Annotated in this window: 155 protein-coding genes, 1 tRNA gene, 1 other RNA gene and 1 pseudogene; 83 read left to right on the forward strand and 75 right to left on the reverse strand. The window is 43.3% G+C overall.

The genetic code is table 11. The features are described from left to right. On the reverse strand, positions 1 to 694 hold a 694-nt coding region (locus GPUN_RS01665), incomplete at its 3' end, for a cation diffusion facilitator family transporter (RefSeq protein WP_040520007.1). Beyond that, positions 675 to 1,019 carry a DUF3703 domain-containing protein gene (locus tag GPUN_RS01670; RefSeq protein WP_006002792.1) on the reverse strand — a complete coding sequence of 115 codons (345 nt, stop codon included), beginning with the start codon at positions 1,017 to 1,019 and terminating at the stop codon, positions 675 to 677. The genes GPUN_RS01670 and GPUN_RS01665, both read right to left, overlap by 20 nt. Positions 1,020 to 1,168: 149 nt before the next feature. Here GPUN_RS01670 and GPUN_RS01675 point away from each other — a divergent pair, with 149 nt between their 5' ends. After that, entirely contained in the window at positions 1,169 to 1,354 is a 186-nt protein-coding gene (locus GPUN_RS01675; RefSeq protein WP_006002794.1) for a MerR family transcriptional regulator, read from the forward strand. Positions 1,355 to 1,459: 105 nt separating this feature from the next. On the opposite strand, the gene GPUN_RS01680 is transcribed toward GPUN_RS01675, so the two are convergent. The 4 genes from GPUN_RS01680 to GPUN_RS01695 form a co-directional block, all read right to left on the reverse strand. Next, positions 1,460 to 2,050, reverse strand: coding sequence for a class I SAM-dependent methyltransferase (locus GPUN_RS01680; protein ID WP_040520008.1), 591 nt, complete (start codon positions 2,048 to 2,050; stop codon positions 1,460 to 1,462). A gap of 5 nt (positions 2,051 to 2,055) precedes the next feature. Further along, positions 2,056 to 2,547, reverse strand: coding sequence for an amidohydrolase family protein (locus GPUN_RS01685; RefSeq protein ID WP_006002798.1), 492 nt, complete (start codon positions 2,545 to 2,547; stop codon positions 2,056 to 2,058). 177 nt (positions 2,548 to 2,724) lie between these two features. Further along, a complete protein-coding gene (locus GPUN_RS01690; protein WP_006002801.1) occupies positions 2,725 to 3,789 on the reverse strand; it encodes a homoserine dehydrogenase in 1,065 nt (354 codons plus the stop codon). Between the two features lie 55 nt (positions 3,790 to 3,844). Then, positions 3,845 to 5,281: an aldehyde dehydrogenase family protein gene (locus GPUN_RS01695; protein WP_006002803.1), complete on the reverse strand. Its 1,437-nt coding sequence runs from the start codon at positions 5,279 to 5,281 to the stop codon at positions 3,845 to 3,847. Positions 5,282 to 5,440: 159 nt separating this feature from the next. Between GPUN_RS01695 and GPUN_RS01700 the strand changes: the two genes are divergently transcribed. The 14 genes from GPUN_RS01700 to GPUN_RS01765 all read left to right on the forward strand — a co-directional run bounded on the left by GPUN_RS01700 (position 5,441) and on the right by GPUN_RS01765 (position 22,963). Beyond that, a complete protein-coding gene (locus GPUN_RS01700; RefSeq protein WP_006002806.1) occupies positions 5,441 to 5,917 on the forward strand; it encodes an Lrp/AsnC family transcriptional regulator in 477 nt (158 codons plus the stop codon). A gap of 356 nt (positions 5,918 to 6,273) precedes the next feature. Continuing rightward, on the forward strand, positions 6,274 to 6,504 hold the full coding sequence (locus GPUN_RS01705; RefSeq protein WP_006002808.1) for a hypothetical protein: 231 nt from the start codon (positions 6,274 to 6,276) through the stop codon (positions 6,502 to 6,504). A 390-nt stretch (positions 6,505 to 6,894) separates the two neighbouring features. Then, complete coding sequence (locus GPUN_RS01710; RefSeq protein WP_040520040.1) at positions 6,895 to 9,171, forward strand: TonB-dependent receptor; 2,277 nt, start codon at positions 6,895 to 6,897, stop codon at positions 9,169 to 9,171. A 675-nt stretch (positions 9,172 to 9,846) separates the two neighbouring features. Further along, on the forward strand, positions 9,847 to 10,701 hold the full coding sequence (locus GPUN_RS01715) for a purine-nucleoside phosphorylase (protein ID WP_006002811.1): 855 nt from the start codon (positions 9,847 to 9,849) through the stop codon (positions 10,699 to 10,701). Then, positions 10,688 to 12,040 carry an amidohydrolase family protein gene (locus tag GPUN_RS01720; protein ID WP_006002812.1) on the forward strand — a complete coding sequence of 451 codons (1,353 nt, stop codon included), beginning with the start codon at positions 10,688 to 10,690 and terminating at the stop codon, positions 12,038 to 12,040. The genes GPUN_RS01715 and GPUN_RS01720 overlap by 14 nt, the downstream gene beginning before the upstream one ends. Before the next feature lie 2 nt (positions 12,041 to 12,042). After that, entirely contained in the window at positions 12,043 to 13,095 is a 1,053-nt protein-coding gene (mtnA, locus tag GPUN_RS01725; RefSeq protein ID WP_006002813.1) for an S-methyl-5-thioribose-1-phosphate isomerase, read from the forward strand. Positions 13,096 to 13,097: 2 nt separating this feature from the next. Beyond that, on the forward strand, positions 13,098 to 14,021 hold the full coding sequence (locus GPUN_RS01730; protein ID WP_006002814.1) for a transketolase: 924 nt from the start codon (positions 13,098 to 13,100) through the stop codon (positions 14,019 to 14,021). Continuing rightward, positions 14,021 to 15,028: a transketolase family protein gene (locus GPUN_RS01735; protein ID WP_006002815.1), complete on the forward strand. Its 1,008-nt coding sequence runs from the start codon at positions 14,021 to 14,023 to the stop codon at positions 15,026 to 15,028. The genes GPUN_RS01730 and GPUN_RS01735 overlap by 1 nt, the downstream gene beginning before the upstream one ends. After that, positions 15,025 to 16,179 carry a RuBisCO large subunit C-terminal-like domain-containing protein gene (locus GPUN_RS01740; protein ID WP_006002816.1) on the forward strand — a complete coding sequence of 385 codons (1,155 nt, stop codon included), beginning with the start codon at positions 15,025 to 15,027 and terminating at the stop codon, positions 16,177 to 16,179. Before GPUN_RS01735 ends, GPUN_RS01740 begins: the two co-directional genes overlap by 4 nt. Before the next feature lie 40 nt (positions 16,180 to 16,219). Further along, entirely contained in the window at positions 16,220 to 17,431 is a 1,212-nt protein-coding gene (locus GPUN_RS01745; RefSeq protein WP_006002817.1) for a NupC/NupG family nucleoside CNT transporter, read from the forward strand. Between the two features lie 187 nt (positions 17,432 to 17,618). After that, a complete protein-coding gene (locus tag GPUN_RS01750) occupies positions 17,619 to 20,039 on the forward strand; it encodes a TonB-dependent receptor plug domain-containing protein (protein ID WP_006002819.1) in 2,421 nt (806 codons plus the stop codon). A gap of 61 nt (positions 20,040 to 20,100) precedes the next feature. Further along, entirely contained in the window at positions 20,101 to 20,994 is an 894-nt protein-coding gene (locus tag GPUN_RS01755; RefSeq protein ID WP_006002821.1) for a hypothetical protein, read from the forward strand. Positions 20,995 to 21,067: 73 nt separating this feature from the next. After that, positions 21,068 to 22,000: a sugar-binding transcriptional regulator gene (locus GPUN_RS01760; RefSeq protein WP_006002822.1), complete on the forward strand. Its 933-nt coding sequence runs from the start codon at positions 21,068 to 21,070 to the stop codon at positions 21,998 to 22,000. A gap of 33 nt (positions 22,001 to 22,033) precedes the next feature. After that, positions 22,034 to 22,963 (forward strand): cyclase family protein, encoded by a 930-nt coding sequence (locus GPUN_RS01765; protein ID WP_006002824.1) that lies wholly within the window; start codon positions 22,034 to 22,036, stop codon positions 22,961 to 22,963. A gap of 339 nt (positions 22,964 to 23,302) precedes the next feature. On the opposite strand, the gene GPUN_RS01770 is transcribed toward GPUN_RS01765, so the two are convergent. Together GPUN_RS01770 and GPUN_RS01775 are read right to left on the reverse strand one after the other, a co-directional pair. Next, positions 23,303 to 23,884 carry a beta-class carbonic anhydrase gene (locus tag GPUN_RS01770; RefSeq protein ID WP_006002826.1) on the reverse strand — a complete coding sequence of 194 codons (582 nt, stop codon included), beginning with the start codon at positions 23,882 to 23,884 and terminating at the stop codon, positions 23,303 to 23,305. A gap of 329 nt (positions 23,885 to 24,213) precedes the next feature. Continuing rightward, positions 24,214 to 25,131 carry a LysR family transcriptional regulator gene (locus GPUN_RS01775; protein WP_006002828.1) on the reverse strand — a complete coding sequence of 306 codons (918 nt, stop codon included), beginning with the start codon at positions 25,129 to 25,131 and terminating at the stop codon, positions 24,214 to 24,216. A 220-nt stretch (positions 25,132 to 25,351) separates the two neighbouring features. On the opposite strand from GPUN_RS01775, the gene GPUN_RS01780 reads away from it, so the two are divergent. From GPUN_RS01780 to GPUN_RS01800, 5 genes are all read left to right on the forward strand, one after another. Next, positions 25,352 to 26,023, forward strand: a complete 672-nt coding sequence (locus GPUN_RS01780; RefSeq protein WP_006002830.1) for a DsbA family oxidoreductase — start codon at positions 25,352 to 25,354, stop codon at positions 26,021 to 26,023. Positions 26,024 to 26,115: 92 nt separating this feature from the next. Then, positions 26,116 to 27,267 (forward strand): FAD binding domain-containing protein, encoded by a 1,152-nt coding sequence (locus tag GPUN_RS01785; RefSeq protein WP_006002832.1) that lies wholly within the window; start codon positions 26,116 to 26,118, stop codon positions 27,265 to 27,267. A 143-nt stretch (positions 27,268 to 27,410) separates the two neighbouring features. Beyond that, positions 27,411 to 29,165: a monovalent cation:proton antiporter-2 (CPA2) family protein gene (locus GPUN_RS01790; RefSeq protein WP_006002835.1), complete on the forward strand. Its 1,755-nt coding sequence runs from the start codon at positions 27,411 to 27,413 to the stop codon at positions 29,163 to 29,165. Positions 29,166 to 29,424: 259 nt separating this feature from the next. Beyond that, complete coding sequence (gene katG / locus GPUN_RS01795) at positions 29,425 to 31,677, forward strand: catalase/peroxidase HPI (protein ID WP_006002837.1); 2,253 nt, start codon at positions 29,425 to 29,427, stop codon at positions 31,675 to 31,677. Between the two features lie 341 nt (positions 31,678 to 32,018). Beyond that, positions 32,019 to 33,746, forward strand: coding sequence for a potassium/proton antiporter (locus GPUN_RS01800; RefSeq protein ID WP_006002839.1), 1,728 nt, complete (start codon positions 32,019 to 32,021; stop codon positions 33,744 to 33,746). A 163-nt stretch (positions 33,747 to 33,909) separates the two neighbouring features. Here the strand turns inward: GPUN_RS01800 and GPUN_RS01805 are convergent, their stop codons facing one another. The 3 genes from GPUN_RS01805 to GPUN_RS01815 all read right to left on the reverse strand — a co-directional run bounded on the left by GPUN_RS01805 (position 33,910) and on the right by GPUN_RS01815 (position 37,864). Beyond that, positions 33,910 to 34,464, reverse strand: coding sequence for an isochorismatase family protein (locus GPUN_RS01805; RefSeq protein WP_006002841.1), 555 nt, complete (start codon positions 34,462 to 34,464; stop codon positions 33,910 to 33,912). A gap of 365 nt (positions 34,465 to 34,829) precedes the next feature. Continuing rightward, on the reverse strand, positions 34,830 to 35,666 hold the full coding sequence (locus GPUN_RS01810) for a bifunctional allantoicase/(S)-ureidoglycine aminohydrolase (protein WP_006002846.1): 837 nt from the start codon (positions 35,664 to 35,666) through the stop codon (positions 34,830 to 34,832). 11 nt (positions 35,667 to 35,677) lie between these two features. Next, entirely contained in the window at positions 35,678 to 37,864 is a 2,187-nt protein-coding gene (locus GPUN_RS01815) for a malate synthase G (RefSeq protein WP_006002847.1), read from the reverse strand. A gap of 405 nt (positions 37,865 to 38,269) precedes the next feature. Between GPUN_RS01815 and uraD the strand changes: the two genes are divergently transcribed. The 4 genes and pseudogenes from uraD to GPUN_RS01830 all read left to right on the forward strand — a co-directional run bounded on the left by uraD (position 38,270) and on the right by GPUN_RS01830 (position 40,805). Then, positions 38,270 to 38,803 carry a 2-oxo-4-hydroxy-4-carboxy-5-ureidoimidazoline decarboxylase gene (gene uraD, locus GPUN_RS01820; RefSeq protein WP_006002849.1) on the forward strand — a complete coding sequence of 178 codons (534 nt, stop codon included), beginning with the start codon at positions 38,270 to 38,272 and terminating at the stop codon, positions 38,801 to 38,803. 42 nt (positions 38,804 to 38,845) lie between these two features. Continuing rightward, positions 38,846 to 39,199 carry a hydroxyisourate hydrolase gene (gene uraH / locus GPUN_RS01825; RefSeq protein ID WP_006002851.1) on the forward strand — a complete coding sequence of 118 codons (354 nt, stop codon included), beginning with the start codon at positions 38,846 to 38,848 and terminating at the stop codon, positions 39,197 to 39,199. Beyond that, positions 39,196 to 39,309, forward strand: a pseudogene (locus tag GPUN_RS13815) (hypothetical protein); the annotation flags it as partial. The gene uraH and the pseudogene GPUN_RS13815, both read left to right, overlap by 4 nt. Before the next feature lie 350 nt (positions 39,310 to 39,659). After that, on the forward strand, positions 39,660 to 40,805 hold the full coding sequence (locus GPUN_RS01830; protein ID WP_158309253.1) for an MFS transporter: 1,146 nt from the start codon (positions 39,660 to 39,662) through the stop codon (positions 40,803 to 40,805). 82 nt (positions 40,806 to 40,887) lie between these two features. On the opposite strand, the gene GPUN_RS01835 is transcribed toward GPUN_RS01830, so the two are convergent. After that, positions 40,888 to 41,160: a LysR family transcriptional regulator gene (locus GPUN_RS01835; RefSeq protein WP_006002856.1), complete on the reverse strand. Its 273-nt coding sequence runs from the start codon at positions 41,158 to 41,160 to the stop codon at positions 40,888 to 40,890. Positions 41,161 to 41,172: 12 nt separating this feature from the next. Here GPUN_RS01835 and GPUN_RS01840 point away from each other — a divergent pair, with 12 nt between their 5' ends. Continuing rightward, positions 41,173 to 41,370 (forward strand): FAD-dependent oxidoreductase, encoded by a 198-nt coding sequence (locus tag GPUN_RS01840; protein ID WP_274378070.1) that lies wholly within the window; start codon positions 41,173 to 41,175, stop codon positions 41,368 to 41,370. A 66-nt stretch (positions 41,371 to 41,436) separates the two neighbouring features. On the opposite strand, the gene puuE is transcribed toward GPUN_RS01840, so the two are convergent. The 7 genes from puuE to GPUN_RS01875 form a co-directional block, all read right to left on the reverse strand. Further along, positions 41,437 to 42,396 (reverse strand): allantoinase PuuE, encoded by a 960-nt coding sequence (puuE, locus tag GPUN_RS01845; RefSeq protein ID WP_006002858.1) that lies wholly within the window; start codon positions 42,394 to 42,396, stop codon positions 41,437 to 41,439. After that, entirely contained in the window at positions 42,393 to 42,902 is a 510-nt protein-coding gene (locus tag GPUN_RS01850; protein ID WP_006002859.1) for an ureidoglycolate lyase, read from the reverse strand. Before GPUN_RS01850 ends, puuE begins: the two co-directional genes overlap by 4 nt. Positions 42,903 to 43,013: 111 nt before the next feature. Further along, positions 43,014 to 44,228, reverse strand: coding sequence for a urate hydroxylase PuuD (locus GPUN_RS01855; protein ID WP_006002860.1), 1,215 nt, complete (start codon positions 44,226 to 44,228; stop codon positions 43,014 to 43,016). Between the two features lie 285 nt (positions 44,229 to 44,513). Further along, positions 44,514 to 45,188, reverse strand: coding sequence for a TetR family transcriptional regulator C-terminal domain-containing protein (locus GPUN_RS01860; protein ID WP_006002861.1), 675 nt, complete (start codon positions 45,186 to 45,188; stop codon positions 44,514 to 44,516). Positions 45,189 to 45,214: 26 nt separating this feature from the next. Continuing rightward, positions 45,215 to 45,919, reverse strand: coding sequence for a GntR family transcriptional regulator (locus GPUN_RS01865; RefSeq protein ID WP_006002862.1), 705 nt, complete (start codon positions 45,917 to 45,919; stop codon positions 45,215 to 45,217). 300 nt (positions 45,920 to 46,219) lie between these two features. Beyond that, positions 46,220 to 47,095, reverse strand: coding sequence for an endonuclease/exonuclease/phosphatase family protein (locus GPUN_RS01870; protein ID WP_006002866.1), 876 nt, complete (start codon positions 47,093 to 47,095; stop codon positions 46,220 to 46,222). Between the two features lie 263 nt (positions 47,096 to 47,358). Next, positions 47,359 to 49,491: a winged helix-turn-helix domain-containing protein gene (locus GPUN_RS01875; protein ID WP_006002870.1), complete on the reverse strand. Its 2,133-nt coding sequence runs from the start codon at positions 49,489 to 49,491 to the stop codon at positions 47,359 to 47,361. 273 nt (positions 49,492 to 49,764) lie between these two features. Between GPUN_RS01875 and GPUN_RS01880 the strand changes: the two genes are divergently transcribed. Both GPUN_RS01880 and GPUN_RS01885 read left to right on the forward strand, forming a co-directional pair. After that, a complete protein-coding gene (locus GPUN_RS01880) occupies positions 49,765 to 50,256 on the forward strand; it encodes a tetratricopeptide repeat protein (protein WP_006002872.1) in 492 nt (163 codons plus the stop codon). 295 nt (positions 50,257 to 50,551) lie between these two features. Beyond that, positions 50,552 to 51,676, forward strand: a complete 1,125-nt coding sequence (locus tag GPUN_RS01885; protein WP_006002874.1) for a cobalamin-independent methionine synthase II family protein — start codon at positions 50,552 to 50,554, stop codon at positions 51,674 to 51,676. Positions 51,677 to 51,709: 33 nt separating this feature from the next. Here the strand turns inward: GPUN_RS01885 and GPUN_RS01890 are convergent, their stop codons facing one another. From GPUN_RS01890 to GPUN_RS01905, 4 genes are all read right to left on the reverse strand, one after another. Next, a complete protein-coding gene (locus GPUN_RS01890; RefSeq protein ID WP_006002877.1) occupies positions 51,710 to 53,092 on the reverse strand; it encodes a M24 family metallopeptidase in 1,383 nt (460 codons plus the stop codon). 33 nt (positions 53,093 to 53,125) lie between these two features. Continuing rightward, positions 53,126 to 53,335 carry a hypothetical protein gene (locus tag GPUN_RS01895; protein ID WP_006002879.1) on the reverse strand — a complete coding sequence of 70 codons (210 nt, stop codon included), beginning with the start codon at positions 53,333 to 53,335 and terminating at the stop codon, positions 53,126 to 53,128. Between the two features lie 129 nt (positions 53,336 to 53,464). Beyond that, the gene (locus GPUN_RS01900) at positions 53,465 to 54,595 is read right to left on the reverse strand and encodes a PLP-dependent cysteine synthase family protein (protein ID WP_141567191.1); all 1,131 of its coding nucleotides are present in this window, start codon (positions 54,593 to 54,595) and stop codon (positions 53,465 to 53,467) included. A gap of 322 nt (positions 54,596 to 54,917) precedes the next feature. Continuing rightward, positions 54,918 to 56,465, reverse strand: coding sequence for an MFS transporter (locus GPUN_RS01905; protein WP_006002883.1), 1,548 nt, complete (start codon positions 56,463 to 56,465; stop codon positions 54,918 to 54,920). Positions 56,466 to 57,010: 545 nt separating this feature from the next. Between GPUN_RS01905 and GPUN_RS01910 the strand changes: the two genes are divergently transcribed. The 3 genes from GPUN_RS01910 (at position 57,011) to GPUN_RS01920 (ending at position 58,305) form a co-directional block, all read left to right on the forward strand. Further along, positions 57,011 to 57,262: an HP1242/YdcH family protein gene (locus GPUN_RS01910; protein WP_040520012.1), complete on the forward strand. Its 252-nt coding sequence runs from the start codon at positions 57,011 to 57,013 to the stop codon at positions 57,260 to 57,262. 38 nt (positions 57,263 to 57,300) lie between these two features. Beyond that, positions 57,301 to 57,678 (forward strand): hypothetical protein, encoded by a 378-nt coding sequence (locus tag GPUN_RS01915; RefSeq protein ID WP_006002889.1) that lies wholly within the window; start codon positions 57,301 to 57,303, stop codon positions 57,676 to 57,678. A 186-nt stretch (positions 57,679 to 57,864) separates the two neighbouring features. Further along, positions 57,865 to 58,305 carry a universal stress protein gene (locus GPUN_RS01920; protein WP_006002892.1) on the forward strand — a complete coding sequence of 147 codons (441 nt, stop codon included), beginning with the start codon at positions 57,865 to 57,867 and terminating at the stop codon, positions 58,303 to 58,305. 221 nt (positions 58,306 to 58,526) lie between these two features. Here GPUN_RS01920 and GPUN_RS01925 read toward each other — a convergent pair whose 3' ends face one another. Next, positions 58,527 to 59,498, reverse strand: coding sequence for a 6-phosphofructokinase (locus tag GPUN_RS01925; RefSeq protein WP_006002896.1), 972 nt, complete (start codon positions 59,496 to 59,498; stop codon positions 58,527 to 58,529). Positions 59,499 to 59,689: 191 nt separating this feature from the next. On the opposite strand from GPUN_RS01925, the gene GPUN_RS01930 reads away from it, so the two are divergent. Beyond that, on the forward strand, positions 59,690 to 61,177 hold the full coding sequence (locus GPUN_RS01930) for a bifunctional 2-methylcitrate dehydratase/aconitate hydratase (protein WP_006002900.1): 1,488 nt from the start codon (positions 59,690 to 59,692) through the stop codon (positions 61,175 to 61,177). Positions 61,178 to 61,246: 69 nt separating this feature from the next. After that, complete coding sequence (locus tag GPUN_RS01935; protein ID WP_006002901.1) at positions 61,247 to 61,462, forward strand: hypothetical protein; 216 nt, start codon at positions 61,247 to 61,249, stop codon at positions 61,460 to 61,462. Between the two features lie 131 nt (positions 61,463 to 61,593). Here the strand turns inward: GPUN_RS01935 and GPUN_RS01940 are convergent, their stop codons facing one another. The 3 genes from GPUN_RS01940 to GPUN_RS01950 all read right to left on the reverse strand — a co-directional run bounded on the left by GPUN_RS01940 (position 61,594) and on the right by GPUN_RS01950 (position 65,869). Further along, positions 61,594 to 62,349, reverse strand: a complete 756-nt coding sequence (locus tag GPUN_RS01940; RefSeq protein ID WP_040520060.1) for an endonuclease/exonuclease/phosphatase family protein — start codon at positions 62,347 to 62,349, stop codon at positions 61,594 to 61,596. A gap of 58 nt (positions 62,350 to 62,407) precedes the next feature. After that, entirely contained in the window at positions 62,408 to 63,868 is a 1,461-nt protein-coding gene (locus GPUN_RS01945; protein ID WP_006002906.1) for a phospholipase D-like domain-containing protein, read from the reverse strand. 135 nt (positions 63,869 to 64,003) lie between these two features. Further along, positions 64,004 to 65,869: a TonB-dependent receptor plug domain-containing protein gene (locus GPUN_RS01950; RefSeq protein WP_006002907.1), complete on the reverse strand. Its 1,866-nt coding sequence runs from the start codon at positions 65,867 to 65,869 to the stop codon at positions 64,004 to 64,006. Positions 65,870 to 66,415: 546 nt separating this feature from the next. Here GPUN_RS01950 and GPUN_RS01955 point away from each other — a divergent pair. The 7 genes from GPUN_RS01955 (at position 66,416) to GPUN_RS01985 (ending at position 75,892) form a co-directional block, all read left to right on the forward strand. Beyond that, entirely contained in the window at positions 66,416 to 67,702 is a 1,287-nt protein-coding gene (locus tag GPUN_RS01955) for an amidohydrolase family protein (RefSeq protein WP_040520013.1), read from the forward strand. Between the two features lie 2 nt (positions 67,703 to 67,704). Continuing rightward, the gene (locus GPUN_RS01960) at positions 67,705 to 68,913 is read left to right on the forward strand and encodes an amidohydrolase family protein (RefSeq protein ID WP_040520015.1); all 1,209 of its coding nucleotides are present in this window, start codon (positions 67,705 to 67,707) and stop codon (positions 68,911 to 68,913) included. Positions 68,914 to 69,201: 288 nt separating this feature from the next. Further along, a complete protein-coding gene (betB, locus tag GPUN_RS01965) occupies positions 69,202 to 70,674 on the forward strand; it encodes a betaine-aldehyde dehydrogenase (RefSeq protein ID WP_006002909.1) in 1,473 nt (490 codons plus the stop codon). Positions 70,675 to 70,685: 11 nt separating this feature from the next. Beyond that, positions 70,686 to 72,350, forward strand: a complete 1,665-nt coding sequence (gene betA, locus GPUN_RS01970; protein WP_006002910.1) for a choline dehydrogenase — start codon at positions 70,686 to 70,688, stop codon at positions 72,348 to 72,350. Between the two features lie 34 nt (positions 72,351 to 72,384). Beyond that, positions 72,385 to 73,602 carry a BCCT family transporter gene (locus GPUN_RS01975; protein ID WP_006002911.1) on the forward strand — a complete coding sequence of 406 codons (1,218 nt, stop codon included), beginning with the start codon at positions 72,385 to 72,387 and terminating at the stop codon, positions 73,600 to 73,602. A gap of 8 nt (positions 73,603 to 73,610) precedes the next feature. Next, a complete protein-coding gene (locus tag GPUN_RS01980) occupies positions 73,611 to 74,318 on the forward strand; it encodes a TorF family putative porin (protein ID WP_006002912.1) in 708 nt (235 codons plus the stop codon). Between the two features lie 251 nt (positions 74,319 to 74,569). Then, positions 74,570 to 75,892: an NAD(P)/FAD-dependent oxidoreductase gene (locus tag GPUN_RS01985; protein ID WP_006002913.1), complete on the forward strand. Its 1,323-nt coding sequence runs from the start codon at positions 74,570 to 74,572 to the stop codon at positions 75,890 to 75,892. Between the two features lie 365 nt (positions 75,893 to 76,257). Here the strand turns inward: GPUN_RS01985 and moaB are convergent, their stop codons facing one another. Next, complete coding sequence (moaB, locus tag GPUN_RS01990) at positions 76,258 to 76,791, reverse strand: molybdenum cofactor biosynthesis protein B (protein ID WP_006002914.1); 534 nt, start codon at positions 76,789 to 76,791, stop codon at positions 76,258 to 76,260. Between the two features lie 732 nt (positions 76,792 to 77,523). Between moaB and GPUN_RS01995 the strand changes: the two genes are divergently transcribed. Continuing rightward, entirely contained in the window at positions 77,524 to 78,933 is a 1,410-nt protein-coding gene (locus tag GPUN_RS01995; RefSeq protein WP_040520067.1) for a mannose-1-phosphate guanylyltransferase/mannose-6-phosphate isomerase, read from the forward strand. Here the strand turns inward: GPUN_RS01995 and GPUN_RS02000 are convergent, their stop codons facing one another. Continuing rightward, on the reverse strand, positions 78,934 to 80,154 hold the full coding sequence (locus GPUN_RS02000) for an N-acetylglucosamine-6-phosphate deacetylase (protein WP_040520017.1): 1,221 nt from the start codon (positions 80,152 to 80,154) through the stop codon (positions 78,934 to 78,936). Positions 80,155 to 80,391: 237 nt separating this feature from the next. On the opposite strand from GPUN_RS02000, the gene GPUN_RS02005 reads away from it, so the two are divergent. From GPUN_RS02005 to GPUN_RS02030, 6 genes are all read left to right on the forward strand, one after another. Then, the gene (locus GPUN_RS02005; RefSeq protein ID WP_006002922.1) at positions 80,392 to 81,291 is read left to right on the forward strand and encodes a histone deacetylase family protein; all 900 of its coding nucleotides are present in this window, start codon (positions 80,392 to 80,394) and stop codon (positions 81,289 to 81,291) included. A 125-nt stretch (positions 81,292 to 81,416) separates the two neighbouring features. Continuing rightward, positions 81,417 to 82,325, forward strand: a complete 909-nt coding sequence (locus GPUN_RS02010; RefSeq protein WP_006002925.1) for a WYL domain-containing protein — start codon at positions 81,417 to 81,419, stop codon at positions 82,323 to 82,325. Positions 82,326 to 82,429: 104 nt separating this feature from the next. Next, the gene (locus GPUN_RS02015) at positions 82,430 to 82,987 is read left to right on the forward strand and encodes a hypothetical protein (RefSeq protein WP_006002927.1); all 558 of its coding nucleotides are present in this window, start codon (positions 82,430 to 82,432) and stop codon (positions 82,985 to 82,987) included. A 103-nt stretch (positions 82,988 to 83,090) separates the two neighbouring features. Beyond that, positions 83,091 to 83,741, forward strand: coding sequence for a uridine kinase (gene udk, locus GPUN_RS02020; RefSeq protein ID WP_006002929.1), 651 nt, complete (start codon positions 83,091 to 83,093; stop codon positions 83,739 to 83,741). After that, the gene (locus GPUN_RS02025; protein ID WP_006002930.1) at positions 83,734 to 84,957 is read left to right on the forward strand and encodes a NupC/NupG family nucleoside CNT transporter; all 1,224 of its coding nucleotides are present in this window, start codon (positions 83,734 to 83,736) and stop codon (positions 84,955 to 84,957) included. Before udk ends, GPUN_RS02025 begins: the two co-directional genes overlap by 8 nt. An 82-nt stretch (positions 84,958 to 85,039) precedes the next feature. Beyond that, complete coding sequence (locus GPUN_RS02030) at positions 85,040 to 85,879, forward strand: 2OG-Fe(II) oxygenase family protein (RefSeq protein WP_006002932.1); 840 nt, start codon at positions 85,040 to 85,042, stop codon at positions 85,877 to 85,879. 71 nt (positions 85,880 to 85,950) lie between these two features. Here GPUN_RS02030 and GPUN_RS02035 read toward each other — a convergent pair whose 3' ends face one another. Further along, the gene (locus tag GPUN_RS02035; protein WP_006002934.1) at positions 85,951 to 86,631 is read right to left on the reverse strand and encodes a 3'-5' exonuclease; all 681 of its coding nucleotides are present in this window, start codon (positions 86,629 to 86,631) and stop codon (positions 85,951 to 85,953) included. Positions 86,632 to 86,633: 2 nt separating this feature from the next. Further along, complete coding sequence (locus GPUN_RS02040; RefSeq protein ID WP_006002936.1) at positions 86,634 to 88,511, reverse strand: DUF294 nucleotidyltransferase-like domain-containing protein; 1,878 nt, start codon at positions 88,509 to 88,511, stop codon at positions 86,634 to 86,636. Positions 88,512 to 88,664: 153 nt separating this feature from the next. Between GPUN_RS02040 and GPUN_RS02045 the strand changes: the two genes are divergently transcribed. Next, entirely contained in the window at positions 88,665 to 92,111 is a 3,447-nt protein-coding gene (locus tag GPUN_RS02045; RefSeq protein ID WP_006002937.1) for a PAS domain-containing hybrid sensor histidine kinase/response regulator, read from the forward strand. A gap of 5 nt (positions 92,112 to 92,116) precedes the next feature. Here the strand turns inward: GPUN_RS02045 and GPUN_RS02050 are convergent, their stop codons facing one another. The 5 genes from GPUN_RS02050 to GPUN_RS02070 all read right to left on the reverse strand — a co-directional run bounded on the left by GPUN_RS02050 (position 92,117) and on the right by GPUN_RS02070 (position 98,405). Next, positions 92,117 to 92,767 carry a response regulator transcription factor gene (locus GPUN_RS02050; protein WP_006002939.1) on the reverse strand — a complete coding sequence of 217 codons (651 nt, stop codon included), beginning with the start codon at positions 92,765 to 92,767 and terminating at the stop codon, positions 92,117 to 92,119. Positions 92,768 to 92,892: 125 nt separating this feature from the next. Beyond that, complete coding sequence (gene acs, locus GPUN_RS02055) at positions 92,893 to 94,836, reverse strand: acetate--CoA ligase (RefSeq protein ID WP_006002941.1); 1,944 nt, start codon at positions 94,834 to 94,836, stop codon at positions 92,893 to 92,895. Between the two features lie 224 nt (positions 94,837 to 95,060). Next, positions 95,061 to 96,677: a sodium/solute symporter gene (locus GPUN_RS02060; RefSeq protein ID WP_006002943.1), complete on the reverse strand. Its 1,617-nt coding sequence runs from the start codon at positions 96,675 to 96,677 to the stop codon at positions 95,061 to 95,063. Beyond that, positions 96,677 to 96,895, reverse strand: coding sequence for a DUF485 domain-containing protein (locus GPUN_RS02065; RefSeq protein ID WP_006002945.1), 219 nt, complete (start codon positions 96,893 to 96,895; stop codon positions 96,677 to 96,679). The genes GPUN_RS02060 and GPUN_RS02065 overlap by 1 nt, the downstream gene beginning before the upstream one ends. A 340-nt stretch (positions 96,896 to 97,235) precedes the next feature. Continuing rightward, positions 97,236 to 98,405, reverse strand: a complete 1,170-nt coding sequence (locus GPUN_RS02070; RefSeq protein WP_006002947.1) for a DcaP family trimeric outer membrane transporter — start codon at positions 98,403 to 98,405, stop codon at positions 97,236 to 97,238. Between the two features lie 292 nt (positions 98,406 to 98,697). Here GPUN_RS02070 and GPUN_RS02075 point away from each other — a divergent pair, with 292 nt between their 5' ends. Next, entirely contained in the window at positions 98,698 to 100,848 is a 2,151-nt protein-coding gene (locus GPUN_RS02075) for a TonB-dependent receptor family protein (protein WP_006002949.1), read from the forward strand. On the opposite strand, the gene GPUN_RS02080 is transcribed toward GPUN_RS02075, so the two are convergent. The 4 genes from GPUN_RS02080 to GPUN_RS02095 all read right to left on the reverse strand — a co-directional run bounded on the left by GPUN_RS02080 (position 100,845) and on the right by GPUN_RS02095 (position 106,269). After that, on the reverse strand, positions 100,845 to 102,059 hold the full coding sequence (locus tag GPUN_RS02080; protein WP_006002951.1) for a Na/Pi symporter: 1,215 nt from the start codon (positions 102,057 to 102,059) through the stop codon (positions 100,845 to 100,847). The two genes, GPUN_RS02075 and GPUN_RS02080, sit on opposite strands and share 4 nt — an antisense overlap. A gap of 186 nt (positions 102,060 to 102,245) precedes the next feature. Beyond that, positions 102,246 to 103,298, reverse strand: a complete 1,053-nt coding sequence (locus GPUN_RS02085; protein ID WP_040520020.1) for an aldo/keto reductase — start codon at positions 103,296 to 103,298, stop codon at positions 102,246 to 102,248. Between the two features lie 161 nt (positions 103,299 to 103,459). Then, entirely contained in the window at positions 103,460 to 104,383 is a 924-nt protein-coding gene (locus GPUN_RS02090) for a histone deacetylase family protein (RefSeq protein WP_006002953.1), read from the reverse strand. Beyond that, positions 104,380 to 106,269 carry a bifunctional acetyl-CoA hydrolase/transferase family protein/GNAT family N-acetyltransferase gene (locus GPUN_RS02095; RefSeq protein ID WP_006002954.1) on the reverse strand — a complete coding sequence of 630 codons (1,890 nt, stop codon included), beginning with the start codon at positions 106,267 to 106,269 and terminating at the stop codon, positions 104,380 to 104,382. The genes GPUN_RS02090 and GPUN_RS02095 overlap by 4 nt, the downstream gene beginning before the upstream one ends. Positions 106,270 to 106,429: 160 nt before the next feature. Here GPUN_RS02095 and GPUN_RS02100 point away from each other — a divergent pair, with 160 nt between their 5' ends. Next, complete coding sequence (locus GPUN_RS02100) at positions 106,430 to 106,666, forward strand: RNA recognition motif domain-containing protein (protein ID WP_006002956.1); 237 nt, start codon at positions 106,430 to 106,432, stop codon at positions 106,664 to 106,666. A 57-nt stretch (positions 106,667 to 106,723) separates the two neighbouring features. Here GPUN_RS02100 and GPUN_RS02105 read toward each other — a convergent pair whose 3' ends face one another. The 16 genes from GPUN_RS02105 to phoB all read right to left on the reverse strand — a co-directional run bounded on the left by GPUN_RS02105 (position 106,724) and on the right by phoB (position 125,862). Further along, a complete protein-coding gene (locus tag GPUN_RS02105; RefSeq protein WP_006002958.1) occupies positions 106,724 to 108,202 on the reverse strand; it encodes a tetratricopeptide repeat protein in 1,479 nt (492 codons plus the stop codon). A gap of 11 nt (positions 108,203 to 108,213) precedes the next feature. Beyond that, positions 108,214 to 108,819, reverse strand: a complete 606-nt coding sequence (locus GPUN_RS02110; RefSeq protein WP_006002960.1) for an energy transducer TonB — start codon at positions 108,817 to 108,819, stop codon at positions 108,214 to 108,216. 3 nt (positions 108,820 to 108,822) lie between these two features. Beyond that, entirely contained in the window at positions 108,823 to 109,227 is a 405-nt protein-coding gene (locus GPUN_RS02115) for an ExbD/TolR family protein (RefSeq protein WP_006002961.1), read from the reverse strand. A gap of 89 nt (positions 109,228 to 109,316) precedes the next feature. Further along, positions 109,317 to 109,844, reverse strand: a complete 528-nt coding sequence (locus GPUN_RS02120; RefSeq protein ID WP_006002963.1) for a MotA/TolQ/ExbB proton channel family protein — start codon at positions 109,842 to 109,844, stop codon at positions 109,317 to 109,319. 15 nt (positions 109,845 to 109,859) lie between these two features. Continuing rightward, positions 109,860 to 111,284 (reverse strand): MotA/TolQ/ExbB proton channel family protein, encoded by a 1,425-nt coding sequence (locus tag GPUN_RS02125; protein WP_006002964.1) that lies wholly within the window; start codon positions 111,282 to 111,284, stop codon positions 109,860 to 109,862. 22 nt (positions 111,285 to 111,306) lie between these two features. Continuing rightward, positions 111,307 to 112,086, reverse strand: a complete 780-nt coding sequence (locus tag GPUN_RS02130; protein WP_006002966.1) for a DUF3450 domain-containing protein — start codon at positions 112,084 to 112,086, stop codon at positions 111,307 to 111,309. Between the two features lie 164 nt (positions 112,087 to 112,250). Then, the gene (locus tag GPUN_RS02135) at positions 112,251 to 112,649 is read right to left on the reverse strand and encodes a DUF2784 domain-containing protein (protein WP_006002968.1); all 399 of its coding nucleotides are present in this window, start codon (positions 112,647 to 112,649) and stop codon (positions 112,251 to 112,253) included. Further along, positions 112,639 to 112,983, reverse strand: a complete 345-nt coding sequence (locus GPUN_RS02140) for a PBPRA1643 family SWIM/SEC-C metal-binding motif protein (protein ID WP_006002970.1) — start codon at positions 112,981 to 112,983, stop codon at positions 112,639 to 112,641. The genes GPUN_RS02135 and GPUN_RS02140 overlap by 11 nt, the downstream gene beginning before the upstream one ends. A gap of 324 nt (positions 112,984 to 113,307) precedes the next feature. Next, complete coding sequence (locus tag GPUN_RS02145; protein WP_006002972.1) at positions 113,308 to 114,351, reverse strand: alpha/beta hydrolase fold domain-containing protein; 1,044 nt, start codon at positions 114,349 to 114,351, stop codon at positions 113,308 to 113,310. A 97-nt stretch (positions 114,352 to 114,448) separates the two neighbouring features. Beyond that, entirely contained in the window at positions 114,449 to 117,094 is a 2,646-nt protein-coding gene (locus tag GPUN_RS02150; protein ID WP_006002974.1) for a TonB-dependent receptor domain-containing protein, read from the reverse strand. A 189-nt stretch (positions 117,095 to 117,283) separates the two neighbouring features. Continuing rightward, on the reverse strand, positions 117,284 to 120,067 hold the full coding sequence (locus GPUN_RS02155) for a beta-helix domain-containing protein (RefSeq protein ID WP_006002976.1): 2,784 nt from the start codon (positions 120,065 to 120,067) through the stop codon (positions 117,284 to 117,286). A 308-nt stretch (positions 120,068 to 120,375) separates the two neighbouring features. Then, entirely contained in the window at positions 120,376 to 121,656 is a 1,281-nt protein-coding gene (locus GPUN_RS02160; protein WP_006002979.1) for a DUF3422 family protein, read from the reverse strand. Positions 121,657 to 121,795: 139 nt separating this feature from the next. Continuing rightward, on the reverse strand, positions 121,796 to 122,467 hold the full coding sequence (locus tag GPUN_RS14115) for a hypothetical protein (protein ID WP_006002980.1): 672 nt from the start codon (positions 122,465 to 122,467) through the stop codon (positions 121,796 to 121,798). Positions 122,468 to 122,778: 311 nt separating this feature from the next. Continuing rightward, positions 122,779 to 123,852 carry a PstS family phosphate ABC transporter substrate-binding protein gene (locus GPUN_RS02170; protein WP_006002982.1) on the reverse strand — a complete coding sequence of 358 codons (1,074 nt, stop codon included), beginning with the start codon at positions 123,850 to 123,852 and terminating at the stop codon, positions 122,779 to 122,781. Positions 123,853 to 123,854: 2 nt separating this feature from the next. Beyond that, complete coding sequence (phoR, locus tag GPUN_RS02175) at positions 123,855 to 125,168, reverse strand: phosphate regulon sensor histidine kinase PhoR (RefSeq protein WP_006002984.1); 1,314 nt, start codon at positions 125,166 to 125,168, stop codon at positions 123,855 to 123,857. Between the two features lie 4 nt (positions 125,169 to 125,172). Further along, positions 125,173 to 125,862 carry a phosphate regulon transcriptional regulator PhoB gene (phoB, locus tag GPUN_RS02180; protein WP_006002986.1) on the reverse strand — a complete coding sequence of 230 codons (690 nt, stop codon included), beginning with the start codon at positions 125,860 to 125,862 and terminating at the stop codon, positions 125,173 to 125,175. Between the two features lie 227 nt (positions 125,863 to 126,089). Here phoB and rdgC point away from each other — a divergent pair, with 227 nt between their 5' ends. Then, positions 126,090 to 126,995 (forward strand): recombination-associated protein RdgC, encoded by a 906-nt coding sequence (rdgC, locus tag GPUN_RS02185; RefSeq protein WP_006002987.1) that lies wholly within the window; start codon positions 126,090 to 126,092, stop codon positions 126,993 to 126,995. Between the two features lie 133 nt (positions 126,996 to 127,128). Here rdgC and GPUN_RS02190 read toward each other — a convergent pair whose 3' ends face one another. After that, positions 127,129 to 127,872: a hypothetical protein gene (locus GPUN_RS02190; RefSeq protein ID WP_141567192.1), complete on the reverse strand. Its 744-nt coding sequence runs from the start codon at positions 127,870 to 127,872 to the stop codon at positions 127,129 to 127,131. A 161-nt stretch (positions 127,873 to 128,033) separates the two neighbouring features. On the opposite strand from GPUN_RS02190, the gene GPUN_RS02195 reads away from it, so the two are divergent. After that, positions 128,034 to 129,194, forward strand: coding sequence for a sensor histidine kinase (locus tag GPUN_RS02195; protein WP_006002989.1), 1,161 nt, complete (start codon positions 128,034 to 128,036; stop codon positions 129,192 to 129,194). Further along, positions 129,187 to 129,834 carry a response regulator gene (locus tag GPUN_RS02200; RefSeq protein ID WP_006002990.1) on the forward strand — a complete coding sequence of 216 codons (648 nt, stop codon included), beginning with the start codon at positions 129,187 to 129,189 and terminating at the stop codon, positions 129,832 to 129,834. The genes GPUN_RS02195 and GPUN_RS02200 overlap by 8 nt, the downstream gene beginning before the upstream one ends. 83 nt (positions 129,835 to 129,917) lie before the next feature. Here GPUN_RS02200 and rnpB read toward each other — a convergent pair. The 3 genes from rnpB to zapE form a co-directional block, all read right to left on the reverse strand. Next, positions 129,918 to 130,306, reverse strand: an RNA gene (rnpB, locus tag GPUN_RS13585) — RNase P RNA component class A. Positions 130,307 to 130,384: 78 nt separating this feature from the next. Continuing rightward, the gene (locus GPUN_RS02205; RefSeq protein ID WP_006002991.1) at positions 130,385 to 131,101 is read right to left on the reverse strand and encodes a YebC/PmpR family DNA-binding transcriptional regulator; all 717 of its coding nucleotides are present in this window, start codon (positions 131,099 to 131,101) and stop codon (positions 130,385 to 130,387) included. 209 nt (positions 131,102 to 131,310) lie between these two features. Beyond that, positions 131,311 to 132,408, reverse strand: coding sequence for a cell division protein ZapE (gene zapE, locus GPUN_RS02210; protein ID WP_006002992.1), 1,098 nt, complete (start codon positions 132,406 to 132,408; stop codon positions 131,311 to 131,313). A 201-nt stretch (positions 132,409 to 132,609) separates the two neighbouring features. Between zapE and GPUN_RS02215 the strand changes: the two genes are divergently transcribed. From GPUN_RS02215 to GPUN_RS02225, 3 genes are all read left to right on the forward strand, one after another. After that, entirely contained in the window at positions 132,610 to 133,068 is a 459-nt protein-coding gene (locus tag GPUN_RS02215) for a ZapG family protein (RefSeq protein WP_006002997.1), read from the forward strand. An 86-nt stretch (positions 133,069 to 133,154) separates the two neighbouring features. After that, positions 133,155 to 134,513, forward strand: coding sequence for a DegQ family serine endoprotease (locus GPUN_RS02220; protein WP_006002999.1), 1,359 nt, complete (start codon positions 133,155 to 133,157; stop codon positions 134,511 to 134,513). Positions 134,514 to 134,726: 213 nt separating this feature from the next. Beyond that, complete coding sequence (locus tag GPUN_RS02225; RefSeq protein WP_006003001.1) at positions 134,727 to 135,809, forward strand: trypsin-like peptidase domain-containing protein; 1,083 nt, start codon at positions 134,727 to 134,729, stop codon at positions 135,807 to 135,809. A gap of 71 nt (positions 135,810 to 135,880) precedes the next feature. Here the strand turns inward: GPUN_RS02225 and murA are convergent, their stop codons facing one another. From murA to GPUN_RS02260, 7 genes are read right to left on the reverse strand one after another with little or no spacing between them, the layout of a single operon-like run. Then, a complete protein-coding gene (murA, locus tag GPUN_RS02230) occupies positions 135,881 to 137,146 on the reverse strand; it encodes a UDP-N-acetylglucosamine 1-carboxyvinyltransferase (protein ID WP_006003003.1) in 1,266 nt (421 codons plus the stop codon). 9 nt (positions 137,147 to 137,155) lie between these two features. Further along, the gene (locus tag GPUN_RS02235; protein WP_006003005.1) at positions 137,156 to 137,404 is read right to left on the reverse strand and encodes a BolA family protein; all 249 of its coding nucleotides are present in this window, start codon (positions 137,402 to 137,404) and stop codon (positions 137,156 to 137,158) included. A gap of 53 nt (positions 137,405 to 137,457) precedes the next feature. Further along, entirely contained in the window at positions 137,458 to 137,772 is a 315-nt protein-coding gene (locus GPUN_RS02240) for an STAS domain-containing protein (RefSeq protein WP_006003007.1), read from the reverse strand. Positions 137,773 to 137,774: 2 nt separating this feature from the next. Then, positions 137,775 to 138,548, reverse strand: coding sequence for an MlaC/ttg2D family ABC transporter substrate-binding protein (locus GPUN_RS02245; protein WP_006003008.1), 774 nt, complete (start codon positions 138,546 to 138,548; stop codon positions 137,775 to 137,777). Then, positions 138,549 to 139,073: an outer membrane lipid asymmetry maintenance protein MlaD gene (mlaD, locus tag GPUN_RS02250; protein WP_006003011.1), complete on the reverse strand. Its 525-nt coding sequence runs from the start codon at positions 139,071 to 139,073 to the stop codon at positions 138,549 to 138,551. Positions 139,074 to 139,085: 12 nt separating this feature from the next. After that, positions 139,086 to 139,871 (reverse strand): lipid asymmetry maintenance ABC transporter permease subunit MlaE, encoded by a 786-nt coding sequence (mlaE, locus tag GPUN_RS02255; RefSeq protein WP_006003013.1) that lies wholly within the window; start codon positions 139,869 to 139,871, stop codon positions 139,086 to 139,088. Then, positions 139,868 to 140,671: an ATP-binding cassette domain-containing protein gene (locus GPUN_RS02260; RefSeq protein WP_006003015.1), complete on the reverse strand. Its 804-nt coding sequence runs from the start codon at positions 140,669 to 140,671 to the stop codon at positions 139,868 to 139,870. The genes mlaE and GPUN_RS02260 overlap by 4 nt, the downstream gene beginning before the upstream one ends. A gap of 387 nt (positions 140,672 to 141,058) precedes the next feature. On the opposite strand from GPUN_RS02260, the gene GPUN_RS02265 reads away from it, so the two are divergent. The 12 genes from GPUN_RS02265 to mgtE all read left to right on the forward strand — a co-directional run bounded on the left by GPUN_RS02265 (position 141,059) and on the right by mgtE (position 150,584). Further along, positions 141,059 to 142,015 carry a calcium/sodium antiporter gene (locus tag GPUN_RS02265; protein WP_040520026.1) on the forward strand — a complete coding sequence of 319 codons (957 nt, stop codon included), beginning with the start codon at positions 141,059 to 141,061 and terminating at the stop codon, positions 142,013 to 142,015. Between the two features lie 58 nt (positions 142,016 to 142,073). Continuing rightward, a complete protein-coding gene (locus GPUN_RS02270; RefSeq protein WP_006003018.1) occupies positions 142,074 to 143,036 on the forward strand; it encodes a KpsF/GutQ family sugar-phosphate isomerase in 963 nt (320 codons plus the stop codon). Continuing rightward, the gene (kdsC, locus tag GPUN_RS02275; protein ID WP_006003019.1) at positions 143,036 to 143,626 is read left to right on the forward strand and encodes a 3-deoxy-manno-octulosonate-8-phosphatase KdsC; all 591 of its coding nucleotides are present in this window, start codon (positions 143,036 to 143,038) and stop codon (positions 143,624 to 143,626) included. Before GPUN_RS02270 ends, kdsC begins: the two co-directional genes overlap by 1 nt. Further along, on the forward strand, positions 143,623 to 144,183 hold the full coding sequence (gene lptC / locus GPUN_RS02280) for an LPS export ABC transporter periplasmic protein LptC (protein ID WP_006003020.1): 561 nt from the start codon (positions 143,623 to 143,625) through the stop codon (positions 144,181 to 144,183). The genes kdsC and lptC overlap by 4 nt, the downstream gene beginning before the upstream one ends. Next, on the forward strand, positions 144,137 to 144,799 hold the full coding sequence (gene lptA, locus GPUN_RS02285; RefSeq protein ID WP_081483882.1) for a lipopolysaccharide transport periplasmic protein LptA: 663 nt from the start codon (positions 144,137 to 144,139) through the stop codon (positions 144,797 to 144,799). Before lptC ends, lptA begins: the two co-directional genes overlap by 47 nt. Next, positions 144,796 to 145,524, forward strand: coding sequence for an LPS export ABC transporter ATP-binding protein (lptB, locus tag GPUN_RS02290; RefSeq protein ID WP_006003022.1), 729 nt, complete (start codon positions 144,796 to 144,798; stop codon positions 145,522 to 145,524). The genes lptA and lptB overlap by 4 nt, the downstream gene beginning before the upstream one ends. A gap of 149 nt (positions 145,525 to 145,673) precedes the next feature. Next, entirely contained in the window at positions 145,674 to 147,203 is a 1,530-nt protein-coding gene (locus GPUN_RS02295) for an RNA polymerase factor sigma-54 (protein ID WP_006003023.1), read from the forward strand. Between the two features lie 25 nt (positions 147,204 to 147,228). After that, complete coding sequence (hpf, locus tag GPUN_RS02300; protein WP_006003024.1) at positions 147,229 to 147,516, forward strand: ribosome hibernation promoting factor; 288 nt, start codon at positions 147,229 to 147,231, stop codon at positions 147,514 to 147,516. A 7-nt stretch (positions 147,517 to 147,523) separates the two neighbouring features. Next, positions 147,524 to 147,967, forward strand: a complete 444-nt coding sequence (ptsN, locus tag GPUN_RS02305) for a PTS IIA-like nitrogen regulatory protein PtsN (RefSeq protein ID WP_040520029.1) — start codon at positions 147,524 to 147,526, stop codon at positions 147,965 to 147,967. A 31-nt stretch (positions 147,968 to 147,998) separates the two neighbouring features. Next, on the forward strand, positions 147,999 to 148,913 hold the full coding sequence (rapZ, locus tag GPUN_RS02310) for an RNase adapter RapZ (protein ID WP_006003026.1): 915 nt from the start codon (positions 147,999 to 148,001) through the stop codon (positions 148,911 to 148,913). 26 nt (positions 148,914 to 148,939) lie between these two features. Further along, a complete protein-coding gene (locus GPUN_RS02315; RefSeq protein WP_006003028.1) occupies positions 148,940 to 149,212 on the forward strand; it encodes an HPr family phosphocarrier protein in 273 nt (90 codons plus the stop codon). 13 nt (positions 149,213 to 149,225) lie between these two features. Then, the gene (mgtE, locus tag GPUN_RS02320; RefSeq protein WP_006003030.1) at positions 149,226 to 150,584 is read left to right on the forward strand and encodes a magnesium transporter; all 1,359 of its coding nucleotides are present in this window, start codon (positions 149,226 to 149,228) and stop codon (positions 150,582 to 150,584) included. Between the two features lie 49 nt (positions 150,585 to 150,633). Here the strand turns inward: mgtE and arcB are convergent, their stop codons facing one another. Then, a complete protein-coding gene (gene arcB / locus GPUN_RS02325) occupies positions 150,634 to 152,991 on the reverse strand; it encodes an aerobic respiration two-component sensor histidine kinase ArcB (RefSeq protein ID WP_006003032.1) in 2,358 nt (785 codons plus the stop codon). Between the two features lie 590 nt (positions 152,992 to 153,581). On the opposite strand from arcB, the gene gltB reads away from it, so the two are divergent. The 4 genes from gltB to GPUN_RS02345 all read left to right on the forward strand — a co-directional run bounded on the left by gltB (position 153,582) and on the right by GPUN_RS02345 (position 161,385). Next, positions 153,582 to 158,045: a glutamate synthase large subunit gene (gltB, locus tag GPUN_RS02330; protein WP_006003033.1), complete on the forward strand. Its 4,464-nt coding sequence runs from the start codon at positions 153,582 to 153,584 to the stop codon at positions 158,043 to 158,045. Positions 158,046 to 158,076: 31 nt separating this feature from the next. Beyond that, complete coding sequence (locus GPUN_RS02335) at positions 158,077 to 159,492, forward strand: FAD-dependent oxidoreductase (RefSeq protein ID WP_006003036.1); 1,416 nt, start codon at positions 158,077 to 158,079, stop codon at positions 159,490 to 159,492. 280 nt (positions 159,493 to 159,772) lie between these two features. Further along, complete coding sequence (locus tag GPUN_RS02340; protein WP_006003038.1) at positions 159,773 to 160,468, forward strand: 5'-methylthioadenosine/adenosylhomocysteine nucleosidase; 696 nt, start codon at positions 159,773 to 159,775, stop codon at positions 160,466 to 160,468. 11 nt (positions 160,469 to 160,479) lie between these two features. Then, the gene (locus GPUN_RS02345) at positions 160,480 to 161,385 is read left to right on the forward strand and encodes a helical backbone metal receptor (RefSeq protein WP_006003041.1); all 906 of its coding nucleotides are present in this window, start codon (positions 160,480 to 160,482) and stop codon (positions 161,383 to 161,385) included. Here the strand turns inward: GPUN_RS02345 and tyrS are convergent. After that, on the reverse strand, positions 161,372 to 162,571 hold the full coding sequence (tyrS, locus tag GPUN_RS02350) for a tyrosine--tRNA ligase (protein WP_006003043.1): 1,200 nt from the start codon (positions 162,569 to 162,571) through the stop codon (positions 161,372 to 161,374). The two genes, GPUN_RS02345 and tyrS, sit on opposite strands and share 14 nt — an antisense overlap. Before the next feature lie 217 nt (positions 162,572 to 162,788). Here tyrS and GPUN_RS02355 point away from each other — a divergent pair, with 217 nt between their 5' ends. The 6 genes from GPUN_RS02355 to GPUN_RS14850 all read left to right on the forward strand — a co-directional run bounded on the left by GPUN_RS02355 (position 162,789) and on the right by GPUN_RS14850 (position 168,300). Further along, entirely contained in the window at positions 162,789 to 164,084 is a 1,296-nt protein-coding gene (locus GPUN_RS02355; protein ID WP_040520034.1) for a peptidoglycan DD-metalloendopeptidase family protein, read from the forward strand. Between the two features lie 101 nt (positions 164,085 to 164,185). Further along, a complete protein-coding gene (locus GPUN_RS02360) occupies positions 164,186 to 165,124 on the forward strand; it encodes a D-2-hydroxyacid dehydrogenase (protein WP_006003046.1) in 939 nt (312 codons plus the stop codon). 473 nt (positions 165,125 to 165,597) lie between these two features. Further along, a complete protein-coding gene (locus GPUN_RS02365; RefSeq protein WP_006003049.1) occupies positions 165,598 to 166,320 on the forward strand; it encodes a 1-acylglycerol-3-phosphate O-acyltransferase in 723 nt (240 codons plus the stop codon). A gap of 27 nt (positions 166,321 to 166,347) precedes the next feature. Next, positions 166,348 to 166,752, forward strand: a complete 405-nt coding sequence (gene rraB, locus GPUN_RS02370; RefSeq protein ID WP_006003051.1) for a ribonuclease E inhibitor RraB — start codon at positions 166,348 to 166,350, stop codon at positions 166,750 to 166,752. Positions 166,753 to 166,785: 33 nt separating this feature from the next. After that, positions 166,786 to 167,547 (forward strand): MBL fold metallo-hydrolase, encoded by a 762-nt coding sequence (locus tag GPUN_RS02375; protein ID WP_006003054.1) that lies wholly within the window; start codon positions 166,786 to 166,788, stop codon positions 167,545 to 167,547. Positions 167,548 to 168,108: 561 nt separating this feature from the next. Further along, entirely contained in the window at positions 168,109 to 168,300 is a 192-nt protein-coding gene (locus GPUN_RS14850) for a DUF8622 domain-containing protein (protein WP_500778374.1), read from the forward strand. Between the two features lie 112 nt (positions 168,301 to 168,412). Here GPUN_RS14850 and GPUN_RS02380 read toward each other — a convergent pair whose 3' ends face one another. Continuing rightward, entirely contained in the window at positions 168,413 to 169,855 is a 1,443-nt protein-coding gene (locus GPUN_RS02380) for an NADP-dependent isocitrate dehydrogenase (protein WP_006003057.1), read from the reverse strand. A gap of 185 nt (positions 169,856 to 170,040) precedes the next feature. Here GPUN_RS02380 and GPUN_RS02385 point away from each other — a divergent pair, with 185 nt between their 5' ends. Beyond that, the gene (locus GPUN_RS02385) at positions 170,041 to 170,976 is read left to right on the forward strand and encodes a LysR family transcriptional regulator (protein ID WP_040520036.1); all 936 of its coding nucleotides are present in this window, start codon (positions 170,041 to 170,043) and stop codon (positions 170,974 to 170,976) included. Between the two features lie 8 nt (positions 170,977 to 170,984). Here GPUN_RS02385 and GPUN_RS02390 read toward each other — a convergent pair whose 3' ends face one another. From GPUN_RS02390 to pepA, 3 genes are all read right to left on the reverse strand, one after another. Then, entirely contained in the window at positions 170,985 to 173,756 is a 2,772-nt protein-coding gene (locus tag GPUN_RS02390) for a valine--tRNA ligase (protein ID WP_006003059.1), read from the reverse strand. A gap of 86 nt (positions 173,757 to 173,842) precedes the next feature. Further along, complete coding sequence (locus GPUN_RS02395) at positions 173,843 to 174,349, reverse strand: DNA polymerase III subunit chi (protein ID WP_006003060.1); 507 nt, start codon at positions 174,347 to 174,349, stop codon at positions 173,843 to 173,845. Between the two features lie 57 nt (positions 174,350 to 174,406). Beyond that, positions 174,407 to 175,912 (reverse strand): leucyl aminopeptidase, encoded by a 1,506-nt coding sequence (gene pepA, locus GPUN_RS02400; protein ID WP_006003063.1) that lies wholly within the window; start codon positions 175,910 to 175,912, stop codon positions 174,407 to 174,409. Between the two features lie 267 nt (positions 175,913 to 176,179). On the opposite strand from pepA, the gene lptF reads away from it, so the two are divergent. Beyond that, a complete protein-coding gene (gene lptF / locus GPUN_RS02405; protein ID WP_006003066.1) occupies positions 176,180 to 177,289 on the forward strand; it encodes an LPS export ABC transporter permease LptF in 1,110 nt (369 codons plus the stop codon). Beyond that, the gene (gene lptG, locus GPUN_RS02410; protein WP_006003067.1) at positions 177,289 to 178,350 is read left to right on the forward strand and encodes an LPS export ABC transporter permease LptG; all 1,062 of its coding nucleotides are present in this window, start codon (positions 177,289 to 177,291) and stop codon (positions 178,348 to 178,350) included. The genes lptF and lptG overlap by 1 nt, the downstream gene beginning before the upstream one ends. Before the next feature lie 36 nt (positions 178,351 to 178,386). Here the strand turns inward: lptG and GPUN_RS02415 are convergent, their stop codons facing one another. Continuing rightward, positions 178,387 to 178,884, reverse strand: coding sequence for an RDD family protein (locus GPUN_RS02415; RefSeq protein ID WP_040520090.1), 498 nt, complete (start codon positions 178,882 to 178,884; stop codon positions 178,387 to 178,389). Positions 178,885 to 179,075: 191 nt separating this feature from the next. Here GPUN_RS02415 and GPUN_RS02420 point away from each other — a divergent pair. The 3 genes from GPUN_RS02420 to GPUN_RS02430 all read left to right on the forward strand — a co-directional run bounded on the left by GPUN_RS02420 (position 179,076) and on the right by GPUN_RS02430 (position 181,151). After that, positions 179,076 to 179,162: transfer RNA gene (locus GPUN_RS02420), tRNA-Leu, on the forward strand. A 185-nt stretch (positions 179,163 to 179,347) separates the two neighbouring features. Further along, positions 179,348 to 180,595, forward strand: coding sequence for a tyrosine-type recombinase/integrase (locus GPUN_RS02425; RefSeq protein WP_006003071.1), 1,248 nt, complete (start codon positions 179,348 to 179,350; stop codon positions 180,593 to 180,595). A 22-nt stretch (positions 180,596 to 180,617) separates the two neighbouring features. Continuing rightward, the gene (locus GPUN_RS02430) at positions 180,618 to 181,151 is read left to right on the forward strand and encodes a hypothetical protein (protein ID WP_006003073.1); all 534 of its coding nucleotides are present in this window, start codon (positions 180,618 to 180,620) and stop codon (positions 181,149 to 181,151) included. 153 nt (positions 181,152 to 181,304) lie between these two features. On the opposite strand, the gene GPUN_RS14570 is transcribed toward GPUN_RS02430, so the two are convergent. Then, on the reverse strand, positions 181,305 to 181,548 hold a 244-nt coding region (locus GPUN_RS14570), incomplete at its 5' end, for a hypothetical protein (RefSeq protein WP_238528932.1).

Below are 181,548 nucleotides of genomic sequence, written 5' to 3' on the forward strand. Positions count from 1 at the left end.
AGTCTACCTCTGATTTTGATAGTAATACGCTGCGCACTTTCTCAACTTGCTCTCTATCGGGTGTCGCTTGCAAAAACAGCAAGAGTGTCTCTTTCAAATTGCGGACAACATTAAATAAGATAAACAAGGTAAATCCGATGGATAATATAGGGTCTAGTATAGGCCATGGTTTAAACATCAAAACTATCGATACAATAAAAACGGCCACCCAACCAAGCACATCTTCAAGTAAGTGCCAGTTAAGAACACGTTCATTCAAAGAATCACCATCGCTTAATTTGTAGGCAGCAAACCCATTTACCGCCATTCCGAATATGGACAACAGCAACATGCCTTCAGCGTGTGGCATTTGGGGTTCAGTGAGTCGAGGAATAGCTTCAAATAATATCCACACAGAACCTACCGTGAGCACTAAGCCGTTAATCAACGCACCTAGCAATGAAAAGCGTTTATAGCCATAAGAGAAGGTATTGTTAGCCTCTTTATCGCCGAGTTTATTAAGTATCCATGCGGTGCCAATAGACAAACTATCGCCTAAATCATGTACGGCATCGGCCATGATGGCGGTACTGTTTGTTAGCCAGCCCCCAATAAATTCAATTATAGTGAAGGCAACATTAAGAAAAAACGCCCATCCAATGCGTTTCGATGCATTATCGCCACTTGCGTGATGGCTATGGTCGTGACTGTGCATGTTTAATTCTCGCTATAGTCTCTTTGTTTTTTTCTGATATAGGCATCTGTCTAAACCGATTGACGTTGGCTCCACCGGTATTGCCTGTGGGAATGAGTCCTATCGCCGTTTTAGTGAACGCGTCGATAAGTCTACATAGTTGCCACATGACTTCTTTGTAATTACGCATTGAGAGTCCATGTCGCAACATTTTAAGATGCACAAGCGAATGAAAATATGTCGACTGCTGCCCGATAACATGAGCATCTTCAAGTAAAGCAAAGCTTTTATTGTATTCACGGCGCAACTGCGCCTGTGAAGCTGGGTTTAGCTTGTCTTCAATCATAATACTGTCTTTTGCAAAGCATCATTAATTTGTACCTTGCAACCACATCCACGCATATTGAGCTCTCGTATTGCAATTGAATAGGAAGATTATGAAGTCTATATATTGAATGTAGAGTCAATAGCTTAATGGGGCCTTTGTGAAAATTGATGCGTATTCAAAAAAAACTGGCTGTTCAATACAAACAATTCGATACTATCAACGAGCATCTTGCAGAAGTAAGCGCTCGGATTGAAGAGTTAAACGCATTAAAAGTGACCTTACTGGAAATGTCGAGTACGTGTGATGATGATGGTGATGGTAAAATAAAAGACTGCGGTGTTTTGAAAATCTGACTGAATAAGCTGCTAAATAAACGTAAATATTAAAACAATTTAAAGCAAGCTCAATAAATGGGTCTGCGTCTAGATTTTAGATATTAACACTACTACTAATGAAAGTTATAAATTCGTCTGAGAAATCAGGCTTATTTTTTTGCATGTATATACAAAAGCTGGTGGTAAATTATTCGCTGTGAATTGTATAGAAATTGAACTGAAGATCTTAATTAGCAATTTCCTTGCATTTAAAGAGTACTGAAACTGAATATATTTCCCTTCTGGTTTTAATGCAATTTCAGCAGACTTCAGTATGCGCATTGTTAATTTTTGATCGAAATTTGTCAATGGCAAAGAGGAAATAATGACATCGGCAAATTCTTTACCGTCAGCCTTTAAATATTTTCTCACATTTGCTGCACTGTCATTAATCACTTGAATTCTCTCATCATTTTCGAATTCCTTTTGCAACTTGACATAAAAAGGACTATGTAATTCGAAAATATATAAACTCGCATTTGGATTCATTTCTTCAATTATCCGACGCGTAAAAACACCCGTACCAGGACCAAATTCGACTATAACATCTGAATTTTTAAAGTTTACATTTTTCAACATTTTTTTTGCCAAACATTCAGAACTTGGTCGAATAGCTCCAACGGTTTTGCGTTCTTTAAAAAATTCTTTTAGAAAATTGTTTTTCTTCTTATCCAAGGGGTCTATTTATTTAAAGTAAGTGTGTTAATCTTGCCAATTCCGCTTGCTTTTCCTTTCTTTTTTTGACCAAAGAAGGAAGATTTTTCACTTTTTGAAAGGTTTGTTTCTTTATCTAATTTCCATTCAATTGTAGGCTCGAAAATTGCCAAGTCAGTAATATTATTTTCATTTATACTTGTGTCTGCCTCAAAATTAGCCATTTTTCGTGGTTGAGATGAAATTTTATCGATAAAATCTGATTGGTCCATGCTGTTCTTTTCGATTAGTGAAGCATAAATACTGTGTAAGGTTATACTACCAAATCCAGCATTGTCAAATTCAATATCTTTTTCTTCTATCGTTTTTTGTTGATGATTAGAAACAATGCAATAAATTGTTCCATGTTTATTTCCTTCCCAAAGTGCTAATTTATTTACTTCTGTGTGACAAGAAAGAAGACTTTGTGATTGGTTAAATTTATTGTTCGCAATTGTCGCTAACTTTTCAAATTCCATTGTTGATAGACTTCCATTGCAGTTAATCTGAGCCAGAACAAAATTGAATTGAGCTAACTTTATTTAAAAAAATAGGCCATTTTATACTCAGGTGATGTTATCAGTCCGCTATCCAGCTATTAATTCTTAGCTCACCAAGGTATGCAGTTACTGGTGTCTGCGATACCTTGACAGTGGCTATTGGCTATTTAGTCTATATTCTCTATACGCAGGTGCGCTTCTATGTATTGAAAGAATATCTTCAATAACGGCATAGCCTGTCTCCATACCCCCAGCTCCCGGACCAATTAAGGTAATATCACCTAATAATTCAGTTGAATAAGTAATAGCATTTGTTGCACCGTTAATAAATGCTAATGGATGATCACTAGAGACCATTTCAGGCTTAACTGATGCGATGAATCCGGTGTCCCTTTTTTGAACTGAACCAATTAATTTCCAATATTTATTAGACTTGGTCGCATTGGAAATATCAACATTTGTTATGTGGCTAATGCCTGTTCTATCTATATCATCTAAGGTAAGGGATAAATCCATTAAAAGATTACCAAGAATAACTACTTTTGCTGCAGTATCGTGCCCTTCAACATCACCTGTAGGATCTGCTTCTGCATACCCAAGTTCTTGAGCCTTTTTTAAAGCAACCTCATAATCAGCTCCTGTGGACATCTCTCCTAATATGTAATTTGTTGTTCCATTAAGAATTCCTTGGATTTTTGTAATTCCTGCTGCTAATAACATTCCCTTGCCCAAGTGAATTGAAGGAGTTCCACTCATTACAGTCCCTTCAATGCCTATTTGAACATTTTTGCTAGACGCTAATTTATGTAGTTCAGGAAAATGTAAAGCAACAGGTCCTTTATTCGTCATAGAAACATGCATACCATTATTTAATGCTCGCTTAACGTGGCTTAACGCAGGTTCTCCTGTTTTAAGATCGGTAAAAGCAAGCTCTATTAGAATATCAGCTCCACTATTATCAATCATCTCAATAGCATTCCATCCAGTGATAGGAGCAGATGTACTTTTTAAATCTCCATACTTTTCAATATCAGATAATAGAATCTCAGGATCCAAACCGCTACTATTTGCAATGCTGCCTTTATATAAGTCGCATACCGCAACAATACTCAATTCTATACCAAACTTTTTACTTAACAATTCGTTTTTATCACGAATTATTTTGGCTAATCCTTGCCCGACATTACCGAAACCGATTATTGCCAATTTGTATTTTTTCATTTTATACTTCCTGTTTTCGATACTTTTTTATTTATTAACTGATAGTTTGATGGCCTTATTTTCGTAAATTAAAACAGTACGTTTTTATATCTGTCATTTCTTTAATGGCACTCATAACGCCTTCTCTCCCAACACCCGATCCCTTTACACCTCCAAATGGCATTGCATCTATTCGATAGTCGCTACTGTCATTTATCATTACGCCACCACATTCAATGGCATCTGCAATTTCAAAAGCTAATGCAAGGTTATTAGTAAAAACACCTGCTTGTAAGCCAAAATCTACATTATTAGCTTGCGTTATTGCTTCTGCCTTATCTGAAAATCGATATAAAACGGTGACTGGACCAAATACTTCTTCTTTGGCTATTAAGCAATCATTGCTAACATTTGACAAAACCGTAGGCTGAAAAAAGTTTCCCTCTCTATTGCCTCCAGACAGCAACGTAGCGTTTTTCTCAATAGCATCCTGTACCATTGACTCAACTTTACGAGCGGCATTTTCATTAATCATAGGACCCATTTGTGTATGTTCAGAGAGTTTGTCTCCCATTAAGATACTTTTTGCTCGATTACAAAATTCTTTAGCAAATTGTTCAAATTGTGCATCTTGAATAAAAATTCTTTGAACATGTAAACAGTTTTGACCTGCTGCTGAAAAAGCACCACTGACACATGCCTCCATTGCCATCTCTAAATTTGCATCATTCATGATTATTACAGGGCAATTACTTCCAAGCTCCATCGATATTTTCTTTAGACCTGCGAGGCCTAAAATTCTTTCACCTACTTTTCTCCCTCCCGTAAATGAAATCATATTAACGCGAGGGTCTGAAACAATAATATCGCCTATAGCTGCTCCATATCCTGTAACCAAGTTTAAAACACCATGCGGTAGAGCTGTGTTATTGAATAGTTCTACGAGCATTTTTGCTACAGTAGGTGTCTCATGGTGAGGCATCAATATCACTGAGTTTCCTGCGGCTATAGCTGGTCCTATTTTATGAGCAACTAAGTTTAATGGATCGTTAAAGGGTGTAATTGCAGCAATTACACCCAGAGGGATTCTGCGATAATATCCAAACCTATTCTCAGAACCTTGCGCCTGATCAAACGCAATTGTTTCTCCAGTTAATCTGCGTGCTTCTTCAGCGCTAATTCGAATTGTGTCTATAGACCGAGACACTTCTTTTCTCGCTTCATTAATTGTTTTAATGCCTTCACGTGCAATCATTTGAGCGAACAGTTCTTTCTTATTCTGTAAATTATCAGCAACTTCATTAAGCACTAACATTCGCATATTAGTAGAAAGTTCCTTGGCTTTTTGAGCGCCTATTACCGCTGTTTTAATTATATATTCAACTTCACTCACTGAGTTATTTGCAACCATTGAGACTAAACTACCATCCTGCGGGTCTAATACTTTTATTTTTGCTTGTGCGCTGACTTCATTTTCATTAGTTGGCAGTATTTGACTTTGTGTAGCAGGCATAGAGAAATTCCTCGATTAATTATGTAATAACTTAAAGACATTCTATCTAGACATCGTAATACTCATGTATCATGTTTTTGTGTTTATCAGAGATTATTAATCACTTAATTAAAAACAATGATACTATTATATTATTGAGCTGTGAAAGTAAGTGTAATTATGGAATTAAGTAAACATGACTTGGAAATATTAAGATTATTGCAAATAAATGCAAAAACTAGCGTAGAAAGACTTTCTGAAGAAGCTGGATTATCAGTAGCAAGCATAAAACGTCGCTTAAAACGTTTGAGAGATAATAGAGTCATCTCACAGGAAGTAGCAATAATTTCTCCTAATTGTGTTAATCAATCAATGACCTTTATTATATCTGTACAGTTAAATAGAAATTATAGTGATTGTTTTAATTACTTTAAAATAAAAGTGAAAAACAACATTAATATACAGCAGTGCTATTACATCACCGGCGATGCTGACTTCGTACTCATTGTTACTGCAAAAGATATGGAAAACTTTGAAGAGTTTACCCAATTATTCTTTTTTAGTGACAATGCTGTTCTACATTTTAAAACGTCTGTTGTTATGGGACGGACAAAGGTCAGTTTAGCATTACCTCTCAATTGTGTAGATGTATCATAGCGGCTTTTGTCGAACTAGAGTGCTTACAGGCGACATAAGCCATTAATTTACTGCCGCGAATGATTAGCGCAATTTAGATTATAAAAAACCGAATCATCGCCTAAATATTGTTGTTACGGACTTTATAAAGTAAGGGTTATTTCTTTCGCTCTCTAATTGTTTGGCTAGTGCATATCTAAATTGGCGAAGAACGCCATACTGAATGCTCACGCAGCCCCTAATGAATTCGCTAATGACTTAGCAACCTAAAGCCTATCCTCACATCGTGAGAAGTAAACAAGTAAATTTTCTATTGCATAAAGAAGAAAATATGCTAATGTTAAAAAAAATGTTCATCTATTTTACATTTGTAAGACATGAAAAAAGAGCAGTTAGCAAAACTCAATGAGACCCAAGTGTATATTCAAGCACTCACCAATATTAGCCCTATGTACGGTTTAGTTCTTGGCTCAGGCCTTGGTGAGTTAGCCTGCGCCTTAGACGAATTTTTTACATCGAATACAAAGATATCCCACATTTCCCAGTACCCAGAGCGCCAAGCCATAAAGGGCGTTTATGCTTTGGCTAATTATCAGGTATGTCGTTAGTGTCAATGCAAGGACACGTAAATATCTTCGAAGCTTATACGCCGCAAGACCTTGGGTCTCCTGTTTATATTATGAAACAGTTAGGTATTTAAAATATTGTGCTAACAAACGCCGCAGGATGCTTGAAACGAAGCTTTAATTCATCTTGTGTTAAGAATATATGATTGCCACACAATAAAAATTGTATTTTTGTTCATTTATTACCGCAGATTTGCTATGCCGTGCTATCACTAGTTTGGTTTGCTCAGCTTTATGCTGAGTTTTTTTGCGCTCTCAATTAATATTTGCAGCAGTAGTACAAGCCACAAAACCTTGAACGAATACAAAATAAAAATATTGCGCTACACAACACTCTTTGCAAAAGTCTACACTAAAAAGGTTACTAACCACATGATATTAATGAAAAGAACTACCCTGGCGATCCTAATCAATGCAAGCTTATTTTCTGCAGTAGCAGGCACTTCATTTGCTTCTTTAGCAAAACAACAAGAAGAAACAGACAACAAAAGTAAGCAACTCGAAGTGATTCAAATTACCGCACGTAAACGCGTAGAGAACGCGCAAGAAGTACCTATAGCGGTAACGGCGCTGCAAGGCGATGCGCTAAACGCGTATAACTCAGCAGGAATGGATATTCGCTTCATGAATGCAAAAATTCCCAGCCTAAGCATTGAGTCTTCATTCGGCCGTGCGTTCCCGCGTTTTTATATTCGCGGTTTAGGCAATTCCGATTTCGATTTAAATGCCTCGCAGCCCGTTTCATTAGTAATTGACGATGTGGTGCAAGAAAATGCCATTCTGAAAGGCTTCCCCGTATTTGATGTGGCACGTGTAGAGGTGTTGCGCGGTCCACAGGGCACACTGTTTGGTCGTAATACTCCCGCCGGCCTAGTTAAATTTGATACGGTTAAGCCGAGCCAAGAATTTGAAGGCTATGCGTCGGTATCGTATGGCAGCCGCGGCGCTATTGATATGGAAGGCGCGGTAGGCGGGGCCTTAAGCGATAACATTTCGACTCGTGTGTCGTTGCTATGGCAAGATAAAGACCCTTACATTGACAATCGTGCGCCAGGTTTGGAAGCTAAAGACCAACTAGGCGGTTACACCGAGCAAGCCGCACGTATTCAATTTTTGTATGAGGGCAACGATTTCACCGGTTTATTGAACTACCACACGCGTGACTTAGACGGTACCCCTATTGTATTTCGTGCTAATGCGATTAAAGCCGGCAGCAACGACTTAGTTGATGGCTATGAGCACGATGTTATGTTTCAAGATGGTGCTGCTAGGGCTTCTATTGAAGGACAGTCGCAGGGCGCAAGTCTAAAACTTGAGTGGGAGTTTGAGAGTTACACTGTTACCTCAATCTCTGCTTGGGAAAGTGCCGAAATACTCGCTCATGGGGACGTTGATGGTGGCTATGGTGCGTCTTTTTTACCTGACTTTATGGGCCCAGGTTTTATTCCCTTCTCATCTGAAACTGCCGATGGTATTCCTGATCAAGATCAATTAACCCAAGAGCTACGCTTGTTAAGTAATTTTGATGATGCCTTGAACTATCAAGTGGGCGTATTCTACTTTGATGAAAAGCTTACCATTGAAAACTTTAGCTACGACTCATTATCAAGCCCTGCTGGACAATTAAATGGCTATGCAATTCAGCATCAAGATACCACCGCGTGGGCAGTATTTGGCGCAGTTGACTATACCTTAACCGATGCCTTAAAAGTAACTGCCGGCCTACGTTATTCTGACGATGAAAAGGATTTTTCAGCTGATCGCGAAATAAGTCCATTTGGCGCCCCGCCATTACGAATTCAGCGCAGTGTTAGCGACAATCACGTAAGTTGGGATTTATCGGCCACCTATAAAGTCAATGGAAATGTAAACTGGTATAGCCGTGTTGCGAATAGCTTTCGGGCGCCAAGCTTACAAGGACGCATTGTATTTGGCGATGAAGTCACGGTTGCCGATACCGAAACCGTCACGTCTTTCGAAACGGGTATAAAATCAGACGTACTCAATGGCCAAGGTCGGGTAAACGTGAGTATCTTTTACTACACAATGGACGATCAGCAGTTAACCGCCGTGGGTGGTAACGATAACTCGAACCGCTTACTGAATGCTGATAAAACCATCGGTTATGGTTTTGAGGTAGATTCTGAGTGGGTATTAACTGACGAACTTAACGCTACATTTAATATAAGCTATAACAACACTGAGCTTGATGATAGTAGCTTAGCCGTTGCCGTTTGCGCGCAGTGTACAGTAACTAATCCAACCACTTTGGTAGATGGTCAAACATTTGCTTTGCTCGATGGTAACAGCTTACCTCATGCGCCTGAATGGATCTCTAACGCCACCTTGCGCTACAGCAAAGCGCTAGGCGAAGGTAACTTTTTTGCTTATGGTGATATTTCATACCGCAGTGAAATTAACCTGTTCCTTTATGAATCGATAGAGTTTGAAGGTAAAGCATTGCTTGAGAGCGGCTTACGTGCCGGTTATTTATGGGCTCAAGGCGATAAAGAATATGAAGTATCGGCCTTTGTACGTAACTTATTTGACGAGCAACAAGCCATTGGTGCGGTTGACTTTAATAACAATACCGCGCTTGTTAATGAAGAGCGCTACGTGGGAGCCGAGTTTAAAGTAAGGTTCTTTTAATAAGATGATGTAAAGCTAGTATTGCTTTAGAAAACAAAAACCTCTTTTGCGCAAGCTTTTTCTGTAACAGCTTTTTGGGAACAGTAATGATTGCTTAAGACTTAAAAGATCTTTTGCAGTTGAATTATTTTACCTTCACTAAATGCAGCGTTAGCGAATGATCGGGTATCCTGTGTGTTTAACATGACTGAGGAGCTTTGCAGATAATACGTAACCTGCTGGCCATTTTCAGTGACTTGCTGCCATAGCTGCCATATTTCAGAGGGATTGCTTGCACAACAGAAAAATGGGGTATTTTCAGGCTTATCACATTAGTTTTCATTTATATTGACCACATCGGCAGCCTTATTCTAACTCCAAATAAGGCTGCCAAACTGCTCGCTTAACTATTCTTCTTCATCAACAATATCATCGTTATTACGATCTAACTAAGAAACGTTTTGGATCGTACCGTTTGGCATAAATCTACAGTTTTTTTCTTGCGCCGAGAATTTTCCTATTAAGCGAAGAACATCATATTAAATGCTCACGCAGCTCCTAATTCACTTGCTAAAGACCTAGCAATATGAAGCTTATCCTCACATAGTGAGAAGTAAACAAGTAAATTTTCTATTGCATAAGTAAAAGAATATGCTAGTGTATTTCAAATGTTCATCTATTTTACATTTGTAACGCATGAAAAAAGAGCAATTAGCAAAAATCAATGAGGCCCAAGCGTATATTCAGGCGCGCACCAATATTAAGCCCATGTGCGGTTTAATTCTTGGCTCAGGCCTTGGCGAATTAGCCGACGCTTTAGACGACTTTTTTTACATCGAATATAAAGATATCCCCCATTTCCCAGTATCAAGTGCGCCAAGCCACAAAGGGCGTTTATGCTTTGGCTACTTATCGGGTGTGCCGCTGGTGTTAATGCAAGGACGCGTGCATACCTACGAAGGCTATACGCCGCAAGACGTTGCGTTTCCTGTTTATGTTATGAAACAGTTAGGTATTAAAAATCTTGTGCTAACAAACGCCGCAGGCGGCGTGAACAAAGGCTTTAAAGTCGGAGATATTATGGTCATAAAAGACCATGTTAATATGCCCGGAATGACAGGTCTCGACCCAACAAGGGGCAGTCATAACGCAGACTTTGGCTCTCGATTTACCTCCCTAAATAATTGCTACGATGCAGAGCTAAGACAGCTTATTAAGGCGGTTGCAGTTAAAATAAAAATGCCACTTCACGAGGGCGTATATTCTTACTTAGTGGGTCCGAGCTTTGAAACACCGGCAGAAATACGCTTTTTAAATCTATTGGGCGTAGATGCAACGGGGATGTCGACTGTTCCAGAAGTGATTGCAGCGCGAAATGCGGGGATTAAAGTACTCGCTTTGAGCTCTATTACAAATATGGCTGTGCACAATGTTGAAGACACTCATATTACCAGCGAAGAAGAGGTTTGGGAAAACGTGGTTGCCATTGTTCCTAAGCTTAAAAAACTGATAGAAACATTGTTGGGGAGATTAAGTCATGAAAAAGGATGAGCGCTTAGATTGTGATCTGATTATTTGCGGTTCGCATGTGGTCACAATGAACAACGAAGAGCAGGTGCTTGAAGACGCCGCTGTTGTGGTAAAACAAGGCAAAATCGTAGAAATTGGCACTAAAAACACGATCATCAATAAATATAAACCTAAAGAACTCCTTGACGTAGCTGAATCTATTGTAATGCCTGGACTTATTAATACTCATACTCATGTTGCCATGACCTTGTTTAGAGGACTTGCCGATGACACTGATCTAGGGTCATTTCTGGACAAGGTATGGGCGGCTGAAACCCATTATATTACCCCCGAGAGCGTTGCCGTGGGCGCAAACCTTGGCTTTGCTGAGATGTTATTGGCAGGCGTGACCTGCTGCGCCGATATGTATTGGTTTCCTGAATCCACCGCGCAATGTGCCAAACAGATTGGCATAAGGCTATTTGCAGGTGAAGTATTCGTCGATTTCCTCGGTGCCGATCATATTAGTCAATGGGACACACGTATAGAGCGTGCTGAAAACTTTATAGCAACATATAAGAATGATGATTTAGTAACGCCCATTTTATGTCCTCACGCCACCTATACCGTGAGCGAAGAACATTTAGCGGCACTCGCGGCACTGGCAAAAAAGCATGATGTGGCCGTGCATATTCACGCCAGCGAAGCTGAATTTGAGATGGATACCGTAAAAAAAATCACCGGTAAAACGCCGATTCAAGTATTAGAATCCGCTGGATTGCTAAATGAAAAAACGTGGATAGCCCATGGCGTACACGTTTCAAAAGAAGATCGCGACACGCTTTTAATGCGCAATACAAAAGTTGCCCATTGCCCCGCTTCGAACATGAAATTAGCGTCAGGTACAGCGCCGGTATGCGACTATTTGAACGAGTCGATAACTGTTAGTTTAGGTACCGACGGTCCTTCTTCAAGTAACGATCTAAACCCATGGATGGCAATGCGTTTAGCTAGCCTGTTACAAAAAAACAGCAATAACGACGCGCTTGCTTTGCCTGCTAAAGAAGTCGTTAAAATGGCTACGCGATACGGTGCCAACACACTTTCGGTGTCTGATAAAATTGGCCAGTTAGCTCCAGGAATGCTAGCCGACATTATTGTTGTACAATGCAATAAACCACATGCTCAGCCAATCTACGATGTCTATTCACACCTCGTTTATAGTGCACGACCAGACGATGTACATTCAGTGGTGGTGAACGGCAAAGTAGTGGTTAACAATAGAAGGTTAGTCAATTTAAACCTACATGAAGTTTCGAAAAAAATGCACGAAATTAAAACAGCTATTTATTCAAACATTTCAACACCCGCACAAGGTTAAGCATGAAAAATTATACAAGTATTGAATGGATTGATGCTAACAAGACTCTGCGCCTGCTTGATCAGTCGGTACTACCGGCAAAAGTGGTTTATAACGATTATACAAGTGCTGGCGACATTGCAACTGCCATAAAAAATATGGTGGTAAGAGGTGCTCCCTTAATAGGCGTGACTGCGGCTTATGGCTTAGTTGTTGAATCGTTTAGAGTGAAGGCCGCTGATATAAGCGAGCTTGCTGATCTCATTGAAAAAGCGGATGTCCTGCTGCGGGCCACACGACCTACTGCGGTGAATTTATTTTGGGCATTAGATGAAATGAAACGCCTTGCGCCGGTATCGAAATTTGAGACGCAAACACAGTACAAGGCAGGCTTATTATCGGCGGCGCAGCAGTTGGCCGAGCAAGACATTCAAATAAACAAAAAAATTGCTCAGCACGCGATGCAGCTTATGCCTAAGAATGCAGTGACCTTTATACATCATTGCAATACTGGCTCGCTGGCCACGGTTGACTACGGAACGGCGCTGGGCGTTATCAGAATGGCCCATGAACAAGGCCTAGCAACCACTGTATTTGTTGACGAAACGCGGCCGCGCTTGCAGGGTGCTAAATTAACTTCATGGGAGCTTAAACAGCTTGGCATAAAGCACTATTTAATCGTGGATGGCGCTTCGTCTAGCGTTATGTCAAACAACAAAGTTGACTTATGTATTGTTGGCTGCGACCGCGTTGCCGCAAACGGTGACGTTGCGAACAAGATTGGCACCTGTAACTTAGCCATTGTGGCGAAAGCGCATAAGGTGCCTTTTTTTGTAGCGGCTCCTTTATCGACTATCGATCTGAATACTTTGTGTCGCAGCGATATTGAAATAGAACAAAGAGACGGCGACGAAGTCACCAATATTGATGGCGCTCAAATTGCGCCTGAAGGGGTCTTAGTATACAACCCCGCTTTTGATGTAACGCCGGCTGAATACATTAGCGCCATTATTACTGAAAAAGGCATCGTGTATCCCCCGTTCCAAGAAAATCTACAAAAATTGAAGGAAGCGTAAATATGGCTAAGCAAGAGTTAAACTGGCTAGAGGATGCAAAATCGGTTGCTGCCAAAATTAGGCTGCGCGGGTTTGATTATGTAATGCAAAATAACGGCGGTTACTTAAGCCAAATTTGTTCATCGGCAGAAATATTTGCTTATCTTTACTGCAAGGGCATGAATTTAGGACCGTCAATAGCGCCCATGGTCCCCGACCCATTTGACTGCGTGCCATCGCAAGGCAAACCGTATTATTCAGGCTCTGATTATAACGGCGAAAAACTGCCTCACTTAGACCGATTTATTTTTTCTCCTGCCCACTACGCCTTAGTATTATATGTGGCGCTTATTGAAGCAAAAAGAATGGCACCTGAAGGGCTCAACGACTTCAACAAAGACGGCAGTACGGTCGAGCTTATTAGCGCTGAACATAGTCCCGGCGCCGAAATAACCTCGGGCTCATTAGCGCAAGCCCTGAGTGTTGCTGGCGGCATCGCGATTGGTCGCAGAATAAAACAAGAAACCGGCAACACATGGGTCATGATGTCTGATGGTGAGTTTCAAGAGGGTCAAACGTGGGAGGCGGTGCAAACGCTGGCGCACTACAAGCTTGATTCAATTAAAGTCATTGTAGACGTAAATGGACAACAATGTGATGGCCCCATAGAAAGTGTGATGTCACTTAGATCATTGCAAAACAAGCTTAATGCCTTTGGTGCCCATGCCGAGGAAGTAGACGGACACGACATGGAAGCCTTTGATAGACTCGCCAACATGGATACGCAAGGAAAACCCCTGTTTATTTTGGCTATTACCGATCCAACCCGCGGCGTCAGTCTTTTGAATACAAAGCGCCCCACTCTGCATTATTTACGTTTTTCGTCTGAAAACGAGAAATTTTCTTTTCAACAAGCTTACGACAAGATGCTCAAGGAGCCACAGTAATGAACTTAGTATCTCGACCACATGTGCAAAATTTCATTGATTGGTGTAAAGATAAACCTGAAGTGCTTGTCCTGACTGCAGACTTATCGAATTCGTGTGAAGTTGGCAAATGGAGAGAAACCTACCCAGAGCGATTTTTTCCGATGGGCATGGCTGAACAAAACATGATGGGCATGGCCGCTGGTCTTGCCCGAGAAGGCTTCACGCCTTTCATTCATACCTTTGCGGTATTTATTTATCGCCGTCCTTATGATCAACTTGCTATGTCAATTGCTTATCCAAATTTGAAAGTTAGGATGATGGCGTTTCTGCCGGGTATTGTCACGCCAGGCGGGGTTACGCACCAAGCGATAGAAGACGTTGCGATTATGCGGGCTACCCCAAATATGACAATCTTTGATACGGGGGATGCAACCGAGGTTGAATCCGTATTAGATATAGCGCAAGCCGTTGACGGCCCTGTATACGTGCGTTTGTTACGAGGTGACATGCCAAGACTTTTCCCTAAAGATGAGCCTATGCAGTTTAACAAAGCACGGGTGCTAAGCACCGGCGACGATATTACTGTGTTGACTTCAAGTATCATTACTGAAGAGGCGCTTAGGGCGGTAAACGTACTTAAAAGCAAAGGCGTTTCAGTTAATCATTTACATATATCAACCTTAAAACCGTTTACAGATCCACTCGTTGTGGAAGCAATAAATCGCGCAAAATATGGCGTGATTACCATGGAAAATCACAGCATTGTGGGTGGTTTGGGCTCTGCTGTAGCCGAAGTAATAGCCGATAACGCCATCCATAGACCTTTGCTAAGGCTCGGACTCAAAGATACTTACGCACACGGTGCGTCTAAAAACTTCCTCATGGAAGAATATGAATTAGATGCTATTGCTCTAGTGCGCGGCGTTGAAAAACTTCTCAAGCGCAATTTATCGATTGAAAAGTCAGATTTAGAACAGGCGAGAATAGATGATATGAACGCCAGTTCAAAGGTTGAAGCGCTATGATTAAGCACACTTCAGTAGCCATGTCGGGCCAGCGCTTTGTAGTTATCTATCATATTGTAGGAAGTAAAGACGAGGCGCAACGGCGCGCAGAAGCGGTGTGCATTGAACAAACCATCGAATTTCCCGCGGATTTGATAAGTAACGACGATATTCGCCGACATGTTTTTGGTCAAATAGTCCATTTTGACAGCGTTAGCGAAAACATTTGGGAAGCCAAAATTAGTTACGCTTTGGAAGTTACAGGCCATAGTTTAAACGGCTTTTTAAATGTCATGTTCGGCAATACCAGTTTGCAATCGAATATCAAAATAGTCGAGGTATTGTTGCCCGAAAGCTTCACCAAACTTTTCAAGGGTCCACGCTTTGGTATTGATGGCTTGCGCACGCTATGCGATGAGCCAGAGCAGCCTTTGTTTTGCACTGCCCTAAAACCGATGGGTTTATCTAATCAAGCCCTAGCTGCGCAAGCTTATGAATTTGCAAAGGGCGGGATTCATTTAATCAAAGACGATCACGGCATTTTTAATCAACCTTTTTCGCCGTTTCGAGAAAGAGTAAAGCTTTGCGTTGAGGCGGTTAATCGCGCGAATGCTGAAACCGGTATGAACTGCCGCTATACACCAACCTTAAACTCGCCAGCCAATCAAATCTTCGACGACGCTCGCTGGGCCAAAGAGCAAGGTGTAGGTGGCTTTTTAGTTATGCCGGGTATCAGTGGTTTTGATACCATGCGGTGCATTGCCGATGATGATGACATTAATTTGCCCATTTTAGGGCATCCTTCTATGTTGGGTAGTTGGGTTTCGAGCCCGCAATCGGGCTATTCGCATTATTTTTTATTTGGTCAATTAATGCGCCTAGCAGGCGCCGATACCAGTATTTACCCTAATTTCGGTGGACGCTTTGCATTCAGCGTTGAGCAATGTGAATCGATCGTACAGGGCGCTAGTTGTGATATGGGGCATATTAAGCGAATTATCGCCTCGCCGGGGGGGGGCATGAACTTCAAAAGTGTGCCAAAAATGATTGACGTTTACGGTAAAGACATTATGTTTCTTATTGGCGGCGCCTTACATCAATCGGGACCCGACATCGCATCTAATTGTAAAGAGTTGAAGCGACTTGTTTTACAACAAACTGCGGCTTTATAATCGTTATTAAGCGTTCACTCCTTAATGTTAAGGCTTTAATATGAATAGTTTAGTAGGCGTAGTTTTGCTCATAGGCATTGCTATTTTGTGCTCGAGCAACCGCCGGGCCATAAACCTTAAAACCATAGGGGTCGCATTTTTGCTGCAGGCGGGCATTGCCGCGCTGGTATTTTATTCTGATCTTGGAAAAAACGCCTTGCAAGCACTGTCGCAGGGCGTAACTCACGTCATCTCTTATGGCAATGTTGGCGTGGAGTTTGTATTTGGCGATTTGGCTCGGCAAAAAGTGGGCTTTGTGGTTGCTCTTAATGTGCTGGCGGTGATCATCTTTTTCTCCGCGCTTATTTCCGTTCTTTACTACTTAAAAATAATGCCGCGCGTGATTGCTGTGCTGGGGGGCGGAATTTCGAAACTGCTAGGCACCAGCAAAACTGAATCGGTATCGGCCGCGGGGAATATTTTTGTTGGATTAACTGAAGCCCCTTTAGTAGTGAAACCCTATATTAAAACCATGACCAAGTCAGAGCTTTTTGCGGTGATGGTGGGTGGTTTAGCCTCAACCGCTGGCGCCATGCTGGCGGGTTATGCAAGCCTTGGAATTGAGGTTAAGCATCTTGTAGCCGCCAGCTTTATGGCGGCGCCAGGGGGGCTGCTTATGGCAAAAATCATCTTTCCCGAAAATGAAACGCCTGTAGACTCAAAACATAATGACTTTTCTGAGCAGCAAGAAGATCAGCCTTCTAGTATATTTGAAGCCATCACTAACGGTGCATTAGCAGGTTTAAAGCTGGCGGCCAGTATCGCAGCGCTGCTAATTGCATTCGTTGCATTAATCGCCATGGTAAATGGTTTATTTGGCTATCTTGGCTCCCTTGCGGGCTATCCGCAGCTGAGTCTGCAAGTTATTTTAGCCTATATATTTTCGCCATTGGCATATGCGATAGGTGTCCCATGGTCAGAAAGCTTAGCAGTTGGGCAGCTGCTTGGCGAAAAACTCGTTGTAAATGAATTTGTTGCGTTTATTAGCCTTCAAGGTATGTCTGACCTGAGTGAGCATTCAAGAATCATTGCGACTTTTGCTTTGTGTGGCTTTGCTAATTTGGGCTCGTTAGCTATCTTACTCGGCGGGCTTGGCACCATGGCGCCCTCGCGACGAGCCGATATATCAAATCTCGGATTAAAAGCGGTATTAGCGGCAACCCTAGCAAACCTAATGAGCGCGGCTTTAGCCGGCTTATTTTTAACAATTTAACGCGGCGTGCACAAAGGCGCACACGCAGAAATAAAACTGAGCATTAATTTTTATTTGCTAAGTTTCAAGTTAGTCCGTTTTGTATGCGCCACAGTTGATTAAGCAATACGCTTGTGATACTTATGTAAAGACTATGAACATTTACGGGCAGCATCCAGTATAACTTTTACTTATAAAGGAACACACCATGACCAAGGTATTTAATAAAAACAAAATCATTGTTGCTCTATCGCTATCTGCGCTTACTTTAGGCGCTGGTGCACAACAGACAAACGCTATAGCACAAAATGCAGTGGCAGAAAACAGCGCAATTGAAGAGATATCCATAGTCGGCAGTCGTGTGCCGGGTAGAAGCTTACAAGATAGCTTAGTACCGGTTGATATAATCACTGCAGAGCAGCTAGAGCAATCGGGCACGCTTGGCAGTGAAATTGGGATGCTGTTGCAAGCCAACATACCGTCTTTTAATATGCCCAGACAATCAAACTCTGGCAACAGTGATATTGTTCGAGCAGCTCAGTTGCGCGGATTAAACCCAGACCAAATACTTGTTTTGGTGAATGGTAAAAGAAGGCACAGCAACGCCGTTGTAGCCGCCGACACCAAATTAGGTAAAGGCGCTGCGGCGGTTGATTTCAATAACATTCCCACTAGCGCCATCGCCAGAATAGAAGTGCTAAGAGATGGTGCTGCTGCCCAGTATGGATCTGACGCAATTGCCGGCGTAATTAATATTGTATTAAAGGACTCCGAAAGTGAAGGTAGTGTAAGCGTAACTTATGGCGCACACATGACCAACCTTAAGCCTATTGATGAAGATATTACCGACGGTAACACCGCAATTTTGTCATTCAATAAAGGCCTTAGTCTAGGCAATGGCTTTATTAATTTAAGCGGTGAGTTTAGAAACCGTTCGGCCACTAATCGCGCAGGTTTTGACCAGTTGCCCACAATAGGTTTTGCTGAATTTATTGCCCCCATTCCACCTAGCGGTACGCCTGAAGCTGCGCCCAATGACGCATTAGCCGGAAAGCGCAATTTTACAGTAGGTGACGGTGAGTCTAGCGACTTAAACCTTGCTTTTAACGCAGGATTTACGCTTAGTTCAAAAACAGAACTGTACGGATTTGGTACTTATTCAGACCGAGATGCTGAAGGCTCAAACTTCTTTAGATATCCCGTTTCAGAAAATAATATTCAATCGATATATCCGAACGGTTACCGTCCTGTCAGTGTCGCACGAGTATCTGACTTCTCATTAGCCGGCGGCGTTACCACATACTTTGGCGATTGGTTACTCGATTCTAGTCTTGTGTATGGCTCTAACACATACGACGACGATGTTAAAAACTCATTAAACCCTTCACTTGGAGAGTCAAGCCCTACTCGTTTTAATCGCGCAGAATATGAATATTCGCAAGCGGTAGCAAACGTCGAAGCTAGCAATGATTTTGATATCGCTAATACAACGGTATACCTAACTGCCGGCATAGAATATAGAAAAGAGTTTTATAAAACCAAAGCGGGCGACCCTGCGTCCTATCAAGCTGGTCCTATAATTGGTGCGCCAATCGGTTCACAAGCGGGCCCTGGGCTTCAGCCAGTAGATACGGTTGATGAAAATAGAAACGCAATTTCAGTATTTGTTGACACTGATTTTAAAATAACAGATGCAGTCAACCTTTCTGCCGCTATACGCTATGAAGACTATAGCGATTTTGGCGATACATTAAACGTAAAGGTGGCCGCCCGAGCTGAACTTACTGATAACTTGGCCCTGCGCGCTGCAATAAGTACAGGCTTTAGAGCCCCCTCTTTACAGCAATCATTTTTTGCCGGCGGTGGCTCAGTTTTTGGTGACGGTGGAGCTCTTGTTCGCTCATTAAATTTACCAGTATCGAATCAAGTCGCGATTGACAACGGCGCCAAGCCCCTTGAGGCTGAAGAGTCTTTTAATCGCAGTTTTGGTATTTTGTATAATTATGAGCAATTTAGCTTAACCTTTGACTATTATGAAATCGATATTGATGACCGTATTGCCTTGTCAGAAGGTATTAATGTAGCCAATATTCCTGATATATCATCAATTAACTTCTTCACTAATATTATAGATACCGAAACAAGTGGTTTTGATATAGTCGCTTCATACCAGATCAGTAATTGGGATCTTTCTGCCGCGTACAATCAAACCGATACCGACGTGGTAAATGCGCCCGACAGAAACATCTTTGGCATTGAGGAAACCAATACCTTTGAGACCGCAGCGCCTAAAGATAAATTGATTCTGACAGCAACGTGGAGCAAGGATGCGCTATCTATTATGACTCGAGCAACCAATTTTGGCGAAACTAAACGAGTATTCGATTTTGGCGGTGGCTCTGAACCAACCCAAGTATATGGTGACGAATGGGTAATTGATATAGACACTCAATATGCGCTAACTAGCAACTTGTCTGTCGCGCTTGGTATCAGCAATTTATTCGATGAATATCCTGATAAATCGATTTTTGATATAAGCTATTTTGGCAATTTACCCTATGACGCGAGCGTCTCACCCGTTGGTGTAAACGGCAGATTCGTGTATTTACGGTCTACCTATCGTTTCTAGTCTCTATTTAGGTGTCTTAAACAAAGGTAGGTTAAAGACACCGCTTTTAAAAGGCTTTTATATGAATTTACCAAAAAAAATATTGCTCGGGATTATGGCCTCGCTCATGTTACTTGGCGGCTGTGCGGCGAACACTTCAAATAGCGATAGCCAAGCCGAAATAGCAAAGTGTGAAATAATGTACGCTGTGTATCCGCATCCTAAGTCGACGATCAGCACAGGCGCTTCGGTGTTGGCAGCCTTAAGTGAGTTTGACAAGCAAGAAAAGTTAGCGTTAATCGGCTTATTTAAAGACGAGGCAATGGCCATTGCTAAGACGTCTTTGGGTAAATCAAATGGCATAAGGATTAATCGCCAAGAAGCCGTATTAGGTGGTTATGAGGGCAAAACTATTCCTTCCATGGTGCTGCATACCTCGGTCACTTCTCAAGCGGGTTATACCACCCTTATCGAAATAGCCGCCAATATTGGCTACGTATTTTCGCAAGACAGCACTTTAGTCATCTGTGACCAAGCAGCAGGAGAAGATTGGGTAGACTTAGTGTCTTTGAATATACAAGATGCGGGCACCAAAACATTTTTCACTAATGAAAACATTGGCTTGTTTTTTGGTCTAATGATTGGACAGCTCAACACAACTGATGACTTAGGATATACTTTTTATAAAGGCACACGCATATTTTCTACTTTCTCACCACCGTATAATGCGAATAAAAAAGCAGATGCCGTGCAATATTTAGCTGCTTGGTTAAATGATATTTCTAATAAAAATATTACACTGAATATTTCAAAACAGCCGGTATCGGTTTTTTTCCCGCACAATGATTGGGCCATCAATCCAGCTGGCGAACAGTACACAAAATATTTGCGAGATGGTCTGGTAAGTCCAGAAATCATGTCTTTTAAAGCGCGAGTCAAGCGCGACATACAGCAGTATATTAGTAATAACTCTTAACTATTGGCCGCGCTTAAAATGGATGACTCAGGTTGGGATCATGTATACTATTTCGTAAAAGAGAGAACGGCCTATGAATAACAGTGAAGCGCAGGTATTAAAAGCAGCATCACTATATTATTTGAACGGACTTACCCAAGATCAAATTGCCAAGCAGTTTGGCCTATCTCGCCCCACTATTATTAGAATGCTTAAGCGAGCTCTTGATGCCGGGTATGTTGAGATTAAACTAACACGTAAATTGCCGCATAACATAGAGCTAGAGAACCTAATTTATGCAAAGTATTCCATTTATGGCATTAATCAGTTAGTGGTCGTTGACAGTGACAATGAAGATCCTAAAAAGGCGTGCGCAAAGGCCACTGCAGAGTATTTAAAAAAGCATTTAAAAAGCAAGCACATTTTAGGCGTGGGATGGAGCAGCACTTTAAGCTACCTAAACGACTATATGTCTAAAGGCAAATACTCCCCCGAGCGCATCGTACAGCTTGGAGGCTATTTAGGCGGCCTAGGTAAATCAAGCGCCCAACATATATCGATTGGTTTAGGATCTATACTTGAAGTACCTGTTGAAACCTTACCGGTACCAATACTATTAAAAAATAAAGAATTGCGCGACGCTCTGCTTAGCGACGCTTCAGTAGCGCAAACAATGGATTGGGTCTCAAAATGTAACATGGGAATTGTTGGTATTGGTGTTACAACAAGGCAGTCGGCACTGGTTAAACATAGATATATTAGTGATGAAGAAATGGCAGAAGTGCATACTAACGGTGCCGTTGGCGAGGTGCTATCACATTATTTTACCGCTCATGGCGTCGAGCTAGATACTCCTTGGAAAAACCGTATGGTAACAGTTGATGTAAAAGTCATGAAAAATATTAATAACCTTATTGGGGTTGCTGCGGGTGCTGAAAAAGCAAATTCCGTTAAAAGCGTGTTACGCTGCGGGGTTTTGAATACCTTGATAGTGGACGTACCGCTAGCAGAAGCAATCTTAAAATAAACATAATTATGTGAATTTATATTAGGAATGAATATGAAATGTATCATCAGCGTTTTTGTTTTACTCAGTCTATCGGCCTGTACCGAGGTCAAAGAAAAGGACTTATGGACAATTTATGAAGATTCATTTGTGTATGCCAAATACATCGATTTAACGCATCCATTTGAAGTTAAACAAGCAGTGTGGCCTGGCTTTGGCACTGCTACTGTTTCGGGGGCTGTCGCGGGTCAAGAAATGCCAGGCTTCATTAGTATTGGTGAAGAGTTTACCTATGCCGATCACGGTTTCGTGGCAACCGCTTACACTATTCCAACCGACCAATACGGCACTCAACTGGATCCACCCGCGCATTGGAATCCTATGGGTGCGACCATTAGCGACATTCCTCCTACATACGCGATGCGACCATTAGTGGTGATTAATGTGGTAGATAAAGTCAAAAAAGACGAGGGTTATCACCTTCAAGTTCAAGACGTACTTGATTGGGAAGACAAACATGGCATCATTCCCAAAGGCTCGGTTGTGATGGTGCGTTCTGACTGGTCTAAGCGGTGGAAAGAAATTGAGCGCTTCAATCAAAAGCCATTCCCGGGCGTTGGCTTAGAAGCGTTAAAGTTTTTGCATAATGAAAGAGGTATTTTGTTTCATGGACACGAGCCATTAGACACCGATACAACCCCTAATTTAGAAGGTGAGCACTGGCTGCTGCATAATAACTTTGCTCAGGCTGAGGGCGTCGCAAACTTACATATGGTGCCTGAAAAAGGCGCACTAATTATCATAGGTTTTGCAAAACCCTTAGGTGGCACCGGCGGATTCGCGAGATATATTGCGGTGGCGCCACCAAGCTGGTCTTATGGCGTGAGTATTGATGAAGTGCCTGGCGCTCCTTTAATGACGCAAACACACCCATTAGCACGAGATGAATTTGGTATTATGCGTCCCACGCCAATAAAGGAATAAGTAACATCGTCTAATTGATTCGGACGCACTGCTTGAAAGATGATACTCAAAACTTATGTGGACCTCAGCGCTTTAACAATAAAATTTAACGCACAAAGAAATAGATGCGTATTTATGTAAAAGTATATGAAAATCTCGATTAGTTTTCTCGTTAACATTAACACTGTTGAGATTACTTATCGTATTTTCGAAAAATACACCAAAGGTAAGTCCCCTTTGCACCAACACGCTATTATCTAGCTGGATAGGTCTACTATTGAGAAAAGTAATATCCCACACATGGTTTTGCCACGGATGTCAAAATACAGTCAGTTACCATGCATAGTAATGCTAAATATTTTAATTTGCCTTCCCTGCTTCCGTAGCCTCAGGAACTTCAACTAAGTTTCCAGTTTTACAGTCATAGATATAACCATAAATCGGTATCTCGCTTGGCACCATCGAGTTAGCTCTGATCCGCTGAACATCTTCTAAGACACTTTTTTCTTGAACACTTATAGTTAGCCAGTTGATGTACTTACCGTCAGTTGTTCCACCACCAGGATTGCTATCATGCCAACCAGAGGCATCAACGCTTGATGTGTTTAAACTACTCGATAGTAAGTCTCCCATTATTTCATCCGTAAATGTTTCCATTCCGCAATCAGTATGGTGAATGACAAACCATTCTTTTGTACCTAGTAATTTGTAAGATATGACTAGCGAACGAATGGCATCATCGCTTGCTCTTCCGCCTGCATTTCTAATAACATGCGCATCACCTTCCGCTAGGCCTGCATATTTAGCTGGGTCTAATCTCGCATCCATGCATGTCAAAATAGCAAACTGTCTGCTAGGCGGCATCGGCAAATCACCTTTATCAGCAAAATTTGCTACGTACTCAGCATTCGCTGACTTTACTTCTTCGACTATTTTACTCATTATAATTATCCTATGGTTTGCCGCAATGTTTTAGCTTTTTACAAAACGGCGATTGTCTAAACTTAAATGTATAGTACGGAAAAGTTATCGACGTCGTTTAGATTGTCGCGCAATATCTCATTGCTTTTTGTACTAAGCAATCTTACACTAGCGATCGAACGGTAATGAATTCAGCGGTAACTGAATCGCTGTAATTTATGCGATAGAGCTATTTTGAAAAAATAAAGGAGGCTGTAACAAAATCTGTGTAACTGTAGACAAATAAGTTTGCTGTCTTATTCCATAATATCAAGTGCGTAAACACAAAGCACCCCAGCAGTTTCCCTTCCCTATTTAAGCCGATAATTCTCTTTTAAAAAATCAATAAACAGTCTCACTTTTTTCATGGTTCTCCTATTTTCAGGAAATATCGCGTACACATTTACCTCGTTTGAATGAGGATTGCTATCAAAGTCGTTCAACACCGATTCGATTGTGCCTATCGACAACTCGTTCTCAACCAGCCAGTCAGGGAGCAGAGCAATACCCAAGCCATCTTTGACTGCCTCTAGCAATACTTCAGAATTATTTGCCACCATATTAGGCTGCGGTGAACAGGTAAACACTTCTGATTCACTGGCTAATTTAGGCGTAAAATTCCAATTTTTAACCCCATTATTGTAAGCAAAAAGTAAACACTTATGTTGGTTTAGTTCCTCTGGGTGGGAGGGTCTACCTGCCTTATCGAAATAACTTTTTGCGCCTACCACATACCTAGAATGCGATGATATTTTAGTTACAATTAAGCTTGTAATCGACGGCAGCGGGCCTATTCTAATTGCAATATCTACATCCATGCTTTGAATATCTACTTCATCGTCACTTAAATGAACAACAATATGAATGTTAGCAAAGCGATGCATAAATTGATTAATTATGGGCATGATCCTTAACCTACCTAATGCGGTTGGCATGGCAATATGCAGCTTTCCTCTTGGCTTGGTATCTAAATCACGTATATTTTCTTCTGCTAGGGCCAATTGGCGAAGTATGATTATGGCTTGATGATAAAAAATTTCCCCTGCACTGGTTAAGGTTACTTTTCTAGTGGAGCGATTTAGAAGCTTTGTCCCTAGCTGTTTTTCTAGTTTATCGACTAAGCGCGTCACGCTCGATGTGGCAAGGTCTAGTTGGCGCGCCGCAGCCGAAAAGCCTTTTTCATCAACCGTCTTTACAAATGCAGCCATACTTGCAAATTTATCGCTCATAATACCTCCTTAACATCAGTACACCCATCTTGCCAGTGTAGACTGTTTTTTATCACCTATACAAACGACACTCAAACTGTTGAATTAACGAACCAAGGTTTTATATATTTTCATACAAGCATTATTGCACATAGTGCAATGCCGAATCTACTTTTGAGGGTATTATCAATTTTCATTAAACGGTATAAGCTATATACCATTAAAATCGGATGAAGAATTTATGAATAATCAAATCACAATACCCGTATCCATTACCTCTGACTTTATTTGCCCTTGGTGCTTTATTGCAGCAAGGCGCTTAAACGAAGTCGCCAGAAAAGTGGGCGTTAAGCTAGATATTACCTATAAACCATATGAGCTCAACCCTACTATGCCTGAACTAGGGAAAGACAGAAAAGCCTATCGTAGTCAAAAATTTGGAAGCCTTGAGCGCTCTAATCAACTCGATCTTGGCACGATTGAAGCCTCAAAAGATGATCCACTCACATTCGACTATGCGCGTATGGCAAAAACACCTAACACCAGATTGGCACACAAGGTGATGCAATTTGTGCAAATGCACGCACCAAACTTAGAGTCTAAGACGGCTGATGCTTTGTTTGAAGCCTATTTTAGTCTTGGCAAAGACATTGGAGATAAACCTACGTTGTTGGCAATCGCACAAGGGATGAATATGGATAGAGATAAATTAAGCCACTTTTTGTCAACGCATAGTCATCGTGACGACTTGAACGCCCAGATTGAAAGTTCAATGCTAAGCGGTGCCAGAGGAGTTCCAACCATCAATTTCAAAAATGGCGACTCTTTTGAAACACTCTACGGTGCCCAGCCGTCTTTTGTGATTGAAAGACTGCTTACAGCACTAAAAAAAACAGCCAGTTATAATGCGTGATCTGATAAAAAATAGCGCTTCGATGATGGATTTATTAAACATTAGACGTCACAAACAGGGTCTACATAAGCTTTACCCTAATGGAGAATAATATGCATGTTCATACCGCGAATTTTCGAAAAAAAGCCCTTGTAATAGGCGGTTCGCTTGGCGGTTTATTCACCGCTAATATTCTAAAAAATATAGGCTGGGATGTAGATATTTACGAACGCTCAGCAGCTGACTTAGACAGCAGAGGCGGTGGAATGGTGCTACAACCCGACGTTGTTAATGTTTTTAAAGAAGTGGGCGCAAGCATAAAAGGAGGGCTCGGTGTATCGTCAAAAGATAGAGTGGTGTTTGACCCTAAGGGCGACGTACTTCAGCGCGATAGAGCTCCTCAAACCCAAACATCATGGCGTCTAATCTATTCAAATATGCGCGAACACTTTGGAGATAAACATTACCATCAAGGCAAAACACTAGTGAATATTATACAACAAGAAGATTCGGTAAATGCTTTGTTTGACGATGGCAGTGAAGTCAACGCTGATATACTAATTGGCGCAGACGGCGGTAATTCTACGGTGCGCAAACTAGTGTCACCAACTAGCAAAACACAGTATGCAGGCTATGTGGCTTATAGAGGCTTAATCAAGGAAAAGGATATGCCGCAGGATGCAAAAGAGCTACTAGGTGATTTTGGATTTGCTAGTAATACCCGCTCTCATATTTTAGGATATTTAGTGCCTGGCGATAACAACAGTAGCGAAGAAGGAAGTCGCTACTATAATTGGGTTTGGTATCGCGCGGTTGAAGAAATAAATGAGCTGCCAGATTTAATGACCGACAAAGCGGGCAAACGACGAGAATACGCCATACCTCCGGGCATGTTGGCGCCAAAATGGCGCACTAAAGTATATCAAGATGCGAATGCCTTATTGCCCTGTGCATTTAAAGCGGCGGTGCTAGCAACTGAAGAACCATTTGCGCAAGCTATTGTAGATTTAACCAGTGAAAAAATGGTTTATACCAATGTGTTACTACTTGGCGATGCCGCATTTATTCCGCGACCGCACACCGCAGCAAGCTCTGCCAAAGCTGCTGCCAATGCGCTTGCACTGGGCGGAGCGTTAGCCCAGGTTACCAGCTATGACGAACTAAAAAGCGCACTGGATAAATGGGAAAAACCGCAGCTAAGCCTAGGCAACTATTTGTATCAGCAAGGATCAAGAGCAGGCAGTTACCTAATATTTGGTAAATAGTGTTGTAAACAAAAAAGAACTCGCTATTTGAATAGCAGAAAAATGTAGCGTCAAGCCTCTATTAAAAACAATAAGCACTTCAAAAGATGTTTAGGCAGGTTACACTAAGAATATAAACAATTTTTGAGCAAGGTAAAACCTACATGAGTCTCCTTTCTTCTGTTGCCATTTTTTTAGCCGCGACAATCATCGCGGTACCACTGTTTAAACGCTTCAAGCTAGGAGGGATTTTAGGCTACTTAGTAGCAGGCGTGCTTATTGGACCCTCTGTTTTTAACTTCATTGCAGACCCCTATACTATTTTGCATTTTGCCGAATTAGGCGTGGTTATGCTGCTGTTTGTTATTGGCCTAGAACTTGAACCCACCACGCTATGGCGAATGCGCAATCAAATAATGTTAAGCGGCGGCAGCCAACTTACCTTCAGCGCCCTGCTCATAGGCGCAATATGCTACTTTGCGCTAGGCTTAAATATGTCCACAAGCATTACTATTGGCCTTGCATTAGCGCTATCGTCAACCGCTTTTGCTATTCAGTTAATGAATGATCAGCGTATTTTAAACACACCGCCCGGGCAGCAAGGCTTTTCCATGCTGCTGATGCAAGATATAGCGGTAATCCCTATACTACTATTAGTGGCCTCGTTTTCGCCCGTTCAGACCGAAGGTGGTGTTGCGTGGTACGTAAGTTTAGCCGCAGTAGCGGCAGTGCTTGTAGTGGGCCGATATATGGTAAACCCAGTGTTGCGCGTGATTGCTAAATACGGCAGTAGTGAAGTAATGACCGCAGCGGCCTTATTTTTAGTGCTGGTTACCGCGCTGGCGATGTCAAAGTCTGGCTTGTCGATGGGAATGGGCGCCTTTCTTGCGGGCATATTGCTAGCCAACAGTAGCTTCAAGCGGCAATTAGAAATTGAAATAGAACCCTTTAAAGGTCTGTTGTTAGGACTTTTCTTCATAGCGATTGGCATGACGCTAGATTTAAATTTATTAGTGTCGCAGCCTATATTTATTGTAGCAATGAGCCTTGCTCTGGTTATCTTTAAAGGCCTCATTATTGTGTTGATTCTTATCGCTAATAAAGAATCAAAGCGCGACGCCTTTAGAATAGGGGTAATGCTGTCTCAAGGCGGTGAATTTGCCTTTGTGGTGATGACCTTAGCGGTAAGTTCTGCTGTGCTGTCACCTGAAATTGCTGCCAGCGTAAATTTAATTGTGGGGCTGTCTATGGCCTTCACTTCACCCATGGTGATCTTGTATGGACAGTTTTTCAACTCAAAAAACTGTCCGCCGGTATATGAGTCGCAAAGTGTGTCACACGAACCTCAGGTAATTATTGCTGGTTTTGGGCGATTTGGACAAGTTACAGCAAGAGTATTATCGGCAAATAATATTCCATACACCGCGCTGGATAAAGATGCACAGCATATTGAGTTTGTCAGGCAGTTTGGTAATCGCGTATTCTTTGGAGACGCGTGCCGGGTAGACTTACTTAAAAAGTCGGGGATTGAAAATGCCCGCGTGCTGCTTATCGCCATCGACTCAGCAGAGCAAACCAGCCGACTTGTGCAGCTAGTGCAAAGTGAATTCCCGCACATAAAAATAATCGCTCGGGCTCGCAATCGCACGCACGCCACTGCACTTGCACAAGCTGGGGTTGAGCGTTTCGTGCGCGAGGTATTTGATGGTGGCTTAAACGCCTGTGGACAAGTATTAACTGCCTACGGATATACGCAAGGACAAGCACAATATATGACGGAGGTGTTTGCTAAACACGATTTAAAAATACTCAATGAAGTGATTCACACCGACCCTGAGTTTGCAGGCTTAATTACCACCGTCACACGGGGTCGCGAAGAGCTTGAGCAAATTTTCATTAACGATAAGAAAATAAAATAAGATTTGAATGGTCATAAATACATATCAGATAGGGCCCAATAACGCGGCAGAAATAACACCTAAAACGGTTAATCATTGCTAGCAGTGTGCTATTAAGTGAATGTGAAAAGAACGTTAGTAATAATAAACCTATCTGAAATAAAAATTGGATCGTTAATTACCCTTAAACTAAAGCAAAATCGCTCCCTGTTGCATAGAGCAGGATGGTGGTTTATGCTAGGTATTATAGCTAAAACTTATAGAATAGAGGAAGCCCACCATGTCAAAACCATCAAAGTGCCCTATTGCTGGCGGCTACGAGGCGATTGAAAGTAAGCGTATAGGAGGTGCCATCGGCACACCACCAATGAACGCTGACTGGTGGCCAGGACAGCTGCCAATTGAATTACTTCATAGCCAATCGGCCAAGGCTAATCCACTTGGTGATAATTTTGATTATCCAGCAGCATTCGCATCTATAGATATTGATGTAGTTAAAAAAGACATTGCAGAGCTATTAATTACATCGCAAGATTTTTGGCCTGCTGACTACGGTAATTATGGTCCACAAATGATCAGAATGGCATGGCATTCTGCAGGATCTTATCGGGTCTTTGACGGACGCGGCGGCTCAGCACAAGGTTTACAGCGCTTTGCACCATTGTATTCGTGGGAAGATAACGGAAATATAGATAAGTCTATCCGCTTGCTGCAACCCATTAAGCTCAAATATGGCGAGAATATTTCATGGGCCGACCTCATCATTTTGACCGGAAATGTGGCATTAGAACAAATGGGCTTTAAGACCTTCGGCTTTGGCGGTGGGCGAATTGACTGTTATGAAGCCGACGACGCTAGCTATTGGGGCCCCGAAACCGTTATGGCTACGCAAGACAAACGCTGGCTTGGTGAGCCTGGTACAAAAGAATATGACTTGGAAAACCCACTAGCAGCCTCGCGTCAATCGCTCATCTACGTACACCCAGAAGGCCCTTTTGGTAATATGGACCCTTTGTCTTCTGCACAAGAGATTAGAATTACATTTGGCCGCATGGGTATGAACGATGCAGAAACCGTAGCGCTAATCGCAGGCGGTCACGCGTTTGGTAAGAGTCACGGTGGTTCACCTAAATCTTTCCTTGGTCCTGAGCCTAGTGCAGCACCCATTGAAAATCAAGCTTTGGGTTGGTTAAACAGCAATGGTTCAGGTAAGGCACAATTCACAACCACCAATGGTATTGAAGGTGCTTGGACATCTAACCCTACTCGTTGGGACCACGAATACTTAAAGAACTTATTCGCGTTTGATTGGGAACAATGTGAAAGTGTAGCAGGCGGCAAGTCATGGCGCCCTAAAGAAGGTGCGGCATCAGACCTTATTCCTGACGCGCATGTTGAAGGTCTTCGTCACCCACCTATGATGATGACAACAGACATCGCATTAATTAAAGACCCGGCATACCTAGAAGTTTGTAAGAAGTTCTTTGAAACCCCAGCCTTGCTAGATGATGCTTTCGCCAAAGCGTGGTATAAGCTTATACATCGAGATATGGGACCAAAGAACCGCCTGCTTGGCAAAGATGTTCCCAGCGAAGAGCTGATATGGCAAGACCCTATTCCTGAACTTAATCATGACTTGATAAGTGAAGCCGATATAAATGCACTTAAAACTAAGATATTAGAAACGGGCCACAGCGTATCGGCGCTTGTGAGCACAGCTTGGGGCTCTGCCTCAACATTTCGCAAAACAGACCTTAGAGGTGGAGCCAATGGCGCTCGTATAAGGCTTGAACCAATGATCAATTGGGAAGTAAATAATCCCAAGCAACTCAAAAGCGTTTTAGCATCACTTGAAGAAATACAGCAAGGATTTAATAGTGCTGATTCTGGCGCTAAACGAGTTTCCGTCGCTGACTTAGTGGTGCTATCTGGATGTGCCGCTATAGAAAAGGCAGCATTAAGTGCCGGTGTAAAAATTAATGTACCGTTTGTACCGGGTCGTATGGACGCCCTTAAAGAACAAACAGATGAGCATAATATATCTTTTCTAGAGCCCTATGCCGATGGTTTCAGAAATTTTACTAAGGGAAAATATGCTGTTGATACAGAGCGTATGCTCATAGACAGGGCGCACTTACTAGACCTATCAGCACCTGAAATGACCGCACTTGTAGGAGGACTTCGTGTTCTTGACACCAATTTTGATGGGTCTAAACATGGTGTATTCACCACTGTCCCTGGCGCACTGAGCAACGATTTCTTCGTAAACCTTCTCGATATTAATACCAAATGGGCCCCAATTGATGAAGATAACGAAACATTTGAGGGTAAGGACACGAAAACCGGAGAGCTTAAGTGGACCGCAACGCGAAATGATCTTGTCTTTGGCTCTAATCTACAGCTGCGCGCTGTGTGTGAAGTTTACGGCTCATCCACAGGAAACACTCGCTTCATTACGGCGTTTGTAAGCGCATGGCACAAAGTGATGATGCTTGACCGTTTCGAACTTGAAAACGAACTGTACCGTTCTTAATACCGCGGTATTCATGCCCGAGACATCCCTAAACGGCGGTGCCTCGGCGCCCCACTTAGGCAATTCGTTCTTCAATAAGCAAAGTAAGTAAACCCTTCAATCACTCGCTGTAAACATTTGTTAGCTATTAATCCAATGCGACCAGCGCTATCATTCGCATATCAACTAAAACTATTAACAAAACGTACAATATACATCTTGCTTAACATACACCCTTTCATGCATTATAAATCGCAGGACGTTTCATAAACTCTTAGCGCATCATACTTAGCGCATATTTTATATTCAGAAATATTGTTATTCTCCCTTATGCACGAAGTTTACTACACTAGGAGGAAAGTATGTTTCTAATTGACCACATCATTTTACTAGCCGCTGTATTAATTCTCTTAGGCATTGTTTCGAGTAAACTATCGGCACGATTAGGCTTACCCGTACTCGTATTATTTTTACTGGTCGGGATGTTAGCCGGTGAAGAAGGCCCTGGCGGCATTGTTTTTGATAACGCAGAAGCCGCACATACCCTTGGCACTATCGCCTTGGCCATGATTTTGTTCGACGGCGGGCTACAAACCCCTATGCATGCCATTAAACAAGTGTGGCGGCCGGCCTCAACCCTGGCCACAGTTGGCGTACTTGTTACCGCCGCAATTACCGGTCTTGCAGCAGCCTATATTCTAGATATACCACTGCTACAGGGTATGTTACTAGGCGCTATCGTTGGCTCGACAGACGCCGCAGCTGTTTTTGCATTGCTGCGTAACGCTGGCATTCACTTAAATAAAAAACTAAAAGCAACCTTAGAAATAGAAAGTGCATCTAACGATCCCATGGCCATTTTTCTTACCGTTGGTTTACTCGAAGTATTGGTAAACTCCATGGAGCCGGGCACCAGTTTGCTAATAATGTTTATTTCGCAAATGGGCCTAGGTGCAATAGTGGGTTTGGCGGTTGGTTGGATAGCAGTTAAAGTCATAAACCGCATACACTTGGTCGCTTCGGGTTTATACCCTGTGTTAGTAGTAGCGCTGGGCTTACTCTCTTTTGGGGTGTCAGCGGCTATTGGTGGCAGCGGGTTTTTATCAATTTTTATTTCTGGCGTAGTGATAGGCAATAGCCGTTTTGTATTTCAGCGCAGTACCTTCTTATTTCACGATGGTTTAGCATGGTTAAGCCAAATCACCATGTTCGTAGTGCTTGGTTTACTGATCCATCCATCGTCACTACTAGATGTGTGGTTTGAGGGCTTAATGATTGCCTTGGTGCTTACCTTTGTCGCACGGCCTTTAGCAGTCATCCCCATATTAGCCTTGTTCGGCTTTAACTGGCGCCAAATCACATTGGTGTCTTGGGTCGGTTTACGCGGCTCTGTGCCCATTATTTTAGCCATTTTCCCGCTTATTTTTGGTCTGCCTGGTGCCGACCTGATATTTAACGTGGTGTTTTTCGTGGTCTTAATTTCGGCCACGGTTCAAGGCTCTACACTGCCATGGATTGCGCGCAAGCTAAAATTAACCTTACCGCCTCCTGTGACACCCGCCGCCACCTTGGAGATAACCGCTGTGGGCGATGTTGACGCTGAAATTGTTGAATACACCTTAGGTGAAAACTCACGCGCAGTGGGACGCAGGCTTTCGCAAATGGCGCTGCCTGATAGCGCAGTGGTTGCCATGATCACTCGCAATAGTAAAGTCATTGCGCCTCGCGGCTCGACCACATTATGCGCCAGTGACCATTTATTTATTGTATTAAAACCTGACTCGAGAGATTTTGTTAATTGTGTGTTTTCTGGCAACGTCGGTAGTAATGAAAAAACCAAGCTGCCTAATAAAGGGCTTCAAATAAAAGGCAATACTTTGGTGGCCAACTTACGACACTCTTACGGTATTCGATTAGCCGCGAATGACGAACACAGCATAGAACAGGTCATAACGGAGGCCTTAGGTGTTGTGCCCACTATAGACGCGGTAGTTGAACTTGCTAATATTCAACTACAGGTGCTAGATATGATATCACAGCGCATTATTACGGTGGGCGTGTTGCTTGCACAAGAAAGTGATGAAACGTAAGTGCGAAGCGACTAACCGTATCTACGACACATGCGGGTCTTTATTAGTCGATATACTATCGGCAGGTTTCACAACATTTTACCCGCGTGGAAGATTAAATATTATTTGTTCAGGTATTAAGTAAAAAAAGAATGCTTGTTGGATAAAACACTGAAAAAATATTCTATTTAACGAGATTTAACACCATGTCGAAATGAGGCGAATTTTTTCCTTGTATCAACTCAAATACAAGCATTTCGCTTGTTACTACTTCTGCCCCGGCGACACCTAGCCTGGCCGTTGCGGTGTCGCAATCGAGTTGAGTTCTAGAACTAATGGCATCGGCCACTAGTATTACGCGATACCCATGTGTCAACGCGTCAATAACGCTTTGAGTCACGCAAACATGCGCTTCACAGCCAATAACAATAAGACAGCTTTTGCCTTGTTGCCTGTGCTCTTCCATATTTTTGACTAATGCGGGCGCACCAAAGCAGGAAAATGTCGTTTTCGCAAACAAATTATTATTAATAAACGGCTGTACAATATTTGCAGATGGACCAAGACCTTTTGTATACTGTTGCGCTATTGTGACCGGAATGTCGAGTGCGGTAGCTGTGCTAAGCACGATGTTAACGTTGCGTAACATCGTTTCAATATTTAATAAAACCGGCGCTAATCGCGTTTGAATATCGACTACCAGTACTTGGCACTGAGACGCTTCAATTCTAATCTGCATAATATAAATCCTTTGCTTAAATTGAATAAGTAGTCATTAAAATAACTTGTTAACAAGTTTATTTATATTCCAATGCTGCTACTATAATTTGTAGTAAGCGACAAAAGGCTTAAGACTTTAGTGTGTAGTTAATTGTTCGTCTTTCAAAGGACGGTGTTTAGTTAGTAAAAGGATTATTCGCCTCCTTTGGTGATGCTATTGGCGTGGGAATTAAACGCAATATGGTACACCTCGCCCCTCACATTGCTGAAAATACTAAAGAGGGAGAAACCGGTTGTGCCGACTCACTTGTTAACGTAAACCGATTTTACCCGCTAAGCGATGCGTATATATAGCACTGCTTATAATCTGGTAAAGATCGTTTTTTAGTTCTTCGGTCTTATAAACGGCATGTGTCTGTTTACGTCTTTATATAACAAGTATCTAAATGGTCCCGGTCCTCCGGCGTAACAAGACTGTGGGCAAAAAGCGCGTAACCACATAAAGTCTCCAGCTTCTACTTCCACCCATTCACCGTTTAGGTGATATACCGCTTTACCTTCAAGCACATACAGACCGTGTTCCATCACGTGAGTTTCGTCAAAAGGAATAACGCCGCCGGGCTCAAAAGTAACAATATTCACATGCATATCGTGACGCATATCAGACTGCTCGGTAAAACGCGTTGTTTTCCACACATCTCCCGTGTTTGGCATGGCAATAGCCGGGACTTCATGATCGCTCGTTACGAATGGCTCTGGTGCGTCAATACCTTCTACAAATTGGTAAGCTTTGCGGATCCAATGAAACTTAGCGTGCTTGTCGCTGTTATTTTTTATGGTCCATTGACAATTAGGTGGTAAATAAGCATAACCGCCAGCGCTCATATTGTGCACGATACCTTCAATATTAACGTCCATTTCACCTTCTACCACAAACAAAACAGCTTCGGCGCTGGCATCTAGTTCTGGCTTGTCAGAGCCGCCATTTGGACCTAATTCCACAATATACTGTGAAAATGTTTCAGAAAAACCACTTAACGGACGTGCTATTACCCACATGCGCATGTGGGTCCAAAACGGCAGATAACTGATAACAATATCAGTTAATACTCGCTTTGGAATAATCGCATAGCCTTCGGTAAAGATAGCACGGTCTGACAACAACTGTGTTTGCGGTGGTAAGCCGCCGGTTGGTGCGTAATAAGTACTTTTAGTTGACATGTTGAATGGTCCTAGTTAGCTACATTTTGATGCAGTTGGTTAAATTTTTGTCGGTACGCGTGAAGCAACGGTTCAGTGTAGCCGTTAGGCTGAGTTTCGCCTTTGAAGACTAAATCAAGCGCCGCTTGAAACGCTAAACTTGCGTCAAAGTCTACAGACATAGGTCTGTAAAGTGGATCGTGTTCATTTTGCTTGTCGACCACGGCAGCCATCTTTTGTAGCGCATCTTTTACCTGAGGCTCAGTCAAAATGCCATGTTTCAGCCAGTTACAAATATGCTGGCTTGAAATACGTAAGGTTGCGCGATCTTCCATCAAACCAACATTATTAATGTCGGGAACTTTAGACGCGCCCATGCCCAAGTCGACCCAGCGCACTACATAGCCTAATAATCCCTGCGCGTTGTTGTTAAGCTCTTTTTCAATATCACTTGCACTCAAAATTTCTGGGTTTAGCAACAGCGGCACGGTAAGAATATCGTCTATATTTGCACGCACTCTATTTTTAAGTTTATTTTGTACATTAAACACATTCACCTGATGATAGTGAATTGCGTGTAAAGTAGCGCCCGTAGGGGATGGTACCCAAGCGGTATTGGCGCCTGATTGAGGGTGCGCAATTTTAGCTTTCATCATATCTTTCATCATGTCGGGCATAGCCCACATGCCCTTGCCTATTTGTGCCTTACCTGAAAAACCGCAGGCTAAGCCTATATCAACGTTGTAATCTTCATAGCCTTTTATCCAAGGCTGCGACTTCATATCGCCTTTGGCCACAACCGGTCCTAACAGCATACTGGTATGAATTTCATCGCCTGTTCTGTCTAAAAAGCCGGTGTTAATAAACGCCACTCTTGACTTAACTTGTGCAATGCACTGTTTTAAGTTAACCGTGGTGCGGCGCTCTTCGTCCATTACACCTATTTTTATGGTGCCTCGGGATAAGTCTAAGGCGTCCTCTACGGCATCAAACAAGGCGTTGGCTAAGGCAACTTCTTGTGGGCCATGCATTTTAGGCTTTACGATATATACGTTGCCATTTCGTGAATTGCGGTGAACATTTATTTTTTGAATGTCGTGAAGAGCAATACAGGTACTTATCATGGCGTCCATGATGCCCTCTGGCACTTCATTACCGTGGCTGTCGAGTATGGCTGGATTGGTCATTAAATGACCCACGTTTCTACAAAACAATAAACTGCGGCCGTGCACGCTGAGGGCTTCACCAGCAGGGTTGTAATATTCTTTGTCAGCATGTAAAACGCGCTGGCTCACTTTACCTGACTTTTCAATGGTTTCGCTTAAATCACCTTTCATTAAGCCAAGCCAGTTCCGATATACGTTTATTTTTTCTGCAGCATCTACCGCAACCACTGAGTCTTCAAAATCGACAATAGTGGTTAAAGCCGCTTCTAAGGTAATGTCTTTGACGCCTGCTGCATCAGTTTTGCCTATCGCTGAATTTGTGTCAATTTCAATGGCAACGCGCAGCCCATTATGGCTAAGTAATATTGAGCTTGGCGCGCTTGTGTCGCCCTGATAGCCAATAAATTGTGCGCGCTGCGCTAAATTGACTGTATCGCCGCCAGCTAGGGTAATGAGAAGCTGATGACCGGTAATTTCATACTTGTTAGCGTCGGTATGTGAACCTTTTTCTAGCGCAAAATGCGTGTTTAAAAAGTCACGTCCATAAGCAACTACTTTCGCTGCTCTGACAGGGTTGTGAGTAGCGCTTTTTTCTGCACCGCCCTCATCACTTATTACATCGGTGCCGTAAAGCGCATCGTATAAACTGCCCCAGCGGGCGTTGGCAGCATTTAATGCAAAGCGCGCATTGGCTGCGGGTACCACAAGCTGCGGACCTGCTGTGGTGCAGACTTCGCTGTCGACGTTAACGGTGCTAATTTGAAAGTCATCGCCTTGGGGTACTAAATAGCCAATATCTTGAAGAAACGTTTTATAAGACTGCACCTCAAACTTGCCTTGGTTGGCAAGGTTGTATTCGTCAATCTTATGCTGTAATTCTATGCGTTTTTCCAACAGCGCTTTGTTTTGTGGTGCAAAATCGTGAATAATTATCGCTAAAGAAGCCCAAAATGTGTCGCCCGAGACTGACAAACCCGGCAGCACTTCTGTTTCTATAAACGTCACTAAATTAGCGTCAACACGAAGTGCGTTTTTTTGTAAGTATTTTGTCATTGTGCTTTTACTCGGTTATGGTTAATTCCTAAAATTATTCTACCTCTAAATGTAAATAAATTCACCTCAGCTGTCAACTTTGTCAGTAAATTGTAAACAATATTGTTGACAATTTTAGCGAAAGTAAAATATAGTAGCTCATTAATGCGGATTCAAAACTCGCTACTCTTATATATCTACTCATAATCATGGATAATAAGAGCGTAAAGCATAATTTGCTTGGTTTGAACAAGGCTTAATTGCTAGTGCTAAATAGGCTTTACACCGCACCACGATAAATAGTAAATCTATTTTAAAGCAGTGGCTGTGGAATATAAGAACATTTCGCTATTGTTGGTACAAGCAAGACCATCGGCGAGCGCAGATATGCATTTATATAAAACACGACAGTTTTGGTAATCACTCATGACAGACAAAATAGACATACACACTTTAAATAACGCTACGCAGGCAGAGTTCATTGAAACCCTCGCCGAGATTTATGAACATTCAAGCTGGATCCCAGAGAAAGTCTGGCATAGCCGCCCTTTTTTAAGCGTCGATAATTTGCATCAGGCAATGCTGAAAATAGTTGAAAATGCGTCTATCGAAGAAAAACTTACTTTGCTGCGCGCTCACCCACAGTTAGCGGGCAAAGAAGCAAAAAGCGGCTCACTAACCACCGCGTCAACCCAAGAGCAGTCTTCAGCTAATTTAAACGCCCTAAGCAAAAAAGAAATGGACGAAATCACTTCGCTCAATCAGCAGTATATTGACACGCATGGCTTTCCTTTTATCATTGCGGTTAAGAACCATGACAAAGCGGGTATTTTCAATGAGTTTAGAAAGCGTATAAACAAACCTTATAGCGAAGAGGTATATAGCGCTATATTGCAGGTTGGTTTAATCGCTACTTTTCGACTTGCCGGCATACTTAAAGGTTACGAGCCTAGCGCATAACACTTAACAAAACGACACTAACGACATAAATAAGGATTAATCATGGCCAAGCTATCAACCCATGTGCTGGACACCGCAAACGGCAAGCCTGCTGAAAACATCAAACTTGAATTCTATCGCGTAGAAGGTTCACAAAATGTGTTACTCAAAACACTGACCACTAACAACGACGGCAGAACTAATGAACTATTGCTAGACAACAGTAATATTGAAGTGGGTGAGTATATTATTGTATTTTATGTCGCTGAATACTTTACAAAGTTGGGGGTTGAGCAAACAAAACCCGCGTTTTTAAACCGTATTCCCATTCATTTTGGCATTTTCGACGCTAAAGCCAACTACCATGTTCCTTTGCTAGTATCGCCATGGAGCTATTCGACTTACCGCGGTAGCTAGTGGGCGTTATTACCAAAGGCACAGCGGTACTAGGCCTAGGCAACATTGGCGCACTAGCCTCAAAACCTGTGATGCAAAGTAAAGCAATGCTGTTTAAGCACGTTGCCGGCTTTGGCATGGGCAAAAACGCCTGCTGATGTCATCAAAGTTATTGAATACATTGTAAAATAGCAAGTAACTTAGCATATTCACATCCAACGATGTATAATATTATTATGTTACATTACAAACGCCTAATCGTTGTTACCACCCCATATTGGGAAGAACAACCTGCTCTTAAAAAAGCTATTTTTTTAGCTAATACACTTGATGTATCAACCAGCATGAAGTCCGTCGTGACATGGTATAAGAAGTGGTACAAGAGTGTTATTAAGTACTACCGCCGAGTATATTATTGATAAACTGAACTGTGACACACACGTTGTTAAAGGCTAACGTTTATAGGGCCAGCATATTGCTGTTGGCTCTTATACTTATATCACTCAACTTGCGCCCTGCCCTCACTTCCGTAGCGCCTGTTATACAAAGCATTGTTGAAGATTTGTCCTTAAGCCAAGCAAATGCAGGCTTAATAACCACTATACCCGTATTATTAATGGGCTTACTGGCACCCTTAGCGCCTAGGTTAGCGGCTCGCTGGAGCCAAGAGAGCGTGCTGAAGGGCGCAATGGCCGTGCTAACAGTCGCATTGCTGCTGCGGCATTTTAGCCAGCACAGTTTCGCTCTTCTGCTTTTATCTGCCGTGTTAGCGGGCACTGCCATTGCCATTGCAGGGCCATTGATGTCTGGTTTTATTAAGCAGCATTTTGCGCGCCATATGGGTTTTGCAATCGCCATATATTCGGTCAGCATTACCATTGGTGCAGCATTGGCCGTAGCCCTTACATTGCCTATTATCAGTACGTTTGGCGGTGAATGGCACTATGGATTGTCGAGCTGGGGCTGGCTCGCTTTAGCAACCTTCTTGCTGTTAATCATTTTCTTACCAAAATCGACTAGCCCAAAACTAGACAAGAGCATTCTTAAAAAACTGCCGCTGCATTCTTTTAAGGCTTGGTTATTAACCGGCTTTTTCGCGGCGCAAGCCGGTGTTTTTTATGCACTTGCAACATGGATGGTGGCGCATTTTGAGCATGTCGGTTTTAGCATATCTCGAGCCAGTATTATGGCTAGCGTGTTCATGGGGTCAGGTATTTTGGGTGCGCTAATTATGCCTTTGATTGCGGCGCGCACAGCCAAGCGCAGTTTGCTTATAGCGGCAGTTACCTTCATTACGACATTATTGATATTGGCGATAACGTGGCTGCCTCAGTTCAACCCCTTGGTACTTGTGTCTATATTAGGCGTGACCACATCGGGCACTTTTGCACTCGCGCTAGCCTTACCTGTGCTTGAAACTGATACACCTCATGAGGCCTCTCAACTGTCGTCGATGATGTCGTCATTCGGCTATATTATTGGCGGCGTTACGCCTGCATTAGTCGGCATTGGCAAAGACATAACCGGCAGTTATGAATGGTCGTTTACCTTTCTAGCGGCGCTGAGCTTTTGCATGGTTGTTATTGCCTTGTTTTTACCCAATGTTTCTAAAAACCACGCAACGTGATATAGATTAAGACTAAGCACAAGGCGTAATTTGGGCACGTAACCATTGTTTAAAACACGCAATAGCTTTTGACTCACGGTAGCTAATCAAATAGTAACCTGCCTGAGCGGGAATAGGTGTAAAAGGCAAATGATGGCGTTAGTTTTACACGTATCTCAACTTCTGGGATTTTCTCTTGACGAAAGACCTCTATTGTCCTTTCAATATCACCCAAACCTTTTTCAACCGCTGCGTATATCTGCTGGCCAGCATAGGTAAGCGTAATCCCTTTAGAATGGCGCTCAAATAACCTCACCGCCAGCTGCTTTTCAAGTAAACTGATCTGCTGACTTACCGCGCCTGTCGTTACATGCAAATAGCTAGCTGCTTGAGTAAAGCTACTATTGCGATGGTGGTCAGCGATCTGTTTCCCCATGCAGGCGATTTATCAAAAGCCGAGTACTGGACTGGGCTTCGCCCAATGACGCCCGACGGAACGCCTATTATAGGCAAAACAAACATTCCGAACCTATATATTAAGGCCGGTCACGGTACCTTAGGCTGGACCATGGCGTGTGGCTCATGACGCTTAATTTCAGATAATTTGAAGAGATGAAAGCTAGTAGGCAGGCGATTAACTTGCCTAAAGCCGCTAGTCTGGTGTGTGATGCTTTATCCAATGCGATGCAATGTCTTGTCTACGGCAAACCCATACGTCGCTGAACTGCTCAATATAGTCTAAAAACTTGACCAAGCTAGCAAACCTACCAGGACGACCTATTATGCGGCAGTGCAGACCAATAGACAGCATTTTTGGTGCATCAGCGCCTTCATCGTAAAGGGTGTCAAAGGAATCTTTTAAATAGGTAAAGAACTGCTCACCTGAGTTGAAACCTTGCGGACTGGCAAAGCGCATATCGTTGGCGTCTAGCGTGTAAGGCACAATTAAGTGTGACTTGTAATTACCGTTAACAGCTTTACCTTCCACAAAATAAGGTAGATCGTCGGCGTAGCTGTCAGCGTCATATAAAAATGAGTCTTCTTCTATCACTAGCTTACGTGAGTTTTCGCTCATGCGGCCTAAATACCAGCCTTTTGGCTTCTCACCGGTCATGCTTTTGTGAATTTCTATGGCTTTTTGCAGATGTTCACGCTCAATATCAAGCGGGACTTTTTGATAGTCAATCCATCTATAGCCATGACTGGCTATTTCCCAGTCGGCTTTTAACATTGCTTCAACTGCTTCTGGATTTCGCTGCATAGCCATAGCCACACCAAACACGGTTACTGGCATTTTGCGCTGTGTAAACAGCTTATGCAGTCGCCAAAATCCTACCCTGGAGCCATATTCATAAAAAGATTCCATATTCATATGGCGCTGATTTTCAAACGGCAGCGCGCCTATAATTTCAGATAAAAATGTTTCTGAGGCTTTGTCACCGTGCAAAATACAGTTTTCAGCGCCCTCTTCATAATTAATGACAAACTGTACCGCTATTTTTGCTTTTTTCGGCCAGGTTACTTTTGGGCCGCGTTGGCCGTAGCCTTTCATGTCTCTTGGGTAGTTGTTCATTAGATCACTCATAGTAATGTTCATGTTGTTGAGGGTCATTGTAACCTTAACTCAATAGTTTCGTTTTCTAAGGTGACTTCATCGCAGTTATTTCCGGGGCCGCTTCTGTCAACAATCACAAAAAGTCGATCTTTTCGTTCCGATATTAATGGCATATGCCACACACCAGTATGAAAATTAAAGCCTTGGTGGCCATTGGTAACAAAGGCCTGCAGGGTATCGGAGTCTAAAGGTTTGTCTTTTGGCCCAACCACAAGTACCACGGGTTCATTGTCGGTAGGAATAAAAGCTTGACTGCCTTTGGGATGCTTTTCAAGCAAATTAAAGCAGTGGGGAAATGGTTTTGCCTCATTAATCTTGAAGTAGCTGACAATGGCGCGGCCACCGTTTTGGGTGTCAATTTGCACGTCGGCTAAATCGTGATAGCGCTGTACTCTGCCATCATTGATACTGAAGTTTTTAGCGCCCTCAAGCTCTATTACATCACCAAATTGCTTGAAGGCCTCACGGTTAAGGGGCTTTGCGACTAATTTAGTAATTTTCATGCACTGTCCTTTTTATTACAAAGATTTATAGCTAACGGTACACTAACAGCAAAGCTTGACCCATCGGCACGCGTTAAGCTTTACACTGCGTTTAGTCTTCATTCTATTTTATTATTCTGGTTGCTGTAATTCTTGATACCACTTTGCGATTAGCGAACGCTCTTCTTCAGTAATTTGGGTTAAATTACCAATTGGCATTGCTCTTAGCACAATCGTTTGCTGATGTATCTGCGTTGCTTGCGCTAAAATTTGCTCAGGTGTGTCGTACATATAACCTTTAGGCGCAGCGGCAAAGCCAGGATGAGTAGGCTGTGCAGCATGGCATGAATGACAGCGCTGTTCGATGACAGAGGCTACTTGGGAAAATTCTACTCTAGGCACTGCTGGGTCAATCGGCATGACCACCTGAGGCTTTGGTGCCATTACCCAAAAAACCGCGGCTAAAATAAGAAATGCAGGGATTAAGACCACTGTTAAAGGCTTGCCTTCGCTATGGCGAGATACAAAGAAGATACGAATTAAGGCGCCAGCCATTGAAATACCAACTAAAATTAACCAGTTATATTCATGACTATACGTCATAGCATAGTGGTTACTTATCATGGTAAATAACACAGGTAAGGTGAAATAGGTGTTGTGAACAGAACGCTGCTTACCCGCTAAGCCCGGCGCGGGGTCAACCTCTTTGCCTGCACGCAAATCTTCAACCATTTTCTTTTGGCCGGGAATAATGATGAAGTATACATTGGCTGCCATTATGGTGCCTAACATAGCACCGAAGGTGATAAAAGCGCCACGTCCGCTGAACATGTGCGTAAGCGCATAGGCCGCACCCGACACTAATATGAATATGACAATGCCCAGCACTAAATCGTTTTTAGCTAGGGCTGACTTACACAAAACGTCATAAATAATATAACCGCCAATTAAAAAGCTTACGCTTATGGCAATGGCGGCTGTTTGAGACATTTCCATTAAGCTGGAGTCAACCAGATAAATGTCAGCGCCGTACCAATACACGATGGCCATTAAGAAAAACCCACTGATCCATGTCGAATAGGCTTCCCATTTAGACCAATGCAGATTTTGTGCTAAAGGCTCATTTTTTGGCCCCAGCATATATTTTTGAGAGTGGTAAAACCCACCGCCGTGCACCGCCCATAACTCACCAAAGACACCGTTTTGTGAGTCTGCTGCTTTTTTTGAGGGCCGTAATGAGTTGTCTAACATTACAAAATAGAAGGACGCGCCGATCCATGCAATACCCGCGATGACATGCACACTTCGCACTAAAAAATTTAAAACGTCAAAGAAATACGCTTCCAATTGGCTGCTCCTTTTAAGCAAATATTTTGTTTCAACTTATTGATCAATATCAACAATAAGTGCTAAACCATACATATTTAGCAAATTTCTATGTGCATGACTTGTGCGTTTATGGATCACGATGACAACAGGATATGTAACAAAAATATTCTTGTCAACAAGATTGTTTACAATTAACTGACAATACAGACAGCTCCACTAAAGCTAAGGGAACAGCTAGTTTATTCAAAAGAACAAACATAGCTTTTACCATAAACATTAAAATTTAGAGGGGAAGTAGTGGGTTCAAACAAGCCCGTTTACTGGCATGCCACAACCTTTTAGAACGATATGCTTGATGGTTTTTTTCGCGTCATCAAAGTCTTTTTCATTTAGCGGGTGGCCTAAAGCCGCTTCTATTTCTACAGCAAAATTTGCATAGTGCTGGGTTGCGCCCCAAATAGTAAAGAGCAAGTGGTAAGGAGACACGTTATCAATTTTCCCTTGCGCTTGCCATGCTTCAATCACATGCGCTTTTGCACCTATCCATTTTTTAAAATCAGTTTGCAAGTACTCGCTTAAATAAGGCGCTCCGTACAATATTTCACTGGCAAAAATAATCGACGCCGTGGGATTGGTGCGTGAATACTCCAATTTCGCATCTATGTAGCTTGATATAGCCTGAGCGGGGTCGTCATCAGGCTGTATATCAGCAAATGCTTGGTTCCATAAATCGATAATATTAGTTAATACCGCGCCATAAAGCGCCAGCTTATTTTTGAAGTAATAGTGTATGTTGGTCCTTGGGATTTTAGCCAATGCCGCTATTCGGACAATCGAAGCGCCGTTATAGCCGTGCAGCTTAAACTCTTCTCCGGCCGCTTCCAAAATTTTATGTTTGTTGGCCACCCTAGACCGCTGCTGAATATTTGTTAGAGAATCATTGCTCAATTGTATACGAGGCCTGTTTATATCGGCCATAAAAACTCCTCAATAATAAACTATCGTTATAATCGCGGTTTGAACGCATCAAGCAGTTCGCCACTAACTTCTTTATCTTCTAGCTTGAGACGGGCTTCAATACCTTGTATATGGTCAAACATAAGCTGCGTTGCTTTATCGACCTGTCCTTTTTGCATTACTTCTATTAGGGCAAAATGCTCCTCATAAGAACACTTTGGTGCATCTGGCTTTTCATATTGAACGATAACTAATGAGGTTTGTGGGACTAAAGTAGTCACCATTCGTTCTAAGGTTGTATTTTTTGATATTTTAGCCAACATTAAATGAAAATCGCCGCCCGACAAAATGCCTTCTACTATATGCTCATGATCTATATTGTCTTGTTCTGTTTTTACTATTTTTTTAAGTAGCGCAAAATCACTTTTAGTAGCATGTTTAATAACGTCTTTTACAATAGCGACTTCTATCAATTGTCGAGCCGCGAAAATATCTTTTGCCTGCTTAACCGAAGGTTTAGCTATAAATGCGCCCTTATTAGGTTCAATTTCAATTATATGATCTTGGGATAAGCGCAGTAGGGCACTGCGAATAGTATTTCGGCCAACATTAAATATTTTAGATAAGTTATCTTCTGTGAGCCGCGTTCCTGGGCGCAGACGAAATGACAAGATAGCATCAAAAATTTCTTGATAAATTTCTTTATCACTGACTTTTTTCTTTTTATTACCAGCTTCTAGCAACGCCTTCATCCCACTCCTAAATACATATTAATCCTACATTGACCACTTTCTTGTGCTTAGTATATAGGGTTTTAACTTTATTTTGGATTGTTCTATCTTTTTTCTTATACGATAAGAAAATAAAAAATATCGTCTTATTTCTATTTTGCATGTCGATAAACACTACGATGCCTTTGTGTACCTTGGGTCAGCCTGCCACGTATAAATTTATCGCGAGTGTTTTTCCTTTGGCCAATCAAAATCTGCTCTGTGGGTGATAGGCGTATAATCGAAACACCCATGATGTGTCATATCGGTCACTATATTCTCCTAAAACGTAATGCTAAAGCTCACCAGCATCGGATTATGGTCTGACGCATCGGTTACAGGTGAACTTGCTTTCACTAATGTGAGGCCTCGGTAATAAACATGGTCTAGGGCTAAACCGTTAACAAATCGAGTGCGGTTGTCGGGTGAAAACTCAACTTTACGCAAGCCAAGTTTGCTTAGCTGCTCTTTTATTAACTCAACCCGCGCTGCGCTCCACGTATTTAAGTCACCTGCAAATATCACCGGACCTTCGTGTGTGGTAAGTTCTGCTGCTAATGCAGAAATTTGCCGGTTATATGCTAAGGTGCCGTAGGCAAAATTTACTGAATGTAAATTCACCACCGCCAGCACTTTGCCATCTGATAGTTTATAGCGTGCAAATATGCCCGATTTAGGCAATTGTAACCACGGCTCTGCCTCTATATATGCACAGGCCAACATAGGTGCACGCATCGATAAGTTAAGTACGCCCGAAGAAACGTCAAATAATTTAAACGCGTCAACATGACTAGCATACCAGTTTGCTTTGGATATATAATCTTTAAACTCATTTGTCATGCTGACTTCTTGCAGCAGCGCTAATTCAGTATTACTTGAATACTGCATTAATTTCCCTTGCCAATTCACGTTTGTTTGCTTATAAATATTCCAGACAAGTAAATCTAGCTTTCCATTTTTATCTAGCGGCTTAGCTTTTTCGTTACGGTAGCAATGCAGCGCATCACTTTGAATATCACCCTTTATAAGCGACAGTTGACCACTGATCGGCAAGCTAAGCACTTGCCAGTATGAAATAGTAATAAAAGTAAACAACACCACGAAAAATGCAATTAGCGCCACAACTCTACTGCGTAAAAACTGTATAAGCCATTTCATTTATTATTTAATTTCGCGCCTAAAGAGCCTAGCTAACGTTATATATGCGATGCTTTCTCATGAAAACTTTACTGTAAGATAGTACAAATCCACCTGTACATCAAACAATCTACCAGCGTGCTCTTGAACCGCGCACATTGGATGTATTACAAATAGCTTAAGGGCTTGCGCCACCTCGTTTTTTTGCATGAAGAATAAGCGGGCGCAAATCATTAGGTAAGGCATTTTGAAACTCGGCGCAAGGGCCTCATGGGAAACAAGCGCTATTTGATCTCTGCCCTTAGCAGGGGCGCAACTTTGCTCTCAAAGACTTCAATTTGAGTGTTTAATTCGGCAAGCTTTTGCTCATACTCAGCACTATTGAGCTGCTGCATTAAAGCAGATGCCGCATAAGCGCTGAACTGGTTACGATGATTGACCCAAAAGCCTGATTTATCTGGCAGCTCAACCGGCGCCAAAAATTCGGTTAAAGATTGCTCAATCAATGCAGGTTGCAAAGATAACAAAGCCTTTTGTAGAGGCACTACACTAAAAAAACGTGTGGTTTTAAGTGTAAGTTGATCAACTAGCTGTCGCGTAATATCAGCATCTTCTTGCTGATTGATAAAACTCAAGTAGCTTTGCCAAAATCTGGCGTCTGGCGAATCCCCATAGAGTGAGGCAGTATAAGAAAACCAATCTTGCGCTTGGCTCGGCATGTTTGCCTCATCGTATAGCAAGGCCAAGAAAATACTGTTCACTGGCGAGCCTGTATCAATTGTTAAACAGATATTCATTGCGTCAATGGCGGCAGTAATCTGGGACTGTTGCCTGAGTATTTTAGCTTTGTACACGTAGGCCCATGTATAGTTGCTGTCAATATCAATTGCGCGCTCTACTAGCGCAAGCGCTTCAGGCATTTCATTGCGCCAAAAGTGCACTATCGCTTTGTTCACATTTATCCACGGCGATAAGGGATCTAGCTGCAGGGCCTTTTCTGCATAGCGAAGTGCTACGTCAAACTCATTCTTGGCCAAAGCCAGCTCCGAATACACATAGAGCCCTCGGGTATTTAAGGCATCGACACTTAACACGCGATTGATTAACTGCTGCGCGGTGTCAAAGCGCAGATCTTCAATTGCCAATATAGCGCCTGCTAATAGCGCATTAGTATCATTGGCGTCTAATTGAAGTGCACTATTAATAGCAGCATTAGCCTTTGCAAGAGCAGCTGTTTTTTCCATGTAAATGTCATGATAGTTATAACGGGCATATACGAATGCCAAACTACCAAAAGCAGAGGCAAAATTCGGCGCTAGCTCTGTGGCCCTCGCAAATGATGCCTCTGCGCGAGAAAACCATTCACTGGTGGTGCCATTCATCCACCAGTAATTTCCCTGTAAATATGCCTGATAAGCATTAATGTCAATGTTGTTGGCTGCGACTATAAAAGTCGCTGGTTCGCTTTGCCCAAACAGCTGTGTGTTTATATCGGCAATGACCTTAGTATTTAATATCAGCAGTTGCTGCATATCATCTTCATATATCTGTGACCAAATCGCGTTATTACTTTGCTTTTCAACTAAACGCACTAATACACGAATGCGCTCGTTTGCTTGGGTAACGCTGCCTTCTACCCAATATTCAATATTCACATCGTCCAGTAACGCGTCTAGTGCAGCGGGGTTGCGCGCCAGAGCAACAGACGAGTAGTGCGATAAAACACTAATTTTATCTGACTTAGCTAACGTAATTGACAGCTCTTCTGGCAGCATTTCAGCCAAATAATCATTGTTTGCATCGCCCGTAAGATTGCGCCACGGTAAAAAAGCGACGGTCGTAGGCGTGCTGCGATTGCCATTAGTGTGAGACCTCTCAATGAAAGATTCAGGACTTTGTAGGGCGTCCGGTAAAAAAAAGTAAATCAGCAGGGTCAGTATCACACTAAATACAGCAAATGCGACGGCTTTACCTTTGTTGAGCGTTGGCGCGTTGACTAGCTTGGGCTTGTCACTTATGTCTGGATCCACCGTGAAGTCGTCTGTGCTTTGCATAGCGCCCCGGTTTATAAATTCTTGGCGCGTAAGCCACGTCACATTAGCCGATAATCGGTAACCTTTTTTGGGCACTGTTTGAATGACTTTGCGCGTTTTACTGTCGTTGAAATGTTGCCGAAGCTGTGAAATAACGCGAGTCAGCGAGTCGTCAATGACCACGCGTCCGTGCCAGACTTTATCCATTAGCTCATTTCTACTGACGGTTTCGCCTGCAGACAAAGCCAATTGATAGAGCACCTGCATGGCTTTTGGCTCTAAATGACGCGCTGTATCGGCATGAAATATTTTGTGGTCGCCCACGTCAATATAATAATCATCTAAACGAAAATAACCATTTTCAGGTAATGCCTGTTCAGTCAATTGCCTGGTTCCACTTGATTATCACCCTCGGTTTATAACAAAAATACGTCGATATCAGACTTTCATCGGTATTTCATCAGCTTTTTATCTGTTGTTCATCAGGAATTTATTTCACAGCGCAACCATACTAATGTTGTCAGCTCGGTGCAAGTAAGTCGCATTGATGAAAGCGAAGTAAACGTTGAGTAAATAAAATGTAAACACCAATCAGTACATTTTAACCATTGACAGTTAAGCGCCAAGTACTCGTTCAAATACATAAGGTAGAACATTATGAAAACAGCAATTAAAATACTTTCACCAGCCGTTTTAGCGATGCTTTTGGCAGCGCCCTTAAGCCAAGCAGCTGCTGCAAATAGTACCACCATAGCGTCAACACTCAGCGTGAAAACCAGTGTTGCAGAAGTGGTTGGCGTACGCGAAATTGAATCAGGAAAGTTTGAACAGGGAATTCGAAAAAGTAAAGCGGTTTTAGTCAAAACATCAACGTCTGGTATGCGTAAACCACTGTTAGATAACTTGTGCGTGGCACATTTAGCCATTGAAGACATTGTGCAGGCCGACAAATACTGTAATGATGCTGTTAATGTGGGCAGAGCTTCTGCAATTTCTTACAACAATCGCGCGGTAATGCACTATGTATCAGGTGATCTAGACGCTAGTCTTGAAGATTTAGATTCCGCCGGTGAATTTAGAAACTTTCAAAAAATGGTCGCGCGTAATCATAAAATAGTGAGCCAGCAGAGTATGCTCAGCAAAAATTGAACGCAACTGTTCAAGCGAGCACATCGCGTTTTAGGTGGTAACATTATTAATAGTAAAGTGAAAATGAAAAAGGCTTTCATTAAGCGTTAGCCTTTTTTACTTTTTTACCCATTTCATTTGAGTCTTTTTAAGCACCCGATAAGTGGTCCATATAATTTTCAAACTGGCCAAGCATTACTTGAATACCACTTGCCTATGATCTACCTGGTAGCAGGCCTTTTCGATATTCTAGCTTTTTTGTTTGTCAAAATTAGACTATATTGTTGATCTAATATTTTCTAATTTATAAGTGTTAATGACAAAGCCTATTCTCAGCACCCATGTTGGTTCTCTACCTCGCTCACAATCCACCGTTGACCTTATTTTCGCGCGTGAAAACAATGAGTCCTATGATGTACAAGCATTTCAAGCCGAAATGACGTCTGGCGTGGCGAGCGTTGTGCAAAAACAGAAAGAAGCGGGCATTGATATTGTGTCTGATGGCGAAACCTCTAAAATTTCATATGCCACCTATGTGAAAGATCGCTACACGGGATTTTCAGGAGACAGCCCTAGAAATGCGCCCGCCGACCTTCAGTTATTCCCTGATTTTCTGAAAAAACTGGCTAGCTCTGGCGGTACGCCCACCTACTCACGTCCGTTTTGTACGGGCACGATTAAAAGCAAAGGAAATGAAGACCTACAGCGTGATTTAGATAATTTGCGCTTAGCGCTTAAGCAGCAAAAAATAAACAAAGCGTTTATGAACGCGGCTTCTCCAGGCGTCATTGCGCTATTTTTACCTAACCAATATTATCCTTCTCGTGAGAAGTACATTGAGGCACTTGCTGAGGTAATGAAAGCGGAATACAAAGCCATTATCGATGCAGGATTTGACCTGCAGCTAGACTGCCCCGATTTAGCTTTATCGCGGCATATGCTGTTTCAAGACTTAAGCGATGAAGCGTTTATTAAAATAGCCAACACGCATGTTGAAGCACTTAATTATGCTATTGCAGATTTGCCGCAAGAACGAGTGCGCATGCATATTTGCTGGGGCAACTATGAAGGACCGCACGTTTGCGATATCCCCATGCAAAAAATGTTTGATACCTTAATGTCGGTTAACGCAGGACAACTGCTGTTTGAAACTGCAAATCCGCGACACGGTCATGAATGGGAGGTGTTTGAGCAAAGAAAGCAGGACATACCCGATTCTAAAATTCTAATCCCGGGCGTGATTGACAGCACCAGTAACTTTGTAGAGCATCCGCGCTTAGTGGCACAGCGTATTCAAAAGTTCGTTGATATTGTGGGACGCGATCGTGTTATTGCCGGCTCCGACTGTGGTTTTGGCACCTTTGCTGGCTTTGGCGCCGTTGTGCCTGACATTGCCTATGCAAAGTTGCAAAGCTTGTCACAAGGGGCTAAATTGGTCTAAAGACTGGCGCTTAAAGCGCCAGTCTTTAGCTTTTTATGGGGCTGTTTTAGGCCCTATTAGGTGCCACTGTGTTTGCCGACCCGCTAAATAAATAACCCGATTGCCATCAAACATAGCGCCCTGCTCTAGCTTGATACGCACGCCCTGATTGTCCCATTCTTGCAGTTCATAGCGGATGTTTCCCTCTATCGCATAGGCGGTATTTGGGTATAGCGGCCAATCGCCGCGCACCGGTGTTTCGCCTTGGTTATCCCACATGCCTATTGTTGGTCCGGGTGCATGACCAAAAAAGCCAATAGGATGGGTATAGGTACTTGAGTCAATACCCGCACTTGTCGCTTTTCGCTGAGTGGCCGCCAGTATTTGGTTACCGCTTAAGCCAGTTTCAAACGAGCTGGTCACAAAATCTTGCCATTGATTGCCCACTGCCATTGCATCTTTTAGGCCTTGAGGCACATCAGACTCACCCGGTTTTAGCACATAAGCCATTTCTTGCGTGTCGGTGCATAGCTTCAAATAACAAATGCCTACGTCGGTATGTAAGACGTCACCAGGTTGAATAACACCGCTGGTGCCGCAAAATGGATTATCTTTAGCACATTCAAGGCCTTCACGCTGCAAATTTACATAGGGCATAAACCAAACTGGCAGGTCGAGTTCGTGAAAGCGCTGGCGCAAAAACCACGCCACATCGTCGGTGCTGGTTACGCCCGGCGTGATAACTTTTGATGAAAACCCTTGCGCAATCACCGAACGAGCCAATTGCACTACATGCGGATAAACCGCGCGCTCGCCTTCGCTGCGTGTTTCAATCCAGCGCACCACGAGTTCCTCTGCCGACACGACTCTGTCTTCAAAACCCTCGGGCATAACCTCTAATAAGCGCTGATACAAGCCTTGGGTAAGGCCGTCTGCAACTGGCCAATGACGTGAAGTGTTAATGCCAATTCGTTTGGGATTTAATTCAGCAATTAAGTCACCTAATGCACGCCATTGCTCATCTAAATCGCCGCCCGTCCAGACCGATTCATAAGGTTCGCCAAAGGGATAAGTATTGACCGACAGGGCGTCAACCGTGCCGTCTTCTTGTAAGTGAAACGCTAGCATAGTGGTTCGCCTAGCAGCAAACACGGGCTGCGGCACTAGTGAGAAAAACACCGGATCTTCGGCGTATTCGCGTGCTAGCACCAGCCATAAATCAATATTTTTTTGCGCCATTAGCTCAGGTAACAATGTCAAAATGCGATCATTTAACATGCGATTCTCTGGTTCAATTCTGGCTCGCTGGTCTAATATAGACGCCGCAGGCGAAGCCTTAAGTTGAACATTGGCGTACGCCGAACCAAACAATATACTGGTACTCAGCAAAGGTATAACAACGGCCGCCATTAAAACGGTGCAAAGACTATTTTTCATTACATTACCTCATCAATTATTAAAAAACGCTACTTACACTGTTTGAAATCTCTTTATTTTGGCGCGTATATCTTCCCTAATAATCATCAGCGCGGGGATCAAAAACTGCGCCTGCGTGCTGGTTTCAAACAGCATAGGCATTATACCAAGTGAGGTGGTGGCCGTGGTCAGGAAAATACCGCGCAATCTAAGCAGAGCAGCACTATTAGCGGCTTTTTTCTTACTGCTGCCGTCATATATCATTCTCGCTTTTGTGCGAAATTAGGCCTATTAAGGCGCTCAATGCAGAGTGTAAACGCGATGTTAAAAATTAAAAACTCAGCGATTATTTGCTCAACTCTTCACGCCTCATAGCCGAATGATTACTCTAAATCACTGAAGGTTCTGCAGCAGTGTAATATACGGCGCTATGTTGAGATTTTTTTCTTCACGCCATTTTGCGTTATGCACGCTTTGTAAATATCGTGTGCCCTCATCGCATATGAGCGTCACAATACTACCGCTCTGTTTTTCCTGCTTCATTTCATGGGCAAGCACAATTGCGGCGTATACGTTCAACCCTGTTGAACCACCAAACTTCTTATTTAGTAAGCTCTCTAACCAAATAGCGGTAGCGACACTTGCAGAGTCATCTATTTTGAGCATTTTATCTACAATATGTGGGTTAAAAGAGGGTTCGTGGCGAGGCCTGCCAACACCTTCAATGTTGGTTGATGTGCATTTGAAAACACCTGTTTCGTAAGTGTTTAATGTCGGAGTATCAATACTTGATGTAAATACATCAAAGAAAACCGAACCCTCAGGATCCGCAACACACAGTTTTGTGTCACCAATTTTAGAAGACATATATCGAATATAGCGCCCAATTGTGGCTGAGGTGCCGCCAGTGCCTGCGCCTACTACCACCCATGTTGGCACGTGATGCTCTTCATCTAACATTTGATCAAATAGGCTCTCGGCAATGTTGTTATTACCACGCCAATCGGTAACTCGCTCGGCATATGTGAATTGGTCCATATAATGGCCGCTTGTTTGCGTGGCAATGCGCTGAGCTTCATTATAAATATTGGCTGATTCAGTAAAGGTGATTGAACCCCCGTAGTGCTTAATGCTGGCCAGTTTTTCGGGTGATGTACCTGTTGGTACTACAGAGATAAACGGTAAACCTAGTAATTGTGCAAAATAAGCTTCGGATATGGCGGTGGAGCCTGATGATGCTTCTACAATGGTAGAGCCTTCGAAGATATGACCATTGCACAAAGCATATAAAAAAAGAGAACGGGCGAGTCTGTGCTTGAGGCTGCCGGTTAAGTGAGTTGACTCATCTTTTAAGTAAAAATCGACATCCTCAAATGCACTAAGATTAAATTTTAAGAGATGGGTATCTGCACTTCTTCGATAATCGGCGGCAATTTTTTGCACGGCGCTACAAATCCATTTGCGCTGCTGTTTATTTCGTATACAACTCTTGTTAGCTATTACGCCTTGCAATATTGCATTCATATCCTGAATCATGTTTACGTACCGTGCATATATTATCAATTAGTAGAATAAACGCTATATTCATTGTATGCAACTTAGTCACTCGCTCTTTTAGTCGGTCATAACTATCAAATAGATATTTATTGTATAGCGCATGCGCACGTATTACCGTAACTACCGACGGCTGTGTCCAAGCAGAATTAAGAGAAGATTGCCTATGTTGATGCGTATTGTTGCTTTTATCGTGTCAACAGCCGGCATTGTTAGCTATGCGAACAGCCCCAATGGTAAAGCGCTTTTGTTTTCTGTATCAGGTGATATCTACAACTATAATTTTGCGGGATTACTTCTCACGCTTTTTCTTTGCCACCGTTAACCAATCAAAGTTAATACCCGAAATAGCGTTAAACCTCGCCACTCTTAGCACCAAGGACAGTGCTTTGGGTCTCTGGCGAATACCGGTATCATGCAATTTAGGAATAAAGTAGAAAAATACCAGCAAACGCCCAATGCTAGAGCAGATAAACACGATAAATAATGCGCTACTAAGCCAAGTCGATAGGCCGCTCCATTCGTTAAACAAATTGGCGTAAGAGGCAATTACCCCGCCCACCAGCGAGCCAATAAACACCAGCACGGCAGCAAGCGCAGCTTGGGTGGCCGCGTAGGTGGCGAAGTTGCTTTGGTGAGGACGAATATCATATAAATAATTAGCGCTACTTAGGGTAAAACCGCTCCACCATAATCCTGAAAATGCTTGAATGAATACAATGTAAATAAAACTGTCACCGAACAACCAGAGCACAGGGATTACGCTGATTGCCCCGGTGCAAATCATAATGACAAGACGGTTACCGAATTTATCGCTAAATTTCCCCCAATATTTCAAGCTGATAAACTGCGTCACAATTGATGAGATCCCCGCAAGTACAAATTCTAAATAGGTAAACGCCAAGTGCTCTAACATATACACAGCAAAAAATGGCGCAGAAATAGCCACCATTGCACTCAAACCAGCCACCAAGAAACTGTATTGTTTAAACACCGGATCTTGCAAAGATTCTTTAAAAGCGACCAAGGTTTGAGTAAACGCAATTTTACCAGCGCTTGCTTGATCATCTACCATTTTGGAGAATAACCAAGCTGAATTAAGTCGTCCTATGGCGGCAACTAAAAACAATGATGCAAATCCGAGCCACACTAATGCTACTTTATCCGCTGCAGTTAATAATGCACCGCCAGCTAAAAATACGCATAGCGATGCAAACATGACAATACGAGTACGTGCGGCAAAAAAAGAACCACGCCTGCTCGCAGGCACAATACTGCCCATCCACGCCCGCCATTGTGGCTGTATAAGATTGAGTAAGCCGTGATGCAAAAGGACTAACAAAATAAAAAACCATATACCGTATGTTGGTCTAAGGAGTGCTAAAACTGCCATTATTATTAATACGATTGACTGTAAAACAGCACCGCAAACGATGATTTTTTTGCGACAAAAATAATTGCTTAACCAAATCGAAAAAATTTGCATAATCGCACCAAACAATTGAGGTAATCCCGTTAAAATGCCCAATTGTGTCATGCTGGCGTGGAGGTAAATGGCAAACGCATTGAAGAAGTTATCACTGGTTGCTGTCATAGCGGAGGAAGCTAAGGCCTCTTTTTGAGAGTATTTAAGCGTTTGCCTAAGCGTTGAATTGTCTGCTCTTCGTTTTTCAACTCGCGCGTTTGCGGCAGTCTCAGTCCCCTTGTTTCGCTTTGAGTTCTCAAGATCATTTTTTTGCGTCACGTTTGCAGTACTAGCCTTTATATCGCCGAGGGTTTCTTGCGAACTTCTATTTTTATTATAAGCACTATTAAGCTTGCTTAGACGGCGTTTCGGCATAATCGAATATCGTAAATTATCTGCGTTAAAAAGAGTGGGGAAAGAAGCTGTTGCTTTACGTGTATACTAACTTGAGTTAAGCAAAATACCCATATTTATATTAGTCGCTTCTACAAGTAGCCAAGTACGATTTTCGTACACCTTTAAGCGCATGGCTTTAGAGCGTCTAAAAGCGCTTTTGACCAATATATTATTTGACGAAATACAAAAAAGCTTTCTTATTAATTTGGCCAAACATAGCGACAATCCGGATATTGCAAAACTGTTAGAGGAAATCCCAGCCACCCCTTAACTATCCTTCAAACCAAAGAAAGAGGCCAGCAAGCTAATGGTCCTTTCTGCTATTTTTACTCTACAGACGCTGCTTTGGGTGCCGGCACGGTTGTCATCAACTGGTCGATATCGCCGCCGAAGCATATGGTAAAGGTAGACGCCTCCTTGCGACCCAAGCCTTATAGCATTGCAATAAAGCTGATCCAGATCAACATGACTATATCCAGATTCGTTAACATAAGGGCTCATGCGAATAAACAAGGATTATGAAAATGTCATTAGAAAAACATACACTCGTAAAGGACCTCCCCGAACACCACCATACAATTCGTCATCTTAAAATGAACGATGCCCACTTTGCTAAATTATTTGACAGCTACCACGAATTGGAAAACGAAGTGCATAAGATAGAACAAGATAACGCACGCGTAGCAGATGACTATCTAGAGTCGCTAAAAAAACGCCGCGTTCACCTCAAAGACGAACTTGTTGAGATGATTCATAAAACAGAGAAAGCGCTTTAATTGTGAACGTTTAACGTACTTACGCTGGAGCGCAAAAGATGATAAAAGTAAACGTGACTTTACCAAAAATTGCGGCGATTACCCTTATAAGCGCCTTATTCATAGCCGGATGCACTAGCCAATTTGCTTCAACCGTACGCAAAGTGACCTACCCGCCTGATTTCAAATATACTGAGCAGGATTATTTGCGCTCAAATATGCATCAATTGCCCGTGCAGATGGCAATACTGGATAAGGCACTTTTTGAACCGCTCGATCAGACCCTTGGTCAGGTCCAAAACCAGCCTGAACTGCAGCGCGAGCAAGTGCTCACCGCCCTGACTAATATGGGCACTATAGCCGCACGCTTACAGCTGGGGGGGGGGGAACCGGTGCAAACCATCCATTTATGGATGATTATGTGCAAGATTTTGTAAGTGAAATAAATAAAGCGAGAACGGCCGCGTCGCTTCAGCAGCCTCGTTACTATTTTGCAGGAAAAGTTTCAGGCACGAGTTCAGTCAAGAGTTGAATTGCACTTTCATCTTGCAGATCTAGGCACATAAGCACAGTATATAATATCTATATCTAAACAGAACATTCGCCTATACGGAGTCAACATCATGAGCACATACAAAAAAATATTAGTCGCAATAGACATCAATGCCGACTACGAAGGCATCATTACAAAAGCGCTTTCGATTTGCCAATCTCCAAAAGATCTTACTCTCGTGTATATATCGCTTAGCGCGATTTATATTCAACCTTACTTATACGGAGCAGACTACAACGCAATAGATGACGCTGGTCGCTTAGAAAATGCGCGCAACAAACTAGCCGATATTGGTAAAGAGTTTGGTATAATCGAGCAGCAAGTATGTTTAAAAACAGGCAATGCTGCGGATGAAATAAAAGATATTGCAAACGATATCGAGGCCGACCTAATTGTAATTGGGACCCACGGCAGAAGCGGTATAAAACTGCTGTTAGGCTCTACTGCAAATGCTGTTTTACATGGCGTAAAACAAGATGTGCTGGCCGTTCGCCTTCACGAGCATAAATAAATACCACAGAGAATAATTTCCCGCTCTCAGGTATAAATATGTCATTGTCATTTTACTTCTGCCGGCTGTGGGTTGTGGCACACTGTGCTAATAGCAGCGACCAAAATTACCCGGCTATTTAACTGAGTCGATGCCCCTGGCACAAACCTTGGTGCGCGCACCATTAACCTGATTGATGGCCATATTCAAAGCGATACGCCAAATACCTAGGCGGTTATTTGTTATCCACAAAACAGTGTTAAGAGGTCTTGCGTTTCGGCGTCTACACTTTGTTTTTTCATTACGCTCTTAATTGGGCGTAATGTTGGCTTATTGTTGCACACCCCCGCCATTTTGCCGCTTTCTCCATTTATAATCGCTTTAGTGGCCAAAACGCCTAGCCTTATTCCCAGCATTCGGTCTTGCGCAGACGGCTTGCCACCCCTTTGTATATGCCCAAGTTTGGCAATACGTAAATCTATGTGGGCGTTTACTTTGCGAATTTTTGACGAAACTTGCTCGACGTTTAGCTCGTCCCCTTCACACATTACTACTATAAAAGCGTCTTCACTATTGTAGTGCTTTATTTTGTGCAAAAGATAGTTGATGTCTTCATTACTTTCGGGCACTAAAATGGCATCGGCGCCGCAGCTTAGGCCAGAATGTATGCCTATGTAGCCCGAATCACGGCCCATAACTTCAACCAAAAACACGCGGTTGTGAGACTCAGCAGTATCCCTTATATTATCGATGCATTTTACGGCCGTATTTACCGCTGAATCAAAGCCCAGTGTATAGTCAGTCCCTGCAATGTCATTGTCTATTGTGCCAGGGATACCAATAAAGGGAATATTACTTATTTTTGATAGGGCCAACATGCCACGAAACGTGCCATCACCGCCAATAGCAATAATCGCGTCGAGCTTATTTTGCTCGATAGTGCGCAAGGCTTTATTTTGTCCTTGGGCAGACATGAAGCGTTCGCTTCGCGCGGTTTTTAGAATGGTGCCGCCCTGGTGCATCAACCTTTGCATTTCATTAGGATCAAGCGGCAATAAATCATTGTCGATAAGACCTTCAAATCCTTTCCTTATGCCGCTAAGCTTTATGCCGTGATTGTTTGCGGTTTTTGCAACCGCAAACACCGCCGCGTTCATTCCAGGGGCATCACCACCAGAGGTCAAAATGCCAATGTGCTTAATGTCACTCGCCATAACTACTAACCTATTACGAAAGCTTGACTCCATAAGTCAGCATATCATGAGCAATTGTATTTAGTGTAGAGCGTATAGGTAAATCAATACAAGAATTATTGCTATGCTTGACCTCGCACAGGTATTTACCTTGCGAATAAGTGTTATGGTTGACCTACGACAGGTATTTAACTCACGAAAAGGAATACACTATGAGCACTAATGTAGACATCAGTAATCGCCCCGATTATGACCAAGTCATTCAAGATATTGCCAATTATGTATTAACGTATGACACCTTCAGCGATGAAGCGATGGACACGGCTCGTAACTGTTTAATGGATACCCTAGGCTGTGGACTGCTAGCGCTGCGCTTCCCACAATGCACTAAGCTTCTTGGACCCATTGTACCTGGTACAATTGTACCAAACGGGGCCAGAGTGCCTGGCACTTCCTTGGTGCTAGATCCCATAAAAGCTGCCTGGGACATTGGCTGTATTATACGCTGGTTAGACTACAACGATACTTGGCTGGCGGCTGAATGGGGGCATCCATCAGATAATTTAGGCGCTATATTAGCCGTAGCAGATCACTTGTCTCAAGTCAGATTATCCAAAAACGAGCAGCCTCTGCTTATGCGAGAAGTGCTTGAAGCAATGGTTATAGCGCATGAAATTCAAGGCGTTATCGCGCTTGAAAACGCGTTTAATCGCGTGGGTTTATGCCATGTTTTATTGGTCAGAGTTGCCTCAGCGGCGGTGGTTACTAAAATGATGGGCGGCAGCAAAGAGCAGATTATGGCAGCGGTATCTCAAGCGTGGGTAGACGGCAGCGCCCTGCGCACTTATCGGCATGCCCCAAATGCAGGTTCACGCAAGTCATGGGCGGCTGGAGATGCTACTGCAAGAGCTGTTAGCTTGGCCAGTATGTCAATGCGCGGCGAAATGGGCATACCAAGCGTGTTAACCGCCCCGGTGTGGGGCTTTTACGATGTCTTGTTTTCAAAAACAAACAAAGACCAAAAGATAAAGGCAGATGATCAACGCCAGTTTACTTGTTCGCAAGGATACGGCTCTTATGTGATGGAAAACATCTTGTTTAAGATTTCATTTCCTGCTGAATTTCACGCACAAACAGCCGCAGAAGCGTCGGTTATTTTGCATAATGAGGTAAAGGGTCGTCTAGCAGATATTGATAAAATTGTGGTGCGTACGCATGAGTCCGCCATTCGCATTATTTCAAAGACGGGAACGTTAGCTAATCCTGCTGATCGCGACCATTGCCTGCAATATATGATTGCCGTGCCCTTAGCATTTGGAGATTTAATCGCCGAGCACTATGAAGACGCATTTCATGAGGCACATCCAATCATAGATGAGCTGCGCAGCAAAATGGAGATTATAGAAGATAAACGCTTTACTTTAGAATATTTAGAAGCCGATAAGCGTGCTATTGCCAATGCTATTCAAGTAAGCTTTAAAGATGGCAGTAGCACTCAAGAAATAGTAGTAGAATATCCAGTGGGTCATCGGCGGCGCCGTGAAGAAGGAATTCCGCTTTTGGAACAAAAATTCAAATCTAACTTAGCATCGCGTTTTCCAAGCCAGCAGTGCAACACCATATTCACTTTGTGTAAGGATAAGAGCAAATTAGAAAACACGCCAGTAGACAGCTTTATGGACATGTTTATTATTGCTTAAATGGATTTAATGAACGTAATGACTTCATTTACCGCTAAACACTTAATTTATAACAATGGAGCTTAACTAATGACATCGAACAAAAATACTGAACCCAAGCACGGTATAGCCAACTTTGCAGCCTTAGAAACTGCCATAGCGAATGGTGAAGAGCAATCGGTAAAAGAATTATTAGGAAACGAAGCAATGCCAGAGATTGAAAGAAGTTATCTTTTAGACTTTGCCAAGCTCAGCAACAACCCTGCGATCACAAAGCTAATTGAAGATATTCCAGAGAAAGAGTAGGCGCTAATAAAAAGGGGCTAATTAGACCTGCCCCCTTTACTTTTTTCTTGATTTTTATAGTATCAGATTTTAGTCTTATTCCATAAATAAGCTATTGATTTACATGGAAATGGCAGCTTATTAAAGCTTACTCAGTTAAGCGTTCGCAGCGACAGACTAATCGGAAAATGGTCGGAAGAATGAATGTTAGTATGCACGTGAGCGTCTATTACCTCTATGCCGCGACAGTAAACATGGTCAAGATGTTGCAGCATATGACTTAACTTAGGCTTGCGGCACAACTTTACTTCTTCTAACAAAAAAGACGCAGCGAGATGGTTAAAATATTCTAACCTTCTTCCATTCCATGTATTGAAGTCACCCGCCAACAATATAGGTCCAGTATGCTGGCACAAGGCCTGAAAAACTTGTTTAAGATGCGCTTTGTACTTTTCAAATGAAACAAAGTTAATCATATGCGAGTTAACCACTAGCAGAGATTGCACAGGCGATATTGGGTATTGTGTTGCCAGCAGCATTTTTTTTGTTTGCGTTAAGGGCTCACCGTGCGCCGATACTGAAAAGTGATGATTATTTGCGGCAACAATAGCACCCGTTTTAACACCCGTCACAATGTTGGTTTTTATGTTTCTAAAACTGCGCGCCATAATCCACTGGTGCCGTTGGGATTCATTGAAGTGTAAGTCAAAAGGTGAGTTTAAAACGGCTTCTTGCAGCAGGATTAGGTTTTTATTGCGCACTAGACTAACAAAGTCTTCCTGCCAGCCTTTCTTTTTGCACTTAAACACGTTCCACAGTAACACGTTTATATTAGGACCCATTATCCGCTTAGAAGCACTGCCCATAATTTTCAGAGACTCAACTTTACTGTAACGACTTTTCAGAATGAGCATTTGGGCCTATAAATAGCGCTGCACTTTGATCATATAATGCATACGCACGGAGTTAAAGATAGGGTGAAAATAAACGGAACAAGTTGTTGCGCACTTTCTTATAGATAGGCAACGCATTAATTTCACTCTTATTAACAAGGGCTGCGTTTTGTCTTTTTACATCAAACAGAGCCGTTAATTTCGCGTTAAGATCGGCGTCAAAACATTCTAAGTTAATTTCAAAATTAAACTCTAGGCTCCTCGCATCCCAGTTACTCGAGCCTATAAAGGACCAAATATCGTCAATCATGACAGCTTTGCTATGGTCAAAGGGCCTGTTGTTTGTATAAATTTTTATCCCATGCTGAATAATTCTTGAAAAGTTAGCCTCCATTACCCAATTTATAAATGGAATGTTGCTATTGCCAGGCACAATAATTTCAATTGACACACCGCGCAGCGCCGCAGCGTGCAAAGACGTCATAAGTGATTGATCAGGAATAAAATAAGGCGTTATGATTTTTACACTTTTTTGCGCACATACCAGCGCGTTAATTAATGTCCACTTTACTTGGTTGTGGTTTTCATCAGGGCCGTCTTGTACTACTCTGCTAAGCACCGAATTATTACTTAACTGCATGGGGGTAGGTGCACTTGGATCATATTGAGGGAACTGAATTTTCTCTCTGGTCGCAAAAAACCAATCTTCAACAAAGACCTGACTAATTTGATCGATCACTGGGCCGGTGACCTTAAATTGGACGTCGTCAATAGGTTTTTTCGCAGACTTAACCACATTATTTTTACTGATGTTCATTCCGCCGATGTAGGCAAGCTCGCCGTCTATACAGAGTGTTTTTCTATGATTTCGTAAGTTGATAAAGCGAATGCTAGTGAGCGAAATTGCAGGTAAAAAACGCGCGGTTGTGACACCGAGTTTTTTTAACGCGCGGTCAGATTTATGCCAGCTGTATCGAATACCTATCCCATCAAGTAGCACTTTTACGGTTACCCCCCGCTGCTGCGCCTTAGCTAAAGCGTTAACAAACTGCTGCCCCAGTGAATCACAGTCAAATATATAACTGGACAACACAACGTAGCGTTTTGCGCGATTAATGGATTGGATCATTTCAGGGTAAGCAGCGTCACCATTAATAAGCGGCTCAACGGTATTGCCGGCTAAATGACTGAGCGGATGAATGGTATAGCCTGAAATGATCGCGCTATGCCAATGTCTGGGTAGCCAATGAAATTTAATAGTGGTTTCTTCTTGGCGAAGATCCTCTTTCAGCTCTGGTGGGTGTTCTTTTTGTGCCAAACGCTTAATGCGGTTTATGCCAAACAGCCAATAAAACATGCCGCCTAGCACAGGAGACAGTATTACGAGACTAATCCACGCCAATGATGTGCGTTCATTTTCTTTAAAGAGCAGCACGTGAACTGATGTAAGAAAAGAAAAGCTTATATGCAAAATTACCGTTATGGTTACCCAGTGAACGGTGGTCAATTGCAGTATCGCTTCAAACATTTGCATATAATCTAACTCGAATTTGTAATACTAAATTTACGACTAACAGCAACCGCGGCTGCCGCTCGTATTCATGTGGCGAGCGGCATTATTACACATCTGGGTAAGTGTTACTTTACTCTTAAAAAGCTTATTATAATTCTACCAGCGGTAGGTAGCACTGAGCGTGTATTGTTCTCCTCGCCCAGGCGTGCCGGGAATCTCTTCGAAAGCTTCATTCCAAAGATTGTCTGCTGCCAGCATAATATCTAGGCCTGTAAACTGTTCAGGTGATATTTTTACTGTAAGGTGTGTGAATAAAGCGTCGTCCTCACCGTTTCGTAGGGTGTTTTCTTGCTGTTTACGCCACTCGTTATCAATACGAACTTCAATCATATTAGCAGGACGCCAGATAATCCCTAAGGTTACGCGGTGGTCGGGGAAGTTCAATGCATAAAAGCTAGCATCGATATCAGCAGTGCCATAGTCTTCTGATTTATCAAGGAAGGTATAGCTGGTGATTATTTGTGCATTATCTAAACGTTTTATGGCAAGTAGCTCTAAGCCTAAAGTTTTTATATCGACCGAGTTTGCTGAGCGCGCAGAGCTTGAATTAAGGCTATACGTCCAATCGGTCAAATCATCATCTTGTCGATAAAAAATCGCAGAATCAAGACGCCAAGTGTCTCTTTCTAATGCCAAGCCTACTTCAAGGTTTTCAGTCTTTTCTCGCGCAAGATTATAGTTACTTCTGAATAAGCCACCGGTGTCACTGCCGCCAATAGCGGTATAACCAGGGACTTGGCTGGCTTGGGCATAAGAAAGATAGACCGTTTGAGAAGTATCGTCAGCATTTATTGTGTTCAAGCTTATATCGCCAATTAGTGACGTTTGTGAGCTATCGCGGTTGGTGTCGTCAAAAGCAGCGCCGAGACGATAAGTTAACTGTTGGTCATTGTTTAAATCCATCGTGTACTCAGGCAACACACTGACCTTATAATAATGACGAGAGGTAAAGTTATTTTCAAGCGTGGTTGATTTAATACCGTCTGCTATAAACTGCGCTGAATAATTAAGCGCAAAAGACGCAGTTTGGGCATGGCGACCAGACACGGCTACCGATTTAACATCAGTCTCGTGAAACGCTTCGAAAATATCAGGGTTTTCACGCGACAAAACATAATGCCCGTTGTGACGGCGGTAATAAGCGGAAACTTCAAAGGTGCTTTCTTGTGCGTAGAATTGTTTATGATTAAGTATTAATAGTCGCGCGTCTAGGTCCTCAGTTTCATTGAAATTAAAGGGTGTGTACATGTTTGGCCAACCAAAGAATTTTTCTTGGGTGCCAAAAAACAGGTCAGTTTGTGACTGCGGCCCAACTAGCTGAATACGACCAGAGGCCCGCTGAAAATCGTGGTCACCGTTGTCTATAGTGCCGTTGCTTTGGGAGCGTGAGAACTCAACTTCTAAACCGATAGTCCAATCGTTGACGTCACCTAGTGCCAAAACCACACCGCTGTAAATTCGCTGTAAATTAAAGTTGTTATTACCCGCGCCAATAGAAACGCTACCTGCGGTTTTTATGGGGATCCAGTCGCGAGAAACAGTGCCTACTGAGCTGTTAACACCGACAAGCGCGTTGTCTGCACCTGTTAGCACGTTCGCGTCACTAAGCATTTCTTGAGCAATAGGAATTTCCGCAAAATAATGCCCGGTTTGTGGGTCAAATAAGGTCGCGCTGCCTATTCTAAAGCCCGTATTTTCGAAAATACCGCCACGGATGGTCACATCGGCTTGCGCTTCTGCCATATTGCGCGACTGCAGGTCAACGCGTGGGTCGTATTCTAAATTTGAAACTAGTGAACCAAAGGTTCCCACAGGCTTATTGTTCGCAGTTGCTGAACCGGTAACCGTAATTTTCTCAATTTGACTTACTTCATTGCTATTGCCAGGCTCATCAATTGCCGATGAAAAAGTCGATACACTTAATAACAAAGCAGGCAGAGCGACTTGTACAACTCGAATCATGTTAATGTTCTCTTTTTACGCTGTTAGACCTATTAATACGAACGATTATTTTTCCGCTGCCTCACCCATCCATATGGGCAACCAGCATAAAACGTCATTCTCTATATTGGTGCTATCCAAAAGGGGGGGGTAATATATAGGAACAAGAATTTTATTGCCAATAATGACACTATTCTCGCCTATTGTGTTTATCATTTAGCCGCTTTCATTTAAATCTAACGCAAATCAGGCTCATTGTGCTCGACTATCTTTGTCTGCATACACACCGAGTCAAGGTAAAGATATTGAAAAATGAAACATTACTTGGTGAATTGGATGCTTACCGGTAGAGACGTATCGCTCAATACGCAACGGTGACAGGTTCAGATACTGCTAGTAGCAGCCACTGCTTACGACTACACTACGACATGGCGTGATGTAATCGATTTGCAAATAACGTACTTAATTAACTTTGGATTCTTCTCCCAAGTAGTGTAGGTTTCTATGTGGTCTATCATCATGTTGCTAATAAACGCGGCATGAAACAGCAAATTAAAAAGGAAACCCATGAATACACGTAAAAAGCTATTGCTAGGTGTGGTGTCGCTGATGGCGAGCATGTCACTCGTGCATGCAAATGAGGCTAACATTACCGCCTTCACCAACGCTGATCTGCTACCCATTACTAGCGCGCCAATAGAAGGCGGCACCATTGTGCTTAAAGACGGTAAAATTCACGCTATTGGCAAAGACATCGCTATTCCAAGTGGTGCGACCATTATTGACGCAACTGGTAAAGTCATCATGCCAGGTATTGTTGATACGCACAGCCACCTTGGCGCCGCTGGCGACATCAATGAGCGTTCAAAGAAAGTTAATCCAGAAATGCGTGTTCTAGACAGCTTCAACCCAGCCGACCCCCGCATTAAAGTAGCCCTTGCCGGCGGCATAACTGTCGCAAATGTGATGCCGGGCAGCGGCAATGTGATTGGCGGGCAAACTATATACATTAAGTTAGCAGGCGATACTGTAGAAGAAATGCTGATACCGGGCAGCATCGGCGGTATGAAATTTGCCAACGGCACTAATCCAAAGGGTGACAAAGCACCCAATACCCGCATGGCTACAGCAGCCATGGCCCGTGAAGCATTTTATAATGCCAAGACATATCAAGAAAAGAAAAAAGCCGCCGCCAAAAGTCGAAAAGTAGCACCGCCAGAATTTGATCTTGGCAATGAAGCCATGGTTGAAATTCTTGAAGGCAAAAGAATACTGCATTTTCACAGCCACCGCATGGATGATATTGTGACCGTGCTTAGGCTACAAAAAGAGTTTGGCTTTCGCCTTGTTATTCAACACGGCACTGAAAGCTATAAACTTGCTGACATGCTCGCAGGCTTAGAAGACGTTTATGTATCGCACATTCTAATTGATAGCCACGGGGGCAAGCACGAAACTATGGAGCTTCGCATTGATGGCGCGGCCACCCTTGAAAAAGCAGGCGTAAAACTAGCCTTGCACAGCGACGACGGTGTTATTGACAGCCGTTTTCTTATTCGCACAGCCGGCCTAGCAATGCGCGGCGGCCTGTCAAGAGAAGGCGCTCTAACGGCGCTCACCATTAACGGTGCACACATGCTTGATATAGCAGATCGTGTAGGGTCACTTGAAGTAGGAAAAGATGCAGACTTAGCTATTTTCGATGGCGACCCGCTGTCTGTATACTCAAACGTATTAGAAACGTGGATAAATGGAGAACAAGTGTATAACCGCAGTAATCCTAAACATAAACTCTTTGCCACCGGCGGCTATCGCATTAGCGATCGCTACCTTGCACTTGAAGGGGGAGAATAATTATGACTGTATTTAAAGCGATTATCGCGACACTCATTTTTGCCGCATGCGTTTCATTTGCCAGCGCGCAAACTTTTTATATTAAAGCGAACACGCTCTATACTAGCAGCAATGATGGCGTATTAAACGATGCTGTCATTGTGGTAAAAGATGGCAAAATCGATAAGGTAGGCACAAATATTGAAGTGCCATCTAACGCCACTGTTATTGAAGCTAAGGTAGTTACCCCAGGTTTAATAGACAGCCACACGGTAGTAGGTGTAAGCGGTGCATACAATGTTGATGCCGACCAAGACGCCTTTGAGAAGGTTGACAATATGGGCGCGGAATATCGCATTCTAGACAGCTTCAACCCCAATGAAACACTCATCGCACATGCTCGCAAGTTTGGTGTAACTACCATTCACGTAACGCCTCAACCCGCGGCGCCTGTTGGCGGCGTAACGGCACTGTTTAAAACATATGGACAAACCGCAGATCAAATGGCCCTGCGCACTGAAACGGCGATGATGTTCAACCTTGGCGAAGCGCCCAAGTATTTCTTCGGCGATAACATAGGTCCATCAACGCGTATGGCAACAGCGTCTTTAATTCGCGAGTCTTTATATAAAGCCAAAGCGTGGATACAAGAAGATAAAGATAAACGCAAACCCGACCTTGCAATGGAAGCATTGGCAAAAGTACTATCCGGTGACATAGATGCGATGTTCACTGCCCACAGAGACTATGATATAGCAACGGCCTTGCGCATCGCTAAGGAATTTGACTTAAAGCCTATTATTAATTACGGCACTGAAGGCTATCTTATGCGCGATACTCTTAAAGCAGCTGAAGCAACCATAATAACCGCACCTACGATGCAGCGCAGCTCACCCGGTCAAAAAGAGAACGCCTCGCTTGAAGCCACTCGATTTTTACAAGCCGCGAACATACCTTTTGTGTTTTCTAGCGGCTATGAAGGCTATGTCCCTAAAACACGTGTGTTGCTATGGGAAATGGCCATTGCCGTTGCAAATGGTTTAGATAGAGAAGCCGCTATTAATGCCGCTACTATTGTACCGGCTAAGCTGTGGGGTGTGAGTAAAAACATTGGTTCTATCGAAAAAGGTAAAGACGCCGACCTAGTGCTTTATGACGGTGACCCCTTTGAGTACATTAGCAAAGTTACCGGTGTGTATATTAACGGCGAGCGCGTGAGCGAAGGCGGCTAATAAATTACCGGCAAATGCTACCTACAATAGAGACATTCAACTGAGCCACCAAAAAAACGACTAATCTTTGTCTACTGTATCACTGAGTATAATTTACAAAGGTTTGCAATTATTACTACTATTTGTCCAATCTATTAATATACGTCACTTGCTCTTGGGTGCTTATGCAGCGATACATATGGCACTGCAAGACAAAATGATTAGCCGGTCTAAGTCTTGCAACACTCTCCTACTTAGATTAGCAACTATCACTTATTGCCTGAATATTAAACGTCAATGGAGAAATTCATGAAACCTAAGAACAATGAAACCTTACTAAATTTTATTGACGGCGATTTTGCTGCTAATCAATCGGGTAAAACCTTTGATGTATTTAATCCAGCTACAGGTGAATTACTTTACGTTGTAGAGGAAGCAGATAAGCATATTCGTGAAATAGCGATTGATAGTGCTAAAAGAGCGTTCAAATTATGGTCGCAAAGGCCTGCAGTTGAACGAAGTAGAATACTTTTGTGTGCGGTTTCAGAATTACGTAAACGCAATAACGAGCTAGCTCGCATAGAATGTCTTGATACTGGCAAACCGCTTCAGGAAACTACAGAAGTAGACGTTGCCACGGGGGCTGATGTGCTTGAGTTTTTTGCATGCCTCGCTCCTACGCAAACAGGACAGCAACAAAGCGTAGGCGATGACTTTTACTACACTCGCAAAGAGCCTTTAGGTATATGTGCTGGCATTGGTGCTTGGAATTATCCACTACAAATAGCGTGTTGGAAATCTGCCCCGGCGCTGGCAGCTGGTAATACCATGATTTTCAAACCATCAGAAAAAACCCCTCGTGGTGCAACGGAGCTAGCAAAAGTATTTATAGATGCGGGTGTTCCACCAGGCGTATTCAACGTTGTGCACGGAGAAGCCGAGGTTGGCGCCTGGCTTACCGGCCATAAGGACATTGCAAAAGTGTCTTTTACGGGGGAAGTTGGTACTGGCCGAAAAGTGATGGAAGGCTCCGCCAGCACACTTAAAGATGTAACGATGGAACTAGGCGGCAAATCGCCCCTGCTAGTGTTCGACGATGCAGACATAGAAGAAGCTATATCGGGGGCAATGCTTGGCAACTTTTATTCTCAAGGAGAGGTATGCACCAACTGTACACGGGTTTACGTGCATGACGCAATTTATGACACGTTTTTAGTGCGGCTAAAAGAGCGCACCGAACAAAATATAATAACAGGCGATCCTCTCGATCTCAGCACAAATTTTGGTGCCATGATTTCAAAAGAACACCACGACTTGGTCATGGGCTACATACAAAAAGGCAAATTCGAGGGCGCTAAGCTTCTCACTGGAGGAGATTCGTTTTCTCCCGACAGCGCCCCAAAGGGCTATTTTATTCAGCCTACCGTGTTTATAGACTGCACAGACAACATGACAATTTGCCGCGAAGAAATATTTGGGCCAGTAATGAGTGTGCTGCGCTTTTATGATGAAGACGAGGTCATCCGTCGTGCTAACGACTCAGCAATGGGATTAGCAGCGGGCGTGATGAGTAAAGATATTCGGCGCGCGCATAGAGTTGCGCAACAACTACAAGCGGGGATCTGCTGGATAAACAGCTATGGCACCTCTCCAGCTGAAATGCCTGTTGGAGGCTTTAAAATGTCAGGTGTTGGTAGGGAAAATGGTATCGAAACGCTTGACCAATATACTCAAACTAAATCCGTCTATGTGGGCATGATAAAACTTGAAAGCCCGTTTTAAGGAGGCAATATATGAATACCTACGACTATATTATAATCGGTGCAGGCTCAGCAGGATGCGTTTTGGCAAATCGTTTAAGTAAAGACGAGAAAAACCGTGTGTTGTTGCTTGAAACCGGCGGCAGCGACAAGAGCATTTTCATTCAAATGCCAACGGCACTGTCCATTCCTATGAATAGCGACAAATATGCATGGCAGTTTCATTCTGAACCAGAACCTTACCTTGATAATCGTGAAATGCACTGTCCACGTGGCAAAGTATTAGGGGGTTCGTCTTCTATCAACGGCATGGTTTACGTGCGTGGCCATCCCAAAGACTTTGATGAGTGGGCGGCAAGTGGCGCTAAAAACTGGGGGTATCAACAGTGTTTACCGTATTTTAAACGCGCAGAAGACTGGTATTTAGGTCCTAACACTCACCGAGGCGGCGATGGCCCATTGGGCATAAATAACGGCAACGAGATGCAAAACCCATTGTACCGCGCGTTCATCAAAGCAGGAAGACAAGCAGGCTATCCTCTTACTGATGACTATAACGCAGGTCAGCAAGAGGGTTTTGGTCCCATGCATATGACGGTGAAAGATGGAAAACGTTGCTCAGCATCAAGCGCCTACTTAGACCCAATAAAAAACCGCAAAAACCTGACTATTTTGACCCACGTAAAGGTTCAAAAAGTACTTATTCAGGGCAAACGTGCAACAGGCGTGCGCTATCTAAAAGCTGGCGACATCCTAGAAGCTCATACAAACAACAAAGTTATATTAAGCGCAGGTTCTATCGGTTCGCCGCAGTTGCTGCAGCACTCAGGCATCGGCAATGCAGAGCATTTAAAGAGCGTGGGTATCAAACCAATGCATGATTTACCTGGCGTAGGTGAAAACTTGCAGGATCATCTTGAATTTTATTTTCAATACAAGTGCAAACAACCCATCACTATTAATGGCAAGTTGGATTTAATTTCAAAGGGAATTATTGGTGCAAAATGGCTCTTTTTCAAAAAAGGTTTGGGTGTAACTAACCACTTTGAATCTTGCGCTTTTATCCGCTCAAAGGCAGGTGTTGAATGGCCTGACATGCAGTATCACTTCATGCCTGCAGCTATTCGATACGACGGCAAAAAAGCCTTTGATGGCCATGGTTTTCAGGTGCATGTGGGGCACAATAAGCCTAAAAGCCGTGGCAGTGTGAAAGTAAAATCGTCAGACCCAGACCAGGCTCCTGCAATAAAGTTTAACTACCTCAAAGAACAGCAAGACATTGAAGGCTTCAGAGCTTGCGTAAGACTAACGCGTGAAATCGTTGCTCAAGATGCGTTTGATGAATACCGCGGTGGCGAAATTCAGCCCGGCGAGGAAGTCAAAACTGATGACGAAATTGACGCGTTTGTTCGCCAAGCAGTTGAGAGTGCCTACCATCCATCGTGCAGCTGCAAAATGGGTGAGGATGAAATGGCGGTTGTTGACTCCCAAACCAGAGTCAGAGGATTGGAAGGTCTGCACGTTGTCGATTCATCTATTTTCCCCACTATACCTAATGGCAACCTCAACGGTCCGACTATTATGCTCGCCGAAAAAGCGGCAGACATAATTTTAGGCAAGGCGCCATTAGCCGAAGAAGATGTAAGCGTAACGGTAGACCAAAATTGGAGATCGCAACAGCGTAGTGCAAACCTATAAGCTTTTATAGTTGATAAATTAAGAGGGAAAACGAATGCTTGGATGGTTAAGTGCAGGAATATTTCTTACTATGGTGGCCATTATTGCCATCATAGTTAAATGGGGACGTGTTCGCATGATTGGCGTATCCCCAGTTAAAACATTCACCTTTATTTCAATCCTCTTTACATCGGGTTTAGATGTGGGACTTATTATGTTCCCACTAACCGAGTTTCCAATGTATGCTGCTACAAGCGATAATCCTGAGTACAGTTTTACTAACCCCCTTGCGATAGAATTCGGCTTTTGGGGCTTTTTTATATGGAGCTTTTACTTCCTTACCTGTTTTTATTTTTGCGTGATTGAGCCAAAGGTAAAGTTCTTTGAAATAACGTGGGTCAAGGTTATTAACAATACGGTAATTATTGGCACTTGCGCATTTACAGCATTTTTACTTTTAAAAAACCTGCCATGGTATATCCCCAGCTTCGGGGATGGTGAAGCCATTGTGATTGAATATTATTTAATTGTTTTGGCCGCTATTGCCCTAGCCGTTTACAGCAGCACCGATATAAAATATGTCCGCATATTAAGCGTGACAACCACGTTAATGTTTTTGCTACTAATTGCGTTTATGTGGGGGGCGGCCTTTTTGTGGGGTGACAGCGAGGTGGCAGAATATTTCGAAGCAACACAAATGCTTGGCGGTTACTTTGCCAATATTCAGCATTTCCTATTTCCCATGAACGATTACCACGCTTTCTACCTGTTCTGGTGGTTTGCATGGTCAATTATGATTGGTCAATTCACGGCGCGTTTTGTGGGTGGTTTGAAAGCCTATCAGGTCTTGGCTGCTATGATGATATTTCCATCAATTCCTATTGGACTTTGGTTTGCGGTTTTATATCATTATCACGATGCAGGGCTCGACACCACCGGCATACGTAACGTAGCGATGGTGTTTGTAGGTATCGTTTTTGTGATTAATTCACTCGACTCGTTAATTCGTCTTTATACCGACAACTTGAATTTTACCACTAAGCGGCTCGGAAAATTGCAATACATTCTATATAACGTTATTGCACTGGCGGCATTAACGCTGTTATTTAAAATAGACTTTCTTAAAATACAATGGATAGGTGCTCTGGTCATAGGGCTTTTTTACTGTTGTCTGATTTACATCGTTTATCAGAAATGGCATGCGGTCACCAAAATAAGTGCTTCACCTAAAGAGAATAAGTTAGATTTTAAGAAAATCGATAGCATTCAATAGGAGTCATTATGTATAAATGTAATTTTGCACCAATAGCATCTGCACTGCTTTTGTGCAGCACAGCGGTGCAAGCAGATTGGTCAGGCACAATAACACTAGCATCTGACTATATGTTTAATGGTGTTAGTCAAACGAATAACGACCCGGCGCTGCAAGGAAGCGTAGATTATGTCGCCGACAATGGAATATACGCCGGCGTATGGACATCTAACGTTGATTATGGCGCTTCTGCCGACCGAGAAATAGACCCTTACGTGGGCCAATATATCCAGTTTACCGATACATGGGGAGTTGATTACGGCATTGCCTACTATTCTTATCATAGTGGTAATAATAGCAGTTCACTGAATTACCCAGAAATTTACGCTAAATTATCTCGTGTTGCTGATTTTGGCACGACGGGCTTTAACTTTTGGTATACGTGGGATTACTTTGGCACGGGTGCAGATCATGCTATAGGAATGTTAACCCATCGCTATTCGTTTCTAGAAAACCACGCGATTTTTGTCGGCATTGACTACTCAAAATCTCTCGATGAAGATAAGTACGCATGGGAAGCAAATGGCGATACATCTTATGTTCACTACAAACTAGCGTATCAAACTAGCTGGAATGGGTTTGCAATAGAGCTAAGCGCCGAGAATACCACACTTAATAACAATAACTTGGCCGATGAGCGGCTCGTTGCGATGGTTAGTCGCACATTTAACTTTTAACCATCTGCACAAAATCTAGGAGATACTGAAAACTAATCAACGTGCATATTCTGGGTGAAAATTGTAGTTGCTTGAGCTTTATGACGGGCGGTTTTGTGTTATAAATGGCCAATTTTTATCATAGTATATAACAGCTTACTACTTCATTTATCTGAAGCGTAATTTTGTCTATCAAAAGTGCGAGTATTTGCTTAACCTCATTCACATGAACGTCAATTTACGACGCTATTTCATTCACTAGGGATAAAACTTTGTTTACTAAATTTTGGCCTAAAGTCCGTCCTTTCGATAAACCAATTGTGGTTGTAGGCGGCGGTGCGGGTGGTCTCGAGTTAGTAACCAAACTGGGGCGATATTTTAAAGGCAGCGCGCAAAAAGTTATTCTTATTGATCAAAACAGAAAGCATGTTTGGAAGCCTTTGCTGCACGAAGTAGCGGCTGGCTCCTTAGATGCCGATATAGACGGCGTTGATTATTTATCGCACGCGTCAAAAAACAGCTTTACCTTTCTTTTAGGCCAAGTTGATGACTTAAATCAAGACCTTAAGCAAGTGTCTATTCAGCAGTTAAACGACTTAAAAGGAAAGAAGGTCGTTGGCGAAACCCGCGTTGCTTATTCAATACTCGTATTTGCTCTAGGCTCGGTTACCAACGATTTTGGCACTAAAGGCCTTAAAGAAAACTGTATATTTTTAGACACCTGTGAAAACGCAGAGCAGTTTCATACTGATTTACTCAACGCGTTTTTACGCATTCAGACCAACCCAAACATTAGCAAACTCAATATTGCCATTATTGGCGGCGGCGCAACGGGCGTTGAGTTGGCCGCTGAACTCGTCAAAACATCTGAGTTGTTGATAAGCTACGGTTACGACCACGTGTCTCAAAAACGCTTGAATATTAACTTAGTAGAGGCCTCAAATCGTATTCTTGGTCCACTGCCTGAACATGTCGCAAATAGCGCACTAGCAGAATTAAAAATCTTAGGCATAAATGTACATGTAAACACCGTTGTTACCGAAGTTACCAACAGTTACCTTCAGACCAAAGACGGCGCACAAATGGAAAGCCAACTAACCGTATGGGCCGCGGGCATTAAAGCACCTAATTTTTTACAAGGCATTGGCGGCCTTGAATCAGCTAAAAACAATCAACTTGTGGTGAATACATTTTTGCAAACCACCGAAGATGAAAACATTTTTGCGATTGGCGACTGCGCGGCCTGTATCACTCCTAAAGGTATAAAAGTGCCGCCGCGGGCGCAATCGGCGCATCAAATGGCTGACAATGCCTTGTTGAATATCATTGCCATATCGCTTAAGAAACCACTCAAAGAATATGAATACATAGACTATGGCTCGATTGTGTCGCTGTCGTCTTACACTTCGGTTGGTAATCTAATGGGCAGTATGAACAAACGCACTATGTTTATTGAAGGACGCTTAGCCAGAATTGTATACATAGCGCTTTATCGTATGCATCAAGTGGCCTTATTCGGCTTTTTTAAAACCTTTCTGATTATGCTGGTGGGCCGATTAAATAGAACATTAAGACCTAATCTAAAGTTACATTGATAGGATATCTGATGCTTTGAATTAGCCTTGAATTTCATGATGATTTTGACAATAAGGGCATCAGGAAAGTCTGCCTGTTTTATTTTACCCTTTATTTTGATTGGGCCGGCGTTTGCTTAGTCTTTTAATGCGCATCGAACAGCCTGCGCATCCTCAAACATAATAATAGAATTGCGCTAATGCGAACTAAGGATTTGCTTTAAGCCTTAGTTGATACTCAATGCAAGTTAGTTATGTAATGAGGCGACATTTAGTTTGAAAAATACCAATAATAAAATTTGGCTATTGCAAACGAGCGCCGCTTACAGCATAAATTGTGTAGGAACAAGCAGCCGATTATTTACACCCACTTACCTACTCTGGAGCTACGAAGAGCTTCCCGCCAAAGCACCCATTATTTGCCCCACAAAATTACACGGCCGGTGACTTGCATCAAGCTGTGGCTGAATAATTCCCCATGCAGTTTTGCATGCGCCTGTTGACCCTGGACAGCAAAATATAACCGTTTTGTTAGCAATACCTGCTAAAGCCCTAGACTGAATAGTTGAGCTACCAATTTCAGCAAAAGATTTTGCTCTAAATAGCTCACCAAAGCCTTCAATTTGCTTATCAAACAGTACCGACAATGCCTCTGGGGTAGAATCTCGCTTGGTAAAGCCAGTACCTCCAGTCACCAAAATGGCATGAATGCTAGCGGATGCAATCCATGCCGACACTTGCGCCCTAAGCAGGTAAATATCGTCAATTACTATTTGCTTATCGGCCACGACGTGCCCCGCCGCAGTAAGCGCTTTATCAAAATAATGCCCGCTGGTATCAGTTTTTTCAGTGCGAGTGTCTGACACTGTCAATACAGCAACATTGAGTGGCTCAAAAGTAGGATTGGCGTTAGTAGCCATGCATAGCGCTCTCGTTAAAACTTTCCTAGCATTGTAGCAGACCACTTAAGTATAATAAATAAAGCGCAGGTATAAACCAAAAGCGCGGTGTTTCGATAGCTACAAAATGGCAAAAGAACTTAAATAAAGCTGAAAAGGGCTGAAAAACTGAGTTTATGAAAAATACACTCAACAACAAAATATTTAGAATGCTGGCAGACCTAATCCTTGTCACCACCATAGTGCTGCTTGCAGTAGTGTGGAACAGCACGAGTAAGAGCATTATTGGTAACTGAACTGAGCAATTAGCGTTAGCACAAACGCTTGTGATGCTAGAACTCGCTAACAGACAGCAGGCCCTAGAATAATGGCATAGCAAGCGCCTTCCCCTTAGGCGATGTCTACCTTCAATCATTAAAAAACATTTTTGCGCTTGATATTTCAGTACTCGTACAAACCGATAGACCTTAGACGACTTTGGCACAGGGTTACCATATTAGTCGCCCAATAGGTACCCAAGAACTTGCAACATGAATTAAGCACAATCACACTATTGTATTAATGCATTAATTTAGCTCCCTTGCCTTAGCCAATTGGCTACCCTTTTAAACAAAATTAATGCTAAACTTTAATCAAGTATTTTAATCTTAATCCCTCGGCTAACATTTAATACACAGCACAATCGCGACTACAGCGACATTTATACTTGCATTTGTTGGCTTGAAAGTAGAGCTTTGAAGAGAACACTTTATGATCACTCCCGTTATTCTAGCAGGCGGCACCGGCAGCCGTTTATGGCCAAAATCGCGTGCAGCATTACCCAAGCAATTTTTATCACTCACCAGTGAGCATACTATGCTACAAGACACCATTACACGCTTACCCAGCGAAAGTATGAATCCGCCTATGCTCATATGCAATGAGGATCATCGCTTTTTAGCCGCTGAACAGTTGCGTACCATCAATATTAAAAATGCCAGCATAGTGCTTGAACCAGTTGGCCGAAACACCGCCCCCGCTATTGCGGTTGCCGCCATGCTGGCAACTCAAAATGGCGACGATCCACTGTTGCTAGTCCTTGCAGCAGACCATCTGATAAGCCAGCACCAAGCTTTTGCAAAGGCCATAGCAAGTGCCCAAACACTAGCACTAGCTGGCAAATTAGTGACCTTTGGCATTGTCCCTACACAGGCTCATTCGGGCTACGGCTATATAAAAGCCGGCAGCGCCGTAAATGATATTGGTTTTGAGGTGGCTGAATTTGTTGAAAAACCAAATGCAGAAACCGCCCAAACGTATCTAGATGGCAAACAACACTTTTGGAATAGCGGTATGTTTTTATTTAAAGCCAGCGTTTATCTGCAAGAGTTAAGAAAATACAACCCTAGTATTTATACAGCTTGCGAGCGCGCCATTGCTACCACCGAAGCCGACTTAGATTTTATTAGAATAAACAAAGAAGCGTTTGAGTCGTGCCCAAGCGATTCCATCGATTATGCGGTTATGGAAAAAACCAAAAGTGCGTGTATGGTGGCCTTAGATGCCGGCTGGAGCGACGTAGGCTCATGGAGTTCGCTGTGGGAAACTCACGAACAAAAGGATGAACACGGCAACGCTTGTATCGGTGACATTATGTTAGAAGGCGTGACTAACAGCTACATAAACGCTGAACAGCGCCTAATATCCGTTATTGGGCTTGACGATGTGGTAATAGTAGAGACAAAAGATGCGGTGTTAGTGGCGAATCGTCATAAAGTGCAAGACATTAAAAATGTTGTCAATAAGCTCAAAGCCCAACATAGAAGCGAATTTGAATTTCACCGTGAAGTGTTCAGGCCATGGGGCAGCTACGATTCTATTGATAGCGGCGATCGCTATCAGGTTAAACGCATTAGTGTAAAACCGGGCGAAAAACTGTCGTTGCAAATGCACCATCATCGCGCTGAACACTGGATTGTAGTGTCAGGAACTGCCAAAGTGACGATTGGTGAAGAAACGCAGTTACTCACCGAAAATGAGTCAGTATATATTCCCATTGGTGCTATACACGCGCTTGAAAACCCAGGTAAAATCTCTCTAGAATTGATTGAAGTCCAGTCTGGTGGTTACTTAGGAGAAGATGATATTGTACGTCTCGCTGATAAATACGGACGCGTTAAGTAACTAGACTATTTTCAAAGATACTTTATTGCCCGCTATTTGCTGACCCTTAATCCAGCAGGCCTTTGTGTATATGTTTTCATCAAGCAGCACAAAGTCAGCTCTATATCCGGCTTTAAGGTGTCCAAATCCTGTCAGGTTCAAAAAATTAGCCGGCGCGCAGCTTGCCATATTGAGGACATTTCCTAAAATGTCGTTTTGCACGCCGGTGGGTAGTGTGTTTTGCTGATCTTTTTTAGGGCTGATCGCCAGACGGCGTTGGACTAGTAGCTTATACATATTCCTAACCGAGCCGCTCATGTCTAAACAAGAGCCCGCTAAATTGCCGTCATTTAAACTTAGTTTATCACCCACTTTAGTAATGGTAGAGTTAAGCCATGGCAGTGTCTGTAAATCGGAACCAACATGGGCCATTGCATCTGTTACCAGCATGAGCCGCTGGGGCCCAATACACTGATATGCTAGCGCACAGTTTTGTGCGTGCACATGCTGCAAGTCGACAATAAGACCACAGCTTACGCGAGGGTCGCTCAGCGCCGCTGATATCATCCCCGGATTACGCGCGGTAAGACCCGACATGGCGTTAAACAAATGCGTAAAACCCCGCGCGCCCGCATCAATAGCTGCTATTGTGGTGTCTAAACTGGCACCTGAATGGCCTAATGACACCACCACACCGTGGCTGACTAAGTCACGAATAACATCAGTTGGCACGCTCTCTGGCGCCAGCGTTACCAAGACCTTACCGGTGTCTTTTCGGGTGAACGTGGCTAAATCGGTGTCGCTAAGCGGCCTTATCTGCTCAGATGAGTGAATACCCTTTTTCTCAAGGCTTAAGTTTGGGCCTTCGTAATGAATTCCCACAATACCCGGCATCGACTCAGCCACAGCATGCGCTATGGCATGAGCGGCTTTTTGCATGGTCTGACTACTGTCTGTAATTAAGGTAGGCAGCATTGCCGTGGTGCCATATTGAGCATGACCTTGCACCATTTTACGAAGCGCTGCTTGACTTTGATCATGGTTAAACAAAACCCCACCACCGCCGTTCACTTGGGTGTCGATAAAACCCGCGCATACCAGACCCTTAAGCACAGCGCTAGGTTTCAGTGTGCTGTTAACAGCGCTAGTAATACTGCCAATAAGGCCGTTTTCGACACTTAGATGCATATTGTTATGCAGGCTTTCACCGTCGAAGAGATGCTGGACTAAATACGTTTTCATTGAATCGCTTATTGGGCTTGAATAGCTTACAGTATGAGTATTTAATTCAATCATAAGTTTGGTACTAAGTAAACTGTACAAGCGTTTGAACCTGCAGATTACGGCTGTATAAGCTGTCAGCAATCGCGGTATTTATGATGCTAAAAAAACAACCACTAAAAATTAGCGATCTAAAAAGAGAAAATATCACTTTAAATAGTGAAATGAATAATCCATTCACATTGATATAAGAGCACTATGATACCACTTGTATTTCATCCCATTTACAGTCAGTTACCGCTACCGCCAAAACATCGTTTCCCGATTGAAAAATATCAAGGTATTAAAGACCAACTGCTCGCAAATGGTGTGTCCGAAAATGCTTTTTTAACACCAGAAGCTATACCACTAGAAGATTTAAAAGTGGCCCATAGCGCCAAGTACGTTGATAGCTTCATAGATGGTACTATTTCCCAGAAGGCCATTAGGCGATTAGGCATGCCATGGTCGCAGCAGTTCGTTAAACGAACATTACACGCGGTGGGCGGCACCGTATTAACCAGCAAATTAGCCCTTGAGCATGGCCTTGCCTTGAATTTAACCGGCGGCTACCACCATGCATTCTCCGATTTCGGTTCAGGCTTTTGCGTCTTTAATGACATTGTGTTAAGTGCTACACACATGCTAAAACAAGAGGGAATCGACAAGGTGCTTACCTTCGACTGCGACGTTCATCAAGGTGATGGCACCGCCCTGTTAGCAAGTGGAAATGATGCAATTTATACCGTTTCTTTGCACTGTGAGAAAAACTTCCCCGCGCGTAAGCAGCATTCAGATCTCGATTTCCCGCTCGAAAGAGGCATGACTGATGACGAGTATTTGTATACGGTAGAATGCGCTCTACAGTTAGCGTTCAATTCAGCCTCGCCCGACGCGGTCATATACGACGCTGGGGTTGATATTCACGAGTCTGACGATTTAGGCTATTTAAATATCACCACTAAAGGCGTATTTGAGCGCGACAAACTAGTATTTGATGCATGTAAGCGCCATGGTGTGCCGGTAGCCGCCGTGATTGGCGGTGGTTACCAGCGAAACATTGACGATTTGGTCAATGTACACTTGCAGCTTTACCGCGCTGCTGGCGTGGTAAAATAGCAGGCGTCACGCATCGCCTAATCAATTTGATTGCAAGCTCAGATGTTTCACTCTATACTGGTGTATATAAATACAGTGGTTTGACTGATTAGTATCAGTTTACACCAATAGCGAGTTATAACCATATGCATCTTAGCGCTGCTTATCAGCACCAAAAAGAGTTTGTAGAGAGCTTGTCGCTAGCCCAACGCGAGCGCTTAGCTTTCATCGACTTCAATCTACAGTTTTTTGGTAAAATATCGCGCAGCGACTTAATTAATCGTTTTAAAACCGGCTTGGCCGCCAGCACACGCGATTTTGCCGCCTACCGCGAAATTGCACAGGCAAATTTAACACTCGACCATTCAACCAAGCAATACTGGCGCACTTATCACTTTGAGCCTATTTTTCAATTTTCTACAGAGGCTATTTTGCAGTCGGTGAGCAAAGGTTTTAGTGACGGCATTACCGCTGCTATTCAGCCTTCAGCGCAGTGTTTTGAGGCGATTCAGTTAATTCATCCAAACATACATATTATTGCCGCGCTAATGCGCTCAATTCATCGTCAGGAGGCCTGCCAAGTCAGGTATGTATCTATTAGTTCTGGTGAAAGTTCACGCGTTATTGTACCGCATGCCATTATAAATAATGGCCACCGGTGGCATGTTCGCGCATTTGACGAAAAATCTAGCGCCTTTCGCGACTTCGTCTGTACACGCTTTACACAAGTGAATACTACCCCAAATCAGGCCACTGTAAACCAACGCGCCAAGTGCGACGAACAATTTAATAAGCCAGTAACACTGGTGTTAATGGTGCATCCTGGCATTACGCAACCGCAGGCTATTGAAATGGATTACGCAATGCAAAATGGCGAAAAAATAATGCAAGTGCGCGCCGCATTAGCGGCCTATGTCTTAAGACACTGGCAGGTGGATTGCTCTTTTAAGCACCGAATACTCAATCAAGGCTGTCAATTAGCCTTAAAAAATCACGAGGTCCTTGATAGTATTGATAATCCTCAATTGGCGCCTGGGTTCACCGCTAAAAAGTGAACTACCTGCCCTTGCTAAGGTCCAAAAAGAATAGATTTTAGTGATAACGACCTATAAACTTTACAAGCAAAGCAACGATTGCTTACAATCACGTCGAGGCAAATATGCGAAACAATGGTTCTGATAGTTCTACTAATAGTCCTTTGGACACATTTTCAATTACACATTCTAAAATCCCACCTAACGAATATCCAAAAGATTTGTCCACTACAGATGCAGATTTTATCAATGGCACAAATGAGCCTCATAAAATTTATGAAAACACGCAGGAAGATGTTTCAGATAAAAATACAATTACCGCTGAGCAAGGTTTCAATGAAGCAGTAATTAATCTGCTTGTTTTACTGTATCAAATCGATGGGAAAGTCACTTTAACTGAACAAGATTTGTTCGACGAAATTATTGCTACCCTGAACTGGCATAGCGGGGTTTCAATTTCAGCGTTCATAAACGGTGCTATTCACCAAGCAAGGGTCGCGATTGATCAGCTCAAAGCCCGTGAATATTTGTTTAAATTAGGCACAGGACTTAATTACAATCCGGCTCAAGCACTTGAATATGCTATGGATATTACCGAAATAGACGGTAAACGAAGCGAAGAAGAAATTGAATTACTCGCCTTACTTTCAAATAGAGTATTAGCCCGAGGCTTAGTAGAATAGTGCATCGTGTAAAGCGATAAGTGTTTTTTACTTTGTAAATTACTCAAATTCCCCTACTATATGTGCACACAAAAACAATAAAGTAATGGATCTAGTTCACATTATGCAAAGCACGAAAAAACCTATTATTTTGGCTATTTCTGGCGCTTCAGGCTCGGGTAAGTCTCTTTTCACACAAAACCTACAGCTCACGCTAGAAAAGCACGGCCAGCCCGTGCTCGTGCTGCAAGAAGACCACTATTATAAAACCCAAGACCATGTTCCGATGGAGCAACGCATCACCACCAACTATGACCATCCTGATGCCTTTGAACATGATTTATTATCCCAACACCTTCAAGATTTAAGCAACAGCAAAAGTATCGACTACCCTAGCTATTGCTACAAAACCCACACTCGCCTTAAAAAGGCGCAAAAAGTAGAGCCCTCTCCTATTATTATTATTGAAGGTATCATGCTGCTCACGCAGATACAGCTTTTCGACCATTTCGATTTTAAAGTATTTGTTGATACTCCCTTAGACGTGTGTTTAATGCGCAGAATGCTGCGCGACACACAAGAGCGTGGTCGTTCGCTAACCTCGGTTGCCACCCAGTACGAGCAGACCGTAAAGCCGATGTATCATAAGTTTATTCGTCCCAGCAAAAACTTTGCTGACTTAATTGTGCCTCACGGCGGCGAGAACTTCTTAGCAGTGGATGTGTTAAGCGCATATTTATTCAAACAACGAAATGGAAATACGCTTGATGATTAGCTTCCTTGGAATAATTTTTATATTTGCCGTTGGTTTTGCCTTAAGTAGTGCAAGAACGCGCATAAATTGGCGTACAGTGGGCGGTGCATTTGCCCTGCAGGCCCTAATTGGCGGCTTTGTTCTGTATACAAGCGTAGGCGTTGAAGTGTTAAATGGCATCACCACCTTTGTACAAAACATCATTGACTATGGAAAAGCAGGCACTAGCTTTCTATTTGGTCCCTTGAGTGACTTGTCACGGGCTGAGAACATAGGCTTTATATTCGCCTTTCAGGTACTCCCAGTCATTATATTTTTCTCTGCTTTAATATCGGTGCTCTACCATCTTGGCATTATGAGTATCATTATTAAAATAATTGGGGGCGGGTTGAAAAAGCTATTAGGCACAAGTAGCCCTGAATCTATGTCTGCTGCAGCGAATATTTTCGTAGGACAAACCGAGGCGCCCCTTATTGTAAAACCATTTATTCCCACCATGACTCGATCTGAGTTGTTTGCACTAATGGTGGGTGGATTAGCCTCAGTGGCTGGCTCAATTATGGCTGGCTATGCTAGTTTAGGAATAGACCTTAAGTATCTTATCGCGGCAAGCTTCATGGCCGCGCCTGCGGGTTTAATGATGGCCAAGATTTTAGAGCCTGAAGTAGCCGAACCAAATCAAACCTTGAGCGATTTAAAAACCGATGCTGAAACCTACGCTAACATATTTGACGCCGCGGCAAGTGGCGCAGCTTCAGGTCTTAAACTAGCGGTTAACGTGGGCGCTATGCTGCTAGCCTTTATCGCATTAATCGCTATGTTTAACGGCATCATTGGTTATTTTGGCGGATTATTTGGGGCACAAGATCTTACCTTACAAGCTATCTTAGGCTATTTATTTCAGCCGGTTGCATGGCTAATTGGCATTCCATGGGCAGAAGCCAATTTAGCTGGTAGCTTTATTGGCCAAAAAGTAGTGGTAAATGAATTTGTCGCCTATCTTGATTTTGTGAAGTATAAAGACGAATTGTCTATATCGTCGCAGGCCATTATTACCTTCGCACTATGCGGTTTTGCCAATTTGTCTTCTATTGCCATTTTAATGGGCGGTATTGGGGCAATGGCACCAAAACGCAGGCCCGAAATAGCCCGTCTTGGCTTAAAAGCAGTGTTGGCGGCTACTTTAGCCAACCTAATGAGTGCTGCGCTAGCCGGCATATTCTTGTCACTAGCCTGACTATAAAGCACGCGTTGTTGTAGTATGCGCGCTTTATGACATGACAAGAGCATTTATTAAAAGAGTATAAAAAGAGAGATTTATGGAATTAAAGGCTGTTGATTATCAATCCCCTACTGCCGCAGAAGACTTTGTTGAGTCCTTAAGACAAACAGGTTTTGGGGTGCTGAAAAATCACCCAATATCCAAGCAGCAAGTCAGCAATATTTACACTCACTGGCAGGCGTTTTTTAATTCGCAACACAAGGCGGACTTTACCTACAATAAAGGTACACAAGACGGTTTTTTCCCGCAGTCGGTGTCTGAAATTGCCAAAGGCTTTAAGAGGAAAGACATTAAGGAGTATTATCACTACTATCCATGGGGACAATGTCCAGCAGAGCTTAAGTCTGAAATTGATAAATACTATCAAGATACCTTAAGTCTAGCCGAGCATTTATTAAACTGGATAGAGCAAGAATCTCCTGAAAGTGTCAGCAAAAACTTTCGTGAGCCCTTGTCTAATATGATCATCAATAGCGGCCAAACTTTATTGAGAATACTTCACTATCCACCTTTGGCAGGCGATGAAGAGCCTGATGCTATCCGTGCGGCGGCGCATGAAGATATTAATTTAATTACTATTTTACCCGCAGCAAATGAGCCAGGCCTTCAAGTTAAAGCCAAAGATGGTACGTGGCTAGAAGTGCCCAGTGATTTTGGTAATTTAATTGTGAATATTGGCGACATGCTGCAAGAGGCTTCTGGTCATTATTTTCCATCAACAACTCATCGTGTCGTCAACCCCAAAGGTGCTGACGCCACAAAAGCGCGGATTTCGCTACCCTTGTTTTTGCATCCTAGGCCTGACGTTGTATTATCAGACAACTACACCGCCGATGCTTATTTGAAGGAACGACTGCGAGAGTTGGGTGTTGTTTAAACCCCCAATTTGTCCATAATAGCGCAAAGCTTTTGCTGTTCACTGCGCTATTTTCAGACTCAAATAGCACTCTACCCTAGCGTATAAGCTCTCACTGCCCCTGTATGGCCTAGTCCTTGCAGGGTTATTTTACTGGCTTTATTAAGCGAGTAGAGCTGCGCAAATAATAAAGTTAAGGTGGCTAGAGCATCGTCTAGTGAATTATGCGCGGGTGTAGAAGCTAGCTCATAACGGCCTCTTGATTGCCCTAGCGTCACCTCGCCATTAGGCACAAAACCATGTTTTTTCTCTACCACATACACTTCTAGCAACATGGTGTCGATGGTAGTAATGGTAACGGGTTCAAGCTCAAGCAGTTTCCACAGCTTACTCAGCACAGCGACATCAAGCGCGGCGTTATGAAACACCCAAACATGGCTTTGTGCATATTGCTGTAGCTGCGCTATTTGCGCCTTAACATGCTGGCCTTTCGCAATTTCATCGGCCACTAGGCCGTGTATTACTGGGCTTTGCTTCAAATCGCCGCTGGCTCGCACCACCTGATAATAAGCGCTCGACAAGTCTACATCAAAGCCTATACCTTGCACCCAGCCAATAGACGTTACTTTAGCCAGCTTTGTATTTAAGTCGGTAAGTTCTAAATCTAGCGCTAACATAGGCAGCTCGCTACAGAACATATTTTTAAAACGCTCTGCACTAGGCGGCGGCCTTCGCAGTATAGTAGTAAAGACCCGCACTATTTTGTCAATCATATTTAGCTAGCTCCGCCTGAAAACTTAAATACAACCGCCTGCTGCGTTTTATAAATGGCCTGCAAGGCCGCTTTAAGCTGATGCCTTTCAATAGAAGACAAATCACTTACCCGCACAAAATTGTTATCGACCTTGTTGGTGAGCTGATGACGCCACCTTAAACGATTCATAAACAACCATATATCGCGAAGGTTGTTTCTGTCTTTAAGCGTTAAGTCGGAGTTGTGCGGTAAATTATGTAGTCTAGCCACCGTGCCAGGCAAAGAAAGCCCGCTCGCTAAAGCGTAAAGTCTCACCACGTTATTAATAATTAGAACGGCCGATTTTTTGATATCAATGGCGTCTTTATGCTCATAGTCTTTTGCATAGATGAACTTTTGAAACATTGATAGCGGCACGCTTGCCTCATGCGCATTTCGCGCTAAAGCAGCCAAGAATGATGACTCTTTAAATAAATCTTGGCGATATTTTTGCAACTCAGTAAACAAGTCCATATCACCTGCAACTGCTCGCGCATCCAAATAAATATTGAAGTCTAATATTGCCTCGTTGGTTGGATTATCCACCCAGTTTTTTGATTCAAGCTTAGCCGCTTTCAGTGAAACGCGAAGTGCAGGATTGCTGGCCATTATATTACCGTCGCAAAGTTTAATACCGCATTCACCAAGCGCGTTACATACATAATCTGCTAAACGAGAGAAATACAGGGCTTGCGCCTCGCTAGGCTCACCTTCCAATAATAAGGCATTGTCTTGATCAGAGCCCATTGTTTGATCCTCTCTGGCCTGTGACCCAAATACTAACCATGTAAATGGCATTGTAGCGTAACCAATTTCTTGTTCAAAAAAGCTAATGAGTTTGCGGGTAATAATATCGGTGGCTTGTGCAAGTATCTTCCCAGCAATGTCATAGTCGCCCGCTTTAGTTGCCGACTTAGCAATGTACTGGGGTACTTGCAGGGCTATCTTTACTAAGGCCTCTTTATTGTTAGCTTTGGTTAAATCACGAATAACAAACAACACGCTGGCCCTTTGCTGTTTGGAAATATCGGTGTTTGTAATTATGGAGTACGGCTGCTTTGTGTGTGCATCTAAAACAGGTAAATGATGAATACTTTGTTCATTCATGATGCATATCGCATCAAATATAGTCTCATTTCTAGTTAAAAACACGGGCTGTTTAGTCATTACCTCACTCACCGGCGTAGACAAGGAAATACCTGAGGCAACGACTCTGCTTCTCAGGTCGCGATCGGTCAATATGCCCACCAGCACTTTTTCGCGGTGCACTTCGTTGCTCATGACTAACACCGACGACACTCTGCGTTCGTTCATTTGAACCGCCGCATGCTTTACGGTATCAGTAGGCAATACACAAAGCGGTATATTATCAACCACCTCATCTAAACGCTTATGCAACCACATGGAATTAGAATCACTGACCGCTTGATTCTGCAAAGCGTCGGCATTAAGAGCGTTGAAGAACCCTTTAAAGGCCCGCGTTTTAAGCCCTTTGCTAAAGTTAGCCGCGCTGACACACTGAACTATTCCGGGGCTGTCCACTTCAACGCTGAGACCATAGTCAATATTGTCGATTAAATTGGAAAAGCCAAAATAATCGCCGTCACTTAAGTGCCTAATAGGTGAAGAGGCGACCTTAATCGAAAATTGCCCGCTTTGAATCAAAAATAAAGCGCCACGATGCTTCCCTAATAAAGACTCTTTGTTTTGGGTGGTTAAGTAAATTAGATGACTCGTGCTGGCTATGTCACGTAAAGTACTAATATCAAGCTTATCGAAGGGGCTTTGCTGTTGTAAAAAACTTAAGGTTTGCTGCGAACTGTGGTTTGTGTTGGGCGGATGATCTGTTGTCTTACTCATAGTCCCTCCTTGTTAAGCGTCACTTAAGTGTATGCGCAATGTTAACAGCAAAGCTTTACCAAGCTTGTAAAATAATACCTTAGTCGTACCACCTTGGTATCAAAACGGTTTATGATAGAGTACAAGTTGTTACTTATTTGTTAGGAAGTTTACATGTCTTTTGCTTGGCTAGCCTTGGCTATAGCGTATTTAATGCTGCTATTTTGGGTCGCAAAATGGGGCGATACAAACTCACCCGCGGCGCGCTGGTTAACCTCTCACCCTCTAGTTTACTGCCTTGCATTAGGTATTTATTGCACCGCGTGGACTTTTTTTGGGGCAGTTGGCCAATCAAGTAAGCAGCAATGGATGTACCTGCCCATTTTACTGGGTCCTGCTATTGTATATTTGGTCTTCTATCGCTTCATTTACAAGCTTACGCACGTGAGTAAAAAACAGCATATAAGTACTATTGCCGACTTTATAAGCTCTCGCTACGGCAAACGTCAGGTGATTGCATTGCTGGTCACGATTATTGCACTGTTAGCCGCTATTCCTTACATCGCGCTGCAACTTCAGGCAATAGGCTCTACCTTTAGGTTAATCACAAAGCAAGAAGACACCGCCTTGATGATTATTTTATCGACTTCTTTCATTGCTGTTTTTGCCATGTATTTTGGCACACGCAACACCGACGTAACACAGTATAGAAGAGGACTAATATTAGCCATATCCTTTGAATCATGCTTCAAATTGTTCGCGCTTGTGTTGATTGCCATCGTTGGCTACAGCTATTGGGAAAGCACGTCTGGCGAAACGCTATTGCACGAATATACGCAGCCAAATGCCCTGCGTGCGTTCGCATCATTCGACTTTTGGATGCAAACATTGATGGCGGCCGCGGCGGTTATTTGTTTGCCTCGGCAGTTTCACGTAGCGGTTATCGATAATTTAAAAATAAGCCATTTGCGCACAGCCCGATGGTTTTTTCCTGCTTATTTAGTCTTAATAGCCTTGACCATTCCGGTAATTGCCGCAGCAGGTAAAGCAATTTTTGCTGAGCAAGGCTTAGGCGGCGACAATTACGTAATGGGAATTGCAATGGTGTCAGATTCTATCTTATTACAAGTAATTGTATTTTTAGGCGGTTTGTCAGCTGCGACCGCGATGATTATAGTCGCCACACTTACCCTTAGCACTATGATAACCAACGATTTGGTGCTACCTAAATTGATGGACAAGGAGACCTATGCTGGCGTGAACCGCGTGAAGAGAATCAAAAGTATAAGGCGCTTTATTATTTTTGGTATTTTATGCCTTGCATTTGTCTATCAACAGTATATGGCAAACCAAGCATCGCTTGCCTCTATAGGCTTACTTGCTTTTTCACTGGTCATTCAGCTATTGCCGGCTATTGTAGGCGGCTTATACTGGCACCGGGCACATGCCCATGGTGTATATGCGGGACTAATTGCAGGATTCTTAGTATGGCTTATGTTTCTTTTTATTCCCTTGTTGACTCCGAATGGATCTGACTATCTTTCTGGTTATCAAACCCACTTATTGAGCCAAGGTGCCCTGTATAGCTTGTTAACCAATATTATATTTTTTATTGGTTTTTCTCTTTTTGCAAAACCAAGCCTTAATGATCGCATTCAAGCCAAACTATTCGTTGAGCCCTCTAGTTTAGGCAATCAATATAGCGAAAATAAAATAGTTGAAGTCAGTGTCGCTGACTTAAAAACCTTAATTGCCCGATTTACAGGCAAAAGACGATGTGAGCAGTTATTTGAAGCATATGAGCGACAGTCATTAAATAAATCAGGCTTACACAACAAAGTAGATGAAGCACTGCTTGCGTTTTGCGAACGTGCACTTGGCGGCGCGGTAGGCTCTTCTAGCGCTAGGGCATTAATAGAAAGCTTAGTGCGCGGCAAATCACTCGATATTACAGACGTCGTCAATTTTTTTGATGACACCGCTCAAGCCATGCAATTTAATATGAGTGCCCTGCTTGCGTCTCTTGAAAATATTGATCAAGGCATAAGTGTCATAGACAAAAACCTTAAGTTAATTGCGTGGAATAAACGCTATACTAATTTATTTAATTATCCAGATCATCTTATGAACATTGGCACTCCAATTGAGCTACTAGTGCGTCACAACAGACTTCGAGCGAACTTCGATTCAAGCGATATTGAAGCACAGATTGACAGCCGAATGCGCTTATTGCGAGATGCCGCACCGCATAAATTTAGGCGTACTCAAGACAACGGTCATGTCATTGAGATGGTGGGTAATCCGCTGCCGGGCGGCGGCTTCGTTATTAGCTATCATGACATAACGGGATACATTGAAACGCAAGAGGCCTTAAAAAAATCAAATGTCAATTTGGCCGCACGCGTGGAAAAAAGAACCGAAGAAGTGCATTCTATTAATGCTGAACTACGCTTAGAAATAGAAAGACGTAATCATTTAGAAAAAAGCTTAATTCGCGCAAAAAAAGAAGCCGAAGATGCTAACGAAAGTAAAACCCGCTTTCTAGCCTTAGCCAGTCATGACGTTTTACAGCCCTTAAATGCAGCAAAGTTATATTTGGCTGCGCTACAAGAAAACAAATTTGACAATGATACAGGTGATATCTTAGCAAAGCTCAATGACTCTGTCGTATCAAGTGAGACCATTATAAGTACCATACTGGACATATCACGGTTTGATCAGGGGCAGTTAAAACCCTTTATAGAAACCGTCGATATTGCGGCAACCATTACGCCTATTATTAACGAAATGAGTATGAAAGCAAAAGAAAAAGGATTAGAGCTCAGGTATAAAGCGGTTGAATGCTGGGTGAGCGCTGACAAAACCTCTCTTTACCGAATTATTCAAAACCTTGTCTCAAATGCAGTGAAGTACACTCAAAAAGGCAAAGTATTACTGACCGTAAGAAAACGGGGAAGCAAAGTCCTTATTCAAGTGCGTGACACCGGCATCGGCATATCAAAACTTCAGCAAGCGGCTATTTTTGGCGATTTTTACAGAGTAGAAAATACGCAAGAGCAGGGGATGGGCCTGGGCTTGAGCGTAGTAAAAAGATTAAGCCAACAGCTTAAATGCAGTATTCGCGTAGACTCTAAAGTGAAAGTAGGTTCGTGCTTTAGTATTGAGTTTGCCAGTGTTGCGCCCCCTGAAGAACGAAAGGTAATGCCAAGCCCGATTAATTCTATTTTTAGCAAGCTAAGAATACTGTGTATTGACGATCAGCAAGAAAACCTTGATGCCATGAAAACAGTTCTGGAGAAATGGGGGATTGAAGTAGGCCTTGCGCAGTCTTACAAAGAATCTATTGAGGTCGCAAATACCCTTAAGCCGCATATTTTGCTGGTAGATTATCAGTTAGGCAAAGGCGCTGATGGCTTAGAAATAATAGATTTGTTGCGTACGCAGCTTAATATGATTATGCCTGCATGTTTAGTGACTGCGCAAAAGAGTGATGACTTGCTCAAGCTTTGCAGCGATCAGGGAGTAAACTACTTATCGAAGCCACTGAAACCCGCAAAACTACGAGCGCTTATTCAAAGCATGGCGAAATTTATACAAAACGTGGATGTTACCCAGGAGTGACATTTTTAATACTCGTTTACGGGCGGCTCTAACTGCAGCCCTGTTGCAATTAATACCCCTTGAGTGCGATTGTTTATACCTAGCTTACGGAAAATGACGGTGACGTGGGCTTTTACAGTCGCCTCAGCAATACCTAAGTTGTAGCCAATTTGCTTATTGAGCAGCCCGTCTTTCATGTAACACAGCACTTTGTATTGCGACGGCGTGAGACTGGCTACATCTTCAGCAAGTTTACTGAAGTTTTTGTCTACGTCTTTTATTTTCAGGCGCACAGACTCTGGCAGCCATACATCACCTTCAAGCATTGTGCTTATTGCCTCATTTATGCTGCTAGCGCTAGCCGTTTTAGGGATAAAACCAATTGCGCCTAAGGCTATAATTTTAGAGATGAGGCTGGCATCTTCAGTGCCCGATATAACCGCTATAGGCAAATCTGAAAATTGCTTTTGAATATGTAAAAATCCAAATAAATCGCTGCTGCCTGGCATATGTAAATCTAATAAAAGCAGGTCTACCTCATTTTCTTGCAATGTAGATACGGTGCTGTTTACATCGTTAGTTTCTAAAATGTTAAGGTCGGTAAAGGACAGATTTAAAGCGCCTTTTAAGGCGTCTCTGTATAACGGGTGATCGTCTGCAATTAGGAGGGTGATCATAAGGCTTCCGTGTTTGTTAATCTACTTCAAGTAGTTTAACAATTTATTAACCAATCGCAACGACTGAATGAATAAAATAGTGAGGTAAACGTGCGTTCACCTCACTTCACGGCCTTTGTGACTAATTATCGGTTAAGTCGTTTGTCTATCAAGGAATCAACGACGCTAGGATCAGCTAGGGTAGATGTATCGCCTAGTTGATCATGCTCATTTGCTGCAATTTTTCGTAAAATACGCCGCATAATTTTACCTGAACGCGTTTTCGGTAGGCCTGTTGTCCATTGAATTAAGTCAGGCGTTGCAATAGGCGACAGTTCTTTTCTGACCCACTTTTTCACATCAGCGGTTAATTCGTCGGTAATTACGGTGCCTTCAATTGGGGATATATACACGTATATGCCTTGGCCCTTAATATCATGCGGGAAACCGACTACCGCCGCTTCTGCGATATTCTTATGCGACACCAATGCGCTTTCAATTTCAGCGGTACCTAGGCGATGACCCGACACATTCAGTACATCATCCACACGCCCTGTTATCCAATAATAACCGTCTTCGTCTCTGCGCGCGCCATCGCCCGTAAAGTATACGTTCGGGTATGCGCTAAAGTAGGTTTCAATAAAGCGTTTGTGATCGCCATAAACCGTTCTGGCTTGACTTGGCCAGCTGTCTTTTATGATTAAATTACCCTCTCCAATACCTTGGATTTCATTACCTTCGGGGTCAACTAGCGCTGGCTGTACACCAAAGAATGGGCGTGTTGCTGAACCAGGCTTTAACATTGTTGATGTTGGCATTGGGAAAATCATCATGCCCCCAGTTTCAGTTTGCCACCACGAATCTACTATTGGGCAGCGCTCTTCACCAATAAGCTTGTAGTACCATTCCCACGCTTCTGGATTAATAGGCTCGCCTACCGAACCAAGAATACGCAGCGACGATAAATCACAGCCTTCTACTGGCTTTTCACCATGGGCCATCAGTGCCCGAATTGCGGTTGGCGCTGTGTAAAGGCTGTTCACTTTATATTTTTCAACGATTTGGGCAATGCGACGTACGTCTGGATACGTGGGTACGCCTTCAAAGAATACCTGCGAAGCGCCATTTGCCAAAGGACCATACGCCATATAACTATGACCTGTGATCCAGCCTACGTCGGCAGTACACCAATAAATGTCGTTGGGCTTATAATCAAAAGCATAGCGAAACGTTAGTGATGTGTATAACAAGTAACCGCCTGTGGTGTGCAAAACACCTTTAGGTTGACCTGTAGAACCCGATGTATATAAAATAAATAGCGGGTCTTCAGCGTTCATGACTTCTGGCTCGCACTGCGCGCTACAGTCATCCACTAATTCATGCCACCAAACGTCAATGTTATTATTAAAAGAGACGTCGCCACCGGTAAGCTGAAGCGTTAACACTGCGCTTATCGAGGGGCAAGCGCCATTTGCAATGGCTTCGTCTACGTTTGATTTCAGCACAACGCAGCGCCCTGCTCTGCGCCCTTCATCGGCGGTTATGACTACTTTAGCTTGGCTGTTATTAATTCTGTCAGCGATTGCATTTGGCGAAAAACCACCAAAGATAACAGAATGAACTGCGCCTATTCTGGCACATGCTAGCATGGCGTAAGCAGCGTGAGGCGTCATGGGCATATAAATCGCAACACTGTCACCTTTTTCAACGCCTAACTTTTTAAGACCGTTGGCAAGCTTACACACTTCATAGTGAAGCTGTTGATAAGTGATTTGTTCTGAACTGTCTGGTGAGTCGCCTTCCCAAAAGATGGCCACTTTTTTAGCCTTATCTTTTAAATGCCTGTCTATACAGTTGTAGCTTGCGTTAAGCTGGCCATCTTCAAACCATTTAATCTGGCAGCTGTCGGAGGAGAAGTTGGTATTTTTAATGATTGTGGGGGTTTTAATCCAATCAAGCTCATCAAGATGTGTAGCCCAAAATGCATCAGGGTCACTCACCGAAGCTGCATACATTTCTTTATAATCGGCGTCGCTGAAATGCGGGCCTTGGGTTAAAGAAGCGGGTACTGGGTATTGTTTAACACTCATGGTTTTGTCTCCGTTGATCGGGTAATAAGTCCTTGCTTACAATAGTCTAATTCGTGTATATAAAAATAGTACTTTGGTAGTAATTGTTAAGACGTCAGACCAATGTAAGGCTCGTACTTTTTTCGATTGGCGCTTGTATTGTTGATAGCGAGTACCTAATAAAAAAGGGCGCACAAGCACCCTTTTTTCTACACTAGGTAGGACAAAACGAACATCGTTTTACATTACTTACCGTGTGCTTTAGCCATAAACTCGTCGAGTTCACCACAGTCGTTGGTCATTAAACTTACCACTATAGTGACCACAACAGCAAGCGGCATAGAGTAAAGCGCTGGGTTAATAAGTACGTCTAAGCCTATTATTGAATCGACACCGAAGAAGCGGGCGAATGTAAATAATAAAGACGTAACCAAACCTGTTGCCATACCAATAATAACTGCTTGACTAGTAAGCTTGCGCCACCATACGGCAAATACTAAAGCTGGTGCAAAGGTACTAGCGGCTATACCAAAACACATACCTACAAGCATTGCTACGTTTTGGTCTTTAAGCCAAACAGACATGCCAATAGCAATTAGGGCTAAACAACCAGCGCCTATTTTAGCAAAACGTAGCTGCTGTTCGTCAGTACTGTCAGGCCTCAAAATACCTTTATACAAATCATGTGAAAGACTTGTGGTAGCTGAAATTAGCAGGCCAGCAGAAGTAGACAGCATCGCCGCCATAGCACCTGCCGCAATAACACCCAAAAGCACTTGTCCGCCCATCATGTCGCCTAACATAGGCATGGTCATGTTGGTAGCAACGCCGCGCTTACCTTCTGCAAGTAAAGCAACTAACTGAGGATAAAGACCGTACATAGCGATTAAGCCAACAAAGAAAACCGCCGCGTAGAAAATCGCTAAACCCCATATAGTAATTTCAGCTGATTTACGCGCTTCTTTTGCACTTGAAACCGTGTAAAAGCGGATTAGGATGTGTGGTAAACCTAGCACACCAAAGAACAACGCAATAACCAAACTTGCATTATCAGCAAGGCTTCTCAAGCCAACACCAGGCGTTACTGCGCTAGCGGCGGCGGGCATTAATTCGCGTACTGCCGTTATTGCTTCACCAGGAGCAGCATTTGCCATACTGGCAGTAAGCGCGACTGCTTCAGGGTTAGCCGCTGCTAACAAAGGGGGCACCATTTCATTGGCCGCTGTAATAACACCAACAGGGTTACCAGCAAATATTGAAACAATACCAAACACTAACAAGAATAATAACGCGCCGAACAAGATCGCGCCTTGAATCGCTTGGTTATAAGACGTACCTTTCATACCGCCTAAAATAACAAATACACCCATTAGCGTACCAGTAACCATCACCGTTGGTAAGTAGCTCCAGCCCAACAATAGACCAAACAAATGACCAGCACCTACAATTTGTGGAATTAAGTACATAACACACAGCGCTAAAGTAGACACCATGGCGATAGTACGAATACCTTTCTCTTTACCTTTAAAACGGGCATTGAGTAAGTCGGCAACCGTATACTTTCCCACGTTTTTGAGCGGGCTAGCGATAAGCAGCAAAACAACAATCCAAGCGGCAAAGAAACCCAGTGCAAGCCACCAGCCGTCTACGCCCATAAGCGCAACCGCACCTGCCACACCTAAAAAACTAGCAGCACTTGCGTAATCTCCCAGCATAGCCCAGCCGTTTACGCGAGGTGAAATACCGCCACCCGCCACATAAAAGTTAGCAGTTGAACTGGTAGAACGACGATGGTAAAAACTGATAAAAAGTGACAGCGCAATACCTAACATTACAATGCTTAACGCAACTATATTTTCCATTATTTAGAATCCTCTTCACTCATCTTTTTGAGGTATAAACGGGTAATAATTACGCCCGTTACAATGATCAGCAAACCACCCCAAATAGCTAAAGGTAATCCTGCAATTGGTATTGCCGCGATGTCTTTAAATGCTGCAGACGTCATTAACGCAACACCAAAATATAGAACCGTATAAATTGATAACGCAATGGCTGCAAACTTAGTTTTCCTATCCATAATGAAGCCCCCGTAGGTTTTTAAAAGTTTTATTTGACATATTATTCCTCAATATTTTTTTATAAATGGAACCGGACATGTATATTTTTAAAATCTGCTGTAACGGTGTGCCCATTCGACTACAGCAGATTATTTTTTTGATTCATTCAGTTATTAGCAACACAGCTTCATATCTTAATGTGTCTTAAACGTTAATTTTGTAAATAATGTGTTATCTAAAAATAACAAGAAACTAGCATTTATAACAATAAAGAATCGCACATTGCCACTAAAGTCTGATGATAATGGCTATGCTCTAATAAGGTAAGCATAAGGCCCGTCTTCACCAGAACACTCGCTATTAAAATGCATACTTCATTGAAAACTGAAGGCGGTTCATATCACCGTCAGCGCCTGACTCTATCTCACGTTTAGCCAATGCGTACTCAGCGCCAACGGTTATTTTAGCTGTTGGCTGATAGAATAAATTCAAGCGCATGCTTTGAGTCTTAGCTGTGACACTTTCTCCTGTTAACACCACGTTGTTGTCGGCGCTAAACGCTGAGTAAATAATGTTAGATCTGAATTCATCATTCCAAACATGGCGATAAGCAACAGCAAATGCACTTGAATCAATGGTTTCTATTTCTCCATTTGCGGTTAATACACCGCCGTTGGCTGCATTTATTGCCGAGTAGCGGCCTAAACCGGCGCCGCTGTTAACCGAAATACGGATGTCGTTTTGCGCGCCAACACCTATTTTACTGGTGACACTAAGACCATAAGAGGCTTGTGTAGTGTCAATGTCAGCGCCATTGTCATAGGCCAACTGACGCGCTAAACCAGCTACTTTCACATAACCCCAGTCAGCGGTATGAGTATATCTGACCACAAAATCAGGAATGGCGCCGTCATCGGCCACAATACGACCACCGCCGCCAAAGGGCGTGATTGTACTTTCAGAGTTTTCTACTGCAAAATCCCAGCTTCCAGCAGTATACCTAAGCTGTGTTTGACGATTGAATATTGTGCCGTCAGTGCTACCGATAAAATCGACAGACTCTGGTAGCGCGCCGGTGTCCATAAAGGTTGACCATGTTTGGCCTACTAAAAAGCCTTTATACTTAATAAACGCGTGTCTTATCCGTGGAACATAAGAATTGCTAACGCGCTCGTCCCCACCACCCGTTGCTAACATGTCAAATTCTAAAACACCTGTTATAGAATCACCTTCGTCGGTAGGCGTGTTAGTGGTGAAGCGAAAACGACTCTGTCTGATATGCGCATCAAACTGTGTGCTTTCCTTATCTTTGCCCACTGGTGTAAGCGAAGGTATATAAAAATCTCTGCCAAGGTTGCCTGAACCAAGCGACCCGTCTGAATAATTACTGAATATAGCATCGGCTTTTATATAACCGCTAAACTTAACGCTAGTATCGCCCAAAGTCGCGCTTGCTGCACTTGCAGTGCTACAAAGGCCTAAAGTACCTAGCGCAATTAAAGTGGCAGAACATAATTTTGTTAATTTCATTATAAGATCCCGTAGTTTGTTAACATTGTGTACATATTTAATTAACACGGAGTATTCACGATAATCAGCCTAGTTGAAATACGCCAATGGTCTGTAAGACTGAAGTCGTACTTGCGACTTTTAAAATATGAGATTACCGGCTAGTTCGAAAAAACCTTGCTTAGCTTTCATTATTTTCTACTTGTATTTTAAAATAATTAATATTCTGACTTGCAAATATACATGCAAATGAGTACTATTCTCGTTTACAAAAATGACTCTCCCACGTATTACGCCACCGACAAGGATCAAAATGAAACGAACTACACTTGCCAAGGCAGTTATTGCAGCATTAATCTCGCCGTTGTCAGTATCAGCGATAGCTGACGATACACTCGCCCTTGAAAGCAATATTGAACAGATAAAGATTATAGGCAGCAAGTCCCAAGCTAGAAAAATTGCTGGTTCTAGCGCGTATATCGACCAAGCCCAAATAACGGTAGAAGCCTCTACCGACATTAATCAGTTAATGAAAACCATTCCTGGTGTTTACATTAGAGAAGAGGATGGAGAAGGTCTGCGTCCAAATATTGGGATCCGCGCTGCTTCTGCAGGTCGTGTTAGTAAAGTAACCCTGTTAGAAGATGGCGTAATGATGGCACCTGCGCCCTACTCGAATCCCGCAGCTTACTATTTCCCTACCGCGTTTCGTATTTCAGCTATAGAGGTATTAAAAGGCGCGCCTCTTCTGCGCTATGGGCCACAAACCACAGGCGGGGTTATAAACCTTGTTTCTACGCCAGTACCGGTAAAATTCGGCGGCGAAGTGTTAACGCAGTTTGGTGAAAACAGTAGCCGAGATATTCATGCCTTTGTTGGTGGCACAAACGGTCAGTTTGGTGCACTAATAGAAACGGTTCAGCGTAGCAGCGATGGCTTCAAAAACATTGATCGCTCACAGCGCGATGCTGGCTTCAATATTGAAGACTATGTAGCAAAACTCGAGTGGACCGGCGATCAAAGCAGTCTTTTGGCCAAAATACAGTATTCTGAAGAAACAAGTAATGAGACCTATTTAGGCCTAGCGGATGTTGACTTTTTCCAAGATAAGAACAGACGCTATGGGCTATCAGAAATTGACCGTATGGACAATTCACACAACAGCTACACCTTGAACTACAACTACGACATAAACAATGAGATAAGTATAAACGTGCTTGGTTATTACAACGAGTTTTCACGCAACTGGTTTAAATTAGACGGCGGTAACAATTACGTTAATGCCGCTAATAGCGGCGATGCTGAAGCACTTGCAATTTTGCGCGGTGAGCTTGATGAAACGGGACTAAACTACAAAAACAATAATCGAAAATATGAATCAAAAGGGATCGAGTTTAACGTTCGGTGGTCATTAGATGCACACGATATTGAATTTGGTATTCGCGATCATAGCGACGACATGGACCGCTTTCAGCCTGTCGATATTTATGATCAAATAAACGGCAGCCTCCTTTTTACGGGTACAAAAGCACCCACAGGGAGCAATAATCGACTTGAGGGTGCCGATGCAACCAGCTTTTGGATAACTGATCGCTGGCAAGTAACGCAAGCATTAAACCTTAACCTAATGTTACGCTACGAAGACGTTGAGTCATTTCGCAATCAATTTGCAGATGTTGAGCGTACAGCTATCGCCAGCACTCGTGCAAATAGTACGGATGAATTGCTACCGGGAGTGTCATTTACCTATGACATAAACAATGAATGGCAAGTCCTTGGCGGTATGCACAAAGGCTTCTCTCCATTAGGCGGCGGCGCTAAAGCTAACCAAGAGCCAGAAACCAGCAATAACTTCGAAGTGGGTGCACGCTATAACGCAAATGCCTTATTTGCCGAGGCAATTATCTTTTACAGTGATTTTAGTGACACTACCCAAATTTGCTCAATCGCCAACCCCTGCGACAATGGCGCAGACTCAGGCTCATATGTGCTAGGCGAATCGCTTGTATCAGGCATTGAGTTTCATGTAAGTAACTCTTTTACATATGAAAGCTTTTTAATTCCCGTAGACTTTGCCTATACCTATACCAAAGGCGAAATAAGCAATGATAATACAACAGCAGGCTTATTTGATGGCGATGAACTAAGAGATATTCCGCAAAACGTGTTTAGCCTTAGGTTAGGTCTTGATAACAATGAAGGTTGGGCAAATTACGTTGTGGCAAAATATATGGATGAAATGTGTGTATCTGTAGGCTGCAACCGTGGCAACAGTGAATTTGACAAAACAGAGTCCTTATTTGTAACTGATTTTATAAGTCGCTTTGACGTAAATAATGACATGACTGTTTTTCTTAAAATACAAAACTTGTTTGACGAGCAGAACATCGTTGCCCGTTCACCACACGGTGCTCGCCCAAATAAACCACAAACAGCTTCTATTGGTTTAGAGTATTCGTTTTAAGTTAACAGGAATATAGCCAGCAATGGCACTATGAAGAACACGCCCGCAATATAGGCGATACCATAGGCCTTTTGCTCGGCTACTCTCAAAGAAAGCTGATACGACAAGTTAGGCGGCCATTCTCGCCAAAAACTCACGCCATATATTAGCAATACCGCCATTGAATTGTACACAAAATGCACAAAGGCAATTTGCAATGCCAAGTTGGCATTTGGGCCGGTTATAGACAGCGCAGCCACTACCGCAGTGATACAAGTGCCAATGTTAGCGCCAAGTGTAAAAGGGTAAATAGAGCGCGCTGTCACAATCCCATTGCCTACTAGCGGCACCATTAGTGACGTGGTGGTAGAGCTTGACTGCACTAATACTGTTACCAAGGTACCCGAAGCTATGCCTGATATAGCGCCTCGGCCTAAGCTATTTTGTAACATCTGCCGCGCGCGGCCAACCATAAGTGACTTCATTATTCTGCCCATCCATGTAATGGATAAAATAATCAGTACCATGCCAATAGCGATGCGGGCGGTGCCATCCCATAGGGGTGACAAACTTTCGGTGAGTGCTTTAACGGTGTCTATTATGGGTGAGGTAATTAATTTTATAGGATTAAAACCGCCTATATCAGTGGGCGAGCCAAAGGTGACAAAGGAGACTAAAAATGCGCTAGTTTTTTCGAGTAAGCCAAACAATATCTCAATGGGTAAAAAGATAAGCACCGCAAAAATATTGAAGAAATCGTGAATAGTCGCCGCGTTAAAGGCTCTTTGAAACTCTTGCTTGTTGCCAATGTGGCCTAGGCTAACAATTGTATTAGTGATGCTGGTACCAATATTAGCGCCCATCATCATAGGAATAGCGATAGTAATAGGCAGTCCACCCGCCACCATAGCCACAATTATAGAAGAAACAGTGCTTGAAGACTGCAGTAGCGCGGTGCACACCATGCCAATAATCAAGCCCAGTATTGGGTTTGAGGCATATTCAAATAAGGTGCTGGCATGCTCTTGAGTGGCCACCTTAAAGCCGCCACCAATAAGACCAACCGCGGTAAGCATCGCAAATATGAGCGCAATTAAGCAAAGCCAGCGAATAAACTTCGGCCAGCTTTGTAAGTTGTTCAAAACCTTTGAAGGCTCAATATGCGAAATAACCTCTTTTACATTGGCAATTTTGCTTTGATTCTGCTTTGAACTATTAGGCGATGAAGGCATAAATATAACTCAATAAGTTAACGGCACTATAAACACCTCACGGTTGTACAGCACTTTTGTGAAGCTTTTATTAAACTTTGAATAATTTCGCTAACTATACGCAAAAAGGCAAATAAAAAATACAAAGCGAGTCGCTTAGGTATGACTCGGCTCGACTCGTTATTTCACCTAATATCCGTTATTGCGTTAAAATGGCGCTGGAAACTGCTTGAATACAAGCGCAGTCTCTTTTAAGCATTCTTCGGGCAGTGTAATCTCAAATGCCGCAAGGTTTTCACGTAGTTGAGGCATAGTCGTCGCGCCAATAATGGTGGAGGTCACGCCGTCAATTTGATCAACCCATGCAAGCGCCATTTGGCTTGGTGTTATATTATATTTTATAGCAATGTCACAGTATGCTTTTGTAGCGCCCTGGCTTTGTAAATTATCGCGAAATAAACCATTGCGCTGCAGCATCGTCCAGCGGCTGCCTTTAGGGCGCGCGCCGTTTGCATACTTGCCTGACAGCATCCCACTAGCTAGCGGTGACCATGGCAAGTACGCGATATTCTCAAACACGCACGATTCGATCAAATAGGGCCAATCTTTAGCGTGTAATAAACTAAATTCATTTTGAATAGACACAGGCTTGGGAATATTCATTTCTGCGCACAAGCGCAAGTAAGTGAGAATACCCCAAGGCGTATCATCTGAAAGCGCCCAGTGACGAATTTTCCCACTGTCGATGGCTTTTTTGATACCGCTTAAAATGTCACGCATACCTTCAATTTCTTCAGCCACATCGGTTGTTGAGGGTTTGAGTTTATTTGGCCAATGATTAGCAAAGTGCGGATGACTGCGATTAGGCCAATGCAGTTGGTACACATCTATGTAATCACTTTGTAGGCGAGCCAGTGAATCATCAATAGCAATGGCTATGCTGCTGCTTGCTATTGGGCTGCCGTCTCGCACATAGCTAAAGCCTGCGCCCACAATTTTCGTGGCAATAATGAGGTCTTCACGTTTTTGCTTGTTGCGTGATAACCAATGACCAATGTGCTGTTCAGTTTTACCATGGGTCGCTTGGGTAGGAGGTATTGGGTACATTTCGGCGGTGTCAATAAAATTGACGCCCGCGTCAAGAGAATATGCTAGTTGGCTGTCGGCTTCTGCTTGAGTATTTTGAATCCCCCAGGTCATCGTTCCCAAACATGCTCTTGAAACTGATAAACCTGAATTTCCTAGTGGTGAATATCGCATCGCTTTCCTACTAATATTTGAAAAATAAAATGTTGAGCATGCTAATACTCATCGGTGGTTAGTTACGTACTTGCCTAGATTTAGGAACGTATTTTTTACATTAAATGCCATTTGCTCTTCTGTGTAGTAAGCGTAGGCACAAAGCCACGCTTCTATAAAAACTATTTTGCCAAAACTTTAAGATGCGCAACCACACTTCGGCCCAGTGCGCTTAGGGCATAGCCGCCTTCTAACACTGACACAATATGACCATTACAGTGCTTATCTGCTACCATTTTTATTTGCTCTGTTAACCAGACATAGTCACCTTCAACTAAACGTAAGTAGCCCATTTCATCTTCAGCATGACCGTCGAAACCGGCTGATATGAAAATAAGTTCGGGTTTGAATTTATCTAAAGCCTCAAACCAGTGTGCTACTAGCAAGCGATAATCTTCACCGCCGGTGCCTGCTGCAATAGGCACGTTTAATATGGTATCACGCGTAGGACCGTCGCCGCTAAAAGGATAAAAAGGATGCTGAAAAGAAGAACAAAACATAATTCGTTCGTCAGATTCCACAATATTTTGAGTACCATCGCCATGGTGCACATCGAAGTCGATAATCGCGACACGCTTAAGACCCATTACATCGAGCGCATATTTTGCACCCACTGCCACGTTGTTAAATATGCAAAACCCTGATGAATTAGAATACCCTGCATGATGTCCAGGCGGCCGTACCGAGCAAAAAGCGCTTCTCGTTTTACCCGCTAAAATTAAATCTACAGCGTCTTTTACCGCGCCTGCGCTGTGTAAAACCGCATCTAGACTTTTTGACATCAGCGAGGTGTCATCATCAATAAACACTCGCTCTCCTTCTTGCGTGGGTGCGCTGCTAATAACGCGGTCAACAAAGTCATTATCGTGAGCCAGCTTCAAGGTAGCGATATCTATTTTATGCGAATTCGCGAAATGAACCACATATTCAAGACCCGAGGCAATAAGCTGATCGTTAATCTGATGCAAGCGCGCAGATTGCTCAGGATGATCGTTACCCATGTTGTGTAGATTACATTTTGGACTGCCAATAATAGTGACGGTCATTGCACAGTTCCTTTTTCTGCGTTCTGGATTTCATCACCCATCGCTGGACTGTATAGATGGCGTACTAGTTCGATTTCCCCGGGATCGGCATTAAACACGCGTTTAAAACCAAAGTGTTCAAATACAAAAATCATTGCTTTGTTTTCGCTTTTAACCATGGCAAACATTTTTTTCAAACCCCGAGCGCTGGCAATGTATATCATTTCTTGCAGTAAGCGCTTCGCCATTCCTTTTCCCTGATTGGTCTCTCGTGTCACAAAAGCCACTTCACACGATTTTTCGGGATATAAGTAGTAGCGCCCAACGGCTTCAATTCGGGTTCTAGAACCTTCTTGCTGCACAATGGTTAGAGCAATATCTTTTGATTGATCCACACTGACTAAATCGCAGGACTTTTCGCGCGTCATGTTTTGAGGAATATAATTATACCTCAACCTTAAGGTTTCTTTAGTATGTGAATAGAAGAACTCTTGCAGGCGTCTTTCATCGGAAGGGTTAAGCGGACGCAGGTAGAATTTTTCAGCGTCAATAATAATCGGCTGAAGCTGCATGTCACCAAACTCTGGCACGTCAGTTGGGAAATGTTTTTGATAATCAGGCACCCATAAATGGCGTCTAATCTGCTGTAACAAGCCTTCACGAAAACTAGGATGCGCAACCCGAATGAGCTCTAGAGCTCGCTCGCGGACGCTTTTTCCACGCAGGCTTGCCACACCAAATTCCGTTACCACATAGTGCACATCACCGCGAGAAGTCACCACACCTGCGCCTTCACTAATGTTTGCCACAATTCTAGATATTGTGCCGTTTTTAGCCGTGGAGGGCAATGCAATGATAGGTTTACCGCCTATGCTTTTAGACGCGCCCTCTACAAAGTCGACCTGCCCACCAATACCGCTGTGAAACTGATAGCCGATAGAGTCGGCTACTACCTGCCCGCTTAAGTCCACTTCAATGGCGCTGTTAATAGACACCATATCTTTATTTTTAGCAATATTCGCTGGTTTATTAATATAGGAAGATGGATAAAATTCAACATGAGGATTGTTATGCACAAAGCGATAAAGCTTGTCGCTGCCCACACAAAAGCTAGTGACGGTTTTACCCGGGTGAAAGGTTTTTTCGCGATTGTTAATGACCCCTTTTTGCATAAGTTCGGCTATGCCGTCGCTTATCATTTCACTATGTACGCCTAGATTTTTATGGGTATGCAAATAGCGCGTCACAGCATCGGGAATTTTGCCTACACCGAGCTGAATGGTAGCGCCATCGCTGACCAACATTGCTACATATTGAGCAATCCGGTCGCTGATTTTTGAGCCTTCAACCACCGTCATTTCCGGTATGTCTTGGGCATGCTCAATACAAGCTGAAAATTCACTTATATGTAAAAACGAATGCCCTGCGGTACGCGGCATCTTAGGGTTAATTTGTGCAATAATATACTTTGAATTACGCGCTGCCGACATCACAATATCGACCGACACCCCAAGTGAACAATAACCTAGTGAGTCCGGTGGCGATACCATAATTAAGGCGACGTCTAGGGGCAGAGTACTATCGCTAAATAAGGTCGAGATCCTGGAAAAAGAGCAAGGCGTGTAGTCGGCTCGACCTTCATCTACAGCTTGGCGAACCGCATCTCCATGAATAAAAAAGGTGTTCACTTTAAATCTATTCTTGTACTCAGGCAGCGCCCATTTGTTCTTTCCAAATGTGGCAATGTGGATTAATTCCAGATCTTCTATTTTTTTGCCATCGGTAATTAAACTATCGATTAAGGCGTTAGGGACAGCAGCATTTGAACCAATAAACACGCGATTACCCGATTTCAACACGGTATGCCATTCAATCGCGTTGTTAAACTGTGATTTAACCATTTGCATGCAAACACTCCTTTATATTTTATGAATTTTAAATATTTATACGCCAGTATTATGGCTATTGGGGTATTTGTAAATAATACTAAGGTAGCCGATGTTTATTTCCTGCTGTTTGCTTTTTGCTGTAATATTACAGTTATAACATAACTATAATAGGCACAGCATGAAAATCCTCGTTCGCAATTTAGCGCGTACTACTACGCAAGAAGAAATATCGGTATTATTTACGGCCCAAGGTGAGGTGACCGAGTGCACCTTAGTGCTTGATCAAAAAACAGGGGAGTCAAAAGGGTTTGCGTTTATCGAAATGCCTAATGAAGAGCAAGCACATGCGGCGATTGCCACTTTGCATCATGCTAATATAGCGAATAATAAAATTAGAGTGAAGGCGGCTGACTAAGCACTTTGGCTACTAACAACTTTTTTTGCCTAAGATTTTGTACATTTTAGGCTCTGCTCACAGTTCGCTTAGCAGGGCGAACGCTACTTTTTCTTTCTCAACAAATTTACGCCACTGGCGCGCTGCTGCCCGGCTGCTGTTAAACTCCTCGGCCTTGGCAAGTTCATTTAAAGCATTTACAAAATCTTGTGTGGCATATAACGATAGGCCGAGCACCATATGAGTATCGCCAGGTCTGTCTAAGCTGCCTTTTGTAAGCGCATTATTTGCTGTGTCTATCGCTTTTTCAAAATTGTCTAAATTGTAATACAGCAGCGCTAACTGGGCGTCGAGTTTGCCGTCGGTCGACAAGGCCGCCGCTTCTATCATAACCGGCACTGCCTTTTCATCTTCTTGCGCCGACTGCCAAGCCTGAGCTAAAAACGTCAAGTTACGCAAGTTTTCATCTAGTAAGCCTGTTTTTATAGCGTGGTCCATCAGCTTAGCCCCTTTATAAGGCACACCATGATAGTAGTAAAGCTGCGCCAAATTAAAGGTGTCTGAAGCCGAGTTAATGAAGCCTCTGTGATAGGCAATTTCCATCGTAGCGAACTGCTTCTCTTCTTGTTCTAATTCGCCGTACATACCGGCAAGCTGAATCCAATACTTGGGTTGTTCATATAAACGAATTAATTTGATTATGATATCTTTTACTTTTTCAGGCGCCTGCATTTCAAAGTAAATAGCGCGCTGCAGCACTAGCCAGTTTTCATCCGGCAGAAAACCTTCGTCTTCGTGCCCTTTAATGGCGCTTTCAATATAATATGCGGCTTCTTCATAGGCCTTGTTTTGGTATAAAGCCTGTGCTTTCAAAATGTAGTTTTGGGGGGGGATAAGGCCATGGTTAAGTGACTCCCACCTTTTTAGGTAAGTAATAACATCACTAAATTGGCTCTGCGCCATACTGAGTTGCGCTAAACTGTATAGCGCGGTTTGCTCAAAACTAATGGGAATGGGCGATTGCGCCACCGCTTCTTTGAAAGAGGCTATAGTGCGTTGAATATCGTCTTGTGAATAATAGATAAAACCATAAAAATTGTGCATGGTTGCACGCTCTATGCTGTTCATGCTAAATGATTTTTCTTTTACAGCGTCAAGTACCGCTAAGGCGCCGGATATGTCACCTTCATCGGCTATTTTTTGAGCGCGCGCAAGCTGCTCATACACGGTAGATCTTAGAGCGGGGACTGTGCGCGTTTCTCGCTCGCTAGCGGATGCGTCCGTTTGCCCCATTGCGCCAGTTGATGAAGAACCGCTGATTTGGCCAGATGCATAAACAACAGGCACAACCATAAACACGCCAGTGATAACCGTAAAGCCTAAGACACTAACTGTGCACACACTGAATGCTAGGGCGTTAAAGCGCGCTTTGAAGGATTGACATCGCAGCATAATAGTTTTTGCTGTTAATTCTACTGCGCTGATGCAGCGTAAGCAGAATTCTCGCGTCTTTTTTGGTACATTCACGCTAAGTGATTGATAAAATCTCATCGTCATCTAATGTCGCCTTACTCAATCTCAAAGGTGATACGGTTTTGAACCCCAGCAACGGCAGTTGGCTCACCATTAACCATACGTGGTTTGTATTTAAACTTTATTACTGCATCTAACGCAGCTTGCTCAAAAATACCCTGCGGATTTGCTTCTACCACCACGGGGTTTTGCACCGCGCCTGTTTTATTCACTGTAAATTCAACAATTACATAGCCTTGAATGCCGCGCTGCATAGCCCTGCGGGGATAAATTGCCTGTACTTTGGTAATAGGCACATACTCACCGTCTCCCGAGTCTAATGAGAGTCCGCCGTCGAGCGAAATATCACTGCTTAGGTCGGCGGCAAAATTTAGGCCGCTTTGCCCACCGTCTGGTGCGGCTGCATCCATTTGCATAGCCTCCATTGGCGGAGGCGGCTCTTGAGGCTTGGGCGGTTTTCTGGGCTTGCGATCTTTTTGCTGCGTCTGTTGCTCGGGCTGTATCCGCACAAAATCGAGCACTTTACCTTGGGCAGGCTCAGTTAACGCACTGCCGCTGGATTGAATTAGCGACTGCATTAAAAAAAACAGGCCTAACGTGATAAGTGCTGCAGCAGCAAAGGCAATTACATATCGAAACATAAGCTAGTCTTGCGTCGCCACGGCGGCATCGTCAATGCCAGCGGCCCTTGTGGCGTCTAGTACTTTCATCAGCGTTTCGGTGGTCGACTTTTTATCCGCCTGTATTACCACTGACCCCTGTGGGTTTTCGGCGTGAAGGCGTTCAATATTAGCCTGCACCGCGCGAACATCTATACGGCGTTTGTTTATCCAGATTTCATTATTTTCGCTTATAGCCACCAATATACTGGCTTTATCCTTTTTCACCGCGGTAGACGCTTCAGGACGATTTACATCAATACCTGACTCTTTTACAAAAGAAGCAGTTACGATGAAGAAAATAAGCATAATAAATACAACGTCTAGCATAGGCGTCATATCGATGTTTGCTTCTTCTTCGTCCATCAAATTTTGAAAATGTTGCTTCATAGTATTTCCTTTATTTTGCTGACTGTGTGCCATTTAGCGTTATTGCAAAAATAATCTTAAAATCGCGGTGACGCTTGCTTAAGCATGCATTAACCAATATTTCTAACCAAGGGCAAAGCTTCTTCTAAGTGAGTGCGCTCGGCCTTTGATGTTCGCATTAACCAAGCAGAGGCAAATACGCCAGACAGTGCGCCTACCATGCCGGCCATGGTGGGAATAGTCGCTTTTGACACACCCGATGCCATAGAGCGAGCGTCACCACCGCCGGTGATCGCCATTACGTCAAACACTTCAATCATGCCGGTAACGGTGCCCATTAAGCCAAGCAAAGGACACAAAGCCACCAGCGCCTGAATGATGGGAATACTGCCGTTTAACTTCATGCTAAGACGCGAAATATACGCTTGGCGAATTTGCTCTGCATTCCAAGAAGTGCGTTCTTTACGCGACATCCACTGGGCAACCACGCTTTTTTTAAGCTGCTTATGCGTTATTTGTATATACATAACTCGCTCTAAAATAAGCAACCACATCACGAAAATAAGCAGGCCGATCACGAGTAGTACTTGACCGCCGGTTTCCGTAAAATCCCTGATTGATTCAAATATTTCAATCATGCACTGACACCTCAGTTACGCTAACTTACGAGAAGTTGTGCTTGCTCTTGCGCTGACCTGTTCAGCGCGCTGAGCGATAACCCCAGACGCTTGCTCTTGCAAGATATACACGATGTTTTTACTGCGCGTATTAAGCATGGCGTAAAACAAGGTAGTGGGGATCGCCACCACAAGCCCTAATACGGTGGTCACTAACGCGGTTGATATACCACCGGCCATCAGTTTAGGGTCGCCAGTTCCAAATAGCGTAATAGCTTGGAACGTCACAATCATGCCGGTGACCGTTCCGAGTAAACCCATAAGCGGCGCCACTACCGATATAATTTTAATAATAGTTAAAAAGCGGCCTAAACGCGGGACTTCACCTAATATAGCTTCGGTTAAATGCAGTTCAAGTGATTCAACGTCAGCGTGCGGGTATTTATCGCGCACTTGCATAACGCGCCCAAGCGGGTTGTTGTCTGTAAAGGTAGTTGATTTAAGCTGCTTGTTAACCTTGGTGCGCACAATGGTTAAGCTAATTAAACGTTCAAAGCACAGTAATAAAGCAATCGCACCCACTATTAATATGATGTAGCCAACTAAACCGCCCTGTTCTACGCGCTCTTTTATGCTGGGCGCCTGCACTAACAAGCCTAAAATAGAGCCTCCTGTGGGATCCAAACCAAAGCGCACCAAATCGCCACTTGATGCTTCCACAGCAGACACCGTGCTTAAAAAGCGCCCGGCTGGCTGGCGAATAAGCTCTGCAACAGTGCTTGTGTTATTGTCAAACTCTAAGTATTTACCGTCAGCGATTAAAGCGAAAGGTCCTACTCTCGTGACTTCTTTATTCACTTTGTCACCGTTTGCTTCAATCACCACGGTATTAAATTTCGTGACTTTGCCGGCTTGGGTCATTTCACGCTGTATTTCAAACCAAACTCTTTCAATTTCATCAATAGACGCCAGCTTTGAAGAGGATCCCATAGACTGCGCCATTTGGTCTAAGAAGTTGTCGCGGCCAGGAATTTGCGCACTAATAATAGAGTTTGCAAACTTATTTTTGGTATCGCCAGCCACCTGTTGCAATACGCCGAAAAGTTCTTTGAGCGAGCCTAAACGAGTGTCGAGAGCACCGTTTAAATCACCAAGTTTAAACTCGTTTTCTTCGAAGTTGGTTTCTAATTTTTCAGACTCGTCCAACAGCGCGTCGCGCTTGGCTAAAGTTTCACGTAAAATACGATCTTGGTCGGCGCGCTTGGCGGCAAACTCATTTTCACGGACCTGATTTTGCTGGGTTTGTGAAAAATTGCCTTCTTCTAGCTGCTTTAGTAAGGCATCTAAATCTAAGGCTTTTTCATTGTCCTGCGCGTGCACGCCTAACGCTAATATAGCGCTTAATGAGACTATACAAGCCAAGTTGGCTAATGGTTGTAGCAAAGTGTGGATTAATTTCATAATGCTTCTCTTTCGCCCTAAATTAGTCGGTAACAGCCACCGGCACCATGATCAAATCGGGTGCAAGTTCTTTTCTGGCCATACGTAGACCTTTCGTAATTTGTGTGCGGTAGCTAGAATCTAGCGCGTCGAACTGCCGAGTTTGCTTATTGTATACACCCTGAGCGCTGCCATCGCGGGTTTGATATAGAAGTGCGGTGCGACCGATGCGTAAAAAGTCGACATTAGTTTCGCTGCCGTTTATATTTTGAAATCCGCTATAAGCTTCAATAGTGCGCCCATAGTCCATCTCAACTTGGTAGGCTTCCATTACACGCCTAAATTTCTCTGATGGCGCCACGCTTGCTCTGTCCATCATAGCGTTCAAATCGGCGATTCTATCGCTTCGCTCTTGCGCTAAAAAAGGCACATCAAGCTCAACAAACTGACTTAGACCACTTATCATGTTCATCATAAGCGGGGTTATTTGGCGCTCAATAACACTTACCTCATCAATTGATGCGTTTATGTCGTCCATTTCTTGCATTTGACTCACTATTTGCTTGTTGAGTTGACCGTTATAAACGGCCAAGCCATCAATCTCTTTCATCAAGGTTTTGTACTGTGCGAGTTTGCTGTCAATTTGCTCAGTAATGGCGTTTATATTATTTTGTGAACGCTGAGCAGCCGCATTTATTTGTATTGCGGCTTTATTCGCTTGGTCTAAGTAAAGCGCTTCTTGCGCATTTGCATTTGGCGTTACTGCAGTCACTGCCAGCGTGCTTAATACCGTTGCAGTCAATAGTGGTCGTAAAACCTTCATATGCGTTCCTGAAAAGTTGAATTTTAAGGTAAATAAGTGAACGCGATGAGGATAGGTATTTTCTGTGACAGTTTTATTACACTTTTGCGCAAAGATGATACCTTCACAAATCTGTCATAATTGACGCACGGGAGTGACGCTTGAAAAAAAGGCTAAATGGGAGTTTAGAAAGACTTAGGACGGGCCCAAAACCAGCTTAATACAACAAGTAAGGCAAATGCACTGTACACAAATACAAAAACCCATGGTGGGGCGTGGTAATACAAAAAAGTTGATAGCCAGTGAGAAATAAAGGTGCCTGCATAAACCGCTTCACCCGCCTGTTCTCGCAGGGCCATTTCCCATGTAGTGAGCGGGCAAATTATCCCTAGCCAAGACTGCACAACCACAATGCCAATGCCTATAAGATGTGCAATACGAAACCTAGCAGACCTTATCCATTGCCAGTGGCGTACTTTTCCTACAAAAATTAGCAGCAAGCCAAATACAACAAACATAATAAACAACACGTGGATTACGAGTAAGGCATCTGCCGCTAATAGATAAAAGAAATTACTGTCCACAGCACTTTTTATATTTTTTACCGCTGCTACAGCGGCAGGGTTCGTTGCGTGCGGTCACTTTTTCTACCGTAACCGCGCGCTGCTTATTTAGCACTAGTTTAAGCTCATAAATAGACTCTACCGCACCTTCGTTGCTGTCCACGCTAATATGAGCATGCAACCCTGCCTCATCCACTAGGCTTTGGACTTCTTGCTTGCGAGCTTCATTGATCACAACTAGCATAAGCGGGTATTTTTTGCTCCCTGAAATACGGCTAACTTTTGCTTTATAGCCAAACCTGAGGGTATTTTGACGCGCATCTTGGCGGCCTTTGAAAAAGAACTTGTCTGACATGTGTGGGTCCAACTGTGGTAAAAACGGTGACCATTTAGGTCGCAGCAATAAATTTTACTAATTGTACCGCGAAGCGCACAAGCAGCCTACCGTTTTCACAATTGTAGGGGGAAGTGTTAGCAATGCGCCCTAACTTTCTAACATCGCCTGATTCCTACCAGAGCCTTTTTCGGCATATAGCGCGTTGTCAGCTCAACAAAGACCAGAACAATGACTTTTGCGTGTTATTTCTTATGTTTTATTTCGACGCCTTAGCAGCAAAACTTTAGAAATAACGATGATTTAATGGCGTATTTATGAAATATATATACGATAATCTAAACATTAAGCTCTTGTCGGGATTGACGCACAAAAATGAGCAATGCTTGAAGCTGTATCTTGGCTAATATCAACACACACGATCGGGAACACCTCAGTAGCATGAATAGTGCCCATGACTTGGCGGCATTTTGCATTAACGCCTGCTTTTAAAAGCAGTCGGTAAAAATTAATGCCTTCATCGCGCAGTGGATCACACTCATTTACGCTTATCATCGTGGGCACTAAGCCTTCTACGTCTTTTATATCAGCAAAGCCAGGCCATGCCAAAGGATTACGATTAGTGAACTCGTCAATGCCGTAAATAATAGCGCCTTGATTGTTATGCAGATCGAGCAAAATACCGTTATTCTCAGTTGAAGATGGATTTTGCTTCAGCGGCCACTGCCCGGCAATATAAGGACAAAGTGCATATATTCCGGCAATAATACCAAGCTTAGATTCTTGTTTTAACCGCAGCGCGGTCGCAATCGCCAAATTGCCGCCGCCACTATCGCCAGCCACCACAATGCGCTTTGGATTGATCAACAGTGATTCACTTTCTTCACTCAGCCATTTTACACCGGCAACACAATCATCTAAACCCGCTGGATATGGCGCTACCTCTGGGGCTGATGAAGCCACTAAAGCATTTCTAAAATCGACCATGGCTACCGCTATTCCTTGCGCCGCCATTATTCTGCCCCATGCTCTATAATTGCCATCGAAGCAAGACATAGTGGCCATGCCGCCGCCGTGAATATAATAAACACAGGGCACTATTTGGTCATTATCAGGACGTATGAACAAGACCTTAACCGCGTTGCCATTAGGCTTTGACGAGAAGATTTTGGTGCTAATAGCAAGACCCTTTGAAGGCGCTATTTGTTCATTATCACACCTGTTCAAAAAGCCGCTTATAGCAGTTCTGGTAGCGATGGCTCTGTCGGTATTGGCCGCTTCTAGGGCAGCCTCGCGGTTTTCAACGTTACCGCTACCGCCCATTGCTACTTTGCCAAAAATAGCTTTAATACGAGGGTCTATTCTTATATCGTCGTTGATCTTACTCATTTTTTACTCCTGTTTTACGTGTGGGTATATTATCGTAAATAGCTTAGACTACCCACCAAAAGCTTGGATAAAAAATTTCTGAATTAAGAAAATCGCGCTATTTAAAATTATACTTAAACGATAAACTTAATTCACGGCCCCGGGTTTCAGAACGTAATAATACGTCTTCAAATTCTAGCCTTTTTTCTTGATCAAGCAGATTTTGAAGTTTAACCGTAATGGTCGTATTGAAGTTAGGATAGTACTTGTATACCGTATCAAATGAATGAAACGGCTGCTCAAAACTATCTGCAAAACCATCTATGCCAGGAATAAGGATCCGCTCACCAAACACGTTATAAACGAATGAAGCAGAATGCTCGCCGTTGTCAGAATCAAAACCTAACTGCAGGTTAGCCACAAATTGAGAGTGCCCTGTTAAACGCCTTTTGGTGTTGGTTATAGCCGCCGACACGCCTGTTAGTTCAACAATGCTTTGCCTATCTAGCACTATTTGTGAGTCGCTTAAGGTAATATTCCCCGATGCAAATAAGTTGTCCCACACACCGTCGCCCATAATGTCTAGACCTTGCAAAAACTCCATTTCAAGGCCGTATACAAAGCCCGATTCAGCGTTAGCTATGCGTATAAGCGGCGGACCATCTTGGGCCGGTGACTGCACAGATTCAATCGGATTGTCCATATCTTTATAGAAAAGACCCACCGAGATATTATTACCAGCCTCGCGATACCATTCCCAGCGCAAATCTAGGTTGATGATAGAGGTTGTTTTTACGCCCGGTGTACCGGCAATAGGAAAGCCTGTTAACGGGTCAATATAAGTGGCTGAACTCACTTCGCGTAGGTCGGGACGCACCACAGTTTGACCAATACTACCTCTAAACTGCATCGCATCACCAAGCATGTAGGTCAGCGCTAGCGCAGGGTAAAAGTCGCTCTCGGAAAAAGCAAGCTCTTCTAAACCGTTTTCAGTTAAGTCAAATTTGCCAGTTCTGGGGTCAAATGGCGCGACTACTTGCCTGAAGTCCTCAAAGCGAACGCCGCCGCTAAGGCGCCACTGGTTTTTATAGAAGAAATCACCTTCAACATAATAGGCATCCACTTTTTGACCAGCAACGTAATCATCGCCTGCGATGGTTGTATCGCGAATAACGGCACTGCCGGTTTGCTGTGCATTTAACAAAACCTCATCACTAAAAATACTGGAAAAGGTATTGCCTTGTAATATCTCAGCGTTAGCAAAAGCGCGTGTATTAATATCAAAGCGTCGGTTTTGCGCCGTTCGTGACTTAGTCACAAAGTCAGCGCCAAACTTAAACTCCATTTCCCAATTTTCAATGCTCATTGGGTAGCTAAAATTGTAGCCGAAGTTTTCCAGCCTATCGTTCAAATTTTGAAACGAATAGCGCGCGGCAGTAGGCGCATTAGTTAAACTTATTTCGCTGTTGATGTCAAAAATACTGTCTAGATTTGCATCTTCAATAATAAAGCGTGATTCAAAGTTACCAGGCGCATTACGCAGTGAACGACCCAATGAATAGCGCCAGTCAAAGCCAATAAAGTCATATTCGGGAAAGGTATGTTTACCTTTAAGCTGATTCGTAAACATTCTGCGTTCTTCATATTCAACCACCACATCACGAATACGCAGATTTTCCCCTACACTTAAATTCTCAGTGTTACCAAATTGTTCTCGTATTTCGTCTCGGGTGTCACTCAATACAATTAAGCTATAGTCAAGCTGATGGTTGCGATTATAATCAACACCAAAGGTGAATAGATTTGAATATTGAACGGTAGTTTCAGTGGCTGATATATCGTCAAAAAAGCGCACTAACTCTATCTCATCGCCAATGCGATCGGCCTGCTGTAGTTCATACTGTTGCGTTACTCTTGTTTTATTACTATAAGCATTAGCTAACAAAAAACCTATCCGCCACTTGTCAGTAATATCGTAGCTGTTGCCATAGGTAAGATTGAAGCTACCGTCGGGGCCGATAGACTCTGCTAATGGGTCGTAGCTGCGCTTTACTGATATAAATATATCCCGCGCGAAGTCAGGGTCGAGGTTATCTAAAAACTGCTTATTTTCCCAGCGTTGCAAGATTAATGCGGGTGCAGCACGGCTGCCGTCGTCTTTGCCGCGCCAGTCAGAATCTCCGCCTTTATAAGTAAGACCATTACTGCCATTGTCTGCGTTATAGCCCGTGCCTAAACTAATGTTGAATACTTCTTGGGTAGGAATAGACTTTAAGCGTATATCAACGTTACCGCCGCCAAACGACGCCGACATAGAGGGTGAGTATGATTTTTGCACCGACAAACTTTCTATAATGTCAGCGGGAAATAAATCTAGCGGGATAACGTTTCTTGTTGGATCGGGGCTTGGCACCGCCGCACTATTTAACGAGGTACTTGAATATCGTTCGCCTAATCCGCGCACGTAGATAAACTTTCCGTCTACTAAGGTTAAACCCGTTACCCGGCGAAGTGCCGACGCGGCATCGCTATCCCCAGTGCGTGATATTTGATCTGCGCCTAATATGTCTACCACGAAGGCTTGATTTTTGCGTTCTTCAATCACCGCCGTCGCGGTACCTTTAAGCCGCGTACCTTTCGTCACAACTTCTTCAATAGCTTCTTCATTTGTACTTTGAGCGCTACTAATATTTGTGACGGTAAGGGATGCTAGCACCATTAACGTGATTGTAGACAGCGGATACTGTTTTGCACCTAACAACATGTGTTACCTCATTCACTACTGATTTATGTGGACGTTCTTTACTATTTTACAAAAGCTAACTGCGTTTTTATAATGTGCAAATTCACGCTAGTAATCCGGTATGCAAACCCGTCTGATACAAAAGTACGCTGGCGTAATATCGTTGCTCAGCGTACTTAATTGCTTCAATTAATCCCCAAAGGCGCAGAATTAGTCTTCTAAACCCACGGTCCAATCAGCAGTCCAGTTATTATCAGCGCTTTTCACTGCGCCAATAAAGTCTGTGTTAATAAAGAAGCTATTAACAGCGCTTACATCAGTTGGGCTGGTGGTATCAATGGTGTATATGCCGTTAAGTACTGCCGCGATGCCGCCCGAAACGATGCTGCTGCCGGCTTGTGCAGTGAACCATGCTGTGGTGTCAAAGGCACTGTTGCTACTATTTTTCACCGCCTCATCGCAGGCTAACACCGAACTTTGAAAAACCATTTGAGGACTTGCACTGCCGTTAACGTTGCCAAGCAATGTCGTGTCAGCATCGTTTGTTAAGTCTAGCTCTAAACATTCACCCATGCCGGCAGGACCCGTTACCACAACGTTGTATAACTGTGCGTTAGTCTGGTCGCGCAACAACACACCTTCTGAGTCGTCTTCACCGTCAAAGGTGTTACCAATTATAGTCATATTGGCAATAGTGGGGTTTGAAAACGGTGAGCCAGTGCCGCCATCTCCGTCGCCTTCTATGCCACGATTAGCGTCGGAATTATCACTCGCATGTTTGACTAACACAAACTGTAGTTTACCCTGATAACCATTATCCCAATCGACCGAATCGTCTTGAATACCGGTTAATACAACGTAGCGAGCATTTACTGCACCGCCGAAGAACTCAATGCCATCATCAGCATTTTTATGCACTTGTAAATACTCAACCACCGTGCCTGATCCAACACCACCAAAGGTAATACCGTTAAGTTCGTTGTCAGGCGCTATTTCGAATCCGCCGTGCATAACGCGCACATAACGCAGTGTACCTGAGCTTTCGGTGTTGTTAGAACCACCAAATACAGCGCCCTCTTGCGCGCCTTCAACCTGCAGCGAGCAGTCGCCTGTTTCTGGGCATTTCGTTGAGTAAGCATTGCCAAGTACTATCATGCCCCCCCACTGACCGGCTGCACCATTGGCTAAGCCAGCAACCACACCATTTGCTACATGCTGACTTGATGTGAAAGTGATAGGTTTAGCGGCAGTGCCGTTAGCCTCAATTGCAGAGCCTCGACTAACAACTAAGTAGTCATTGCCAGATGCGCCGTATACTACTACGCCAGGATCAATCGTTAGCGTTGCGCTGTCGCTGTTATCGCCGCCCACAAATACCGCGCCAGAAAGCGCATAGTGATTGCCTTCTACAAGGCGCAGATCACTGGTAATACGACCTGTAATTTCACAGGTGTTAGTGTTGCCGTCAACCGCCGCTATGCTGCTTGTGCCTTGTGGACAGCCCAGTGGAGTTTGCACAACTGTTACTGCACCGCCACCAAAACCAAATGCCCAGCCGCTGCGCCAATCGTTCTCACCTATGGCTCCTACAAAGTTATTGGCAGTAAAAAATGCGTCAATGTTAGCCGGGTTGGTACCTGCGCTTAGCAGTTCGCTTTGCGCAGTTAAGGTACCGTCTTGATTCAAGCCTAGCTGGCCGCGGTTCTCAAACGCCACTACCTTGTTATTGGCCTGTAAGGTGGAGAACCAGTTGCCAAGTTCCACACCGCCTTCAACCGTGTTAAACGGTTCAACACACGAAATATATGAGTGAGAAATAGTAATGTTACCATTGCCAAGATTGCCCTGAACGGTATCGTCTGAATCCATTTCTAAACATTCGCCTGTCCCGCTGGAGCCCGCAATTAGCATGTTGTAAATTTTGGCGCCGCTTTGATCGCGCAACAATACGCCTTCAGAGTCGTCTTCGCCGTCAAAATTGTTGGTAATAATGGTGATGTTAGCCAAGGTAGGCAGCGAGAAGTTGGGACCGTCTCCACCATCGCCATCGCCTTCTATACCGCGGTTTGCATCAGAATTGTCGGCAGCATGTTCGATGTATACGTATTGTAATTTGCCTTTATAGCCGTTGTCCCAGTCTACCGAGTCATCTTGTATACCGGTTAATACCACGTGCTTTGCGTTTACGCTACCGCCAAAAAATTCAATGCCATCATCTGCATTGGCGTGCACTTGTAAGAAATCTATTTCGGTGCCTGAGCCTACGCCGCCAAAAGTAATGCCGTTTAGTTCGTTGTCGGGGGCTATTTCAAAACCTGCGTATTTCAATACTAAGTAATTTAAATTACCCGAACTGTCGGCGTCGTTGGTGCCACCAAACACCGCGCCTGAAGCTACACCTTCCACCTGTAATGAGCACGTAGAGCCATCGGTGGGGCATTTAGTAGAAGGGGCGTTGCCTAAAATAACCATGCCACCCCATTGCCCTGCCCTTACTTCATCGCCTAGTACGTCGTTCAGCGAGGTCATTATAACAGGACGAGCCACTGTGCCATTTACTTCTATTTTAGAATCGCGGCTTATCACTAAATAATCGCCGCCGGTTCTGCCTAGTATGATAGTGCCTTCTTCAATTTCTAAGGTGGTGCTGTCAGCTTTATCGTTGCCGATAAAAACAGGACCTTCAAGCGCCCATACGGTGTCGTTGGTGAGTGTAACTTTACCGTTTATGGCGTCGGCGTTCGTTAAACGGCCGCTAATTGCACGTACTTCAATTTGTTGACCTAACGCGGCAGACACTTGACCCGTTAAAAACGAATTAGCCGAACCTACCCTGTTATTGTCCACCGGCGGCGCTACTGGGGGCTGATTATCGTTATTTATAACGCTGTTATCAATAACATCGCCTTCTGAAATATTAATGTCGCCACCACAAGCGCTAAGTGAAATGGCCGCAGCCACTAGTGAGATGCTAAAAATTCCGTTGCGTTTCATGTTGCTCTCCAACTCATAAGGGTAAGAAGTATTCGAATTAATGAGAGAGTAGCGCAGGCAAATGACAGATTTGTTACAAGCAAACATTGTCACAAAACTTTCATACTAGACAGGGATTTGAATCATGCAAGTGTTTTCTGGCGGGAGTAATAAAGGGTTTGGATATAAAAGTCAGGCCTTAAAAAACCCAGCGAGTCGAGCTTATTTGTAGCAATGGGGTTACCAAGGGATCCTATCGGTCTCATTATAAGGCTTATTTGCAACAGGAAATATTCACCGGCCAAGATTGTCGGCCGCCGCAGCTTTCTTCAATCGAGGCGTTTGCGCACTTGCCGCATTGCCCACCAGACAATACCAACAATCGGCAGAGTTACCCCTGCCGTCACTACTCCTCGTGATATCTGCGCCATCTCTGCAGCCGGATAAAGCAGATAGGCTGCCAGCGACACTGCGTAATAGCTGATTGCAACCACCGACAGGCCTTCTACCGTCCGCTGCAGGCGTAATTGGGCATCCGCGCGCCGGTCCATACTTTCAAGAAGCGATTGATTCTGGGTAGAGCGTTCTACGTCTACGCGCGTGCGCAGCAGATCGCCTGCTCGCATCGCGCGGTCTGCCATGGCCCGCAGCCTGACCTCGGCGCTGCTTACGGTGCGCATCGCAGGGGTATAACGACGTGACATAAACTCCTCAAATATCTGACGTCCCTCAAATCGCTCCTCGCGCAGCACTTCAATACGCTGGACCACAATCTCTTCATAGGCATGGGTGGCAGAAAAGCGGAATGAGGCCTGTGAAACCATTGCCTCGAGCTCAGCCGAGACCTTCAAAAGCCCAATTAAAGTATCCTGCGCCGGCAGGGTGTTACCACTCATTTCCTCAATCAGACGGGTTAGCTCAACGTCAACTTGCCCCATACGCCCCGACATCTCGCCGACCCTCGAAAAACCTAGCATCGACATAGTCTTATAGGTTTCAATTTCGCACAGGCGCTGCACAATGCGGCCTAGACTTCGCTTACCGATATCCTTATCAGCGCTCACAGCAAAGCGAGAGTGTCCAGCCGCATCGATACGAAAGTCGCCTGCTATAGTCGCGGTATCGCCCAAAACACGTGCAACCGCTACGCTCTCACCAACAAACCAGTCGGAAATTGCCCTGCTCAAAGTCTCTTGAGAGTTGCGTGTCTCAATCCGAATCAAAGCAGATGTGATCCGAACGCCAGGTGCCAAAGACAACCAATCGGCAGGGAAAACCTCGAAATCGGCCGGATCGAACGCCCGTTCTGATAGATGCTCAATGAACACAGTGTAGGTCACAAACTCAGAGTGACTTTCCCATTTTAAGGTGTGACGGCCAATTTTGCCGAAATAATGATTGCTATTAGGTGACGGGTGCACTGCACCAAAGCGGTCAAGCAGGTTGAGCAGATGCGCTCGGTCTACGCCGCGATCCCGCGCTATAGCACGCATTGGCTGTTTAACCGCAAGAAACACAGCCACGCAAGGCGCCGACAGGGACGGAAACGGCCGTGCATGCAGCTCATTTGCTAAGCTAAAACGCAGAGGGTGGTCGGTAATTGACGGCATAATATCGGTTCCAGCAAGATTTACGGCACTATATGCTTACGCAGCAGATATGAAAATGGATGGTTACAAGCCTGCATCTTATAAAAAATGAGCTTACACGCAAAAAGGTGGGGAAACAATTCACGCTAATATTGAGTGATTATCGGTAATACGCAAATGCATTACCGAGCCAACTCAAACAATATAACTGCGCACAATTTCGAAAGAGCCTTAAAAAACTAACTATTTTTTGTTTTCTTAGACTTTTTCTTCTTAGCGTTCTTTTTAGATTTTTTGTCTTTCTTGTTTTTCTTTTCCTTCTTTTTCTTTTTTTCTTTTTTATTTTTTTTGTCTTGCTTAGATTTATTTTTTTTCTTTTGATTTTTTTGCTCTTTTTCTCTTTCGCTTTTTTTACATCATCAGCAGACTCATTGTCTGCACTAGCGTCATCTATGGATGCTTCTTCTATATTAGCCACTGGCGTAATATCGGCTTCGCTCTTCGGCGATTTAGATGTTACCGAAATGGTTTTCTTAGCCTCACTTGTTTTTGTAAGTGTATTTTTTACAGATGTTTTTTCAGCGACTGCTTTTTTAGTATTACCTGATTCAAACATGGTCATACCTAATTTTTTAAAACGCGTAATTAGATAGCCAACCTGGACTTTGTTCAAAGATGATTTTTCAGAGGCTATGATCTTACTTTCTCCATTGTTAAGAGATAATAATGCCCTTGCGCGTTTTCCATTTAGGTTGGCATGTTGTGCTAATTGTTCACATTGCAGTAATGCAGGAGAATCGAGTAAGGGTTTAACAGTTGCAGAGTTGGTCATTGGTGCTCTCCATATCTTTTTAAGAGTGAAATTGGGACTAGATTAACTATAGGTTCTATTTAATAGTTTAGATACTTATTTGTCTGGATCACCATCGCTAAGTAATCATTAACGCGGTGTATGTTGCAATATAATATAGAGCTGATATTGCGCACCCATTTTAAGAAAAAATTCTCTAATATTTTTCACCCAAGCAATCAATGATGGCTTGATTGCATTTTTCTAAATTGGCCACAAACATTATTTTATCTGGCCAATTCACAATGGCTATTCCTTCGAAGCACTGAGGGCTTGAAAGTGTGAGTAAATTGCTACTGTGCTACCTCTACAGCGACCGAATTGGGCTCAAGTTGCGCTAGCTGACGCAAAATAACCCGTTCAGAAACAGCGAAATATCCATTTTCTTCCACTAAAGCCTGGCCTTCTTGTGACATTATAAAACGCAAAAATGTGCGTGGGAGCGTAGTAAGAGCCTGATTAGGTGGCTTATTTACAATTATATAAAGATAGCGCGTAAATGGATAATCACCTGCACGTAGATTATGCGGGGTTGGCCTAAAGTATTGCCCGCTTTCATTTGCAATAGAGAGCATTTTTACATTGTCGTTTTTATAACCAAGCGCAGCATAACCAAGCCCTCCAACGCTAGACGCTATGGATTGCACTACCGAAGATGAGCTAGGCATTTCGTTTACAGTTTGTAAGAAGTCACCGTTGCACAAGGCTTTTTGCTTAAATAAATCATAGGTGCCCGAGGCTGAATTTCGCCCGTATAGCTGAATTTTTCGGCTAGCGCCGTATTTGTTAATGCCTAAGTCTCTCCAATCGACTATTGCGTGTTTTGCGCCGCATAAGCGGGTAGCTGAAAACATCGCGTCTACTTGGGCCAAACTTAAGCGCTCTAAGGGATTATTTTTTTCTGTGTAAAGCGCAATAGCATCTATCGCCACAATAAGGGTGGTAGGCGCATAACCATGTTTATTAATAAAAGCAGCCACTTCTTGCGTGCTTAAAACCCGCGACATGGGGCCAATATCAGCGGTACCTTGAGTAAGTGCTTGGCTAGCCGTGGCGGAGCCTGTGGCCTGAATTTGGAAATTAATATGTGGGTACAGTTCTTGAAATCGCTGCGCCCATATAGCCATGAGACCGGCTAGTGTATCGGAGCCCACCGAACTTAGAGTGCCGTAAACGCCAGGAGTAGATCGATAATCATTCGTATCGACTATCGGCCTCACTTGCAGCTCTAACAGACTATCTGTAGGAATAACTTCGTTTGCCAGCGTTGGACTATTTACCAAAAACGCGCATAAAATTAAACCAACGAAAAAAAGGTCATTATATTTTCCACTCAGCTTGTGGTTTCGCCGCGCGCTTCGATTCATGGCTACAAGTCTTCCCAATCATCGCCGATGAGCTCATTAGGCAATAAAAACGAAAACTTACTGCCTTTTCCCACCGTGCTGCTTATTTCCAAGCGAGCATTGTGGTGGTTAAGTACGTGTTTCACAATTGACAGCCCTAAGCCCGATCCGCCTGTTGTGCGAGAACGGCCTTTATCTACTCGGTAAAAGCGCTCGGTCAACCTGCGTAGGTGCTTGTCTTCTATGCCATCGCCGTTGTCGATGACGGCAAAATAAGCGCCGCCGGCTTTACGTTTGAATTTTACTTCAATACTGCCCCCCCTAGGGGTGTAGTGAATAGCATTAAAAAGTAAGTTGGAACATGCGCTGCGCAGCTCTGGTTCAACTCCATATACGCGTAAATCATTGTCTATCGTGAATTTTATGCTATGTTTTTTGATTTTATTAAGGGCGTTTGCTTCTATTTCTACCTGCCTTAACATGGCCTGCATATCAACCACGTTCTCAAAAATACGGTCACTTGAGGACTCAATACGCGATAAAATAAGCAGGTCTTCAATGAGCACCTGCATACGTTTTGTTTGCGAACCCATTTCTGACAGCGCCTTTCCCACAATGGGGGGGGAGTCGGTAGTCGTAGATTCTAGCACCTCCAAATAGCCATTTATAACGGTTAACGGGGTTTTTAGCTCATGCGACACATTCGCCACAAAGTCTTTGCGCATTTCTTCTAAATGAGACACCCTTGAGACGTCGCGTGCAATCAGCAGTAACTGGTCTTGTCCGTACTCCATCATTCTGTATTCGAACATTTTGTTTGGGTTAGTGGGAGCAGGGACTTCAATGGGGTATTGATAGTCGCCTTTATGCAAAAAATCGACAAAGCTGGGATGGCGTATAAGATTGTCTACTCGACGGCCTTTATCTTCAGGCCAGTGTAAGCCTAGCTCAATGCGGGCGTTACGATTACACCACATAATACGCGCGTCTTTATCAATTACCACTAAGGCATCAGGCAAGGCTTCGGAACCTTCACGAAAACGCTTTACCAGATCGCCTAAACTCTTACGTTTAGCCCTATTACGGCGCTGCAGATAGTATATGCCTTCATAGATATGATGCCATATACCAGAGGCATTTGGCGGCGACATTGTTTTGCTATGCCATAGCCATTTGGTGAGTTTATATAAGTGCAGATAATTTATGATAAGCACTACAACCAGCGCTGAAATGAGCATGAGCATTACGTGGTCAAACAAAAATCCCACTAGCAAAATAGCGCTTAGGTACAGCGTGAATCGCAGCAGCGTACGCGACCAAAACTGAGGATAGTACATTAACTCAACTCTTAACCGAAAAACGGTAGCCCGAACCACGAACCGTTTGTATTAGGGTGTCGTGTCCATTAGCAGATATCGCTTTACGTAAACGCCGTATGTGTACGTCGACCGTGCGGTCTTCTACGTAAACATTAGTGCCCCACACGTTGTCAAGCAACTGCTCGCGACTGTAAACTCGTTCGGGGTGAGTCATAAAAAAGTGCAAAAGTTTATACTCGGTAGGCCCTACTTCAACCGCCTCATCAAAACTAGTCACCCTGTGTGACACTGGCTCAAGCACAAGGCCATTAAATTCTATAGGCTCTTCTTTAGTAGTGGGCGTAACTCGGCGCATCACCGCTTTTATGCGGGCAACTAGCTCTTTAGGCGAGAATGGTTTGGTGACGTAGTCGTCGGCGCCCGCTTCAAGCCCTCGAATCTTATCGTCTTCTTCGCCGCGGGCGGTTAGCATAATAATGGGAATATCTTTGGCGACGTCATGTTGTTTTAACTGCTTTGCAAACTTTATACCACTGCCACCCGGCAGCATCCAGTCTAACAAAATCAGTTCAGGGTATGGTTCTTTAATTTTGGCAAGACCCACGTCGTAATCTTGCGCTTCAACCACCGTAAATCCAGCCTGTTCTAATACGAAAGTAAGCATATCGCGAATTGGCGCCTCGTCTTCAACTACTAAAATGGTGCGGGACATCTTTTTCTTCACTCGCGTCATAAATTTAAGCCATAGTATTAGAGTGATGTGTGACAGTTTTATGAAACAAGTCACAAAAGATGTCAAGTAATGAATGATATTCACAGTGTACAACGTGTTGCAAAGCGACAACAGCAAGAAATTTTGATCAAGTCTTTGACCCATCGTCATGGTGTTGCTACTCTCTTGCTCCATTTTTGTAAATCAAAGGGCTAAGTGAAAAGAGTATGTGGTTTAAAAATTTAAAAGTATATCGTTTTACCAGTAAGTTCGCCTTCGATGAAGAACAACTCCAAGCGATGCTTGAGAGCATGCCGTTTCGCCCCTGCTCTTCACAAGACATAGAAAGTAAAGGCTGGATTAGCCCCATTCCCAAAGCTGAAAACTTATATCACAAAGCCAATCAAGACTTTTTATTCAGTCTAAAGCGCGAGCAAAAGCTGTTGCCTGCCAGCGTGATTAATAGTGAACTAATACAAAAAGTCGGTGAAGTAGAAACTGAAACCGGCTCGCCTATGCCTAAAAAAGCGCAAAAAGATTTGAAAGAAGAAATTACGCAGCGTCTTTTACCGCGTGCTTTTAGTAAATTTGGCGTAACTAACGCGTTTGTTTCCATCGATCAACAAATTGTGGTGGTAGACGCCAGTTCTGACAATAACGCTGAAGCAGTTTTGTCTTGCTTACGCAAGTGTATTGGCAGTTTGCCCGTAGTGCCTTTTTCTAAAACTCAGCAGCAAGAAGTATTAACCGACTGGTTGATAAAAGACGTCCCCGCTGGCTTTGAAATACTCAATGAAGCAGAGTTTCAGTCAACGGCGGAAGACGGCGGAACTATTCGCTGTAAAAATCAAGATCTCGACGCCCAAGAAGTGCTTAATCATGTGCAAGCGGGCAAAATGGTACACAAGCTGGCGATTTCTTTTCAAGAAAAGTTGACCTGCATTATTGCCGAAGACTTATCTGTTAAGCGCTTGAAGTTTACTGACATAGTGCTTGAGCAAAACGAAGATATTGAAAAAGAAAACGTAGCATTGAAAATTGACGCAGACTTTATGTTGTTTAGCAGTGAAGTGAAGGCGTTTATTGCCGAGTTAGATACTGTCTTTTCGCTTAGCGAAGGGGACGCTATTTAGCCAAGCGGTTTGATATTAAGCAACGTTATTTGAGACAACCAACTTACCTTCATTCAACTTTCTTTGCGCTATACACGAAGCATCAGAAAGTTGAGAAAGGCTCGCCTAATCAAGCGAGCCTTTTTTCTGTTTTCTACGCCTCCGCTATTTCTCCCACACGATATACTTTTTTATATTTTTTCGTTAAATGTGCTGACAGCAAGCTACCCAACACAGCCGGCGCTATCCAGAAAATAATTTGATACTCGCCAATGCCAGATAAAAGATGTCGGCCGCCGAAAGCCGCAAATGCAGTATATGCGCCAATACCCGAGCCTATCATGCTGCCAATATGCTCAAGCAAGTAGCCGCCAGGCCTAATGTTGTTGCATAGCACGTAGCGCAGCATACTTATGCCCGCGCATGATCCTAAGATACCGAACAGCAAATGCAAGGTCTGCTCGCGCACAATGCCTATTGCTATAAATACAAGCCCGCCCAGTGCCAACATAGCCAAGGGACTTACATAGCTTACCTTGCGCAATAGACTGCGATTGTTAGCGGCTTTAAGTACCGCATCGCCATGGCGCGTGGTGGTATAGCTTAGCAAGGCTAAATACAGTAAAAACAACCAGAAATAACGCACGTTCTCTATTACTATCGCCGCATTGGGTGCATTGGCTAACTGCGGCTTTACAGCCAAGGGCATGGCAATAACCATGACCGCCATAACGGCGCCCGTGGCAGCAACGCAATACATTACATTGCGATAAGCGCGACCAAATTTCTTGTGTTTAAGCTGACCTTTTTTAGTCAACAGTGGCACCCAAAATAAGATTAAGGCGGCGGTGCCAACTACTATGTGTAAAAAGAAAAGCGTTGAATGAATGTGTAACATGCGTGTCTCTCGTGTAGTTAGATTTGATGTTACACAGCATAATGAATAGCGCATGACTAAATAAGTGTCGTTTGTCATATTATAAATCATGACTTTTGGCCTATACTGCACACAGGCGCTAAGGTGATAAGCTACAGAAAATTCGATGTGAAGAGTAACCTATGGAAATTTTAAAAATGTCTGCGGAAAGAATTTCAGCGACAGTGACTTGGCTGGTTGTTACCAGCTTTAGTCTTTGGATTATGTGGACATCGCAAAAGTTTAGCCTATTTCATATTACGTTTGCATTGGTGCTATGCATTATCTACTTTGCCATTTATATCCGCGTAGCGAGTGAGCACGAGCCCCAAAAGCCATTTTTTCAAAGAAGCACCTTAGCCATCACCCTCTATTTTTTAATAATAGGCATTTATTTCGTTATTCCCGTGTTCTTCATCGCTATTTTTATGGTAATTTTTAGCGCTGTAACGCGCTATTTTATGACCTTTCGACAAGCCATTTTGATATCGCCTATATTAGCCCTGCCCCTGTTTTTCGTATTCACATTTTATTGGGGACAAAGTACGGTAATCGTTAATACTCTGCTATTTTGGACATTCAACATATTTGCACTAGTAATGGTAGACACCGGGCTGCGAGAGCGCGAGGCTCGTCTGCAGGCCGAACTGACCACCAGAGAGCTCAAAGCCACTCAGTCTTTATTAAATGAAGCGGTAAAGCAAGGTGAACGCATGCGTATTGCGCGCAATATCCACGATTTATTAGGACACCACCTAACCGCGTTAACGATTAATCTGCAGGTAGCATCACGAAAATCCGAAGGCGACGTAAAAAATTCAATAGAGCAATGCCACCAACTAGCGCGGCTATTGCTTAGCGACGTGCGTGAAGCGGTAAGTGATATTCGCGATAAAGGTAAGCTTGATTTAGAGACCAGCATTCGCAGCATGCTGGAAAAACTACCCAAACTGTCGATGAATTTACATATTGATCAGAACATTCAAATTGACGATATTCAAATTGCAGACGCTATTATAAAAACGGTACAAGAAAGCATTACTAACACACTCAAACATGCGCATGGTGACAGCATTTCTATTAAACTCGCTTATTCTGAATTAACAAATGATTCAGTTAATCAATATAAACAGATTCAATTAGACATTAGCAACGACGGCAAAATGCCTAACAGTATTTATGAAGGCAACGGTTTACGCGGTATTAGAGAAAGGCTCGCAGCATTAAAAGGCAAAGTAGACTTTAAAGTACAAGCAGGTAAATTTTACACTCAATTACTCATTCCCATGAGTCAATATGATTAGGGTATTATTAGTAGACGACCAAACCCTCGTTCGCCATGGTATAAAAAGTCTGTTAGGACTTTCACCTTTCATAAACGTAGTGGGAGAGGCTGAAAATGGCGTCGCCGCCTTGGCATTTTTAGACCACAACAGCGCGCTAGTCGACGTAGTGCTTATGGATATAAGAATGCCAAAATTAAACGGTATTGAAGCGCTAATTGCCATGCGCGAAAAACAGATTAAGACTCCCGTCATTATGTTGACCACCTTTGATGATCACGAATCACTTATGCAGGCTATCAAATCGGGCGCCAAAGGCTACTTGCTTAAAGATGTGTCGCTTGAAACCTTAGTGCTGAGCATTGAAACCGTGCACAACGGTGACACCTTAATACAACCGGCTATCACTGAACGTCTTATTGCTGGTTTACAAGGCATAAAAGGTGAATTTGAATCTGCCAAGCTGCCTGAACCTTTGAGCAAAAGAGAAACCGAAATTTTGAGGCTAATGGCAGCGGGTTGCTCGAACAAAGAAATGGCCGATAGTTTATGTAAATCACAAGGCACCATAAAAAATCAGGTGTCGAGCATATTAAGCAAGCTTGGGGTTAGAGATCGCACGCGGGCGGTACTAAAGGCAATTGAGTTAGGGGTGATTTAAACGTCACTTTAAGCAGAGTTTACGATTGTTTATGTAGGACCTAATAATCTCCCTACTGTTTAATAACATCATAACATTTGTAAAAGTAGAGTTGGCCGCATAAGCCGGGTTCTGTAGACTTCTTTCAAAGAATGACAATCATTCGTCTAGGCTATTAATCGCTTAATAGCTCAAGCAACCTACCCGTTCCCAACGCGGGCCGCGCCATAAGGGAACCTATTTGGTCTTGCTCCGAGTGGAGTTTACCTCGCCATATACTGTTGCCAGCAATGCGGTGCGCTCTTACCGCACCCTTTCACCCTTACCTGAGCCACTTACGCGGTGCAGGCGGTCTTCTCTCTGCTGCACTTGTCGTCGGCTCGCGCCGCCCAGACGTTATCTGGCACCCTGCCCTGTGGAGCCCGGACTTTCCTCCCCTAATAGTCAATAATTTTCATTACCGGCTACTCGCAGCGATTGTCTGGCCAACTCTGGGCGAGAGTATAAACTATGTGTCGAATAGGATATATATAAATTGCTACTTTTATAGAGCTTACTCGACACCTTGATGTCACACATTCGCGTTGTGATACACATTTTGCACGTCATCGCAGTCGTTCAGCATATCCATAAACTTTTCAAACATAGGCATGTCTTTTTCGCTAATATCTTTTGTATCTTGCGGAACCCACGAGATTTCCTCAACATCAAACTCAATATCTGGAAAACTTTCAAAGAGTGACGTCTTGGCTTTAAAAAATTCAGTATCAGGCACAAACACAGTCACTTTTCCGTCATCTACCTCTACGTCGGTCACATCTACATCGGCTTCCATGAGCGCTTCTAGAATGACCTCATCGTCGTCACCGTCAAATCCAAATATGGCGAGATGGTCGAACATAAACGCAGATGAATTTTGAGCGCCTAACTTACTGTCGGTTTTAGTGAAGCAGTTACGCACGTCGGTAATGGTGCGGTTTGCGTTGTCGGTTAAACAGTCTACTATTACCATACAACCACCTGGACCGAAACCTTCATAGCGCGCAGGCACAAAGTCTTCACCTGCTCCACCAACGGCTTTTTCAATTGCTTTATCAATGACATGGCCTGGAACTTGGTCTTTTTTAGCTCTTTCTATAAGCCTGCGAAGTGACAGATTTGCGTCTGGATCGGGGCCGCCACTTTTGGCGACAACATAAATTTCTTTCCCATATTTCGAATAAACTTTTGTTTTTGCCCCTTGGGTTTTCGCCATAGACAATTTTCTTACTTCAAATTTTCTTCCCATAAATAATTCTTCGCTGTTTTATGTTTTTATGATGTTTTTATGATGCTTTTAATAGCTTTGATAGAAAAGCTATCACGATAATATTATATAATGTTAAAGGTAGTGTAGTTAATTTATGCGCAAATTACGGTTACTGACTATAAATGCAATTGAGTTTTCGATACGGTTTTTAGACTGTCAGCCTCAGCGCACATTAGCTTAACGCAGGCCTAAAACAAATGAGCCTGCGATAAATATTCGCGTGACTGCATCTCTTGCAAACGACTTAGGCAACGCTGAAATTCGAAGCTTAAACGGCCATTTTTATACAATTCTTGCATATCGACTTCAGCTGATATAATTAGCTTCACTTTGCGATCATAGAATTCATCTACCATAGCAATGAAGCGACGTGCGATGTCGTCGTTAGTCTCATCCATTTGCATCACATTGGCTAACAGCACTGTTTTATATTGTCGACTGATACTAATGTAATCAGTTTGGCTTCTGGGACCATCACATAGTGCCATAAATTCAAACATAATAACGCCCTCGGCCTTTTTCATCGCCGGTATTTTGCGCCCTTCAATGTCTATCGCTACGTTAACATCATACTTATCGGCGCTTAGCTGCTCGAAATAATCGTTGAGGTTTGCTTGTGCCTGTTTATCCAAGGGAAAATGATAAATTTCAGCCTGCTCTAACGTTCGCATACGATAATCATTGCCGCTATCTACATTAACCACTCTTGTATGTTGTTTAATTAAATCAATAGCGGGTAAAAAACGTGCACGCTGCAGGCCGTTTTTATACAAACCTGAAGGTTCAATATTAGAAGTTGCTACCAGTACTATCCCGTGAGAAAAAAGTTCTTGAATCAAAGTACCTAAAATCATTGCGTCGGTAATATCGGATACAAAAAATTCGTCAAAACAAATTATACGTGTTTCATTCGCTAGCTTTTTAGCAATGATCTTAAGAGGATCTTGCTGCTTGTCTAAGCGTGTTAACTCTTGATGCACTCTTTGCATAAAGCGATGAAAATGTACCCGCATTTTATTGTCAAAAGGTAAGCATTCGTAGAAAGTGTCAACTAAATACGTTTTTCCACGCCCCACACCACCCCAGAAATAGATGCCTTGAATAGTCGGCTTTGTCATACTGCGGCCAAAGGTCGCTTTTAAGGTAACACGCCATTTCCGTTTCTTTTTAAGTTGAGTAAGCTCATCATATAGTCGCTGCAGTTCTTTAACTGCATTTTCTTGTGTTTCGTCATACTGAAAATTTATAAAAGATAAGTCGTCTTGGTACTTTTCCCAAGGGGTCATTCATGCGCCTTTTTGTTAGCATAATCCATTCTTCCCTAATTATACAAGGCTAGTGCTTATTTGAATAGCTGTGTGCAAAGCATTGACGAAGATTAAGTTTGAGCACACCCATAAATTTACGTAAATAAGCATAAATAGCGCTTGCAACTCGCGCCACTATAGTAAAAGATCTAACAAATATTTTTATTTTTGGAATTTTACATGGACCTTCTCGCATTATTTATTGGCATTGCTGTTGGCTTAGTTGTGGGTTTTACAGTTGCTTGGCTATGGGCTAATTCACTTTCTAAAGCTAAAAGTTCTGCTTCTCAGTCGACTGAATCTGAGTTGAAAACGATGCTTACTCAGCAGGCCAGAAATCACTTAGAAGCTAGTCGTGTTTCTATTCAAACGCTTGAGTCTGAACTTAATCGTTTACTGGCTAGCGTAAAGGAATATGAGCAATCGTTAACTATTAATAACGATGATTTTTCAAAAAGCACATTTTTCGGTGAACACACCGCTATGTTCTTACGTAATACAGAAGGTAAGCCAAATAAAATTACAGTGACTGAGTCAAGTAAAAATCAGCCTAGGGATTTTGCCAACAGTGGTTCAGGGGTATTTGTGGGGTCACCTGCAACGCAAACAGCTAAGAAGGGGGAGAAATCATCCAATTAGCTTGAGATGTGAACTAATGCCCCTAAATTAGGGTCTGTACTAGGTAGTAAAATCCAAGGTATTTAAATTTAGGAGCATATTCATACATGAAACAAGCTATCCGCCAAGCTGCTTTTGTACTTCTGACTGCAGCTTTTGTTGCTGCAACTTCCGCAACTGCTTTAGCAGGCATTCCATTTTTTTCTAAAGATGAACTACCTTCTTTGGCGCCCATGCTAGAAGGTACAACACCAGCCATAGTCAGTATAGCAGTTAAAGGCACCCAGCCAACCAGGCAGCAAGTTCCCGAAATGTTTAGGTATTTCTTTGGCGCACCTAATAATCAAGCACAAGAGCGACCTTTCCGAGGGTTAGGCTCGGGGGTAATTATTGATGCAAGCAAAGGCTACATTGTGACTAATAATCATGTGGTAGACAACGCGGATGAAATTTTAGTGAAACTCACCGATGGGCGTGAGCTAGTCGCGACTAAATTAGGCGCTGATGAGCAAAGCGATATCGCGCTGCTGCAAATAGACGCGGAGCGCTTAAACGAGCTTAAAGTTGCAGACTCAAACAACCTTCGCGTGGGTGATTTTGTCGTTGCTATAGGCAACCCTTTTGGTCTTAGCCAAACGGTAACCTCTGGCATTGTGAGTGCTTTAGGTCGCTCAGGCTTGAACATTGGTGGTTACGAAGACTTCATTCAAACCGATGCTGCAATTAACAGAGGTAACTCCGGCGGCGCTTTAGTTAATTTACGCGGCGAGTTAGTTGGCATAAACACCGCTATTTTTGGTCCAAACGGTGGTAACGTTGGCATAGGATTTGCCATTCCTAGCAATATGATGCAAAGCCTGGTTGATCAAATAATTGAGTTTGGAGAAGTAAGACGAGGCCTGCTGGGTATTGTTGGTCGCGATGTTGATGCAGGTTTAGCCGAAGCATTCAATTCTCAAGTAAATATTGGTGCGTTTGTTAACGAAGTAGCGCCTGGCACTGCCGCGGAAAAAGCAGGCTTACAAGCAGGTGACATCATCTCCGAAATTAATGGCAACAGCCTATCAGGCTTTAACGAACTACGGGCAAAAATAGCCAGCTTAGGTGCTGGTGCAGAAGTAGAGCTGACAGTCATTCGCGCTGGTAAAACGCAGAAAGTAGACGTGGTACTAGACGCCGCTGCCGCCGCTCTAGCTGAAGCTAAAGAGGTACACCCAGCACTAGAAGGTGCAACTTTAAGCAATGGTAAAGACAGCGACGGTAAAGACGCAGTCATTATAGATGAAGTAGCTGAGAGTTCGCCCGCAGCGGGAATAGGCTTACGTGAAGACGATATTATTGTAGGCGTCAACCGTAACCGGGTCGATAATATTAGCGAGCTGACAGAGCGGATCGCAGATAAAAAAGATGTAATAGCACTGAATGTTAAGCGCGGTAATAGTAATTTGTACATTGTGATACGCTAAGATACTACGTCTAGTCGACTTAAATTTGTGCGTGTAAAAGTCCATCAATACTGATATGCCTTTTTTATTTCCACCTGAAAACACGCTACTTATTAAGCCTTTACAAGCAGTTTAGAAAACGGACAAGTGTAAAGACTATGCTTAAACACATGAATTTGCTATAATTTGGCCAGTTGAGCAGGTGATTGTCACCGTTTTTGGATTGTAAATGCTATGTCTTTGTTCCCTCGGTTTTTGCTAGCGTTACTAAAACCTATCATTCTTGGTGTGGTAGTCGCCGCTTTACTACTGTTTCTTTTTCCTGAGTTTCGGCAAGGGGAAGGTTTAAAATTAAACTGGTTAAATCAAGAGCGCAACGTCCCGCAACGTTTAAGCTATTACGACGCACTCGCCATCAGCGCCCCTGCCGTTGTTAACATATATAGCGTTAGTCTAGAGAATTCAAACCGATTATTTAGAAGCCGCCCGATAGAAAGAACAAATTTAGGCTCGGGCGTCATAATGCGTGAAGACGGCTACTTATTAACGTGTTATCACGTGATCAGAAACGCTGATAGTATTTATGTAAGCATTCAAGACGGACGTTTTTTACCCGCTCAGTTAGTCGGTTTTGACGAGATTACCGATTTAGCTGTATTGCGAATATTTGAACAAAATTTACCGGTAATACCCCAAGTAGAAGAGCCCAACTTACGTGTAGGCGATGTTGTTATGGCCATCGGCAACCCTCTAGATTTGGGCCAAACAGTCACCTCTGGCATTGTGAGTCGCTTAGGTCGCAATGGCCTTGCTAATTACTTTGACCGCATACAAACCGACGCTGTGCTTAACCCCGGTAATTCAGGCGGTGCGCTTATCGATTCAAATGGATTCTTAGTCGGCATTACCAATGCTAATTTCAAAACACTCGACAGTCGCCGCAGGGTACAGGATGTGAACGGTGTTAACTTTGCGCTGCCCTACCCATTAGCCAAGCGCGTAATGGACGAAATTATTGATAATGGTAGAGTACGCAGAGGACAGTTAGGTTTTAGTGGTAACGGATATGACAACCGTGGGATTTTGGTCGAAAGCGTAGTGCCTAATGGCCCAGCCGCAGAAGCGGGTTTACGGGTGAATGACTTGTTGTTGTCAGTGAATGGGGAAGACACAATTGATTTGTCAAAAACCTTAGACCTAATCGCAGGCACTCGCCCTGGGGCTCAGCTAGAACTTGTTGTGAGTCGCAATGACGAGCTTATTACCATGACCGTTACGGTGGGTGAGTTAAATCCCGACATGGTGTTCAACAGCTGAGAGCCTAAACGTCAAGACGGCTACTGCTAGTTTTACGCTTGAGCATTATAAGATCTTCACAATCGGTATGCTTATTTAACGCTCACACGCTCTATATGCGCGCCTAGTCCGCCTAATTTGGCTTCAATTGCCTCGTAGCCTCTATCAAGATGATAAATTCTATCAACAATAGTTTCACCCTCAGCTACTAAACCCGCAATAATTAAACTTGCTGACGCACGTAAATCAGTTGCCATTACTTGTGCGCCCTTAAGTTTAGAAGAGCCTTGAGTGACTGCATTATTACCTTCTAACTCAATTTGTGCGCCCATTCTGTGCAATTCAGGCACATGCATGAAGCGGTTTTCAAAAATTGTCTCAGTAATAACACCATTACCAACTGCGACTGCGTTTAAGGTTACAAATTGGGCTTGCATGTCAGTGGGAAAACCTGGGTGAGGCATCGTTTTAAGACTGACCGCTTTCGGCGCTTTACCTTTCATGTCTAGGCTTATCCAGTCAGGCCCAGTTTTAATTACCGCACCGGCTTGTTCTAGTTTGCTAAGCACGGCATCGAGTGTAGCAGGCGCTGCTTTTTCGCAGCGAATAGAACCTCTCGTTACCGCCGCTGCAACTAAGAAAGTACCTGTTTCGATGCGGTCAGGCAAAATATCGTATGTGCATCCGTTCAGCGTTTCGACACCGTCGATAATAACCTTATCCGTACCGGCGCCGCGCACTTTTCCACCCATGGCATTAATACAATTAGCCAAATCGACAATTTCAGGCTCTCGTGCTGCGTTTTCAAGTATCGTTTGGCCTTGGGCAAGAGATGCTGCCATCATTAAGTTTTCCGTGGCACCTACGCTTACCATATCCATAAAAATTCGCGCGCCTTGCAACCTGCCATTAACAGAAGCTCTTACATACCCCTCTTCAACGTCGACCTTAGCACCCATTTTTTCAAGACCGCTAAGATGAAGATTCACGGGACGAGCCCCAATAGCGCAGCCACCAGGCAGCGATACATTTGCTCTACCATACTTAGCAAGCAGTGGACCTAGTACCAGAATCGAAGCACGCATGGTGCGCACTAGCTCATAAGACGCGGTGACACTGTCAAGTTCACTGGCATCAATTTCAAGCGAGTTTGCGCTTATTTGATTTACTTTAGCGCCAAAATCTCTGAGCAATAAAATAGTGGTCGTAATGTCGCGAAGGTTGGGCACATTAGTAAAGGTACAAGCACTGTTGGCAAGCAAACTAGATATAAGTACCGGGAGCGCTGCGTTTTTTGCCCCCGATATGGTGACAGTGCCATGTAAAGGAGGACTTTTTTTAATTATTAGTTTATCCACGGTGAAATCCTAATTAAATAACTTTTCGCGCTGCCACTGAGCGGTACCGAATGTTTTTATGGAGACTGCGTGAATGGTGCCCTGTGAAATAAGCTCGGATAAAGGGGCATATACAAACTGCTGCCTTTTAACACGACTCATGTCTTCAAACCGATCGTCAATCGCAATAATTTGAAAGTGAGTGCCTTCACTCTTCACCTTCACTTCTTGTAAGCTCAAAACGCTTGTTAGCATTTGCGCAATTTCTTCGTTAGTCATAATCTTCCTAAATTAATATTGTAAACGATAACACTCAGATATTTAAAAGGATTCTATCGCGTTAAGATTGTGTTAGCGCCACTCAATTGCGCAAGATTAAGGAGTTTATCAGGAACGTTTGCAAAGCTCACATTTACTTTGTTTACTTTTGCGTCTTTTACCACATTAATTAGCCATGCTAGTCCCGCTGTGTCTGCGCGCGCTACTTGCGCTAAATCTATTTTCAGATTGCCTTCACCCACAAGTTCCTGCTTGTCCTTATCGGCAAGGGTTGACCAATAGTCGTGCACGAGGACTGTTTGGTCTAACTCTCCGCTTATCAATAAACAGGCAGTATCGTTGTTAGTAGAGGGTAAACTCAGTGTCATTTTCACTCTGTTTTTTCACCCTCGTTCAAAGATGCTTTTTCTTCAGTTTTCGCTTCACCATTGTTCAACACGATAGGTCGTCTAATATTTTCGCGCATAAGCTCAATAACTTTCGTGATCCCCTCTTTGCGCAATATACTTTCAAACTCAGACTGTTTACTAGACAAAAGACTTATGCCCTCAGCAATCATGTCATATGCTTGCCAGTTGCCGCTTCTAGGATCTTTTCGTACCTTAAACGCAACTTTTATGTCGGGACGATCATCGTCTTTAATCACGGCGCGTACCGTAACATCACCGCGATCACCGAAATCTCTGGGGGGATCAAATTCAACCGCCTGATCGTCATAGTAGCCCATTGCAACAGCGTAGGTAGTTATTAGGTACTCGCGAAAAACCGACACAAACTCAAATAACTCTTTCTTTTCAACTTGCCGAGCATATTTGCCAAGCACTTTAAATGCAGAAAAGCGGTGGTCTATATATGGCATCAATTCTTCTTCCATAATAGTACGCAGGTTTTCAGGATCTTGCTTAATCTGTTCTTGCTCTCGTTTTATGCGTGCGAATGTATTTGATCCAGCGTGCTCTATCATTAGATAAGGGTCGTCTTGCGCCACCATAATCTTTTCTACAGATACTAACTGAGCCGATGGATTCACCGGATTAGCTAAAGAAGTGTTAGCAACAACAGCACCAGAGGTGGTAAACATCACAAGCGCCGATAACAAAGTAAGAGAGCGCAAAGCAATTGTCGCATTAGTAAGAGTTTTCAATTATTCGCTTCCTTGTTTAAACAGTATCTGGCCAATTAGATCTTCAAGTATGAGTGCAGACTTAGTATCGAAAACTTCTTCACCTTCTGTCAAATATGGACAATTATTTAAGCTAGTAGTTTCACACACCTTGTCCTCTTCTATTCTGGCCAAGTCTTCTGGAAAAATGAAACCCGGTAACAAGCCAATAAATTGCTCGCCTAAAAGCCCCGATGTTAGAATAGACAAGCTGCTCGTGTCAGGGAAAGTGTTGGCATACTCGGTTGATATTTGTAGTTCAACAATAGGCACCAAATCCGTTTTGTGCAAATAAATGCGCTCGACGCGGCCAACCACAACACCGCCCACTTTAACTGAAGAGCGTGGTTTTAAGCCGCCAATATTGTCAAAACGGGCCTTGACAGTGAAGGTCTCACTGTTGCCGGCCATTCCTTGGTTGACAACCCTTAAAGCCAATAACATTGTCGCTGCAATAGCAAGTGCAACAAACAAGCCTACTAAAGTTTCTGTTTTTCTTGTGGTCATTGATAATCCTAGCTAAATGCCGAACATTAAAGCGGTTAATATAAAATCTAATCCAAGTATTGCGAGTGACGAATACACAACGGTTTGCGTGGTAGCCTGACTAATACCTTCGGAGGTTGGGATGCAAGAATATCCTTTATAAAGCGCAATCCACACAATAACCAAGGCAAAAACTGCACTTTTTATTATGCCGTTTACCACATCTTTATCCCATTCCACGGTTGCCTGCATGATTGACCAATAACTACCAGCGTCAACACCAAGCCAGTCAACCCCTACTAAATGGCCGCCTAAAATACCAATCGCTGAGAATATAAGCGTTAGCATAGGTAAACTAATAATTCCCGCCCAAAAGCGCGGCGATACCACGCGACGAAGCGGATCAATTGCCATCATCTCTAGCGAACTGAGTTGTTCTGTTGCTTTCATCAATCCAATTTCGGCGGTTAGCGCTGAACCCGCTCTACCCGCGAATAAAAGTGCCGTAACCACAGGCCCAAGCTCCCTTAAGATTGACAGCGCAACCATGGGGCCTAAGCTTCCCTCAGCGCCATAGTTAACAAGTATCGTATAACCCTGCAGCGCCATTACCATGCCGATAAACAATCCTGACACCATAACAATAAGCAAGGACTGCACGCCAACAATGTAAATTTGGGAAATGGTTAGGCGTATATTCTTCCATTGCGGAAAAGCAAACAAGGCGCCATAAAGCATGATAGACGCGGCACCAACCCCGTTAACACGATTAAGCGTTGACTTACCTAACCCTGAAAAATAATTAACTAAAAAATTCACGCTGAGTCTCCTACCAAGTCGGCTTCAACGGGGCTAGCAGGAAAATGAAATGGCACAGGGCCATCGGCGTCCCCTCGCAAAAACTGTTGAACTAAAGGTGAATCAGAGTTTTTTATTTGCTCAGGCGTACCTGCACCTATAATCGTTTTATTCGCCATAATATAGGCATAATCAGCAATACCCAATACTTCTTTCACATCGTGCGTAACCACGATGGAAGTAAGATCTAATGCTTTATTCAAGGCTTTTATTAGTTTGACTAGCACGCCCATTGAAATGGGATCTTGTCCAGCGAAGGGTTCGTCATACATTATGAGTTCTGGATCAAGCGCAATTGCACGCGCTAAGGCAGCTCGCCTTGCCATTCCGCCCGATAATTCATTAGGCAGCAATTGCGCCGCACCACGCAAACCTACCGCTTCTAATTTAAGCTTAACAAGCGTTTCTATAATAGACTCGTCGAGTTTAGTGTGTTCGCGAAGTGGGTAGGCTACATTGTCAAAAACCGACATATTGGTGAATAAGGCACCACTTTGAAACAGCATGCTCATTTTTCGGCGCATTTCATACAAACGATTGCGTGAGACTTTATGCACGTCGTCGCCTTGAAAGATTATACTGCCGCGATTTGGGGTTAACTGCCCACCAATGAGCTTCAATAAAGTCGTTTTACCAATCCCACTGGGCCCCATAATGGCCGTAATTTTACCACGCTCAACCGACAAAGAAATGTCTTTGTAAATTTCGCGTTCGCCCCGATAGAACTGCATATCGGTAATTGAAACTATATTTTCAGACATCCGAACTTTTTTAAAACTCCATTGTTTTCTAATCTTTATTTTACGCTTTTACTTTGGCTGTTATCATTAAGAATAGTTCATACATACATGCACGAATATGTTAATTTCAAAGCACATTGCGCCAGCTTAATAGAACACCTTATTAGGCTTAGCTGGTCGAGGTGAATTAGGCGTTTTTGAACAATTACAACTGCCTATAAAAATGCAGACCCCGAAGATGTTGGGTTAGTTTACCGCTTTTCAAGCTTGTTAGCGTGTGAAATACGTAACAAAACGTATATATTATCGATATAGCATATTTATTTCTATTTTTTTGTGATTTTCTAGCCTGAAATCGCTACACTTTACGTAAGCTACTCTACACATTAATAAAAGAAGAATTCAGCAGTGATTGTTAATTTCGTGATATTCGTTCTAGGGCTTTTAGTCCTTAGTTGGAGCGCCGACCGGTTTGTTTACGGCGCCTCCGCCCTTGCTAAAAACATAGGCGTCGCCCCTATGATGATTGGCCTAACTATTGTAGCAATGGGTTCTTCTGCGCCTGAAATTATGGTCGCTGCAACCGCGTCTTTCGCAGGCAACACCAATACTGCAGTGGGCAATTCAATCGGCTCAAATATTACCAACATCGCGTTGGTGCTTGGCATAACGGCACTTATCAAGCCACTAGTAGTGTCGTCTACCACACTAAAACGCGAGTTGCCCATCATGCTTGTGATCACTTTAATTGGTGTTTATTTTCTTGCCGACAGTGAATTGTCTAGGATTGAAGGTATTGTGTTAATTACGCTTTTTGTATTAGTCATTGCAGGGATGGCAGTTCTTTCTTTTACTGTAGAAAAAAACGACCCATTAGTGGCCGAAGCAGGAACCGATGTACCGAGTGACGTAGCCATGAGCACCGCTATATTTTGGGTAGCGGTAGGGCTAATCTTACTGCCTACAAGCGCTCACTTTTTAGTCGATTCAGCGGTGGTTATTGCTAAACACTTCGGCATAAGCGATTTAGTAATAGGACTCACTATCATCGCTATAGGAACAAGTTTACCCGAACTTGCTGCATGCGTAGCAAGCGTACTAAAAGGCGAAGACGACCTTGCTCTGGGGAACATTATTGGCTCCAACATTTTCAACTTACTGGCCGTGCTCGCCATGCCTGGGCTAATCGCACCGGGGGTAATAGATGAAAGTGTTGCTAACCGAGATTCGCTGGTAATGCTAGGCTTGTCTATTCTTTTATTCGTTTTTTGCTTTAATTTGCGCGGCTCTCGGCGAATAAACCGCTTTGAAGCTGCCACTTTTCTTGTGATTTTTATCGGCTATCAATACATTCTTTTTGCATGAAATATTTATGTGAATAGAGGTATATCATTTAACACTACAACTGCATAGTGGCTAATATATGACTTACTTACAATCTGCGCACCGTACGTTTAACAATCAAATTGAGGCGCTTTCGCATTTGAAAGAAAGCCTCGATGAAAATTTCACCCTTGCCTGCGATATTTTAATGCAGTGCAAAGGTAAAGTGGTGGTGTCGGGCATGGGAAAATCTGGGCATATTGGCAACAAAATGGCGGCCACTTTTGCAAGCACTGGCACCCCGTCTTTTTTTATGCATCCAGGTGAGGCTAACCACGGCGACTTTGGTATGCTGGGCAAAGATGATGTAGTGATTGCAATATCAAATTCGGGCGAAACCCATGAACTAGTGGGACTACTACCTTCTATCAAACGCATTCAAGTACCTATAATTGCTATTACCAATAATGGCGACAGCAGTTTAGCCAAGTTTGCCGACGTAGTGCTAGCCCTTGGCGTACAAACAGAAGCTTGCTCCTTAGGCTTGGCGCCCACGACTAGCACTACCTCTACCTTGGTGCTAGGTGATGCATTAGCGATTTCCTTGCTGGAGGCAAAAGGCTTTACCGCACAAGATTTCGCCTTTTCTCATCCAGGCGGTGCTTTAGGCAAGCGTTTATTACTTACCGTTGCCGATGTTATGGTAAACGGTTACGCCGTGCCCACCACACCAGTAACTGCCACTGTCAAGCAGGCTTTATTAGACATTTCATCCAAAGGTTTAGGCGTGACTGCAATTGTCGATGAAAACAACATCTTGGTAGGAATATTCAGCGACGGTGATTTACGCAGGGCTTTAGATAAGCGCATCGACATTCATGAAACATCGGTAAGCAAGGTAATGACTATTGGCGGTGTCAGTACATCAGCCAGTTTACTGGCGGTAGATGCGGTGAACTTAATGCAAAATAATCGCATTAACGCCTTGTTTGTGTTGAACGATGAAAAGCAGCCCACCGGCGCACTTAGTATGTACATGCTGTTAAAAGCAGGAGTTGTCTGATGCCCAATATACACCCCGATATAAACTCCGATGTGAAGTCCAATACACAAACCTTATATCAAACCGTATCAAATGATTTCTTTGAGCAATGTAAACAAGTGAAGTTGGTCGTGTTTGATGTAGACGGTGTCTTTAGTGACGGTCAAATTTACCTAGGTAACAACAATGAAGAATTTAAAGCTTTCAACACTAAAGACGGTTACGGTGTAAAAGCACTGGCAAAATGTGGCATTAGCGTGGGCATTATTACCGGCAGAAAATCGGCCATTGTTGAGCAACGAATGCGCTCCTTGAATGTCCATTACTTACTGCAAGGGCGTGAAGATAAGTACGCAGCATTGACTGAACTTATGCAGTTAAGCGACTATCAAAGCCATCAAGTTGCCAGCGTAGGCGATGACATGCCTGATATAGGCATGTTTACTTTAAGTGCGATTAAAATAGCTGTGCAAGACGCGCACCCTTTAGTGAAAAAACAAGCCAATCACATCACCACACTCGGTGGCGGCAAAGGTGCAGTGCGTGAAGTCTGTGACCTTTTTTTACAAGCAAACAACCTACTTAGCACCATACATGGTGCTAGTATATGAATCGTATCAGCTGGAGCATAGCACTAGTTTTTACCATAGTACTGGTGCTGTATGTACCCATTTTATTCGAAGAAGAAGAGCAGCTAACAACAGATGATAGTAATCTTGAGCTTATTCCTAACTACCAAGCTGTAAACTTAAATAGTAAATCATTTGATAAGGAAGGAAGACTAAGCCATCAGGTTGCCGCTACAAAAATGGACCACTACGAGGCACTCGGTTTCGCGGTGTTCCAAAACCCTGTCTATACACTATATTTAGACGACGGACAGCCATGGCAGGTAACAGCAGGCGAAGGCACGATTTACAGCAACAACAGAATTCAATTAGAGAATAATGTCAAGATTGTGAATTTACGATCTCAAGAGTATATTAAGGAAATAAGAACTGAATATATTGAAATTAATATAGTAGACAAAACCTTGAGCTCAGATCAAAAAGTTACTATAAGCGGCCTTAATTTTGAGCTTAAAAGCATAGGTATCTTTGGCAATTTAACGACACAACAATATGAGTTTAAAGAACATGTACAAACCGAATTTAATCCAGTGCGCTAAACAAATTTTGGCATTTGCATTGTTAGGTATGCTTCTAAGCTTTGGTTTTTCGGCGAATGGTACGCAAACACCAGACCTAGACCAACTGCCCGATGCAGCCGAAATAGCGACGTTGGGCAGTGAAGGCAGCAATATTGAGAACGATTTTTTATTACCGGTAACGGCAAGTTCAAGAGAGCAATCTTTGGACGGTAAAAAGATGACTTCTATTTTTAAGGACAGCGTTGTTATTAAGCAAGGTAGCCTCGAAATTTTAGCGGATCAAGTCATCGCCGATGCGACCGCAGGAAAAGGAAAAGAAATTATTACTGCAAGGGGTAAACCAGCTAGTTACCAACAAAAACTAGAGGATGGTTCGATTGTGATTGCCAGTGCAAATGAAATTCAATACAACGTTGAGTTTCAAACTATTTTATTAAAAGGTAATGCATCAATCAAACAAAAAGATGTTCAGGTTAACGGCGACTCCATTGCATTTGACATGGCTAAACAACAGATTATGGCGTCGACCGACGCTAACAGCGATGCTACCGTCACTACCGTGTTAAGCCCAGGCGCATTTTCTTCTGATGAAAAAGCGGATGAAGCAGAAAAAAAACGCGAGGATCAACCGTGAGAAGTACCCTATACGCCAAAAATTTAGCCAAGTCGTATAAATCCCGACAAGTAGTCCGCGACGTCAGTATCGAGGTTTCTACCGGCCAAATAGTAGGTTTATTAGGACCTAATGGCGCAGGCAAAACGACCACTTTCTATATGATAGTAGGTCTGGTTCCCTTAGACAAAGGCGGCATTTTTATAGATCAAGTTGACTTAAGTTTTCAGCCCATGCACGAGCGAGCTAGACAAGGCATTGGATATTTGCCCCAAGAAGCCTCAATATTTCGAAAACTCACCGTTTATGAGAATCTGATGGCAATACTGCAAACGCGTAAGGATATATCGAACGATCAGCGCGAACAAATAGCCGACGAACTACTTGACGATTTTAACATTAACCATATACGCAATAGCCTTGGAATGAGCCTGTCAGGGGGCGAAAGGCGGCGCGTCGAAATAGCTCGCGCCCTATCTGCAAACCCAAAGTTCATTTTGCTTGATGAGCCCTTTGCTGGTGTTGATCCAATATCGGTTAATGATATTAAAAAAATTATTTACCAGCTTAAAGAACGTGGTATCGGGGTATTAATCACCGACCACAACGTAAAAGACACCTTAGACGTATGTGAGAAAGCCTATATTGTAAGTCACGGCGAGTTAATAGCGGCGGGCACTTCGCAAGAAGTACTTGCTAATCAGACAGTAAAAGATGTTTATTTAGGCGAGCAATTCTCCTTGTAAAGGCCCCGTAAAACGCTACTATGCAGGCAGGGCGTTGTTAATAATAATTGCAGTTACCTAAAAATATTAGTGGAAACCGCGTTTCTTATATCGGAGATATTAAAGTCGTCTATGCACATACATCGCATTAAATTAGTGGAAGGACGTTAATGAAACCTTCGTTACAGCTTAAGTTTAGTCAGCAGCTCACAATGACGCCTCAACTACAGCAAGCGATTAAACTACTGCAGTTGTCAACGCTTGACCTACAACAAGAAATCCAAGAAGCACTTGAATCAAACCCCTTGCTCGAAATGGCTGAGCATGACCAAGACAACGCCTCACTTGACGACAACCAAACGCTTGACTCTCGCACCGACAAAGAACAAGCGTCGATTAGTGCTGAGGCGACTAACAACAACGATACCGGCATGGCAAACGGCGATACTGACGTACCCGACACCATGGACACTCACGATGCGCTTGAAAATAGAAATCTTCCAGATGACCTACCGCTTGATCACTCGTGGGAGGAATATTTAGGGTCTACCTCAGCACCATCGCGCATGACCGGGTCAAATCCTGACGACGACTATGTTTTTCAAGGCGAAACCACCGAATCAATCCAAGGCCATTTAATGTGGCAGGTAGAGCTTACCCACTTCAGTGACAACGACATATCTATCGCCATTGCAATTATCGACTCAATTGATGAGTCGGGTTACTTGACCGTTAGCAGTGATGAAATATTAGACAGCTTAGACAACGAAGATATAGATTTAGACGAAGTTGAGTGTGTGCTCAAACGCATTCAGATGTTTGACCCTGTTGGCTCAGGTTCACGTTCAGTTAAAGAGTGCTTGCTAGTGCAACTGCTACAATTTAGTGATGACACCCCGTGGTTAAATCAAGCGCGCAATATAATTGAAGAGCACTCCGATTTACTGGCAAGCAAAGATTATCGAACCTTAATGCGTAAGACACGCCTTAAAGAGGACCAACTGCGTGAGGTAATGCGCTTATTAAAAACACTGAACCCACGCCCTGGCAGTTGCATATCAACGGTTGAACCAGAGTACATTGTACCCGACGTAAACGTGTACAAAAAGAAAGGTGTGTGGACTGTTGAACTAAATAACGAGGCCTTGCCCGCGCTTACTGTGAATGAAACTTACGCAAAGCTATCGAAATCGACGAAAAATCCGAACGATTCGCAATATATAAAGTCTCATTTACAAGAAGCAAAATGGTTTATTAAAAGCTTAGAGAGCCGCAATGAAACCTTGCTAAAAGTCTCTCATTGTATTGTTGCTAAGCAGCGAGAGTTTTTCGAGCAAGGTCCAGAGAAGATGCAGCCCATGGTACTAAATGATGTTGCTGAAATGGTAGACATGCATGAATCAACGATTTCGCGCGTGACCACGCAGAAATATATGCATACGCCTCGTGGTATTTTTGAACTGAAATATTTTTTCTCGTCGCACGTATCCACAGATTCTGGTGAGAATTGCTCTTCTACCGCCATCCGTGCTTTTATTAAAAAGTTGGTTGCCGTGGAGCCTGCTCATAAACCCTTAAGTGATAGTAAGATTGCGCAGATGCTCGCCGATCAAGGCATTAATGTTGCTAGGCGGACAATTGCAAAATACCGAGAATCGTTACACATTCCGCCTTCGAATCAACGTAAGAGCCTTGTCTAAGGCTAAACATTAGAGGATTAAAATTATGCAAATAAACCTGACCGGTCATCACGTCGAAATAACAGAATCGCTACGTAACTATGTCAACACAAAGTTTGAAAAATTAGAGCGCCACTTCGACCACATCAGCAACGTGCACGTTATCCTTAACATTGAAAAACTCAAACAAAAAGCAGAAGCAACTTTGCATTTACAAGGAGGTGAAGTTTTTGCAAACTCACAGCATACAGATATGTATGCTGCAATAGACGGTCTTATTGATAAGCTTGACCGACAGGTTATAAAACATAAAGAAAAACTCAAACGTCACTAAGCCACTCATGATAATTAACGACATAATTTCACTGGACCGCACTCAATGCGCGGTTCAGTGCAACAGTAAAAAACGGATTTTCGAAATAATTTCCGAAATGGCCGTTGCGCAATCTCCTGAATTAGACCAAATTGAAGTATTAGCTAGCTTGCTAGCCCGCGAAAAAATGGGCAGCACCGGCATAGGTCACGGCATTGCCATACCACATGGTAAAATTAAGGGCTTAAACAATATGATTGCGGTCATCATAACCACTAATCAGCCAATCGATTTTGATGCTATTGACAGTAAACCCGTTGATATTTTCTTTACAATACTTGTACCCGAAGAGCAAACTGATAAGCACCTGCAAGCTTTATCAGGCATTGCCAAAAAACTCAGTAATAAAGACACCGTAAAAACAATCAGGAAAGCGACCACCAAAAACGAATTAGTAGCCGCGCTTATATAAGTGCTTAAACGCAATTCCTAAAGGGCAACATATGAAACTTCTCATTATTAGTGGGCGTTCAGGTTCAGGCAAGTCCATTGCACTTCGCTCATTAGAAGACCTTGGCTATTATTGTGTCGATAATATTCCAGTGTCGCTGCTGCCTACCTTGACCCATACAATTGTAGAGCAGCACGAATTAGTAGCGGTTAGCATAGACGTACGTAATATGCCAAAATCTGAAAACGAAATTAACGAATTGCTAGAATATTTACCCGAATTTTGGGAAATCACGATAATCTTCCTGGATGCCAGCGACGATGTCCTATTAAAACGCTATAGCGAAACGCGTCGCCTGCACCCTCTTTTCAAGCGCAGTAACTCACTTGTAGATGCCATAGACGAAGAACGCGCAATACTAGTGCCCGTGGCCGAAAGAGCCGATCTGCATATAAATACTGACAAACTTACGGTGCACGATTTAGCCGAACTTATTCGTGAAAGGGTACTGGGTAAAAAAAGCTCTGATCTGGTGATTGTATTTGAATCTTTTGGCTTTAAATATGGCATCCCTAAAGACGCAGATTATGTGTTTGATGTGCGGTTTTTACCCAACCCCCACTGGGATCCTGATTTACGCCCAATGAATGGCTTAGATGGTCCCGTTGAGTTATTCTTATCGGGTCAGCCTTTGGTGATGAAAGTTATTTGGCAAGTTCAGAATCTCATCACAACTTGGCTGCCGCATTTGGAGCGTAACAACCGCTCCTACGTCACAATAGCCATTGGCTGCACTGGCGGGCAACACCGGTCAGTTTATGTTGCGCAATCCTTAGCAGAAGCGTTTAAAAGTAGTCACGGTGACGTACAGGTTAAACACCGTGAAATTGGCATATCAAAGCCGCTACGCAAACCCACTTCAAGTAGTAGTGTAGAGCCAAACATAAACGTGCAAAACGAGTCATAAATGTAACCTTGGCGAGCAAAATTACGATGAAGCTAAAAAAAACGCTGACTATAGTGAACAAGCTAGGTTTGCACGCAAGAGCAGCAACAAAGCTTGTACAACTAGCGAATAGCTACGACTGTGATATTGTGTTAGAGCAAGGAACAGAGCAAGCGCCAGCTAATAGTGTTTTGGCTCTGTTAATGTTGCAAAGCAGTCAGGGTAAACAAGTCACACTGATATGCAATGGCAATGACGCAGAACTTGCGATGCAAAGCATCGAGAATCTTATCGCAAATAAATTTGACGAAGGTGAATAAACACACGAAGCGCATGCCCGAAACTACCGATATATCGAATACTCAAGCCACACTGTCATCTATTTCCGAATCGTTGAGCGCCGGTGCGTTTGTGCGTGTTCGTAAACTTTTACACGATATTGCGGCAGGTGATGTTGCCCTTTTGCTTGAGTCATCGCCTACGAAAACCCGCGATATTTTGTGGCAAATGCTTGACGCTGACTTTCACGGTGACGTACTAGAAGAGTTGTCTGAAGACGTCAGAAACGGCATCATAGGGAAGATGATCCCTTCCAGGGTAGTAGATGCGCTAGAAGATATGGACACCGATGATTTAGCTGAAACATTAAGCTCCTTGCCCGAAAATGTACTCAATAATATTCTTGCCACAATGGATGCACAAGACCGCTTGCGCGCCGAAAAAGCAATGTCTTACGGTGAAGATACGGCCGGCTTTATCATGAATACCGACACTATTACCTTAAGGCGTGAAGTAACGGTAGACGTGGTCATAAGATACTTGCGCTTAAAAGCTGAGCTGCCTGAAAACACTGACACCCTATATGTAGTAAACAGGCATGATTTTCTAATAGGCACCCTATCTCTTTCACGCTTATTAACATCAAGCCCGGATGTAAATGTAGAAGATATTATGGACGATGAGCCTGAAGCACTAACGGTCAATATGGAAGAACGTGAAGTGGCCAGCATGTTCGAACGCTACGATTGGCTATCGGCTCCAGTTGTTGACGAAGACGGCAAGCTCGTAGGACGGATCACGATAGACGACGTGGTTGATATTATCCGAGAAGACGCTGAGCACTCCATGATGAGTATGGCTGGACTTGAAGACGAAGAAGATACCTTTGCACCAGTCGGGCAGTCTACAAAACGACGCTCAGTCTGGTTGGGCGTTAACTTAGTTACTGCGCTGTTAGCGGCAGCCGTTAGTGACATGTTTGAAGAAACATTAAGCCAACTGGCGGTATTAGCAATATTAAATACTATTGTGCCCAGCATGGGAGGGGTTGCGGGTAATCAAACATTAACGCTTGTTATACGGGGAATGGCGGTGGGCCATGTTACTGATGCCAACGCACTGTGGTTAGTCAGAAAGGAGCTTGCCATTGGCTTTTTCAATGGCATCATTTGGGCGGTTTTAATTGCCTCTGTTATTGCCCTTTGGAAACAAGACTACATGTTAGGCTGCGTAATTGCATTTGCGATGATGATTAACATGATAGCCGCTGGCTTAGCCGGGGCCACACTGCCTATTATCATGAAAAAGATGAAGATAGACCCCGCGCTAGCCGGCAGTGTTATCCTCACTACTATTACCGATGTAGTAGGTATATTTGCCTTTTTAGGCACCGCTACTTTGTTTTTGATGTGAAAATAGTCACATAATACCCTATTAAACTATGCGAAATGCACACCCATGCTTAGTCATCAAATTGATGCTGCTTTAACCACTCATGCAAATACACAACGTCTTTGCTTATAGCCATTTGCAATTGCTCAACCCACTCATGCACATTTTCCCACCACGCCGGATGATCACCTTGCTGGATCATATTCGCTGCTTTTTGCACTCTGTCTAGCCCTACCGAACCTGCTGCACCTTTTATTTTGTGTGCCTGAGAACATACCTCGTCTTTATCGTCTGCTGCCAACGATACATTTAATATTTCCATATACTCTGGAATTTTGTCTTCAAAAACAGCCAAGCTTGCCTCTATCAAACCTTCTCCAATAGTCTCAATAAGCATAGTGAGTAGATCTAAATCGAGTACTTTTTGAGACTCTTGCTCAATAATCATCTTTGGACGGCTACTCTGTGAAGGCAGGTTGTTGCGCACTTCACCTGCAAAGAGCTCATTAAACACCTGTACTATTCTACTTTTTTTCACCGGTTTAGAAATGATATCGTCCATGCCATTTTCCAGATATTCTTGCCTTGTTTTAATAACATTAGCCGTTAAGGCCACAATTGGTGTTCTTAGCACTAAGTCTTCTTCGAGCAAAATCCGGGCTACGTCAAACCCGGTCATATCTGGCAACTGTATGTCGAGCAATATAAGGTCATAACTTGTTTGCCTCACCATATCGATAGCTTCTTGACCGGTCATAGCTACAGCAACATGCTGACCGAGTTTTTCTAGCAAAGCTTTTGCGACCATCACGTTTAACTCAATATCTTCCACCAGCAAGATACGTAAACCAGTTACCCGGAGCTCCTCTAGTTCTGGAGTTTGATTTATGGTGCTAACGGGCAGCTTAATTTCAAAGCAGGTACCTTCATTGAGCGCGCTGTTTACCTTTATGCTGCCGTTCATCTTATCGACCATTTGCTTACAAATGGCTAGGCCAATACCAGTGCCAGTAGCCGACTGGAAATCTTCTCGCTGCACCTGATAATACATCGCAAATATCTTCTCAAACTGGTTTTTTTCAATGCCAATTCCGGTGTCTTGAATGGTAAAAGTAATGTCGGCTTGGCTTTCAGAGTGTATTTTTGCAGACATCGTGAGTGATACCGAGCCCTGCACAGTGAATTTCACGGCATTGTACAGTATGTTCCACAGCACTTGCCTAAGCCTTGTGCCGTCTGCTTCAAACGCAACAGGCACCGGCTCAATAATTTCCCAGTTGAAGCTTAAGCCCTTATCAGCCGCCAATAACTTAATGATACTGGCGAGTTCGTTAATAAAGTTAACCGTACTAACTGTTTTGTATTGCATTTCTACTTTGTCGCGGTCAAGTTTATCAAGGTCTATAATATCGTTAAATATGTTGCCTAAGGTAATGGCACTTGCGTAAATAGTACTTACCCATTCAAATTGTTCAGCGTCTAATTTAGTGTCGCGCAACATACGAGACAGGCCAACAATGCCATTTAGTGGCGTACGCAATTCGTGTGAAATGGTCGCTATAAACCTTGTTTTATCTTTACTTGCTTGTTCAATCGCAAGCTGGGACTGTTTGCGCTCTGTCATGTCTCGACCAAAGGCAAGTAAACCCAGACGTTTTCCATTATGATCAAAAAATGGCACCTTGCGCATTTCAAAATATCGGCGACGATCATCTGCAAATTTCAGCCATAGCTCTTCGGTAATAGGCGCGTTGGTTTCTAAGACCTCTTGGTCAGAAGCTGCCACTTGTCTAGCAAGGTCAACGTCGTATACCTGATGGGGCGTAAGCCCCATGAGCTCTTCTTGAGACTTTCCGGTTAAGTCTTCAGCTACTTTGTTACAACCTTCAAAGCGACCCTCTTCATTGCGGTAGTATATAAGGTCTGGCGAAGCATCAATGATAGAGCGAGTAAGAGTCGATAGCCTGCGGGCTTCAAGCTCCTGCTCAGACTTTTCTTTTATTTCTTGTTCCAGTTTTCTAAACAACGCTTCACGCTCCAGTTGAATTTTTTTGCGCTGCTCAATTTCATAGTTCAACTGGCGAATATTATTTTGGAGTTCTCTGTTTAAAATAACGTCATGACGACGCAAGCGTTCTAACTGACTAACTGCTTCTTCTAAATTGATTCGAGAGTGCTCTAATTGTGTAATTAATTTCCCAAAGAATAATAACAAGCATGGCGCGCCAACAAGGGTCAATACAATTGCGCTTAAAAAATCGTTCGTGTGGATCTCGCTGCCAAGCACTAAGCGAACCAAGTATGAGCCTAAGATAGTGAAACAAAGTGTGAATAAAACGAACAACACGCTGACTTTGACCGTTCCCAAATTTTTGACCATTTGAGATACTTTGATCGCCCATAAATCGCTCGATAATTTTGAGAACATAGTGTTATTAAACCTTAGCAAGGCACCGCCGTGATGACACAGCATAAATTAATTTTGGATGCCGGCATGCTACCAAGAAATTGAAGTGGGGAATAGTCGAATAACTAAACGTCTGTTTTTAGTGCACGTCTCACTTTACTTAAGATTACGCTTATAAAACATATTTATGCGCTAAAGATGTATTTCTCTTCACCTTAAGTTGAATTAAAGTTGCAAAATCAACTAAAATTTACACTTCATTTACCTTACTTGTCAAAAAACGACCTTAGTGCAGAATCATCCAAATAATTATTTATTATTTTAAAACAACAATTTAGCTTAAGTTTACATATTGATTATTAATAATATGATGCAAGGTAATTGATTTATAGCGCGTAAATAGGTAAGTTCAGGCTCCTGCTTAGCGAAATGAATAAAAATTCGGTATACAACAGTATCCTCAAACGCTAACGATGTCGAACAAGTACAATAAAAAATCGGCTTAAAAAATTCAAAAGATGGTCCGAACCATTACTAGGTTGACTGGGTTTCATTAAAAAGTAGGGCACAACCAGCGTGGCCAATTATTGCGGCGCGCGAAGGAGTAATGTATGGGTTTGTATCATTCGTCTGATTCAAAAGACAACTGTGGATTTGGCTTAATTGCGCACACACAAGGTAAGGCTAGTCATGTATTAGTCGCCACTGCCATTGAAGGCCTTGCTCGTATGCAGCACCGAGGCGGTGTGGCTGCCGATGGTAAAACAGGCGATGGCTGTGGTTTACTATTACAAAAACCCGATTCATTTTTTAGAAAAGTCGCCAGTGACCACGGCTGGACTTTAAATAAAAACTATTCGGTAGGCATGGTTTTTTTATCGCAAGATCCGATAAAAGCGCAGACATCACGGTTAATTCTCACAGAAGAATTAGAAAAAGAAATGCTAAGTGTACTTGGCTGGCGCCTAGTACCCGTTAACCACAGCGTACTGGGCGATTTAGCCAAAACAGGCGTTCCTCAGATTGAACAAGTTTTCATAAATGCCCCTAGTGGCTGGTCGGTAGCTGATGTTGAGCGTCGTTTATATATGGCGCGCAGACGCACAGAAAAGCGAATTGCCGATGACGGAAATTTTTATGTCGCGAGTTTATCCACATCGGTAACCATCTATAAAGGCTTAGTTATGCCTAAAGATTTGCCTAGATTCTACTTAGATTTGGCAAACACCGAGCTAAAATCAGCCATATGTGTATTTCACCAGCGATTTTCAACGAATACCTTACCGCAATGGCCACTAGCACAACCGTTTAGATACCTTGCGCACAACGGTGAAATAAATACTATTAAGGGTAACCGAGACTGGGCGTATGCTAGAACAAGTAAGTTTGCCACCCCGCTTATTCCTGACCTTATGCAAGCGGCGCCTTTTGTCAATTTAAAAGGCTCTGACAGCAGCTCACTAGACAACATGTTAGAGCTATTTTTAGCTGGGGGCATGGATTTATTTAGGGCTATGCGTTTATTAGTACCGCCAGCATATCAAAATAACAAAACCATGGATCCAGACTTACGCGCGTTCTATGAGTTTAATTCTATGCACATGGAACCCTGGGATGGCCCCGCGGGTATTGTGCTAACTGACGGACGCCATGTCGCCTGTAACCTTGATAGAAACGGCTTACGCCCGGCACGCTACGTCATCACCAAAAATGGCTTTATCACGCTTGCCTCTGAAGTGGGTATTTGGGACTACAGCGAACATGATGTGATTGAAAAAGGCCGCGTAGGCCCCGGCGAAATGTTGGCAGTTGACACCCAGACGGGTAAAATTTGGCGTTCAAATGAAATTGATGACGAGTTAAAATCGCAGCACCCCTATGCCCAATGGCTAGAATCACATATATCAAAGCTAATACCCCTTGAAGGTTGCGATGCCAGTTTAATTGGCAAACGTGCTTACGATGACTATGAAATGTCGACCTTGCATAAGCTTTTTAACTATAGCTATGAAGAAATAAACCAAGTAATAAAAGTATTAGCAAAAGACGGCCAGGAAGCCACAGGCTCAATGGGCGACGATACGCCCATGGCGGTTATGTCATCGAAACATCGCACATTATATGATTACTTTAGGCAGCAGTTTGCGCAAGTCACTAATCCGCCTATCGATTCACTGCGTGAAAATCACGTAATGTCGTTGGCCACCTGCATTGGCCGCGAACAAAACGTATTTAATGAAACCAGCGGCCATGCACATAGGGTCTTGTTTGAATCGCCGGTGTTGGTCTACACCGATTTAAAACAGTTACGCAACTTTGACAAAGAATATTATTACAACGAAACAATTAATATTAATTACAAAACTGAAGAAGGCCTAGAAAAAGCCATTAGACGCCTGTGTGACGAAGTAGTGGACGCCGTTAGAAATAGAAACGCAGCCTTTGTAATTTTATCCGATCGCAAAATAGCTAAAGACACCTTGCCTATTCCTGCTGCTATGGCGGTGGGCGCAGTTCAAAGGCGCTTAATAAATGAACAGTTACGCTGCGACGCTAATATTGTTGTAGAAACAGGATCGGCGCGTGATCCACACCATTTTGCGGTCTTAATTGGTTTGGGCGCAACCGCCATTTATCCCTATCTTGCTTATGAAACAATAGAACAAATGGTAGAAAAAAATGATTTAGATATGACACCTTTAGATGCCCTTAAAAACTATCGTAAAGGGATTAACAAGGGCTTGTATAAAATCATGTCTAAAATGGGCATAAGTACCATCGCCAGCTACCGCTCCTCGAAACTTTTTGAAGCAATCGGCATTAACAAAGCGGTAGTAGATTTGTGTTTCCTTGGCGTGCCAAGTCGGATCCAAGGTGCAGGATTTGAAGATTTTGAACAAGACTTAATTAACGTATCTAGAATTGCATGGTTAGCGCGCAAGAGCATGTCGCATGGTGGCTTGTTGAAATATGTTCACGGCGGCGAATTTCACGCCTACAACCCTGACGTTGTTAAATCACTACAAACCGCCGTGAAGAGCGGTAAGTATGAAGATTATAAGGTTTTTTCTAGCCTAGTGAATGATCGCAATCCTAGTCATTTACGCGATTTATTGGGTATTAGAGCCGGCACCGCTATAGATATTAGTGAAGTAGAGCCAAACGAACAATTATTTCCGCGCTTTGATACTGCAGCAATGTCTATGGGCTCGTTAAGCCCAGAAGCACATGAAGCGTTAGCCATTGCAATGAATCGCTTAGGTGGGCAGTCAAATTCTGGCGAGGGTGGCGAAGATCCAAAACGCTTCAATACCGAGAAAAACTCTAAGATTAAGCAGGTTGCTTCAGGCCGTTTTGGGGTAACGCCACATTATTTGATGAACGCTAACGTTATTCAGATTAAAGTTGCCCAAGGCGCCAAACCTGGCGAGGGCGGTCAGCTACCCGGTGGTAAGGTCAATGAATATATTGCTGAATTGCGCTATTCCGTGCCGGGGGTTACCCTCATATCACCGCCACCCCACCATGATATTTATTCAATTGAAGATTTAGCGCAGCTTATTTTCGATTTAAAACAAATTAATCCAAGCGCCTTAATATCGGTTAAATTGGTGTCTGAACCCGGCGTAGGCACCATTGCCACCGGTGTAGCTAAAGCGTATGCCGATTTAATCACGATATCTGGTTACGATGGCGGCACAGGCGCAAGTCCATTATCATCGGTTAAATATGCCGGTAGTCCATTTGAGTTGGGCCTTGCAGAAACTCAGCAGGCACTGGTGGAAAATGGTTTGCGCCACAAAGTACGTCTGCAGACCGACGGCGGTCTGAAAACTGGACTTGATGTGGTAAAAGCCGGCATGCTGGGCGCTGAAAGTTTTGGCTTTGGCACTGGGCCCATGGTAGCTCTTGGCTGTAAATATTTACGCCTATGTCACTTAAACAACTGCGCAACAGGGGTAGCGACACAAGACGCTGGGCTGCGTGAAAATTACTTCATTGGTTTGCCCGAAATGGTCATGAACTACTTTATCTTCATAGCGCAAGAAGTCAGAGAAATTATGGCCAGTATTGGCGTTCGACATTTTCAAGATTTGGTAGGCCGCACCGATTTGCTAGAGTTACTTGAAGGCCAAACCGCCAAACAAAGTAAACTCGACTTATCGCCTTTGCTTGAAAAACCATCCGCGGGTTCTCATACTCAGCTGTTTTGCTCTGAGGTAACCAACGATCCCATTGATAAAGGTGAGTTGAATCAACGCATAGTGACTGACTGCGAGGGCGCAGTAGTGGCTAAAAAACCCAAATCATTGTCCTACAAAGTGCGTAATACCGATCGCTCTGTGGGTGCTACCTTAAGCGGGCTTATCGCTCAGCGCTACGGCAATTTAGGCATGACTGACTCGCCGATAAAAATAACCTTAACCGGCACTGTTGGACAAAGTTTTGGGGTATGGAACGCAGGTGGCCTTGAAATGACGCTTATAGGCGATGCTAACGACTATGTAGGCAAAGGCATGGCAGGCGGCCGTCTAGTAATTCGCCCCTTGCCAAATGTAAGTTTTGACATTCACAGTAGCGCTATCATGGGCAACACCTGCCTGTACGGTGCCACCGGTGGTAAATTATATGCAGCGGGACGTGCAGGAGAACGTTTCGCCGTTAGAAACTCTGGCGCTATTGCCGTTATTGAAGGCGCGGGCGACAACGCCTGTGAATACATGACCGGTGGCATAGTGGCTATCTTAGGCAGCATAGGCCTTAACTTTGGCGCAGGTATGACAGGTGGATTTGCGTATTTGTATGACGAATTAGGCGATATTGATCGCCGCATTAACCACGACTTGGTGGACGTACTGTCTATCTCAGATAAAGTAATTTTATCTGAGCACTTACGCGGCTTAATTAATTCTCATTATAACGCCACCGGCAGTGTAAATTCATTTAACTTACTCACAAACTTTGCTGATGAGGTAGCGAAATTTCAATTGGTGAAACCAAAAACCAGTGACGTTAAAAATTTATTAGGTCACATCAGTCGCTCAACCGCAGAACTGCGCGTGCAGGCTCAATAAGATGCGTATTACCTTAGGAGAGCATTAGCACATGGCAAAGAATGTATATCAATTTGTAGACGTTGGGCGGATCGATGCGCCCAAGAAACCTATTATTGTGCGTAAAGAAGAATTTGGGGAGATTTACCACCCAATGATGCCTGCGCAGGTAGCGGGTCAAGCAGACCGATGCTTAGACTGTGGTATCCCTTACTGCGAATGGAAATGCCCCGTGCATAACTTCATTCCACAATGGTTAGACTTGGCCAATGAAGGCAAAATAATAGAGGCGGCTGAGCTATCCCATAAAACTAACAGTCTACCTGAGGTGTGCGGGCGAGTTTGCCCGCAAGACCGGCTGTGTGAGGGCGCCTGTACCTTAAATGACGATTTTGGCGCAGTCACCATTGGCAGTATTGAGAAATATATTACCGATACCGCGTTTAAAATGGGCTGGCGTCCTGACATGTCGCAAGTTGTGTGGACAGATAAAAAAGTGGCCATTATTGGCGCTGGACCGGCGGGTTTAGCCTGCGCCGACGTATTAATCCGCAACGGCGTAAAACCTGTCGTGTTTGACAAGTACGAAGAAATAGGTGGTTTGCTTACCTTTGGCATCCCCTCTTTTAAGTTAGAAAAAGAAGTGATTACCCTTCGTCGTCAAATATTTACCGACATGGGCATTGAATTCAGACTCAACACTGACATTGGTAAAGATATTGCTTTTCAAACCTTAATAGATGAATACGATTCAGTATTTTTAGGCATGGGTACCTACAAAGCGATGCAAGGCGGTTTCGCGCATGAAGATGCTTCGGGCGTACATAAAGCTCTGCCCTTTTTAGTCGCAACAGCCAATCGCGTAATGGGCTTAGAAAAATCCCCTGATGACTACATAGACATGAAAGGCAAAAAAGTCGTCGTACTTGGCGGTGGAGATACCACAATGGATTGTGTTCGTACCTCTATTCGCCAATCAGCGGCGCAGGTAACCTGCGCTTATCGTCGCGATGAGCAAAGCATGCCCGGTTCGCGCCGCGAAGTCGTCAATGCGCGCGAAGAAGGCGTTGTGTTTAAATTTAACCACAAGCCTGTTGGTATTGCTATTGATGAAGCAGGCAACACAGTTGGCGTAAGAATGGTACGCACAGAGATGGGCGCACCCGACGCTGCTGGAAGACGCAGCCCTGTAGAAATACCTAATTCAGCGTTCATATTAGAAGCAGACGCGGTCATTATTGCATTTGGTTTCCAACCCAGTCCTGCACCTTGGTTCGGTGAGTTTGGCATTATGCTAGACGAGATAGGGCGGGTAAGAGCCCCTTCTCAGGGACACTTTGCTTTTCAAACCAGTAACCCAAAGATATTCTCCGGTGGTGATATGGTCAGAGGCTCTGACTTGGTGGTAACCGCAATTGATGAAGGACGCCGCGCCGCGGAAGGAATATTGGATTATTTGGGCGTATAGGGACTTGGGCAGCATCAGTACAGGTATAAAAAAGTCACCCACTTAAGCCCACCTTGCGTGGGCTTTTTTTCTGTTTATGACGCTTACAGGAAAATTTATATTGTGCAATAAAAGCGACATGACGCCTGTGATGGCTATTGATCTAGTCTACGGAATAGGGAAAAACGGGCATAATACCTAGCTAGGCCGTTAAATGCTCCACGCAATGTAGCGGCCTAGGACGTAATGCCTTACACTAAGCCTTTTGAAAATACCCGATGTATTTACTAAAGGCTTCGTTATGAAAATTGTCATTATTGGCGCGATGGAACAAGAAATTACTTTATTGAAGGCGCAAATAAATCACTGTAAAACACAGCAAGTTGCTTATTTAAGTGTCTTTACAGGCAGCATAGGCGACAACTCAGTATATTTGGTCCAATGTGGTATTGGCAAGGTGGCGTCAGCGGCAGCCGCCGCATTGTTGATCCACGCCTTTGAACCCGATGCTGTCATTAATACGGGCTCTGCAGGCGGGTTTGATCCGAAGCTTAATATTGGCGACGTTGTGATTGCCACATCATTATTATATCATGACGTGGACGTGACACATTTTGGCTATGCTTTAGGCCAAGTGCCACGAATGCCAGCGTTTTACGAAAGCGATTTGCACTTAGTTAACTTGGCACAAAACGCACTAGCAATGCTACCGAATATACAGGTAAAAACGGGACTGGTGTGCAGCGGCGATAGCTTTGTCGGCAGTGATGAAGCCGCCGGCAGTATCAAAACTAATTTTCCCACCATGGCGGCCGTTGAAATGGAAGGCGCGGCAATTGCGCAAGTGTGCCATTTAATGCAGACCCCTTTTGTGGTCATTCGAAGCCTGTCAGATATTGCCGGGAAGACATCTACCGTATCGTTTGATGAATATTTAGAAACGGCGGCAACAAACTCTGCAACGTTGGTGCTAGATATCGTTAAAAACTGTCATTAATAAGCTTATTTATGCTGTTTAGTAAAATGATGATTTTTTCTATTGTAATTCAGTCTTTCTACTACACCTTGCGACTCTCGTTTAGTATAGCGTGCTGTTTGGTCTTAAATATTCTATTGCCTTCGCCCACATTTGCGCAAATCGATTCTGAGGCAGCAAACAAACCACTGCGTATTATTACCTTAAGCCCTCATCTAACAGAAATGGTGTTTGCACTTGGCAAAGGTGAACATCTAGTGGCAGTAAGTGACTACAGTGATTTTCCAGCAGCGGCGTCTGACCTGAAATCAGTCGCAAGTTATCAAGGCGCTAATATTGCCGAGATTGTCCGCTTACAGCCTTCTCACGTGCTAGTATGGAGGGGTGGAAACAAAGATGCCGACATTGAGAAGTTAAAAGCGCTTAATATATCTGTCTATGAATCAAACATCGATTCTGTTGAGAGCTTATTAGATGATATAGCAGGCATTGGCGTGTATATCTTTGAAGAGCAAGCGGCGCAGACGTTAATACAGCAGCTCACAAACTCGATAAACGCGATGGCAGTGCAATATACAAACGCGTCTATAAACGTTGTGTATTACTTAAGCACCCAACCCTTAGTAGGTCTTGGCAACGATAAGTGGTTAAACAGTTTACTGGGTTTATGCGGCATTACTAACGTTTACGCCAATAGCCCTAGTGCCTATCCGCAGCTACAGCTCTCAGATATTATTCGTCGCCAACCCAATATGTTAATAGCAGCAAGCAAGGCTAATAAACTTCAGCTTGCACAGTTTTGGGACGCGCATAAGGCTGTTTTAACGAACGTTATTACGCGCGCTAACCCAGACGCTCTGCACAGGTTCACACCGCGCGCCATTGCTGAGATGACGCAGTTGTGCGAAAGAGTCTACGCTGAACCTACACTAAAGTAATACGCGCAAATTTACGCTTACCCACTTGATAAACAAACTCACCCCTGTGACTTAACAACAAACGGGTGTCGGTCACTTTGTGGCCGTCTATTTTAACTGCACCCTGTTTTATCATGCGCATTGCGTCTGACGTTGAATCAACCAAGCTTGCTTTTTTCAACAAGTTGCCAATGGCAAGACCTTCATCAGGCAAATTTATACTTAGTTCGGGCATGTCATCTGGAATAGCATTTTTTTGAAAGCGTTGAATAAAATCTTGCAGTGCAGCCTCAGCCGCACCTTCACTATGAAAACGCGCAATAATCTCTTGAGCAAGCTCTACTTTTACGTCGCGCGGGTTTTTGCCTGCCTGAACTGAAGCCTTTAATGCTATAACATCGTCAATAGGCCTAAAACTCAGTAAATCATAATAGCGCCACATTAAATCATCACTAATAGACATAATTTTACCAAACATATCGTTTGGCGCATCAGTTATACCGATATAGTTGTGCAGTGATTTGGACATTTTTTGCACGCCATCTAAGCCCTCCAGCAGCGGCATCATTAATACGGTTTGCTGCGCCTGTCCCTGCGATTTTTGTAGTTCACGCCCCATCAGCAGGTTAAAACGTTGGTCAGTGCCGCCCAGCTCTACATCGGCCTTAAGAGCGACCGAATCCCAACCTTGCACCAATGGATAAAGAAACTCATGGATCGCAATGGCTTGTCCATTAGCATAACGCTTTTTAAAATCATCACGCTCAAGCATTCTGGCAACCGTTTGGCTAGCGGCTAATTTTATCATGCCAGCAGCACCAAGTTTATTCATCCATTCACTATTAAATGCGATAGTAGTTTTAGCGGGGTCGAGTATTTTAAATACTTGTTCTTGATAGGTTTTCGCGTTTTCAAGCACCTGCGCTTCTGTTAAAGGTTTGCGCGTCACGTTTTTACCCGTTGGGTCGCCAATAAGCCCGGTGAAGTCACCTATAAGGAAAATAACCTCGTGGCCCAACTGCTGAAAAGTGCGTAGTTTATTAATTAACACGGTATGACCCAAGTGCAAATCTGGGGCGGTTGGGTCAAAGCCCGCTTTAATTTTGAGTACCCTACCCGTTTTTAAGCGCTCAATGAGTTCGCCTTCTATCAGAATTTCATCTGAACCACGTTTTATCTCTGCGAATGCCGATTCCCAACTTGCCATTTTACTTCCTATAATCAATTTCAAATAAGCAAAACCCTACAAAAAGGGCTTGTTATGAAGTGTAGATGTGCTACACAAGTTTAGCTGCGTGTAAATAAGATTAGCTACAAATGTTAACTATTAGTCTATACTAGGTGAATAATTTGAACCTTTTCACTGGAATACTGGCTAAAAGCGGTATATTCTTGTTTTCCATTTTAAAGCATTTTACGAGTGTATGATCCACAATACAATAAAACATCTTCCAAAAGCGCACCGATTGGGCATATTAAGCTTAGTTATTTTGCTGCTTGTTATTTTATTCTGGCCAGCCGAAGAAGTAGCTGCCTCTGGCAGTGCACCCAAGGTTACCCTTGAACTTGGGATCGAATATCCTGTTGCTATACCAAACTTTGCCTTTGAAGGCATTAATGATACTGGCGACACCGATACTACCGATTATATTTCTTATAAGGTAAAATCGGGGGATACTCTGGCGCAAATTTTTAATCGGTTTTCCTTAAGTCCGCAGACAACCCATAAAGTGAGCCGCGCAGGAGAGTTGGCAGAAAAACTTACGCGCCTCAAACCTGGTGACTTACTTTATTTTCGTATAAACGAAGCGAATCACTTACTTGGTTTGAAGTTTCCATTGTCAAATATCGACACCTTACTCGTAAATGCAAAAGGCAACGATTTTGAAACGACTATCGAAACGAAAGAAATCGAGTCCGTGCTGAGTTTCTCCCAGGGCTCTATAAAAAGTAGTTTTTGGAACGCCGGTGTTGAAGCCGGCCTTAGCGATCTGCAAATTATGGAGCTAGCTGGTATTTTTGGCTGGGATATTGATTTTGCGCAAGAAATTAGAGCCGGTGACAGCTTCAATGTTGCCTATGAAGCCCTGTATATTGACGGTGAACTTATTGGCACCGGCAATATTGCGGCCGCTGAATTTATAAACCAAGGCGAGACTTTTACTGCCATAAGATATACCGACAATCAATATTACACGCCACAAGGGGCTAGCATGCGTAAAAGCTTCTTACGCGCGCCAATTAATTTTAAATACGTCAGTTCTAACTTTAATCCGAAACGCTTTCACCCTGTTCAAAAACGCTATAAGCCTCATCGAGGTGTTGATTATGTGGCAAAAATAGGTACCCCCGTCTTGGCCGCTGGAGATGGTAAGGTCATTCGCTCGCAGTACGATCGTTTTAATGGCCATCATGTTTTTTTACAGCACGGCGAACGCTATCAAACTAAGTACTTACATTTTACTAAGCGCGCAGTTAAGCTAGGACAAATTGTCAAACAAGGTGACGTTATTGGCTATCTAGGCGCTACCGGAATGGTTACAGGTGCACATCTACACTATGAGTTTTTAGTGGACGGCGTACACAGAAATCCAAAAACAGTGAGTTTACCTAAGGCTGAGCCTATCAAGGCTGCGCACAAGGCCAAGTTTTTGGAAATTGCTAGTCAAAAAGTAAGCTTGCTCGATAACCACAAGCGTATTCTCTTAGCGATGAATTAATAACTGCTGTGAACCAATATTATCGGCACGCAAAGCCATCTCGTTACCTGTACTTTCGATGAATGCTTAATTAACCTTTTATAACACCACAGCAGGCCCATATGAAAAACGTAGTGATTATAAGTCGTGATTGGGAACTATACGAAGACCTATTTGAGTGCAGCAAAGTGCTTCATGAACACTTTACATTACTTGGCGCATCACAAGTACCTAGCAAAAAGTCTTTAGCGCTTGCCAATGTGGTTATATCAGAACCAGACTTAGCCTCAAGGTATATCAAAGATTGCCCAAATTTAGGCTGGCTCCAGTCTACTTGGGCCGGCAACAATAAGCTTCAAGCACTCAGCAAACAAGACTACATCTTAAGCGGCGTAAAAGGCGTATTTGGTTTGCAAATGGTTGAATATGTATTAAGTTACTTGCTCTATTTTACCCGCCGCATTGAAGACTTTAGCCACGTAAAAGCAAATAATCAGTGGCTACAGCTGTCGTGCAAAACACTGTCACAATATAAAATTGGAATTATGGGTTTGGGCAATATTGGTCAGGAAGTCGCGAATCGATTGCTAACATTTGGCATGCAGGTGAATGGCCTTTCAAGAAGCGACAAGCAAGTAGAAAGTGTCAGAATGTATCGCTATGAGCAGCTTAGTTTGTTCCTAGACAGCTGTGATTTTGTATGTAACCTATTGCCCGAGACGCCAGCCACTATAGGCTTGTGCAATGAAACGTTTTTTGCGCAGATGAAGCCAGGGAGCGTATTTATTAATGCCGGCAGAGGCAGCGTGGTGGACAAGCCGAGCAGCATTATTAAGGCAATTAATACCGGTAGACTTAAGGCCGCAGTGCTTGATGTTTACGAACAAGAGCCACTGCCATCTAGTCATCCATACTATACTGCGCCAAATGTCTACCTAAGCTGCCATACCGCAGCTATATCTGATGCAAACAAGGTGTTTGATGTATTTGAAAAAAATGCCCTTAAGTATATTGCCGGTGAAGCACTGCACTATCAGCATGACTTTAGTCTAGGCTATTAAACCTTAGACCTTGAGCCAGCCTATTGATTTAGGTAATCAGCCATGCCTTTACTAAATAGGCGTAGCTACTAAGCACTAAATAAATGCTTGTATTCTTTGTTGATAATAATAACTTCAATTTCACTCCCCTACGGCTTATTGCGCTTAGCCACCAGCCTTAGGTTTATGTAAGTATCAATAATCGCCAGTAGTTTAGCGCGTCTTGCTTTTTCACCAAATCTTCGGGCATAAAGACCATGCCAAAATCGTGTATATAACAGGCTACAGCAAGCTGCTCTTAGGCAGTAATCTCTTCTTTAAGATCGTGCAAAATATCATGTTCTAATTCTTCAGGTATAAATATCACCATTATCTTCATTTTTTACACTTCAATAGCTGTTTATTGGCCAATTTGATGGTTTATTTAAAGCTAAGGTGTTTATCTTAATCTTTGCGGGTATAATTAAAGGTACATTGATGCTCGAGGAAACGCAGTGCTCGCTTTTGTACGTTTTATTGTGATATTTATCTATTTTATTTTGATGAATTTAGGCTTAGTTATTTATTTTATTGCACGCCCTATGCATCGCGACAGCGTTCACGTTGCTGGGAAATACTATTCAACCATGGCTAAACTAATTGGCGTTACCTTGGTGTATAGAGACTCAAGTGAGGTTGATACACAGCAGTCGTATGTTTTTATAGGTAATCATCAAAATAACTATGATTTACTCACTATTAGCCAAGGCGCTAGAAAAGGCGTGGTCACGGTAGGTAAAAAAAGTTTAAAGTGGGTACCGATTTTCGGCCTAATCTATTGGCTCTCGGGCAACATAATGATAGATAGGAAAAACACTGGTAAAGCGCGCGACACCTTAAGTTTAACCGGCGAAAAAATGCGCGAGCGTAACCTCTCTGTGTGGATGTTTCCAGAAGGAACACGCAGCCGAGGAAAAGGGTTACTGCCGTTTAAAACCGGCGCTTTTAGGCTAGCATTATCGCAAAATAAAGACATCGTCCCCGTTGTATGTAGTGAACTCGACAACGGCAAGATAAAGTTAAACCGTTGGAATAACGGCGTGGTCATTGTTGAGTCTTTAGACCCCGTTAAGCTTGATCACTCTAAAAGTGCAAAACAAACAGCCAAGCAATTTCAGACTATTATGCAAAGCGCGTTTGAACGGCTAAGCCAAGAAGCAGCATCGTTAAGTAAATAAGTAAATTAATCAAATTAGGAAAGTCAAATGAGTAATGAAGCGCAAGAGTGGTACGAATTTAATGAAGAGACCATTCAGGCATTAACACAAGACGGTACCGATCTGTCACAAGAACACACCATTGAACATCATATGGCTAGCAAAGATTTTGATGTGCTAGAGAAAGCCGCCGTAGATGCTTTTAAAGCAGGCTTTGAAGTAGGTGACGCTGAAGAACTTGTTTTAGACGACGGCGGCACAGTATTTTGCTTTGACGCCGTCGTTGAAAAAAAGTTAGACCTGGCAGCCTTTAATAAAGATATCGATGCACTGTTGTTAATTGCCACAAAACACAAAGTACACTACGATGGTTGGGGTACGTATTACGTGGGCGACGACGCCATAGACGACGAAGATGTGTTTGACGACGAAATGTATGATGGTGACATCTAAGCACTAGGCCAAATAAAAAGAGCGTAAAGCATATTGAAAATTCATGTCCTAAAAGGGTTTATACAGAACATATTTTTGGTCGAATACCCTGACAAATGTATGCTGCTTGATGGTTGCTCCAAGGCTGACTTTTCTACGCTTGCAGACTTTTTTGAAAGATCTCTAAAAAGGCCCTTGTCTGATCTAAAGGTTGTTGTGGTCACTCACATGCACCCTGACCATGCTGGTTGTGCGCATTTTTTAAGACATAAAACGGGCTGCAAAATTGTCAGCTGTGACAAGCAAACGCAGTGGTATTCAGGCTTAAAAGGTCGACTCGCGCACCTTATTGACATAGCTTTAGCGCTGTGGGTTGCAGGTAAAATGAATAGGCCTAAAAAGAACATTTGGTATCCGCCTCATTTAAGACCTGACATTGCGCTTAGCGACCAGCAAACCATTCCGGGTTTTGAGGAATGGCAGGTTTTCGAAACGCCTGGTCACACCGACCGAGACCTGTCTGTGATGCACATGCCTTCGAAACGTATATACATTGCCGATCTTATTGTTAGGGTTAAAGGTAAACTGTCACCCCCTTTTCCTGTCTATAAACCCAAGCAATATAAGCAATCTTTGTTAAAGCTTCAAGCCTTGCAAACACGCTCTGTTATGATGGCCCACGTTGGCGAACTTAGTTTAACGGACAGTGATTTTGCATATTTACTCAGCAAAGCGCCTCTTAAGCCTAAAACAAACAAGCTGGCTATTCAAAAAATGATTAAGAGCAAGCTGTTTAAGACACGTTTGCAATCTTAATCTGGTGACTTGTGCTGCAGAATCAAAACATCACTACTTTCAATAGCTTTGTCAATGCTCGGCACTAAGGAATTAAGCGTGCTAAAGGAAAGCTCTTTGCCTTGCTTACTATTCCGGTCCAAGTCTTGCGTCTGGCGTCTTTGGACATATATAAGGCTTTGTCAGCCAGCAGGTGAACTTGGTCCCAGTTTATTGAGTGAGGCGCATGATAGCTAAATGGAAACAATGCAAACCCTAACAAACTAGACAGGTGGAATTTATTAGGTAAGCCAACATCAAAGCCTCAAGTTGGTATTTATACTTATGTTCCAAAGAGGCTGCAAAATCTAGAACTGCAAATTCAAGGCTAAAATATATAAAAGCTCTTGATAATTGGTAATTACTGTTTGCAGGCAAAGCTCATCTGCTATCTCAGTTTGCGCCAATCTACTATTGTCCACTGATGCAAGTAATAAATTTGCATAACAAATATGCGTAGATGATTAATGGCATGTAACTTGCGCCACACACATGCTGATTTTTGGTATTATTTAGGAAAGAATTGACACGAAAACTAACATAATGGGCAAGTCACAAAGAAGTCGACCGCTAAAGCGCTGCAAAAATTGTCTTAAAGAAGATCCTGTGCTGCACCGGGTAAAGATACAGCATAAAGAACCATGGGCGTTTATGTGTAGTGAATGTCAAAAGAGCATAAAAACTCGGCCTACATACCAGTATGGCGGCACTTGGAAACAAGATAAACGTAACTAGCTATTTAACGCTCAAGCGATAACAAATGCAAAAGCCCGCTAGATGCGAGCTTTTGGGAGCTATTCAACAGATGACTAAGTAGCATCACTGAAAGCAGGGCTTACTGCCTCAACTAACCATGAACGGCAGCAAAACCAGGCTCTTTGTTGAAGGTGTAAAGGTTCTCAGTTTTCACTACATCAAAGCCTGCTTTATGCAAGCGGGTTTGCAACGCTAGAACTTCATTGAAGCTAAGCAGATTGTTAGACGACATAAAACGACAGCGCCAGTGATCGACACAGTACGTTTCGGGAAAACCTTCGGGCCATACCTTAACGCCACGATTAGTAATAAGCTTTAATATAAGCTCGGGGCTGCCATAACTGTTTAAATCATCTCCTAGTAGCTTTGGCTCACCTTCTTGCCACTGCAAGAAGATATCGATGCCGACTAATTCTTTTTTACATGGCTCTTTATGCCTTACCGCAGGCAATACAAGGGGTTTACTGTTGGCATAGGACGGCGCCGTTAAATACTTTGGAGATTGACCTAGCCTAGCAATAACTGCGTCTGCAAATTCAATCGTACCCATTCGTTTTTTACTAAGGTCTTGCCGATAAATGTCAGCGGTATGCAGGCCTTCTTCTAAGGTAGCTAGCCATGCATGATGTATTTTTTCTGCAACACCGTTCTGCCCAATATGCACCAGCATTTGAATAGCGCCGTGTAGTAACGCTGACGGGTTGGCAATATTACGCCCTGCTATGTCAGGGGCTGAGCCATGAATCGCTTCAAACATTGCGCATTGATCGCCAATGTTAGCAGAACCCGCCATGCCCACCGACCCCGCTATTTGCGCCGCTATGTCAGAGATAATATCGCCATACAAATTAGGCATTACTAGCACATCAAAATCTTCAGGCGTATCGGCCACTCTCGCCGCGCCTATGTCGACTATCATACTGTCGCTCTGTATGTCTGGGTATTGCGCGGCAATTTCTGTAAATATCTGATGAAACAAGCCATCGGTAAGCTTCATAATGTTATCTTTCACAAAGCAAGTGACGCGCTTTCTGTTTTGCTGCTTTGCATATTCAAACGCGTAACGCACAATACGTTCGCAACCCGGGCGAGTAATTAGCTTTAAACATTGAAACACTTCCTCGGTTTGACGATGCTCGATCCCCGCATACAAATCCTCCTCATTTTCTCTTACAATAATCAAATCCATATCAGGGTGTTTAGTGCTAACAAAAGGCGCGTAGGCAATACACGGGCGTACATTTGCATATAAGCCTAAAGCTTTGCGCATGCTCACATTTAAACTTTTGTAGCCACCGCCTTGAGGCGTAGTAATAGGTGATTTCAAAAATACTTTGGTTCTGCGCAGCGATTCCCATGAGCTTGGTTCAATCCCGTTTGTTTGACCTCCTAAATAGATTTTCTCGCCAATATCGATCGTTTCAGGGGCAATACTAGCGCCTGCAGCCTCAAGAACGTTTAGTGTTGCCTGCATAATTTCAGGGCCAATACCGTCGCCGTAGGCCACGGTAATAGGAACAGGTTTATGGGTCATAATAACTCCGTATTTAGGTAATTCACCTAGTGAAAATCAAATTTTTAGATAAATAGCGCAATTCCATGAGACTGAACGCGTACTGTTAATCACATGTAAATTGCTCAATGCGGGCATTGTAATGATTTTATATATTTGCGATAATCTATTTAAACACTACATAACATCTATAAAAACAAATATAAATGAACTGGACTCGCCGACTACATACAAGACAAACCACCTTTCGCCAATTAGAAATATTCATGGCGGTAGCGGATCATGCCAGCGTAACGCTTGCCGCTAAGGCACTGCATTTGGCTCAGCCAACAGTATCCACACAAATTGCCAAGCTGGCCGAATCCCTAGAGTGTCAGTTATTTGAGCTGGTATCTAAAAAAATGTGTCTCACAGACACTGGACAAGAGGTACTTGATGCTGCGCGTAAATTATTTGCGGTAATGGACAACCTAGAGGCGCGCTTAGCTAAACGGGCAGGTTTGTCGCTGGGGCATCTGCGTATAAGCGTTGTTACCACCGCGAAATACTTAATTCCGCATTGGTTAGGTGAGTTTTGTGAACAATATCCGAATATTGAGCCTGAGTTTCAAATTGGTAACCGCGCTGAAATAATACAGCGCCTCAAGCAAAATTTAGACGATTTATACGTGTTTAGTAATCCGCCGCGAGAACTTGAAATTGAGGCTGAATTTTTAACACACAACCCACTGGTGGTGATCGCAAAGCAAGATCATGTACTCAAAGACAAGCATAATATTAAATGGCATGAACTCTATTATGAAAGGTTGCTTATGCGCGAAAACGGCTCGGGAACTCGATTTGCCATTGAGGCGTTTTTCAAAAATAAGAATGTGAAAATGCAAAACCCCATTACCATCGCCAGCAATGAAGCCATAAAAGAATCGGTAATGGCCGGGTTGGGCATCGCCATAGTAAGCCGGCATGCTTTAAATCATATGGCGCCTGGCAACCTAATTGAACTAGCAGTTGAAGACTTCCCTATCCCCAACAGCTGGTATTGGGTGCTGCCAAAAGGTAAAAATAGCTCTAGCGCAGCCAAAGCCTTTCAAGCTCATGTAAATCAAGGACTTAGTGAACAAGTAAATCTTGGCGCGCCATAGAGTAAAAACTACAGAGCCTGTATAGCCTCAACCTGCTCATGAATTTTCTTGAGCTGCATTTTAGCGTCCGCTAGTTTCGCTTTTTCCTTATCAATCACCGCCTCAGGCGCTTTGCTTACGAAGTTTTCATTACCCAACTTTCCTTGCGTGCGTTGTATATCGACTGCTAGCTTGTCGGCTGCTTTACTCAGTCTGGCTAATTCAGCGTCCTTGTCGATAAGACCGGCCATGGGGATCATAATTTCCATTTCTCCCACAAGGGCTGTGGCGGATGCTGGCGGAGTTGCACCTGGTGCTAGAATATCAATGGAGGCTAATTTAGCTAACAAAGTTAAATACTCAAAGCTTTGCTTTACGCGTACTTTGTCATTTTCGCTGGTGTTGTTTAGCAACACTGGCAGCTTTTTAGACGGCGCGATGTCCATTTCTCCGCGAATGTTTCTTATGCCCACCACAAATGCTTTGACCCATTCTATGTCTGCCTCGGCCTGCTTATTCTTGCGCGCTAGATCAACCTGCGGGAACACGTCTGACATAATGCTGTTGACCTCGGTGTTGTTAACCGAGAGCGGCTTGATTTTTTGCCAAATTTCATCTGTTATAAATGGCATTATAGGGTGTAACACCCGCATTAAATGTTCTAACACATTAATAAGCGTATGGCGCGTACCACGCTTTTCGGCTTCGCTAGTAGTGCTTGAGTTAAGTACCGATTTAGACAACTCTAAATACCAATCACAAAACTGATTCCATGTGAATTCATACAAGTGCTGCGAAGCAATATCAAAGCGATACTGCCCAATTGCGGTTTCGACGCTTTGCACGGTGTCTTGCAAGGACGACCAAATCCATTGGTCAAACACGCTCAACTTAAGCTCGCCACCGGTGTTGCCAGTATCAAAGTCTTCGGTATTCATCAGAACAAATCGCGTTGCATTCCAAATTTTATTGCAGAAGTTGCGATAGCCTTCTACTCTGCTCATATCAAAATTTATGTCGCGACTCGTAGACGCCATAGACGTGAAAGTAAAGCGCAGCGCGTCAGTGCCATAGGCATCTATACCGTTGGCAAACTGTTTGCGTGTGGCTTTTTCTATTTTTTTGGCGTCTTTGGGATTCATCAAGCCGCTGGTACGTTTCGCCACTAAAGACTCAAGCTCTATGCCGTCTATCAAATCAATAGGGTCAAGTACGTTGCCCTTTGATTTAGACATTTTATCACCGTTCTCATCGCGTATGAGGCCGGTTATATAGATTTCTTTAAAAGGTGCTTTGCCCGTGAACTTTTTGGTCATCATGACCATTCTGGCTACCCAAAAGAAAATAATATCAAAGCCCGTCACCAACACCGAGCTAGGCACAAAAATATCCATCTCTGGTGTTTTATTTGGCCACCCCATCGTTGCAAAAGGCCATAAAGCTGAGGAAAACCACGTGTCAAGAACGTCTTCGTCTTGCCGTAAACTGACTGAGTCATCAAGCTTGTGCTTAACGCGCACATCTTGTTCATTTTTACCTACGTAAATTTTACCTTGCTCGTCAAACCAAGCTGGTATGCGGTGTCCCCACCACAGCTGACGCGAAATACACCAGTCTTGAATATTATTCATCCACTGGTAGTAGGTTTTATTCCAATTTTCCGGTACAAATTTAATTTCGCCCGACTCAACCGCTTCAATAGCGGGTTTAGCCAAGGACTCTACCGCCACATACCACTGATCGGTAAGGTAGGGTTCAATAATAACGCCAGAACGATCGCCCCGCGGCACCTTTAATTTATGCGGCTTAATGTCAACCAGCAAGTCTTGTTCAGTTAGGGCCTCTACTATTTTTGTGCGGGCATCGAAACGGTCCAAGCCTATGTACTGCGCTGGCGCTTGATCGTTAATCTTAGCGTCGTCGGTTAAAATATTGATAATAGCCAAACCATGGCGTTTGCCCATATCGTAATCGTTGAAGTCGTGAGCGGGCGTAATTTTTACGCAGCCTGTGCCGAACTCGGGATCTACGTAGTCATCGGCAATAATTGGGATTTGCCTGCCGCTGATGGGCAAGGTAATCATTTTGCCAATTAAGGCCCCGTAGCGCTCATCATCGGGGTGAACGGCCACGGCAGAATCACCTAGCATGGTTTCGGGACGGGTTGTAGCAACGACTATGCTAGTGCTGCCGTCGCTTAAGGGATAGCGCATATGCCACATGAAGCCGTCTTCTTCTTCGTTTATGACTTCTAAGTCAGACACAGCGGTCAATAGGGCTGGGTCCCAGTTAACTAAGCGCTTACCACGATATATAAGGCCTTCATCAAATAAAGTAATAAAAACTTCTTGGACCGCCGCGGATAAGCTGTCATCCATGGTAAATACTTCGCGTGACCAGTCGGGGGAAGTGCCAAGCCTGCGCATTTGTTGGGTTATATTGCCGCCCGACTCTTCTTTCCAATCCCATACGCGTTCAATAAACTTTTCGCGGCCTAAATCGTGGCGAGTTTGACCATTTGCATTGAGTTGGCGTTCAACCACCATTTGGGTAGCTATGCCGGCGTGGTCGGTGCCGACCTGCCATAAGGTGTTGTCACCTTTCATTCTATGATAACGAGTAAGAGCATCCATAATAGTGTGCTGGAAAGCATGGCCCATATGTAGATTGCCAGTAACATTGGGAGGCGGCAATAAAATACAGTAAGGTTTGCCTTGGCCACTAGGGGTGAATAAACCTTGTTCTTCCCAATGCTGGTAACAGGCTTGCTCTATTTTATGCGGGTTAAATGTTTTTTCCATCAATGTACTCTTTAAATATGTTCAGTCGACAATAAAGCTTAAGACTAATAAGCTGTTTTGTATTGGCTAGCACGGCATTCTAAAATTTAGGCGCTCTTGTATTCAAGCTGGCAGCCAGCCTGCTTATATTTCTTATAGCGCTCGCGTGCCTTTGCTTTTTCATTTTCGTCAACGGGCACAAAATCAATAATGTGCTTAATGTTATTAATATTTTCTATGAACTGCTGCGATAAGTTAATGACTACCGCCGTATTTCTTAATTTAGACATACTCAAAAAAGCAGAGTGCCAAATAATTTCTACAGGCGTGCCCATATCGGGGCCTTCCCCATAAAGATTATGAGGAATAAACTTGTTAGCAGGAAACTGCCAGATGAGGTCGTCAAACGATTCGGCTTGAGCTTGACTAGCGCACAACACGGTGACTTTTTTGCGGCTAACCACATACTCACTCAGTAAATCGGCAGCCATTGCCAATTCAGTCGCAAGTTCAGCGCTAACGGTCTCATTTTGGGCACTATTAACGCGCATATCGGTCTGAGTATGAGCGTTAATGGTTGCCTCGCTTATTGCATAAAAGGTTACTAAAGCCATGTATAGATGATTCGCTTTTATTATGTGGAATTTGCAGAGGCTACCGGCGCCTATTGCCTATTCGTCGGTAGCAATATTTGCTTTATTCATCAAAAATTGCGAAAGCATCGGCACTGGTCTGCCCGTTGCACCTTTATTTTCGCCGCTTAACCATGCAGTGCCTGCTATATCTAAGTGCGCCCACGTGTATTTACGGGTAAATCGCGCTAAGAAACAAGCGGCGGTGATCGCTCCAGCCGCTCTGCCGCCTAAATTCGTCATGTCAGCAAACGGGCTGTCAATCTGATCTTGGTACTCCTCCCAAAGCGGTAATCGCCATGCTCTGTCGCCGCTTTGCTCTGATGCATTCAAAATTTCATGCGCAAGCGGGTTATGCTGAGTTAGTACAGCACTTGCATGTTTACCCAACGCGATCACACAGGCACCGGTTAAGGTCGCAATATCAATGACTAGTTCGGGATCAAAACGCTCTACATACGTTAGCGCATCGCACAATACAAGACGACCTTCGGCGTCCGTGTTGAGAATCTCAACGGTTTGCCCTGACATTGTGGTGAGTATATCACCTGGTCTATAGGCATTAGCATCAGGCATATTTTCGCACCCTGCTATCACACCAATAATGTTGATAGGTAGCTTAAGTTCGGCCACGGTATGCATCACGCCCAGTACAGATGATGCGCCGCACATGTCGTATTTCATTTCATCCATTGCTTCGCCGGGCTTTAAGGAAATACCGCCGCTGTCAAAAGTTAAGCCTTTACCTACTAATACGTATGGCTTTTCACCTTTTGCACCGCCTTTGTGATGAATAACAGACATTATCGACTCGTTGTGCGAGCCGCGGCCAACCGCTAGATAAGTATGCATACCCAGTTTTTCCATTTCGGCTTCACCAATGGTGTTAAGCGACAATGACTCGTAGTTTTTAACTAGCTCGGCAGATTGTTCGTTCAAGTATTTCGGATTACAAATATTGGGTGGCATGTTGCTAACGTCTTTAGCAACTTTAACACCTTTACTGACCGCAGTAGCATGCACCACAGCACGTTCTCCTAGGTGCAGATCTTTACGAGTAGACACATTGAATATCATTTTACGCAAAGGTCGACGAGGCTCGCCTTTTTTAGTTTTTAACTGCGAAAAACTATATACCGATTCGTTAGCTGCCTCAACTGCTTGGCGTACTTTCCAATAAGTGTCGCGTCCTTTCACGTGTAGCTCTGTTAAAAAGCTCACCGCTTCCATAGAACCCGTTTCATTTAGTGTTTTGATTGTTTTAGCTACTATTTGCTTATACTGACGTTCGTCTAGTTCACGTTCTTTGCCGCAGCCAACTAATAGCACGCGTTCACTTAATACGTTTGGTACATGATGAAGCAGCAACATTTGACCGGCCTTGCCTTCTAAATCGCCGCGGCGTATGAGGTTACTAATATACCCTTCGCTTATTTGATCGAGCTGCTCTGCTGCTGTGGTAAGCCTTCTTGGTTCAAATACGCCTACTACTACACACGCGCTTCTTTGCTTTTCTGGGCTGCCACTTTTTACGCCAAATTCCATATTATCCCCTTAGGATTATTATTGTTGTACCAGCAACATTTCTATACTGCATCTTATAACAAACGGTAGTGGCATTTTTATGCGAAATATAAATAGCGTGCTCACTCAAGAAAGTCTAATTTTTTGTTCTTGCTAAAAATGTTTGTGTTAAACTGGCTAAAAATAGTCGGTGTTACATACAAAACTACTATATAAACAAAGTTTACTTAAATAACACCAGATTTTCATCAAAAACCGCTATTTTAGTGAAAAAGACTTTTATCATCCATGTTAATTTTTCGATATTTACTACGTGAAACCTTCAAATCACAATTAGCTGTGTTTTTTATACTAATGTCGATTTTCATTACCTTACGCTTTGTGCGCATATTAGGGGACGCCACCGACGGTAACGTACCAGCCGACCTAGTCCTTGGCTTTATTACACTTTATAGCCCAGTACTGGCCTCTTTAGTACTACCTTTAAGCCTCTTCTTAGGCATTATGCTAGCGCATGGTCGTCTTTATGTAGACAGCGAAATGACTGTGCTGCGCGCCTGTGGCATAAGCGAATGGTACGTTGTGCGGGTTACATTATTCGCCGCTTTGTTACTCGCAATAGTCACTGCAATCGTTACCCTATATTTAACACCTTTGGCATTAGAACAAGAGTACCAACTGCAAGAGGAAGCCGCCGCAAAGTCTGGCCTAGCAGCTATTATTCCCGGTAGGTTTCAAGAAACGGGGGAAGATAACGCTATTATTTTTGTGCACGACTTAGACAGCTCGAATCAGAGCTTACTCAAAGTCTTTGTGGCTCAGCCTGGCAAAAATGAAGACGATATTCATCTGATCTATTCACAAAGCGGTCGTATTGCGCAAGGCCCATTGGGCGGTCAACAACTTGTGCTAGAAAAAGGCATGCAGTATGAAGGAACTACAACGGCCAACGACTACCAAATTGTACAGTTTGACGAATACGCCGTAACGATTGAACAACCCAACACCCAAGAAGAAAGGCGCAAAATGGTGGCTATTCCCACCTTAGAACTCATACAAATTGAAACCATAGAAGCAAAAGCTGAACTTCAGTGGCGTTTAGCAATTCCTTTGTCGCTGCCGTTTTTAGTGCTAATTGCCGTGCCATTAAGCGCAGTCGATCCGCGCCAGGGCCGTTTTGGTAAAATGCTCCCCGCGCTGCTGCTATACTTAGGCTACTTCTTACTTTTACTCGCCAGCAGAAGGGTTATGGAAGACGGCAAATTACCGAGCTACATTGGCCTATGGTGGGTGCACGTAGTCATGTTAGTGGTGGGCACGGTACTTATTGCTAGGGAGCGCAAAACAGGAGCGTTTATTCGCCAGCTATTTCTGGGCAAAAAGAAGGTAAGCTCATAATGTTTAAGCTCATCGATTTATATATTGCGCGCACACTTTTCAGTTCTATCGCAGTAACCCTTTCGGTACTTATTGGCTTAAGCGCATTAATCAAATTTGTTGAACAACTCCGTAGAGTCGGACAAGGCGACTATGACATGACGCTTGCAGGGCTTTATGTGTTACTGAGTTTACCGCGTGAAATTGAATTATTCTTACCCATGGCCACGCTGCTTGGTGCATTAGTTGGCATGGGCTTGTTAGCGCAAAGCAGCGAACTGGTGGTTATGCAGGCGGCGGGCTTGTCGCGCACAAAAATCACGGTAAGCGCAATGAAATCTATCGTACTTATTATTATTGCGATTATGGCACTAGGTGAGTTTGTAACGCCTGCCAGTGAGTCTAAAGCTAAACAGATAAGAACCCAAGCGCTTTCTGGAGGCAGCCTGCTGTCGTCAGACTCCCTAACGTGGGCAAAGGATGGCAACGACTTTGTCAGTATTGAGCAAGTGCTCGAACGTGATGCTCTGCGGGGCGTGAATATTTACAAATTCGATGATAATTTGCACTTAGTCAAAATAATCAGTGCAGGACAAGCTACATACACACAAGAAAGCTGGCTGTTATCCGATGTTAAGCAAGTAACGTTTACACCACAGCGTATTCAAAATAACCAAATGCAAAGCTTTCAGTGGAATAGCTCTATCACACCCGAAAAATTAGGCATAGTGGCCATCAAACCCGAGGCTTTGTCTATTGTTGGTTTAAATGAATATATAGATTATTTACAAAATAATGGACAAGATTCAGCACGCTACGAACTGGCGCTGTGGCGCAAAATACTCCAGCCTGTATCAGTAGCCGTTATGCTATTGCTGGCAATGTCATTTATATTTGGACCCTTGCGCTCTGTTACCATGGGCGCGCGAACCGGTATGGGCGTGTTAGCGGGCTTCGGATTTTTTGTCAGCAACGAGATGTTTGGTCAAGTGGCGCTGGTGTTCCAAATTCAACCGGCAATAGGTGCGGTATTGCCTAGTTTACTGTTTGCCGCTGTGGCAGTATTTTTACTGCGAAGGTGACGCTTATTGGCTCTGATTTTGTTTTAGTTAACAACACTACCAATTTTTATGATCGTTCTGAGCGGTGGTCAACACAAGCATTTGTGTACCTGCTATCCTGTCTTGCAAAGACTGCTTAGACTTAAAATCAACAAGTACAAGCAACGTACCTAAGCCACCTAAAGAAGTAATCAGTCTTATTATTAAGCGGCCGTAGCCTATAGATGTGCCCTCCTTTACGCTATAAATGCGCAAGCGCCATGCGCGCATACCCAGTGTTTGCCCACCATTCTTCCAAAACCATAGGAAAAAGCCCGCAACCCACAAGCTTACCCAAACTTGAATGATTAATGAATAATAAAATGAGGACTGTATGAGTACACTTACGTGCTCATTACCTTGCTTAGACAGTAATCCTGTTTCAAACAGCACTGTCAAAATTGTAATAATAGCCAGCGCCGATAGCATGCCCACAGCAACGGCGATAAGCGTGTCGTAAATCATTGCAGCGAGGCGTCTAAAAAACCCGGCTCTTTGTAAATCAGGTGTGTCCATATAGGTAAATGCTAAATGATAATTGTTAACTACCCTTATATTATCACCCTTGTTACGACTTAGGATGAAATTATTACTAGGTGCACCATTTTTATGGTCATTGGTGTAAATAAGACTTGATACCATAAACGATATAGCTATACTCCTTACCTCCTCAATAGAGGTATACCAATACAAGAAAAACCCTCAATGCCAGAGTGGCGAAATTGGTAGACGCAGCGGATTCAAAATCCGCCGGTAGTAATACTGTGCCGGTTCAAGTCCGGCCTCTGGTACCACGCTCCCATTCCGTCTCGTTCATTAAGCATAAAAAAACCAACAAAAACAACTACTTAACTCAAAACCACGTTCGCTAAGGTTCGTTAACGCTTGTTAATGGCCACTTTAAAAAGTTACACTATTAGTTACACAGAATGAAAACCCGAAAAGTTGTGTAACTTTTTTAATAATGTGAGTGTAACTAATGGCAATCAAAGACGACCTACTTAACTCGATGCAGGTGACCACAGCAAAGGCTAAAGATAACGAGTACACCCTGAGAGACGGTAACGGCTTATTCTTGCGTATACGTCCATCTGGCACTAAGCAATGGATATTCAATTACAAACACCCTGACACGAAAAAACAAAATAATCTAAGTTATGGCTCATATCCCGATGTTAAATTGAAGCAAGCACGAGCTTTAGCAGAAGAAGACCGCGCATTACTCAAGCAAGGCATAAACCCAAAGTTACACAAAGACATGAGAGCATTACAGCGCAAACAAAACGCAATGATGACTTTTAAGGCGGTAACATTAGACTGGTTAGCACTAGAAAAGGCTAAATTAGCCGCTTCTACTTATAAGAAGAACTCGCGGTACTTTGAAAAAGACATATTCCCCGAAATCGGTAACTACCCCATTAAAGAGATAACCGCGCCTCTTGGCATTGAAGTAATCAAGCGCATAAGCGGCCGAGGCAGTTACGAGATTGCTAGGAAATCAGCCAGAGCAATGAACAGCGTAATGACGTATGCGCTGAATACTGGACTGATACCGTTCAACCCGTTAACAGGCATCAAAACCACGATACCCAAAATTGAGGTAGTAAACCGCCCAACTTTATTAGTTGAACAAATAACCGAGCTTATGCAAACGCTGCACTATTCATCTGCAAAGCTGGTTACTCGCGTCTTAATAGAGTTTCAACTGCACACAATGACAAGGCCAAGAGAGGCAGCAGAGGCTAAATGGTCTGAGCTTGATTTAGATAACATGCTTTGGACAATACCAGCCGAACGGATGAAAATGAACAAAGAACATAAAATACCGTTAACGCCTCAAGTTATTAAGCTAATCGAAACGGTGCGCCCTATTAGTGGACACAGGGAATATGTTTTTGTGTCACATATAAACCCTAAAAAATCTGTGAACGCTCAAACAGCTAACAAGGCCTTACGTGATATGGGCTTTACTGGTCGTCTAGTCGCACATGGCTTGAGAGCATTAGCCAGTACTACACTGAATGAACAGGGCTTTGATGACGACATTATAGAAGCCGCGCTGGCACATCAAGACACCAACAAGATACGCAAAGCATACAATAGAGCGCAGTACCTAGAGAGGCGCAGAGTATTGATGGAATGGTGGAGCAATCACATAGAGCAAGCCGCTACTGGCAATATGAGCTTGGCTAATAGTAGAAAAGGTTTACGACTTGTTAATGAATAGGCTATTTAAAGAGGTAAACATTATGGCTGATTTAAAAAAAGTAGATGAAGAATACAACGCGGTATTAGGAAAATATTTACCCATAGTTGATAAGTTTTTAAACGCAAAAAACAAATCGAAAAGTTTAAAAGCAGATGATGTTATTAGCACTTTAATTAATGATGGTTTTTTTATTTATGACGAATATAAAGCAGGCAAGTCGAAAGACCCCAGCTTAGTTATTGAAAGCTTATTTAAAGCACTTCAGGCGGCCACTTATGAAGCTGAAAGAAATGAAAACGGCCTAGTCATTATGGAAGAAAAAGAACGCAACAAAAAAGCGGTGCTATTGGTAAGAGAGCGAAAACATAAATCAACTGGCGGTAGAAGAGGCAGATTTAATGAAGCAAAAGAGCCTGAGATTTTAAAGTGCTTCGAAGAATACGATAAATTAAAAAGAGTAAAGGGAAATAAACTAGAAACTATGGCTTCAAATTTTGACATACCTATTGAGACGTTTAAGGTCTATAGAGCGAATTATTTAAAAAGCAAAGGAAAGACAATATATAAAGAGTGAATCTGAAAAAGGCATATTGAAAATTGCCAACAATAGTTACATTGTGATAGGTTAAAGCATCTTGCGTAATAATAACTAAATTATTTGAACTATTAAGACAATTGAGTATGGTCAAACATGACATGCCTTTTTTATAAGTAGGTTTGCCTTAAGTTAAATGCAAATTACAATTTCTCTCTGCACTCCTTGGGAACACATCATTATAAAAAATATACAAGGATATTTTATTTTGACAAATACTCGAATCAATAATACTTGCGCTAATTTCACCACCCGCTCCAGCATTGATAACGCTTCAAAATCTTTTAAGCTTTTTTTAGTCTGTCTAGCAATTCTGTCACTTAGTGCTTGCGGCGGAGGCGACAGTGAGACAGAGACTACACAGCTGCCAGTCGTC

This window comes from Glaciecola punicea ACAM 611, assembly GCF_000252165.1.
GTDB lineage: Bacteria > Pseudomonadota > Gammaproteobacteria > Enterobacterales > Alteromonadaceae > Glaciecola > Glaciecola punicea.

What these genes read in the sequence shown, in the direction of transcription:
- GPUN_RS02015 (WP_006002927.1), top strand. Translation starts at nt 82,430, where the DNA reads ATGCGAAACAATGGTTCTGATAGTTCTACTAATAGTCCTTTGGACACA.
- puuE (WP_006002858.1), bottom strand. Translation starts at nt 42,396, where the DNA reads ATGACCCTCAACAACATGAACATTACTATGAGTGATCTAATGAACAAC.
- uraD (WP_006002849.1), top strand. Translation starts at nt 38,270, where the DNA reads ATGACAGACAAAATAGACATACACACTTTAAATAACGCTACGCAGGCA.
- GPUN_RS02295 (WP_006003023.1), top strand. Translation starts at nt 145,674, where the DNA reads ATGAAACCTTCGTTACAGCTTAAGTTTAGTCAGCAGCTCACAATGACG.
- hpf (WP_006003024.1), top strand. Translation starts at nt 147,229, where the DNA reads ATGCAAATAAACCTGACCGGTCATCACGTCGAAATAACAGAATCGCTA.
- GPUN_RS02205 (WP_006002991.1), bottom strand. Translation starts at nt 131,101, where the DNA reads ATGGGAAGAAAATTTGAAGTAAGAAAATTGTCTATGGCGAAAACCCAA.
- GPUN_RS01705 (WP_006002808.1), top strand. Translation starts at nt 6,274, where the DNA reads ATGAAAAAAGAGCAGTTAGCAAAACTCAATGAGACCCAAGTGTATATT.
- GPUN_RS01865 (WP_006002862.1), bottom strand. Translation starts at nt 45,919, where the DNA reads ATGAAGGCGTTGCTAGAAGCTGGTAATAAAAAGAAAAAAGTCAGTGAT.
- GPUN_RS01915 (WP_006002889.1), top strand. Translation starts at nt 57,301, where the DNA reads ATGATAAAAGTAAACGTGACTTTACCAAAAATTGCGGCGATTACCCTT.
- GPUN_RS01810 (WP_006002846.1), bottom strand. Translation starts at nt 35,666, where the DNA reads ATGTCAACTAAAAGTACTTATTACGCACCAACCGGCGGCTTACCACCG.
- arcB (WP_006003032.1), bottom strand. Translation starts at nt 152,991, where the DNA reads ATGTTCTCAAAATTATCGAGCGATTTATGGGCGATCAAAGTATCTCAA.
- GPUN_RS02100 (WP_006002956.1), top strand. Translation starts at nt 106,430, where the DNA reads ATGAAAATCCTCGTTCGCAATTTAGCGCGTACTACTACGCAAGAAGAA.
- GPUN_RS01850 (WP_006002859.1), bottom strand. Translation starts at nt 42,902, where the DNA reads ATGAAAATTACTAAATTAGTCGCAAAGCCCCTTAACCGTGAGGCCTTC.
- GPUN_RS01740 (WP_006002816.1), top strand. Translation starts at nt 15,025, where the DNA reads ATGATTAAGCACACTTCAGTAGCCATGTCGGGCCAGCGCTTTGTAGTT.
- udk (WP_006002929.1), top strand. Translation starts at nt 83,091, where the DNA reads ATGCAAAGCACGAAAAAACCTATTATTTTGGCTATTTCTGGCGCTTCA.
- GPUN_RS01670 (WP_006002792.1), bottom strand. Translation starts at nt 1,019, where the DNA reads ATGATTGAAGACAAGCTAAACCCAGCTTCACAGGCGCAGTTGCGCCGT.
- betA (WP_006002910.1), top strand. Translation starts at nt 70,686, where the DNA reads ATGAATACCTACGACTATATTATAATCGGTGCAGGCTCAGCAGGATGC.
- rapZ (WP_006003026.1), top strand. Translation starts at nt 147,999, where the DNA reads ATGAAACTTCTCATTATTAGTGGGCGTTCAGGTTCAGGCAAGTCCATT.
- GPUN_RS01910 (WP_040520012.1), top strand. Translation starts at nt 57,011, where the DNA reads ATGTCATTAGAAAAACATACACTCGTAAAGGACCTCCCCGAACACCAC.
- GPUN_RS02425 (WP_006003071.1), top strand. Translation starts at nt 179,348, where the DNA reads ATGGCAATCAAAGACGACCTACTTAACTCGATGCAGGTGACCACAGCA.
- GPUN_RS02220 (WP_006002999.1), top strand. Translation starts at nt 133,155, where the DNA reads ATGAAACAAGCTATCCGCCAAGCTGCTTTTGTACTTCTGACTGCAGCT.
- GPUN_RS01675 (WP_006002794.1), top strand. Translation starts at nt 1,169, where the DNA reads ATGCGTATTCAAAAAAAACTGGCTGTTCAATACAAACAATTCGATACT.
- GPUN_RS01815 (WP_006002847.1), bottom strand. Translation starts at nt 37,864, where the DNA reads ATGACAAAATACTTACAAAAAAACGCACTTCGTGTTGACGCTAATTTA.
- GPUN_RS02240 (WP_006003007.1), bottom strand. Translation starts at nt 137,772, where the DNA reads ATGACACTGAGTTTACCCTCTACTAACAACGATACTGCCTGTTTATTG.
- GPUN_RS01925 (WP_006002896.1), bottom strand. Translation starts at nt 59,498, where the DNA reads ATGGCGAGTGACATTAAGCACATTGGCATTTTGACCTCTGGTGGTGAT.
- GPUN_RS02355 (WP_040520034.1), top strand. Translation starts at nt 162,789, where the DNA reads ATGATCCACAATACAATAAAACATCTTCCAAAAGCGCACCGATTGGGC.
- GPUN_RS02130 (WP_006002966.1), bottom strand. Translation starts at nt 112,086, where the DNA reads ATGAAGGTTTTACGACCACTATTGACTGCAACGGTATTAAGCACGCTG.
- GPUN_RS01770 (WP_006002826.1), bottom strand. Translation starts at nt 23,884, where the DNA reads ATGAGTAAAATAGTCGAAGAAGTAAAGTCAGCGAATGCTGAGTACGTA.
- GPUN_RS14115 (WP_006002980.1), bottom strand. Translation starts at nt 122,467, where the DNA reads ATGACCAACTCTGCAACTGTTAAACCCTTACTCGATTCTCCTGCATTA.
- GPUN_RS01765 (WP_006002824.1), top strand. Translation starts at nt 22,034, where the DNA reads ATGAAATGTATCATCAGCGTTTTTGTTTTACTCAGTCTATCGGCCTGT.
- GPUN_RS02215 (WP_006002997.1), top strand. Translation starts at nt 132,610, where the DNA reads ATGGACCTTCTCGCATTATTTATTGGCATTGCTGTTGGCTTAGTTGTG.
- GPUN_RS01975 (WP_006002911.1), top strand. Translation starts at nt 72,385, where the DNA reads ATGCTTGGATGGTTAAGTGCAGGAATATTTCTTACTATGGTGGCCATT.
- GPUN_RS02050 (WP_006002939.1), bottom strand. Translation starts at nt 92,767, where the DNA reads ATGATCACCCTCCTAATTGCAGACGATCACCCGTTATACAGAGACGCC.
- mlaD (WP_006003011.1), bottom strand. Translation starts at nt 139,073, where the DNA reads ATGACCACAAGAAAAACAGAAACTTTAGTAGGCTTGTTTGTTGCACTT.
- GPUN_RS02040 (WP_006002936.1), bottom strand. Translation starts at nt 88,511, where the DNA reads ATGAGTAAGACAACAGATCATCCGCCCAACACAAACCACAGTTCGCAG.
- GPUN_RS01895 (WP_006002879.1), bottom strand. Translation starts at nt 53,335, where the DNA reads ATGATATATGACGGCAGCAGTAAGAAAAAAGCCGCTAATAGTGCTGCT.
- GPUN_RS02065 (WP_006002945.1), bottom strand. Translation starts at nt 96,895, where the DNA reads ATGGATAGGAAAACTAAGTTTGCAGCCATTGCGTTATCAATTTATACG.
- GPUN_RS14850 (WP_500778374.1), top strand. Translation starts at nt 168,109, where the DNA reads ATGGGCAAGTCACAAAGAAGTCGACCGCTAAAGCGCTGCAAAAATTGT.
- GPUN_RS01870 (WP_006002866.1), bottom strand. Translation starts at nt 47,095, where the DNA reads ATGAAATGGCTTATACAGTTTTTACGCAGTAGAGTTGTGGCGCTAATT.
- GPUN_RS01880 (WP_006002872.1), top strand. Translation starts at nt 49,765, where the DNA reads ATGAAAACAGCAATTAAAATACTTTCACCAGCCGTTTTAGCGATGCTT.
- GPUN_RS01790 (WP_006002835.1), top strand. Translation starts at nt 27,411, where the DNA reads ATGAGTCTCCTTTCTTCTGTTGCCATTTTTTTAGCCGCGACAATCATC.
- GPUN_RS01780 (WP_006002830.1), top strand. Translation starts at nt 25,352, where the DNA reads ATGAATAATCAAATCACAATACCCGTATCCATTACCTCTGACTTTATT.
- GPUN_RS01930 (WP_006002900.1), top strand. Translation starts at nt 59,690, where the DNA reads ATGAGCACTAATGTAGACATCAGTAATCGCCCCGATTATGACCAAGTC.
- GPUN_RS02385 (WP_040520036.1), top strand. Translation starts at nt 170,041, where the DNA reads ATGAACTGGACTCGCCGACTACATACAAGACAAACCACCTTTCGCCAA.
- GPUN_RS02235 (WP_006003005.1), bottom strand. Translation starts at nt 137,404, where the DNA reads ATGACTAACGAAGAAATTGCGCAAATGCTAACAAGCGTTTTGAGCTTA.
- lptA (WP_081483882.1), top strand. Translation starts at nt 144,137, where the DNA reads ATGAGTTTAAAGAACATGTACAAACCGAATTTAATCCAGTGCGCTAAA.
- GPUN_RS02195 (WP_006002989.1), top strand. Translation starts at nt 128,034, where the DNA reads ATGGAAATTTTAAAAATGTCTGCGGAAAGAATTTCAGCGACAGTGACT.
- lptG (WP_006003067.1), top strand. Translation starts at nt 177,289, where the DNA reads ATGTTTAAGCTCATCGATTTATATATTGCGCGCACACTTTTCAGTTCT.
- GPUN_RS02160 (WP_006002979.1), bottom strand. Translation starts at nt 121,656, where the DNA reads ATGCCGTCAATTACCGACCACCCTCTGCGTTTTAGCTTAGCAAATGAG.
- GPUN_RS02095 (WP_006002954.1), bottom strand. Translation starts at nt 106,269, where the DNA reads ATGCAAATGGTTAAATCACAGTTTAACAACGCGATTGAATGGCATACC.
- GPUN_RS02070 (WP_006002947.1), bottom strand. Translation starts at nt 98,405, where the DNA reads ATGAAATTAACAAAATTATGTTCTGCCACTTTAATTGCGCTAGGTACT.
- zapE (WP_006002992.1), bottom strand. Translation starts at nt 132,408, where the DNA reads ATGACCCCTTGGGAAAAGTACCAAGACGACTTATCTTTTATAAATTTT.
- GPUN_RS01805 (WP_006002841.1), bottom strand. Translation starts at nt 34,464, where the DNA reads ATGCAGATTAGAATTGAAGCGTCTCAGTGCCAAGTACTGGTAGTCGAT.
- GPUN_RS02190 (WP_141567192.1), bottom strand. Translation starts at nt 127,872, where the DNA reads ATGTTACACATTCATTCAACGCTTTTCTTTTTACACATAGTAGTTGGC.
- phoB (WP_006002986.1), bottom strand. Translation starts at nt 125,862, where the DNA reads ATGTCCCGCACCATTTTAGTAGTTGAAGACGAGGCGCCAATTCGCGAT.
- GPUN_RS01745 (WP_006002817.1), top strand. Translation starts at nt 16,220, where the DNA reads ATGAATAGTTTAGTAGGCGTAGTTTTGCTCATAGGCATTGCTATTTTG.
- GPUN_RS02115 (WP_006002961.1), bottom strand. Translation starts at nt 109,227, where the DNA reads ATGAAGCAACATTTTCAAAATTTGATGGACGAAGAAGAAGCAAACATC.
- GPUN_RS01775 (WP_006002828.1), bottom strand. Translation starts at nt 25,131, where the DNA reads ATGAGCGATAAATTTGCAAGTATGGCTGCATTTGTAAAGACGGTTGAT.
- GPUN_RS02340 (WP_006003038.1), top strand. Translation starts at nt 159,773, where the DNA reads ATGAAAATTGTCATTATTGGCGCGATGGAACAAGAAATTACTTTATTG.
- mgtE (WP_006003030.1), top strand. Translation starts at nt 149,226, where the DNA reads ATGCCCGAAACTACCGATATATCGAATACTCAAGCCACACTGTCATCT.
- rdgC (WP_006002987.1), top strand. Translation starts at nt 126,090, where the DNA reads ATGTGGTTTAAAAATTTAAAAGTATATCGTTTTACCAGTAAGTTCGCC.
- GPUN_RS01720 (WP_006002812.1), top strand. Translation starts at nt 10,688, where the DNA reads ATGAAAAAGGATGAGCGCTTAGATTGTGATCTGATTATTTGCGGTTCG.
- GPUN_RS02335 (WP_006003036.1), top strand. Translation starts at nt 158,077, where the DNA reads ATGGCAAAGAATGTATATCAATTTGTAGACGTTGGGCGGATCGATGCG.
- GPUN_RS02120 (WP_006002963.1), bottom strand. Translation starts at nt 109,844, where the DNA reads ATGATTGAAATATTTGAATCAATCAGGGATTTTACGGAAACCGGCGGT.
- GPUN_RS02110 (WP_006002960.1), bottom strand. Translation starts at nt 108,819, where the DNA reads ATGTTTCGATATGTAATTGCCTTTGCTGCTGCAGCACTTATCACGTTA.
- GPUN_RS02060 (WP_006002943.1), bottom strand. Translation starts at nt 96,677, where the DNA reads ATGGAAAATATAGTTGCGTTAAGCATTGTAATGTTAGGTATTGCGCTG.
- GPUN_RS02085 (WP_040520020.1), bottom strand. Translation starts at nt 103,298, where the DNA reads ATGCGATATTCACCACTAGGAAATTCAGGTTTATCAGTTTCAAGAGCA.
- GPUN_RS02225 (WP_006003001.1), top strand. Translation starts at nt 134,727, where the DNA reads ATGTCTTTGTTCCCTCGGTTTTTGCTAGCGTTACTAAAACCTATCATT.
- GPUN_RS01710 (WP_040520040.1), top strand. Translation starts at nt 6,895, where the DNA reads ATGATATTAATGAAAAGAACTACCCTGGCGATCCTAATCAATGCAAGC.
- gltB (WP_006003033.1), top strand. Translation starts at nt 153,582, where the DNA reads ATGGGTTTGTATCATTCGTCTGATTCAAAAGACAACTGTGGATTTGGC.
- GPUN_RS02260 (WP_006003015.1), bottom strand. Translation starts at nt 140,671, where the DNA reads ATGTCTGAAAATATAGTTTCAATTACCGATATGCAGTTCTATCGGGGC.
- GPUN_RS01760 (WP_006002822.1), top strand. Translation starts at nt 21,068, where the DNA reads ATGAATAACAGTGAAGCGCAGGTATTAAAAGCAGCATCACTATATTAT.
- GPUN_RS02005 (WP_006002922.1), top strand. Translation starts at nt 80,392, where the DNA reads ATGATACCACTTGTATTTCATCCCATTTACAGTCAGTTACCGCTACCG.
- GPUN_RS02035 (WP_006002934.1), bottom strand. Translation starts at nt 86,631, where the DNA reads ATGATTGACAAAATAGTGCGGGTCTTTACTACTATACTGCGAAGGCCG.
- GPUN_RS02430 (WP_006003073.1), top strand. Translation starts at nt 180,618, where the DNA reads ATGGCTGATTTAAAAAAAGTAGATGAAGAATACAACGCGGTATTAGGA.
- mtnA (WP_006002813.1), top strand. Translation starts at nt 12,043, where the DNA reads ATGAAAAATTATACAAGTATTGAATGGATTGATGCTAACAAGACTCTG.
- GPUN_RS02125 (WP_006002964.1), bottom strand. Translation starts at nt 111,284, where the DNA reads ATGAAATTAATCCACACTTTGCTACAACCATTAGCCAACTTGGCTTGT.
- GPUN_RS02145 (WP_006002972.1), bottom strand. Translation starts at nt 114,351, where the DNA reads ATGAGTAAGATCAACGACGATATAAGAATAGACCCTCGTATTAAAGCT.
- lptC (WP_006003020.1), top strand. Translation starts at nt 143,623, where the DNA reads ATGAATCGTATCAGCTGGAGCATAGCACTAGTTTTTACCATAGTACTG.
- betB (WP_006002909.1), top strand. Translation starts at nt 69,202, where the DNA reads ATGAAACCTAAGAACAATGAAACCTTACTAAATTTTATTGACGGCGAT.
- GPUN_RS02150 (WP_006002974.1), bottom strand. Translation starts at nt 117,094, where the DNA reads ATGTTGTTAGGTGCAAAACAGTATCCGCTGTCTACAATCACGTTAATG.
- GPUN_RS01735 (WP_006002815.1), top strand. Translation starts at nt 14,021, where the DNA reads ATGAACTTAGTATCTCGACCACATGTGCAAAATTTCATTGATTGGTGT.
- GPUN_RS01685 (WP_006002798.1), bottom strand. Translation starts at nt 2,547, where the DNA reads ATGGAATTTGAAAAGTTAGCGACAATTGCGAACAATAAATTTAACCAA.
- phoR (WP_006002984.1), bottom strand. Translation starts at nt 125,168, where the DNA reads ATGTACTATCCTCAGTTTTGGTCGCGTACGCTGCTGCGATTCACGCTG.
- GPUN_RS02080 (WP_006002951.1), bottom strand. Translation starts at nt 102,059, where the DNA reads ATGCCTTCATCGCCTAATAGTTCAAAGCAGAATCAAAGCAAAATTGCC.
- kdsC (WP_006003019.1), top strand. Translation starts at nt 143,036, where the DNA reads ATGCCCAATATACACCCCGATATAAACTCCGATGTGAAGTCCAATACA.
- GPUN_RS01800 (WP_006002839.1), top strand. Translation starts at nt 32,019, where the DNA reads ATGTTTCTAATTGACCACATCATTTTACTAGCCGCTGTATTAATTCTC.
- GPUN_RS01890 (WP_006002877.1), bottom strand. Translation starts at nt 53,092, where the DNA reads ATGAAAAATAGTCTTTGCACCGTTTTAATGGCGGCCGTTGTTATACCT.
- GPUN_RS01980 (WP_006002912.1), top strand. Translation starts at nt 73,611, where the DNA reads ATGTATAAATGTAATTTTGCACCAATAGCATCTGCACTGCTTTTGTGC.
- katG (WP_006002837.1), top strand. Translation starts at nt 29,425, where the DNA reads ATGTCAAAACCATCAAAGTGCCCTATTGCTGGCGGCTACGAGGCGATT.
- GPUN_RS02200 (WP_006002990.1), top strand. Translation starts at nt 129,187, where the DNA reads ATGATTAGGGTATTATTAGTAGACGACCAAACCCTCGTTCGCCATGGT.
- GPUN_RS02045 (WP_006002937.1), top strand. Translation starts at nt 88,665, where the DNA reads ATGTCTTTTGCTTGGCTAGCCTTGGCTATAGCGTATTTAATGCTGCTA.
- GPUN_RS02415 (WP_040520090.1), bottom strand. Translation starts at nt 178,884, where the DNA reads ATGGACACACCTGATTTACAAAGAGCCGGGTTTTTTAGACGCCTCGCT.
- GPUN_RS01955 (WP_040520013.1), top strand. Translation starts at nt 66,416, where the DNA reads ATGAATACACGTAAAAAGCTATTGCTAGGTGTGGTGTCGCTGATGGCG.
- GPUN_RS02170 (WP_006002982.1), bottom strand. Translation starts at nt 123,852, where the DNA reads ATGAATCGAAGCGCGCGGCGAAACCACAAGCTGAGTGGAAAATATAAT.
- GPUN_RS01885 (WP_006002874.1), top strand. Translation starts at nt 50,552, where the DNA reads ATGACAAAGCCTATTCTCAGCACCCATGTTGGTTCTCTACCTCGCTCA.
- GPUN_RS01945 (WP_006002906.1), bottom strand. Translation starts at nt 63,868, where the DNA reads ATGCAAATGTTTGAAGCGATACTGCAATTGACCACCGTTCACTGGGTA.
- GPUN_RS01920 (WP_006002892.1), top strand. Translation starts at nt 57,865, where the DNA reads ATGAGCACATACAAAAAAATATTAGTCGCAATAGACATCAATGCCGAC.
- acs (WP_006002941.1), bottom strand. Translation starts at nt 94,836, where the DNA reads ATGAGTGTTAAACAATACCCAGTACCCGCTTCTTTAACCCAAGGCCCG.
- GPUN_RS02000 (WP_040520017.1), bottom strand. Translation starts at nt 80,154, where the DNA reads ATGAAAACGTATTTAGTCCAGCATCTCTTCGACGGTGAAAGCCTGCAT.
- ptsN (WP_040520029.1), top strand. Translation starts at nt 147,524, where the DNA reads ATGATAATTAACGACATAATTTCACTGGACCGCACTCAATGCGCGGTT.
- GPUN_RS01715 (WP_006002811.1), top strand. Translation starts at nt 9,847, where the DNA reads ATGAAAAAAGAGCAATTAGCAAAAATCAATGAGGCCCAAGCGTATATT.
- GPUN_RS01935 (WP_006002901.1), top strand. Translation starts at nt 61,247, where the DNA reads ATGACATCGAACAAAAATACTGAACCCAAGCACGGTATAGCCAACTTT.
- GPUN_RS02010 (WP_006002925.1), top strand. Translation starts at nt 81,417, where the DNA reads ATGCATCTTAGCGCTGCTTATCAGCACCAAAAAGAGTTTGTAGAGAGC.
- GPUN_RS02105 (WP_006002958.1), bottom strand. Translation starts at nt 108,202, where the DNA reads ATGACGATGAGATTTTATCAATCACTTAGCGTGAATGTACCAAAAAAG.
- GPUN_RS02155 (WP_006002976.1), bottom strand. Translation starts at nt 120,067, where the DNA reads ATGAAACGCAACGGAATTTTTAGCATCTCACTAGTGGCTGCGGCCATT.
- GPUN_RS02390 (WP_006003059.1), bottom strand. Translation starts at nt 173,756, where the DNA reads ATGGAAAAAACATTTAACCCGCATAAAATAGAGCAAGCCTGTTACCAG.
- GPUN_RS02360 (WP_006003046.1), top strand. Translation starts at nt 164,186, where the DNA reads ATGAAAAACGTAGTGATTATAAGTCGTGATTGGGAACTATACGAAGAC.
- lptF (WP_006003066.1), top strand. Translation starts at nt 176,180, where the DNA reads ATGTTAATTTTTCGATATTTACTACGTGAAACCTTCAAATCACAATTA.
- GPUN_RS01730 (WP_006002814.1), top strand. Translation starts at nt 13,098, where the DNA reads ATGGCTAAGCAAGAGTTAAACTGGCTAGAGGATGCAAAATCGGTTGCT.
- rraB (WP_006003051.1), top strand. Translation starts at nt 166,348, where the DNA reads ATGAGTAATGAAGCGCAAGAGTGGTACGAATTTAATGAAGAGACCATT.
- moaB (WP_006002914.1), bottom strand. Translation starts at nt 76,791, where the DNA reads ATGGCTACTAACGCCAATCCTACTTTTGAGCCACTCAATGTTGCTGTA.
- GPUN_RS02270 (WP_006003018.1), top strand. Translation starts at nt 142,074, where the DNA reads ATGACTTACTTACAATCTGCGCACCGTACGTTTAACAATCAAATTGAG.
- GPUN_RS02025 (WP_006002930.1), top strand. Translation starts at nt 83,734, where the DNA reads ATGATTAGCTTCCTTGGAATAATTTTTATATTTGCCGTTGGTTTTGCC.
- GPUN_RS01900 (WP_141567191.1), bottom strand. Translation starts at nt 54,595, where the DNA reads ATGAATGCAATATTGCAAGGCGTAATAGCTAACAAGAGTTGTATACGA.
- GPUN_RS01960 (WP_040520015.1), top strand. Translation starts at nt 67,705, where the DNA reads ATGACTGTATTTAAAGCGATTATCGCGACACTCATTTTTGCCGCATGC.
- uraH (WP_006002851.1), top strand. Translation starts at nt 38,846, where the DNA reads ATGGCCAAGCTATCAACCCATGTGCTGGACACCGCAAACGGCAAGCCT.
- GPUN_RS02030 (WP_006002932.1), top strand. Translation starts at nt 85,040, where the DNA reads ATGGAATTAAAGGCTGTTGATTATCAATCCCCTACTGCCGCAGAAGAC.
- GPUN_RS01695 (WP_006002803.1), bottom strand. Translation starts at nt 5,281, where the DNA reads ATGCCTGCTACACAAAGTCAAATACTGCCAACTAATGAAAATGAAGTC.
- GPUN_RS01690 (WP_006002801.1), bottom strand. Translation starts at nt 3,789, where the DNA reads ATGAAAAAATACAAATTGGCAATAATCGGTTTCGGTAATGTCGGGCAA.
- tyrS (WP_006003043.1), bottom strand. Translation starts at nt 162,571, where the DNA reads ATGGCAAGTTGGGAATCGGCATTCGCAGAGATAAAACGTGGTTCAGAT.
- GPUN_RS02315 (WP_006003028.1), top strand. Translation starts at nt 148,940, where the DNA reads ATGAAGCTAAAAAAAACGCTGACTATAGTGAACAAGCTAGGTTTGCAC.
- GPUN_RS01860 (WP_006002861.1), bottom strand. Translation starts at nt 45,188, where the DNA reads ATGGCCGATATAAACAGGCCTCGTATACAATTGAGCAATGATTCTCTA.
- GPUN_RS01750 (WP_006002819.1), top strand. Translation starts at nt 17,619, where the DNA reads ATGACCAAGGTATTTAATAAAAACAAAATCATTGTTGCTCTATCGCTA.
- pepA (WP_006003063.1), bottom strand. Translation starts at nt 175,912, where the DNA reads ATGGAATTTGGCGTAAAAAGTGGCAGCCCAGAAAAGCAAAGAAGCGCG.
- GPUN_RS02075 (WP_006002949.1), top strand. Translation starts at nt 98,698, where the DNA reads ATGAAACGAACTACACTTGCCAAGGCAGTTATTGCAGCATTAATCTCG.
- GPUN_RS02380 (WP_006003057.1), bottom strand. Translation starts at nt 169,855, where the DNA reads ATGACCCATAAACCTGTTCCTATTACCGTGGCCTACGGCGACGGTATT.
- GPUN_RS01700 (WP_006002806.1), top strand. Translation starts at nt 5,441, where the DNA reads ATGGAATTAAGTAAACATGACTTGGAAATATTAAGATTATTGCAAATA.
- GPUN_RS01905 (WP_006002883.1), bottom strand. Translation starts at nt 56,465, where the DNA reads ATGCCGAAACGCCGTCTAAGCAAGCTTAATAGTGCTTATAATAAAAAT.
- GPUN_RS02395 (WP_006003060.1), bottom strand. Translation starts at nt 174,349, where the DNA reads ATGGCTTTAGTAACCTTTTATGCAATAAGCGAGGCAACCATTAACGCT.
- GPUN_RS02140 (WP_006002970.1), bottom strand. Translation starts at nt 112,983, where the DNA reads ATGTCAGACAAGTTCTTTTTCAAAGGCCGCCAAGATGCGCGTCAAAAT.
- GPUN_RS01755 (WP_006002821.1), top strand. Translation starts at nt 20,101, where the DNA reads ATGAATTTACCAAAAAAAATATTGCTCGGGATTATGGCCTCGCTCATG.
- GPUN_RS02090 (WP_006002953.1), bottom strand. Translation starts at nt 104,383, where the DNA reads ATGACCGTCACTATTATTGGCAGTCCAAAATGTAATCTACACAACATG.
- GPUN_RS02345 (WP_006003041.1), top strand. Translation starts at nt 160,480, where the DNA reads ATGCTGTTTAGTAAAATGATGATTTTTTCTATTGTAATTCAGTCTTTC.
- GPUN_RS01785 (WP_006002832.1), top strand. Translation starts at nt 26,116, where the DNA reads ATGCATGTTCATACCGCGAATTTTCGAAAAAAAGCCCTTGTAATAGGC.
- GPUN_RS01950 (WP_006002907.1), bottom strand. Translation starts at nt 65,869, where the DNA reads ATGATTCGAGTTGTACAAGTCGCTCTGCCTGCTTTGTTATTAAGTGTA.